190 protein-coding genes, 3 tRNA genes and 1 pseudogene (1 of these 194 cut by a window edge) are annotated in these 230,686 nt (G+C 55.3%); 126 read left to right on the plus strand and 68 right to left on the minus strand.

Annotated features, from left to right (window positions below; genetic code table 11):
- Window positions 1-656: 656 nt before the first annotated feature.
- The 5 genes from HOO88_07180 to HOO88_07200 form a co-directional block, all read right to left on the minus strand.
- Window positions 657-1,313, minus strand: coding sequence for a DUF3047 domain-containing protein (locus HOO88_07180; GenBank protein ID NOU36536.1), 657 nt, complete (start codon window positions 1,311-1,313; stop codon window positions 657-659).
- A 7-nt stretch (window positions 1,314-1,320) separates the two neighbouring features.
- On the minus strand, window positions 1,321-2,145 hold the full coding sequence (locus HOO88_07185) for a hypothetical protein (GenBank protein NOU36537.1): 825 nt from the start codon (window positions 2,143-2,145) through the stop codon (window positions 1,321-1,323).
- A gap of 9 nt (window positions 2,146-2,154) precedes the next feature.
- Window positions 2,155-2,844 carry a phosphatidylserine decarboxylase family protein gene (locus HOO88_07190; protein ID NOU36538.1) on the minus strand — a complete coding sequence of 230 codons (690 nt, stop codon included), beginning with the start codon at window positions 2,842-2,844 and terminating at the stop codon, window positions 2,155-2,157.
- Window positions 2,841-3,359, minus strand: a complete 519-nt coding sequence (locus HOO88_07195; GenBank protein ID NOU36539.1) for a DUF2062 domain-containing protein — start codon at window positions 3,357-3,359, stop codon at window positions 2,841-2,843. The genes HOO88_07190 and HOO88_07195 overlap by 4 nt, the downstream gene beginning before the upstream one ends.
- A gap of 97 nt (window positions 3,360-3,456) precedes the next feature.
- Entirely contained in the window at window positions 3,457-3,930 is a 474-nt protein-coding gene (locus HOO88_07200; protein ID NOU36540.1) for a DUF2062 domain-containing protein, read from the minus strand.
- A 137-nt stretch (window positions 3,931-4,067) separates the two neighbouring features.
- Here HOO88_07200 and era point away from each other — a divergent pair, with 137 nt between their 5' ends.
- The gene (gene era / locus HOO88_07205) at window positions 4,068-4,982 is read left to right on the plus strand and encodes a GTPase Era (GenBank protein NOU36541.1); all 915 of its coding nucleotides are present in this window, start codon (window positions 4,068-4,070) and stop codon (window positions 4,980-4,982) included.
- Between the two features lie 51 nt (window positions 4,983-5,033).
- Here the strand turns inward: era and HOO88_07210 are convergent, their stop codons facing one another.
- The 3 genes from HOO88_07210 to HOO88_07220 form a co-directional block, all read right to left on the minus strand.
- Window positions 5,034-5,828, minus strand: coding sequence for an AsmA family protein (locus HOO88_07210; GenBank protein NOU36542.1), 795 nt, complete (start codon window positions 5,826-5,828; stop codon window positions 5,034-5,036).
- 128 nt (window positions 5,829-5,956) lie between these two features.
- Window positions 5,957-6,304 (minus strand): hypothetical protein, encoded by a 348-nt coding sequence (locus HOO88_07215; protein ID NOU36543.1) that lies wholly within the window; start codon window positions 6,302-6,304, stop codon window positions 5,957-5,959.
- An 88-nt stretch (window positions 6,305-6,392) separates the two neighbouring features.
- Complete coding sequence (locus HOO88_07220) at window positions 6,393-9,710, minus strand: beta-ketoacyl-ACP synthase 3 (protein ID NOU36544.1); 3,318 nt, start codon at window positions 9,708-9,710, stop codon at window positions 6,393-6,395.
- Between the two features lie 97 nt (window positions 9,711-9,807).
- On the opposite strand from HOO88_07220, the gene HOO88_07225 reads away from it, so the two are divergent.
- Window positions 9,808-11,646 (plus strand): YgiQ family radical SAM protein, encoded by a 1,839-nt coding sequence (locus HOO88_07225; protein NOU36545.1) that lies wholly within the window; start codon window positions 9,808-9,810, stop codon window positions 11,644-11,646.
- A 10-nt stretch (window positions 11,647-11,656) separates the two neighbouring features.
- Here the strand turns inward: HOO88_07225 and HOO88_07230 are convergent, their stop codons facing one another.
- A complete protein-coding gene (locus tag HOO88_07230; protein ID NOU36546.1) occupies window positions 11,657-13,819 on the minus strand; it encodes a beta-glucosidase in 2,163 nt (720 codons plus the stop codon).
- 174 nt (window positions 13,820-13,993) lie between these two features.
- Here HOO88_07230 and ptsP point away from each other — a divergent pair, with 174 nt between their 5' ends.
- From ptsP to HOO88_07250, 4 genes are all read left to right on the plus strand, one after another.
- Window positions 13,994-16,252, plus strand: coding sequence for a phosphoenolpyruvate--protein phosphotransferase (ptsP, locus tag HOO88_07235; GenBank protein ID NOU36547.1), 2,259 nt, complete (start codon window positions 13,994-13,996; stop codon window positions 16,250-16,252).
- A gap of 242 nt (window positions 16,253-16,494) precedes the next feature.
- Window positions 16,495-17,805 (plus strand): ammonium transporter, encoded by a 1,311-nt coding sequence (locus HOO88_07240; GenBank protein ID NOU36548.1) that lies wholly within the window; start codon window positions 16,495-16,497, stop codon window positions 17,803-17,805.
- A gap of 17 nt (window positions 17,806-17,822) precedes the next feature.
- Window positions 17,823-18,164, plus strand: coding sequence for a P-II family nitrogen regulator (locus HOO88_07245; protein ID NOU36549.1), 342 nt, complete (start codon window positions 17,823-17,825; stop codon window positions 18,162-18,164).
- 93 nt (window positions 18,165-18,257) lie between these two features.
- On the plus strand, window positions 18,258-19,007 hold the full coding sequence (locus HOO88_07250; GenBank protein NOU36550.1) for a hypothetical protein: 750 nt from the start codon (window positions 18,258-18,260) through the stop codon (window positions 19,005-19,007).
- A gap of 98 nt (window positions 19,008-19,105) precedes the next feature.
- Here HOO88_07250 and HOO88_07255 read toward each other — a convergent pair whose 3' ends face one another.
- On the minus strand, window positions 19,106-20,431 hold the full coding sequence (locus tag HOO88_07255; GenBank protein ID NOU36551.1) for a sulfatase: 1,326 nt from the start codon (window positions 20,429-20,431) through the stop codon (window positions 19,106-19,108).
- Between the two features lie 202 nt (window positions 20,432-20,633).
- Here HOO88_07255 and HOO88_07260 point away from each other — a divergent pair, with 202 nt between their 5' ends.
- Complete coding sequence (locus HOO88_07260; protein NOU36552.1) at window positions 20,634-23,378, plus strand: hypothetical protein; 2,745 nt, start codon at window positions 20,634-20,636, stop codon at window positions 23,376-23,378.
- Window positions 23,379-23,381: 3 nt separating this feature from the next.
- On the opposite strand, the gene HOO88_07265 is transcribed toward HOO88_07260, so the two are convergent.
- Both HOO88_07265 and HOO88_07270 read right to left on the minus strand, forming a co-directional pair.
- Window positions 23,382-23,975 (minus strand): XTP/dITP diphosphatase, encoded by a 594-nt coding sequence (locus tag HOO88_07265; protein ID NOU36553.1) that lies wholly within the window; start codon window positions 23,973-23,975, stop codon window positions 23,382-23,384.
- Window positions 23,972-24,976 carry an NAD-dependent epimerase/dehydratase family protein gene (locus HOO88_07270; GenBank protein NOU36554.1) on the minus strand — a complete coding sequence of 335 codons (1,005 nt, stop codon included), beginning with the start codon at window positions 24,974-24,976 and terminating at the stop codon, window positions 23,972-23,974. Before HOO88_07270 ends, HOO88_07265 begins: the two co-directional genes overlap by 4 nt.
- 134 nt (window positions 24,977-25,110) lie before the next feature.
- Here HOO88_07270 and HOO88_07275 point away from each other — a divergent pair, with 134 nt between their 5' ends.
- From HOO88_07275 to HOO88_07285, 3 genes are read left to right on the plus strand one after another with little or no spacing between them, the layout of a single operon-like run.
- Window positions 25,111-31,116, plus strand: a complete 6,006-nt coding sequence (locus HOO88_07275) for a hypothetical protein (GenBank protein ID NOU36555.1) — start codon at window positions 25,111-25,113, stop codon at window positions 31,114-31,116.
- 22 nt (window positions 31,117-31,138) lie between these two features.
- Entirely contained in the window at window positions 31,139-31,819 is a 681-nt protein-coding gene (locus HOO88_07280; protein NOU36556.1) for a DUF2490 domain-containing protein, read from the plus strand.
- Window positions 31,820-31,870: 51 nt separating this feature from the next.
- Window positions 31,871-33,937 carry a hypothetical protein gene (locus HOO88_07285; protein NOU36557.1) on the plus strand — a complete coding sequence of 689 codons (2,067 nt, stop codon included), beginning with the start codon at window positions 31,871-31,873 and terminating at the stop codon, window positions 33,935-33,937.
- Window positions 33,938-34,001: 64 nt separating this feature from the next.
- On the opposite strand, the gene HOO88_07290 is transcribed toward HOO88_07285, so the two are convergent.
- The 3 genes from HOO88_07290 to HOO88_07300 are packed head-to-tail and all read right to left on the minus strand — an operon-like array spanning window position 34,002 to window position 36,439.
- Entirely contained in the window at window positions 34,002-34,316 is a 315-nt protein-coding gene (locus tag HOO88_07290) for a pyrimidine/purine nucleoside phosphorylase (GenBank protein NOU36558.1), read from the minus strand.
- Between the two features lie 17 nt (window positions 34,317-34,333).
- On the minus strand, window positions 34,334-35,521 hold the full coding sequence (locus HOO88_07295) for an aldo/keto reductase (protein ID NOU36559.1): 1,188 nt from the start codon (window positions 35,519-35,521) through the stop codon (window positions 34,334-34,336).
- Between the two features lie 3 nt (window positions 35,522-35,524).
- Window positions 35,525-36,439: an AEC family transporter gene (locus tag HOO88_07300; protein ID NOU36560.1), complete on the minus strand. Its 915-nt coding sequence runs from the start codon at window positions 36,437-36,439 to the stop codon at window positions 35,525-35,527.
- Between the two features lie 127 nt (window positions 36,440-36,566).
- Between HOO88_07300 and HOO88_07305 the strand changes: the two genes are divergently transcribed.
- A tRNA-Phe gene (locus HOO88_07305) sits at window positions 36,567-36,642 on the plus strand.
- A gap of 167 nt (window positions 36,643-36,809) precedes the next feature.
- Here the strand turns inward: HOO88_07305 and HOO88_07310 are convergent.
- Both HOO88_07310 and HOO88_07315 read right to left on the minus strand, forming a co-directional pair.
- Window positions 36,810-36,950, minus strand: a complete 141-nt coding sequence (locus HOO88_07310) for a hypothetical protein (protein ID NOU36561.1) — start codon at window positions 36,948-36,950, stop codon at window positions 36,810-36,812.
- Window positions 36,951-37,226: 276 nt separating this feature from the next.
- Window positions 37,227-38,990: a TonB-dependent receptor gene (locus HOO88_07315; GenBank protein ID NOU36562.1), complete on the minus strand. Its 1,764-nt coding sequence runs from the start codon at window positions 38,988-38,990 to the stop codon at window positions 37,227-37,229.
- A 103-nt stretch (window positions 38,991-39,093) separates the two neighbouring features.
- Between HOO88_07315 and ilvD the strand changes: the two genes are divergently transcribed.
- Together ilvD and HOO88_07325 are read left to right on the plus strand one after the other, a co-directional pair.
- Window positions 39,094-40,785, plus strand: a complete 1,692-nt coding sequence (ilvD, locus tag HOO88_07320; protein ID NOU36563.1) for a dihydroxy-acid dehydratase — start codon at window positions 39,094-39,096, stop codon at window positions 40,783-40,785.
- Window positions 40,786-40,791: 6 nt separating this feature from the next.
- Window positions 40,792-41,541, plus strand: a complete 750-nt coding sequence (locus HOO88_07325) for a hypothetical protein (GenBank protein NOU36564.1) — start codon at window positions 40,792-40,794, stop codon at window positions 41,539-41,541.
- A 73-nt stretch (window positions 41,542-41,614) separates the two neighbouring features.
- On the opposite strand, the gene HOO88_07330 is transcribed toward HOO88_07325, so the two are convergent.
- Together HOO88_07330 and HOO88_07335 are read right to left on the minus strand one after the other, a co-directional pair.
- Complete coding sequence (locus HOO88_07330) at window positions 41,615-43,033, minus strand: sialate O-acetylesterase (GenBank protein NOU36565.1); 1,419 nt, start codon at window positions 43,031-43,033, stop codon at window positions 41,615-41,617.
- Between the two features lie 63 nt (window positions 43,034-43,096).
- On the minus strand, window positions 43,097-43,966 hold the full coding sequence (locus HOO88_07335; protein ID NOU36566.1) for a radical SAM protein: 870 nt from the start codon (window positions 43,964-43,966) through the stop codon (window positions 43,097-43,099).
- A 127-nt stretch (window positions 43,967-44,093) separates the two neighbouring features.
- Here HOO88_07335 and HOO88_07340 point away from each other — a divergent pair, with 127 nt between their 5' ends.
- Complete coding sequence (locus tag HOO88_07340; protein NOU36567.1) at window positions 44,094-44,795, plus strand: acetyl xylan esterase; 702 nt, start codon at window positions 44,094-44,096, stop codon at window positions 44,793-44,795.
- Between the two features lie 15 nt (window positions 44,796-44,810).
- On the opposite strand, the gene hrpB is transcribed toward HOO88_07340, so the two are convergent.
- A complete protein-coding gene (gene hrpB, locus HOO88_07345) occupies window positions 44,811-47,345 on the minus strand; it encodes an ATP-dependent helicase HrpB (GenBank protein NOU36568.1) in 2,535 nt (844 codons plus the stop codon).
- Between the two features lie 134 nt (window positions 47,346-47,479).
- Here hrpB and HOO88_07350 point away from each other — a divergent pair, with 134 nt between their 5' ends.
- From HOO88_07350 to rsmB, 4 genes are all read left to right on the plus strand, one after another.
- Window positions 47,480-49,768, plus strand: a complete 2,289-nt coding sequence (locus HOO88_07350) for a hypothetical protein (protein NOU36569.1) — start codon at window positions 47,480-47,482, stop codon at window positions 49,766-49,768.
- Between the two features lie 15 nt (window positions 49,769-49,783).
- On the plus strand, window positions 49,784-52,057 hold the full coding sequence (locus tag HOO88_07355) for a hypothetical protein (protein NOU36570.1): 2,274 nt from the start codon (window positions 49,784-49,786) through the stop codon (window positions 52,055-52,057).
- A gap of 70 nt (window positions 52,058-52,127) precedes the next feature.
- Window positions 52,128-53,723 (plus strand): glycosylase, encoded by a 1,596-nt coding sequence (locus HOO88_07360; GenBank protein ID NOU36571.1) that lies wholly within the window; start codon window positions 52,128-52,130, stop codon window positions 53,721-53,723.
- Window positions 53,723-54,994 carry a 16S rRNA (cytosine(967)-C(5))-methyltransferase RsmB gene (rsmB, locus tag HOO88_07365; GenBank protein ID NOU36572.1) on the plus strand — a complete coding sequence of 424 codons (1,272 nt, stop codon included), beginning with the start codon at window positions 53,723-53,725 and terminating at the stop codon, window positions 54,992-54,994. Before HOO88_07360 ends, rsmB begins: the two co-directional genes overlap by 1 nt.
- A 118-nt stretch (window positions 54,995-55,112) precedes the next feature.
- Here the strand turns inward: rsmB and HOO88_07370 are convergent, their stop codons facing one another.
- The 3 genes from HOO88_07370 to HOO88_07380 form a co-directional block, all read right to left on the minus strand.
- Window positions 55,113-55,340, minus strand: a complete 228-nt coding sequence (locus tag HOO88_07370; GenBank protein ID NOU36573.1) for a hypothetical protein — start codon at window positions 55,338-55,340, stop codon at window positions 55,113-55,115.
- 189 nt (window positions 55,341-55,529) lie between these two features.
- Complete coding sequence (locus HOO88_07375; GenBank protein ID NOU36574.1) at window positions 55,530-55,865, minus strand: hypothetical protein; 336 nt, start codon at window positions 55,863-55,865, stop codon at window positions 55,530-55,532.
- Between the two features lie 7 nt (window positions 55,866-55,872).
- Window positions 55,873-56,781, minus strand: coding sequence for a DUF475 domain-containing protein (locus HOO88_07380; GenBank protein ID NOU36575.1), 909 nt, complete (start codon window positions 56,779-56,781; stop codon window positions 55,873-55,875).
- Between the two features lie 158 nt (window positions 56,782-56,939).
- Here HOO88_07380 and HOO88_07385 point away from each other — a divergent pair, with 158 nt between their 5' ends.
- The 6 genes from HOO88_07385 to HOO88_07410 all read left to right on the plus strand — a co-directional run bounded on the left by HOO88_07385 (window position 56,940) and on the right by HOO88_07410 (window position 60,998).
- Complete coding sequence (locus HOO88_07385; protein ID NOU36576.1) at window positions 56,940-57,830, plus strand: class I SAM-dependent methyltransferase; 891 nt, start codon at window positions 56,940-56,942, stop codon at window positions 57,828-57,830.
- Window positions 57,831-57,905: 75 nt separating this feature from the next.
- On the plus strand, window positions 57,906-58,049 hold the full coding sequence (gene rpmH / locus HOO88_07390) for a 50S ribosomal protein L34 (protein NOU36577.1): 144 nt from the start codon (window positions 57,906-57,908) through the stop codon (window positions 58,047-58,049).
- Window positions 58,042-58,431 (plus strand): ribonuclease P protein component, encoded by a 390-nt coding sequence (gene rnpA, locus HOO88_07395; GenBank protein NOU36578.1) that lies wholly within the window; start codon window positions 58,042-58,044, stop codon window positions 58,429-58,431. The genes rpmH and rnpA overlap by 8 nt, the downstream gene beginning before the upstream one ends.
- Window positions 58,428-58,700, plus strand: a complete 273-nt coding sequence (gene yidD, locus HOO88_07400; protein NOU36579.1) for a membrane protein insertion efficiency factor YidD — start codon at window positions 58,428-58,430, stop codon at window positions 58,698-58,700. Before rnpA ends, yidD begins: the two co-directional genes overlap by 4 nt.
- A gap of 57 nt (window positions 58,701-58,757) precedes the next feature.
- Window positions 58,758-60,479, plus strand: a complete 1,722-nt coding sequence (yidC, locus tag HOO88_07405; GenBank protein NOU36580.1) for a membrane protein insertase YidC — start codon at window positions 58,758-58,760, stop codon at window positions 60,477-60,479.
- Window positions 60,480-60,545: 66 nt separating this feature from the next.
- Entirely contained in the window at window positions 60,546-60,998 is a 453-nt protein-coding gene (locus tag HOO88_07410) for a glycine zipper 2TM domain-containing protein (protein ID NOU36581.1), read from the plus strand.
- A gap of 161 nt (window positions 60,999-61,159) precedes the next feature.
- Here HOO88_07410 and glgX read toward each other — a convergent pair whose 3' ends face one another.
- Window positions 61,160-63,061 carry a glycogen debranching protein GlgX gene (gene glgX / locus HOO88_07415; GenBank protein ID NOU36582.1) on the minus strand — a complete coding sequence of 634 codons (1,902 nt, stop codon included), beginning with the start codon at window positions 63,059-63,061 and terminating at the stop codon, window positions 61,160-61,162.
- A gap of 98 nt (window positions 63,062-63,159) precedes the next feature.
- Here glgX and rlmD point away from each other — a divergent pair, with 98 nt between their 5' ends.
- The 4 genes from rlmD (at window position 63,160) to HOO88_07435 (ending at window position 66,838) form a co-directional block, all read left to right on the plus strand.
- Window positions 63,160-64,587: a 23S rRNA (uracil(1939)-C(5))-methyltransferase RlmD gene (rlmD, locus tag HOO88_07420; GenBank protein NOU36583.1), complete on the plus strand. Its 1,428-nt coding sequence runs from the start codon at window positions 63,160-63,162 to the stop codon at window positions 64,585-64,587.
- 69 nt (window positions 64,588-64,656) lie between these two features.
- Window positions 64,657-65,622, plus strand: a complete 966-nt coding sequence (locus HOO88_07425; protein NOU36584.1) for a prolyl oligopeptidase family serine peptidase — start codon at window positions 64,657-64,659, stop codon at window positions 65,620-65,622.
- 8 nt (window positions 65,623-65,630) lie between these two features.
- Window positions 65,631-66,143, plus strand: a complete 513-nt coding sequence (locus HOO88_07430; protein NOU36585.1) for a nitroreductase family protein — start codon at window positions 65,631-65,633, stop codon at window positions 66,141-66,143.
- A 5-nt stretch (window positions 66,144-66,148) separates the two neighbouring features.
- Window positions 66,149-66,838 carry a hypothetical protein gene (locus tag HOO88_07435; GenBank protein NOU36586.1) on the plus strand — a complete coding sequence of 230 codons (690 nt, stop codon included), beginning with the start codon at window positions 66,149-66,151 and terminating at the stop codon, window positions 66,836-66,838.
- A 43-nt stretch (window positions 66,839-66,881) separates the two neighbouring features.
- Here HOO88_07435 and HOO88_07440 read toward each other — a convergent pair whose 3' ends face one another.
- The 3 genes from HOO88_07440 to HOO88_07450 all read right to left on the minus strand — a co-directional run bounded on the left by HOO88_07440 (window position 66,882) and on the right by HOO88_07450 (window position 68,322).
- Window positions 66,882-67,529: a tetratricopeptide repeat protein gene (locus HOO88_07440; protein ID NOU36587.1), complete on the minus strand. Its 648-nt coding sequence runs from the start codon at window positions 67,527-67,529 to the stop codon at window positions 66,882-66,884.
- Window positions 67,530-67,568: 39 nt separating this feature from the next.
- Window positions 67,569-68,087 (minus strand): shikimate kinase, encoded by a 519-nt coding sequence (locus HOO88_07445; protein NOU36588.1) that lies wholly within the window; start codon window positions 68,085-68,087, stop codon window positions 67,569-67,571.
- Window positions 68,088-68,157: 70 nt separating this feature from the next.
- Entirely contained in the window at window positions 68,158-68,322 is a 165-nt protein-coding gene (locus HOO88_07450) for a hypothetical protein (protein ID NOU36589.1), read from the minus strand.
- 108 nt (window positions 68,323-68,430) lie between these two features.
- Here HOO88_07450 and HOO88_07455 point away from each other — a divergent pair, with 108 nt between their 5' ends.
- The 6 genes from HOO88_07455 (at window position 68,431) to HOO88_07480 (ending at window position 71,470) form a co-directional block, all read left to right on the plus strand.
- Window positions 68,431-68,856, plus strand: coding sequence for a thioesterase family protein (locus HOO88_07455; GenBank protein NOU36590.1), 426 nt, complete (start codon window positions 68,431-68,433; stop codon window positions 68,854-68,856).
- Window positions 68,857-68,930: 74 nt separating this feature from the next.
- Window positions 68,931-69,410 carry an Lrp/AsnC family transcriptional regulator gene (locus tag HOO88_07460; protein NOU36591.1) on the plus strand — a complete coding sequence of 160 codons (480 nt, stop codon included), beginning with the start codon at window positions 68,931-68,933 and terminating at the stop codon, window positions 69,408-69,410.
- A complete protein-coding gene (locus HOO88_07465; protein ID NOU36592.1) occupies window positions 69,379-70,563 on the plus strand; it encodes an aminotransferase class I/II-fold pyridoxal phosphate-dependent enzyme in 1,185 nt (394 codons plus the stop codon). The genes HOO88_07460 and HOO88_07465 overlap by 32 nt, the downstream gene beginning before the upstream one ends.
- Before the next feature lie 116 nt (window positions 70,564-70,679).
- A complete protein-coding gene (locus tag HOO88_07470) occupies window positions 70,680-70,880 on the plus strand; it encodes a hypothetical protein (protein NOU36593.1) in 201 nt (66 codons plus the stop codon).
- Entirely contained in the window at window positions 70,877-71,131 is a 255-nt protein-coding gene (locus tag HOO88_07475) for a hypothetical protein (GenBank protein ID NOU36594.1), read from the plus strand. Before HOO88_07470 ends, HOO88_07475 begins: the two co-directional genes overlap by 4 nt.
- A 12-nt stretch (window positions 71,132-71,143) precedes the next feature.
- Window positions 71,144-71,470 carry a hypothetical protein gene (locus tag HOO88_07480; GenBank protein ID NOU36595.1) on the plus strand — a complete coding sequence of 109 codons (327 nt, stop codon included), beginning with the start codon at window positions 71,144-71,146 and terminating at the stop codon, window positions 71,468-71,470.
- A 49-nt stretch (window positions 71,471-71,519) separates the two neighbouring features.
- On the opposite strand, the gene HOO88_07485 is transcribed toward HOO88_07480, so the two are convergent.
- Complete coding sequence (locus HOO88_07485; GenBank protein ID NOU36596.1) at window positions 71,520-71,744, minus strand: hypothetical protein; 225 nt, start codon at window positions 71,742-71,744, stop codon at window positions 71,520-71,522.
- Window positions 71,745-71,767: 23 nt separating this feature from the next.
- Window positions 71,768-73,192 carry a hypothetical protein gene (locus tag HOO88_07490; GenBank protein NOU36597.1) on the minus strand — a complete coding sequence of 475 codons (1,425 nt, stop codon included), beginning with the start codon at window positions 73,190-73,192 and terminating at the stop codon, window positions 71,768-71,770.
- A gap of 97 nt (window positions 73,193-73,289) precedes the next feature.
- Between HOO88_07490 and HOO88_07495 the strand changes: the two genes are divergently transcribed.
- The 9 genes from HOO88_07495 (at window position 73,290) to ilvC (ending at window position 86,144) form a co-directional block, all read left to right on the plus strand.
- Window positions 73,290-73,502, plus strand: coding sequence for a hypothetical protein (locus HOO88_07495; protein ID NOU36598.1), 213 nt, complete (start codon window positions 73,290-73,292; stop codon window positions 73,500-73,502).
- Between the two features lie 198 nt (window positions 73,503-73,700).
- Window positions 73,701-75,314 carry a bifunctional phosphoribosylaminoimidazolecarboxamide formyltransferase/IMP cyclohydrolase gene (gene purH / locus HOO88_07500; GenBank protein NOU36599.1) on the plus strand — a complete coding sequence of 538 codons (1,614 nt, stop codon included), beginning with the start codon at window positions 73,701-73,703 and terminating at the stop codon, window positions 75,312-75,314.
- 102 nt (window positions 75,315-75,416) lie between these two features.
- Entirely contained in the window at window positions 75,417-76,931 is a 1,515-nt protein-coding gene (locus HOO88_07505; protein NOU36600.1) for a phosphomannomutase/phosphoglucomutase, read from the plus strand.
- Window positions 76,932-76,944: 13 nt separating this feature from the next.
- Complete coding sequence (locus HOO88_07510) at window positions 76,945-77,628, plus strand: SDR family oxidoreductase (protein NOU36601.1); 684 nt, start codon at window positions 76,945-76,947, stop codon at window positions 77,626-77,628.
- Between the two features lie 20 nt (window positions 77,629-77,648).
- The gene (locus HOO88_07515; GenBank protein ID NOU36602.1) at window positions 77,649-78,629 is read left to right on the plus strand and encodes a Gfo/Idh/MocA family oxidoreductase; all 981 of its coding nucleotides are present in this window, start codon (window positions 77,649-77,651) and stop codon (window positions 78,627-78,629) included.
- Window positions 78,630-79,320: 691 nt separating this feature from the next.
- On the plus strand, window positions 79,321-82,323 hold the full coding sequence (locus HOO88_07520) for a phosphoribosylformylglycinamidine synthase (protein ID NOU36603.1): 3,003 nt from the start codon (window positions 79,321-79,323) through the stop codon (window positions 82,321-82,323).
- Window positions 82,323-84,107 (plus strand): aminodeoxychorismate synthase component I, encoded by a 1,785-nt coding sequence (gene pabB / locus HOO88_07525; GenBank protein ID NOU36604.1) that lies wholly within the window; start codon window positions 82,323-82,325, stop codon window positions 84,105-84,107. The genes HOO88_07520 and pabB overlap by 1 nt, the downstream gene beginning before the upstream one ends.
- On the plus strand, window positions 84,104-84,901 hold the full coding sequence (locus HOO88_07530) for a phosphoribosylformylglycinamidine synthase subunit PurQ (protein NOU36605.1): 798 nt from the start codon (window positions 84,104-84,106) through the stop codon (window positions 84,899-84,901). The genes pabB and HOO88_07530 overlap by 4 nt, the downstream gene beginning before the upstream one ends.
- A gap of 142 nt (window positions 84,902-85,043) precedes the next feature.
- Entirely contained in the window at window positions 85,044-86,144 is a 1,101-nt protein-coding gene (ilvC, locus tag HOO88_07535) for a ketol-acid reductoisomerase (GenBank protein ID NOU36606.1), read from the plus strand.
- A 75-nt stretch (window positions 86,145-86,219) separates the two neighbouring features.
- Here the strand turns inward: ilvC and HOO88_07540 are convergent, their stop codons facing one another.
- The gene (locus HOO88_07540) at window positions 86,220-86,636 is read right to left on the minus strand and encodes a hypothetical protein (GenBank protein ID NOU36607.1); all 417 of its coding nucleotides are present in this window, start codon (window positions 86,634-86,636) and stop codon (window positions 86,220-86,222) included.
- A gap of 314 nt (window positions 86,637-86,950) precedes the next feature.
- On the opposite strand from HOO88_07540, the gene rpsO reads away from it, so the two are divergent.
- Window positions 86,951-87,214: a 30S ribosomal protein S15 gene (rpsO, locus tag HOO88_07545; GenBank protein NOU36608.1), complete on the plus strand. Its 264-nt coding sequence runs from the start codon at window positions 86,951-86,953 to the stop codon at window positions 87,212-87,214.
- A gap of 162 nt (window positions 87,215-87,376) precedes the next feature.
- Window positions 87,377-89,491, plus strand: a complete 2,115-nt coding sequence (gene pnp / locus HOO88_07550) for a polyribonucleotide nucleotidyltransferase (GenBank protein NOU36609.1) — start codon at window positions 87,377-87,379, stop codon at window positions 89,489-89,491.
- Window positions 89,492-89,613: 122 nt separating this feature from the next.
- Here the strand turns inward: pnp and HOO88_07555 are convergent, their stop codons facing one another.
- Window positions 89,614-92,778: a hypothetical protein gene (locus HOO88_07555; GenBank protein ID NOU36610.1), complete on the minus strand. Its 3,165-nt coding sequence runs from the start codon at window positions 92,776-92,778 to the stop codon at window positions 89,614-89,616.
- Between the two features lie 72 nt (window positions 92,779-92,850).
- Between HOO88_07555 and HOO88_07560 the strand changes: the two genes are divergently transcribed.
- A complete protein-coding gene (locus HOO88_07560; GenBank protein NOU36611.1) occupies window positions 92,851-93,822 on the plus strand; it encodes a KpsF/GutQ family sugar-phosphate isomerase in 972 nt (323 codons plus the stop codon).
- An 8-nt stretch (window positions 93,823-93,830) separates the two neighbouring features.
- Here the strand turns inward: HOO88_07560 and HOO88_07565 are convergent, their stop codons facing one another.
- From HOO88_07565 to HOO88_07585, 5 genes are read right to left on the minus strand one after another with little or no spacing between them, the layout of a single operon-like run.
- Window positions 93,831-94,061: a hypothetical protein gene (locus HOO88_07565; protein NOU36612.1), complete on the minus strand. Its 231-nt coding sequence runs from the start codon at window positions 94,059-94,061 to the stop codon at window positions 93,831-93,833.
- The gene (locus HOO88_07570; GenBank protein ID NOU36613.1) at window positions 94,061-94,735 is read right to left on the minus strand and encodes a hypothetical protein; all 675 of its coding nucleotides are present in this window, start codon (window positions 94,733-94,735) and stop codon (window positions 94,061-94,063) included. Before HOO88_07570 ends, HOO88_07565 begins: the two co-directional genes overlap by 1 nt.
- Window positions 94,732-95,220, minus strand: a complete 489-nt coding sequence (locus tag HOO88_07575) for a hypothetical protein (protein NOU36614.1) — start codon at window positions 95,218-95,220, stop codon at window positions 94,732-94,734. The genes HOO88_07570 and HOO88_07575 overlap by 4 nt, the downstream gene beginning before the upstream one ends.
- Window positions 95,210-95,839 (minus strand): MotA/TolQ/ExbB proton channel family protein, encoded by a 630-nt coding sequence (locus HOO88_07580; protein NOU36615.1) that lies wholly within the window; start codon window positions 95,837-95,839, stop codon window positions 95,210-95,212. The genes HOO88_07575 and HOO88_07580 overlap by 11 nt, the downstream gene beginning before the upstream one ends.
- Window positions 95,840-95,855: 16 nt before the next feature.
- Window positions 95,856-98,339: a tetratricopeptide repeat protein gene (locus HOO88_07585; GenBank protein NOU36616.1), complete on the minus strand. Its 2,484-nt coding sequence runs from the start codon at window positions 98,337-98,339 to the stop codon at window positions 95,856-95,858.
- Between the two features lie 148 nt (window positions 98,340-98,487).
- Here HOO88_07585 and HOO88_07590 point away from each other — a divergent pair, with 148 nt between their 5' ends.
- The 3 genes from HOO88_07590 to HOO88_07600 all read left to right on the plus strand — a co-directional run bounded on the left by HOO88_07590 (window position 98,488) and on the right by HOO88_07600 (window position 101,277).
- Window positions 98,488-99,483, plus strand: a complete 996-nt coding sequence (locus HOO88_07590) for an aldo/keto reductase (protein ID NOU36617.1) — start codon at window positions 98,488-98,490, stop codon at window positions 99,481-99,483.
- Window positions 99,484-99,547: 64 nt separating this feature from the next.
- The gene (crcB, locus tag HOO88_07595) at window positions 99,548-99,988 is read left to right on the plus strand and encodes a fluoride efflux transporter CrcB (protein NOU36618.1); all 441 of its coding nucleotides are present in this window, start codon (window positions 99,548-99,550) and stop codon (window positions 99,986-99,988) included.
- Between the two features lie 89 nt (window positions 99,989-100,077).
- A complete protein-coding gene (locus HOO88_07600; protein NOU36619.1) occupies window positions 100,078-101,277 on the plus strand; it encodes a hypothetical protein in 1,200 nt (399 codons plus the stop codon).
- A gap of 53 nt (window positions 101,278-101,330) precedes the next feature.
- Here HOO88_07600 and uvrA read toward each other — a convergent pair whose 3' ends face one another.
- A complete protein-coding gene (uvrA, locus tag HOO88_07605; GenBank protein NOU36620.1) occupies window positions 101,331-104,153 on the minus strand; it encodes an excinuclease ABC subunit UvrA in 2,823 nt (940 codons plus the stop codon).
- 160 nt (window positions 104,154-104,313) lie between these two features.
- Here uvrA and HOO88_07610 point away from each other — a divergent pair, with 160 nt between their 5' ends.
- Both HOO88_07610 and HOO88_07615 read left to right on the plus strand, forming a co-directional pair.
- Window positions 104,314-104,979 (plus strand): hypothetical protein, encoded by a 666-nt coding sequence (locus HOO88_07610; GenBank protein ID NOU36621.1) that lies wholly within the window; start codon window positions 104,314-104,316, stop codon window positions 104,977-104,979.
- 25 nt (window positions 104,980-105,004) lie between these two features.
- A complete protein-coding gene (locus HOO88_07615; GenBank protein NOU36622.1) occupies window positions 105,005-105,328 on the plus strand; it encodes a hypothetical protein in 324 nt (107 codons plus the stop codon).
- A 73-nt stretch (window positions 105,329-105,401) separates the two neighbouring features.
- Here the strand turns inward: HOO88_07615 and HOO88_07620 are convergent, their stop codons facing one another.
- Together HOO88_07620 and HOO88_07625 are read right to left on the minus strand one after the other, a co-directional pair.
- Window positions 105,402-106,205 carry a PEP-CTERM sorting domain-containing protein gene (locus HOO88_07620; GenBank protein ID NOU36623.1) on the minus strand — a complete coding sequence of 268 codons (804 nt, stop codon included), beginning with the start codon at window positions 106,203-106,205 and terminating at the stop codon, window positions 105,402-105,404.
- 87 nt (window positions 106,206-106,292) lie between these two features.
- Window positions 106,293-106,817: an NUDIX hydrolase gene (locus tag HOO88_07625; GenBank protein NOU36624.1), complete on the minus strand. Its 525-nt coding sequence runs from the start codon at window positions 106,815-106,817 to the stop codon at window positions 106,293-106,295.
- 100 nt (window positions 106,818-106,917) lie between these two features.
- On the opposite strand from HOO88_07625, the gene HOO88_07630 reads away from it, so the two are divergent.
- Window positions 106,918-108,063, plus strand: coding sequence for a deoxyguanosinetriphosphate triphosphohydrolase (locus tag HOO88_07630; GenBank protein ID NOU36625.1), 1,146 nt, complete (start codon window positions 106,918-106,920; stop codon window positions 108,061-108,063).
- A 54-nt stretch (window positions 108,064-108,117) separates the two neighbouring features.
- On the opposite strand, the gene HOO88_07635 is transcribed toward HOO88_07630, so the two are convergent.
- Entirely contained in the window at window positions 108,118-108,567 is a 450-nt protein-coding gene (locus tag HOO88_07635) for a hypothetical protein (GenBank protein NOU36626.1), read from the minus strand.
- Window positions 108,568-108,763: 196 nt separating this feature from the next.
- Between HOO88_07635 and prmC the strand changes: the two genes are divergently transcribed.
- The 10 genes and pseudogenes from prmC (at window position 108,764) to HOO88_07685 (ending at window position 120,191) form a co-directional block, all read left to right on the plus strand.
- The gene (gene prmC / locus HOO88_07640; protein NOU36627.1) at window positions 108,764-109,768 is read left to right on the plus strand and encodes a peptide chain release factor N(5)-glutamine methyltransferase; all 1,005 of its coding nucleotides are present in this window, start codon (window positions 108,764-108,766) and stop codon (window positions 109,766-109,768) included.
- Between the two features lie 111 nt (window positions 109,769-109,879).
- Window positions 109,880-110,641, plus strand: coding sequence for a DeoR/GlpR transcriptional regulator (locus HOO88_07645; GenBank protein ID NOU36628.1), 762 nt, complete (start codon window positions 109,880-109,882; stop codon window positions 110,639-110,641).
- Window positions 110,642-110,653: 12 nt separating this feature from the next.
- The gene (locus HOO88_07650) at window positions 110,654-111,976 is read left to right on the plus strand and encodes a 2-oxo acid dehydrogenase subunit E2 (protein ID NOU36629.1); all 1,323 of its coding nucleotides are present in this window, start codon (window positions 110,654-110,656) and stop codon (window positions 111,974-111,976) included.
- 10 nt (window positions 111,977-111,986) lie between these two features.
- Window positions 111,987-112,226: pseudogene (locus HOO88_07655) on the plus strand (2-oxo acid dehydrogenase subunit E2).
- A gap of 120 nt (window positions 112,227-112,346) precedes the next feature.
- The gene (lpdA, locus tag HOO88_07660; GenBank protein NOU36630.1) at window positions 112,347-113,714 is read left to right on the plus strand and encodes a dihydrolipoyl dehydrogenase; all 1,368 of its coding nucleotides are present in this window, start codon (window positions 112,347-112,349) and stop codon (window positions 113,712-113,714) included.
- A gap of 29 nt (window positions 113,715-113,743) precedes the next feature.
- Window positions 113,744-114,118, plus strand: a complete 375-nt coding sequence (locus HOO88_07665; protein ID NOU36631.1) for a four helix bundle protein — start codon at window positions 113,744-113,746, stop codon at window positions 114,116-114,118.
- Between the two features lie 46 nt (window positions 114,119-114,164).
- Window positions 114,165-116,618, plus strand: a complete 2,454-nt coding sequence (locus HOO88_07670) for a dehydrogenase (protein ID NOU36632.1) — start codon at window positions 114,165-114,167, stop codon at window positions 116,616-116,618.
- A 4-nt stretch (window positions 116,619-116,622) separates the two neighbouring features.
- A complete protein-coding gene (locus tag HOO88_07675; protein NOU36633.1) occupies window positions 116,623-117,828 on the plus strand; it encodes a PHP domain-containing protein in 1,206 nt (401 codons plus the stop codon).
- Window positions 117,825-118,898, plus strand: coding sequence for an SDR family NAD(P)-dependent oxidoreductase (locus HOO88_07680; GenBank protein ID NOU36634.1), 1,074 nt, complete (start codon window positions 117,825-117,827; stop codon window positions 118,896-118,898). Before HOO88_07675 ends, HOO88_07680 begins: the two co-directional genes overlap by 4 nt.
- Window positions 118,899-118,919: 21 nt before the next feature.
- Window positions 118,920-120,191: a zinc-binding dehydrogenase gene (locus tag HOO88_07685; protein NOU36635.1), complete on the plus strand. Its 1,272-nt coding sequence runs from the start codon at window positions 118,920-118,922 to the stop codon at window positions 120,189-120,191.
- 54 nt (window positions 120,192-120,245) lie between these two features.
- Here the strand turns inward: HOO88_07685 and HOO88_07690 are convergent, their stop codons facing one another.
- Both HOO88_07690 and dinB read right to left on the minus strand, forming a co-directional pair.
- On the minus strand, window positions 120,246-121,070 hold the full coding sequence (locus HOO88_07690; GenBank protein ID NOU36636.1) for a methyltransferase domain-containing protein: 825 nt from the start codon (window positions 121,068-121,070) through the stop codon (window positions 120,246-120,248).
- Window positions 121,071-121,155: 85 nt separating this feature from the next.
- Complete coding sequence (gene dinB, locus HOO88_07695) at window positions 121,156-122,349, minus strand: DNA polymerase IV (protein ID NOU36637.1); 1,194 nt, start codon at window positions 122,347-122,349, stop codon at window positions 121,156-121,158.
- 204 nt (window positions 122,350-122,553) lie between these two features.
- On the opposite strand from dinB, the gene HOO88_07700 reads away from it, so the two are divergent.
- Window positions 122,554-123,093, plus strand: a complete 540-nt coding sequence (locus tag HOO88_07700) for a hypothetical protein (GenBank protein ID NOU36638.1) — start codon at window positions 122,554-122,556, stop codon at window positions 123,091-123,093.
- A 50-nt stretch (window positions 123,094-123,143) separates the two neighbouring features.
- On the opposite strand, the gene HOO88_07705 is transcribed toward HOO88_07700, so the two are convergent.
- On the minus strand, window positions 123,144-124,787 hold the full coding sequence (locus HOO88_07705) for a glutamine--tRNA ligase/YqeY domain fusion protein (GenBank protein NOU36639.1): 1,644 nt from the start codon (window positions 124,785-124,787) through the stop codon (window positions 123,144-123,146).
- A gap of 171 nt (window positions 124,788-124,958) precedes the next feature.
- Between HOO88_07705 and HOO88_07710 the strand changes: the two genes are divergently transcribed.
- Both HOO88_07710 and cysK read left to right on the plus strand, forming a co-directional pair.
- Entirely contained in the window at window positions 124,959-125,402 is a 444-nt protein-coding gene (locus tag HOO88_07710) for an Rrf2 family transcriptional regulator (protein ID NOU36640.1), read from the plus strand.
- Between the two features lie 15 nt (window positions 125,403-125,417).
- Complete coding sequence (gene cysK / locus HOO88_07715; protein ID NOU36641.1) at window positions 125,418-126,344, plus strand: cysteine synthase A; 927 nt, start codon at window positions 125,418-125,420, stop codon at window positions 126,342-126,344.
- On the opposite strand, the gene HOO88_07720 is transcribed toward cysK, so the two are convergent.
- On the minus strand, window positions 126,311-127,189 hold the full coding sequence (locus tag HOO88_07720) for an AraC family transcriptional regulator (GenBank protein ID NOU36642.1): 879 nt from the start codon (window positions 127,187-127,189) through the stop codon (window positions 126,311-126,313). The genes cysK and HOO88_07720 overlap by 34 nt on opposite strands.
- Window positions 127,190-127,537: 348 nt before the next feature.
- On the opposite strand from HOO88_07720, the gene HOO88_07725 reads away from it, so the two are divergent.
- From HOO88_07725 to HOO88_07760, 8 genes are all read left to right on the plus strand, one after another.
- A complete protein-coding gene (locus tag HOO88_07725) occupies window positions 127,538-128,386 on the plus strand; it encodes a trimethylamine corrinoid protein 2 (protein ID NOU36643.1) in 849 nt (282 codons plus the stop codon).
- Window positions 128,387-128,464: 78 nt separating this feature from the next.
- A complete protein-coding gene (locus HOO88_07730; protein ID NOU36644.1) occupies window positions 128,465-129,496 on the plus strand; it encodes a hydroxymethylglutaryl-CoA reductase in 1,032 nt (343 codons plus the stop codon).
- Between the two features lie 61 nt (window positions 129,497-129,557).
- Window positions 129,558-130,139, plus strand: coding sequence for a hypothetical protein (locus tag HOO88_07735; protein NOU36645.1), 582 nt, complete (start codon window positions 129,558-129,560; stop codon window positions 130,137-130,139).
- Between the two features lie 104 nt (window positions 130,140-130,243).
- The gene (locus tag HOO88_07740) at window positions 130,244-131,293 is read left to right on the plus strand and encodes a DUF1016 domain-containing protein (protein ID NOU36646.1); all 1,050 of its coding nucleotides are present in this window, start codon (window positions 130,244-130,246) and stop codon (window positions 131,291-131,293) included.
- Entirely contained in the window at window positions 131,290-132,300 is a 1,011-nt protein-coding gene (locus HOO88_07745) for a type 2 isopentenyl-diphosphate Delta-isomerase (protein ID NOU36647.1), read from the plus strand. Before HOO88_07740 ends, HOO88_07745 begins: the two co-directional genes overlap by 4 nt.
- A gap of 79 nt (window positions 132,301-132,379) precedes the next feature.
- Window positions 132,380-133,540, plus strand: coding sequence for a hydroxymethylglutaryl-CoA synthase (locus HOO88_07750; protein NOU36648.1), 1,161 nt, complete (start codon window positions 132,380-132,382; stop codon window positions 133,538-133,540).
- 14 nt (window positions 133,541-133,554) lie between these two features.
- Window positions 133,555-134,559 carry a mevalonate kinase gene (gene mvk / locus HOO88_07755; GenBank protein ID NOU36649.1) on the plus strand — a complete coding sequence of 335 codons (1,005 nt, stop codon included), beginning with the start codon at window positions 133,555-133,557 and terminating at the stop codon, window positions 134,557-134,559.
- 28 nt (window positions 134,560-134,587) lie between these two features.
- Window positions 134,588-135,583, plus strand: coding sequence for a GHMP kinase (locus tag HOO88_07760; protein NOU36650.1), 996 nt, complete (start codon window positions 134,588-134,590; stop codon window positions 135,581-135,583).
- Window positions 135,584-135,727: 144 nt separating this feature from the next.
- Here the strand turns inward: HOO88_07760 and HOO88_07765 are convergent, their stop codons facing one another.
- Both HOO88_07765 and HOO88_07770 read right to left on the minus strand, forming a co-directional pair.
- Complete coding sequence (locus tag HOO88_07765; GenBank protein ID NOU36651.1) at window positions 135,728-137,851, minus strand: hypothetical protein; 2,124 nt, start codon at window positions 137,849-137,851, stop codon at window positions 135,728-135,730.
- Window positions 137,852-137,925: 74 nt separating this feature from the next.
- Window positions 137,926-138,171 carry a hypothetical protein gene (locus HOO88_07770; protein ID NOU36652.1) on the minus strand — a complete coding sequence of 82 codons (246 nt, stop codon included), beginning with the start codon at window positions 138,169-138,171 and terminating at the stop codon, window positions 137,926-137,928.
- A gap of 56 nt (window positions 138,172-138,227) precedes the next feature.
- On the opposite strand from HOO88_07770, the gene HOO88_07775 reads away from it, so the two are divergent.
- The 5 genes from HOO88_07775 to HOO88_07795 all read left to right on the plus strand — a co-directional run bounded on the left by HOO88_07775 (window position 138,228) and on the right by HOO88_07795 (window position 150,345).
- A complete protein-coding gene (locus tag HOO88_07775) occupies window positions 138,228-142,682 on the plus strand; it encodes a hypothetical protein (protein NOU36653.1) in 4,455 nt (1,484 codons plus the stop codon).
- A gap of 82 nt (window positions 142,683-142,764) precedes the next feature.
- Complete coding sequence (hisH, locus tag HOO88_07780) at window positions 142,765-143,385, plus strand: imidazole glycerol phosphate synthase subunit HisH (protein NOU36654.1); 621 nt, start codon at window positions 142,765-142,767, stop codon at window positions 143,383-143,385.
- 149 nt (window positions 143,386-143,534) lie between these two features.
- Complete coding sequence (locus tag HOO88_07785) at window positions 143,535-147,983, plus strand: hypothetical protein (GenBank protein ID NOU36655.1); 4,449 nt, start codon at window positions 143,535-143,537, stop codon at window positions 147,981-147,983.
- A gap of 64 nt (window positions 147,984-148,047) precedes the next feature.
- Window positions 148,048-149,769: a threonine--tRNA ligase gene (locus HOO88_07790; protein ID NOU36656.1), complete on the plus strand. Its 1,722-nt coding sequence runs from the start codon at window positions 148,048-148,050 to the stop codon at window positions 149,767-149,769.
- Window positions 149,770-149,847: 78 nt separating this feature from the next.
- The gene (locus tag HOO88_07795; GenBank protein NOU36657.1) at window positions 149,848-150,345 is read left to right on the plus strand and encodes a translation initiation factor IF-3; all 498 of its coding nucleotides are present in this window, start codon (window positions 149,848-149,850) and stop codon (window positions 150,343-150,345) included.
- A gap of 57 nt (window positions 150,346-150,402) precedes the next feature.
- Here the strand turns inward: HOO88_07795 and HOO88_07800 are convergent, their stop codons facing one another.
- Complete coding sequence (locus HOO88_07800; GenBank protein ID NOU36658.1) at window positions 150,403-151,614, minus strand: hypothetical protein; 1,212 nt, start codon at window positions 151,612-151,614, stop codon at window positions 150,403-150,405.
- A gap of 100 nt (window positions 151,615-151,714) precedes the next feature.
- Complete coding sequence (locus HOO88_07805) at window positions 151,715-152,395, minus strand: class I SAM-dependent methyltransferase (GenBank protein NOU36659.1); 681 nt, start codon at window positions 152,393-152,395, stop codon at window positions 151,715-151,717.
- 281 nt (window positions 152,396-152,676) lie between these two features.
- Between HOO88_07805 and HOO88_07810 the strand changes: the two genes are divergently transcribed.
- The 4 genes from HOO88_07810 to HOO88_07825 all read left to right on the plus strand — a co-directional run bounded on the left by HOO88_07810 (window position 152,677) and on the right by HOO88_07825 (window position 157,571).
- Window positions 152,677-153,144: a hypothetical protein gene (locus HOO88_07810; protein NOU36660.1), complete on the plus strand. Its 468-nt coding sequence runs from the start codon at window positions 152,677-152,679 to the stop codon at window positions 153,142-153,144.
- A gap of 10 nt (window positions 153,145-153,154) precedes the next feature.
- Entirely contained in the window at window positions 153,155-153,955 is an 801-nt protein-coding gene (locus tag HOO88_07815; GenBank protein ID NOU36661.1) for a dihydrodipicolinate synthase family protein, read from the plus strand.
- Between the two features lie 147 nt (window positions 153,956-154,102).
- Window positions 154,103-155,752 (plus strand): radical SAM protein, encoded by a 1,650-nt coding sequence (locus HOO88_07820; protein NOU36662.1) that lies wholly within the window; start codon window positions 154,103-154,105, stop codon window positions 155,750-155,752.
- A gap of 46 nt (window positions 155,753-155,798) precedes the next feature.
- Window positions 155,799-157,571, plus strand: coding sequence for an ATP-binding cassette domain-containing protein (locus tag HOO88_07825; GenBank protein ID NOU36663.1), 1,773 nt, complete (start codon window positions 155,799-155,801; stop codon window positions 157,569-157,571).
- Here the strand turns inward: HOO88_07825 and HOO88_07830 are convergent, their stop codons facing one another.
- Window positions 157,572-158,330 (minus strand): response regulator, encoded by a 759-nt coding sequence (locus HOO88_07830; GenBank protein ID NOU36664.1) that lies wholly within the window; start codon window positions 158,328-158,330, stop codon window positions 157,572-157,574.
- A complete protein-coding gene (locus tag HOO88_07835; GenBank protein ID NOU36665.1) occupies window positions 158,327-158,686 on the minus strand; it encodes an Hpt domain-containing protein in 360 nt (119 codons plus the stop codon). The genes HOO88_07830 and HOO88_07835 overlap by 4 nt, the downstream gene beginning before the upstream one ends.
- A gap of 152 nt (window positions 158,687-158,838) precedes the next feature.
- Between HOO88_07835 and HOO88_07840 the strand changes: the two genes are divergently transcribed.
- The 3 genes from HOO88_07840 to HOO88_07850 all read left to right on the plus strand — a co-directional run bounded on the left by HOO88_07840 (window position 158,839) and on the right by HOO88_07850 (window position 162,194).
- Entirely contained in the window at window positions 158,839-159,738 is a 900-nt protein-coding gene (locus HOO88_07840) for an EamA family transporter (protein NOU36666.1), read from the plus strand.
- Between the two features lie 66 nt (window positions 159,739-159,804).
- Complete coding sequence (locus tag HOO88_07845; GenBank protein NOU36667.1) at window positions 159,805-161,430, plus strand: hypothetical protein; 1,626 nt, start codon at window positions 159,805-159,807, stop codon at window positions 161,428-161,430.
- Window positions 161,427-162,194 (plus strand): glycosyltransferase family 2 protein, encoded by a 768-nt coding sequence (locus HOO88_07850; GenBank protein NOU36668.1) that lies wholly within the window; start codon window positions 161,427-161,429, stop codon window positions 162,192-162,194. The genes HOO88_07845 and HOO88_07850 overlap by 4 nt, the downstream gene beginning before the upstream one ends.
- 52 nt (window positions 162,195-162,246) lie before the next feature.
- Here HOO88_07850 and HOO88_07855 read toward each other — a convergent pair whose 3' ends face one another.
- A complete protein-coding gene (locus HOO88_07855) occupies window positions 162,247-162,597 on the minus strand; it encodes an RNA-binding protein (GenBank protein ID NOU36669.1) in 351 nt (116 codons plus the stop codon).
- Window positions 162,598-162,828: 231 nt separating this feature from the next.
- Here HOO88_07855 and HOO88_07860 point away from each other — a divergent pair, with 231 nt between their 5' ends.
- Genes HOO88_07860 through HOO88_07875 form a run of 4 tightly spaced genes read left to right on the plus strand, consistent with a single transcriptional unit; the run spans window position 162,829 to window position 168,222 of the window.
- Complete coding sequence (locus tag HOO88_07860; protein NOU36670.1) at window positions 162,829-164,103, plus strand: hypothetical protein; 1,275 nt, start codon at window positions 162,829-162,831, stop codon at window positions 164,101-164,103.
- Window positions 164,100-166,469 carry a hypothetical protein gene (locus HOO88_07865; protein NOU36671.1) on the plus strand — a complete coding sequence of 790 codons (2,370 nt, stop codon included), beginning with the start codon at window positions 164,100-164,102 and terminating at the stop codon, window positions 166,467-166,469. The genes HOO88_07860 and HOO88_07865 overlap by 4 nt, the downstream gene beginning before the upstream one ends.
- Before the next feature lie 11 nt (window positions 166,470-166,480).
- The gene (locus HOO88_07870; protein ID NOU36672.1) at window positions 166,481-167,206 is read left to right on the plus strand and encodes a class I SAM-dependent methyltransferase; all 726 of its coding nucleotides are present in this window, start codon (window positions 166,481-166,483) and stop codon (window positions 167,204-167,206) included.
- Window positions 167,203-168,222, plus strand: coding sequence for a glycosyltransferase (locus HOO88_07875; GenBank protein ID NOU36673.1), 1,020 nt, complete (start codon window positions 167,203-167,205; stop codon window positions 168,220-168,222). Before HOO88_07870 ends, HOO88_07875 begins: the two co-directional genes overlap by 4 nt.
- Window positions 168,223-168,228: 6 nt before the next feature.
- On the opposite strand, the gene HOO88_07880 is transcribed toward HOO88_07875, so the two are convergent.
- The gene (locus HOO88_07880) at window positions 168,229-169,422 is read right to left on the minus strand and encodes a glycosyltransferase family 4 protein (protein NOU36674.1); all 1,194 of its coding nucleotides are present in this window, start codon (window positions 169,420-169,422) and stop codon (window positions 168,229-168,231) included.
- A 121-nt stretch (window positions 169,423-169,543) separates the two neighbouring features.
- Here HOO88_07880 and HOO88_07885 point away from each other — a divergent pair, with 121 nt between their 5' ends.
- The 13 genes from HOO88_07885 (at window position 169,544) to HOO88_07945 (ending at window position 187,359) form a co-directional block, all read left to right on the plus strand.
- Window positions 169,544-171,784: a DUF2961 domain-containing protein gene (locus HOO88_07885; protein NOU36675.1), complete on the plus strand. Its 2,241-nt coding sequence runs from the start codon at window positions 169,544-169,546 to the stop codon at window positions 171,782-171,784.
- Window positions 171,785-171,934: 150 nt separating this feature from the next.
- The gene (gene rfbF, locus HOO88_07890) at window positions 171,935-172,708 is read left to right on the plus strand and encodes a glucose-1-phosphate cytidylyltransferase (protein NOU36676.1); all 774 of its coding nucleotides are present in this window, start codon (window positions 171,935-171,937) and stop codon (window positions 172,706-172,708) included.
- Window positions 172,709-172,763: 55 nt separating this feature from the next.
- Window positions 172,764-173,765, plus strand: a complete 1,002-nt coding sequence (locus tag HOO88_07895) for a glycosyltransferase family 2 protein (protein NOU36677.1) — start codon at window positions 172,764-172,766, stop codon at window positions 173,763-173,765.
- A complete protein-coding gene (locus HOO88_07900; protein ID NOU36678.1) occupies window positions 173,755-175,065 on the plus strand; it encodes a class I SAM-dependent methyltransferase in 1,311 nt (436 codons plus the stop codon). Before HOO88_07895 ends, HOO88_07900 begins: the two co-directional genes overlap by 11 nt.
- Before the next feature lie 3 nt (window positions 175,066-175,068).
- Window positions 175,069-176,046, plus strand: a complete 978-nt coding sequence (locus tag HOO88_07905; GenBank protein ID NOU36679.1) for an NAD(P)-dependent oxidoreductase — start codon at window positions 175,069-175,071, stop codon at window positions 176,044-176,046.
- A complete protein-coding gene (locus HOO88_07910) occupies window positions 176,043-178,115 on the plus strand; it encodes a hypothetical protein (GenBank protein ID NOU36680.1) in 2,073 nt (690 codons plus the stop codon). Before HOO88_07905 ends, HOO88_07910 begins: the two co-directional genes overlap by 4 nt.
- 39 nt (window positions 178,116-178,154) lie before the next feature.
- Window positions 178,155-179,078 carry a glycosyltransferase family 2 protein gene (locus tag HOO88_07915; protein ID NOU36681.1) on the plus strand — a complete coding sequence of 308 codons (924 nt, stop codon included), beginning with the start codon at window positions 178,155-178,157 and terminating at the stop codon, window positions 179,076-179,078.
- A gap of 25 nt (window positions 179,079-179,103) precedes the next feature.
- Complete coding sequence (rfbG, locus tag HOO88_07920; protein NOU36682.1) at window positions 179,104-180,171, plus strand: CDP-glucose 4,6-dehydratase; 1,068 nt, start codon at window positions 179,104-179,106, stop codon at window positions 180,169-180,171.
- Window positions 180,168-181,013: a glycosyltransferase family 2 protein gene (locus HOO88_07925; GenBank protein ID NOU36683.1), complete on the plus strand. Its 846-nt coding sequence runs from the start codon at window positions 180,168-180,170 to the stop codon at window positions 181,011-181,013. Before rfbG ends, HOO88_07925 begins: the two co-directional genes overlap by 4 nt.
- The gene (locus tag HOO88_07930) at window positions 181,010-181,870 is read left to right on the plus strand and encodes a class I SAM-dependent methyltransferase (protein ID NOU36684.1); all 861 of its coding nucleotides are present in this window, start codon (window positions 181,010-181,012) and stop codon (window positions 181,868-181,870) included. Before HOO88_07925 ends, HOO88_07930 begins: the two co-directional genes overlap by 4 nt.
- Window positions 181,871-181,984: 114 nt before the next feature.
- Complete coding sequence (locus HOO88_07935; protein ID NOU36685.1) at window positions 181,985-182,917, plus strand: class I SAM-dependent methyltransferase; 933 nt, start codon at window positions 181,985-181,987, stop codon at window positions 182,915-182,917.
- 30 nt (window positions 182,918-182,947) lie between these two features.
- A complete protein-coding gene (locus HOO88_07940) occupies window positions 182,948-184,906 on the plus strand; it encodes a hypothetical protein (protein NOU36686.1) in 1,959 nt (652 codons plus the stop codon).
- Window positions 184,903-187,359 carry a hypothetical protein gene (locus HOO88_07945; GenBank protein NOU36687.1) on the plus strand — a complete coding sequence of 819 codons (2,457 nt, stop codon included), beginning with the start codon at window positions 184,903-184,905 and terminating at the stop codon, window positions 187,357-187,359. Before HOO88_07940 ends, HOO88_07945 begins: the two co-directional genes overlap by 4 nt.
- Here the strand turns inward: HOO88_07945 and HOO88_07950 are convergent.
- Window positions 187,341-188,090, minus strand: coding sequence for a glycosyltransferase family 2 protein (locus HOO88_07950; protein ID NOU36688.1), 750 nt, complete (start codon window positions 188,088-188,090; stop codon window positions 187,341-187,343). The genes HOO88_07945 and HOO88_07950 overlap by 19 nt on opposite strands.
- Before the next feature lie 13 nt (window positions 188,091-188,103).
- Window positions 188,104-189,174: an NAD-dependent epimerase/dehydratase family protein gene (locus HOO88_07955; protein ID NOU36689.1), complete on the minus strand. Its 1,071-nt coding sequence runs from the start codon at window positions 189,172-189,174 to the stop codon at window positions 188,104-188,106.
- Window positions 189,175-189,257: 83 nt separating this feature from the next.
- Between HOO88_07955 and HOO88_07960 the strand changes: the two genes are divergently transcribed.
- Window positions 189,258-190,325, plus strand: a complete 1,068-nt coding sequence (locus HOO88_07960) for an NAD-dependent epimerase/dehydratase family protein (protein ID NOU36690.1) — start codon at window positions 189,258-189,260, stop codon at window positions 190,323-190,325.
- A 9-nt stretch (window positions 190,326-190,334) separates the two neighbouring features.
- Here the strand turns inward: HOO88_07960 and recO are convergent, their stop codons facing one another.
- Both recO and HOO88_07970 read right to left on the minus strand, forming a co-directional pair.
- Window positions 190,335-191,102: a DNA repair protein RecO gene (recO, locus tag HOO88_07965; protein ID NOU36691.1), complete on the minus strand. Its 768-nt coding sequence runs from the start codon at window positions 191,100-191,102 to the stop codon at window positions 190,335-190,337.
- A 9-nt stretch (window positions 191,103-191,111) separates the two neighbouring features.
- On the minus strand, window positions 191,112-193,949 hold the full coding sequence (locus tag HOO88_07970) for a hypothetical protein (GenBank protein ID NOU36692.1): 2,838 nt from the start codon (window positions 193,947-193,949) through the stop codon (window positions 191,112-191,114).
- Between the two features lie 126 nt (window positions 193,950-194,075).
- Between HOO88_07970 and HOO88_07975 the strand changes: the two genes are divergently transcribed.
- Both HOO88_07975 and HOO88_07980 read left to right on the plus strand, forming a co-directional pair.
- A complete protein-coding gene (locus HOO88_07975) occupies window positions 194,076-195,095 on the plus strand; it encodes a hypothetical protein (protein NOU36693.1) in 1,020 nt (339 codons plus the stop codon).
- Window positions 195,096-195,252: 157 nt separating this feature from the next.
- Window positions 195,253-198,903 carry a PQQ-binding-like beta-propeller repeat protein gene (locus HOO88_07980; protein ID NOU36694.1) on the plus strand — a complete coding sequence of 1,217 codons (3,651 nt, stop codon included), beginning with the start codon at window positions 195,253-195,255 and terminating at the stop codon, window positions 198,901-198,903.
- Window positions 198,904-198,925: 22 nt separating this feature from the next.
- Here HOO88_07980 and HOO88_07985 read toward each other — a convergent pair.
- Window positions 198,926-199,002: transfer RNA gene (locus HOO88_07985), tRNA-Met, on the minus strand.
- Between the two features lie 70 nt (window positions 199,003-199,072).
- Here HOO88_07985 and HOO88_07990 point away from each other — a divergent pair.
- The 4 genes from HOO88_07990 to HOO88_08005 are packed head-to-tail and all read left to right on the plus strand — an operon-like array spanning window position 199,073 to window position 201,779.
- Window positions 199,073-199,816 carry a 16S rRNA (uracil(1498)-N(3))-methyltransferase gene (locus tag HOO88_07990; protein NOU36695.1) on the plus strand — a complete coding sequence of 248 codons (744 nt, stop codon included), beginning with the start codon at window positions 199,073-199,075 and terminating at the stop codon, window positions 199,814-199,816.
- On the plus strand, window positions 199,813-200,676 hold the full coding sequence (locus tag HOO88_07995; GenBank protein NOU36696.1) for an SMP-30/gluconolactonase/LRE family protein: 864 nt from the start codon (window positions 199,813-199,815) through the stop codon (window positions 200,674-200,676). Before HOO88_07990 ends, HOO88_07995 begins: the two co-directional genes overlap by 4 nt.
- Window positions 200,677-200,716: 40 nt before the next feature.
- Entirely contained in the window at window positions 200,717-201,127 is a 411-nt protein-coding gene (locus HOO88_08000) for a phosphatidylglycerophosphatase A (GenBank protein NOU36697.1), read from the plus strand.
- 19 nt (window positions 201,128-201,146) lie between these two features.
- The gene (locus tag HOO88_08005) at window positions 201,147-201,779 is read left to right on the plus strand and encodes a hypothetical protein (GenBank protein NOU36698.1); all 633 of its coding nucleotides are present in this window, start codon (window positions 201,147-201,149) and stop codon (window positions 201,777-201,779) included.
- 3 nt (window positions 201,780-201,782) lie between these two features.
- Here HOO88_08005 and HOO88_08010 read toward each other — a convergent pair whose 3' ends face one another.
- Window positions 201,783-202,832, minus strand: a complete 1,050-nt coding sequence (locus HOO88_08010) for an alkaline phosphatase (GenBank protein NOU36699.1) — start codon at window positions 202,830-202,832, stop codon at window positions 201,783-201,785.
- A 61-nt stretch (window positions 202,833-202,893) separates the two neighbouring features.
- Between HOO88_08010 and mnmE the strand changes: the two genes are divergently transcribed.
- Together mnmE and HOO88_08020 are read left to right on the plus strand one after the other, a co-directional pair.
- Window positions 202,894-204,258, plus strand: a complete 1,365-nt coding sequence (gene mnmE / locus HOO88_08015) for a tRNA uridine-5-carboxymethylaminomethyl(34) synthesis GTPase MnmE (GenBank protein ID NOU36700.1) — start codon at window positions 202,894-202,896, stop codon at window positions 204,256-204,258.
- Window positions 204,259-204,269: 11 nt separating this feature from the next.
- Window positions 204,270-204,968, plus strand: a complete 699-nt coding sequence (locus HOO88_08020) for an SDR family oxidoreductase (protein ID NOU36701.1) — start codon at window positions 204,270-204,272, stop codon at window positions 204,966-204,968.
- A gap of 28 nt (window positions 204,969-204,996) precedes the next feature.
- On the opposite strand, the gene HOO88_08025 is transcribed toward HOO88_08020, so the two are convergent.
- The 3 genes from HOO88_08025 to argS all read right to left on the minus strand — a co-directional run bounded on the left by HOO88_08025 (window position 204,997) and on the right by argS (window position 208,694).
- Window positions 204,997-206,040 (minus strand): alpha/beta hydrolase, encoded by a 1,044-nt coding sequence (locus HOO88_08025; protein ID NOU36702.1) that lies wholly within the window; start codon window positions 206,038-206,040, stop codon window positions 204,997-204,999.
- A gap of 144 nt (window positions 206,041-206,184) precedes the next feature.
- Window positions 206,185-206,886: a DNA alkylation repair protein gene (locus tag HOO88_08030; protein NOU36703.1), complete on the minus strand. Its 702-nt coding sequence runs from the start codon at window positions 206,884-206,886 to the stop codon at window positions 206,185-206,187.
- A gap of 74 nt (window positions 206,887-206,960) precedes the next feature.
- Entirely contained in the window at window positions 206,961-208,694 is a 1,734-nt protein-coding gene (gene argS / locus HOO88_08035; GenBank protein ID NOU36704.1) for an arginine--tRNA ligase, read from the minus strand.
- A 153-nt stretch (window positions 208,695-208,847) separates the two neighbouring features.
- Here argS and HOO88_08040 point away from each other — a divergent pair, with 153 nt between their 5' ends.
- The gene (locus HOO88_08040) at window positions 208,848-209,123 is read left to right on the plus strand and encodes a DUF2934 domain-containing protein (GenBank protein NOU36705.1); all 276 of its coding nucleotides are present in this window, start codon (window positions 208,848-208,850) and stop codon (window positions 209,121-209,123) included.
- Here HOO88_08040 and HOO88_08045 read toward each other — a convergent pair.
- Together HOO88_08045 and ettA are read right to left on the minus strand one after the other, a co-directional pair.
- Complete coding sequence (locus HOO88_08045) at window positions 209,120-209,854, minus strand: DUF1643 domain-containing protein (GenBank protein NOU36706.1); 735 nt, start codon at window positions 209,852-209,854, stop codon at window positions 209,120-209,122. The two genes, HOO88_08040 and HOO88_08045, sit on opposite strands and share 4 nt — an antisense overlap.
- Before the next feature lie 214 nt (window positions 209,855-210,068).
- Window positions 210,069-211,745: an energy-dependent translational throttle protein EttA gene (gene ettA, locus HOO88_08050; protein ID NOU36707.1), complete on the minus strand. Its 1,677-nt coding sequence runs from the start codon at window positions 211,743-211,745 to the stop codon at window positions 210,069-210,071.
- A gap of 175 nt (window positions 211,746-211,920) precedes the next feature.
- Here ettA and uvrB point away from each other — a divergent pair, with 175 nt between their 5' ends.
- From uvrB to HOO88_08065, 3 genes are all read left to right on the plus strand, one after another.
- Window positions 211,921-213,966, plus strand: a complete 2,046-nt coding sequence (uvrB, locus tag HOO88_08055; protein ID NOU36708.1) for an excinuclease ABC subunit UvrB — start codon at window positions 211,921-211,923, stop codon at window positions 213,964-213,966.
- 71 nt (window positions 213,967-214,037) lie between these two features.
- The gene (locus HOO88_08060; protein ID NOU36709.1) at window positions 214,038-214,193 is read left to right on the plus strand and encodes a small basic protein; all 156 of its coding nucleotides are present in this window, start codon (window positions 214,038-214,040) and stop codon (window positions 214,191-214,193) included.
- A gap of 419 nt (window positions 214,194-214,612) precedes the next feature.
- Complete coding sequence (locus tag HOO88_08065; protein ID NOU36710.1) at window positions 214,613-215,332, plus strand: rRNA pseudouridine synthase; 720 nt, start codon at window positions 214,613-214,615, stop codon at window positions 215,330-215,332.
- A gap of 261 nt (window positions 215,333-215,593) precedes the next feature.
- On the opposite strand, the gene HOO88_08070 is transcribed toward HOO88_08065, so the two are convergent.
- The gene (locus HOO88_08070) at window positions 215,594-218,479 is read right to left on the minus strand and encodes a peptidase M16 (protein NOU36711.1); all 2,886 of its coding nucleotides are present in this window, start codon (window positions 218,477-218,479) and stop codon (window positions 215,594-215,596) included.
- A gap of 45 nt (window positions 218,480-218,524) precedes the next feature.
- Complete coding sequence (locus HOO88_08075) at window positions 218,525-219,709, minus strand: hypothetical protein (GenBank protein ID NOU36712.1); 1,185 nt, start codon at window positions 219,707-219,709, stop codon at window positions 218,525-218,527.
- A gap of 64 nt (window positions 219,710-219,773) precedes the next feature.
- Here HOO88_08075 and HOO88_08080 point away from each other — a divergent pair, with 64 nt between their 5' ends.
- The 5 genes from HOO88_08080 to HOO88_08100 all read left to right on the plus strand — a co-directional run bounded on the left by HOO88_08080 (window position 219,774) and on the right by HOO88_08100 (window position 223,038).
- Complete coding sequence (locus HOO88_08080; protein NOU36713.1) at window positions 219,774-220,406, plus strand: HAD family phosphatase; 633 nt, start codon at window positions 219,774-219,776, stop codon at window positions 220,404-220,406.
- The gene (gcvT, locus tag HOO88_08085) at window positions 220,400-221,482 is read left to right on the plus strand and encodes a glycine cleavage system aminomethyltransferase GcvT (GenBank protein ID NOU36714.1); all 1,083 of its coding nucleotides are present in this window, start codon (window positions 220,400-220,402) and stop codon (window positions 221,480-221,482) included. Before HOO88_08080 ends, gcvT begins: the two co-directional genes overlap by 7 nt.
- Window positions 221,482-222,129: an HAD-IIIA family hydrolase gene (locus tag HOO88_08090; GenBank protein NOU36715.1), complete on the plus strand. Its 648-nt coding sequence runs from the start codon at window positions 221,482-221,484 to the stop codon at window positions 222,127-222,129. The genes gcvT and HOO88_08090 overlap by 1 nt, the downstream gene beginning before the upstream one ends.
- A 203-nt stretch (window positions 222,130-222,332) precedes the next feature.
- The gene (queF, locus tag HOO88_08095) at window positions 222,333-222,740 is read left to right on the plus strand and encodes an NADPH-dependent 7-cyano-7-deazaguanine reductase QueF (GenBank protein NOU36716.1); all 408 of its coding nucleotides are present in this window, start codon (window positions 222,333-222,335) and stop codon (window positions 222,738-222,740) included.
- Between the two features lie 221 nt (window positions 222,741-222,961).
- Window positions 222,962-223,038, plus strand: a tRNA-Pro gene (locus HOO88_08100).
- 21 nt (window positions 223,039-223,059) lie between these two features.
- Here the strand turns inward: HOO88_08100 and HOO88_08105 are convergent.
- A complete protein-coding gene (locus HOO88_08105; GenBank protein NOU36717.1) occupies window positions 223,060-223,437 on the minus strand; it encodes a RidA family protein in 378 nt (125 codons plus the stop codon).
- 107 nt (window positions 223,438-223,544) lie between these two features.
- Between HOO88_08105 and HOO88_08110 the strand changes: the two genes are divergently transcribed.
- From HOO88_08110 to amrB, 5 genes are all read left to right on the plus strand, one after another.
- Window positions 223,545-223,808: a hypothetical protein gene (locus tag HOO88_08110; GenBank protein ID NOU36718.1), complete on the plus strand. Its 264-nt coding sequence runs from the start codon at window positions 223,545-223,547 to the stop codon at window positions 223,806-223,808.
- A gap of 404 nt (window positions 223,809-224,212) precedes the next feature.
- Window positions 224,213-224,374 (plus strand): hypothetical protein, encoded by a 162-nt coding sequence (locus HOO88_08115; GenBank protein ID NOU36719.1) that lies wholly within the window; start codon window positions 224,213-224,215, stop codon window positions 224,372-224,374.
- Between the two features lie 66 nt (window positions 224,375-224,440).
- Entirely contained in the window at window positions 224,441-224,587 is a 147-nt protein-coding gene (locus HOO88_08120; GenBank protein NOU36720.1) for a hypothetical protein, read from the plus strand.
- A gap of 90 nt (window positions 224,588-224,677) precedes the next feature.
- Complete coding sequence (locus HOO88_08125) at window positions 224,678-226,315, plus strand: MFS transporter (GenBank protein ID NOU36721.1); 1,638 nt, start codon at window positions 224,678-224,680, stop codon at window positions 226,313-226,315.
- 209 nt (window positions 226,316-226,524) lie between these two features.
- The gene (gene amrB, locus HOO88_08130; protein NOU36722.1) at window positions 226,525-227,283 is read left to right on the plus strand and encodes an AmmeMemoRadiSam system protein B; all 759 of its coding nucleotides are present in this window, start codon (window positions 226,525-226,527) and stop codon (window positions 227,281-227,283) included.
- A 308-nt stretch (window positions 227,284-227,591) separates the two neighbouring features.
- On the opposite strand, the gene pyk is transcribed toward amrB, so the two are convergent.
- Window positions 227,592-229,013 carry a pyruvate kinase gene (gene pyk, locus HOO88_08135; GenBank protein ID NOU36723.1) on the minus strand — a complete coding sequence of 474 codons (1,422 nt, stop codon included), beginning with the start codon at window positions 229,011-229,013 and terminating at the stop codon, window positions 227,592-227,594.
- A gap of 116 nt (window positions 229,014-229,129) precedes the next feature.
- Between pyk and HOO88_08140 the strand changes: the two genes are divergently transcribed.
- Complete coding sequence (locus HOO88_08140; protein NOU36724.1) at window positions 229,130-229,966, plus strand: alpha/beta hydrolase; 837 nt, start codon at window positions 229,130-229,132, stop codon at window positions 229,964-229,966.
- Window positions 229,967-230,108: 142 nt separating this feature from the next.
- Here HOO88_08140 and HOO88_08145 read toward each other — a convergent pair whose 3' ends face one another.
- Window positions 230,109-230,686: the 3' portion of an anaerobic ribonucleoside-triphosphate reductase activating protein gene (locus tag HOO88_08145; protein NOU36725.1), read on the minus strand. 169 nt of this gene lie beyond the right edge of the window; only the last 578 of its 747 coding nucleotides appear in the window; the start codon falls outside the window, past its right edge; its stop codon occupies window positions 230,109-230,111.

The following is a 230,686-nucleotide window of genomic DNA, read 5'->3' on the forward strand; positions in this document are numbered from 1 at the left end:
ACGGATAGAAGGTTGTTCGTTCAGTCGAAATGAACGCACTTTTAAATCAGCCGGACAGTCTTTTGAAACAGAGAAAGGAATGGATTATAAGCAGAAGCGGTTGACAGACTCCATAGAAGGCCCGGTCATCTACCCTGAGCGGAGTCGAAGGGCCGACCGGGCGTTCTCATACCGAATCTCATGCGGGATTGGCTGGAGGGTCGCCGGCCTCGGCGACTAGACGGCGAGGCCGCCGTCCCTCCATGTGAGAAGCCGGATCTACGGGCGAATACGCCCTAAGTTCCGACATTACTATCTACGGCGTATCATTCGTTACATGCTCTATAGCACTTAACAATTGAGATGCCGTGCGATTCGCTTGTAGGACGCGCTTCCCGTATTCGGGAGCGTGTGTGCTCCTGCCCGTGCATGGGACACAAGCTCTCTGGATACAGAGAAGCTCGTCCTACAAAATATGGGTGCGGCATTTCATTCGTGAAATGCGCTAGTGTCTTCGCGGCCTGCGGTGAGCTTGTCGAACTCGCTTTGCGAGAAACAATTCCACTCAAAGTAATTTTGTATAAGGCCAGTACAGCCGGAACTCAGGCGAAGCCGTGGATCCGGCTATTAACGTCAGGAAGCCGGATCTACGGGCGAATACGCCCTAAGTTCCGGCTTTATCTGGATTCGCAGAACTCAATCCAGTCGAGCTGGGCTTCGGCGTTTGAGCCGGTGTACTGGCTGTTGCAGGAAATTCCGATGCCGATGCGCTCCGGAATCGCGCCGAACGCTTTTTGGAAATCTTCGGCGAGGTTCCGCTCTTCAACAAAAAAAGTTTTTCCATCGGCATGGCTTTCGTCGCGGAGCGCGAACCATTTAATCGAAACGGTTCCTGCGGCGTACCGCGCAACGCCGTCCGCGCCGGACGGCGGCTGAGTTTCCCAGCGGTAGGCAATGGACTGTTGTTTGAACCGGCTTCCGGAGCTGATGTAGAGGCCGATGGCCTGGTCGTCCTTTTCCGGGTCGCGGCCGTCGGCTCCGGTCGGCAGAACGGTGACCCTCCAGCGCCAGCGCAGGATCGGCGTTTTTTTCAAATCAACATTCAGGGTGCTTCCCGATAATAGCGAGGCGGTGGCTTTGCCGGCGGTCATCGAAAGCCAGCGGTGGCCGGGCTGTTCCGGGTCGTTCTGAATTTTGAAGACAGCTTCCCGGGTGAACGGCTTGCCCTGCACGTCCCAGCCGGACGGGATGGAATCGAACGTGATGCGCTGGGCGGAGGCGGGAGAGCAGAACAGCGCGCACCCGCAAAGTACAGAGTATGCTGCTGTTTTCATTCCGGACTCAGGTTCGGGAGGAGCGCTTTCTGCCGACGGAACGGAAGAGGAATGCCAGAACGGGCCGTCCGGCTCTTTTCCGCACCAGCAGTTCGGCCAGCGGGGCGATCAGAAAATAGATGTAGGCCCAGATCACCATGGCGGTCAGACCGAAAACGACAACGGAGCCGACCACGACGCAGACAAAAACAAAACTGAGTATGCGCGGTTCGCCGGATACACAGCGGCGTACATGCGGGTAGGGGACGTCGCTGATCATCAGCAGTCCGGTGAGGAAGGCGTATCCCAGCGAGCAGTAAAAAAGCAGGTGCGGGCCGAGGGCGAGTCCGGGGAGAATCAGGCCTGCGCTGTAAATCATGCTGGCGCCGGCCGGCGACGGAAGGCCCATAAAACAGCCGTCATCTTTTCTGCCGGTGACAGCCAGTGAGTTGTAGCGCGCCAGCCGCCACAGGGTGCATCCAAGATAAAACAGGGCGACGGCCCAGATCATCAGTACTCCGCCGGGAGACGCTTCGGAACAGTTGCGGCGGATGAAAACGAAAACCGTCACCGCCGGAGCCGCGCCGAACGAAATGGCGTCCGCCAGAGAATCCAGATTGGCGCCGTGCAGGCTTTTGGCGTTCAGCAGCCGTGCCGACAATCCGTCGAGGGTGTCGAACAGCATGGCGCCCAGCAACAGCCAGATGCAGGCTTCCGGCAGCGCTTCGCCGCGGGCATAGCTGGCAATCGCATAGACAATGGATGCGAATCCGCAGAAGGCATTGCACAGCGTGATCAGGCTCGGTATCGGGTTGAACCGGCGGGCGTCAGATTCAGTAAGAGGTTCGTTCATAATCAAAAATCAATTTTCAATCCGGCCCATCAGGGTGCTTCCGGACCGGACCTTGTCACCGATCCGGACGCAGACGGTTATGCCGCTTTCGCCGGGGAAATACAACTCGGTACGCGATCCGAATTTGATCATTCCGTAAATCTCACCTTTCTTCAAAACGGCGCCGGGTTGCGGAATGCAGACAATCCGCCGGGCGATTGCGCCGGAAATCTGCCGGATGGCGACCGGAAATTTCCTGCCGCCAGCCGAACCGGTTCCGGCGATGAGGAGAGATTCGTTTTCTTTGGCGCACCGGTTGTCGCGCGCATCCAGAAACCGGCCTTCTTTATACTTCCGGTATTTCACTTCCATGTCGCACGGCGCACGGTTTACATGTACGTCCAGCACGGAGAGGAAAATCCCGATGCGTGTCAGTTTCTGTCCGGCGAAAATTTCAATGCCGTGATCTTCGACCTCTTCGATGTCGCGCACCACGCCGTCGGCCGGCGAAACCAGTGCCGCCGGATCGGCAATGATTTTGCGATCCGGAACGCGGAAGAAGGCCGCGACGGCCAGCCATAGAAGCCAGGTGATTCCCAGCAGAACGCACCCCGCCGTCCGGCTGACATTTATGGCCAGCCAGCCCCAGGCCAGCGACAGCAGCAACGCAATCACCGCGCCGCCCAGCCATTCTCTTAATCCATGTTTTGTTAGTTTCATCTTAAAATCTCCTCTGTTTTCCGGCGGTTCATTCTCAACTCTTTTCGCCCGGCCCGTCGCGCCCGGTAGCGCCGCGCCATTTCTGTTGTGAGAAAATATCCCGGCACCGCCGACAATAGGCCAAAAAGTATGCCGCCCGCCAAAAAGCAGGCAACCAGTTCGCCGCCCAGCGCCCACGCCGTTTTCATAGACGGATTATGAAGAGCGTCCAAAACCATCCGTTTAATCAGCTCATACGACAGCGGATTTCCGATGATGAAGCTGCCCAAGTAACACTGGACGGGATAAACCACGGGCATGTTGAGGGGATTGGTGACCCATGTAGCCAGTAGTGCCGAACCTTTTGCGCCGCGAAACAACAAGGCCAGCAGAAGGGCCAGCGGCATCTGACCGATGGGCGTTATGAAGGCTGAAAACAAACCGGACGCGACACCGCGTCCAACACTTTCAGGAGTGCCCGGATGCCGCATCAATCGCAGGTAGAATTTTAACGATTTTCCCGACCGTTTACGCATAACCCTCTCTCTGAAAAACAGCGTAGCGAGTTTTTAGAATATTGGAACTTCGCACTTCGTTTTTCGCCCGGTTCGCTGGTGTTGTAAGTTTCCGATCTTAGTCATTGCTTCGCCGTGCCCGGTAGCGCCGCGCCATTTCCGTTGTGCAAAAATAGCCAATGACCGCCGCCAGAGAGCCCAAAAGCAGTCCGCCTGCCAAAAACGAAGCCAGCAGTTCGCCACCCAGAGCCGCCGCCGTTTTCCAGGACAGATTGTCAAAAAAATCCATGACCAGCTTCTTAATCAGCGCATACGACAGAGGATTTCCGACGATGAAGCTGCCCAGATAGCATTGGACGGGATAAACCACAGAAAGCGTGAGCGGATTGATAATCCAGGTCGAGAGGACAGCGGAGCCGCGCGCTCCGCGCACCAGCATGGCCAGCAGAAATGCCAGCGGCATATGACCGGCCGGGATGATGAAGGCTGAAAACAGCCCCGCCGCAACGCCGCGACCGACACTCTCAGGAGTGCCCGGATGCCGCACCAACCGCAAAAAAAACATCAACCACTTTCCCGGCCGCTTACGCATAACGCTCTTTCAAAACGGGGAACATAGCGGAGTTTTTATCCTCCTGCAACGTCGTAGCATGGCGGATGGAAACATTTGGAACCTTCCGTCGCAGAAAAAGGTTCCAATATTCGGGGAAACCGGTTCTTATGGTTTCCATGGATGAAGCAATCAGCAGCGAAATGCGCACCGGCGTGGTGGCGGTGGTCGGGCGGACGAACGTCGGCAAGTCCACACTGCTCAACGCGCTGGTCGGGGAAAAGGTGAGCATTGTCAGCGATACGGTGCAAACCACGCGCAATATTATCCGCGCCATCCTGACGGAGCCGCGCGGACAGCTTGTCTTTCTCGACACGCCCGGTGTTCACAAGGCGATGGGCGAGCTGGGGAAAAACCTCAACAAGATGGCGCGTTCCTCGGTGAACGGCGCCGACGCCGTACTGCTGGTGCTGGACGCTTCGTCCAAACCCTGGCAGGAAGACGACGGCTGGATGCGTCGCCTCGCCGCCGAAGCAACTCCCTGCCTGATTCTGCTCAATAAAACCGACATGGGTACGGCGTTCGTTGAGGAATACCGGGCGCTATGGAAAGCGATTGCGGCAGAAAAAAATACGACGATTCAACCGGTCTGGATTGAAGGTTCGGCGCTCAAAGGCGGCGGAATGCCGGAGCTGACCGCCGCGCTGTTTGCCATGGTTCCGCAAGGGCCGCCGCTTTTTCCGGAAGATATTCTCACCGACTATCCGCGCAAACTGAACATGGCCGACGTCATCCGCGAAAAACTTTTCGAGCGGCTCCACGACGAACTGCCGCACTGCGTCGCCGTCTGGGTCGAGACGATTACCGAAGGAGAAACCGAGTGGAAGGTTGATGCCGATATTTATATTGAGCGCCATTCCCAGAAAGGCATCGTCATCGGAGAAAAAGGCCGTCTGCTCAAGTCGGTGAAACATCACGCCGAAAAAGAGCTGGCGGAAATGTACGGTCTGCCGGTTCGCCTGAGTCTCTGGGTGAAAGTCGAAAAAGACTGGCGGAAGAACTTCTGGATTCTCAAGAAGCTCGGGTACGCATAAAAAAGCCGCCCCGGATTTCGAGGCGGCTTTCTGAACAAATTTGCGGGAAGTTTATTTTCCCAGCAGTCCGCCGATACCTTTTTTGATGGAGTCTGCTGCGCCTTTAGCAGCATCCGTGGCGCCTTTGGCGGCGTCGGTGGCGACTCCGCCAGCGTCTTTGAGCGCTTTTCCGGCGGCGTCACCGACGGAAGAGGCGGCTTCAACAACGGCTTTGGTGATGGAGTCGAATACTTCCGAGATCACTTCGGCCGGATTGGCTCCGCCGGACTGTTTGCCGATATCTTTCATTTTAATATCCGGCAGCGGCAGGGTCATCGTCTTTCCGCCCAGCGCGGTGATGGTCATATTGACTTTGGCTCCGTTGAGCTGGAAGTCTTCGATGATGACTTTCTTGGCGGCGCCTTTTTTCTTTTCCGGAGCCGGAGCGGCTTCGGCTTTCGGGGCGGCGGCCTGCTTCGGCGCAAGATTTTCCTGAAGGGTGCTCAAGTTGCTGGATTTCAGACCCTTTTCGTAAGTGATCTGCGGCGCATTGATCAGAATCTGCTTGATGACGATGGTGTCGCTGAGGAGCGAAGACATGGCGATATCTACTTTGAATTCGCTAAGCTCCATGGCGCTCGGCGTATTGAATCCCTGCGGATTGCCGATGACGAGGCCTTTGATATGCACCAGTCCGCTAAACGGATTGACTGTGACTTTGGCAAGCTGGATTGGAACTCCGGCCAGTTTCGGCCCCGCCGTCGTCACGGCTGTTTTGATGATCGCTCCGAGGGAGAGCATCAGGACAACAATCAGAACCAGAATAACCGCACCTGTGATCAGTAGAATTTTCTTCACTTTCTTCATCTCCGCAATTCCTTTCTTTGCTGGGTGCATTTTGAAGTTCTTTATCCGTCCGGACAAGCCTGAACTCCGGACAAAATAAAAGCCGCCCCGGATCCGGAGCGGCTTTTCCTGTGAGGAGGAATCAAGGGCTACTTGTTGTACTCCTGACCGTTGTAATAGACGATTTCGTCATTGACGGCAAACAGCTTGGCCTTGGTGAAAACCAGATGTTTTTTGCGGGCCTTATCGCACTTTATGGCGGCATTCTCTGCGGCCTCTGCAAGAGTTGTGCGGCTGTGGTCATAACCGAAAGCCCACTGTCCGTTCGGATCCACAGCAAGGACCATTACTTTCTGGCCGGGCAGTTCTTTGTATTGAAGGAAAACCGGGTTGAACGCGGTTGGCGGGGCAAGGCGGGTTTCGTACGTTTTGGAAGCACAGCCGCAAACCGTCGCAAGCAGTGCGGATAAAAGAGCAAACCGGATGAGTGTTTTCATGAATTTCTCCCGTTGAGTTGACAGCCCGAAGCAAAACTTAAAACGGCTTTGGAGTCAACGCTAAAGCCGGTTAGAGGCGGGTCAAACGCTATTGCTTCTCAATGACTGCGGCACCGAAGGTGAAGCCGCCGCCGAACGCGGTGAGGCCGACGAGCGCGTCTTTTTTCATTTGCGGCATCAGCTCAACCAGCGCGAACGGGATGGTGTTCGACGAGGTGTTGGCGTATTTGCGGATGTGGTTGAACATTTTTTCCGGCGGGCAGTGGATCGTTTTGCGGATCGCCTCGATAATCCGCTCGTTGGCCTGATGCGGCACAATCTTATCGAGCTGTTCGACGGAAATGTTCCGGTTTTTGCAGGCTTCAGCCAGAATATCGATCATCTTGCGCACGGCGATTTTGAAGACGGTAAGGCCTTCCATTTCAATTTTTTCGCCGGTTCCCATGTGCGGAACATAGAGCACCTTCTGATCGACGCCGACGGCTGAAAGAACGGGACGGTTGACCAGTACGTTGACGTTGCCGCCGCGCGGTTCGCAGGAAACGAGCGAAGCCGTTGCGGCGTCGCCGAAGAGCGCGAGCGTCTTCTGGTCTTCATGATTGATCATCGGTGACAGCGTTTCGGCTGAGATGATGAGGACTTTCTTCGACGGATCATCGCGCAGAATATCGACTGCGTTCTGCAAAGCGTACATATAGCCGGCGCAGGCGGCGCTGACATCGTGCGCCTGCATCTGAACTTCGCCCTTTGGCGGGCTGAGTTCTTTGAGAACGCGGCAGGCGAGCGACGGGGTCATCATCAGCGGTGTGCCGGTCGAGCAGACGATGGCGTCGATATCGGCCAGCACCAGTTTTTCCATTTCCAGCAGGTCGCGGACGGCTTTGACGGCCAGCGTTTCGACGTTTTCGTCGCCGGTAATCCAGTAGCGGTTTTCGCAGCCGGTGCGTGAACGGATTGCTTCGGAATCCCACTCGCCATGTCCCTGTAACAGCTCTTCGTTTTTTATGTGGCGCGAGCCGAGTACCGTGGCGATAGAGGAGATGATCGCCGGCTTATGTTCAACCGCCGCCCGTTTTTCCAGAACGGCCGCCGCCCGTTTTTCCAGAACCGGTGTACCGGGATCGTCCTTGGTGACCGGTTTTTTGATCAGGCTGACTTCTTTGGTGACGATACGGGCGAGCGGCGTGCCGACATCGACCGAATCGCCTTCGGCAAGGAACAACTCCTCGACCGTGCCGCTGACCGGCGATGAAATTTCCATCGTTGCTTTATCGGCTTCAACGGAGGCGAGCAGTTCGCCAGCCTCGACCGCCTGTCCCGCTTTAATGTGCAGTTCGGTGACTTTGACCGTTTTATCGGACGGGCTGGAGCCGATGGCGTTGACGGTGACGGAGCCTTCGGCTTCTTCGACCGGCTTCTGCCACGTCAGCGAATAGCCGAGCAGTTCGGCGGCTTTGCCGAGCACGGTGCGGAAGGAAGGCAGGACTTCAATCTGCGTTTCAAAAAGGTAGGGGATGTAGGTGTCGTGCCGCGTGACGCGCGCCATCTGCACCGGTACGTTCGCTTTTTCGGCGACGGTGGCCAGCACTTCACCGCCGAACCCGCAGGTGTGATTATCTTCGTGGACGACGAGCAGTCGGCCGGTTTTCTGTGCGGAGGCGATGACGGCGTCCTGATCCCACGGAACCAGCGAGCGCAGATCAATCACTTCGACAGATGCTCCAGCGACTTGAAGCGCTTCGGCAGTTTTTTCGCACAGCGGAACCGTACTGCCCCAGCTGACAATCGTCAGGTCGCGGCCCGGACGGGTGACGCGCGCCTTGCCGATCGGCACGAACTGTTTTGATGCGTCGGCAGCGGCGGTGACGGAACGGTCGTTGATCAGATTTTTCGGGAAGAGAAAAACGGTCGGACGTCCGGATTCAAACGCGGCGTTGAGCAGTCCGGCGGCATCCGGCGCGGTGGACGGCATAAAGACGTCGAGGCCGGGAATGTGCGCGAATGTGGCGTCGAAGGTTTGCGCATGATACGGGCCGAGACCGGGGCGGTAGGCGCCGCAAATCGCCATCAGGATCACGGGGCATTCCCACTGTCCGTTGGTACGCCACCACATCGCGCCGAGTTCGGCGGCGATTTGATTGAAAGCGGGCAGCATGAAGTCGGCGAACTGAATACAGGCGACCGGTTTTTTGCCGACCAGCGCCTGGCCGATAGCCGCGCCGACAATCGTGGATTCGCTGAGCGGCGCGTTGATGACCTGTCCGGGGAACGCGGTGCTCAGTCCGCGCGTCAGGCCGAACACATCGCCCTTCGGATCTTCGATATCTTCGCCGTAGAGGTAAACATCGGCGTCGGTGCCGAGGCGGTTGCGGAGTACGGCGCGCATCGCTTCGAGCATGGTGAGCGCGTCGCCGTCAGCGCGGGTTTCGTTTTTCGCGTTGGTCAGTTTTGCCGGCAGCGGCCTTTTGGCGCTAAGTTCCGTTTTGGCGTTCTTCGCTTTGCGGGCGTCGTCGAAAGCGACACTGAGTTCCTGATTTACTTCGTGCTCAATGGCCTTGAGCTGGGTTTCTGGAATTCCTGCGGCGATCAGTTTTTCCGCCAGAATCAGAATCGGGTCGGCCTTTTCGCGCATTTCGCGGATGTCGGCGGCGGAACGGTAAAGCGTGTGGTCGTCGGCGTTGGTGTGGCTGGTCAGCCGCTCGACGTCCAGAACGACGATTTGCGGGCCGCGGGTTTTCCGAATCTTGGAAATCGCGTCGCCGAATACGCGGTGTGTCTCGACGGCATCGGTACCGTCGGCGCGCAGAATCGGCAGACCGTAAAATTCCTTGGCATCGCCGTCCGGCAGAGAGAAAAAGGTGCGGCCCTTGGACGGAGTCGAAAGCGCGTAGCGGTTGTTCTGAACGACGAAGAGAACCGGAAGCTGTGAGCGGACGGCTTCGGCGATCGCTTCAAAAAATTCACCTTCCTGTGTACCGCCGTCACCGATGCCGCAATAGACGATGTCTTTGCCGGTTTTGATGGCTTGCGCCACGCCGACGGCTTGCAGCGTGTTGCTGCCGACGCCGGTCGGCGCGCCGAACAAATTCAGTTTCCGGTTGCAGGCGAAGCCGGGCATATTGCGGCCTTCGGTCGGCGAGCCGGTTTTGCCGAGCAGGTCGAGAAGCAGATCTTTCTGGGTGATGCCGCGGGCAAGCATTAGGGCGCGGTCGCGGTAGTGGCAGTGGAGCCAGTCGGTCGGCGTCAGATGGGGCGCGAGCGCCGCCATGGATTCGTGGCCGGACGAAGGAATATAGAAAAAGGCCTCGCCGCGCTGGGCGGCGTCTTCCTGAACGGCGTCGGCTTTACGCGACGCGAGCATGTGACGGTAGAGGCCGAGAAAAAGTTGGGTGTCTAAAGTTTGCATGTTTTTTAGAGTTAAATCAGGTCGGCATAGTAGGTTGCCGCTCCGGTCAGGTCGAATAAATTTTCCAAGGATTGGGAAATTTGAGACTGTTGGCCCAATGGCTGAAACCAAACAATTTTTACCGATGACGCGGGCGGAGATGAAGGTGCGCGGCTGGGACGAGCTGGATGTACTGATTATCACCGGCGACGCCTATATTGATCATCCGGCGTTCGGCGCGGCGGTGATCGGCCGTGTTCTTGAAGCCGACGGCTGGCGGGTCGGCATTATCGCCCAGCCGGACTGGACGGATGCGGCGTCGCTGACCGTGATGGGCCGTCCGCGCCTGTTTTGCGGAATCACGGCGGGCAATCTTGATTCGATGCTGTCGCATTACACCGCCGCGCGGCGCAAGCGCAAAGAAGATTCCTACACGCCGGGCGGCGCGACCGGCAAGCGCCCCAATCTGGCGGGGATGGTTTATACGCAGCTGGCGAAAAAGGCATTTCCGGGTGTGGTGACGGTGCTCGGCGGAATCGAAGCGAGTCTGCGGCGCACGGCGCATTACGATTATTGGCAGGACAAGCTGCGTCCGTCGATTTTGCAGGATTCCAAGGCCGACCTTCTGGTGTACGGAATGGGCGAGCGGGCGATCCGTGAGGTCGCGAAGCGGCTTGTAGGACAGGGTTGCCGTTCATTGCAGTCACTGCCCCATAATAATGGGGCCACTCTCCCGGCGGTCGAGTCTCTGTATCCAGAGAGCCTGTGCGGCGATAGACACACGCTCCCGAATACGGGAAGCGCGTCCTACAATGCCATTTTGTCGGGAATCCCTGGAACGGCGCGGTTGCTCGGTGGTAAGGAGTCGGTGGAGCAGGACTTTTTAAAATGCATCAAGCTACCGTCGTTTGAGGAATGTCAGGCGGATAAGAAGGCGGTGCTGGAGCTGACGCGGCTGACGGAGCGCGAGCAGAATCCGTTTACCGGAAAACCGCTGATCCAGTTTCATGGCGCGCGGGCTGTACTGATTGAGCCGCCCGCTCAACCGCTGACCTCGGCGGAAATGGATCGCGTTTATGAACTTCCATATCTGCGCTTGCCGCATCCTTCCTATAAAGAGCCGGTTCCGGCGTTCACGATGATCAAGGAATCGGTGACGGTGGTGCGCGGTTGCGGCGGCGGATGCGCTTTTTGCGGACTCGGATTGCATCAGGGCCGTTTCCTGACCAGCCGTTCGGAGGATTCGGTCGTCCGCGAAGTGAATACGATGACGGCGATGCCGTCATTTTCCGGCACGATCACCGATCTGGGCGGGCCGACGGCGAATCTGTACGGCTGCGCCAACGGCGTTTGTGAGGCGTGTAAAGTCTGCCGCCGGGCGAGCTGTCTCTTTCCGAAAATCTGCCCGAACCTTGAGTTGGATGCTGAGTCGGCGATTCATCTGATGAAGCGTGTCCGCGAACTGGCGAAGGTGAAGCATGTTTTCATTCAGTCCGGCATCCGCATGGATGTGGCGCTGCGGAATCCGAAATATATCCGCGAGCTGGCGAAGCACCATGTGTCCGGCCATCTGAAAGTGGCGCCGGAACACATGCATCCGAACGTGCTGAAAAAAATGCGTAAGCCGGGGCCGGAAACATTCTGTGAATTCCAGAAGGTGTTTGATGAAGAAAACCGCGCGGCGGGCAAAAAGCAGTATCTGGTGCCGTACTTCATTTCAAACTTCCCTGGCTCGACCGAGGGCGAGATGAAGGCGGTCGAAAAGTTTGTCCGCGCCGAGGAATGGAAACTTCAGCAGGTGCAGGATTTTATTCCGCTACCGATGACGCCTGCCGCTGCCGTTTATTATACCGGCCTCGACTACGAAACTGGGGAGCCGGTTCCGGTTATTCGCGGGCTGGCGGAACGCCGAACCCAGATGAAACAGCTTCGTCCGCATAGCCGGAAAAATAGATAATCTCCGCTGGTCAGACGACTGTCAAAGTGTGGGTGAAGGGAGCCGAAGAATCGGTGCCGATCGCGAGCCGGAATTCGCCGGGCTCAACTTCCCATTTACAGTTAGCCGTGTAGAAGCGCAGTTCTTTTGCGGTAATCTGGAAGCTCACTTCGGCACTGGCGCCCGGAGCGAGTTCAATACGCTGAAAGCCTTTCAGTTCGCGCGCCGGACGTCCGGTTGACGCAACGGGGTCGCCGATGTAGAGCTGGACAACTTCCGCCCCGGCATATTTTCCAGTGTTGGTCAGTGTCGCGGAGAAGGTCGCTTCGCCGTCGGCCGCCATGGTTGTGGCGGAGAGGCAGGCGTTGGTGAGACTCAATGTGGTGTAGCTGAGGCCGTAGCCGAAACGGTAGAGCGGAGTGAGTCGTTCGTCTTCGTAGCCGCGGTAGCGGTCGAGGAAGGTAGCGGTTTTGCCGACGGTCTTGCGGTTGTAATAGATCGGAATCTGGCCGGTACAGCGCGGCACGGTGATCGGCAGTTTTCCGGATGGGCTGGCCTGACCCAGCAGGACGCGGGCAATGGCGGTTCCGGCTTCGGTGCCGAGACATCCGGCATGAAGAATCGCGGCGGCGTAGATTTCTGCGGCGGGCGACGGCAGGTAGCGGCCGGAGCAATCGACCACAACAAAAGGAAGGCCGAGTTTTCCAAGCGCGGCGATCAGTTCTTCCTGTCCGGGCGGGAGGGCGAGTTCGACGATAGATTTGTTTTCGCCGTTGCGCAGGTGGCTTTCGCCGAGGCAGAGGATGGTGAGTTCGGCCTGACGGGCGGCGTCGATCGTCGCGTCGCTGAAGGCTGCGTTGGCGGTAATGAATTCGATGTTCGGCGCGGCGGCGCGCAGACCGTCGAGGATCGAAGTCACATCGCCCGGGCGTCCGTCAAGGCACCACGATCCGAGGTGTTCGCGGCGGGCTTCGGCGTATGGGCCGAGGACGGCGACTTTTTTCACATCCGGCGCCAGCGGGAGAATCTGCCGCTCGTTTTTCAGAAGAACGACGGACTGAGTGGCGAGTTCGGCGGCCAGTTTTATATGATCGGGGTGGCGCATGACGGTTGCGGCGCGGGCGGGATCGGTGTAGGGATGTTCGAACAGACCGGCGCGGAACTTGGCGCGCAGAATGCGGGCGACGGCCTCGTCGAGCCATTCGACGGGAATCTCGCCGGAGTCGATGAGTTTACCGATTTCACGTTCATAAATGCCGGCGGTCATTTCCATGTCGATGCCTGCGGTGAAAGCGCGGAGTGCGGCCTCGCGCTGATCCTTGGCGACTCCGTGGCCGATCAGATCGAAGATAGAGCCCCAGTCAGAGACGATAAAGCCGTCCCAGCCCAGTTCGGTTTTCAACCAGTCGCGCATTAGAGTGCGGCTGGCGCTGACAGGCGTTCCGCCCAAGTCATTGAATCCGGCCATCATGGTGGCGACGCCCGCTTCGGCGGCGGCGCGGAACGGCGGGAGAATCATGTTGTGGAGCGTGTTGTCCGTCCATTCGGTGGTGTCGTAGTCGCGCCCGCCTTCAGAACCGCCGTACCCGGCGAAATGTTTGGCGCAGGCGAGCAGACGTCCGGGCTCGGCGGGGTTGTCGCCTTGAAAGCCGCGGACAGCGGCTTTTCCCATTTCTGAAATAAGAAACGGATCTTCGCCGAAGCTTTCGATGACGCGGCCCCAGCGCGGGTCGCGGACAAGGTCGAGCATCGGGGAAAACGTCCAGTGGATGCCTTCGCTGGAGGCTTCGGCGGCGACGGCGGTCATAGCGCGCTCGATCAGTTTCGGATTAAAACTGGCGGCCTGACTGTGAGGAATAGGGAATACGGTGCGGTGTCCATAGATCACGTCACGGCCCAGAATCAGCGGGATTCCGAGGCGGGACTCTTCGATGGCGACGCGCTGCATGGCGTTACACTCTTCAAGATCAAGCGCAGATCCGTTGTCGTTGCCGGCCCAGGCGGTTTCCGCGCCGATGCGCGAACCCCAGCGGCCTTTGCGGAGACCTTGCGTCAACTTTTCCGGGTCGTGTTTGAAAGAATCTTTAAACAACTGGACGATTTGTCCGAGTTTTTCCTCGCGGGTCATGCGTGCGAGCAGGTCGGTGACGCGAGTTTTAACAGGAAGACCAGAATTCTTATAGGGTGCGCTCATAGTCGGGTCGTACTCCAGAGGTTGGTGCTGATAGTGCCGGTAAGCTACGCAAAAGGAATTTCGCAGGCAAGGCTTCGTTTCTCAGCAATCACCGGAACAGTTTATGGAGATGTTGGCGCTTTTAAACACCGGAAAAACAGGGTACAACAAGCCTGTTTTTACAGGGGATTTTTTATGGGCAAAGCCAATGTTAATTTGATCTGCGATATCGCCGAGCTGTCGTCGCTCTTTGAGAAGAGCAGCAGTCTCGACGATTTCCTGCAAGCCGCCGTGAGTGTGGTGGCTTATCACATGCAGTCGGCGGTTTGCTCGATTTATATCTATGACGACAAGGAACGGATGCTTACGTTGCGTGCTACGCAAGGGCTAAGTCCGGATTCGGTCGGCAAGGTGAAGCTGCGGCTTGGACAGGGTTTGACCGGGCTCGCCCTTAAGGAATTGCGCGCAATCCGCGAAGCTCGCGGATATCTCAGCCCGAAATACCAGCCGGTTTCCGGGATCAACGAGGAAAAATTTCAGGCGTTTCTTGCCGTGCCGATCCGGCGCGGGTTGACCCGCGTCGGCGTGCTGGCTGTACAGGATCCGGAGCCGGACTACTTTGATAAAAAAGACGAGCGGGCACTTGGCGCTATTGCGGCCCAGCTTGCCGCCGTGATCGAGAACGCCACGTTATTGCAGGAATTGCACCGGCGGGACGAAGTTGTTGTAAAGCCGCAGACGAAAACGGTGCCGAAGATGATAAAGGGCCGTCCGGCCAGCGGCGGCGTGGCGAAGGGCAAGGCGACTTTTATTATTTCAGGACGCGGCGGATCGTTTCAGGTTCCGTCCGGCGTTCCGGAAGGGTTGACCGTTCAAAATTTTGACCTCGCACTGGAACAGACCGAGCAGCAGCTTAAGGATCTGCAACGCAAAGCGGACGAAGAGCTTTCCGATGTGGCTCAGCTGATTTTCAGCGCGCACCTGCTGATTCTGGCGGACGACGAGTTTTCCGGAGAAATCCGGCGGCGCATCGAGAATGGCAAGCCGCCGGTCGAAGCGATCGTTGAGCTGGTGAACCGCTACATTCAGATTTTTTCCGCCAGCTCGAATCCCCGGCTGCAGGAAAAGGTGCATGACCTCAAAGATCTGGGTCACCGCCTGCTCGAAAATCTGATCGGCGGCGGACGTGTTCACGGTGATTACAGCGGACAGATCATTGTGGCGGACACATTGTTGCCGTCGGATATCCTTAAGCTGGCCACGGAAAAAGCCGAAGGCTTCATCGTGCAGGGCGGGGTGACTTCGCATAACGCCATCATCTGCCGCTCACTGCAGAAGCCGATGGTGATGATTGATCCGCAACAGCTCGAACTTCTCTGCGAATCGTGCGAACTGCTGATGGACGGCGATCAGGGGTCTATTTATGTCCGCCCGTCGGACGACGTACTGAAAGAATATGCCGAACACAGCCGCACGGTTGAAGCGCTGGAAAAAGCCCCGTCAGTCAAAGCGGAAACCTTTACGGCGGACGGCACGCGTATTCAGCTTTTCGCCAATATCAACCTGCTGAGCGATTTGAAGCTGGCGGAAAAGTTCCGTACCGAGGGAATCGGGCTTTATCGCAGTGAATTTCCGTTCATCATTCGCAATGCGTTTCCGTCTGAGGAGGAGCAGTATCAGGTGTATGGCCGGATCGTAGAAGCGATGGGCGGGCGCGAGGTGACGTTCCGGACACTGGATATCGGCGGCGATAAAGTCCTTTCCTATCAGGGCGAAGCGGAAGAGGCCAACCCGTTTCTTGGTTTGCGCGCCATCCGTTTTTCACTGCTGCACAAAGATATTTTTTCGGAACAGCTGCGCGCGTTTCTGCGCGCCGGGGTCGGCGGCAATACGCGGATCATGTTTCCGCTGATTTCGTCGCTCGACGAATTTATTGAAGCCCGCGATGTGCTTTATAGCTGTATGCGGGAGCTGGATGAGCGCGGCGTGGTGTATAATCGCAGTACAAAGATCGGCATTATGGTGGAACTGCCGTCGGCGGTCGAATTGATCGAGGATCTTGCCCGCGAGGTCGATTTTGTGTCGATCGGTACCAACGACCTGATTCAGTATATGCTGGCGGTTGACCGGACGAACGATCAGGTGTCCAAGCTCTATCTGTCGCATCATCCGGCTATTCTGCGCGCGATCGAGCGGGTTGTTTCCGTGGTGAAAAAACACGGGAAAGATGTTTCCATCTGCGGCGACATCGCCATGGATGCTAAGATGATACCGTTTCTGCTAGGAGTGGGCATTACGAAGTTGAGCTTGGCACCGCGCCGGGCGCACGACGTTCAGCAGGTGATCGAAAAGGTCAGTATGGAGAAAGCTGTTTATACAGCCCGCCGCATGTTGGTCGCCGGTCGTGTCAGCGAAGTTGAGGCTATTATTAACAGATACAATTTCGCTCCTTAGCAATAAAAAGGAACAAAATTGTTTGTTATAAGGCGGCTGTTTCCATAATAGGTATTACGGAATAAATTTCATTATCAATTAATATCGAATGAGTTACATTAAAATCTGTCTCCAATAAATAATATCGGCATAACTTTTGCTTTAAGGCATACCGAAGTACAAACAGATAGGAGTGTTGTATGAGGAAGAAAGTTATGTTTGGCAGAGCCGGTCTGCTCTGCGGTTTATTCGGCATCATGATGATGCTTGCGGGAAGTGGATACAGTCAGGATGTGGTGGCTGAAGCAGTTAGCGCTGTTGCTCCGCCGGCGGTGGTCAATACGGGTGATACGGCGTGGATGCTGATAAGCACGGCGCTGGTTTTCCTGATGATCCCTGGTTTGGCCTTCTTTTACGGCGGTCTGGTCCGCAAAAAGAATGTCCTTTCAATCCTGATGCAATGTTTCGTGGTCATCTGTCTGATCACGCTGCAATGGGTGCTGTTCGGGTACAGCCTGGCCTTCGGCCCGGATGTGAAAGGGTGGATTGGCAATCTGAGCTGGTCTTTCCTGAAGGGAGTCGGTGTGGAGCCGTTCACCGGTTATGCCGCGACGATTCCGCATTCGGTGTTCATGATCTTCCAAGCCATGTTTGCCATCATTACACCCGCGCTGATTCTCGGCGCCTTTGCGGAACGGATGAAGTTTTCGGCGTTCTGCGTGTTCATGCTGCTGTGGTCGACACTGGTGTACGATCCGGTTGCTCACTGGGTCTGGGGTCTGGGCGGATTCCTGTCGCGCTTTGACGCGGCTGGCAATGCCGTGGCTGGAGCGCTGGACTTCGCTGGCGGTACCGTGGTGCATGTTAACGCAGGGATCGCTGCCCTCGTAGCTGCGCTGATGCTAGGAAAGCGCGTTGGATCGATGTCTCCGCCGCACAACCTTCCGTTCGCTGTATTGGGCGCGGGGCTGTTGTGGTTCGGTTGGTTCGGGTTTAATGCCGGCAGCGCGCTGGGGGCCAACGGACTGGCAGGAAATGCCTTCGTAGCGACTCATGTGGCCGCCGCTGTCGCCGGGCTGACCTGGGCAATCTGCGATTGGATCTATCACAAGAAGGCTACAACGCTGGGTATGATCACCGGTGCGGTTGCAGGGCTTGTGGCCATTACACCGGCTTGCGGATTCGTATCGCCGATGAGCGCCATCTGGATCGGTGCAGGCGCTTCGCTCATCTGCTTCATCGCCGTTACGTTCATCAAAGCTGTATTCAAATATGACGACACATTGGACGCCTTTGGTGTCCACGGTGTGGGCGGTATCTGGGGCGCGCTGGCAACCGGTATCTGGGCTGAGAAATCGGTCGGCGGATTCGACGGTCTGCTGCACGGCAACCCGGGACAGTTCCTGATTCAGCTCAAAGCCGTTGCGATCACGGTGGCTTATTCGCTCGTCGTGTCGTTTATCCTGCTGAAGCTGGTGGACAAATTCATGGGTCTGCGTGTTACCGAACACGAAGAACGGGTGGGGCTGGACCTGACTCAGCATAAAGAAGCCGGCTACACAACAATCGACTAACGGAAAGGAATATAACCATGAAATACATAGTCGCAATTATTCAACCCGACCGGCTGGACCCGGTTCTGGACGCGCTTGAGAAAGCAGAAATTCATCTGGTGACCGTTTCGACAGTGATGGGCCGCGGCCGGCAGAAAGGCATTGCCGCAGTTTACCGCAGTCACAAGGAGGCGGGCAGCCTGCTGAAAAAAGTGAAGCTGGAAATCGTCGTCAACGAGGACTTCGTAAAGCCGACGCTGGATGCCATTACCGAAGGTGCGCGCACCGGAGAGATCGGGGACGGAAAAATATTCGTTCTGGATCTGAAGGACTGCATGCGCATACGGACCGGCGAAACCGGCGCAGTAGCGATCGGCTGATGAAGTTGTAAAAGAATGCGCCCGTGCGGCCGGCACGGGGAAAGAGGCCGACGGGCGCATCGGAAAAAATTGAAAGAAAAGGAAAACAGGAACATGAAAAAAAGAATAATGATGATAATGGCTGCGGGGCTTGCCGCAGGGGTTGTTCATGCGGCTGATGTGAGCGCTACGGCAGACTTTGCCAGCGCTTATATCTTCCGCGGAGTAACGCTCAATGACGGACTCGTATTTCAACCCGGAGCAAAAATTTCCGGGTTCCCGATTCCGGCAGAATATGGATCCATCGCGGTCGGCACCTGGGCGAACTACGACATCGGCGACTACGGTGGAACGTTGGAGAAAAAGTTCTCGGAAATCGACTACTACGCAACTTACACGTTGCCGGTCAAAGTGGTTGATCTGAGCGCAACCTACACCGAGTACACATACCCCGGCGGCGCGGCTACCGACAAAGAAGTTGCGTTGAGCGTCGGCAAGGGGATTGGTGATACCGGTCTGTACACCTCGCTGACCGCTAACTACGGTCTGGGCGGTGCGGTGGATCAGAACTGGTACATTCAAGGCGCTCTCGGTTACACGAAAGCTCTGACCGAAACGCTGACATTCACATCAGGAGTCACGGTTGGCTATGCCATCAAAGACGTCGGGGATGACGGTTTTCAGGACGGCGTCGGCAAAGTCGGCCTGAGCTATGCGCTGACCAAGAACTGGGCGATCAACGGTTCACTGAACTATGTTGCTCAGCTGGACGACAATGTACTGCCGGATGCCACTAGCGGCGTTCCCGGTTCAGGATACGACACGCCGGTCTATGGAACGCTCGGCCTCTCCTGTACCTTCTAAGATCGCAGAAGGTTCTCACAGAAAGAACCCGCCCCGGATTTCCGGGGCGGGTTTGTTTTTTACTCGGAGCGCGGATCTTTGCGGAACGGTTTGTCCTGCTATATTTCCGGCATGGTGAAGGTATCGCCGGTTTCTCTGATCCACTGCACCAGCCGGTCGTGCAGACGTTTGCGTTCCACTTTATACCGTGTGTTATGAGCCATATTGGCCAGCTCATAGGGATCGTCGTTCAGGTTGAACATGAGCCACGGCTGGTGTTCCAGCACGACGTACTTCCAGCCGTCGGTCGTGACAATTCCCCGCCATGCGCGATCTGTGCTGTCCGCATGACAAGTGGGGACGACAATTTGAAGAAAAGCCGAATCGGGCATTTCCGGCAGCTGTTCCCGGTCGTCCAGATAGATAGGGGAATAGTCGTAGCCGCGCATCCATGTCGGAACTGTTAATCCGCAAAGACCCAGCGTTGTCGGCGCGATATCCACATGGTTGATCACCGCGTCCGATTTCCGTCCACCCTGCTGTGTAAGCCGGGCGGGGCCGCTGATGATGAAGGGGACCCGGACAGACTCTTCCCACGGGCACGTCTTGTAATGCTGGCCGTGAGATCCATGCATATCGCCGTGGTCGGAGAAGAACAGAATCACAGTGTCTTTATCCAATCCGGTTTCTTCAAGAGCCTTGCGAATCCGCCCGACATTCCAGTCGAGGTTTTCGATTTGTGCGTAAGCTCCCGACAGATCGCGACGGGTACGTTCGAGAACGCCGGGTATGTTCGGAACATTCGGCCGCAGCTTTAGGTCTTCGGGTTTGTGTTTTTCCATATATTCCGGCGGAGCCACGTTCGGATTGTGCGGAGGCTGCACCGACAGTACGGCAAAGAACGGTTTGTTCTGTTTGGAATCTCTTTGCTTGAGGAAATCAATCATGTAGTCGGTCAGACAGTCCGATTCGTAGCCGGGGAGCAGATGGTGTTCGACGTTGGAGCCGTCTTCCATATGGCCGTGAACCCAGCAGTCCCACTGGCTGTTGTTATTTTCGTATCCGATCCACGTATCGAATCCTCCGCGCCGTTCCCGCGGAATAATGTGCATTGCGCCGCGCCGGTCGAAGTTTTCCTTGAATCCGTCGAGGTGCCACTTGCCGAAGTACGCGGTCTCATATCCTTCTGCGGCAAAAGCATTCGCTACGGTCGGTACATTTTGCGGCATAGGATCCTGATGGCCCGGCACGCACTCGTGGGGGTAAAGACTGGTAATCAAAGAGCCGCGGAACGGACAGCAAAGAGGAGACCCGGACACGGCCCGCGTGAAATTCACTCCCTCTGCGGCCAGCCGGTCTATTTCAGGCGTTTGAAGGTTCACGTTGCCGTTACAGCTCAACGCATGAGCCGGATGCTGATCGCCGAAAATCCAGATTGCATTCACGGGAATCTCCTTGGTTTGAACTAAAAGCAATGGCGCGAAGGCTATCTATTTCCCGTTGACCGTAGAAGTCCAAATTTTTCCGGCGATAAAACAAGCGGAAGAAGTTTGCCGTCCGGTTCCGGCATGACATATCTTTTCCGCCGTCGGGGCGATGGCCCAAACATTAGATTCCGCAAAACATCCGCAGTTTAGGGAAAACAAAATGGACAAAAAGCCGGTTCTTGTCATGCCAACCACACACTGGGATCGCGCCTGGTACTGGACGTTTCAGCGCTTCCGTGTTCGTTTGATTGATCTGATACAGGCCATGCTCACCCAGTTCCGGCTGCACCCGGACTACCGGTTCGTGATGGACGGACAGACCGTCCCGCTGGAGGACTATCTGGAAGCCTGCCCGGAAGACCGGAAAGAGATTGAGCAGCTCGTCAAATCGGGCCGCCTGCAACTGGGGCCGATGTACACGCTTCCCGACCACTACTGCACCGGCGGCGAGTCGCTCATTCGGAACCTGCTGACCGGCAGCGAACTGGTTCGCCAGCTCGGCGGCACTCCTCCGCGGATGCTTTACCTGCCCGACTCTTTTGGATTTCCGGCGGACCTGCCGACGGTCGCCGCCGGCGCCGGGTTCCAGCAAATCAGTTTTATGCGCGGAACTTCCGGCTGCGTGCCGCATGAACTGCGCATGTTCATCTGGGAAGGTTCCGACGGCAGTCCGGTGCAGGTATTCCGCCTGCGCGACGGCTACGCCAACGCGGCCCACCTCGGCAGTGCGCTGCCCGGCCGGATTCAATGGGCTTACGATCATGAAAAAGCAGTCGAGCGGCTGATTGCCGCCGCGACACAGCAGGATGACGCTCAGGGTTCGCCCCGGCTTCTGCTGGCGGGCGTCGACCACATGATTCCTCAGCCGCAACTGGATCAGGCGATGAAAGACGCCACCGCCCGCAGCGGGTTTAATTTCACCTACGCCGTGCTGGACGATCTGGCTTCGGGCGTAGAGAAAAAGGAATCAGGCGACTGGTTGCGTTATCGCGGAGAATTCCGCGGCACCGGGTGCAGTCACATTCTGGGCGGCACGGTGTCTACGCGCATTCATCTTAAACAGACCAATGCGGATGTGGAGCGTCTGCTGACTCATGTGGCGGAACCCGCAGATGCACATTGCGCTCTGCTGGGACGGCTCGACTCAACCGGCAGCGTATTGCGCACCGCCTGGAAACATCTGCTCAAGACGCATCCCCACGATGATATCACCGGATGCAGTGTCGATAAGGTGCACGAGGACGACGAATACCAGATGGATGAAGCGTTTGACGCGGCCGATGCCGTGCGCCGCCGGATGTCCGATGTTCTCCAGCACCGTTTTGGCGGACGGCGCGAAGGCGACCGCCGGTACGGATTCATACTGGTCAATCAGCAGCCGTTTCGTCGCCTGTGTCAGGCCCGTATCACGATGGATTTCGAAGGCTTCGAAAAATGGGGCGACGCTCCGCCGCCGGAATTTTACGCCGTTGTGGACGAAGCGGGCCGGGAGATTCCGTTTGTTGAACTGCGCCGGGGCCGCTCGATTGAACATCCTCACCGGTTCGCCGAGATTGAGCTGATGACGGAGCTGGATCCGTTTGCACCGATCCGCTTTTTTATGGAGCCTCGCGAAGTCTGGCCGCTGACGGCCATGACACCGGACATGCTTGAAAACGATCTGGTGCGTATTGATGTTCACGGAAACGGCTCGTTCGATGTGACCGATAAAGTCACCGGACAGGTTCTGCGGCATGCCGGACTTTTTTCAGATCAGGGCGACTGCGGCGACAGCTATGACTTTTCGGATATCGCCGATGACACCGAGCGGATCTTCGACGGAATCCATTTCGAGCGAAAAATTCTTCCGGGCTGTTCGGGCTGTCAGTGCATGGAGCTGAGAGGAACGCTGCCGGTGCCGGAAGATTCTGACCGGTACGGACGGAGCGGCAAAACGGTTGACCTTCCGGTAACCATTCGCCTGACGCTTTTTCGCGGCGACCGCGAATTGCGCATCAATATGATCATGCTGAATACGGCAAAGAGTCATCGGCTGCGCTGGAATCTGGAACTTCCGTTTCGCACGGATCATACGCGGGCCGGTCAGAAGTTCTGCGAAGTCCGGCACGAAGTGCGCCCTCAGCCGCCGCCAGCGGCGGCCTGCAGCACGCAGGATAACGGAGCATTCAACGCGGCGGAAATGGGGCAGGAGCTGAAAGAGTTCCGGGTGCATCCCGAGTTTACTGCCGACCAGTTTATCGCCGCCGAAAACGCGCAGGGCGGAGCCGCCCTGTTGATTGGTCTGCCGGTGAACTATGAAGTTGTGGACAACGGCGAATCACAGCGGCTGGCTGTTTGCGTCCTGCGGTCAATCGGACTCCTTTCCCGCCGCCGCAACGAAATGAACACCCGCCCGACCATGGCCGGGCCTGACACACCGGTGCCCGGCGCCCAGCTGATCGGACGGCAGATCAATCTCTCATTCGGATTGAGACTGTTCGCGTCAGCGGAATCGGGCGGAGTGTTGCGGGCGGCGTTTCTTGATCGCGCTATCGCGTTCCACGGCCAGATTTCACCGCGTGCTCCGGCATGGGACGGACAAACGGCGGCTCCGGCCGTTCAGTGCAATAACGACGCGCTGATGTTGTCCGCGCTGAAAGTGAGCCACGACCGCAAACACATCGTTGTGCGCCTGCTCAATCCGACAGATTGTGCGCAGACCGGCATCTTAAAAATTGCCGGAGCGCGGCAGCTTGTTCCCTGTCTGCACACCGAGCGGATCGAAGAAGGTGCCGCTCCGGTCAAACGGGCGCGCGGCGGCTTTGCGATTGAAGTTCCGCCGATGGGATTAAACAGTTATCTGGTTCGCATAAAGAAACCGGAATACCGTTACGATTACGAATACGGTTTAACGCTTCCGGTCTAGAGTTTATGCGGGCTGCAGAAAATGTGCCCATACATTGGAAGCGGCGTTGAGGGCGCGGGCGCGGTGCGAGATTTTATTTTTCACTTCCGCCGGAAGTTCGGCGAAGGTCTGGTTGTAGCCGTCCGGAACAAACAGCGGATCGTAGCCGAAGCCCTGATCGCCACGCAGTTCTTCGATAATCCGGCCTTGCACCGAGCCTTCGACCGTCAGCGGTTCTTCGCCGGGCAGGGCGAGGGCGATGACGGTACGGAATTGTGCATGACGGTTTTTCTTCCCGGCCAGTTCGCGCAGCAGCTTCAAGTTGTTGTCGTGGTAAGAGCAGCCTTCCCCGGACCAGCGGGCCGAATAAACGCCCGGCTCGCCGTTCAGCGCTTCGACTTCCAGTCCGGAATCGTCGGCCAGCGCGGGCAGTCCGGTGGCTTTGCAAATCTCAACCGCTTTTTTAATCGCGTTGGCTTCCAGTGTGGTGCCGTCTTCCACGACGTCGGGGATATCCGGAAAATCAAACGCGGAACAGACTTCCAACCCTTGGAAATCAAAGATGGCGTGGATCTCTTCGAGCTTATGCCGGTTGCGTGTGGCGATAACGAGTTTCATAGAGCAGACAATCCACGGTGCCATGCCGCCAGAACGCGGTCGACGGCTGCTTCAGCTTTCAGCTCCCATACCAACGATTCTTTGCGCTTCGGGTCGGCATCGAACCATTGGCGCGTCATCTGCATCCCCTCGCGGAAGGAAATTGTCGCTTTAAAATCCGGCACGAAGCGTTTGATTTTGCTGTTGTCGAAAATAACGCTGTGCGTTTTGTCGCCCAGCAGGCTCGGCCCGTTGATCTCGGGGTCGATCTTTGCAATAAAATCACTCGGGATGTGCACGAAGTTTGGCTTGCACTCAAAAACGTCGGCGATGGTTTCGTAAATCTGATTCCACGTTAGAACTTCATCGGTCGTAATGTGAAACGCTTCGCCGATTGTGTCCGCCCGGCCCAGCAGTCCGACAAATCCTTTGGCGAAATCGTGTGCGTGCGTCACAACCCAGAGCGACGAACCGTCGCCGTGAATCACGGCCGGGCCGCCGGCCTTGAGGCGGCGCACAACGGCGTAGTCCCAGGATCCTGCGCCGGTCGGGATGCAGTTGCGGTAAGTATGGGAAGGCCGCACGACGACGCCCGGAAAATCGGTGGTGCCGAGAAGCAGTTTTTCGCAGGCGATTTTATTGCGGGAATATTCCCAAAACGGATTGTCGAGCGGCGTCTCTTCCGTAATGAACGGTGAAGCCGGTGGCGTCTGGTAGGCCGAGGCCGAGCTGATGAAAATATACTGTTTCGTCCGGCCGCGGAACAAATCAATGTCCTGCTGCACCTGATCCGGCAAAAAAGTGATCCAGTTGACCACGCAGTCCCAGTCATGTCCTTTTATTGCCGCCGCGACGTCCGCCTTGTTACGAATGTCGGCATGAATCGTCTTTACGCCCGCCGGCACCGGAAAGGATGCCGCATGACCGCGATTGAGATGCCACAATTCGATTCCCTTTTTAACCGCCAGTTCTGTGACTGCTGAACTGATGTTGCCTGTCCCGCCGATAAACAAAACTTTCATAAAGGCTCCTCCAAGCCGCCAGACAGTACATAAAAAAATCCGCCGCGCCACTTTGTTTTTCAGAACACGGCTATCTGGTTCGGCATTATATCTGGAGTGTTGCACAAAACGGCGGGAACGGGCAGGGTTTACGCATGGCAAAAAGTCTCGGACGGTATGGAATTTTTCTGGCGGCTTGGATGTCCGCTTTTTTTGTGCAGGCGGTGCCGCTTTGTTTCATGGATGCAAAGCAGCAGGGCAGTTTTAATATCGGTGCGGCGCAGGCAACTGTTTCCCGCGAGTTTGAAGAAGCGCCGATCAACCGCGACCTGCTGATTATCAGTTATTCCATTCCCGACCAGACCGCCGCCGGAGTCTGGGCCAAGGAATATCCCGCCGCGCTGGCCGCCGGTTCCGTTGATGTCGTCGAACTCGGCATCTATGTTCCTGAAGAGAGCGCCTCGGCGATTGCTCTGGCGTTCGAGATTAAAGGCTCAGCCGGTACGCAGCGCTTTCCTGTGCAATTGCATCCAGGCTGGAGCACAACGCGCGAGCTGATTGACTGGAATAAAATCGGCACGATCAGTGAAACGGTTCTCTTGATTAAGCGCATTGGCGGCGATAACCCCGCGACCGGCCGCATCCGGCTGGACATGACATTTCAAAAACTTCCGTTTTGGGAAAAACTGCGCGCCACGCTTTGGGGCCGGCTCGGCGGCATTACCATGTTCAGTCTGTTGCTGAGTCTGCTGGTCGCGGTGATCCGGCGGAAAATGAAGGTTGCAGTGAAAGGGTTCGCCCGCGATCTGTCTTTCGGTGTCGCCGCCGTGCTGATCGTTTCCTCGGTGCTCGGCGTTTACTCGCTCGGCAAATCGAACCCGCTCGATTCCGGCTGGTTCTGTTTTTACGTCGCGGGTGCCGGCATGCTCGCCAGTCTGCTGATTAAACTTCCGCTGGCTGGGCGTCCGGTTTTTTCCGGCGAAACGTTGATCAGCGCGCTCTGTCCCGGCCTGCTGGCCGCCGCCGCCAGCAAAGAAGTCCTCTGGCAGGCACCGGATTCACTGACCGGTTTTTTCCAGCTCAGCGGATTCGGCGCGGCGCTGTTCATTCTGATTTTTCATATCACCAATATCTATCGCCTCAACCTGCGGAAAAAACATATCGGCATCATCAGCGGCGGTATCATCACCGCCGCGCCGTTCGTTTTCGGACTGCTGCTGGCGATGCAGTCGTTTCACTATTTCATAGTTCAGGCTTTGCTGATTTTCTGCGTCGGCGAATTTATCGCCAACGCCTCATCCTTGATCAACCGCGAGCGGCCTCTTCTCTCGCTCAAAGTTCACCGTGCGCTGTTTGTGCTCTCCGTGCTGGCAACCGCTTCGCCGATGATTGCCGATCTCGGTTCCGGCGAATCCGCCGCCGCGCTTCCGGCACTGCTTCGCCCGTTCGCCGCGGTTCTCGCCACGATGTTTTCACAGGCTCCGCTGTGGGGAATTGTTTATCTGTTCACTGGACTGATTCTCGGCGCAATGCACGGCAACGCGCCCTCCGGCACGGTGGCGCAGGACGACGCCATTCGCGGAATGAAAAAAGGAATGGTCTTTAGCGGCGTGCTGATGGGCCTGCTCCAGCTGTTTCATGCAGTGGCCGGAGCGTCCTGGTTGCAGAATTTTTACACAGCCTCTCCGGCGCTTCTTCTCACGCTGGCGGGCGTCGCGGTTTTTCCGCTGTTCAAAACCGTCATCGAAACCTTTGACGGCAGTCAGTCATTTTTCGGGCGCGCTTCCTGTGCCTACAAAGATCCGGTGCTCTACCTGCGCGGACTGGTTCTCGGTGTCGCGTTCGCCGTCGGCCTGAATATGAACTTTGCCGGTCTGCCGACAGCGCAGCGCGTCGGGTTCGGCTTCGCGGCAGGCGCGGCGGCCTTTGGCGGCGTGAGCATTTTGCGCGACCTGCTGTTCGGCGCGCGCGGCATCGGCGGTGTCAAATCGTGGCGCTATTATTTAGTCGAAAGCGGACTCGGCGCATTTATCGGCGCGGGCATCGGCTTCTATCTCGACGCTTCTCAGCTTCCGATTATCGGAACCAAGTTTGAACTCTATAACAGCTTCGGCCTGAATCCGGCGGAGATCGTCACGCGCTGTCAGCAACTGCGCACCACCGCGCCGAACGAATACACCGCGCTGATCAGCCGCTGGGGCCATATCAAACTTTCCGCCGCGTCCGGCGGCGCGAAGATTCTGTTCAACGAAGCGCTGATGGGTGTGATCGGCTGGGGAATTGCCGCGCCGCTTTTCGCGATCAACAAAGCATTTCTTTCCGCGCTGCTCAACCGCGATGCGTCTTCGATCAAGCGGATTGCGACCCGCCCCGGCCTGATCGAGCTGGCCGACGGCACCGTTTATGTTCTGCGCTGGGGCCTTTGGATGGCGCCGCTGATCTTCACCTTCCTGCGCCCGATGGCCGAAGCCGCCTGGTACAATCAGGACGGACTCATCCGCACCTTCTTCGCGATTTTCAACAGCATGACCCGCGATGCCGCCGGCTTTACCGCGTGGAGCCTGACGGTGTTCAGCTGGATCATCGGCTACGCCTGGTTCCAGATTCTGATCTGGATTGATCACATGGGACTGCGCGTTGCGACGCTGGTTAATCTTTCGTTCCTCGGCGTTGACCGGCTCGACGAACGCTGCGCCACCTTTGTCGGCGCGGAAGCCACTGCCCGGTTTATTCCGGAAGGAGTAAAACGGTTCACCACCTGGGCGCCGCTACTGATTCCGTTCTATCTGCCGAAGGGCGAACAGTGGGCGCAGGTCTTCAGCGCCGGTGCCGCTATTCAGGCGCGGCAGGCCGGTGCCGCGCCGGGACTGGTTACGCGGATTCTCATCGCCGTTGCGGCGGCGGGCATCACGACGCTGCTGTTCACACTGCGGCGGAAACGGCGCGAGCGCCGCGCGGAAGAAGCCGAAGAGACCTTTGGTTTGATTAACAACAAATACGAAGTGGAGCTGAAGAAGAGCGGCGAGATCAATTCATTCCTGACGTCGAACGGATTCGGTATCAGCCGCTGCGCGTTTGAAAACGTCGATCCGTCCGGGCGCATTCTGTTTATCGTAGAGGTCGGCGAAAACGGCGCGGCGAATAAAGCGTGGCCGGTTCTCGGAAATTTTCCGGCGGAACTTTTTACGCCGTCCGTTCATGAAGGCAATAGCGACCGGATCCGGGTGGTTAACACCGCCAACGAAGTTCGCGTTACGGTCACCATCAAACTGCCGGGGCGCAACGACGCGGTGGAGCTGTGGACGATCGAGCTCGAAGACCTCAGTGGTAAGGCTCGTAATCTGAAAGTGGTTCCATACCTTGAATGGATGCTGAACCGCGCGGATGCCGACCGCAATCACACGCAGTATAACCGGCTTTATCCGGAAATGTCGTATCGCGCAGAAATCAACGCGATGCTGGCGTTTCACCGCAGCACCAAACTCTACGGCATTCTGGCTTCGTCCGACACGCCTTCCGGCGTGCTGACGGGGCGCATCGATTTTATCGGCCGGGCCGGAAGCATCTGGACTCCGCGCGCACTCGAAACACTTGCCTTTCGGAAGGCGTGTGATGCGGAAGCCTGTCCGACATTCGATCCGATCGGTTCTCTATTGCTCGACGCGCCGCTCCCCGCGAACGGCAGACTGTCTCACCGGGTTTTGATCGGCGGATGCGAGCATAAGGCGCGCGCCGAGCAGATGATCGTGAAATATCTCCGGCCGCAAACGGTTTCGCCGCTGTGCGGACAGAAAGAGCCGGAGCGTCCGTTAAAAATCGGGCACGGCGAAATTCCTGTCGGCACGCCGGAGCGCTACACGGAATATACCGACGACGGCAACACCCTGCGTGTGCTGACCCCGTTTACGCCGCGACCGTTCGACCACGAAATGGCGAATCCGCTGGGTCACGTTGTCGCCGTTACGAACCACGGACTGCATTCGTCGGCCAGCGGCAACGCGCAGCAGAACCGGCTGACGCCCGACTGGGCCGACCTGATCGGCGATCAGATTCCGTCCGAGGCGATTTATCTCTACGACGAACAGACCGGCGACTGGTTTTCGCCGTGCTACGATCCGCTCAAAGATCGCACCGCCGCGCACGATGTGTTCTTCAGTCTCGACGGCAGCGCGCTTTTCAAAATGCAGAAGGGCGGACTCGAAACCGAACTTTCTGTGCATGTGCCGCTCGACGAACCGGCTGGCGTTTATTTGTTAACAATCCGCAACACCGGCATTGCGCCGCGCCGGTTGCGCGTTGCGCCGTATTTCCAGATTGCGCTGGCGCACAGTCCGGAATATGCGGGCTCGCTGCTCATTTCGCGCGACGCCAAAACCGGCGCGCTCTATTTTGAAAATCCGCGCAACCGTTTCCGTACCGGCTCCTGCTTCGCCGCCATAAGCGAACCGGTTGAACAGTTCGCTACGCGCCGCGACCGTTTCTTCGGCGCGGGCCGCACGTTTGCCCGTCCGCTGTTTGTCGAATCCGGCGCGCCCGCTCCGGCGGCAGACGACTGCCTGCCGGTCGCGGCACTGCTGACGACCGTTGAAATTCCGGCGGGCGGCGAAAAAATAATTTCCATTGTGCTGGGCGAAGCGGACAGCCGTAAGCAGGCTGAAGCCTGTGTGAAAAAATTTCAGGTTCCGGAAAATGCCGGACAGAGTTTGCAGGCCACCCGCGACTGGTGGATGGCATTGCAGTCCACGCTCAAGGTGGAAACGGACGACCCGGAATTTGATGCCTATGTGAAGTGGATGAAATACCAGACACTCAGCGAACGCATCTGGGCGCGCAAAGGATTCTATCAGGCCTCCGGCGCATTCGGTTTCCGCGATCAGTTGCAGGATACCGTCAACATGATCTGGGTTGATCCGTCGCTGGCGCGTGCCCAGCTCATTCTGCATGCGGCCCAGCAGTTTCCCGAGGGCGATACGGCCCACTGGTTTTTCCTCCAGCAGGACGGACGTACCGGATTCCTGAGCCGTTCGCATGCCAGCGATAATCTGATCTGGCTCGGCTGGGGCGTGGCGGAATATGTCCGCATGACCGGCGACACGACACTGCTCGACGAAAAGGTCAGTTATCTCAAAGCCGAAACGCCGCTTGCGCCGTTGCCTGCCGGTAAGCACGGCATGGGTTTCTTTCCGTTGCGTTCGCCGCGCAGTGACTCTGTTTATAATCACGTCATGCGCGCCGTGGATCTGGTGTTGAATAAACGGATGGGCCGCCACGGACTTCCGCTGATGGGAACCGGCGATTGGAATGACGGGCTTGACGAAATCGGCAGTAAAGGGCGCGGCGAATCGGTCTGGATGGCTTTTTTCCTGACGTACGCGCTGAAAAATCTTCTGCCGATTATCGGGGAACGCAGCGGAAAAAAACGGCGCCATCACTATGAACAGCAGTTGCGGATCCTGGGCCGGAATATTGAAAAGGTCTGGCGCGGCGACCGCTACCTGCGCGCGATTCACGACGACGGCACCGAAATCGGTGTGGCGGGCGCGGGCTACTGGGAAACCGACGCGCTCGGTGCGGCGTGGGCTGTTTTTTCCGGCGTCAACCCGTTGCGCAGCCGCATCGCGCTTGATACGGCGCTGAAAATTCTGGAAGGCGGAAAAACCATTTGTCTTGGCTGGCCCGCACTGCGCGAAAACACCAGACCGTATCTTGGACGCAGCAGCACGTATCCGGAAGGGGTGCGCGAGAACGGAATGTATTCGCACGGCGTCCAGTGGCTGACACGCGCCTGCCGCCTGCTCGCCGAGCGCTTCGCCGCGCAGGGCGACGAAGTCACCGCGCAGCACTACCGCGATGCCGCCGTCCGGCTCTGGTATAAAATTTCCGCCATTCCGCACACCCGTGGCGCAGAAATTGAAAACTACGGCGGACAGCCGAATAAGCAGTGTGCCGACTATCTTACCGTCCACGATCCGGGTCGCATGATCTGGAGCGGTTACACCGGCGCGGCGGGCTGGATGCTGCGGCAGGCGTGTGAAAGCGTCGTCGGCGCAACACTGGAAAACAATCAGGTGATTTTGCCGGATGATTTGGCCTTGCCTCGCGGCGGGCTCACCGTTAAACGTGTCCGCCGTAATCTGATTAAAAGTCCGCTTAAAGAATGACCGGTTAATAATAAGGAGCGCAATGAAGCAGGGTTCCATTCCAAAAACATTGGTGAGGGGTGTGTTTGTGACGATGCTGTTGTCAGGCCTGATAACAGCAGCACACGGAGCTGACGGAGAGAGTCAGGCCTGGGTGCAGTTCTGGGCGTCGGCGAATATTACGGACAGGGTTGGCGTCAAGCTGGTTCGTGAAGACCGGTTCCGGGATTCGGATGAAGACAAATATTATTACGGTTACACTGAACTCGGTTTTCCGGTGAAGTTGAATGACCATTGGAGTGTTGCTCCCGCTATCCGGGCTGTTCGCGCGCTGCGCGGCGGCGAATGGCGCGATGATTTGATGCCGCAGGGTAATTTGATGCACAAAACCGCGCTTGGGCCGGTTACGCTTAAGAACCGGGCGAGGCTGGCGAAAACATACAAGGAAGCGGCGGATGTTGATCCGGTTGAATATCAACACAAGACCGATCTCGTGCTGACTAAAGGCTGGGGATCATGGAATGTCCGTCCATATGCTGCCGAGGAGGTCTTTTACGATTTTGATGAGCATGACCTGACTCGGTTCCGTACGTACGGCGGTCTGCTGGTTTCTCCGGTCAAGAAGGTGTCCGTTGACCTGTATGTTATGCGGGAGGATACAAAAGCTGCCGGAGGGTGGACTGATATTCTAGTTTTCGGTCTGGCCGGCGGGTATGAGTTCTAACTGCCGGGACTGTGCATTAACTGAATCCTTCTGTTGTAATAAGAGTGCCGCATGATGAAAAAAATAATTGTTACCGCCGGGTTGAGTGTTTTGCTGGGCGCAGGATGTGCGCATGTTCCACCGCCGTCTCTGCCGGAGACGCCGGACGCGAAGCCGTCGGTTGATGCATTTAATTTCCCGCTGGTGAATCCGGAGCATGAAAACATGCAACGGCTGCTGGCCAATGCGATGGGATATCTTAAACCAGAGCATGAGTTGGTTGATTCGGCATCCGGTTATCCGGTTGAAGGCTGGAATCAGGAGCCGGAGCGTGGACTCTATCTGCGCTCATTCACTCAGCTGACGGCGATCGGCGAGCGGGTTGAACTGCTGGCGAACATCGCGGCGGGGTATGCGGACAATCCGTACATTTCACGCGAAGAGGCGCTTCGTCAGCTTAAGCGGATGACATCGAGTCTGCTGTCCGATCAGACCGATCCCAAGGTGAGCGCCAAAGGATTGCTCGGAAATTTTCTAGGGTTCAGTCCGGCTGGACGGATCGGCCCGCTGAGCGAGGAAGTAGAGAAGCAGAAGTTTATTGATGCATTCGGCGGGGAACAGGCTGTCCAAATCTGGGACGCGCTGGTTGCCCGTAAGTGGATTGTTCCGCAGCAGGACGGTTCGTTCGCCAAGATTCCGCGCAAAGGGGAGTATGGTGACAAATTTTTTACCGGCGAGCTGACGCCGTTTGCCGAGAGCAACACCTGCGCGAAAATTATGGCGGTGCTGGACATGCGCGTGGTGCAGATTATTTTCGGCGACAACGCCAACCTGACGGCGTCGGCGGCCAAAGCAATCGGTGCGCTGCACCATTCGACGTTGCGCAACGAATCGCTGGCGGCGGAACTGTGCGAACAGCTGGAGCAATTCATCGCACAGCAGGAAGAAGGATACCGCTATCTCTACGATGAAAAGTCGGGCTCGTTTATTTTCGGCTGGAACGCGACGAAAGACCGTTTCACCGGCTGGGAAGACAGCAACGGCAAATGGATCGTCGGGCACATGGATTATTTTGTGAACGAGTTCCGCGGCCCGCTTTGCTTTGTGGTGCAGCGTTTCAATCTGCCAGCGGATGCGGTTAAAAATTCCGGTTTCAAAATCAAGCCGTACCGGATGACGGACGGGTGTGATCTTTATACGCTGGCGACGTGGCACGGTTCGTCGTTTCAGTCGCTCGGCCTTTCGCTGTTCATGCAGGAGCTGGACACACCGGGCTGGCGGGAAAATCTGGAGAACTCGGTGGCAATCGAACTCGATTATTCAACCCGGCATAAACTGCCCGGATTTCTGAGCGAAGCGTACAGCGGTCACGGCGTGGAATATACCGGTGATATCGGTATTCCCGATGTCGCGGTGACCGATCAGCCGCGTATCACCAATGCACCGTCATTGTACACGCTGGGGGTCGCCTATGAAGTGGCGCCGGATAAAATCGAAAAGTTTCTCGCGGCCAACCGGCGAAAGATCGAACGGCTTTTCACCGACCACGGGCCGTGGGAAGGATACAACGCGACGAAAGACGAAGTGATTCAGTTTCAGACGACGGCGCATACACTGGCGCTGATTCTGGGAGGCATTGGTTCCGCTGAAGAAAATATGCAGCGTTATCTGACGTGGCAGGGCATCACGTCGCTATCGAAAGTTCAAGGCAACGAATCCGTTGCTGTTGATCTGCTGGGCAATGCACAATGGATTTCATGGAGTCCGGGCGGCGACAGTCTGGAAGGACTGCATTGGCGCAACGGCTTCCGGGTTCGCGGCGATGCGGTGCGCAACGGCGCGGTAACCGTCAAACTGCCGAAGGCGGCGAGCCTGTCGAACGGGGCTCTGCTGATCCGTTACAGAGCGGCAAAGCCGCTGAATACCGTCATGACGCTGACCGGCGGGCCGACGGTGTTTCAGAACGAAATGACTATGCGCTTCGATGTGACCGCTGCGGAAAAAGAAATTCGGATACCGATGCCCGCAACGCCGGGACTGGAAAGCGTCAGTGAACTGGTGATCCGCTTTGGCGATCCACGCGCTCCGCTTCCGGTCGATTTGACGCTCTCCGGTTTTGAGTTTTCTCCGGCGAAATAATCCGCCGGGTGAGGGCACCCGGCCCACAAAAGAAGAACTGTAGGCCCGGTCACCTGACCGGGCGTCATTTTAAATAAGAGCAGCAATAGTCGGCGACGACCGGAACCTTGAGCTTGAATTTGCTGTTGGCCGGAACCTGGTAGGACTCGCCCGCCTTGAACGTTTTCCATTTGGTTTCGCCGGGAAGCAGGACATCCATCTGGCCGCCGAGCATCTCCATGATTTCAGCGGCTTCGGTGCCGAATTCATAGTCGCCGGGCATCATGATGCCGAGGGTTTTCTTGGTGCCGTCGGCGAATAGAACGGTGCGGCTGGTGACTTTGCCGTCAAAATAGACATTCGCTTTTTTTACTACGGTTACGTTTTTGAATTCAGACATGAATTTCTCCTTGGTGTTTATGATTCTGAAAGTCGTTTTTTCGGGGCTTCGAAAAGCAGGGTGTGGGCTTCGCGCAGGATGCCGGGAATGCGGTCGGCAAAGGGACTGTTTTTAAGAAACGGTTTGAGCGTCTTGTCGTCCACAGCGGCGGCGGGCTGTCCGGGGAACCAGTGTCCGGCGTTGCCCATGAGGTTGTAGCGCATTTTTCCGAACTCAACCATGTCGAGTCCTTTGGCGTAGGTCCAGAGCCGCAGAATTTCCGGGATGTTGATTTCTCCGGGAGTATCAACCTGACGCGGGAGTCCTTCATGCCAGTGGTGAGTCCAGTCGGCACCGAGAGATTTTTCCAAGGCCTGAAAAAGGCGCGCTTCAATTTTTTCGATGATTGGAAACTTTTCTTCCATTTTCTGAACGGCGGCGACGTGCTCAACCAAATCGGACGGTCGCGCGGCGCCGATGGAAAGAGTGTGAACACTTGGATCGCGCAGACAGTAGAGATCATTGAAGGCCATCGGCGTCAGTGGCTGGCAGAGGTCGATAAGTTTCGCTGGCGGCTCGTAGAGTCTGCCGCCTTTATCAACCGGGCTGATGATGAAAACGCCCATATCGCGTTTGATTGCGGCGTCAACTGGCGCGCGGTTGATCGGGTGATAGACAAAGTACCAGTGCAGGTTGACGTATTCAAAAAATCCGGTTTCGATGGCCTTAACGACAAGGTCGGCCGGGCCGTGTGTGGAAAATCCGATGTGCCGGCAGCGACCTTCTTTTTTGAGCCGCTCAAGCGCCGGAAAAGTCCGGATGGCTTGTTGCAATGTTTCTTCGTTATTGATGCCGTGAACGGAGAGCAGATCAACATGGTCGAGCTTGAGCGTGGCCATGGACAGTTCAAACGTTTCGAGAAATTCAGCCGGAGTCTCCTTGGTGTTGACCTTAGTCTGGACGATCATTTTGTCGCGCGGAAGCGCCGACAGAAATTTTCCGAGTTGGTATTCAGAGGTTCCGTAGCCGCGGGCGGTTTCGATGTGGTTAATGCCGAGGTCGAGCGCATATCGGACCGTGGCTTCGAGGTTCTTTTGATTTTCTTCTGTGACGGAATTGCGGGCCGCTTCATCGTCCTGCCACGATTGCTGATAGCGCATGCCGCCGCAGGTGATGACGGATAGTTGCAGTTCTGTTTTTCCAAAACGACGTCTTGGTACGCTCATAGATTAACCTCCGAAGGCAACGATGATGCTCAGTGAAATCGCCGAGAGCAACGTGCTCACGACGATGATATGCGCGGCCATCTCGCGGTCGCTGTCAAAAATATCGGCGAGTACATAGCTGGCCACAGCGGTCGGGCAGGCCAGATAGATGAGCAGCATCTGCCGCTCAACCGGCGGAATATTCCAGAGCAGCGCAAGGCCGAGTCCAATCAGCGGCTGAATGAAAACTTTGATGCTGGATGCAGTGAAGGAGTGAAGTAACCCATTTCCAATTCCCTTAAAGGAAAGAGAGGAGCCGATGCTCAGCAAAGCCAGCGCAAGCGACGCGTCGCCCAGCGCGGAAAGAGAGCGCTGTATGGCCATCGGGAACCGGATCCCGTAAAAATTCAGCAGAAGGCCGGCGGCGCAGGCGATCAGCAGCGGGTTGCTTGCCAGTTGTTTAAAAAACAGCCGGATGGTTTGACTGTGGCTTTGCTGCTTCCGGTCGCTGTGTGCGAGCAGAACGGTGACAGACAGAACATTGTAGAAGACAATGGCCGGGGCCAGAGCAACGGTTGCCAGCGCTTCAACTCCGGGAGTGAGGCCGGACATGGAATAAAGGATGACCGGCAAACCGATGAAAGCGTTATTGGAACGAGCTGCGCCCTGAACAAAAGCACCGGCTGACCGGGGCTTTAGTCGCAACAGGAACACGGCACCATAACTGACCAGCACGGATCCGCAAGTTGCCGCAATCAAGAGTACGGACATTTGTGTGATATCACCGGAGTCGAAGGTGGCGTTGGTTACTTTATCAAGCAGCAGGGCGGGCAGGGCGACCCAATAGGTCAGCCGGTTCAGGCCCTTGGCGAGATCGTCAGAAAAAAAACCGGTGCGGCAGAGCAGGTTGCCGAGTGCAATAATCAGGAAGACTGGCATCAGGCTGTTGAGTACGTACATGGCGGAAAGAGTAGAGAGGAGCGGGGGTTGAAACAAGTGGAAAGGCGGCGAACAGTTCCGTTTGACATCACTGAGCTTTTACGTAGAATGCGCGCTTCTTTTTCAAGGCGGGATAGCTCAGTTGGTAGAGCAGGGGACTGAAAATCCCCGTGTCCTCGGTTCGATTCCGAGTCTCGCCACCAAATTTAAAAACCGCTCTCCATCCAGAGGGCGGTTTTTTTATATCGCAACATAACCGTAAACAAAAAGGCACCCCGCCGAAGCGGAGTGCCTTTTAAATCCTGAAAATACGATTTTGCGTATTTTCGTTTATGGTGCCCTGCTGGAGGGCCTCCCGCGACGGCGGGGGTTATTTCTGTTTTTTGTGAACTTTACGACCGAGTTTCTTGGCGAAGGCTTTGCAATTACGCCCCAGCGCCTTGAAGTCAATCTGAAGATCAAGCATTGCCTGATAGTCGTTCGGTTCGATTCCGAATCCGTATGGGAACATCTTGATTTCTCCTTTCTTTCTTCTTGGAGGAAACCTTGCGGCGGCCTCCGTGGATATCTTTCCCAACCATTGGGAAAGTAAATCTTGCTGCCTTTTTACTCTTACTGGAGGGGAAGTCAATAGGACAAATGTTAAATTTTTGTTAGAACAGATTGTGATATTAAAACATACACTGCTGTTCGTTAGCGTATTTCGCATAAACAGCAACTAAAACCATCCCATTTAAAGAGTTTTGTAGTTGATCCGAATAGTACTGAAATTTGTCGGGGAAACAGGCTACCAAGTCAGTGTAAGTGACGCGCCCGCAAATCGTTCCGGAGGGCGCTGGCCGGGGAAGGCTTGGAAGTCGTCGTTCCAGGCATTGTTCAGCAGGAGCGATAGTGTGGCGTAATCGGCCTTTGGCGGGGTGAAGCGGACGACGAACGAACTGTCGGCACCGAAACTTCCATTTTGGCGCACGTTGTTATCCGTCTGCCAGCGGAGCGACTGCACCGTGCCGATCTCGACCGGCTTGATCGGCCGCCAGAGCAGAGAGGCCTGCGCAAGATGTTCGGGATAATCAAGGGCGTAGCGCGAGGCGTAATTCCCAAAATCGGCCGCTGTGAGGTCTTTGTATATCCAGGTATAGGCAAACTGCATTTCGATATTTTGCGCCGGATACCAGCCGAGGCGCGTTTCGGTGCCGAATACGTCCAGATCGCCGATGTTTGTGGCAGTCCATCGGGCTGCGGAGTTGGCTTTCATCCAGTCCACGGTGTTTTGCGAGTGGCGGTGAAATGCGGCGACTTTCCAGTCGGTATGTTCCGACGGCGTTCCCTTGAATCCGGTCTCCGTCTGCTGTTCGATTTGCGGTTGCAAGCCGGTATTGCCAAGACTGAAGGGAGAGTTGTAGTTCAGTTCCGTGTAAGAAGGCTGGCGGACGGTTTCGGTATAAGAAATAAACGTGGTCAGGTTGTCGGAAAGAAGATATTCAGCGCCGGCCTGCGGAAGCCAGTATGGCGAATCGCCGGAGAAGAATTCACTGCGCGCTCCGGCGGTTACTTTCAGCCGGTCGCCGCGCCATCGCGGCAGCAGTGAAACGCCGCCGCGAGTGCGGCTGAAGTGACCGAGCGGTCCGGATCCGTCACTGGCAATACGTTCTTCGTCTGCATCGGCGCGCCAGCCGAGCGCCCAGCCGTTGACTTCCAGCGTACGGCCGTCGAAGAAGGCTGAGCTGACCTGAGAACGGTGTTGATTGAGATAGGAATAGGTCGGCAAAGAGTAATCATCTTTGAATTCGTGCCATGAGATTCCGCCGCGCAGATAGTCTTCGTCCGGATTGCCTTTGCGGGCGGCGAGATAAAGCAGGGTATCCTCGGTTTTTTCGTTCGCCGGAACTGTATCGCTCACACCGTAATAACCGCGCGCGCCGAATTTCTTTTCCTGCCGGGCGGCCAGAAGATCGACCTGCACATCGTCTGCACGGTGCTGGAGGTGGGCTCCGGCATAGTCGCGGTCGTAATTGTTATCGGGATAGTCAACGCCTTCAGCTGACTCGCGGCCGGCGAAGACGCCGATGCCGAGGTGATCAGTGAGCATTTGCTGCACCAGCGCGCTCTGCCAGTCGCGGTGATCCGAGCCGACACCCGCTTCCAGCTGTCTTTTTCCAATGATTGGAAGCAGACCGAAGCCGACCGTGCCGGTGAGATGTCCGCCCTGATTGTCGAGGCCGGTCAGCACCGCCGGACGCGAAAGCATCACGGCGGGCACCGGCAGTTCAGCGTTAAAATGTTCGGTCTGCGGATTACGCAACGTCAGCCCGCCTAGCGAAAGACCTGCGCCGCTGAAGGAACTGCCGCGTACGGAAAGGTCGTTTTGCGAACCGCCCTGCGAATTGAGTACCACGCCAGGTTCGGCGCGCAGCACTTCATGAATTGCCGCGTTTCCGGCGGTTTGGGCCGCGGCCGTCACCACAATCGGCGGAATATTGGTGGCAAGCTCTTCGGCATAGAGAGAGCTGACTGTGAGAAGAAGCGCAGTTGCGATAAAATTTGTCTTCATAATATTTTTCCGGAACGTATTCTCTCCCCGTTCAGGTTTTGAGCCGGACAAGCTACCGGAATATCCGATGAAGTCGATCGTTTTTTAAGGAAAGGAATTCGTTATGAACAGTGACAGAGTAAAAAAAGGAATGGAACGCGCGCCCCACCGCAGTCTGATGCATGCCACCGGACTAACCGACGCCGACATCCAGAAACCATTCATCGCCGTCTGCAACTCCTTCAACGAAGTGATTCCCGGCCATGTTCATCTCAATCAGGTTGGACGCCTCATCTGTGAAGCGGTCCGCGAAGCCGGCGGAACGCCGCGCGAGTTCAATGTCATCGGCGTTTGCGACGGAATTGCCATGGGCCACGAAGGGATGAAATATTCTCTGCCGAGCCGCGAACTGATCGCCGACAGCGTGGAAACGATGGTTCAGGCTCACGCCTTTGACGCCATGATCTGTATTCCCAACTGCGACAAAATCGTTCCCGGTATGCTGATGGGCGCGGTTCGTTGCAATATCCCGACGATTTTCGCCAGCGGCGGCCCGATGGCGGCCGGTCGGCTGGAAGACGGTCGCGTCGTTGACCTCATCAGTGTTTTCGAAGGCGTGGCGCAGTGCAAGGCCGGTAAAATGAGCGAAGAAGATTTGTTGAAGCTTGAATGTGCTGCATGTCCCGGCGCTGGTTCGTGCTCCGGTATGTTCACGGCCAACTCGATGAACTGTCTGTGCGAAGCGATCGGTATGGCGCTGCCCGGCAACGGTACTTTGCTGGCGATTGAACCGGCTCGCCGCGAACTCTGGAAAGAAGCCGCGCGTCGCGCCGTCGCCATGGCCAAAGCCAACGGCCCGAAGCCGCGCGATATCGTCACGCACGATTCCATCGACAATGCCTTCGTGCTCGATATGGCGATGGGCGGCAGCACCAACACCGTTCTGCATACGCTCGCCGTCGCCAACGAAGCGGGCGTCGACTACAACCTCGAACGCATCAACCAGCTTTCCAAAACCACGCCGAACATTTGCAAGGTTTCGCCGTCGTCGAATTTCCATATCGAAGACGTGCGCGACGCCGGCGGCATCAGCGCAATCCTTGGCGAAATCAGCAAAATCAAAGGACTGCTCAAGTTAGATTGCCCGACGGTCAGCGGCAAAACGCTCGGACAGAATATCGCCGGAGCTGTCAGCAAAAACGAAAAGTGCATTCATAAAGTCGAAAACGCCTACAGCAAAGAAGGCGGACTCGCCATCCTGCGCGGCAATATTGCCGAAGCGGGTGCTGTTGTGAAGAGCGCGGGCGTTGATCCGAAGATGCTGGTTCATAAAGGCCCGGCGGTTATTTTTGAATCGCAGGAAGAAGCCTGCGAAGGAATTCTCGGCGGCAAAGTCAAAGCGGGCGACGTCGTCGTTATCCGCTACGAAGGCCCGAAAGGCGGACCCGGTATGCAGGAAATGCTCGCGCCCACCAGCTACATCATGGGGCAGGGACTTGGCGACAAAGTCGCGCTCATCACCGACGGACGGTTCAGCGGCGGAACGCGCGGCGCCTGCATCGGCCATATTTCGCCCGAAGCGGCGGAAGGCGGACCGATCGGTCTGCTGAAGACCGGCGACATCATCGAAATCGATATTCCGAACCGCAAACTGCACGCCGAAGTTTCCGACAAGGAATTCGCCACGCGCAAAAAATCGTGGAAGAAGCCCGCGCCGCGCTACACCACCGGCTGGCTCGCCCGCTACGCCTCGCTCGCCACCAACGCCAGCAACGGCGCGGTGCTGAAATCCCAGTGCGACGTCTGCGACGTATAAGCGGAAATGAAGAAAAGACAAAAAATCGGTTGGGGTGTCGTCGTCATAGCGTTGGCGGTTGTGGCCTACAAATACTTTTTCGGCTATCAAACCAGCTTCGCAATTCTCGTTCGGCACAATCGGGAACCATGGATGGATATTGTGCCAAAACCGATGGCAGTCGGTCTGTATACAGAGCCGGTGACAAAACTTAAGGCCTTCGACTACAGTTTTTCCGTGCCGTGGCCGGACTGTTCTCAGCCCGCATGGATGGTAAGAACATCTCTTGTGGCATGGGCTTGTTCAGGATCAAATGTCACAGTTGTGTGCTTTGCTCCGACCGAAGGGTTGTGCAGTTCAATTATTCCTGACACGTCGAGTGAAAGTGCTGAATACAGACAAGCGATGATAAAGTGGTTGGGGATGGAGAATGTTACACTCACAAATTCTCACATATTCGCAAAAGCAATGGAGGTGACTCCTGGGGATTTTTCCCCGTTTGGCCCAAGACGCGAGGCTGCATTTAAATTCATGCTGTTTCTTATAAAAACGATGTGCATGTCGCCAAAAGCGCACGAAATTTATTCCTTTGATCAAGGTGATATAAAAGGGTTCCAGTTCGGGAATCCTTCAATAGATCGCCGTGTTAATCTTTGTCTTTTTGATCGGATGGATCGCGAGGTAGAGATAACCATCGGAACGCGCACCAACTCACCGGTTCGGCTGACGCAGGCGGACATCAACACAATCATCACGACGTTTTCGAGCGAGCCGTAAAGAGGTTCGACGTATAAAAGTAAACGGCGGCTTCCGTGTGGAAAGCCGCCGTTTGTTTTTCAGTTCCGGAGAACTATTTGACGGTTGCGCGGAAGGCGGAGGCAGGCAGTCCGGTTCCATTCGCCAGGTTCGGCATAGCGAGTTTGTGCCAGGCAAAGCGCATGGCGACCGGCTCGGCGACTTCGGGTGAACGGATGATGATGCCATTGTCTTTAATTACCGCCTGCGCCGGTTTGAACACGCCGTCGGCTCCGGCGATTTCAAACCAGTCCGGCGATTTTCCGTCGCGGGTGGTGAGGCCTTCGGCTGAATCGAATGTAACTTTCAGTCCGCCGGGAGTTTTCTCCAATGCCTTGAAGGTCGGGCCGGAGCAGACGTTTTTCTTGTTGTAGTTGCGGGCTTCTGCCAGCAATGCAAGGCGGGTGCCGGGAATTTCTTTATTCGGCGGGTGGATGTTATTGGTCGTGGCGTAATCACTGACGACCGCCATGCCGGTGTTCGGAATATTTTTTTCAATGGCGGCCTGCGCTTCCCAGAAGGTCGGCAGGACGGAAGGCTCTTCGTTTTTATAGTGGAACGGAGCGATCTGCACGAAATAGAACGGGAAGTTGTAGCCCCATAACGCCCGCCAGCCGTTCACCAGCGCTCTGGTTTTATCCACGTACAGCATGCCGTCCGTGCGGTTTGCTTCGCCCTGATACCAGATGGCTCCGCGAATTGCGAAAGGAATGTGGGCGGCGATCATGCCGTTATAAAGAGCGGTCGGAGTTTGCTGCGGGCCCTTTTCATTCAGTTGCAGTGCGTTCTGTGTGCGCTGGTAGATATCCTGCAGAGACGCCACGTTTTTAAATCCGCGCGGCGGCGTCCACGGTTCAATCCGGGTTCCGCCCCATGCGCTCAGCAGAAGTCCAACCGGCACATTTAGATCCTGATGCAGTTTGCGCCCGAAGTAATAAGCGGTGGCGGAAAAAGATTTTACAGTTTCGGACGTGCAGATGTTCCATTCCGCCTTAACGGTTTCGAGCGGCGTTGCGGAGGGAACCAACGGAGTGTTGAAAAGCCGTATCTGCGGATAGTTCGCTGCGGCGATGGATGCTTCTGCATTTTCACAGGGCGAGTTTGACCATCCTTCCATCGGCATCTGCATGTTGGACTGGCCGGAACAGAGCCAGACTTCGCCGACCAAGACATCGTTGAATGTCGATTTCTGATTGCCGATTGAAGAGGAGACGATCAATTCGCGGGATTCGGAAGAGGCCGGCATCGGAGCCAGATTCGCCCGCCATTTTCCATTGGTCGCGGCGACGACGGTTTTTGTTTGGTCGGCAAACTGAATCGTAATCGTTGCTCCGGGATCGGCTTTGCCCCAGACCGGCACACTCAGCTCGCGCTGGAGCACCATGTGGTCCGAAAAGACAGCAGGCAGGCTTAACTCAGCCGCAAGACAACTGTTCGACAGGATGGCGATGAACAGGATGAGACGCTTGATCATAAAACCTCCAGATGTTGAATGTTCGGAAATATACACGGCTTTCGTCAGAAGGCAATCGCGGCCCTACAGACTCCACGGAAGCCGTCCGGGAGATTTCGTGTCGAGCTGTCCGGAACCGAGCAGGGTGTCGAGTTGCGCCAGCAGTCGCTCTTTATCTTTCGGGAAGCGCGCTTCAAGCGGAACAATGTTTGACGAATGGTCGGCGCGAAAAACGGTCTGCTCCAATTCTAAGCCTTGAATCATTTCGCGCGTTTCCGCTACGGCATCGTGTTCCGTAATCATTTTAAAACCGCTGTGGTAAAGAGACGTGTCGGGTGTGGTCACCAGCCGCAAAGCCGACAGCAGGCGCGGCTGCATTTTGTTTAACGCCGTCGCAGTGGCCAGAGCATGCTGGCTGGAACGCAGTTCCCCGGCGAGGCCGATCAGCACCATCACCGACATCCGCAGTCCCGCTGTTTGTGCGCGGAGCCCCGCTTCAATCATCTCTTCAGCAGACTCGCGTTTGTTGACGGCACGGAGCGTTTCGTTGTTGCCGCTTTCCAGCCCCATGTAGAGCGTATGCAGTTTCAGCTCTTTCAGACGGCGCAGTTCCGCATCGGTCTTGGCGAGAATCGACGCGCCGTTGGCGTAAATGCTGACGCGTGCCAGCCCGACGAACTTTTCATTTAACGAAATCAGCATCGTTTCCAGAGTTTGAAAATCGAGATTCATTACATCGCCGTCGGCCAGAAAAATCCGCCGTGCGTCAGGCCAATGCTTCCAGGCTTTGGCGAATTCCTTTTCGGCGTGTTCGGCTCCGTGAAATTTATACGGCACGCCTTTGTACATTCCGCAGAAGGTGCAGCCGTTCCATGGGCATCCGTCCGCTACGCGGAGAATCAGACTGTCGGCCTCCGCCGGTGGACGGAACAGAGTATGTGAGGTTCCAAACATGGCTCAACAAGATAACAGGTTTCTATGGATTGGGAATTCTTAGCCGAGAAAACCTTTTCCGAACCTTGGAAATCCCGGAGCGGTTTAGTAGCCTCTCGGCCATTGTTAAACAACGAAGGAGTTCTTTATGAAATACTTACTGACGATCGGATTGATTGCCTTGGCCGCAGAGCTGTATGCCGCAGACGGGAAACACCTTTTCATTCTTTCCGGCCAGTCGAATATGGCAAGTCTCGATCCGAATTTATCGTTTGTTCCGGCGGTGGAGGCTGAGTTTGGCAAGGACAACGTGATTGTCGTAAAAGATGCGATGGGTGGTCAGCCGATACGCCGCTGGTATAAGAAGTGGGAGTTGGCGGCAGGCAATAATCCGAAAGAGGTTGGCGACTTGTATGACCGTCTAATGAAGAAAGTAACCACTGCGACCGATGGGCGGAAAATACAGACCGTGACGTTTGTCTGGATGCAGGGCGAGCGGGATGCAAAGGAGAAATACGGGCCGGTGTATGCCGCCGCACTGAAGGGAATTGTTGATCAGCTCAGCACGGATATCGGGCGCAAGGATATCAACGTTGTGATCGGGCGGCTGAGCGACTACGACATGGGAAATGTCAGGTACGCTCACTGGACAATGATTCGCGACATTCAGGTTGAGATGGCCGGAAACTCTCCGCGTTATGCCTGGGTGGACACCGACGATTTGAATGACGGGGTGAACGCCGCCGGGAAAGAAATCAAAAACGATCTGCATCTTTCCGTGGAAGGATATAAAACGCTCGGCCAGCGCTTCGCCGACAAGGCGATTGCCCTAATCAAGCAACAGCCGTAACCACGTTTCGCCGGATTATTCCCACTTATGGCGCGGATATTTCCGCGAAAGCGCCTTGCGCAGTTCGGGATAAGCGGTGCTCCAGAAGGATTCTAAATCTTCGGTGATTTGAACCGGTCGGCGGTTCGGCGCGAGCAGTTCGACGACGAGCGGAATTCTTCCAAACGCAATACACGGCGTTTTGGTCATGCCGAAGAAGTCCTGAATCATGGCGGAGAGTACCGGTTTGTGCCCGGCTTCGTAGCGGACGCGGGCGCGGTGTCCGCCCGGCATCGCGAACCGGTCGGGCATTTGCTTTTCAATCCACTGCTGCTGTTCATACGTCAGCCAGTCGCGGACGACAGCCTTGACGTTCGCTTCGCGCAAATCTTTGCGGCAGACCGCGCCGAGACAAAGTTCTTCAAGCATGGTGCGTCGCGCCGCTTCGTCGATCACCGGAATGTTTTTATCGGGACACCATTCCGCCAGCAGGTTGACGCGCAGAATCCAGTTTTCGATTTCATCGTCCCAGCCGGGAATATCGAGATTGCCTTTGAGCACTTCGGTGGCGAGGACGGCGGCGGCTTCGTCCGGTTTCGGATCGTGGGTGATGGAGGAGTCGAGCGCGAGGTCGCGGAACATTCTGCGCCGTTCGACGACGACCCGTTTGATTGACGTGTCGTAAAGCGGTACGCGGACTTCGCTGAAATCTTCGGGGAACAGCTCTTCGAGCCATTCTTCTTTTACGGTGGTGGCGAGGTTGAGTAGTACGCCGGTCTGTCCGCGCGTCTGGCCGATCTCGGTAATCTCGGCGGCGACCAGCAGGTCGGCGTCGCGAATTACGCTTTCGCGCGCCAGCTCGGCGGTGCGGCCATGAACGAGATCGCAACGCAGTGTACCTTTGTCGCACCGTTTGGCGAGTTGGTCGGAGAAAGCAGTCAGAATGCATTTTTGCAGAAACTCATCTTCCGGCGCGGCGCGGTTGATTTTCAGTCCCTGCTGTTCGGCGATTTGCAGGAAGCGTTCGTAGAGCGGTTTTACCTGCCGCGCCGCGGCGGCGTGGATGCCGAGTTCGCGGCAGGCTCCGGTGTTGTAGTTGTTTTTATCGGCGAACAGCCACGCCCGCATGAGCCGCTTAAAGTCGGAACAGTCGTCGTCGCCCAGCAGATCGTCACGCTGTCCGCGCACTTCTTTCCCTTTATTGCGCTCAAGGATTCCTTTGCCTTGCGTCAGCGCGGCGATCAGGCAGGCCTGCCGGACGCAATGGTACTGGTCGGCGGCGAGTAGCATCCGGGCATAACGCGGATGCATCGGAAACTGCACCATCCGTTCGCCGGTCTTCGTCAGCTTGCCGTGATGGTCGAGCGCGCCGAGATCGGTGAGCAACGTGAGTGTGCGCGCCAGCGAAACCGGATCGGGTTTTTCCAGCCACGCAAAATTTTCTACATCGTCGATGCCGCCCGCCTTGAGCGTGAGGACAACTTCCGACAAATCATGCCGCAGAATTTCCGGCAGCTCCTGCGCTTTGCGTGTGCTTTGCTCCTGAAGCGTCCAGAGGCGATGACAAACGCCCGGCGCGGTGCGTCCGGCACGTCCGGTACGCTGGTCGGCGGAGGCGCGGCTGATTCGTTCGACCATCAGCGTGTCGATGCCGCGCGCCGGGTCATAGCGCGCGATTCGGGCGAGTCCGCTGTCGATCACGGTGCGGATGCCGGCGATGGTGATCGACGTTTCCGCGACGTTGGTGGCGACGACCACTTTGCGATAGTTGCCCGGCTCGACGGCGACGTCCTGGTCGCGCGGCGAAAGCTCGCCGTGCAACGGCAGAACGGCGAATTCTTTGGCGCAGGATTTGGCGCGGACGGCTTCGACGGTGCGGGAAATTTCATACGCGCCGGGCATAAAGATCAGCACGTCGCCTTCCGCGCCGGAGCGGGCCGCGTTTTCAAACGCATCGGCGGCGGCCTCCCAGACGGGATGGTGATCGAAGTCGATTTTTTTGGCGGCGTAGGAAATCTCGACCGGAAACATGCGGCCTTCGGATTTAAGCTCGCGGCACGGCGCGAGATAGTCGCGGAGCGGCGCGGCATCGAGCGTGGCTGACATGACGATAATTTTCAGGTCGGGCCGTGTCTGCTGAAGGTGAAGCGCGCGGGCGAGGGTGATGTCGCCGTAAAGGTGGCGTTCGTGAAATTCGTCGAAGCAGATCGCGCTGACGGCTTGCAGTTGCGGATCGTCGAGAAGCTGGCGGAGCAGAATTCCTTCGGTGACGTAGCGGATACGGGTTTTGTTCGAGATGCAGTTTTCAAAACGAACCTGATAGCCGACTTCGCCGCCGGTTTCGCCGCCGCGCTCCTGCGCCACACGGCGCGCCAGCATCCGTGCCGCGATGCGGCGCGGCTGGAGGACGACGATGTTGCCGTCGCAGAGGCCGGAATCGAGGAGCATCTGCGGAACCTGCGTGGATTTACCGGAGCCAGTCGGCGCTTCGATGATGAGTCGGGTCTCGCTCTTCAGTGCCGCGATCAGCTCATCGCGCAGTTCATAGATTGGAAGGTTTGCCGGGTTCATGTTTTCAGGACGTAAACCATATGGTTTCCGGCGCAACTCTTCGAGACCCAAGTTGAATTGGAAAACACGGCAGAATGAGCTATATTATCCATGCAGATTTTGTATACTGGATTACTTTTTATTAGGAGAACCCCATGAAGAAATATGTTGTAGTTTTCGGACTGTTGCTTTGCTTTTCTGGACTTGCTCAAGCGGCTCCTATGAGGGCGCACGTTTTGTTCAGTGATCACATGGTACTTCAGCGGGATATGGACGTTCCGGTCTGGGGATACGCAACGGTCGGCACCGTGGTGACGGTTAAGCTCGACGGCGTCACGGTCGGAACGGCAACGACCGACTCCGCTGGCCAATGGATGGCGAGAATCGGATCGCATCCGAATGACGGCGGCGTGTCACATGTTCTGCTGATCTCTGCGCCCAGCGAAACAAGTGTTCAAATCAACGACGTAGTTTTTGGAGATGTTTATCTCGCTTCCGGGCAGTCCAACATGGCCTTGCTGATGGACACCAGAGTAGGGGTTGGTCCTAATCCCTACCATGCCGCCGGGGTAACTGGTTATGCGGATGAAATCATAGCATCTGCCGCCTATTCGAAGATTCGTCAGGTTACGGTTTTCTACTCCGGGACATCAGCCACTGAGCTGAAAGAACCGCAGTTGACTGAGAGCTGGACAAACTGCAATCCTTCATCAATCAGCAATTTCACAGCCGTCGGCTATTTTTTCGCAAAAAATATTTATTTGGAAACAGGAGCACCCGTCGGGCTGATTCTTTCCGTCAAGGGCGGTCAAGTTATCGGAGGCTTTTTAAATTCAGCCGGATGCGTGAAGGTACCTCAGCTTTCCGGCATGCTGCAAAATAAGGAACAGGGCGGACTTCCAGACCATTTTAAAAAATATAACGCCATGATTGCTCCGCTGATGCCCTACGGTTTGCGCGGTGCCATCTGGTATCAAGGGGAAGCTAATGTCAGTGACAACAACCTCTATCAGCATGAACTGCGGGCGCTGATCCGTGGCTGGCGGCAGAGTTGGGGGCAGGGAGATTTTCCGTTTTACTATGTTCAACTGCCGACCTTGAGCGAGGCGCTCGGGGGCATTCCTTGGCCGGGGCTACGCCAGGCACAGTTCAATGTTCTCTCGGAAACCAATGTCGGCATGGCGGTGAATATAGATGCATCAGAAAACTCGCTTCATCCGGCCAACAAGACTGATCTGGGATATCGTCTGGCGCAATGGGCGCTGGGGAGAGATCTGCGCCGCGACGACAGGGTGTACAGCGGCCCGCTGTACCGGAGTTCGACCGTGGAAGGCGCACAAATCCGGATTCTTTTTGATTATGCCGACACCGGATTGATGGTTGGCTGGAAAAAAGGAACCAATTCAGTGGTGCCTTCCGGAACATTGCAGAACTTCGAAATTGCCGGAACGAACAGAGCCTTTTTCAGCGCAACGGCTGTGATCGATAAAGATACTGTAGTCGTCTCCAGTCCGAGTGTGCCGGCCCCGGCCTATGTGCGGTATTGCTACGCTGCGGTGCCGTCCGGCACCAACAAGCTTTATAACAGCGCCCGGCTCACAGCGTCGCCGTTCCGCACCGACGAGGACTATCCGCTGTTTGTGATTTCCGGAACCGCCGCCAGTCTGACGAATATTCCCGGTTCCGTGGTGACCATTACCGCCGACGCCGCACCCAGCGGAAAAGTTTTCGACCGCTGGATCGGTGCCGCCTCTGAGATTGATGATCTTAATGCCGCGACGGCTCAGGTGACCATGCCGTCGTACGCGCTCTACCTGCTGGCGACCTATCGTGATACTGCGGCGTCAGTTTACACGCTTTCTGTCAGCAATGGCTTCGGCAGCGGGACTTCGCAAACCAATTCCATCCTGAACATAGAAGCCGCCGCGCCGCCGACCGGTAAGGTGTTTGATCATTGGGCCGGGAACACGCAAACCGTGGTGGATGTTTCCGCCGCGGTCACCACGTTGCGGATGCCCGCCAGTGACGTATCCGTCACGGCGGTTTACCGCACGATCGACAGCGTGGGCGACGGCGTCAGCGATGTCTGGCGTACGCTTTATTTCGGCGGCGACGGCACAACCACCAACAGTCAGTCCGCCGCCAGCGCCGATCCTGACGGCGACGGCGCAAGCAACCTGAAAGAATATCTGGACGGAACCTCACCGCAGGACGGGCAGTCCGCTTTGCATATCGGGAGAACCTTTTCCGGCTCAGGCGGAGCGTTGAATTTCCGGAGCGTTACCGGATACCGGTACCGGCTCGAAACAACCGCCAGCCTCACAGCTCCGTCCTGGACGACGATGATTTACAACATCACCGGCGACGGACTGCAAAAGCAGACCAGCTTTACACTCGGAACCGCCTCCAACGGATTTTACCGACTCCGCCAGATCACAGAATAGGAATTGGAAAGTCACATGAAGAAATTTGCTGTAATCGTTGGGTTATTTGTTTGTTTTTCAGGACTTGCTCAAGCGGCTCCGATGCGGGCGCATGTTCTGTTCAGTGATCACATGGTACTTCAGCGGGATATGGACGTTCCGGTCTGGGGATACGCAACGGTCGGCACCGTGGTGACGGTTAAGCTGGATGGAGTTACCGTCGGAACGGCAACGACCGACTCCGCTGGCCAATGGATGGCGAGAATCGGATCGCATCCGAATGACGGCGGCGTGTCACATGTTCTGCTGATCTCTGCGCCCAGCGAAACAAGTGTTCAAATCAACGACGTAGTTTTTGGAGATGTTTATCTCGCTTCCGGGCAGTCCAACATGGCCATGACCATGGACGGTATGGGTGACGGGGGGGGCATCCTTGCTGCGGGCGGAGTGACCGGCTATGCGGATGAAATCACAGCATCTGCCGCCTATTCAAAGATTCGTCAGGTCACAGTCCTCTATACAGCGTCATCAGCCACCGAGCTAAAAGAACCGCCTCTGTCTGAGAGTTGGACAAACTGCAATCCTGCATCGATCAGCAACTTCACTGCCTCCGGCTATTTTTTCGCAAAAAATATTTATTTGGAAACCGGCGTACCCGTCGGGCTGATTTTTTCCGCCAAGGGCGGTCAGTCAATCGATGGTTTCTTAAATTCCGCCGGATGCGCGAAGGTATCTCAGCTTTCAGGAATGTTGCAAAATAAGGAGCAGGGCGGACTTCCCAATCATTTTAAAAAATATAACGCCATGATTGCTCCGCTGATGCCTTACGGCTTGCGCGGCGCCATTTGGTATCAAGGAGAATATAATACCAGCGACGATGACCTTTATCGGCATGAACTGCGGGCACTGATCCGGGGCTGGCGGCAGAGCTGGGGACAGGGAGATTTTCCGTTTTACTATGTTCAGCTGCCGAACTATACGGCCGTTAATTACTCTGGGATACGTCGGGCACAGTTTAACGTTCTGTCAGAAACTAACGTCGGTATGGCGGTGACCATTGATACTTCAAATAATACGCTTCATCCGCCTAACAAAAAGGATCCTGGATATCGTCTGGCACAATGGGCGCTGGGGAGAGATATGCTTCGTGACGGCAGGGTCTATAGCGGCCCGCTGTACCGGAGTTCAATCGTGGAAGGCTCTCAGATCCGGATTCTATTTGATTATGCCGAAACCGGATTGCTGGCGGGCACAAAGAGCGGAACCAATCCGGTGGTATCTGTCGGAACGTTACAGAATTTTGAGATTGCCGGAACGAACAGAACCTTTTTCAGCGCAACCGCTGTGATCGATAAAGATACTGTAGTTGTCTCCAGTCCGAGTGTGTCGGCCCCAGCCTATATTCGGTATTGTTATGCTTTATCATTCAGTGCCAACAAGCTTTATAACAGCGCACTGCTTCCGGCGTCGCCATTCCGTACCGACGAGGACTATCCTTTATCTGTAATTTCAGGAACCGCTTCCAGTCAGACTAACATTGTTCCCGGCTCCGTGGTGACCATTACCGCCGACGCCGCACCCAGCGGAAAAGTTTTCGACCGTTGGATCGGTGCCGCTTCAGAGATAGACAATCTTAATGCCGCGACAGCCCAGGTGACGATGCCGTCCTATGCGCTCTACCTGCTGGCAACCTATCGTGATACTGCGGCGTCAGTTTACACGCTTTCTGTCAGCAACGGTTTCGGCAGCGGAACATCAAAGACCGGCTCTGTCTTAAATATTGAGGCTTATGCCGCGCCCGCAGGGAAGGTGTTTGATCATTGGGCCGGCAACACGCAAACCGTGGTGGACGTTTCCGCCGCGGTCACCACCTTGCGGATGCCCGCCAGCGATGTATCTGTGACGGCGGTTTACCGCACGATCGACAGTGTGGGCGACGGCGTCAGCGATGCATGGCGCGCCCTTTATTTCGGTGGCGACGGCACAACCACTAACGGTCAGTCCGCCGCCAGCGCCGATCCTGACGGCGACGGCGCAAGCAACCTGAAGGAATATCTGGACGGAACCTCACCGCAGGACGGGCAGTCCGCTTTGCATATCGGGAGAACCTTTTCCGGCTCAGGCGGAGCGTTGAATTTCCGGAGCGTTACCGGATTCCGGTACCGGCTCGAAACAACCGCCAGCCTCACCTCTCCATCCTGGACGACGATGATTTACAACATCACCGGCGACGGACTGCAAAAGCAGACCAGCTTTACACTCGGAACCGCCTCCAACGGGTTCTACCGCCTCCGCCAGATCACGGAATAAAAATCCGTCCCTGCCGTCTTCCAATGTTCCGAGAAACCGGCATAATGCGCGTTTTCAAAAAGGAGACGGTATGGCGAAAAATCTAGGGCCGGAGTGGGTGAAGGATGCGGTGTTTTATCAGATTTATCCGCAGTCATTTTGCGACACCAACGGCGACGGTATTGGCGACTTGCCGGGCATTATCAAGAAACTCGACTACATCGAGAGTCTGGGCGTCAGCGCGATCTGGGTGAATCCCTGTTTTATTTCGCCGTTTTTGGACGCGGGTTATGACGTGGCCGACTACTATCACGTCGCGCCGCGCTACGGCACCGACGCGGACCTCGAAAAACTTTTCCGCGAAGCGAAGAAGCGCGGCATTCGCGTGCTGCTGGATCTGGTTCCGGGGCACACGTCGATTCAGCATCCGTGGTTCCAAGCCTCCTGCGCGCCGGAGAAGAATGAATTTTCCAACCGGTATATCTGGACCGGCAGTGCCTGGCATAACGGCGGCGCGAAGTGGTCCAGCAAAATGATTCAAGGGTTCTGCGACCGCGACGGAAGCTACATGATCAACTATTTCTGTTCGCAGCCCGCGCTCAATTTCGGCTTCGCCAAACCGGATCAACCGTGGCAGTTGCCGACGACGCATCCGGACGCGCAGGCGACCTGGCAGGAAATGCGCAATATCATGCGCTACTGGCTGGATAAGGGCGCGAGCGGTTTCCGTGTCGATATGGCCGGTTCCATTATTCGCAACGATCCGGGCGCGAAAGAAGCCAAGCGGTTCTGGCGCGAAACGCGCGAAATGCTCGACAGCGATTATCCCGAAGCGTTTATCGTTTCCGAATGGTCTTGGCCGCAAAACGCGCTCGACGCCGGTTTCCACGCCGACTTTTTCCATTTCAGCAAAGGCTACTACGGAATGTTCCGCGGCGAGGCGTTTCGCGCCGGGCCCGGTTCAGAACACTTTCAGACCGGCGCGAGTTTCTTCGACGAAGACGGGGAAGGCGACGCCTCGTTCTTCATTGAGCAGTACATGGAGCATTACCGGAAAACCAAAAACAAAGGCTACATCGCCATTCCGGTCGGCAACCATGACATCGGACGAATCAACAACCGGCGCTCGAAGAAAGACCTCGAAATCATCATGGCGTTCCTGATGACGTTCCCCGGTACGCCGTTCCTGTATTACGGCGACGAAATTGGCATGCGCCAGATGGATGAAGTACAAAGTGTCGAAGGCGCTTATGCTCCGCGCAAAGGCGCCCGCACACCGATGCAGTGGACCGCCGGGCGCAACGCCGGATTTTCTGCGGGCCGGAAAGCCGACCTGTATCTGCCGGTGGATGAAACGAAAAATGCGCCGAATGTCGCCGCGCAGGAAAAGCGCAAAGACTCGTTGCTTAACGTCACTCGCGAGCTGGTAAAACTGCGCCGCACCGAACCGGCGCTGGCGGCGGACGCCAAATTCGAAGTTCTTTACGTTAAGAAGAACAAGTTCCCGCTGATTTTCCAGCGCTCGAAAGGCCGCAGTAAAATCCTGGTTGCTTTCAATCCGTCAAAAAGCGATGTTTCCGCCCCGCTTGCAGTCGGCGACGGCCTTTTACTGGCTGGCTCCGGCGCAAAACTCGAAAAAGGCCGTTGCGTCATGCAGGGCCGTTCGTACGGAATCTGGAAACTTTAATGAGAAAAACAAACAGCCGGGAAGTCGCCGCCGAAATTATTTACCACTGGCTGGAAAGCGAAAGCTTTCCGGATCGCCAGCTGGCCGAGGTCAAAGACGATCGCGCCTTCATCACCGAACTGGTTTACGGCATCGTCCGCCGCAAACTGGCGTTGGAATACATCGAACAGAAATTTATTCCGCGCCGTCCGGAAACCTACATTCTGGCCGCGCTACACGTCGGTGTGTACCAGCTTTGCTTCATGGACAACGTCGAAGAATTTGCCGCCGTCCACGAAACCGTGGAAGCCGTCAAGAGCCGCCGCCATAAAGACGCCATCCGCGCGGCGGGGATGATCAACGCCGTTCTGCGCAACATTCAGGAAGAAAAAGCCGCCATTCTGCAGAATCTTAAAAAGCAGTCCGACGAAATCCGTCTTTCCCATCCCGAGTCGCTCATCAACCGCTGGGTCAAACAGTACGGCGAGCGCGATACGCTCCAGCTTTGCGAATGGAACAACCAGCCAGCCGAAACGATTCTGCGCGTCGAACCGGTTCGCATTGCACCGGATGAATTTATCAAAGCGCTGGAAGCCGCCGGAATTGATGCCAAGCCGCACCCGTTTCCGAGCGCGGAAACTTTTCTGATTCTTCCGCGCGGCGTCGCCGTGCCGAAAGTTCCCGGCTACAAAGAAGGCTGGTTCACCGTGCAGGATCCGGCCACGTCGGTTTCCGTCGAACTGCTCGATCCGCGCCCCGGCGAATCGGTGCTGGATGCCTGTGCCGCGCCCGGCGGCAAGACCGCCATGATGGCCGGCATGATGGAAGGGAAGGGCGAGCTGATCGCCATGGATGTTCACGATGACCGGCTCGATACGCTGCAAGACACCATCAAACGCACCGGCTGGGACTTTGTAAAAATTCTGAAAGGCGACGCCGCCAAAGGGTTTCCGGAGAAGAGTAAACAGTTCGACGCCATTCTGCTCGACGTGCCGTGCCTGAATACCGGCGTACTGCGCCGCCGCGTCGATGCCCGCTGGCGCTTCACCCGCGACCGCATTGAAATGATCAAAAAGACCCAGCGCCAGATTCTCAACGCCATGTCCAAGCATGTGAAACCCGGCGGACGGCTGGTTTACAGCACATGCAGTTTGGAAGTGGAAGAGAACGAAGAAATGGTCAGCCGCTGGGCGCGCGATCAGAAAGATTTCCGCCTCGTCAAAGCCAAACGCCTCTTCCCGCCGAAATCCGGCACCGACGGCGCCTATGCCGCGCTGCTCGTCAGGGATTAAACTTTCTGGAGTGCTCCGGCAAACGAAGTGCGACGGAGCTTTTCTTTATTGGCAGGAACAAAGCGGCCTCGCGCGTTGCTTGCGTCCGCACTCCAGAATTTTTCTCGTTGAGATACGGTTATAACCACCAATCAAAAAGCCACGCTAAAAAACGCGCTCCAAAGATTGCTGCCAATCCGCCAGTAATAGCACCCCACACAGCGGCTTCAATCAGTAGAGCTTCGACATTTTGACTTTGTTGAAACGTAAAATCGAAAAGCAAAGTAGAAAGTACTCCGAAAATAAATCCCCCGATAAATCGACCATACCAAGAGAGGAAAAAGCTGTCTGTTGATTTTTGTTTCACGATTTTTATTTCCTGTGACCGAGTGTGGAAACGGGGCTGGAGTCTGTCAAATTGAAAGCCGGGAATTGTAGCCGAGGTCCGTGACCTCGGACTATTGTTTCATCCGCGATCGCGGATCGCGGCTACAGGAACAGAGCGGCCTCGCGCGTTGCTTGCGTCCGCACTCCAGAATTTTTCCTGCCGGGCAGATTAATTTTTTGGTGCGAGGCCGGGGGCCATGTTGAATGGAGCGGTGTTGGTGCGGACGAAGTTGGTGGATCCCGCGGCGGCCATACGCTTGCTCAGCCGGGCCTGTAACGGATCATCATCGGAGAGTTTGTTGATCTGTTCGAGCGGCTCTTTTTTTTCTGCCAGCGGATAGTCGATCAGGCTTACGGTGTACCGCTCGTCGCAATGGTCGCCGTGAATTCGGCACCGGTAATGGTCGCAGTACGTTTCAGAGAATCCGCCACGAACCGTTTGTGAAAAGCCCGCTCCGGCGGAGCAAAGCAGCACAATAATCAGTGGCTGGATTTTCAAATGCATGGAACATTCAGCGGAGCGCCGCTTTGGATTTAATGAAAAAGTAGGCGACTACGCCGCAGGTCATAAGCGGAGAGAGCCAGACGGGAATATGGATGCCGAAGCTTTCGAGCACCATGAAGAGGCCGAGGAATAGGACGGAGTACATCGCGCCGTTTTTCAGGTAGAGATATTTTTTGATCCGCTCGACGTTGCCGACGGTGAGCTGGCGGACGACCAGCGCGCCGAGTCCGTTGCCGAGCAGAATGAGCGGCACGGAAAGCGTGAAGGCGAACGCGCCGAGTACGCCGTCGATCGAGAAGGTGGCGTCGATGACTTCGAGGTAGAGGATTTTGCTCCAGTCCGACAGACCGTTCTGCATTAGCGTTTTCTCGGCGTGTTCCGCCTGCTGGCGGAAGCCGTGGGTGATGAAGAAGGCGGTGGAGCCGACGACTGCGCCGAAGGCCATCGCCGGATTGATTTTCAGCGCGAGCCAGACGAGGACGGCAAGCAGGACGGCGACGATGGCAAAAAACCAAACGCCTTGTTTATGAAAGAACTCTTCGCCGGCGAGGCCGTAGTTTTTCGGTTCGATGAAAAGCCAGTGAAAAAACAGAAACAGCAGGAACGTACCGCCGCCGATCAGGAGTGTCGGCGCCGCTTTTTCGACGGCTTCGATGACCGAAGCGTCGCCGCTGAACGTCGCGGTCAGAGCGCCGATCGGGCCGAGATCCGGCATGGAGGCCCAGACGATAATCCACGGGAGCAGTCCGCGGACGAGAAATACGGCGATGAACAGTCCCCAGACAAGGAACCAGCGCCGTGCCTTGGCCTGCATGGTGGAGAGCACCTCGGCGTTGATAATGGCGTTGTCGATGCTGGTGATGGTTTCGAACAGGCATAGCCCGACGACGACAAAGATAAGAGAAAAGATGTCCATAAGTTATGTGTTTCCGGTTTTGTGCGGCAGAGTGTGGAAACCGGACCCGGTTCTGTCAATTTGAAACCGGCGGCAGGCGTTCGCGCTTCAATTCTTTTCCATCATTCAGGTATTCCCTTCTTTAGTTTCCCCTCCTATACTCTGCCGCCATGAAAGCAATGGATGCAAATTTACGCAGTGAAGTGGTTCGCTGGCAGGAAAAGCTGTTTAAGCGTTCTGTCCGGCGGCAGATTCGTTTCCGCACGATTAAAGAGCTGATCGGTATTACGACGAATCAGAACTGTCTTGAGATCACCGCCGGTGACGGCGTGATCAGTGCCCGGCTGCGTGAAGGCGGCGGACGCTGGAAAACGCTGGTGCTTTCCGGCGCGGCCAAATCCTCGCTCGACTGGTTTGTAGAGGATCAGGTCGAAATTCTGCAGGGCCCTGCGATCAAAGACCCCGACGGAACCTACGACGTGGTGGTGATCGTGGACGCGCTGGAGCGCGTCCGCGACGACTATGCCTTTATTAAGGAATGCCACCGCGTTCTGAAGTCTGACGGGCGGCTGGTGATCACCGCCGCGCGCAAAGCCCTTTGCCTGGGGGCCTGTCCGCTTCGCTCGATGCTTGGACTTTCCTGGCGCGCAAAAGGACTTGAACGGCCCGGCTATACCAGCGGCGAACTGTTTGAAGTGCTCAAGGACGGGTTCGATGTGCCGGAAACCGATTCCTATTCCACCGGGTGCATCGAAGTGCCCGGTTTGATCTGCGAGGCGATCGCCAACAAAATGACGCACGGGCTTTATAACATGCCTTCCGAAAACACCGGAACGGAGCAGTTTTACCAATATACCAAGCTCAACGTACTGGCCATGCTGGTTTATCCGCTGATGTGGCTGCTGGCGAAACTGGAAGATGAACTGCTTTTCTTCGCTTCCGGACATAATCTGGTCGCCAAAACCAAGCGGCGCGTCTGGCGCGCCCGCAAACAGCCGGTTCTGATTGACGGACGCTCCATCGCCGAAGCCGCCATTAACACCAAGATTGGATCCGCCGCGCCGTTTTAACGGCAAAGGGGTTGACAGCGGCGGACGAACTTGGCAGGGTTTGCGCTCTTTTTGAATTTCAGTGGAGATTGAACAATGAAACGTACATGGCAGCCTTCGAAAATTAAACGCGCACGTAAACACGGTTTCCGTGCCCGTATGGAAACAGCGGATGGACGGAAAATCCTCGCCAACCGCCGCCGTAAAGGCCGCAAACGTCTGACCGTTTGTGATGCGTAAGACGCTCTCGCCGGAGGATAACCCGGTGGACTCAAAAACGCTTTCTAAAGAACAACGTCTGATTCAAGCCTCCCTCTTCGGGGAGGCTTTTGCGCAGAAAAATAACTTTGTCGGACGCTATATGGTTTTCTGGCTCCGCACCGGACAGAACGCCGCCTTGCGGCTCGGCGTAGTGACCAGCAAGAAAGTCAGTAACCGCGCCGTTGACCGTAATCTGGCTCGCCGCCGCCTGCGCGAAATTTTCCGCCAGCATCGCACGGAACTTTCCGGGCCGTTCGATCTCGTCATCATTGCCCGCCAGAACCTGCTCGCCGCGTCCTATGCCGACGTAGAGCGCGAATTCCTGCGGTTGGCGGAGAAGGCAGGGTTGCTGACCCAATGAGACGCCTATTCATAGCGCTGGTTCGGATTTATCAAAAAACCGCCTCACGGATGAAGCCGGCCTGCTGCCGCTTTTATCCCAGTTGTTCCGATTATACGATTGAAGCGCTTGAGAAGCATGGCATAGTTTACGGCCTTTGGCTGAGTTTCCGGCGCATATGCCGGTGTCATCCGTGGAATCCCGGCGGGTGTGATCCCGTTCCGGAGGTCAGGGATCAGGGGTCAGGAGTCGGGAACCAGAAAAAAAACAGCGATCAGAGATCGGATTGAACGGTTTCAGCGATTTGAACGAGGCGCATCACGCCGATTGAACGAAAGATACGGATTATGAAGAAAAACGATTTTATTATTGTAGGTATCCTGGTGGCCCTGATGTTTGTCTGGATGAATTTCTATCCGGCAATCGAGCAGAAGTATTTTCCGAGGCCTGCACAACCTGCACCGCAGGTCGCTCCTGTTGCCGCAGAAAAACCGGCAGTTTCGGTGACGGCTGAAAAATCCGCCGTCATTGCTGAAGCTGTATCCGCCAAAGTCCCGGAAGCGGTTCTGCCGTCTGCGCCCGAACAGACGATGACGCTTTCCAATGACGACATCGAACTGACCGTTTCATCCTACGGCGGCGCGGTGGTTTCCGCGGTTCTCAGCAACTATCCCGCCGAAAACCGTAAAGGCAGCGGGCCGGTTATTCTCGATTTCACCAATGCTCCGGCTCTGCGTTATGCCGGCTTGCCGGTTCCTGCCGGAGTGCTTGAAAAAACCGCGGATGGACTGCGCTATGTCGCGGCGCTCGGCGATGGACGCTTTCTGGAGCGAACTCTCAAGCTCGAAGGTGAATACCTTCTGAAAGTCGAAGATTCTTTCGTCAACAGCGGCAAAACTCCGTGGGTTCTGCCGGAGCTGCGCCTGCCGACCGGCCCGATGTCTGAAGCCAAAGGAACCACCGCGATGGTGGGAGTGATCACGCTGGGCGTTGATACCTTCGCGCCCGCTGATGGCGTTCATCACTGGGGTAAGGAATTTAATAAACTGTTCAGTGACGCGACCAAAACCGGAATGCGGACGGCTACGCCAGAGCAGATTGCTCCGCGTTCAGTTGACTGGGTGGCCGCCAAAAATAAATTTTTCGTACAGATTCTGACGCCGGAACGTGCCGCCAGCGCCTTCGACCTTTCTGTCCGCCGTGCCGGTGAAGGCAAAAAGAACGTACCGGCGGAAGTTTCTGCCGCCATCAAGTTTAATTCCGAGCAGGTCGCGGCGAACGAAACGCTGACCCGCAAAGCCAGTTTTTATATCGGCCCGAAAGACTATTCTTTCCTCAAGACGCAGGGTATGGAGCAGGTTGAGGTGATGGAATTCAAGAGCATGGGCTTCTGGAAATTCATGAACCCGATTATGTATCCGATCAAGACCGGTCTGTTATGGGGGTTAAAAGCGTTGCATGTCGTTGTGCATAACTACGGTGTGGCGATTCTGCTCCTGACCGTCATCGTCCGCATGATCTTCTGGCCGATCACCCATAAAGGCACCGAAAGCATGCGGAAAATGCAGGCACTTCAACCGCAGCTCAAAGAAATCCGTGAAAAGTTCAAAGACAATCCGCAGCGTATGCAGCAGGAAACCATGGCGTTCTACAAAGAGAACAAGGTTAATCCGCTGGGTGGCTGTCTGCCGATGCTTATTCAGATTCCGGTATTTATCGCGCTGTTTGTTGTGTTGCGCAGCGCCGTTGAATTGCGCTTTTCCAAGTTTCTTTGGATCAGCGACCTTTCCGAGCCGGAAAATCTCTTTGCCGGAATGATTCCGGTCGTCGGATCGCTCAATATCCTGCCGCTCCTGATGACCGTCACCACGATCTGGCAGCAGAAAATGACGCCGAGCGCCGGGGATCCTCAGCAGCAGAAAATAATGGCGATTATGATGCCGCTGATGATGCTGTTCTTTTTCTACACCATGCCGTCCGGCCTTGTTCTCTACTGGACGACCAGCAATTTGATTATGATCGTTCAGATGATGATCAAAAAGCAGCCGCCGGTTGCGGTTGCAAAATAATCCGGTTGGGCCAGTTCTCAGCCGACCGGATTTGAGATACAATGTGCCGCAAAAGAGGAGGCGTTTATGAAATGGTTGCGTTTCTCCGCATCACTTGTTATCGGCGCTTTGATCGCCGGTTGTGCGTCCAGCGACTCTGGCGATGTCTATTCCCGCGATCAGGTGCGTCGCACACAGACCGTTCAGCTCGGCACGGTTCTGCAGATCAAGAACGTAAAAATTGAAGGCACCAAATCCGGTGTCGGAACGGTTGCCGGTGCCGTGGCTGGCGGCGTGGCGGGCAGTACCATCGGTGCCGGCTCCGGCCGGACGCTGGCGGCGCTCGGCGGTGCGGCTCTTGGCGCGGTCGGCGGAACCGTCGCCGAAGAACAGCTCACCAAAAAGACCGGCATCGAAATCACCGTCAAACTCGACAGCGGTTCGACCATCGCCGTGGTACAGGAAGCCGACATTATGTTTTCTGTTGGCGAGCGCGTTCGCGTACTGACCTCTGGCGGAATCACCCGCGTCACCAAATAGAGCACTTCACGAATGAAATGCCGCACCCATATTTTGTAGGACGAGCTTCTCTGTATCCAGAGAGCCTGTGTCCCATGCACGGGCAGGAGCACACACGCTCCCGAATACGGGAAGCGCGTCCTACAAGAGAATCGGCATCTCAATTGTTAAGTGCTATAGCATCATTCGCCGAGTACGCAAACGGAGTGCGCCGGAACGAGGAATACAGAATTACTGCTGGCGGAAGAACCTGCTAGCGGATCGGTTGAGAGAATAAGATTCCAATTCCCTTCCGGCAGCTCGAAGGAAAGATCGACCGCTTCATTATTAATCAGAATGAGCAGTTCATCTTTGCCTTTGATGTGCATGCCAAGCGCGCGGTCATGCTGCCAGTCGACGGAGAGCCCTTCCTCGCCGATCCATTCGACATCACCTTCGCCGGTGTAAAATTTTCCAGAACACAGCGCGGGATGTTTTTTGCGCAGGGCAATCAGCTGGCGAGTAAACTCGAACAGCTCCCGGTTTTTTTCAAGGAACGACCAATCCACCCGCGAAATCCCGTTGTCCTGACAGTAGGCGTTATTGTTGCCGGACTGGGTGCGACCGAATTCGTCGCCGGCGGTGAGCATTGGAACTCCGCGCGACAGAAACAGCGTGGCGAGCAGGTTTTTCTGCTGTTTAAGTCGCCGTGCGCAAATGGTCTCTTCATCAGTTGGCCCCTCAAAACCGAAGTTGACGCTGTTATTCTGTTTTTCGCCGTCGCGGTTTTCTTCGCCGTTGGCTTCGTTGTGCCGGATTGCGTAGCTGACAAGGTCGGCGAGAGTGAAGCCGTCGTGTGATGTGACGAAGTTGATGCTCTTGAGCGGTGAACCGCCGTTGTGCTGGTAGAGATCGGCGCTGCCAGCCAGACGCGTAGCAAGAAGGCCGATCGTTTCGCCTTCATTCCAGAAACGGCGGACGTCGTCGCGGAAGCGTCCGTTCCAGTCAGAAAAACGCTTGCCGGGAAAACTGCCGACCTGATAGCCGCCGAGAGCGTCCCATGCCTCGGCGATCAGTTTTATTTTTTTGAGTGCCGGTTCGGCCTCAATGGCTTTGATGACCGGCGGATGTTCCAGCAGTTCTCCGTCCGGGTCGCGGCACAGCACGGTGGCGAGGTCGAAGCGGAATCCGTCCACATGCATTTCCTGCGCCCAGTATTTGAGACAGTCAACGATCAGCTGTTTCGCAATCGGGTGGTTGCAGTTGAAGGTGTTGCCGCATCCACTCCAGTCGGGATAAGTGCCGTCCGGCTTGATCATATAATACGCCGGTTCATCCAGTCCGCGGAAGCTGTACACCGGACCGTTAAACGGCCCCTCGGCGGTGTGGTTGAAGACGATGTCGAGAATGACTTCAATCCCGGCATTATGCAGCGCTTTGACCAGCGTTTTGAATTCCGTGATTGCCGCGCCGGGCTCGCGCGAGGCGGCGTAACGGCTCATCGGCGCGAAAAAGGCGAGGGTGCTGTAGCCCCAGAAGTTGAGCAGATGTTTGCGCGCCGCGCCTTCGAGTAGGAATTCCAGCTCGTTAAATTCCATGACCGGCATAAATTCCACAGCGGTGATGCCGAGCGACTGCAGGTGCGGAATTTTTTCAATGAAGTCGAGATAGGTTCCGCCGCCGGTGAGGCCGCGCAGATGCGCTTCATAGATGATGGTTTTTTCGAGCGGAGTTTCCGGACGTTTTTCGCCGCGCCAGTCGAAGTGATCATCCGTGATGATGCCTTTCGGAAAGTGCCTGCCGGTGCGGATGTGCTGTCCCGGTTCGATCCCGGCTGATTCTCCCCAGCTCCGCGAAAAGTGAACGGCGCGGGCATACGGATCGAGCAGCCACTGTTCGGGAACGGCGTCGGTGCGGTAAAGATACAATGTGCCGGAATGAACGCCGGAAACGGTTGTATGCCAGAGCGGCCCGCCGGTCATTTCAATTTCGCGCGTTGGTGTTTCGGCGTCGGCGGAATCAAAGAGCAGCAGCCAGAGCCGGTTGGCACGGCTGTGTACGACGAATTGAGTTTCCTCTTTGCGGATGTGTACGCCGAGTTTCATGGCAGACAGTGTACGCCGCCCGGGCTGAATTTCAACAGTTCCATATCGATTGAAAAGCTTCGACAGCGCGGGGCGTTCCGTGGTTTAACTTCGCGCTCATGTACAAAAAAGGACAGATCATCGAGACGGAGCTTTTCGACACGGCGGACAAAAACCGCTGCGTCGGGAAGATGGAAGACGGCATCCGCGTATTTGTCGAAGGGACAGCCGCCGTCGGCGACACCGTCCGCGCCGAAGTTTATAAAATCAAAAAGCGTTATCTGGTCGCTCAGCTGAAAGAGATTCTGAAATTTTCCGACCGGCGCACGGAGCCGCGCTGTAAGTACTTTGGTGTGTGCGGCGGATGCAAATGGCAGCATCTCGACTATGCCGAACAGTTGCGCATCAAACGCAAACAGGTAGTCGATGCACTCGAACATCTCGGTAACTTTGAAAGCCCGGTCGTCGGCGAATGTATTCCAGCGGAAGAAGTTTTCGGCTACCGCAATAAGATCGATATGGATTTTACCGACCGGCGCTACCTGACCGCCGACGAGATGAATATCCCAGAGGCTGAGCTGAGTAAGCCGCTCGATTTCGCGCTCGGCTTTCATGCGCCGGGTTGCTTTGCCAAAGCCATCGACATCGACCATTGCGATCTGGCGTCGGAAGAAATGAATCTGGCGGTTGAAACGGTCCGCCGCTTCTGTCGCGACCGGAAGATTCCGGTCTATTCCACCTTCACGCACGAAGGCTTCCTGCGCAATCTGGTTGTCCGGCGCGGACAGCGCACCGGCGAGCTGATGGTGAATCTGATCACGCTGACGCACGATGCGGCGCTGATGGGCGAACTGTATGCGGAATTGAAGTCGGCACTCGGCGAAAAGCTGACGACGTTTATTAATGCCACGACCGACCGGAAAAACATGGTGGCGTTCGGCGATCAGGAATATGTGCTGTGCGGCGAAGGAAGTATCTCCGACCGGCTTGGCGAATACACCTACCGCATTTCGCCCAACTCGTTTTTCCAGACCAACACCGTGCAGGCCGAAAAACTTTATAACGAAATCCTGACCGCCGCGCGGTTCAAAGGCGATGAGACGGTTTACGATCTCTTTTGTGGAACCGGTTCCATCGCGCTGTTCGCCGCGAAGCACTGCGCCCGCATCCTCGGCATTGAACTGGTCGAGGCCGCCGTGGCCGATGCACAGAAAAATGCGCAGGAACACGGCGCGAAAAACTGTACGTTCCGGCAGATGGATTTGATGCACTTCGGGAAAATCCGTGCGGAACTCGAAGCGTTCGGTCTGCCGGATGTCGTTATCACCGATCCGCCGCGCGCCGGAATGCATCCCAAGGCGGTGGAAATGCTGCGCGAGCTCGCGCCGCCGGTCGTGATTTATGTGAGTTGCAATCCGGCTTCGCTGGCGCGTGACGGACAGCTGCTTTGCGAAGGCGGACTTTATAAACTCATCAGCGCCCAGCCGGTCGATCTTTTCCCGCAAACCAATCACGTCGAAAGCGTCGCCCGCTTTGAACGGGTTTAATCGCTCTGTTCGCTTGCGGAAATCCGGCGAAAGGTCTATCACTTTGTCTTTTTAACGGAGGGAAATTTTATGCCGCTACTGTTCGATATGCCGTTTGAAAAGCTGAAGGAATACCGCGGAACCAATCCGAAGCCGGTAGACTTTGACGCATACTGGGAAAAAGCGCTGGCTGAAATGTGCGCAGTCGATCCGCAGATTGAAATTATCCCTGACGCAGAGTTTCAGACTCCGTTTGCGATCTGCTCTCATCTTTGGTTCACCGGCGTCGGCGGCGCGCGGATTCACGCTAAACTGCTCCAGCCGAAAAACGGCTTAAAAAAGCATCCGGCGGTTCTGCACTTTCACGGCTACACCGGCAATTGCGGAGACTGGCACGATAAGCTGAGTTACGCCGCCGCCGGGTTCACCGTTGCGGCGCTCGATTGCCGCGGGCAGGGCGGCCGTTCCGAAGACGTCGGCGGAGTGAAGGGGAATACGCATCAGGGACAGATTATCCGCGGGCTGGATGACTCACCTGAAAAACTGCTTTACCGATCCATCTATCTCGACACGGCGCAACTGGCGAAAATTGTCATGGAGATGCCGGACGTGGACGCGACGAGGGTCGGCGCGATGGGCGGCAGTCAGGGCGGTGGACTCACGCTGGCTTGCGCTTCGCTGGAACCGCGCATTAAACGGATTGCTCCGCAGTATCCGTTCCTTTCCGACTATCGCCGGGTCTGGGATATGGATCAGGCGAAGGATGCCTACTTTGAGCTGAAAAATTTCTTCCGCCACTTTGATCCGCAGCATAAACGGGAAGATGAAGTTTTTACCCGGCTCGGCTACATCGATGTGCAGCACCTCGCGCCGCGCATTAAGGCCGAAGTCATGATGGGCGTCGGATTTTCCGACACGATCTGTCCGCCCTCCACGCAGTTCGCGGCCTATAACAAAATCACTTCGAAGAAATCACTGGAGACCTATCCCGACTTCGGACACGAAAACCTGCCCGGCTTCTGGGACAAGGCGTTCCAGTTTATGCTGGAGCTTTAGGAAACCAAATGGAAACCATCCAAACCATTATGACGCGCCGGAGCATCCGTGCATTCAAGGATACGCCGGTGACGGATGCGCAGATCAACGTTCTGCTCGAAGCGGCGATGAATGCGCCGAGCGCTGGCGACGGGCGTCCGTGGCATTTTGTAGTGACGACCGACCGCACGAAACTTGACGCGCTGGCCGATGCGCTGGACGAAGGTAAGCCGATGTTTAAGCAGGCGCAGGCCGCCATCCTGATTTGTCTGGATGAGTCGCGCGAAAAATTTAAAGGCTTCGGCCCGCAGGATTGTTCCTGCGCGGCGCAGAATCTCCAGCTTGCCGCGCACGACATGGGGCTGGGTACCGTTTGGATCGCGGTGATCGGCGTGCCGCCGCGCGTCGCGGGCTGCCGCAAGGTGCTGGGCGTGCCGGAACCGATTATTCCATTCGCCGTTTTCCCGCTCGGTGTGCCGGGCGAAAGTTTGCCTGCTGAGTACCGTTATGATTCATCCCGTGTTCACACGGATCGCTGGTAAATTTTATGAGCGCACAAAAAACCTATCCCATTCGCTGTCCGCAGTGCCGCCACGAGCAGAAGGTGGAACTTTATGAGTCCATCAATGTGACGCAGCAGCCGGAGCTTAAAACTGCGCTGTTCGAAAACCGTCTGAACCGTATCGTCTGCGGATCGTGCGAAGCGTCGTTCCGCATCGACAAGCCGCTGCTGTACCACGACCCAGAGCGCAATATTCTGATTCACTGGATGCCCGACACGGTGGTTTCGCGCGAAGAGATTCTCGATGAGTTTGATAAAGGCATGGAAGATCTGCGCGCCGCGCTACCGCCGGATATCGAACCGCCGCGCGTGCGGCTGGTTTTCACCCGCGCCGAGCTGGTCGAGCTGATTTTTATCATTGAAGCGGGGATGGAGGAGCGGGTGGTGGAATATATTAAATACACCATTCACACGCAGAATTCGGGTCGCGTGCCGCCCGCCACGAAACAATTGCTGCTCAATGTACAGGATTCAACCGCCGACGAATTGCTTTTTGCGGTGCAGAATACGGAGACGTTTGAACTGGAGGACGTTTTACGTTATCCGCGCGCGGCGTATCACAACATCCGGAAGCTGTATAAAAAGAATCCGGAGGAGTTTACCGAGCTGTTTCCCGGACCGTACATCAGTGCACGCGGTGCGCTGATGGCCGAAGAAGATTCAAATGAGCAATAATCAATTCTCAATCAGCAATGCTCATTTGAACATTGAATATTGTTTATTTGGTCAGTTGTTTCAGCGCGTTTTCGGCTGAGCTGGCCCATGAAGTTCCGGCGTTTTCCGCCAGGAAATCTTCGAGCACGATGCGTGCGTCGCTAATCTGTCCGGCCTGTTCCATGCAGCGTGCGACGCTCAGGATGGCGATCGGATGCAGATAGCTGGTGCTGTGTTTTTTGGCGAACTCAGAAAATTGTGCTGCTGCGCCAGCGAAGTTGCCATCGGCTTCTGTACAGTAGGCTAGACCCAGTTCCGCCACCGGACGCAGATCGTGGTTGTTATATTTTTTCAGGAAGCGTTCGTATTGAACGCGGGCCTGCGCCGGGTCGCCGGAGTTAAAGAAAAGTTTGGCCAGATTGAGCAGGGCGATCGGGCCGGTTGGAGTGGAACCGTATTTGCTCACCACTTCTTCAAGCTGCTGAGGAGTCCGGGCGGACATCAGCATCTGTTCGGCTTTAGCCAGATTGGAGGCTTTATAATTTGCAAAACCTCTGGACGCGATCACGGCGATGATTGCAGCGAGAAGCCCTGTGCCGATCAGTTTGCCGTAGCGTTTCAGGAATCCGAGAACTTCATGCACTTCCTGTTCTTTAAGTGCCTGTTTCTTTAGCAGATCCTCATGTCCCGGGGTATGTTCACGATCCATCATAGTCAAACTCCTGTTTTGAAGGCGGGTACTCTTATCTTTTCAGCCGCATGATTCAAGCGCGTACAGCTCCATAATCCGGTCGGCGGTCTGTTCGTCGGTCAGCCCGTCGGTGTTGACGAGGTGCTTAATGGATTCATAAAGCGGTTTGCGCCGCGCCAGCAGCGCTTCGATCTGGCTTTTCTTGTCGCCGGAGAGAAGCGGGCGGTTAGTGTCTTTTTCCACCCGTTGAAAAACGGTGGCTGGCGATGCGGTCAGGCAGACGACCAGTCCGCTTTTTTCAAAATCGGCAATATTGTCCGGATTCAGCACGATGCCGCCGCCGGTGGAGACAACGATTCCGTCGCGGTTCGACAGCTCTTTGACCAGCTCACGTTCTAATGCACGGAAGGCGGCTTCGCCGTCCTGAGCAAAAATTTCGGAGATTGGCTTCCCCTGACGGCTTTCGATGATCGAATCCATATCGACCAGTTCCAGTCCAGTGCGTTTTGCCAGTACGCGGCCTGTCACTGTTTTGCCGGTTCCCATGAACCCGATCAGGATGATGTTCTGTTTTTTCATCTTTCTTCCAAAAAGAAAACGCCCCGAAGCTTCGGGGCGTTATACAGAAGCGAAACCGCTAAAACCAGCCTTAGGCTTTGGTTTTCTGCAGTGCTTCGCGGATGTCTTTGTTGGTCATCCGGCGAAGGACGGCTTCAGTGATTCCGGCTCCGACCAGACGTTTTTTCTGCTGGGCGATACGGTAGCGCTTGGGGCCGGCTTTTTTAGTCGGACGGCGAAGCGGTTTTTTACGCATTGAACGGCGAATTCTCATTTTTCTTCTCCAAAGGCTTATCGTTTTTAAACGAGCGGTGTAAGCTACACAGGCCGGTTGAGTGAATCAACTTAAAAAAGGAGCTTTTCCATGGCCCGTATAAAACTTGAAATGCCGAGCGTCTATCCGTTCAAAACCGAACTGACCGTCCGTATCACCGACATCAACTATGGAGGGCATCTGGGGAATGCCGATGTACTGGCCTTAATGCACGAAGCCCGCGTCCGCTTCCTGAAATCCTTCGGCTACAGCGAAATCAACGTCGAGGGGTTCGGCACCATCATGCTCGACTCGGTTGTCATCTATAAAGCGCAGGCGTTTGCCGGTGATGTGTTGCAGATCGAGGTGGCCGCCGGGGACTTCAGCCGTCTCGGGTGCGACATCTTTTACCGCATGACCCGCAAAGAAACCGGCGCGGAGATCGCGCTGGCCAAAACCGGCATCGCCGTTTTTGACTACGCCAACCAGAAGCGCGTTTCGCCGCCGGAAGCTTTTGTCAAAAAACTCGGCGGATAATCAGGGCGCTTTTATTTGTTTCCCAAGGTTAGAGAAACCGTTTATAAAGCAGGCTTTCCAACGGGAGAAGAAAAATGGATGAACTGCTCAAACAGCTGAAAAACAACGCCAAAGAGAGCCCCGAAAATCTGGCTAAACTGCTCGGCACCACCGTGGCTGAAGTCAACGCCAAGATCGCCGCCTACGAAAAGTCCGGCATCATTCAGGGCTATCAGGCCATCATCAACGAAGACAAGCTCGACGGCGCGCCCGTCACCGCCGTCATCGAAGTCCGTCTTACCGCCGAACGCGAAGGCGGCTTCAACCGTACGGCGGAACGTATCAGCCGTTTTCCAGAAGTCCGTTCCGCCTTCCTGATGTCCGGCGGTTACGATCTGCTCCTTTTCGTTAGCGGAAAAACCCTGAACGAAGTGGCCAGTTTCGTCAGCGAAAAGCTTGCGACGCAGTGCGGCGTCGTCGGCACCGCGACCCATTTTATGCTCAAAGCTTACAAGAAAAACGATGTCCTCATGCGTGGATCCGATGAAAACGAACGACCCCAAATCTCTGCGTAACCGCATCGCCGGCCACGTGCGCGACATTCCGCGCTCCGGTATCCGCGACTTCTTCGACATCGTCAGCACCCGTGCCGACGTGATCAGTCTCGGCGTCGGTGAGCCGGATTTTGTCACGCCCTGGCATATCCGCGAAGCCGCCATCACGGCGCTGGAGCAGGGCGTTACCAGCTATACATCTAATTTGGGCCTGCTGGCTCTGCGCAAAGAGATTTCCGGCTACGTCCAGAAAATCACCGGCGTTACCTATAATCCGGAAAATGAAATCCTGATCGCCGTCGGTGTCAGCGAAGCGATGGATCTGGCCGTTCGCGCGCTGATTGAACCCGGCGACGAAGTGCTTTACCACGAGCCGTGCTACGTTTCGTACAGCCCGGTCGTGATTTTTGCCCACGGCGTGCCGGTCAAAGTCGAGACTTCCGCCGAAAACGGATTCAAACCGACCCGCGCCCAGCTCGAAGCCAAGGTCACCAAAAAGACCAAACTACTGATGCTCAACTTTCCGACCAACCCGACCGGCGCGGTTCTTACGAAACAGGAAGTTGAAGAGATTGCCGCCTTCGCCATCGAGCACGACCTGATTGTCCTCACCGACGAAATCTACGGCGAACTCACCTACGACCAGCAGCACATCAGCCTGCTTTCCGTTCCCGGCATGAAAGAACGGACGGTTTACCTGCACGGCTTTTCCAAGGCCTGGGCCATGACCGGTTTCCGCATGGGCTTTTCCTGCGCGCCGCCGGAACTCACCGAAGCCATGATGAAAATTCATCAGTACACCATGCTTTGCGCGCCGGTACTCAGCCAGAAAGCCGCCATCGAAGCGCTGCGCGATCCGGAACGCGATATTGCCGGAATGCGCGACTCGTACTGCGTACGCCGCAACTACATGCATGCCGCCTTTCAGGAAATGGGCATCGACTGCCATTTGCCCGGCGGAGCCTTCTACATGTTTCCGAATATCGAAAAATTCGGACTGTCGTCCTACGACTTCGCCATGAAACTGCTCGAAGCGGAAAATGTCGCCGTCGTCCCCGGAACCGCCTTCGGTTCCTGCGGGCAGGGCTTCGTCCGCTGTTGCTACGCCACCGCGCTCGACGACATCAAAGAAGCCATGACCCGCATCGCCCGCTTCGTCTCGAAGTTGAAATAATTCCGCGATCAAGGATCGCGGCTACAATTTTTCTGTGGGTGCGGACGGTGGCTGCACACCCAACCGGGTTTTTCATTCGCCTTGAAAACAACAAGGTTCGGCTCTATAAAGCGGGCATGACAACGGTAAAAGAAATTGAGAGCGCGGTGGAGCATCTTCCACCCAAAGATTTAAGCCAGTTTCGTAGCTGGTTTGAAGCGTTCGAATCTGCGTCATGGGATCGGCAGTTTGAAGCGGATGCCCTCAACGGACGTCTTGAGTCGCTGGTTAACGAGGCTCGCGCCGAATACAAAACGGGAAAAACCTCGTCGCTGTGAATCACCAAGCCACATCCCGTTTCTGGGCCTGCTACGAGCAGCTTCCGGCGGCGGTGCGCGATCTGGCCGACACCTCCTTCGATCTGCTCAAAGAAAATCCCCGTCATCCATCATTGCACCTCAAGAAAGTGAATCAACTGTGGTCGGTGCGTGTCGGCAGGAGATATCGGGCTCTGGCGGTGCAGGAAGAAGATGCCTTGATCTGGTTCTGGATTGGAACCCACGCTGAATACGACCGGTTGATCGGCTGACATCAGGAAGCCATGACCCGCTTCGCCCTCTTCGTCTCGAAATTACAGGGCGGGGGGCTTGACCCCGCCGCAAACCGCGATCGCGGCATTATTCAGTTGCCCGAACTTTCACGCGGCAGGGTTGGTTTTGATGACATTTTGCAGGAACGTTTTTGCCAAAGTCTGCTGTGTGCCAACCAACTTTTTGATAGGGCCTCCGGTAATCTGATCTTTGGTTTCCCAGTCATATATGGCTTCGACGGTTCCGGTGATTTGGTCATTATCAACCGATGTAACGATGAGTTTTACAAGGAAGCTAAATCCACCAGTGATTTTGAATTGGGCAATGTCCCCTTGTGATGGCATCACAAGGTTTTTCCAGTTGGGGTTTGGTATCCAAGCGTTCATATTAATTCCCGAAGTCCTTAAACCCTGACGATAGAACACCGTCTTCTTTGATTTTTTTGTTTGAGAACTTAACGTTGATACTATGAGGGTTTTTTAATGGCGGGGTGCCATCCTCCCCAGCCGTTTTCATCCTGTTTTCTATTTCATTCTGAAAATAGTTCTGCGCGATTCCTTTATCATCGGCTGTAATTTCAACTTCAATTTCTGCTCTTACAGTATATTTCATAATATTGTCCTTGGTTATGATGTTTACTCCGCCATGTTCACGTTGACTCGGTAAAACCGTTGTTGACCGATGTTGTAGTCTTTGAGATTCAGCGGCGAACCGGAGCCGGGGAGGGTGACGAGCGGTTGCCAGAAACCTTCTGTCAGCGAAGTGCGGTATTCAACTGTGTAATCCCGTCCGGTGGCGGTGGTGAAATAGATTCCGGCATAGTTATTGGTAACCGGAGCGCGGCATAGAAATTCGAACCGCGACAGCGCGTTGGTCGGATCGGTGCCGAACCGGTATTCCTGATACGCCGTATAGCCGTCGTTGTCGTTATCCGCCGACGCAACCGCACCGGTGGCATGGCCGTAATACTGGTCCGCCCAAGTGTCTGGAATCCCGTCGCTATCCAGATCGCCGGACAGTTGCCAGTTCCATGTGATGGACGAATTCAGATTGGTCAGCACAATCAAGCCGGTTTTATTATCATTTCCTGATGCCGGGACAGCTCCGGTTCCCGTCCAGCCAATACAGGTGTAGTTCGTGCCGTCATTGCTCGCAACCGATACTGCGGAACAGGGCACAGAGGCTCCATATGCGTAAAGATTGGTTCCGGAGGGCGGTTCATATGCCCCAAAAGGATTGTCTACAATCAGCTTTAGTCCGGTTGTTCCGATAACATCTTTGGCTACAATTACGCCGTCGCTGATGACATTGACCGACTGTGTATGTATTCCTTCTGATAAAGGGGTATAACGAACAGTAATATTTTGACTGGTACCGGACGCGAGACTGTATGTGTTGGAGGCGGATAAAGGTTCAAATTCCGACAGCTGAAAATAATAACCACTACTGATACTGTCCATGCGCAGCTTCGTAGCAACCATACGCACATAACGAGCTGATACAGCGCCATTGTTAAATATATGAGTAACGATGCCGGTTGGGTTTGGCTGATTAATATATGAAGCTCCTGAAACAGCAGCCCAGATAGTGCCATTCGTGCTGTATTCAAAAAAATAATCAGATGGATATCCATTGGGCACTTCGCCATTAAAACGAGCTGTTATGCGAACCCCGGCAACCGAAACTATCTGTTCAAAATTTAATTGAATCCACTCTGTTTGGCTGGCTGATAAATGGTGAACTGAAGACCAGTTTCCAAACGAACCATAGACGACATTAGAAGCGGCCCAAGAAGATGAATAAGTCGAAGATGCTGCGGCGGCCATGTTCAGTGAACGATAGTCTCCGGTAGTGATGATGCTGTACGGAGCATCTGTGCAGACTGAATAAACCAGCGGGGAGTCTCCGGTATTTTGCACGGTAAAAATCTGATCGGCGGATTCTCCAGAGCGAACGATCCCGAAGTTCCGGCTATCCGGAGTCGCATTATACGCTGTTGCATAAACAAAACCTCCCAACAAAACCGGAAGCAGATAGGAACTCCATGTACATTTTTTCATCGGCGATACTCCTTGTTTGCGGAGTCCGCCCAAAAAAAGAGCGCGAACTCCAAGTCCACATCTCATCTGAGGTATCGCCAGACACCTTGTCGGAAACATGAACAAGGAGCCGCGCCCACAGGGGCGCGTTCCCGTTCAGTTCGTTTCCGACATAAAAACTGGCGATTTTCAGATGAAACAACACTGCGCGTTAACGCATTTAAAATTTTTGATTATTGGTTATTCGATATTTGCTCGTTGGTTCCTTTTTAAAAATGATGCTTTTGCACCACAGGAGCCGAAAATAGTCCGCCGCGCCGGTTTTGGATAGGCTTTTCAATGGGAAATTTGGTTCTGGAGTGCGGCGGCAAGTGTAACGCGACGCCGCTTTGGACGGGGAAAGCGGCCTCGCGCCTGCGGCTTGCGTCCGCACTCCAAAAAATGTTTCCAAACCTTGGAAAATTGGTTTGTCGGCTCTGCGGTTCGTGGTTAAATCCAGCGTTAACTAATTTCCCAAACAGGAGCACTCATGACAAAGATTACACGGGCGCTGTTGAGCGTCTCAGACAAAGCCGGAATTGTTGAATTTGCCAAGGCGCTGGCCGCGCGCGGCGTCGAACTGCTTTCAACCGGCGGAACCGCCAAAGCGTTGCGCGACGCGGGCATTACCGTCAAAGATGTCTCCGAGTTTACCGGCTTCCCGGAAATGCTCGACGGCCGCGTCAAGACGCTGACGCCGCAGGTTCACGCTGGTCTGCTTCATTTGCGCGACAGCGAAGAGCACATGGCCACGATGAAAAAGCACGGCCTTCAGCCGATCGATCTGGTTTGCGTGAATCTCTATCCGTTCGAAGCCACCATCGCTAAAGCCGGCGTACCGCTGCACGAAGCCATTGAGCAGATCGATATCGGCGGCCCAACGATGATCCGTTCCGCTGCCAAAAACATGAAGTTTGTTACCGTCATCACCGATCCGGCTGACTACGCCCGCGTTCTCGAATCCATGGATGCCAACGGCGGCGGCACGACCGAAGAACTTCGCTTCGAACTCGGCCAGAAAGTTTTCGCCCGCACGGCGGCCTACGACGCCACGATTGCCGGGTATCTTGCCGGACAGATGAAGACCGCCGCGCCGCGCCCGTTCGTTAAAACCGCCGCCAATGGCGTCGAACTGCGCTACGGCGAAAACGCCCACCAGAAAGCGTGGCTCTACACCAATCCGCTTTCGGACGAAGCCTGCATCGCCCACACCGATGTCCTGCACGGCAAGGAAATGAGCTATAACAACTATGTGGACGGCGAAGGGGCGCTCGAAGCGGTTAAAGAACTTTCCGGCAAGCCCGGCGTGGCGGTGATCAAGCACACCAATCCGTGCGGATTCGCCACCGGCGCGACGCTGGCCGAAGCCTTCGAAGCCGCCTGGAACGGCGACCCCGTTTCCGCTTTCGGTTCCGTGATTGCGGTAACGCAGAAAGTCGATATGGCGACCGCTGAACTTCTGAAAGGCCGCTTTATCGAAGCATTGATTGCGCCGGATTTCGAACCTGCCGCGCTCGAACTGCTCAAAGCCAAGAGCAAAAATATCCGTCTGCTCAAACTGCGCAAGCCGATGTCTAAAGCCGCGCCGCGTAAAATGATCAAAGATATCAACGGCGGCATTCTGGTGCAGGATGTGGACACCGACGCAATTGCCGAGTGGAAGGACGTTACGAAGACCGCGTTTGATCAATCCAAGCGGGCGCTGGCCGAATTCGGTATCGCCGCCGCCAAGCATACCAAGTCGAATGCCATCATGGTGGTGCAGGAATACAAGCCGGGACAGTTCCGTGTGCTCGGTATGGGCGCCGGTCAGCCGAACCGTGTAGATTCGCTGCGCAAGCTGGCCGTTCCGAAAGCAGTTGAAAATCTGAAGCTCCAGAACCCGAAAATCACTGAAGCTGAAATCGCCAAAACCATCGGCGAATGCGTATTTGTTTCCGAAGCGTTCTTTCCGTTCGCCGACAGCATCGACGAAGCCCACGCCGTCGGCGCGCGCTTTATCGTTCAGCCCGGCGGCTCGATCCGCGACGACGAAGTCATCGCCGCCTGCGACAAATACGGCATCGCGATGGCGTTTACCGGAATGAGACATTTTAAACATTAGAAATTTCTGGAGTGCTCCAGCAAACGCAGTGCGACGGAGCTTTGAAAGCGGCCTCGCGCTTTGCTTGCGGCCGCACTCCAAAACAGATCAAGGAGAATTCGTATGGCCCAAACATGGTTTAAGCTTCAAAACGGTAGTGATGTGCGCGGCGTTGCGCTTGAGGGCGTACTCGGCGAGCCGGTCACGCTGACACCCGAAATCGTTCGTCCGATCGGCTATGCCTTCGCGCAGTGGCTGGCGGAAAAGAAAGGCGTTCCGACCGATCATCTCAAAGTCGTCGTCGGCAACGACTCCCGGCTTTCAGCGGAAAAAATCAAAATGGCGGTTTTTCAGGGATTGGAAAAGGCTGGTTGCAAAATGGCCGACAGCGGACTCTCTTCAACGCCTGCCATGTTTATGGCGACGGTTTTTGAAAACCACGCCTACGACGGTTCGATTATGCTGACGGCTAGTCACCTGCCGTTCAACCGCAACGGGCTGAAATTTTTCACTCGCGACGGCGGACTCGAAAAGGCCGATATCAAAAAGATTCTGACCATCGCCACGGAGGCTGGCTCGGCCACCTTCAAGCCGGTGAAGAAAGTCGTGAAGATCAATCTGATGGACGATTACTCCGCGTCGCTGGTCGCTGCGATTCGCAAGGGCGCGGGGCAAGGCGATAAACCGCTGGCCGGACTGAAAATTATTGTCGATGCCGGTAACGGCGGCGGCGGATTTTTTGTGGACCAAGTGCTGAAGCCGCTGGGCGCGAATACCAAAGGTAGTCAGTTTCTCGAGCCGGACGGTTCGTTCCCGAACCACGCGCCGAATCCGGAAGATGACGTTGCGATGGCGGCGATCATTGACGCCGTTAAAAACAATCAGGCAGATCTCGGCATCATTTTCGACACGGACGTGGATCGCGCCGGCGCGGTCGATAAAAACGGCGCGCCGATCAACCGCAGCCGCTTTATCGCGCTGATGGCTTCCATCGTACTCGAAGAGCATCCCGGCTCGGTCATCGTGACCGATTCCATTACCTCGACCGGTTTGAAATACTGGATCGAAGAAAAACTCGGCGGCGTTCACCACCGCTTCAAACGCGGCTACAAGAACGTCATCAACGAATCCGTTCGGCTGAACAGCGAAGGTAAAGAGTCGTGGCTGGCGATGGAAACTTCCGGCCACGGCGCGCTGAAAGAAAACTATTTTCTCGATGACGGCGCGTACCAGATTGCCAAAGTGCTGATCAAAGTCGCACAGCTCCATGCCGCCGGTAAAGGTTCGGTGGACGAACTGCTGGCCGGTGTGCCGGAGCCGAAGGAAGTCCGCGAGTTCCGCGCGAAAATCAAAGCGGAAGATTTCGGTGCCTACGGCGGCGACGTGCTCAAAAAGTTTGAGCAGTTTGTGGCTGACGAACCGGGCTGGTCGCTTACGCCGAATAACTACGAAGGCATTCATGTGACGGTTGACGCGGCGCACGGCAACGGCTGGGCGCTGTTGCGTAAATCGCTGCACGATCCGGTGCTGCCGCTGAACATCGAAAGCGAAGAAGATAGCGGCGTGGCTAAAATCGCCGCGCGGATGAAAGTTTTCCTGTCGCAGTTCGATCAGCTCGAACTGCCGAAAATTTGGTAAGCGGAGGATTCTTATGAGCCGGACGGTGCTGGTGACTGGAGCGACGCGCGGCATCGGGCGCGAGGTGACGAAGCAACTCTGCGAGCAGGGATTTACTGTTTTTGCCACCGGACGCGATCAGCAGTTACTGGACGATCTGAAAAAAGAAACCGGCTGTCTCGGCGCGGTTTGTGATCTGGCGGATTCAGATGCAGTCGTCGCTTTGTACGCGACGGCGCAGAAGGCCCTCGGACAGATTGATGTGCTGATCAACAACGCAGGCTTTAATCCCGGCAAAGAACCGCTGACGAAAGTAGATGTCGCCCGGATCGATGCTTCATATGCCGTTAACTTGCGTGCGCCGTATTTGCTCTGCCGCGAAGCGCTCAAGGAAATGAGTGCGCGCAAAAGCGGCCATATTCTGAATGTGGTCAGCACGGTCGCCCGCACCAGTCTGGAAAACTATTCGACGTACAGCACGATGAAGTATGCGCTGCACGGCTTTACACTTTGCCTGATTAAAGAGGCGCGGCAGTTTGGTGTTAAGGTCACCGGCGTTTATCCCGGCGGAACCGATACCGATTTCCGGACGGAAGAGCGTCCGGACTATATGCGGCCGGAATCCGCCGCGCAGATGATCGTTCATTGCATCAATGCACCGGCGGATGTGGTGGTACACGAACTGGTTTGCAGGCCGATGATTGAATCAAACTTCTGATATTGGAAAGGAGCGTGGTTATGAGTTTTCGTTGGGGAATTATCGGTTGCGGCGGAATTGCACATGCTTTCGCCCGCGGAATACAGTCGCTGCCCGGCACGGAACTGGTTGCCGTTGCGTCAAAATCGTTAAGACGGGCGCAGGATTTCGGTCTTGAACACAGCGTGCCGCAGGCCTATGGCGATTACGAAGAAATGCTGACCAGCGAAAGTCTGGACGCGGTGTATATCGCCACCACGCATAACTTTCATTACGAGAACGCCAAACTCTGTCTGAATCACGGACATTCGGTGCTGTGCGAAAAAGCCTTCACTGTGAATGCCAAACAAGCGGCGGAACTGATTGCGCTGGCGCGGACAAAAAACCTTTTCCTGATGGAAGCGATGTGGACGCGGTTTTTGCCTTGTATCGTCAAGCTGCGCGAGCTGCTCGCTGATGGCGCGATTGGTGATGTGACGCACTTGAAAGCCTCCTTTGGCATTCGCACAAAGAAATTGCTTCCGTGGCAGCGCATGCGAAGTAAAAAACTGGCGGGCGGCGCGCTCCTTGATCTCGGTATCTATCCGGTTTCCTTTGCCCGTATGGTATTTGGTCGTCCGCCGGCGGAAATCACCAGCCGCGCGAAGATCGGCTGGACCGGCGTGGATGAAACCTCAGAATATTTTTTCAGTTATCCGAACGGCGCCCGCGCCGAACTGTTTGCTTCGTTCCGGAAAGCCGTGCCGCACGATGCCGTGCTGACCGGTACAAAGGGATCGATTCATATACCTAATTTCTTTCATCCGCATCGCATGACCATCACCCGTCATGGTGCCGCGCCGGAAACGCTGGAAATACCTTATGCACCGACCGGCTACCAGTATGAAGCCGTCGAAGTTGCCGCCTGTCTGAATGACGGACGTATCGAAAGCGCCGTGATGCCGCTCGCCGAAACCATCGAAATCATGCGGACGCTCGACACGCTTCGTGCTCAGTGGAAGATGAAATATCCCGGCGAATAAGGCCGGTATTTTGTCCGCCGGACGTTCTCCGGCTGTCTTGAAAAGAAATTCTATACGGCGGGTTGCAATGAGCGAAGCAAATGCGCTGGCGGTATTTGAAAACTATAAAATTCGGCGGGTGTACGATGAGGCGGCGGAAATCTGGTTTTTTTGGTGATCGATGTGGTCGCCGCGCTGATTCAGCAGCCGGACTATCAGGCCGCCCGGAACTACTGGAAAGTTCTAAAAAACCGGCTGACAAAAGAAGGCAGTCAATCGGTTACAAATTGTAACCGGTTGAAAATGGTTGCCGAAGACGGGAAGATGCGATTTACCGATGTGGCTGATCCGGAAACACTTCTGCGGATTATCCAGTCGGTTCCGAGTTCGCGCGCCGAACCGATCAAGCTGCCGATGGGCTCCGGCGCGACACGAAGGTTGGAAAGAAACTTGGCGGCTCTGCGCTTTCGGCCTTTGGATTGGCTCACAGAGCCAACGCTACAGTGTAGAGTCGGCTCTATGAGCCGATTGCGGCGGAGCGGTTGCTCGGGAGTTTTTAGCCACAAAAAACACAAAAAGCTGTGGAGCGGGGAGTCCTTGTGGGTTTTTGGTGGCGAATCCCCGGGTTCGCCTTCCTAAACATCGGAAAATCGGGTTTGGCATCCCTCTTCATTCGTGTACATTTGCGGCCTCTTTTGAAAAAGGAATTCCTATGATTTACCGTATTGAAATCGGACTGAAACAGGGTGTACCGGATGCACGCGGACGCGGCGTGATCGGCCGGGCGAAAAGTGCGCTCGGCATGAAGATTAAAGCCTGCCAGACGCGCGACGTTTATAAAGTGGACGCCAATATTAAGCGCGCCGAAGCGAAAGCCGTTCAGCTCGGCTTTGCCGATGCTGTAGTCGCCCGTTCCGCCCTTGGCCGTCTGAAAGCGCCTGGAACTTTCGACTGGATGCTTGAAATCGGCTTCAAGCCGGGCGTGACCGATAACGTCGGGCGCACCGCCCGCGGCGCGATGGCCGATATTCTCGGCCGCGAACTGGCGTGGGAAGAGCAGGTTTACACCTCACTTCAGTATTTCCTCAAAGGCGACCTGACCCGCGAAGATATTTTGCATCTCGGCAAAGACCTGCTGGCCAATACGCTGATTCAGACCATTCAGGTTTTTTCCAAAGAAGAATGGCTGGCCGCCGAGCCTGACCTGACCGTTCCGGCCTTTACCGATCATCAGGAAATCAAAGTCAACGTCATCGAGCTGCCGGACGACGATGCCGCGCTGATGAAGATTTCCAGCGACGGCATCCTGTCGCTCTCACTCGACGAACTGCGCGTGATCCGTAATCACTACTTGAGTGATTCTGTGAAAGCCCATCGCGCCGAACTCGGCATGCCCGTCTGGCCGACCGACGTCGAACTGGAGTGTATCGCCCAGACCTGGTCGGAGCACTGCTCTCACAAGGTGTTTGCCGGAACGATCGAATACAAGGACGAAGAAACCGGCAAAGAAGAGATCATCAACTCGCTCTACAAAACCTATGTCAAAGCTTCGACGAAGAAGGTGGCTGAGAAAATCGACTGGCTGGTTTCGGTCTTCACCGACAACGCGGGCGTAATCAAATTTAACGAAGACCTCCATCTGGTCTATAAAGTTGAAACCCACAACTCGCCGTCGGCGCTCGATCCGTTCGGCGGTTCGATGACCGGTATTGTCGGCGTCAACCGCGACCCGATGGGCACCGGTATGGGTGCGCAGCTGGTTTCCAACGTCTGGGGCTACTGCCTCGGCTCGCCGTTCTATGATAAAGAAATTCCCGCCGGCCTGATGCATCCGCGCCGCATTCGCGACGGCGTGCACGACGGCGTAATCGCCGGCGGCAACGAATCGGGCGTTCCGTACAGCCGCGGCTTTGAATGTTTTGACGAGCGCTACCTCGGCAAGCCGCTGGTTTATTGCGGCACGATGGGAACCCTGCCGGTCAACGTCGGCGGACGTCCTTCCGAGCGTAAAGAAATCAAGGTCGGCGACTGGACTGTCATGTGCGGCGGCCGTATCGGCAAAGACGGTATTCACGGCGCAACCTTTTCATCCGAAGAACTCCGCACGGAATCGCCGGCGCAGGCGGTGCAGATCGGCGACCCGCTCACCCAGCGCAAGCTCTACGAATTCCTGATGGAAGCGCGCGACCTCGGTCTCTTCCGCTGTATCACCGACAACGGCGCGGGCGGCATTTCCTGCTCGTTCGGCGAAATGGGCAAATATTCCGGCGGCTGCGAGTGCGAACTCAAAGACGCGCCGCTCAAATATGAAGGACTCCAGCCGTGGGAAATTCTGGTTTCCGAAGCGCAGGAGCGCATGACGCTGGCCGTGCAACCCGAATGCCGCGACGCGTTTGAAAAATTGGCCAAACAACGCGATGTCGAAGCCGCCTTTATGGGCAAATACAACGACTCTGGCTACTTCACCGTGAAGTACGACGGCAAAGTGGTCGCCAGTCTCGACATGAATTTCCTCTACGAAACCGGCTGTCCGAAACTCCACATGAAGGGCGTCTGGAAGAAACCCGAAATTCCGGTGCCGGAAAAAGCGCGCGGCGGAAACCGCACCAAATCGCTCCGGCAGATGATGGGCCGCCTGAACATTTGCTCTCGCGAATACAAGAGCCGTATCTACGACGGCGAGGTCAAAGGTCTTTCCGTGGTGAAACCGTTTGTCGGCGTCAACGCCGACGTGCCGTCCGACGCGACGGTCATGCGCATTGAATACAACAAGGATCGCGGCGCAATTCTGGCCGAAGGGATCAATCCGTGGTTTTCCGATATCGACACCTACCACATGACCGCATCGGTCATCGACGAATCAATTCGCCGCGTCATCAGCGTTGGCGGACGGCTCGACCGCATCGCCATTCTCGATAACTTCTGCTGGCCCGATCCGGTGCAGTCACCCAAGACGCCCGACGGTGAATACAAGATGGCACAGCTCGTCCGCTCCAACAAAGCGCTCTACGACTACACCATCGCGTTCGGCACGCCGGCGGTTTCCGGTAAGGACTCCTGCAAGAACGACTCGACGCGCGGCGGTAAGAAAATCTCCATTCCGCCGACGCTTCTCATCTCCTCGATCGGTCAGATCGATGACGTGCGTAAGGCCGTTACCATGCCGCTGAAAGAAGCGGGCAGTTTGATCTACATGGTCGGCGTGACGAAGAACGAGCTCGGCGCTTCGGAGTGGAACCGCATGCTTGCTGAAGAGCAGGGCAGTCCGTGGAACTACGGCGGCGACGTGCCGACCGTGGATGCCAAAGCCGCGCTGGCGATTTACCGCGCGATGAATCAGGCGGCTGATCAGGGAATTCTGCTTTCGTCGCATACGCCGTCGAAAGGCGGACTGGCTGTCGGCTTCGCACTCATCTGTATGGGCGGCGGACTCGGCGCGGAAATCGATCTCGCGAAAGTTCCGACCCCTGGAAAGCGAAAACTCAAAGACGACCAGATTCTCTTCTCGGAATCCAACAGCCGTTTCATCGTTTCGGTAAAACCGGAAAACGTCGCACGGTTTGAATCGCTGTTCGCCAACCTGCCGGTCGCGCAGATCGGAACCGTCACCGCCGACAAAAAGCTGATCGTCAAAGGCGTTAAAGGTGCAACGCGCATCGACACCGATCTCGAAATGCTCCGCAAACCGTTCAAGAAAACGCTCTACGGCATTTAATGAATGTTTTGCTCCAGCACGGAAACGGCTGGCTTCGATTTGCGGAGCCGGTCGAAGTGCTGACGGCGCGCACATCGGATGAAGTTTATGAATGTCTGAAGAAAATCGAAACCAGCGGACTGTGGGCCGCTGGCTTTGTTTCCTACGAAGCCTCCGTCACGTTTGATGATGCGCTGAAAACTCATGTGCAGGGCGGGCTGCCGCTTTTGCAGTTCGGGCTGTTTAAAAATGTGGAGCAGACATCCCTGTCTGCTCAAATGCACAGGCAAGGATGCCTGCGCCACTATCAGCTTGGTGAGTGGAAGCCATCGGTGTCGCGGGGCGAATACGGCGAGGCGATCACGAAGATCAAAGAGCACATCGCGGCAGGCGATACCTATCAGGTCAATTATACCTTCCGGCTGAACGCGGAATTTTCCGGTTCGCCGTTCGACTTTTTCTGTGATCTGGCCGCCGCCCAGCAGGGCCGCTACGCTGCATTCATTGAAACGGATGAGTTTGCGATTTGTTCGGCGTCGCCGGAACTTTTCTTCGAACTCAACGACGGCGTGATTACTTCCCGGCCGATGAAGGGAACTAAGTCCCGTGCGCTGACGGCGGTAGCCGACCGCGCCGCCGCCGAAGCGTTGAAGAATTCGGCGAAGGACTGCGCGGAAAACATCATGATCGTCGATATGATCCGTAACGATATCGGCCGCATCGCCGAGGCCGGTTCGGTCGAAACGGTTAGCCGGTTCGATGTAGAAAAATATCCAACCGTCTGGCAGTTGACTTCCACCGTACGGGGTCAGGCCTTGACTTTTGCTAAACAGCAAAAGTCAAGGCCTGACCCCCTCCCGGTATTTAGGGCGCTGTTTCCTTGTGCGTCCATCACCGGTGCGCCGAAGGCGAAGACGATGGAGATTATCCGGAGTTTGGAAAAGTCGCCGCGCGGTGTTTATACCGGTGCAATCGGGTTTATCGCGCCGGACGGCGCGGCACAGTTCAGCGTAGCAATCCGTACAGCCGTAGTGGATCGGATTAATGGATCGGTGGAGTATGGGATTGGTGGAGGAATTGTGTGGGATTCCAATCCGGAAGATGAATATCGCGAGGCGTTGTCCAAGGCGGCGATCTTGACGAAGAAGATGCCAGAGTTCCAGCTTCTGGAAACAATGCGTTGGGAAAATGGAGAAATCTTTTTGCTGGAGCGGCATTTAAAGCGGCTGGCGGAGTCGGCTGAGTATTTTGATTTTGAATGTGATCTGGCAAATATCCGTAGCGCATTGAATGAATGCTGTAGGCCCGGTGACCCCACCGGGCGGACGCCGTGTGAGGGCACACGGCCTACAAAGATTCGCCTGTTATTAAACCAGAGCGGTGCATTTGAAGTTCAGACCTCTGAAATACAACGCGGTGAGGGCACCGCGTCTACGTTGGCGATCGCGAAAGAGCCGGTCGATTCCGGCGATGTGTTTCTTTATCACAAGACGACGAACCGCGCTGTTTACGAAAAAGCGAAGGCCGATTTCCCTGAGGCTAACGATGTTCTGCTGTTCAATGAGCGCGGCGAGGTGACGGAGAGTTGTATTGCCAATGTGGTGATCGAGCTGGATGGACGCAAGGTGACTCCGCCGGTTTCCTGCGGATTATTGGCAGGGACGTTTCGCGATGACCTGCTCGAACGGGGTGAAATCTGCGAGCAGGTTATAACATTGGATGATCTCAAGCGTGCAGATGCAATCTGCCTGATAAATTCTGTTCGCAAATGGCGGAAGGTTTCTGTTAACTGGGCGGCCTTATGAAACCTAAGATTTTGATTATTACGGGCTACGGCGTGAACTGTGAAGCGGAGTCGGCGCGGGCATGGGAGCTGGCAGGCGGCGAACCGGTTAAGGTTCATCTGAATGACCTGCTGGACAATCCGGCGCAGATGCGCGGCTTTCAGGGGTTGATGTTCATCGGCGGCTTTTCCTACGGCGACCACATGACCAGCGGCCACGTTTTTGCCCTGCGGGTGAAACATCATCTGCGCGAAGAACTCCAGAAGTTTATCGACGATAAGAAAATCATCCTCGGCGTCTGCAACGGTTTCCAGACCATGACGAAGATCGGTCTGCTTCCAGGGCTGAACGGCGAATACTTTGCGCCGAAGGTGTCGCTGATGCAGAACGACTGCGGCCACTTTCAGAATTTCTGGGTCAACCTGAAGTTTGAGGCCAAGTCGCCGTGCATCTTCACTAAAGGATTCGACACGATGCCGCTGCCGGTCCGCCACGGCGAAGGCAAGATTTTCACCACCGACAAGACGGTGATTGAACAGATCGAATCGCTCGGCTGCGCCGCCGCGCGCTATGCGGACGGCTTCGGCAGTCCGACCATGGACTTTCCGGCCAATCCGAACGGCTCGCTCAATGCGATTGCCGGACTATGCGACCCGACCGGACGCATCTTCGGCCTGATGCCGCATCCCGAGGCTTATCTTTTTCCGGAAAATCATCCCAACTGGGATATTCAAAAACTGAACGGCACGCTTCCCGCGCAGGGGCTCGGCCTGAAGTTCTTCGAGAACGGCGTGAAGTATCTCGCCGGAAAGTAGGACAGCCATCTTGGCTGTCCAGACAGGCTTGAAGCCTGTCCTACGTTGATTTTCCCAAAAGAGGCATTGACGGAACGGGGCTTTCCACGTAAAACGCCCGCTTGCTTAGGGGATAGGCCCACCATACTAAAGGAGAAATACCATGGCAGTTATTGATTTCGGCGGCACAAAAGAAACCGTCGTCACCCGCAAAGAGTTTTCGCTGGCGAAGGCTCGCAAAGTTCTGAAAAACGAAGTGATCGCGGTGATCGGCTACGGCGTACAGGGCCCGGCTCAGGCGCTCAACCTGCGCGACAACGGCTTCAACGTCATCATCGGCCAGTCCAAGCAGTTCATGCAGGACTGGAACCGCGCCATCAAAGACGGGTTCGTCCCCGGCAAAACGCTGTTTGAAATCGAAGAAGCGGTTCAGAAGGGAACGGTTATTCAGTACCTTCTTTCCGACGCCGCCCAGAAACTTTGCTGGCCGCAGATTAAGAAAAACCTGAAAGCGGGCGACGCCCTCTACTTCAGCCACGGCTTCTCGATCGTTTATAAAGATCTGACCAAAATCATCCCGCCGACCAACGTCGATGTTCTGCTGGTCGCCCCGAAAGGTTCCGGCCTGAACGTTCGCCGTAACTTCCTGACCGGCGCAGGCATCAACTCCAGCTTCGGCGTATTCCAAGATGCCACCGGCCGCGCCGAAGAGCGCTGCATGGCTCTGGGTATCGGTATCGGTTCCGGCTACCTATTCCCGACCACCTTCGAAAAAGAAGTGACTTCCGACCTCGTCGGCGAACGCGGCGTCCTGATGGGCTGTCTCGCTGGTGTCATGGAAGCGCAGTACGAAGTGCTCCGCAAGAACGGCCATAGCCCGTCCGAAGCGTTTAACGAAACGGTTGAAGAGCTCACCCAGAGCCTGATCCGCCTCGTCGACGAAAACGGCATGGACTGGATGTTTTCGAACTGCTCCGCCACCGCCCAGCGCGGCGCGCTGGACTGGGCTCCGAAGTTCAAGAAAGCCACGCTGCCGGTATTCAATGACCTCTACAAAGCGGTCAAAACGAAATCCGAAGCCAAGCGCGTGCTGAAAGTCTGCGGCGCCAAGGACTACAAAGTCCGTCTGACCGCAGAACTGAAAGCCATCCACGACTCCGAAATGTGGCAGGCTGGTGCAGCTTCCCGCTCGCTCCGTCCGAAAGGCGAAGCCAAAGTGATTGCCAAAGGCACCAAAGGTGTCGGCGGTCGCGCCACCAACTAAAGTCTGACTCCATCAGACGACGAAACGGGCTCTCAATCGAGAGCCCGTTTTTTTGTGAGGCTTGTGGGGCCATTCCTAATCGGTCTGTTTTGCAAAATCAGCTGAGAATAGATATTTCAGGCGAATTCGAACTGGTACATCATTAATAGCTGGAATGTAGGGATGTGTCGTGACGACTGCCTCTATTCGATCTTCAAATGGGCAGTTCGTACACTTCCGAATATTTTTGACGGTCAGAATATTATTGGTACTTAGTATGTGCCTGCTGATTAACTCCGGCCCGCTCCACGTCGGGTGTATCGGGCTAATTTTATAGTAATCGATTTCTGATCCATATCCCGGTGGTGCATTAACTCCCGAAATATACATATCACTCGTTAGCACGTAATGCTTCCCAATGAGGGAGCTGTATTCTGGAAGACGGCTGATATCTTTGTATCTCGCGATACAGCCGTTCAGCAACAGCAGGACGAGACAGATCAGTTTTTTCATTCGGATGCCCTTCTGTTTGTTGCGGCCGAAGGGTAGGAGGCTGGCGGGCGGCTGTCAATTCGCATGAATGTAGACGCGACGCCCTCGTCGCGTTGTCTGTTGAGGGGGGGGACGCGACGAGGGCGTCGCGTCTACGCTTCCAAACATTGGGAATCCAGCCCCCGGCCCAGTCATCAATCCACCCTTCCAGTATTCCATTCTCCACCCCCGGTTTTTTATTGGATATTGCAGTTTACAAGGGCGGGGGGCGTCTATATATTGTCGCGCTCAACGATAGAAGTAGTAAGAAGAAGAGAGTTAAGAAGGAGCCGTAAGTGGATACAGCAGTTAAAGCGGAAACCAGAAAAGAATATCAGCGCAGCGACCGGGATACCGGATCCGTTGAAGTGCAGGTTGCACTGCTGACGAAGCATGTAGAAGCACTCACCGTGCATCTCCAGAGCCACAAAAAGGACAACAGCACCCGTCGCGGTTTGATCACCATGGTCAACAACCGCAAAAAGCTGCTGAGCTATCTGTCCAGAACAGATAACCCGCGCTATAAAGAGCTGATTCAGCGTCTTGGTTTGCGCCACTAAGAATACCGAGGACGGCCCCGTTCACGACGGGGCTGTTTTGTTTCCGGGGAATCCCCCGTTCCAACACAGCGCCCTTTGCGGGCCGCCCGTTAATCCACCTCAGAGGCACGCATCCGCCTCGCCCGGCTCCCGGAAGTCATGGATGCAGAAGGAAAAAGAGAAATGAAAGATACAGTCAAAATACAGTTCGAAGTCGGCGGCAAGCCGATGTTCTTCGAGTCCGGCCTCCTTGCACAGCAGGCAGCCGGCGCAGTGAGCTGCGGCCTGGGCGATAACATCGTCTTCTCCGCCGTTACCGCCACCAATACCCCCCGTGAAGGCGTGGATTTCTTCCCGCTTCAGGTTGAATACCGCGAAAAATTCTACGCCGCAGGCCGTTTCCCCGGCGGATTTTTCAAACGCGAAGCCCGTCCGTCCGAAAAAGAAATTCTGACCGCCCGCGTCACCGACCGTCCGCTCCGTCCGCTGTTCCCGAAAGGGTATTGCAACGACGTGCAGATCAATAACATGCTGCTCAGCTGCGATGGCCAGATCGACACCGACTTCCTCAGCGTCAACGCTTCCAGCGCCGCACTGACGCTTTCCGAAGTTCCTTTTATGGGCCCGATCGCCGCCGTACGCATCGCCCGTGTCAACGGCAAGTTTATCGTTTGCCCGACACACGCCGAACTTGCTCAGGGCGACCTCGACCTGACCTACGCCGGAACCGCCGCTCTGCCGCTCATGATTGAAGGTAGCGCCAAGGAAATCAGCGAAGCCGATTTCGTCGCCGCCATGAAACTGGCGCACGAAGCGATTCAGCCGATCATCAAAGCCCAGCTCGAACTGCGTAAGCAGCTCGGACTGCCGGAAAAGAAAGTCGAAATTGCCGTCGCCGACGAAACCAAGCTGGTGAAAGCCCGCGAAATCGCCGGTGCCGAGCTGCTCGCCGCTCTGGCGACCAGCGACAAACTCGCCCGTCAGGAAAAAATCAGCGCGATCAAGAAGTCGCTCAAAGTCAGCCTGCTCGCCGTGTTCCCGGAAATGGCCGACAACGAATATTTCCACCTGTTCGACGAACTCGAAATCGAAACCCTCCGCAAAAACGTGCTCGAACACAAGACACGCGTTGGCGGACGTGGCTTCAACGAACTGCGCGAACTCAAAGCGCAGGTCGGTGTACTGCCGCGCGTTCACGGTTCGGCGGTGTTCAACCGCGGCGAAACCCAGTCGCTGGCGATCGTCACGCTTGGCCCGAAGAAAGATTCGCAGTCGATCGACGCCGTAACCGGCGGCGAAACCGAAAAGAACTTCATGCTGCACTACAACTTCCCGCCGTACAGCGTCGGTGAAGTCGGACGTCTGGGTAACACCGGACGCCGCGAAATCGGCCACGGTAATCTAGCCGAGCGCAGCCTGCGCCCGGTTCTGCCGGACAACTATCCCTACGCCGTGCGCCTTGTTTCTGAAATCATGGGCTCCAACGGTTCGTCCTCCATGGCTTCTGTTTGCGTAGGCACACTGGCTCTGATGGATGCCGGCGTTCCGATCAAGAAACCGGTCGGCGGAATTTCCGTCGGTCTCTTCACTGGCGACAACGGTAAGGCTGATCTCGTGCTCGACATTCTCGGCACCGAAGACCATTGCGGTGACATGGACTTCAAAGTCTGCGGTACCCGCGAAGGGATCACCGGCTTCCAGGTCGACCTCAAGATCGACGGCCTGCGCTGGGATCTCGTCGAAGGTGCCTTCGAAATGGCCCGCGCCGGACGCATGAAAATTCTCGACTACATGGAAAGCGTCATCGCTGCTCCGCGTGAAGAAATGTCCGAGTTTGCTCCGCGTATCACCGTCATCAAAATTGATCCGGAAAAGATCGGCGCGCTGATCGGCCCCGGCGGCAAAGTCATTCGTGGCATCACCGACACCTACGGCGTGCAGATCGACATCGAAGAAGACGGCACCGTCAACGTATTCAGCGCCGATGCCAACGCCATGAAGGCTGCGGTTAAAGCGGTTAACGCCATCACGGCGGAAGCCGAAATCGGTCAGCTTTACGAAGGAACCGTCCGCACCATCCGCGACTTCGGTGCGTTCGTCGAAATCATGCCCGGTAAAGACGGCCTCGTGCACATCTCCGAACTGGCTGACTTCCGCGTCAACAAAGTCGAAGACATCTGCAAAGAAGGCGACATCATGTGGGTCAAGGTTCTCGATGTGGACCGTGACGGTAAAATCCGCCTCAGCCGCCGTGCGGCCATGGCAGAAAAAGATGCTCAGGCATCCACCACTGACTAATCATCGCACCGGTGTTAGACGAAAAGCCCTTCCGTTCGCGGAGGGGCTTTTTTGTTGGAGATTTTTACCACAGAGGGCACAGCGGCTCTTTTTTTCTCTGTGAACCTCCGTGACCTCCGTGGTTAACCCTCTTTCAGAAGTTCCTTCGGGTCGATGGCTTCGGTTCGGCAGATGTGGGAATAGTCGTCGTAACCATCGATGAGCGGTTCGGTGGCGAGGTCGCCGGCGCGCAGTTTCCGGATATTGGAAAAGAGCGTTTCGAGGAACGCTTCCGTCAGTTCCGGATTCATTGAAAGCCGCTTGCCGGTGAAATGTTTCTGCATCTTTTCGAGGTTGCGTTCCTGCAGGTGATAGACCGCCAGTGTCTTTTCATTCAGTTCCGGCGTGTTGTGCGCGCCGAAAAACTTTTCCTGAGCTGCGAAAGTATAGAGCGGGATCTGGCAGTCGAGATTCAGTCCAATCTCTTTTTCGAGTTGCGATACCGGAACGCCGCGCGACTTGCTCTTGTAGTCCACCACCAGCAGCCGGTCGAGTTCACCGTCTTTGTTGAAGATGAGGTCGATGCGGTCGATTTTGCCTTTCAGTCGAATGGAATTAACGTAGGACAGGCTTCCAGCCTGTTCCCCGTCGCTTGGCCATTCAGGTGTGGACAGGCTGGAAGCCTGTCCTACATTGTAGAGGGTTAGCGGCAGATCGTGTTTGGTATCGAACTTCATTTCGAACAGCGCCGGATAACGGTTTTCAGCCTGAGCGGTTTCAATATCCATGCAGACAAAGTTTTCGATCATCTGCAGCAGCTTGCGCTTTTCGGCTTCCCAGATGGATGGATGGCCGAGGTGGCGGCTAGGTCGCCGCTCCGCTTTTTTGAATTCTTCTTCCGCAATGCTGCGCGCCAGCATCAGCAACTCATCAGCTTTGTTCGGATCAAACACCGCCAACGGAATTTCACCGCTCTGCGCAATTTTCCAACGTAGATGCGACGCCCTCGTCGCGTTTTCCTCCTGTTGCGAACGCGACGAGGGCGTCGCGTCTACGTTAAATCTCTCTGCATACCAGCCGCTCTGTTTGGCGATTGCGGTGTAAATCTGTTCGAGGATGTCGTGGATGACTACGCCGCGATCCATCGGCGCGATGTCGTCTTCGTGCGTGAGATCGGGCCGGATGCTCAGCACCTTTTCGAGGAAGAAAACAAACCGGTTGCGGGCCAGCGATTCCAACGCCGTCGCGCTGAACTCCGGATTCTTCGCAATCCATTTATTGATCGTAGACGCGACGCCCTCGTCGCTCTCTTTTCCTTTGGAGGGTTCCGCTCCGTCGGAACCGGTCGCGACGGAGCGCGACCCTCCAGACCGCGCCGAGGGCGTCGCGTCTACGTTAAAAGCCAGCTTCGCTCTTGTTTGACGGACTTCATCTTCGGCGCGGCAGAGTTCCGGCGGCAGGATGGTATGAAATGATTCGCCCAGCGCCGGTTTTTCAATGCCGGTCAGTCCGCGCATCCGTTCGAAAAACTCGCCCGGCGCGCGCTCCTTGCCGTCGGCTCCGGTGCGGGTGTAAGAAAGCGTCAGCCGTTCCCGAGCCGCGCTCATTGCGGTGAGGAAAAGAATCTCTTCCTGAATCAGCGCCGCGCCGGTTTCGGAAAGCGCGAGCCGCGGACAGGGAATCTTCCGTTCGTCCAGAAAGGCCCGCAGCGCTTTGCGCTCGGCGTCGTTCAGCAGAGAATCGGTCTTCGGAATCTGCGGGAAGGTGCGGTCGTCCATGCCGGCGATATAAACTGATTCGAAGCGCAGGCCCGCCGCGTCCATCGGATTGACAATCCAGACGCCGCTTTCGGTTCCGGCTTCGTCTTTGAGCGTGACGTTATCCAGCAGTTCCTCAAACAGCGCGGTCAACCGTTCCGGCGCAACCGGCCGACTGGTGACCTCGGCAATTTCTTCAATCAGCGTCAGTACTTCATCGGGCAGGGCGAGTTCGTGCTGTTCGATGATTACTCCGATGTGTTTAGAGAACTCCAGATGCGTAAAACGTAGACGCGACGCCCTCGTCGCGTTTTCCTGTGTGAGGGACGCGACGAGGGCGTCGCGTCTACGTTCTTCCAAGAATTGGAACCCTTGGAGTTCTTTCGGCAGGCGGCGCAGGCGCGGCGGTTCTTTCAGGCGGATTTCCTGTACGAGCGTTTGCCGCGCTTCGGCGTCGAGGCCGGGCCACTGAATACCGGGCATTAACAGCAGGTCGCAGAGCCGGTCGCGCGAAAAGTTCTGCGGGAAGGCGAGCAGAGCGAGCAGTGCTTTAACCGGCGGATGAGCGGCGGCGGGTGTGCCGCGCCGGAAGTGGTACGGAATGCCGAAGCGCTGGAAGACGTCCGGGATGATGTCGGTGTACGGACTCAGATCGCGCAGGATCAGCGCGATGTCATCCGGCGCGGTACCTTTCTCTATTTCGCCGACGATGCGCCGTGCGGCATCTTCGATTTCACCGTACGGATGAGCCGAAACAAAAACCGAAACCCGCTCACGCGATTCCGACTCGAGAATATTGCTGTCGTCGGCTTCGAAGGCATCGGCGAAATCTTCCAGCCACGGTTTCCACTCTTCTTCGGATCCGCGCATCAGTTCGCTACGCACGACGGCGCAGAGCCGGTCTTCGGCGGCTTCGGCGTGCGCGCCCGGCAGGACGGAATAGATTTGTACCCGATCCGGGCCGAGCCGTTTTTTGAGCGCAACGGCGAAGCGTTCCTCGAACGGATTAAACCAGCGGACGGCGCGGAAATGAATTTCTCCGTCCAGCTCACGCGGCAACTCGCCGGATTCAATCAGCCGGAGCAGGGATGTATTGACGATAAAGCGGTCGGCGATGTCCATTTTTGTACACAGCGCCCGCCATGCAATCAGAAGTTGACCGATGCCGTGCAGTTTATGATCCGGCGCGTGAGCCAGCAGCCATTCGGTAATGGCCGGTTCGTTTTCGGCGAAAACGGAAAACGCTTCAATTATCTGCCGGAGCAGTCCGGCCAGCGCGGCGGGCGAGAGGTTCGCGAGCGGCTGGCCGGTCGCGAACGCGACATTCCCGGCGGCTTCTTCGAGGAGCAGCCGGGTTTCGGGTTGACCGGGTAATCGGCCCTTCAGCAGTCCGGCGCGGCGGGCAGACCGTTCGCACAGGGCGAGGAGTTTTTTCTGGGTGAAAAGCCGGGATGTGTCGAGGACTCCGGCATCCAGAACGCGGCGGCGCTCGGTCCGGCGTTTCGCCAGTTCGGTCGGAAAAATCATCAACGCCTCGCCGCTTATCTTCATGGTTGATGAAACTAGCAGAGAGCGGTAGGGTTTGCCACCGTTTTAGAACGGGTCAGCAAACAAGGAATTAAAATGAATTTTCAGAAGCGCGCCAAAGAAGTGATGGATGTCGAAATCGCCGGTATGGAGAAAGTCCGCGACAGCATCAACGGCAATTTCAGTACGGCCATTGAGTGGATTCTCGCGACCATAAAGAACGGCGGCAAGGTGATTGTCTCCGGCGTCGGCAAAAACTTTCATATCGGCCAGAAAATGGTCGCCACGTTTAACAGCACCGGCACACCTTCCGCGCTACTCCATCCGATTGAAGCCATGCATGGCGACTTCGGGATCGTCGGTGAAAAAGATATTGTGCTGGCGCTCAGCTACAGCGGCGGATCCGATGAACTTCTCGCCCTGCTTCCGGCGCTCAAACGGCGCGGTTTGAAAATCATTGGTATGACCGGCGACGAAACCAGTCCGCTCGGGAAACAGAGCGATCTCGTTCTGACGATCACGGTGGATAAAGAAGCCTGTCCGTTCGGTATGGCGCCGACCACCAGTACGACGGTGACGCTGGCGCTCGGCGACGCGCTGGCCATCGTTCTGCTCGAAGCGCGCGGCTTCAAAAAAGAAGATTACGCCAAGTTGCATCCCGGCGGCGCAATCGGCCGCACACTGCTTCTCAAAGTTTCTGATGTCATGCGCACCAAAGACCGTCTTGCCAAAGTTCAAAGCGGCGCCAAAGTGAAGGAAGCGGTGCTGGCGATGACCGGCGCGCGCGCCGGTTGTGTCGCGGTGGTGGACGGAAACGACCAGCTTCTCGGAATTTTCACCGACGGCGACCTGCGCCGTCACTTGATTGAAACGCCGGACATCACGGAAGTTTCTATAGACTCTGTCATGACGCGTAAGCCGGTTACGCTTAAGCCGGATCAACTTGCCGTGGATATTCTGAAAATCTACGAAGAGAAAAACATCGACGACCTGATGGTGGTGGACGACGCCGGCCATATTGTCGGTGCGGTTGATATTCAGGATTTGCCGAAGCTGAAGATTCTTTGATCTTCCGGTTACTCTTTGACCGGTTCGTTCTGTTTTCCGCATTTCGGGCAGCGGGCGAGCGGAGTGCGACTGGGTGCAATGTAGATATGGCGGCAGGTATCACAGCGGTAGATTGCTTCGCCGCTGTTTTTGCGTCGTCGCCGGAAGGTGACGAAATCATAGACTGCCGCCGCCGCGAAAAGGGCGGTCAGCGCCAGTGCGAGCTGAATCACAAATAGATTGAGCGGTTCAACCGGCATTATTTTTTATCCTCCTGCGCAAAGCGGATGTCGATCCAGCCTTCGATCTTTTCCGCCGCCGGTTTAAAGCGTAGCTGCCGGACGGCGCTGAGCAGGGCGGCGTTGGTTACCGGTGTTTCAAAAAGCGCGTGTTCGACGGTTCCGTCCGCGCGGACGGTCAGATTCACACGGACGGTTTCGGGCCGTCCGGTCAGGGCGATATTGAGCTGGAGTGTGTCGGCCCGTGATTTCAGTTCAGGGGACAGAAACAGCTGGATGCCTGCCGCAGGTTGCGAGATCAGACGTTGTGTTGCGCCGGGAACCGGCAGAGGGCTTTGCGGAAGCGCAGTTTCACCGCTCAGGAGCGCGCGGTCTATGCTTGGCGCGGCGGCGGTCGTTTGTGGCAGATAGCGAACGGGACTGGCTGGCTTTTCAAGTGAAAGGTGCAGATCAACACGGTTCCCGACAAAACGACCGCTGAAGCCTTCATCGGCCGGAAGCGCGAAGAGCGTCGGATCTTTGAATTTATGCAGGGTTTGATCGTCGACAATCATGCGGGCAACTCTGGGGTGTGCAGCGGAAGCAAATGTGCGGATGGGCGCGGGCCGGAAAGCGAACAGCCAGAAAAGAAACCAGCCGGCGGCGCAAAGCAGCGCGCCGGTAAGCAGGGGTGTAAACTGGATACGGTTTTTCACGGTGCGGGCACGACCGGTGCAGCGGAGACTGCCGGAATTTTCGGGGCCGGGTTTCGGGTGGCGATGAAAATCTGCCGGAATCCGGCGTGAGCGGCCGCATCGTAAACGGCGGCGGCAGTCGTTTGCGGCGTAGTGGCGTCGGCTTCCAGAATAAGTGCGGTGCCGGGGCGCTCGATTATTGCGGCGCGCAGAACCGGTTCCAGTTGTGCGGACTGAATCTGTTCGTCGTTGAAGAAAAAGAGGCCTTCACGCGAAACGCTCAGAACCATGTCGTTAAACTGTATGCCTCCGGTCTGCGAGACGACGGGCAGCTCCAACGTGATTCCCGGTTTGAGAACAAAATGCGAGGTGCCCAGCACAAAGGCGCAGAACAGAAGTGCCGCGTTAAGAAAAACGATGCCGGTCAGAAATCCGCGTCCGGTCCGGCGGCGCGGAATGAACGTGCGGTGCAGGTGAAGTACGGCTTCGCAGTCGTTACGGTTCATGGCGCTCTCCGGTGGAAGGATGAGAGAGAAAGTAAATGATTTCTCCGGCGGTCTGTTCCATGTCGAGCGCGATGGATTCAACGCGGCTGATGAGAAAGTGGTAGCCCGCGTAGGCGGGAATGCCCGTGATGAGTCCGGCGGCGGTCGTGAGCAGAGCCTTCCAGAGTCCGCCGGTCAGCGTGCCGATTTCGGCGAGCGGCGATCCGGCCTGCATGGCGGTGAGAATACTGAGCAGTCCGAGCACGGTGCCGAGCAGTCCGAGCATCGGAAGAACCTGTGCAAGCGTGATGAGCAGATTCGTATGACGTTCCAGGCGCGGAATTTCACGGATGCCGGCCTGCTGTACCGCCTTGATCATTTCATCTTTCGAATCGTTGCGGTGCAGCAGCGCTGTGCGGACGAGGTGGGCGGCGGGGCCGGGCGTCTGGTCGCAGATACTGATGGCCTCAAGGTCGTTGCCTCGTGTGAGGTTGATGATGATGCCGTTGAGGAAGTCATCGATTTTAATCTGGGCGCGGTGCAGGTGGAAGAGACGCTCCAGGAAAATCACCAGAGCAATGAAGCCGCACCCCAGAATCAGCCACATGACGGCGCCGCCGCTATTTATCCATCCAACCATAACTGCTCCTTTTCTGTTAAAGTGCCGAGGCGTGTTCGCGCTCGATCTTTTCGATTCGTTTTTGTGCTTCGTCTTTGGCAGGCACTCCAGCCTGAATAATCCGGTTGTAAATATTGATCGCCTCTTTCCACTGCTGCTGCTGTTCCTGAAATTCGGCGGCATCGAAAGCGGCGCGCGTGAACCACGGCGCGGCTTCCGGCGAGAGAGTTTCTGTCTGACCGGTGACGCTGTAAACAACCTCGACATAGTGCGCGAAGGATTTTTCTTTCAGACCGAGCTTGGCCTCACAGCGGGCCGTTTTATAAAGCGCCTGTAAGCGGAGCGCGAACGGCGCGGCGGGCCGTTTGTAAAGAGCCTGATAGGCGTCGAGCGCCGCCTGATAACGCGCAACTTCGGATGTGCCGAGAGTGAAAAGACAGTCAGCGAGGCGCCCTCGGGCGCGGTCGGCCAGCGGATCGTCCGGCGCGGTCTTAATGACTTCTTCGTAGGCGAGAATGGCGCGCGGAAATTCGCCGAGTTCGGTGAGCGTCTCGCCCTGCGCGAAGCGGGTTTTCAGCATCAGCGGACTGTCGGGAATTTCTTTGGCGAGACGGCTGTACAGGGTGAAGGCATCAAGAAAGCTGTTCTGCTTGACCAGCGAATTGCCAGCCCAGAAGAGAGCGTCGTCGGCCAGTTCGTGTTTCGGGAAACGCGCGGCGATGTCAAGGAAGGTGGCTTTTGCCTGCGCGTAGCTGCCGCGGTTATAGTAATGCTCGCCAAGCCAGAAAAGCACTTCGGGCGTCCAGACTGATCCGGGATATTTTTCGATGAAGGTCTGGCAGATCGCCAGTGCACCTTCGGTGTCGCCCTGCATATAACGGCAGAATCCGCGCATGTATAAAGCCTGCGGCGCTTCAGGCATATCGGGATAGTTGGTGCTGACAACCTGAAAGTTTTTTAGCGCGTCGTCCCATTTTCCGAGGCGATAGAAAATCAGTCCCTGCTGGTTCAGCGCGGAGGCTTTGGTGGCGGCGTTGGTGTATTGCGCGGCGATGCGGCGGTACTGTTCAAGTGCGGAATCCCACTGCTGTCCGCGTTTCAGCAGTTCCGCCTGTTGCAGTGCAGCCTGCGGAGCAAACCCGCTCTGCGGAAAATTCTTTTCTGTATCGTGGAAACAAAGGGTCGCCGCATTGGTTTGTCCGGCGAGCAGATTGGCAACGCCGCACTGGTACATCGCTTGAGCGGCGAACGGATGATTCGGATAGTTTTCCGTGACGCGGCGGTAATTGTCGCGGGCTTTTTCATACTGTGCTGCGGCGAGGCGCGCGTCGCCCGCCTTGATGGACGCTGTGACACAGCGATCGGGCTGCGTGCACTTAAGGGTGGCGTTTTCAAAAGCGGCGGCGGATTCTTCATAGCGCTTCTGTTCCCAGAGACTCCAACCTTTACCGGCCTGTGCGCGGGTTTGCACGGCGGGATCGACGGTAATGTCGAGTCCGGCCTGAAACGCTTTTTCGGCGGCGGCGTACTGCTGTGTCTTCAGCAGTGCTTCTGCTTTCTGAATCAGGATTTCGGCGGCGGTCGCAGTGTTCGGCGATTCTTTGACGGCTTCATCGAAGAGCAGGAAAGCTTCCTTGGTTTTAGTTTCGTCAACCAGCAGAGTGGCGCGGGCAGCTTTCTGGCGGACTCGTAGCGCAGCTTCGCCGGTCAGCTTTTCGGCTTTAGCGAGCGCGTCGGAGGCTCCGGCGGAATTTCCGGCGCGCTGTTCAATTGCGGAAAGTTCGACCCAGGCGGCGGAACGCAGACGCGGATGAGCCAATTCATTTGCACCGAGCGTCGCGAGCAGAGCGGAGGTTTCGCTCAGTTCGTCTTTACCGCCGGTTGTGATCAGCTGGCGCGACAGTTCAAGGCGGGCGTTATTCGCCAGAACATGATTCGGGAAACGCTCCAGCAGTTCGTGCAGTGCCTTGGCTGAGTCGCTCTTTTTGCTGCGCTCCAGATAAATTCCGGCCAGATCGAGCAGGTTTTGCGCGGCGTTTTCGTCGACAGGAAATCTTTCGCGGAAGGTTTCAAAGGTTTTTTGCGCCGACTTGGAATCGCCAGCCGCCAATTCAGCGCGGCCTTTCAACCGCAGGGCGGCGGGAGCATACGCGCTGTCCGCCGGAATTTTTTCCAAAGCCTGAATGACGGCATTTGAATTGCCGGCTTCAAAAAAAGTGCGGGCGCGCCAGTAGGCGAAAGCGTCCTGCTTCGGCAGGCTGGTGGACTCGTCGGCAAGAATCATGGCGTCGTTGAATTTTTGCTGACCGGCCAGTGCGCGGATCAGCAGGATTGTCAGCGTCGCCTCATCGTTCGGCGCACGCTGTGTACTGAGCACTTCCCAGATCTGCTGCTCGGCCAGTGGATAAAGCCCGTCCTCCAGCGCCGCCTCGATTTGACGGGTCGGAAGCGGCTCCTGCGCAAACAGCGCAGGCGCAAGCAGAAGCAATAAAGCAGAAAGCCTGAAAACCCGGAAATTCATTGGCGCGGAGTATCACGTTTCCATCCGCCTTCTTCCAGTCTTTTTCCAAAGCTCATTTCCGGCTGGCGGCTTGATGTCCGGGTTCCGGGCCTCCCTGATTTTTTTTGCCTTCAGACCGGAGCCTGCTACGATGCGGAACACTGTTAGTATGAATGTTGTAAGGGGTATTATGAACCGGGTTGCTATTCCGCATACTGATCTTCTCGCCGCGCCGCTGGCGCTGGGAACCGCCAATCTGGGCGTTAATGTCAGTGAAGAAGAGGGGAAAAGGATTCTCGACCGCTTTGTCGGGCAGGGCGGCAATCTGATCGACACGGCGCGGGTTTATTCGGACTGGATTCCGGGCGAGAAAAACCGCAGCGAGCGGATTCTTGGCGACTGGCTGGCGGAACGGAAGGCTCGTGATCGGGTGCTCATTTCCACCAAAGGCGGGCATCCTTTTCTTCCCCCTTGCGCCGACACGGTGCCGCGCCTTGCACCTGCGCAGCTGGACGAGGACATCAGTGGAAGTCTGAAAAGCCTGCGCGCTGAAACCATTGATCTCTACTGGCTTCACCGGGACGATCCGGCTCTGCCGGTCGGCCCGATCATGGACAGCCTGCACCGATTCCAGAAGTCGGGGCGGATTCGTTTTTACGCGGCATCGAACTGGACACCCGAACGCATGGAAGAGGCCAATGCCTATGCGTATGGGTGCGGCTATGACGGATTCGTTGCCTCACAGGTGGAATGGAATCCGGGCGTTTTTCACCGGCTGCCGGGCGGCGATCCCACGATGCTTAATTTTTCCGCCGGGTTCCTGCGCCTTCATCGGGAGACCGGCCTCGCCGCTATTCCTTATGCGTCGCAGGCCGGCGGCTACTTCAGCAAGCGGAGCCGCGACGCCGGTTCGGTCAGCGGCAGTCCGTACGACACGCCGGAGAATCGTGCGCTGCACGCCGTCCTCGCAGAGATTGCGGAAGAGCTGCGGTTCTCCATGACGCAGGTCGTGCTGGCCTATCTCTGGTCGCATCCGTTTCCGGTTATCCCGATCGTCGGTTGCCGGACGCTGGAGCAGTTGAATGACAGTCTGAGCGCCGCCGGTTGCCGCCTGCCGGAAGAGGCGATGTTTAAAATAAACCGCCTGATCAATCTGAACGGGTGATCTGTGCGGGAAGCAAGGTTTGAATTTGACAGGGAATCAGATGAGGTTAGGCTCGCCATCAAGTATGTATGAGTTGAAATCCATCCTGCTGGTTGCCCTGGGCGGAGCACTCGGTTCCGTGGTGCGCTATAAGCTTTCCGGCTATGTGCTTCACCACACCATCGACTGGCAGTTTCCGGCGGGAACATTCGTCGTAAATGTCATCGGATGTTTTGTTATCGGTATACTGGCCGGACTCGCCGTCAAAGAAGATTTTTTCTCCGCCGAAACCCGCATCTTCCTTTTCACCGGAATCATGGGCGGCTTCACAACCTTTTCCGCTTTCGGCCTCGAAACCTTCTACCTGCTCCGCCGTGGCGAACTTCTGGCGGCGGGAAGTAATATTGTACTCAGTGTCATTGTCGGCCTGATCGCTCTCTGGATCGGCTTCATCTGCGTCCCGCACAGCGGCAGCGGTTTTTCTAAAGAACCTGCTCCGGCTGACGCTGCGAAAAACGACAGATGAGTCTCTGTTGGGACAAGTTTTGATTTGACGAGGGAAGATATTGGCTCAGGCTCGGCAGCAAGCCACAAACAAATGGCGGAGCATAGTTCATGGAAGGCATTCTTGTAATTATTGGCATAGGCGCTGTTATAGCCCTGATTTCTTGGATTAATAGCGTAGTCGAAAAGGGGCGCAGATACGATACCCTTAAGCCTCGCCTTGATAACCTTGACCGTGCTGAGCGGGAATTTTCCATAAAAACCACGCAGACGGAACAAAAACTCGCGGCTTGGATGAAGCAAACTGAGCAGAGTTTTTCGGATCGGACAAAGCAACTCGACAACAGAGAACAGGGTGTGCTGGCCCTATCAAATCAAAAAGCTATCGGATTCCCATGGTTGGCTAATGCATACGCAGATTTTTTTCACCTAGAAGAAATGAAACTCGCACGTGCGCTTGAGACAAAAAAACATCCAGCGTTCACCGCTGCTGAAAAAGTGCGTGAATCTGCTTTGCGGCGACGCGAGGCGGAACGTGTTGCCCGAATATTAAAATATCAAATTGAATTTTATGAGAATCTATTTCCGTGGCTTGCCGATCTAAAAAGTGAGGACATTGAGGATGAGATCATACGAATACGGGTAGGCAGTATCGAAGATCCCGTCGATGATGATGCGGCGCGAAAGTGGCTTACCCCAGAGGAATACTCTCGCCTTCCTTCCCGTGAAAAATACCAGACGGCACTAGACAGGTATTGGACGAAGAAAAAGAGCAAGTGGGAGATAGGTCGGGATTATGAAAGATATATAGGCTGGCGATATGAAAGTCAGGGGTCAGTTGTCTACTACCAAGGGATTATTGAGGGCTTTGACGACTTGGGAAGAGACCTAATCGTATCAAATGGAAATCGTGTGCAAATCGTTCAGTGCAAGTATTGGTCGAGGGGAAAGACTATTCACGAAAAACATATTTTCCAGTTATATGGGACAATGATTGCATACAAGATGGATCATCCAGAAAAAGATGTTCTTGGCCATTTTATCACATTGACTACGCTTTCGGAGCGCGCTCGACAGTTTGCGAACTACTTGGGGATAAAGGTTACCGAATCTACGGCTCTTGAACGCTATCCGTGCATCAAGTGCAACATATCGCGGGGGAATAAAGAAAAGATATATCACCTGCCGTTTGACCAACAGTACGATAAGACGATGGTTGAGCTCGGCCAAGGGGAATGTTTCGTATCAACCATTGCGGAGGCTGAGGATAAGGGCTTTCGGCGCGCTTTTAGATATCACGGAACGAAATAATAAAAAACGCTGTTTCCAATCATTGGGAATCATTCGCGTTAATTCGCGGTTTCTCAATTCCTCAGCATTTCAGCCAGATATTTGCCGGTATAGGATTCGGGAGTTCTGGCAACTTTCTCCGGCGTTCCGGCGACGACAATTCTTCCGCCGCGCTCGCCGCCTTCGGGGCCGAGGTCGATCAGCCAGTCAGCGCGTTTAATGACGTCGAGATTATGTTCAATCACCAGCACGGTGTTGCCGCCGTCGCGCAAGGTTTCCAATACCTGGATGAGTTTATGAACATCGGCGAAGTGCAGACCGGTGGTCGGCTCGTCGAGGATGTAGAGTGTTTTGCCAGTCGCTTTTTTGCTGAGCTCAGCTGACAGCTTGATGCGCTGGGCTTCGCCGCCGGAAAGCGTGGTGGCGGACTGACCGAGGCAGAGATAGCCGAGGCCGACTTCGCGGAGCGTACGCAGTTTGCGTTCGATGCCGGGAATGGCGGCGAAAAATTCGCACGCTTCGTTGATGGTCATCGCGAGCACTTCGGCGATGTTTTTACCGCCATAATGCACCTCCAGCGTTTCGCGGTTATAGCGTTTACCGGTGCACTGCGGGCAGGTGACATAAACGTCCGGCAGGAAATGCATTTCGATTTTCAGCAAGCCGTCGCCCTGACAGTGTTCGCACCGTCCGCCTTTGACGTTAAAGCTGAAACGGCCTGGCCCGTAGCCGCGCACTTTGGAGGCGGGCAGTTGTGTAAACAGGTCGCGGATGATGGAGAACGCGCCGGTATAAGTCACTGGATTGCTGCGCGGCGTACGGCCGATCGGCGACTGGTCGATGACGATCACCTTGTCGATCTGCTCGACGCCGAGCAGTTCTTTGTGTTTGCCGGGGCGCTCTTTGGAGCCGAAGAAGCGACGGTAGAGGGCGCGTCGCAGCACGTCATCTACCAGCGTGCTCTTGCCGGAACCGGAAACTCCGGTGACGCAGGTGAGCAGTCCGAGCGGAATTTTGACGTTGATGTTCTTGAGGTTATTTTCTGTCGCACCGCGAATCTCGATGAACCCGGCGGCGGCTTTATTCCGCGCGGCGGGCAGTTCGATTTCAATTTCGCGGCGCATATATTGTGAGGTCAGCGAGTTTTTGGCTTTGAGCAGTTGCGCCGGTGTTCCGGCAAAAACAATTTCGCCGCCGTGGACGCCCGCGCCGGGGCCGAGGTCGATCACATAGTCGGCTTCGCGGATCGTTTGCTCGTCGTGTTCAACGACGACGACCGTATTGCCGAGATCGCGCAGTTCCTTGAGCGTGGCGAGCAGGCGGTCGTTATCGCGCTGGTGCAGACCGATACTCGGTTCGTCGAGAACATAGAGCACGCCGGTCAGGCGCGAGCCGATCTGTGTGGCGAGCCGGATGCGTTGCGCTTCTCCGCCGGAGAGCGTACCGCTTTCACGGTCGAGCGTGAGGTAGTCGAGGCCGACATCCATCATGAAGCCGAGGCGCGCCTGGATTTCCTTCAGGATATCGCGGGCGATGACGGCCTCTTCTTTTGTCAGGTTCAGGCCGGCGAAAAATTTCTGCGCCTGTTCGATGGAGAGGGTGCAGATTTCGTAAATGTTTTTTCCGCCGACGGTGCAGGCCAGCGTTTCGGGGCGCAGGCGCGCGCCGTTACAGGCGGTGCAGCGCTGGTTGCCCATGTAAGCTCGCAGCCGTTCTTGATTGGTTTCGCTTTCGGAATCGGTGTAGCTCCGCTGGAGATTCGGGATGAGTCCCTCAAACGGCTTTTGAATTTTGTGGCGGCGCAGGAAATAGCTGATCGGCTCGTCGCCGGAGCCGTAGAAGAGAATTTTTTTGAACGAGGCGGGCAGTTCGTTAAACGGTGTGCTGAGCGGAATGCCATACTGGTCGGCGACGGCGGCCAGCAGTTTTTTGTGATAGATGATGGCGCGGCGTCCGCCGCGCCGCCACGGATGGATGGCTTCTTCGAGCGGCAGTGTTTCGTCGGGAATGACCAGCTCTTCATCGAACGTGAGCATATTGCCGAGGCCGTGGCAGGTCGGGCAGGCGCCGTACGGACTGTTGAAAGAAAAGTGTTTCGGCGTGAACGTTTCAAAACTGATGTTGCAATCAAGGCAGGCGTTCTTTTCGGAGTAGAGGCGGTCCGCCCATTTGTCGCCGCTTTGAATCATCGCGATCATCAGCCCTTCGCCGGTGGCGAGCGCCAGTTCGACGGAGTCGTTGATCCGGCTGCGCGCGGCGGGATCAATCACCAGCCGGTCGATGACGGCTTCGATCGTGTGCTTTTTATTTTTGTCGAGATTGGGAATGGCGTCGAGCTCGTAGAGTTCGCCGTTGACGCGGACGCGGACAAATCCCTGCCGTCCGGCGGCGGCGAAAATTTCCTCGTGTTTTCCTTTCCGTCCGCGCACCAGCGGCGCAAGCAGCATCACTTTTGTTTTTTCCGGAAACTGTAAAAGCTGCTCGGTGATGTTTTCGGCGCTCTGCCGCTGGATCGGTTTGCCGCAGGAAGGGCAGTGGACTTTTCCAATGCTCGGAAACAGCAGGCGGAGATAGTCGTGGATTTCGGTGGTGGTGGCGACGATGGAGCGCGGGTTGGATCCGGCGGTACGCTGTTCAATCGAAATGGCGGGCGAAAGACCTTCGATGGTGTCCACGTCCGGCTTTTGCATCTGTTCGAGAAACTGGCGGGCGTAGGCGGAGAGGCTTTCGACGTATTTGCGCTGTCCCTCGGCATAAAGCGTGTCGAAAGCCAGCGACGACTTGCCGGAACCGCTTAGTCCGGTAATGACGGTGAGTTTATTGCGGGGAATGCGCACCGTGATGTTCTTCAGGTTGTGCTCCCGCGCCCCGCTGACAGTAATCCACTGAGTGTTCATGTGACCTTGATTTTCCTGAGCCTGTAACCGCAATGAACCCTAACACAGGCGGGTTCCGTTTGGGAAATTTTTATAACTAACTTGCATTAATCCAGCATCCGAAAGTATAAACAAAACGGTTGTATTCGGTCGAATAGTGCAATAGTTGAAAGGGCTCGATATGCGTATTACAGCAAGTGTGGCGGGGATTTTATTAATAGCCGCAGCGGCGGTTGCTCTGGATGACAGCACCGATGCGGCGGCAGTTTCGCCGGATGATGTTGCTATTACCTCACAAATTCGAGCAGCGAAAAAACATGTTTCTGTCGGCACAGTCAGCATCAAGGAGACCAAAAATGCGAAGACTGGCGTAAAGTCTAAGGTCATTACAATCACGTCAGAACAGGATAAGGACAGTCCCTTTGTCGGCACCATGCGGTTAACTGCTGAGATACGGGACGGCACCAATATTTGGTACGGCCAAAAGTTGCAGGTGCAGAAGAAGAAGTTCAGGACGGCAGGTAAGGTGGTGACGAGCGAGATTGATTATAGCGGCGAAGATGTCTGGAATTTCAGCGTACCGTTTGGCAAGGACAAGAATGTTGTACGTCCGGATATCAACGCATATGCCGCCGAGTACGGATTTGTGGTTAGTAACAAGGTGGCTGGCGGCAAGGCTGCCAGCAATAATTTTGTGGTTGTTGCTGCGAAATACAAAGATGTGGATAGCGCAGATGAGATTATGGCGCGCAATCAGGGATCCAAAAACGTTCTCAAAAACGGATTGACCGGCAGGGCGTTCAAGCAGGGTGAAGGCGCTAGTGGCGATGGCGGCGGTGGCGAATGATACCCTGTGGCCTGCGAGTGCTTTTATGAAATTAACATACACGCAATTAATGGGAAAACCGGTCGTCGGCAGTGCACTGGCCGTGGCATCTGGAATTTCTTTCTTCTGCAACTGCGTCATGATGCCGTTGGTGGGGCGGGCCGGCTCCAGAGCGCCGCATACCAACGTGAACTGGCTGGCGTTTTTGGCGGTGCTGGGGATGACCTTTACGCTGGCGGCGCTGGCAGCCTGGTCAAAGCTGATGCGCCGCGCAGACGATAAAAGCCCGCTGCCTTACTGGTCGCTGGGGCTGTGCGCAATCTGCGTGATCCTCTTCGTTCTGCTAATGACCGGTCGGCTGGCGATCTGACAGAGGAATCAGTGTTGTATGTATAAAAAAAGCGCTCCATTCGGAGCGCTTTTTGCTTTTGATAAGGAGCGGTTTAACACCGCTGTTTCAGTCGCAAGAGCCAGGTTAATCCGCCGCCGAGAGCCAGCAGAAGGGCTGTAGCCGGTTCGGGAACAGCGACGGGGCTGCTCCAGCCGACGGTTGGAGAATCTGAAAGATTGGCACCACCGCCGATATCAGCATTGAAGTTACTATGATCCGTCCCGCCGTTGATGCTGGCCAGTTGAATGCTCCAGCTCTGATTTTGTCTGAGGCTGGTATAGGTTTCCAGATAGCTCCAGGCTACGGCGAAGTCAATGAATGTAGTGTCGCTAAAATTGGCCGTAGCTTGGTTGTCGGTTGTGCGGATATAGCCGTCGGTTGTACGTCCGCCGCCATTGATATCGGTGGCTAGTTTGGATCCTTCACTGCCGTCATTATCCGTCACGTCAGTGGTGCCCCATGTCGATCCCACGGTGTGGCGGACGTTCATTTCCAGTCCGTGCCATGCATTATTTTTAGAGTAACTGTCCCATGAAAAGGCGTAGTCGATACCACTTACGCCATTACCTAAAATATCAATCAGCACAAGGTGTGTGCCCAGATCCTCCTGATAGGGGCTTTGATCTACTCGCATGCGGAACATCACATAAGAGCCGTTGTTAGCGTAATAGAGGCCGGGGGTTGCGGCATTGCCGACAAATTCGGCTGTTGAATCTACCCCGTTATCGGCGTCATAGCCGCCAAGCGAAGTCCATGTTGAAGTCCAGTTGGTATAGGTTCCGATCTGATTGATCACTGTGCCGAAACTTGTTGCCGAGATAAGAACCGCCGCGACAAAAAAAGCTGATAAGCGCATAAATAACCTCCCGTTAAATGCGGATATATTGCCCGTATTTTGAAGTGGCGCAATGTCAAAATTCGGAACAGGGCGTAAGGAATTTCATTACGAATGCGCTTTGTAGAGCGCCCAGACGGCGAGGGTTTTGGCATCATCTACCTTTCCGGCGCGGATCATGGAATCCATTTCCTTTTCGGTGACGAGGACGGTTTCGATGTTTTCGTCCGGATCAAAGTCGGTTTCGCCGGGTTCATGAACGTCGGCATAGAAGATGTCAATCCGCTCGGTGCAGTAGCCGACCGACGGATAAATCGAGGAAAGAAAGCGGATGGAATCCGGCGAATAACCGGTTTCCTCTTTCAGTTCGCGGATAGCGGCGGCTTCCGCCGCCTCACCGAAATCGACATTTCCCGCCATCACTTCAAAACAAATCCGTTCCATGGCTTTGCGGAACTGGCGGATAAACACAAACCGGCCGTCGCGCCGCCGGGCGATTACTGCCACCGCCGGGCCGTGGCGGATAATCTCGCGCGTTCCGGTTCGCCCGCCCGCCAGTTCAACATCCAGCACATCCAGACTCAGGATGCGTCCTTCAAAAACCGTTTTCGTTCTAAGCGTTTTCTCGTACATATTTTGTGTCTCCTTGTCGGCGATGCCACCAGATGCAGAATAGACGAAAAATCCTCGCCGTGTCATTTGTCAAATCGCGGCGAAAAGCTAGAATGCCGCCATGACACACGCCCGACAGGAATGGGAAAAACTCGAAGCGCGCGACCTTGCGCCGTACGCCGCGCACAGCGCCCGCAGTCTGGGCCGCCTCTATCCGGAGCCGGATCATCCGGTTCGTCCCTGCTTTCAGCGCGACCGCGACCGTATTCTGCACAGCCGTTGCTTCCGTCGCTTGGAATATAAAACGCAGGTTTTTGTCAACGGAACCGCTGACCACTACCGCACGCGCCTGACCCACACGATCGAAATGGCCGCCGTCGGACGGACGCTGGCCCGCGCCTTTCACGTCAACGAAGACCTGACCGAAACCATTTGTCTGGCACACGATGTCGGCCACAGTCCGTTCGGCCACCGCGGCGAAGATGTGCTCGACGATCTGATGAAAGATCACGGCGGATTTGATCATAACCTGCAAAGCTTGCGCGCTGTCGAAAAACTCGAATATCAGTATCCCGGGTTCTGCGGACTGAACCTTTCATGGGAAGTACGCTCCGGACTGCTCAAACACGAAGCCTCCCGCCCCGACGCCGAACTCGACGGTCATCCGATCGGCCCGTTCCAATATCTGGAAGCCCAGATCGCCGACGTCGCCGATGACATCACCTATCACGCTCACGACGTGGACGACGGACTTGAAGCCGGACTTATCACGCTCGACCAGCTCGAAAAGCAGGCCTTCTGGAAACTGGCCGCCGCCCGCACCCGCGAGCAGTATGCCGCGCTCGACGCCGGACATTTCCTGCGCATCACCATCCGCAACCTGCTCGACCTGCAGGCGCAGGACGTTCTGCGCGAAGGACATCTGCGCATTGAAAAGCACAATCCGAAGACAATCGCCGCCGTCATGACCGCGCCGGAACGGCTCATCACGTTCGGCAGTGAAATGGGTGGACTGCTCGACGAATTTTCAAAGTTTATGTACCGCCAGCTCTACGAACATCCGACGGTTCTGGACGCCAACCATGAAGCCGTCGCCCTGATGCGCGGACTTTTCCTGCACTACGTCAAACATCCGGAAGCGATGGGGAAAAAAGCACAGACGCGGATTCCGGAAGAAGGACTCATGCGCACCGTCTGCGACTACGTCGCCGGCTGCACCGACCGTTACGCCCTCGAAGAATGTATCAAGTACGGCATCGGCGCGTAGTGATCAGGAGTCAGAGGTCAGACGCCAGCAGTCGGAGATCAGACGGGATGAACGTCAGAGATCATGGACGCGGTGCGAGTCCACGTTCCCGGAATCGATTTGTTCGCCTTTTTTACCACTACTGAGTTTCAAGTACAGCCACACAAACAACAACCCGAACACCGCGCTCATAATCAGAGTAAATGTGGCGTCAAAGACTCTGAACTGGCTCGGACGTTGGAACGCCGAGAGAGCAAGTCCAACCAGCACATTATAGGCAGCCCCTTTGCTGTATAGCGCACGACCAGGAATCAATCGGTGGAACAGTGAAAAGCCCAACCCAATGATCGCGCCCAGAGCTCCAACCAGCATGGTGATGAAAACAAAACCAACAACCATTCCCAGAGGCGGGAGATTGACGCCAGATGAAGTCATCCGACCAGAAACAAGTCCGTAGAAGAGACCGACTAGTTCAAGCAATGCGTATGTGATAAACCCAGCGAACGCCAGCTTCGACTTTTTCATAATTTATCCGGGGGACAGTGTTATTAGCCTTACTTCAGTTTTGTACGGGTTAGATTAATATCGCCGTGAATGTAGCTTGAAGGCTCAAGGGCGGCAAACTGGAAATGGTTTGTTAATTTCTCGCCCGGTGAGGCCGCCGAGCCTACAGTTCTCCGGCTGAATTTGTAGGCTCGGTGGCCTCACCGGGCGAAGTTATATGAATGATTTAATCAAACAACTTGAAGCGCGGCTGGCGGCGGCGGGTAGCGGGAACGCGAAGCGCGCCGCCGAGGAGCTTGCCGCGCATGTGATGGGTTGCAGGCCGCTCGAAATTTATTTCAAAACCATCACGCCGGAGCAGCAGGCGGAGCTCGAAAAACTGATTGTCCGCGCAGAGCAGGGCGAGCCGATCCAATACATTATCGGTCACGTCGATTTCCGAGGTTTGGAAATCCGCTGCGACCGCCGCGCGCTGATTCCCAGGCCCGAAACTGAACTTCTCGTTCAGGCTGTTTTGGATAACGTAGACGCGACGCCCTCGTCGCGTACAAAACAGACGAAACGCGATCCGCCTTCGCCTAAGGCTACGGCGCGACGCGACGAGGGCGTCGCGTCTACGTTAAAGATCGTGGACGTTGGCTCTGGTACTGGTTGCATTGCGTTGGCGTTGCTTTCGGAACTGCCGAACGCTGAAGTTGTCGCGGTCGATGTTTCGTCGGATGCGCTGGCGCTGGCAAAAGAGAATGCCGAGCGGCTGGGATTCGGCGGCCGGTTTACTGCTGTGCAGGGAAATCTTCTCAATGTAGACGCGACGACCCCGTCGCGTTGTAAACAGGAGAAACGCGATCCGCCTTCGCCTGAGGCTACGGCGCGACGCGACGAGGGCGTCGCGTTTACATTTTTTGCGGAGGCTTCGCTCGACATCGTGGTTTCGAATCCGCCGTACATTCTTTCCGGTGTCTGCAAAACGTTGGATCCGTCTGTGCGCGACTTTGAGCCGAAGCTGGCGCTCGACGGCGGCGCGGACGGCCTCGATCTGGTTCGTCCGCTGGTTGAACAGGCGGCTTGGGTTCTGAAACCCGGCGGCGGCATCTTTCTTGAAATCGGTTACGACCAAGGTCTTGCCGTTGCCCTGATATTGAAAGATGCTGGTTTCCAACGGGTTGAGATCAAAAAAGACTACGCCGGACTCGATCGTATCGTCATCGGTTTCCGGCGCTAAAGCCAAGCCCCACGGCTTCCGGCTGAAATAAAAAGAAGAAAAGCATTGAATAGAAGCGTCTTGGGCTGGTAAAAGAAAGCAATTGGATAGTTAAACGAAAGGCGCGTTGCATTGACTTCAGCTTTTTCAGACCGCAAGAAAGCCATTCTCGACATGCTTGCCGAGGATAGCAGCGTGAGTGTTTCGACGCTCGCGCAGGTGCTTGGCGTCAGCGTGGTCACAATCCGCACCGATCTTGGCGCGCTGGAAGAAGAAGGTTTTATTGTTCGCACCCATGGCGGCGCCATGCCGGCTTTCCATCCGCACATTCTCGACCGGATGCGCCAGAGCAAAGACAGCAAAGCGGCGATTGCCAAAGTTGCGGCAGAAAAAATTCAGGACGGCGACACCGTCATTATTTCTGCGGGAACCACCACGGCGCTGATTGCCAAATATCTGCTGGGCAAACGCAACATCCACATTGTCACCAACAACACGCTGCTGCTGACCTACGCCCGAACCAACCCGCAACTGCGCGTCACACTGGTCGGCGGCGAATTCCGTCCGTCGGAAGAAGGACTGGTCGGTCCGCTGGCGATCCAATCGCTGGATCAGGTTTTTGTTTCCAAAGCATTCATCGGCGTGGACGGAATTTCCGTCAAGCACGGGTTTACGGCGCATCTGGTGGAAAGCGCTGATCTGGTGCGCAAAATGGCGCAGCAGGCGCAGCAGGTATATGCCATTTGCGATTCCAGCAAGTTCGGCAATCCGGGCTTTGCGCGGATTCTGCCGTTTGACGGCGTGGACGGACTGATCACGGATGCCGGGCTGAGCACTGAATTTGAAAAGGATCTGCGCGAAGCAGGTGTGAGTATTTACAAAGCGGAACTTTAAGGAGCGTATTTTATGGCAACAGAAATTTTGATGCCCCGGCAGGGTCAATCCGTTGAGTCCTGCATCATCGCCGGCTGGAAAGTGAAAGAGGGCGACACGGTTGCCGAAGGTCAGGCGCTGTGCGAAGTCGAAACCGACAAAGCGACCTTTGAAGTTCCAGCGCCTGCCGCCGGAACCATGCTTGGAATTTTTTATGCGGACGGCGCAGACGTGCCCGTTTTGAAAGTGATCGCAGCCATCGGCAAGCCGGGCGAAGATGTTTCCGGCCTGCGGCCGGAAGAACCGCAGAATATTGAACAGAAAACTTCGAAGGAAGAAGTGAAAGACCCTTCTGCGGTTCAGGTTTCAACATTCAATATTCAGCGTTCTGGTTCAGTGACCGGATTGGCTTCGCCTCGGGCAAAGCGTTTGGCTGAGAGCAAAGGCGTCGATATCGCAGTAATTCCGGGAACTGGACCGGAAGGTCGCGTAATCGAACGCGACGTCAAAGCCGCGCTCGCCGGACAGGCTCCGCTTTCGCCCGCCGCCAAGGCGAAGATTGCCGCAATCGGTAGCGGTATCGGCGGACGGATTCTTTCGTCTGACGTTCAGGCTCCGTCTGCCGCGCCCGCACCGGTTCCGGCGGCACCGGAAGTCAGCTATAGCGCTGAACAGATGGGTGCGCTGAAAGAAATTGCGGTCAAAGGTGTACGAAAACTTGTCGCCGGCCGGATGCTCAACTCCATGCAGACGACTGCGCAGCTCACCATGCACACGTCGGCGGATGCGCGCGCGATTCTTGCAGCCCGCAAACAGTTCAAGGATTCTACCGACAAAGCCGGAATCACCATCAACGATCTGGTGCTCTATGCTGTCGCACAGACGCTGGTTAACTTTCCCGAACTCAACGCCTACTGGCTCGGTAGCAAAATGGTGCAGTTCGAAAACGTCCATCTCGGTTTTGCGGTCGATACACCGCGCGGCCTGATGGTGCCGGTTATCCGCTTCGCTAATAAACTTTCGCTCGAAGAGATCGCTGCGGAAGCCAAGCGGCTTGGCTCGGCCTGTATCAAAGGAACGGTTGATCCTGATGCGCTCAAAGGCGGAACGTTTACGGTCACCAACCTCGGCGCGGCGGGCATTGAAATGTTCACGCCGGTGCTGAACGCGCCGGAAGTCGGTATTCTCGGTATCTGCTCCGTGCAGCCCAAGCCGGTGATGAATAAAGAGGGCGGAGTCGGCTTCATTCCGCACATGGGACTTTCAATCACCTTTAACCACTGCGCAACTGACGGAGCTCCCGCCGGACGCTTCCTCGCCGCTATGCGCGACACGCTTGCCGGTCTGAAATTTTAAGGAGACATTTATGGCTACAGAAATTTTAATGCCGCGGCAGGGACAATCCGTTGAGTCCTGCATCATCGCCGGCTGGAAAGTTAAAGAAGGCGATACCGTTGTCGCAGGTCAGGCGCTGTGCGAAGTCGAAACCGACAAAGCGACGTTTGAAGTTCCTGCTCCGGCGGCGGGAACGGTTCTCGGAATTTTTTATGCAGAGGGCGCGGACGTACCCGTTCTTAAAGTCATTGCCGCCATCGGCGCTCCCGGCGAGGATGTTTCGGGGCTGCGCCCCGCAACGGCAGGAGTCAGGAGTCAGGAATCAGAAGTCAGTAAGCCGGTTGAAACGCCGAAGGTTGAAATCAAAACGCCGACTCCTGCTCCCCGACTCCTGACTCCTGAAAATTCAGCGTCAGCTGAATTTGACATCATCATCATCGGCGCGGGCCCCGGCGGGTACGTCATGGCTGAGCGCGCCGGACACCTCGGCAAGAAAGTTCTGCTGGTTGAAAAAGAACATCTCGGCGGCGTCTGCCTGAACTGCGGCTGTATTCCGACCAAGACGCTACTCAACTCCGCCAAGCATTATGTCCACGCCAAGGAAGCGCCGGAATTCGGCGTGACCACCGGCGAAGTCAAATTCGACATCACCAAGGCGATGGCCTGGAAAAAAGAAGTGATCGAAACACTGCGCGGCGGCATCGGCTTCATGATGAAGAAGAACAAGGTCACCGTGGTGACCGGCAGCGCGAAGCTCCTCGGCCCGCGCAAGGTGCAGGTTGGCGACAAAATTTACGAAGGCACCGACGTGGTGATCGCTACCGGTTCATCGCCGTTTGTTCCGCCGATTCCCGGCGCGAAGCAGCCGCACGTGATGACCAGCACGGAAATTCTGAACATCACCGAAATGCCGAAAACACTGACCGTCATCGGCGGCGGCGTGATCGGTGTCGAGTTCGCCAGCTTCTTCAGCAGTCTCGGCGTCAAAGTCGACGTCATCGAAATGCTTGAAGAAATTATTCCGTTCATGGATCGCGCTCAGGCCAAGGAATTCCGCAAAGCGCTCAAAGGCAAAGTGGAATTCAATCTCGGCTGCAAAGTCACGGCGATTGACGGCCACGATGTGAAATACACAAACGCTAAAGGCGAATCGAACTCCATTCAGGCGGACATTGTGCTGATGTCGGTCGGCCGCGTTCCGAATCTGGCCGGTATGGGCTTTGAAGAAGCGAAGCTCGATTTCGACCGGCGCGGCATCAAGGTGGACGAACAGCAGCGAACCAATCTGCCGAACGTTTACGCCATCGGCGACGTGACCGGTAAATCGCAGCTGGCGCACTCCGCGACCCGCATGGGCGAAGTAGCGCTCAACACGATCTGCGGACAGCGCGACCGTTTCCGTATGAACGCGATTCCGTGGGCCGTTTATTCCATGCCCGAAGTGGCCGGTTGCGGTTATACCGAAGAACAGGCGCAGGCCGCCGGGCACAAAGTCAAAACCGCTTCACTGCCGCTGACGATGAGCGGGCGCTTCCTCGCCGAAAACGGCAAGCGCGGCCCCGGCTCCGTCAAAGTCATCAAAGACGCCGATACCGACGTACTGCTCGGCGTTCACATGGTCGGCGCAGGCTGTTCCGAAATGATTTACGGCGCGGCGGTGATGATCGAAGCCGAGCTGCGGGTGAAAGACATCCGCGAAATTGTTTTCCCGCATCCGACGGTCGGCGAAGTGATTCGCGATACCATGTTTGCACTGTAAAACGCAGAATATTGAACAAGGAATATTGAATGTCGAAGGAAGAAAAGTTTGACCTTGAAGAACGGCTGATTGATTTTGCGGCACGTTGCATCAAGGTTGCGAATTCCTTGCCGAACACGCAGGCAGGTCTGCATCTGTCCGGACAACTGACGCGCAGCGGTACTTCGCCGGCTTTGAATTACGGGGAAGCGCAAGGTGCTGAATCCCGTAAGGATTTTGTTCACAAGATGAGAATCTGTCTGAAAGAGCTTCGGGAGACTCGCATCTGTCTGAGGATTATTATTCGTTCCGAGATGTTCAGTGAAGAAAAGCTTCAAGCGCTTATCGATGAAACCAATGAGCTGATTTCAATTTTTGTAACCAGTATTAAAACCGCAAAGGCGAATATGAACCGAACTTCGTAATTCGAAATTCCCTGTTCAATATTCGATATTTAAAAGGAGTAAAACCATGCCCAAGATTCAGAATGTTTGTCCCAAAGAAGTCCGCAAAGCGGGCGAAATCACTTTCAAGCCGATTCCGGTCAACCAGTACAAACCGGACTATAAGAAGGAAGTGAAAAAGTACGGCGTCGAGCGTCTGAAAAAGATGTACTACGACATGCTGGTTGTCCGCGAATTTGAAACCATGCTCAACCAAATCAAGGTGCAGGGCTCGTACGCGGGAATCGAATACAACCATCCCGGTCCGGCGCATCTTTCGATCGGTCAGGAAGCGGCCGCTGTCGGTCAGGCGGTTCACCTCACTACCGAAGACTACATCTTCGGCTCGCACCGCTCGCACGGCGAAATTCTCGCCAAGTGTCTCTCGGCGGTTTACCAGCTCGATGACGCTCAGCTTACCAAAATCATGGATGATTTTTTCGGCGGCGCCACGGTGAAGCCGGTGAAAGACGGCTCGCACAAGAGCGTCAAGGATCTCGCCGAAGATTTCGTACTCTACGGAACGCTGGCTGAAATTTTCGCCCGCCAGAACGGTTTCAATAAAGGTCTCGGCGGATCGATGCACGCGTTCTTTATTCCGTTTGGCTCTATGCCGAACAACGCGCTTGTCGGCGGCTCCGGCGACGTTTCTGTCGGCTCGGCACTCTTCAAGCTGATCAACCGCAAGCCCGGCATCGTCATCGCTAACATCGGCGACGCGTCGCTCGGTTGCGGCCCGGTCTGGGAAGGTTTCTGGATGGCCGCGATGGATCAGTACCGCACGCTGTGGGACAAGAGCTTCGGTGCGCCGCCGGTGCTGTTCAACATCATGAACAACCACTACGGCATGGGCGGACAGACCGCCGGCGAAACGATGGGCTACGGCATGGTCGCGCGCATCGGCGCCGGGATTAATCCGGAGCAGATGCACGCCGAGCGCGTGGACGGCTACAATCCGCTGGCCGTTGCCGACGCCACTGAACGGCAGAAAAATATTCTGCTCGAAGGCAAAGGCCCGGCGCTGCTCGACGTCGTCACCTACCGCATCTCCGGTCACTCACCGTCCGATGCTTCCTCCTACCGCTCCAAGGAAGAAATCGAAGCGTGGGAAGCCAACGACTGCGTCAAGCTGTTCGGTGAATACCTGATCAGCAACGGCGCACTGACCGCCGATGATGCTGCCGCGCTGAAAGCAACGGTTGTTGCCAAGGTCACCAAGACGCTCAAACTGGCCACCGACAAAACCGTTTCGCCGTACACCGATATCAACATCATCGAAGGTGTGATGTACTCCAACGGCAAGGTTGAAAAATTCGACGACCGCAAGCCGGACGTTCTGATGCCGATGGAAGAGAATCCGCGCGTCAAGAAGCTGGCCGGCAAAGCCCGCTATGCGTTCGACGCCGACGGCAAGCCGATCGGGGCCAACAAACTGTACACCTACCGCGACGGCATTTTTGAAGCGATGATTCACCGTTTCTACACCGATCCGACGATGATTGCGTACGGTGAAGAAAACCGTGACTGGGGCGGAGCGTTCGCTTGTTACAATGGTTTGACCGAAGCGATTCCGTATCACCGTCTGTTCAACTCGCCGATTTCCGAAGGCGCGATTGTCGGTTCCGCCTGCGGTTACGCGCTGAGCGGCGGCCGCGTCTGCGTCGAGCTGATGTATTGCGACTTCATGGGCCGCGCCGGTGACGAAATTTTCAACCAGATTTCCAAATGGCAGTCGATGTCCGCCGGTATCTTGAAGATGCCGCTGGTTCTGCGTATTTCTGTCGGTAACAAATACGGCGCGCAGCATTCGCAGGACTGGACCGCGATGGTTAATCACATTCCCGGCCTGAAGGTTTACTATCCCGCCACGACCTACGACGCAAAGGGTATGCTCAACCTCGCGCTGGCCGGAACCGACCCCGTTATCTTCTTTGAATCGCAGAAGACCTACGGCATCGGCGAAATGTTCGAGAAGAGCGGCGTACCGGAAGGCTACTACGAAACGCCGGAAGGCGAACCGGCTGTTCGTCGCGAAGGTAAAGACCTGACGATCATCACGGTCGGTCCGGTGCTTTACACCGGCATCAAGGCCGCTGACGCGCTGAAGGCCAAGTACGGCCTGGAAGCTGAAGTGATCGACCTGCGCTTCGTCAACCCGCTTAACTACGACAAGATCGTGGCGTCGGTGAAGAAGACCGGCCGCGTGCTGCTGGCGTCGGACTCTGTGGAGCGCGGAAGCGCGCTGCACAACATCGCCAACAATATTTCGCAGCTTTGCTTCGACCACCTCGACGCTCCGCCGGTTGTTGTCGGCGCCAAGAACTGGATTTCGCCCGCCGCCGAAATGGAAACGGATTATTATCCGCAGCCCGACTGGATGATCGATGCGATTCATCAGCGCATTCTGCCGCTGCCGGGCCATGTCGTGAAAAACAACTACACCACCGGCGAAATGCTGCGCGTTGCCCGCAAAGGAGTGTAAGCGAATGCAGGAAATCAATAATCACGTTCATTCGACTTACTCGTTCAGCCCTTACGCTCCGGCGGAAATTCCCGCCAAGGCGAAAGAGGCAGGGTTGGGTACGGTCGGAATTATGGATCATGATTCGGTTTCCGGTTGCGAAGAGTTTCTAGATGCGGCCAAGGCGGTCGGCATTGCCGCCACCGCCGGTTGCGAAATCCGCGTCAACATGGATGGCACGTTGGTGGAAGGGCGCAAGACCAACAATCCGGACGAACCGAACGTCAGCTATATCGCTTTTCACGGCATTCCGCGCACGCAGTTAAAAGCGGTCGAGAAATTCCTGAAACCGATTCACGACGCGCGGATCGCCCGTGATCGGAAAGAAGTTGGGTTGCTCAACGCGAAGCTGGCGAAACTCGGCGCACCGCAACTCGATTTCGACGCGGACGTGATGGCGATTTCCGAAGCGGCCAACGGCGGGTCGATTACCGAGCGCCACATTCTTTATGCGCTGTCGCTGAAACTGATCGCGGCGTATGGCAAAGGGCAGAAGTTGATCGATTTTGTCGAACAGCAGATGAAAATTCCAATGCCTGAAAAATTGAAAACGGTTCTGCTGGATATGAACAACCCGCATTACGCTTATGACCTGCTCGGCGTGTTCAAATCGGCGCTGGTTCCGGAGTTTTTCATCCTGTCCGATAAAGACGAATGCATCAACGTCGTCAATGCCGTCAAATTCGCTAACGACATCGGCGCGATTCCGGCTTACGCCTATCTGGGCGACGTTGGCGAATCGCCGACCGGCGACAAGAAGGCTGAAAAATTTGAGGACGACTATCTCGACGAGTTAGTGCCGGAGCTGAAAAAGATCGGCTTCAAGGCGATCACCTACATGCCGCCGCGCAACACCAAGCCGCAGTTGCTTCGTTTGCAGAAACTCTGTCAGGCAAATGGCCTGATGGAAATCAGCGGCGTGGACATCAACAGCTCGCGGCAGGAGTTCAACTGCCCGATTCTACTTGAGCCGGAATTTCGCCATTTGGTGGATGCGGCGTGGGCGCTCATTGCGCATGAAAAACTGGCGGCGGAAAATCCGCAGCTTGGGATTTTTAATCCGCAGAATCCGCTGGCTGCCCAGCCTTTGGAAAAACGCATCGCGAAATATGCAGACATTGGAATGCGAATTGACCACACCCAACCGGAAAGGGCGATCGAACTGATATGAACGCACTTGAAATTTCCCCGCTGTTGCGCGGCCTGACCTTTGACGGAGAAAAAGGCAATATCGTCGTCTTTAAAGACTGCATTGGAAATGCAGAGCTGAAATGCTCCGCCGAAAATCTGACGGCGCAGTTTAAGCCCGGAATGCGCTCGGTGAGCGTCGAAGGTGTTGGCGCTTTTCTGCTCGGCGAAGATTACGACGATGCGGTCACCGGAACTTCCAATGCTCGGAAAGCGACCGGCCGCGCGGCCGTGGTGAATAATAAGGTCTGCATAGTGACCGGCGGCGCGCAGGGCTTCGGCGAAGGAATCGTCCGCGAGCTGATCAAAAACGGTGCGCTCGTTTTTATTGCCGACATGAATGCGGACGGTGCGAAGAAGCTCGCTGCGAATCTTAATGCCGAAGCCGGACGCACGGTCGCCTTCGGCGTTGCCGTGAATGTGACCGATGAAGATTCCGTTAAAGCGATGGTGGATCAAATTGTTCTGACCGTCGGAGGCATCGATCTGTTCGTCAGCAACGCCGGTGTGCTGAAGGCCGGCAGCGTCAAAGAAATGACGCTCAAAGATTTCCGGTTTGTCACCGACGTGAACTATATCGGCTTTTTTCTTTGCACCAAACATGCCGCGCCGGTGATGGCGGCGATGAATAAGCCGACCGGGAAATATTTCACCGACATCGTGACGATCAGCTCTAAGTCGGCGCTGGAAGGCTCCAACAAGAACGGCGCTTATGCCGGTTCGAAATTCGGTTCCGTCGGCCTCGTGCAGAGCTTCGCCAAAGAGTTGGTGACCGATAACATCAAGGTCAACACCGTTTGCCCCGGCAACTTTTTTGACGGGCCGCTCTGGAGCGATCCGGAGCGAGGGCTGTTTGTTCAGTATCTGAATACCGGCAAGGTGCCGGGTGCGAAAACGGTGGTCGATGTCCGCCGGTTTTATGAAAAACAGGTTCCGATGAACCGCGGCTGTTTCGGCGACGACGTAACCAAAGCGATTCTTTACTCTGTGGAGCAGAAGTATGAAACGGGACAGGCAATTCCTGTGACCGGTGGACAGGTGATGTTGAACTGATTTTTAAAACAAGGAGCAATCATGAAAACCAAAGCAGTACGTTTATACGGCGAAAAAGATCTGAGACTCGAAGAATTTGATCTTCCGCCGATCAAGGATAATGAAATTCTGGCGCGGGTGGTTTCCGACTCTATCTGCATGTCCTCCTATAAAGAAGCGGGTCAGGGTTCGCGCCATCAGCGCGTACCGAAAGATATTGCAACGAACCCGGTCATCATCGGTCATGAGTTCTGCGGCGAAATTCTGGAGGTCGGATCCAAGTGGGCCGGACAGTTTAAGGTCGGTCAGAAATTTTCTATTCAGCCTGCAATAAACTATCCGCACGGCCCGGCTGGACTGCTGTCTGCTCCCGGCTATTCTTATCCGCACGTCGGCGGCGATGCACAGACGATCATTATTCCGAACGAGGTGATGGAAATGAATTGTCTGCTGCCGTTCAACGGCGAAGCGTATTATCACGGATCGCTGGCGGAACCGGTTTCCTGTATCGTCGGCGCATACCACGCCAATTATCACACCAAGCCCGGAACCTATGTTCATAATATGGGAATTGTAGAAGGCGGCGCCGTGGCGATTCTGGCTGGCGTCGGCCCGATGGGTTTGGGCGCGATTGATTATGCGATTCATTGCGACCGGAAACCCGCTCTCGTGGTGGTAACCGACATCGACACCACCCGGCTTCAGCGGGCGGCATCCATCTACACGGTGGAAGAGGCTGCGAAAAACGGCGTGAAACTGCTCTATGTGAATACAGCGGAAGAGGGACATGGAACCGACTATCTCAAGTCGCTGACCCCGAACGGCGCCGGATTCAACGATGTGTTTGTTTACGCGCCGGTCAAACCGGTCGTAGAGCAGGGCGATAAAATTCTGGCCTTCGACGGTTGCCTGAATTTCTTTGCCGGCCCGACCGATCCGGAATTTTCCGCTGGCTTCAATTTCTTCCGCGTTCACTATGCAGCGACCCATCTGGTCGGAACCACCGGAGGGAATACCGACGACATGCTTGAAGCGTTGAAGATGATGGAGGCCGGAGACTTGAATCCATCGACTATGATTACGCACGTCGGCGGACTGGATGCCGTTATCGAAACCACGCTCAACCTGCCGAAGATTCCCGGCGGCAAGAAGTTGATCTACACCGGTATTTCGATGCCGCTGACCGCACTGGCGGAACTGAAAGACAAAAACTGCCCGCTCTGCAAAAAGCTGGCGACGATTGTTGAAAAGCATAACGGACTCTGGAGTCCTGAGGCGGAGAAATATCTGCTCGCCAACGCTCCGACGATTTAATCCGCTGACGATTCAAAGAGAAAAGGCGCTTCGGATATTCCGGAGCGCCTTTTTTCATGTTGGACGTTGCAGTGTAAGCAGGGTGAAGCTGACGGTGACCGTCAGTTGATCGAGCCGCTGCACGCTAGCTTTTGCTTCCGGGCCGGAGCACCAGAAGATCGGCGTCATCTGGATCAGATCGGCGAGTTGCGCCGCGTCGAGTGTCTGCTGATAGCTCAACAGTTCCCGGTGCGTTTCCTTGAAGTGCGGCGCGCATTTGGCGGCGGCCTCATCGGCTTTTTTTTCGAAGTCACCGGCATTGGCCGTCAGCTGCGAACGCAGTTCAATCAAATGGTTCGGGCCGGGTACGCCGAGAATCAGTGCGCCATCGGGTTTTAGTACACGGACGAATTCGTCCGGATTACGCGGAGCGAGAACGCTGAGAATGACATCCATTGAGTGATCGGCGAACGGCAGTTTGCGCATTCCGTTGGCGACAATCCACTTTGCCTTTTTGTACCGCTTGGCCGCGCACCGGATAGCTTCTTTTGAAATATCCACGCCGAAAAATTGTCCATCGCGAGACTCGCTCAGTGCGCCGAGGAAATGACCTTCGCCGCAGCCGCAGTCGAGAATTGTCGATTGTGGATTGAGGATTGCTGATTGACGGATCAAGCCGGTGAGGGGATCAAAGGCGCCGGAATCGAGGAAACGGCGGCGCGCCTGAATCATATTGTCGTCGTCGCCGGGATGGCTGGAGCGCCGCTGGTGGCTGAGCAACAGATTCAGGTAGCCCTCTTTTGCCGGATCGAAGGTGTGGCCGTTTTCACAGCGACACTCCCGCCCGCTCCATGTCAGAGTTTTTTCGCAGGCTGGGCAAATGAGGGGTGATGGATTCATGCGGCGGAGATTTTAACCACGGAATACACTGAATACACAGAAGTATGTACATTCATTTGTTCCGTGTTTTCGGTGTATTCCGTGGTTAGCGATTTTTATTTTTCATGCTGGAACCGCGGTGAATGCTGGCTCGTCCAAACCTTTCGCGGATGCGGTCAACGGCGCGACTGAGACCTTCACGTTTTGTGGATGTTTGTTTGTTCGGGCTTTTGAATAGATCAAGTTGCGGAGCGTCGGCGGTACGGCGCAGTCCGCTGACGCCGAAGCCGATCAGTCGCACGGCGCTGTGCAGACTTTCTTTCCGGAACAGTTCGAGCGCGGTGTCGCGCAGAGTGATGTCGTCGCAGCAAGGCGGATCAAGCCGCCGCTGGCGGGTAATGGTGGAGAAATCGGTCCAGCGAAGTTTGATCTGCGCGGTAGCGGCATAATAACCGGCACGGCGCAGTCGCGTGCCGACTTTATCAGCCAGATCGAGCAGGGCGGCTTCGACCACTCCGGCATCGCACTGATCTTTGTCGAAGGTAATTTCGTTGGAGATACTTTTCTCTTCGCTGTCCGTCGTGAGTTCGCGGTCATCCATGCCGAACGCCAGCCTCAGGAAACTCGCGGCGGAATTGTCACCGATCCATGCGGCGAGCTTTTCCGGTGCGACGGTTTGGAGATCGCCGATGGTACGGATCTTGTGCGCGTCCAGAATTGCCTGCGTCTTTTTACCGGCGCCCCACATCCGTTTAACCGGTAACGGCGCGAGGAATGCGGCGATGAGTTTTTCCGAAGCCGGAACGACGGTGAGCCCGTCAGGTTTATTGAGATCGCTGGCGATTTTGGCGAGGAACATATTGGAGGCAACGCCGACGGAGCAGGTCAGCCCGGTTTCTTGCAGTACGGCGGTTTTAATTTTTTTGGCGATGGCTGGGCCGTCGCCGAAAAGATAGCGCGCACCGGTGACGTCGAGGAACGCTTCGTCGGATGAGAGCGGTTCGACCAGCGGCGTGAAGCGCCGGAAGATTTCCATGATCTGTCCCGATACTTCGTGGTAGCGCTTCATATTCGGCGGCAGAAAGACGGCGTGTGGGCAGAGTTTGAAGGCAGTGCGCGACGGCATGGCGGAATGGATGCCGAATTTGCGTGCCTCGTAGGAGCAGGTTGAAACCACGCCGCGCTTGTCCGGCGGCGAACCGATCACGACCGGTTTGCCCTTCAGTTCGGGATGGTCGTGCACCTCGACCGCCGCGAAAAAGGCGTCCATGTCGATATGAAGAATAGTTTTTTCAGACATCGGCGATGTGTTTAACACGTTTCCAACTTGTTGAAAACAAAGCTTCACGCTTTCGTCGCTGGACGGCTTGTCGGGAGGCTCATTACAGAACAATCAGGGAGTTTATTTTCTATAAAAACTTTGGTTTTTGCGAAGGGAGAGGAAAATGCGGGCATGCCGTGCGGATATTGCAAAGGCCGCCCGGTCGAAAACGAAAGGAAAAAAATGAAAATCAGCCAATGGATTATTACGGTCTCGGTCGCAACAGTTTGCGTTGCGGCGCAAGCGGCTCCGGTTGAGTGGGGCGGGCATTATTACGAGCTAATCGGTTCAAACGGAACGTGGGATCAGGCAAAAACGGCGGCAGAGAGCCTGAGCTACAGCGGATACATAGGCCATTTGGCAACGTTGAATTCAGAGGCGGAATTTAATTTCGTTAAATCCATGTCGGCTCTTGGTGCTTGGAATATCAGCTGGGTCGGCGCTCATAAAGTTGGTAGCGATTACGTCTGGGTCAATGGAGAAGGAACGGTTGACTTCTCGGGGTGGTCGACCAGTCCATGGGCGTCCGGACAGCCTGATGGTAATGTCGGCGTCGCAATAACCGGCAGCGGCTACGGGAGCAATCTCAGGACACAATCGGGAACTTGCGGCGAATACATGGTGGAATATGGGGCTGCCATTCCCGAGCCGGCGAGCGCACTGATGATCGGGCTGGGCGGTCTGCTGATCGCCGGATACCGCCGCTTCTTCGGTCGCGTCTAATCTGGTTCCAAACGTTGGAAGAACGCGCTCCGGAATTCCGGGGCGCTTTTTTATGCCTGTTTGGTCGAAGATTCGCGCAGGCCGACGGTGCGGTTGAATACGGGCTTCACTGAATCGGTGTCGATGTCGGCGCAGAAGTAGCCGATGCGTTCAAATTGGAATTTTTCGCCGGCCTTCGCCGCCGCCAGGCCGGGTTCAATGAAGCCGGTAATCACTTTGAGTGAATCGGGGTTCAGATATTCTTTGAAATCAGCTTCTTCGGCGGCGGGATTTTCACTGGTGAACAGGCGATCGTAGAGGCGTACTTCGGCTTTGATGCCGTGTACGGCGGAAACCCAGTGGATGGTGCCTTTGACTTTTCGTCCGTCAGGCGCATTGCCGCCTTTGGATTCAGGGTCGTGTGAACAGTGTAGTTCGGTGATGTTGCCGGAACCGTCTTTGACGACGTTTGTGCAAGTCACCAGATAAGCGCCGCGCAGGCGGACTTCGGTGCCGGGGGCGAGGCGGAAGAATTTTTTCGCTGGCTCTTCCATGAAGTCCTCGCGCTCGATGTAAATCTCACGGCTGAACGGAACCGTGCGAATGCCCATTTCCGGTTTGTTCGGATGGTTGGGCAGTTCGAATTCTTCGGTCTGTCCGGCGGGATAGCTGGTGATGACGACTTTAAGCGGATCGAGTACGGCCATGCGGCGCGGCGCGATTTCGTTGAGGTCGCTGCGGACATGGTGTTCGAGCAGGGCGACGTCGGTAAGGCTTTCGGTTTTGGTGATGCCGATTTCGGTGCAGAAGGCGCGGATGGCCTCGGGCGTGTAGCCGCGGCGGCGCATGCCGCAAACGGTCGGCATGCGCGGATCGTCCCAGCCGTTTACGAGATTTTCTTTTACCAGTTCGAGCAGCTTGCGTTTGCTCATGATGGTGTAAGTGAGGTTGAGGCGGGCGAATTCGTACTGGTGCGGCTGGTAGAGTTCGAGCGTTTCGAGAATCCAGTCGTAGAGCGGGCGGTGGACTTCAAATTCGAGCGTGCAGAGCGAGTGGGTGACGCCTTCGATGGAATCTTCGAGGCAATGGGCGAAGTCGTACATCGGATAGATGCACCATTTGTCACCGGTGTTGTGGTGGCTGGCGTGTTTGATGCGGTAGATGGCCGGGTCGCGCATGTGCAGGTTCGGTGAGGCCATGTCGATCTTGGCACGCAGAACGTAGGTGCCGTCGGCGAATTCGCCGTTTTTCATCCGATTGAAGAGGTCGATGTTTTCTTCGATGGAGCGGCTGCGGCCCGCCGGTTCTTTGCCGGGCAGGTGCGGCACGCCGCGGTATTCCTTGAAAGCATCGACGCTCAAATCGCAGACGTAGGCCTTGCCGAGCTTGATCAGTTCGACGGCGCATTCATACATGCGGTCGAAATAGTCGGATGCCCAAAAAAGGTTTTTGCCCCAGTCGAAGCCGAGCCAGCGGACATCGTTTTCAATCGCCTCGACGTATTCAGTATCTTCGGCGGTCGGGTTGGTGTCGTCGAAACGCAGGTGACAGCGTCCGCCGTATTTCAAGGCGGTGCCGAAGTCGAGGCAGATGGCTTTGGCGTGGCCGATATGCAAATAGCCGTTTGGTTCCGGCGGGAAGCGGGTGACGATCTCCGAGTGTTTTCCAGAGGCTAAATCCGCATCAATGATCTCATGAATAAAGTTGCTGCTCATAGTAATTCCTTAAAGGCAGTTATTTTTCTGCCCGATTTGACGCCGAATGGCAATCCTTTGCATGGAATATCGGACAGACCGTCCGGTTTTTAAAGTTGACTTATAAGGTGCTAATTAATTAAAACCCGTAAATCTGATAATGATTTGTTAGTTTAACTCGGAGGGTGGATTATGAAAATGTCAACCAAGGGTCGGTACGCGGTTCGTATTTTGCTCGGTATCGCCCGCTATCAGAAAAACGGGCCGGTTTCCAAAAAGATTGTTGCTGCGGAGGAATGCATCTCTGCCGACTATATTGAACAGATCATCGTTCCTCTCAAAAACGAAGGACTGGTGATTGGTCTGCGCGGCGTCAAAGGCGGGTTCGTGCTCGCCAAAGACCCTGCCAAAATCACGGTGTATGACATTCTCCGCGCTTCCGAAGGCGAAATGTCGCTGGTGGACTGCGCCCGTAATGACTGTAAAGGTCGTGACAAAAACCTTTGCGTAACCCGTCCGGTTTGGGAAGGTGCCTCACAGGTTCTTGAAGCCTATTTCTCAAAAATCACGCTCAAAGACCTGCTCAACAAAGAAGCGGATCTAATGAAAAACCGCGCCGCCAGTTACAGCATCTAAGCGAGGAATTTTAAAATGAAAATTTACGACAGCATAACGCAGACCATCGGCGGAACGCCGCTAATTCGGTTGAACCGTCTTGCCGCAGGACTCAAGGCAACCGTGGCGGTAAAACTGGAATCACGCAATCCGCTTGGCAGCGTCAAAGACCGTATCGGTATTGCGATGATCGAAGCGGCGGAAAAAAACGGTGATCTGAAACCCGGAGCAACCATCGTTGAGCCGACCAGCGGCAACACCGGCATCGCGCTGGCCTTCGCCGCCGCCGCCAAAGGCTACAAACTGATTCTCACCATGCCGGAAACCATGAGCATCGAGCGGCGCAAACTGCTCGCCGCGCTTGGCGCGGAGTTGATTCTCACGCCCGGCTCAGAAGGTATGCCGGGAGCGATCAAAAAAGCGGAAGCGCTGGTCGGAACACTGCCAGACGCATACATGCCGCAGCAGTTTGACAACGCCGCCAATCCCGAAATCCATCGCCAGACTACAGCGGTTGAAATCTGGAACGACACCGACGGCTCCGTTGATCTGTTCGTCGCGGGAGTCGGAACCGGCGGAACGCTCACCGGTGTCGGCAGTGCGCTCAAGAAGCGCAAAGCCTCCGTTAAGGTGGTTGCTGTTGAGCCGACTGACTCGCCTGTCATTTCCGGCGGCAAACCGGGTCCGCACAAAATTCAGGGAATCGGCGCGGGTTTTATACCGACCAACCTCGACACCAAACTGATCGACGAAGTGATGCTGATCAGCTCCGCCGATGCCGGAGCAACCGCGCGGCGCCTTGCCAAAGAAGAAGGAATCCTTTGCGGAATTTCTGCTGGCGGCAATGTCTGGGCCGCGCTTCAACTGGCTAAACGACCGGAGAATGAAGGTAAGCTGATCGTCACCGTCATTTGTGACAGCGGCGAGCGCTACCTTTCCACTTGGCTTTTCGACGAAGCTTGAGCCGAGGTACGATCCATTGATCTCCACTGAGCGGGCGGAACGCCGTAGCGTTTCCGGAATGCCCGGCTGAAATACAGAGGATCTGTGAATCCGCCCATACGGGCAATATCGCTGATCGGAAGAGATGACGCTTTAAGTAGCGTCTGAATCCGCTCGAACCGAACCTGCTCGATATATTCTTTGATCGAAATTCCGTAGCGCTTTTTAAAACTTCTGAACAGGGTGACTCGGCTGACCTGCAACGCATCGGCCAGCGTGTTTACGTTAGTAACGGTCTGTGGATTAAATTTGATGATCTGCCGAGCGGTTTCAGTGACATCACGTTTTAGAGACGGCGTATGACGTTCGCAGCGTTCTTTCAGCAATTCGAGAAGCTCCCATCCGGCACGTACGGCGGATATTCCGGAGACGGCTTCTTTCTCGAACTCCTGCTTCAGAATGTTCAACTTGATCCAGAATCGGTCGAAGTCTGACACGTTTAAAATCGGCTGATCTGCCGTTAGACCGATTTGTTCCAAAAGCGCATCAAGGCGGCTTCCAGAAATTAAGATATAGATGTAGTTCCACGGCTTTTCCGGATGGTCGTAATAATGGTAGTGCTCGCCCTTGCGGAAGATGAACAGGTCGCCGCGCTTTGCTTCATAGGCGATTCCGTTGTGCAGAACGGTTCCTTCTCCTTCCAGCACGGCATGAATGGCTGTGATTGCTGCGACCTGTTCCCACTTAAAGTTCCCAAGGCTCTGAAAGGTCGCCAGCGTGGTTAGGAAAACATCGGCATCGGCAGGGAACGGACTTCCTGCAGGATGGATCTGCTGGTCGAATGTGTCTGTCGTTCTCTGTATCATTTATCCATATCTGTAAAACATAAATCCTGTCGCTTCAACCAATATAACATGATTAACGTATGCGATTTCTAGTTGTCGCCAGTTGTATTGGTGAAACAAAATTAATAGCAGGAGTGCCCTATGGAGCTGATGTCGATTGACGGAATTGATGACTTGGAGATGCGCTTGAAACGTCAGGATGCGTTTTGGGACTGTGAAATTTTGGATAGAGCCTGTGTGACGATGAGCTGCCAAAAAAAGGAAGAAATTCCCCTTCCTGTGAGCCATCATGCAACCTGTAAAGATTGGTGGATGGACGCGGAGTTCCGGGCCCAACAGGCAAAGAGGATCGCGCAAAATAGAGTGTATATGGGAGATGCGTTACCTTGTGCTTTTCCGAATCTCGGTCCGGACTTTTTCCCGGCAATTTACGGCGGTGAAATTATTTTTGAAGCCAGTACGTCATACATCAAGCCGTTCCTGAACGATTGGGCGGATGCGGATGGATTGAAACTGTCCGGCGAGAATCCATACTGGGAAAAAATGGAAGAGCTCTATGCGGCGTACATCGAAGCCGGGAAGAACACCTTTTACACCGGCTGGCCGGACCTCCATCCTGGAGCGGACTGCCTCGTTGGATTTCGCGGACCGCAGAATTTGGCCATTGATCTGTTTGACGACCCGGATGCCGTGAAGAAAGAGCTGAAAAAGGTCACCGCTGATTTTTTCAAAACGTATGAGCACTACTACAAAAAGCTGAGTTCCGCCGGACAGGCCTGTACCGGCTGGCCGGGAATCGTGTCCACCCGCCGGTGGCATGTGCCGTCCAACGATTTTTCCTACATGATCAGCCCGGAACAGTTTAACGAATTTTTTCTCGAGGGACTTCGGGAAGAGTGCAATTACTTCGACGCCTCAATCTACCATTTGGACGGAGTCGGCAGCTTGCGACATCTGGACCGCCTGCTGGAAATCAAAACGCTAAACGCGATTCAATGGGTGTGGGGCGCCGGACGCGGCGAAGTGACGGACTGGATCGGTGTCTTTAAGAAAGTTCAGGCCGCTGGAAAAGGAGTTCAACTTTTTCATGTGTACCCGCAGCATCTGGATGTGCTGATCGAAAATCTTCGTCCCGAAGGGGTCTGGATGGGAGTCTGCGGAATTGAGTCAGAAGAGCATGGCGCGGCGGTTCTGAAAAAAATAAACCGTTGGAAATAGTCGCTGGTGATGGCAGAACCTGTTTGAGAAGCCCGAAAAATCTTTCGCTTCGGCATCAAACAGTCTAAAAACTCCGCCATGAGTACGTCTTTTGCCAATGTACCGCTTCAATGGGTCGGGCCGGTCAAAATCGCCGGGCCGGAAATTGATATCGAAACCGAACTGCCGCTGGCGACCTACGAAACGCCGCTGTTCGCTTCCGTCAACCGCGGCGCGCGCGTCGCTACCGCCTCCGGCGGAATCAAAGCGGTCGTCATCGATGAACGGATGAGCCGTTCGGTTCTATTCGAAGCGCCGGACGCCATCGTCGCTTTCCAATGTCTGGAAAAAATTAAAGCAGAATTTCCGAAGTTTGGAACCGTCGTCGCCACGACCAGCCGCTTTGCCAAACTGATCGACATGCATTCGCAGATCGCGGGCAACCTGCTTTTTATCCGCTTCGAGTTCACCACTGGCGACGCCTCCGGCCATAACATGGTCACCTTCGCCAGCGAAGCGCTGATGACCCGTATTCTTGAACTTTGCCCGGCGCTGAAATACGAATCGATCTCCGGCAACTTCTGCTCCGACAAAAAAGCCACCGGCGTCAATGGCATTCTCGGGCGCGGCAAATATGTCGTTGCCGAACTGACCGTTCCCGGAAAACTGGTTCAGAAATATCTGAAAAGCACGCCGGAAAAAATCGTCCAGCTCAACATCCGAAAAAACCTGATCGGCACCATGCTGGCGGGCGGACTGCGCTCCGCCAACGCGCACTACGCCAACATGCTGCTGGCCTTCTATCTCGCCACCGGCCAGGATGCCGCCAACATCATCGAAGGTTCGCAGGGCGTCACGCAGGCGGAAGTCCGCAACGGCGATCTCTGGTTTTCCGTCACCATTCCCAACCTGATCGTCGGCACGGTCGGCAACGGCAAAGGACTTCCGTTCGTCGAAGAAGTGATGCAGAAACTCGGTTGCCGCGAAGAACGCGAACCGGGCGCCAACGCCCGCCGCCTTGCCCTCATCTGCTCCGCCGCCGTTCTCTGCGGCGAACTTTCCCTCATGGCCGCGCTCACCAATCCCGGCGAACTCATGGCCGCTCACCGCAAGCTGGAAAGAAAGGGTTGAAAACACGTCAAGTTCAAGATGTGCAGAAGATATAACCCCAGTTAGTTTATAAAGAGGCAATATGGTCAAATTTTTAAGATGGCGGTTGTGGTGTGTATTGTTAGGTGTATTTCTCGCCGCAGATATAGGTTGTGGTGAGGAAAATACTCAGGCCTTTGGCATCAGCTGGTCTCAAGTCCATGTTCCAGAGGGATATATTGTGTTGGTAAAAAATACTTCTGATGTCGGAGCCATCAAATTCATCACCAGCACGAATAACAACATACGGTTCTTATTTTATGAGAAAGAATCCAGTGCAGAATATGAGTGGTGCTCTTTTGACAAAAGAAAAACCGTTGCGGATAGAGGGCGGAAATGTTTGGCCGAGTCTGGATTGCGATTTATTGCCAAGCTAAGCTTTTCATTAGGAGAAGAGCATGTTGATTTTAAGTCGTTTAAATTTCGCTGGAATTATCCGTCAGTTGTTTGGTTTGGAACCACGGCAAGAGATAGTGGAATAAAATTTGCGCCAACTGCCTGGACGCAGTTTGAGCAAGTGGATTTAAATGACAAGAGACTAAAATGGTTCGAGTACGATGTGCTAAGGACAAATAATCTGGTGTTGTCGTTGGATCGACTTCCGGGAGGAAGCGGAAGTTTATAGTATTTTTGGCTGTGGGGTGCCGTGAGGCAACGGAATTTTATGAGCGAACTTGAGAAACGGAAAGTGGAGCACGTTAAGATCGTCGCGCAGAAGGATCCTATTTCATGAATAACGAGCTGCACCTAAGCCAGAGCCTTTTTTCCGAAATCAGATCGCTGATCGAGCAGGGTCGCCAGCAGGTGGCGGTGACGGTTAACGCCGCGATGACGCTGTTGTACTGGCAGGTCGGCAAGCGGCTTAATGACGAGGTGCTGAAGGATCGGCGGGCGGAATACGGACAACATGTGGTTGCCGCCTTGTCGCAGCAATTGACGGCGGAGTACGGTAAAGGCTGGAGCAAGCGGCATTTACATCATTGTCTCCGCTTTGCGGAGACTTTTCCCGATCCTCAAATTGTGAACGCACTGCGTACACAATTGAGCTGGACCCATATTCGAACCATCCTTCCGATTGACGATGAGCTGAAGCGGACGTTTTATATTGAGATGTGCAGGTTTGAGAAATGGAGCACACGGACGCTTGAGGAGCGCATTCAATCCATGCTTTTCGAGCGTACGGCGATCAGTAAAAAGCCGGAAGAGACCATTCAGCGTGAACTTCAGCAACTGGGTGCCACGGGTCAGATTACCCCCGACCTAGTGTTTCGCGACCCGTATTTCTTGGATTTCCTCGATTTGAAGGATAGCTATTCGGAGAAAGACCTTGAGTCGGCAATTACCGCCGAGTTGCAACGGTTTATCACCGAGCTGGGCAGCGACTTTGCCTTTATGGCCCGGCAGAAGCGGATCCCGATTGACAGCCGCGACTATTACTTAGATTTGCTTTTTTATCACCGTCGGCTTAAGGCGCTTGTGGCGATTGATTTGAAGCTTGGCGAGTTTGATGCTGCCTATAAAGGCCAGATGGAGCTGTATCTGGCGTGGCTCGAAAAACACGAATCGGTTGAGGGTGAGAATTCACCCATCGGACTGATTCTGTGTGCGGGGAAAAATCCGGAGCATGTCGAGCTGTTACAATTGCACAAGAGTAATATCAAAGTAGCCGACTACTTTACCATTCTGCCTTCCAAAGAGGTGTTGCTGGATAAATATCACAAAGCGATTGCCATTGCCCGCAACAGCATGACCTTGCGGGGCGAAAGGGAAGAATCATGAGCGAACTTGAGAAACGGAAAGTGGAGCACGTTAAGATCGTCGCGCAGAAGGACGAGATGGATCGCCGCAAGTTTTACTTCGACGAGATCCGTCTGACGCACCGCGCACTGCCGGAGATTGATCTGAAGGCGATTGATCCGTCGGTCGAGTTCATGGGCAAGAAACTTTCGTTCCCGTTGCTGATTTCGTCGATGACCGGCGGCGGCGATAAGCTGTTCCGGAAGATCAATACCAACCTCGCCGCCGCCGCCGAAGCCGAAGGCGTGGCGATGGGCGTCGGTTCCCAGCGTATCTTTTTCACCGAGCCGACGGCCAAATCCAGTTTTGATCTTCGCCACGTCGCGCCGACGACGCTGCTGTTTTCCAATCTCGGTGCGGTACAGCTCAATGAAGACATGACACTCCAGCACGCCCGCGCCGTGGTGCAGATTCTAAAGGCCGACGCGCTTTGTTTGCATTTGAATCCGTTGCAGGAAGCGGTTCAGCCGGGCGGCGACACCAATTTCTCCAATCTTCAGAAAAAGATCGGCGAGATTGTTCGGGGACTCGAAGTGCCGGTGATCGTCAAAGAAGTCGGCGCGGGAATTTCCGCCGCCGATGCCGAACTGCTGATTGATGCCGGTGTGAAATATATCGACGTCGCCGGTTCGGGTGGAACGTCATGGAGCCGCGTCGAAGGTGAACGCAGTAACGATCCGTCGCTCGGCGAACTTTTTCAGGACTGGGGCATTCCAACTCCGATGGCTCTTAAGCAGCTCGCCCCGCTTAATGTCACATTGATTGCGTCCGGCGGCATCCGCTCCGGCGTGGATATGGCGAAGGCGGTCATTCTCGGCGCGTCGCTCTGCGGACTGGCCCGCCCGTTCCTGAATCCGGCCATGGAGTCGGCAGAAGCCGTCCGTGTCGTGATTCAAAAACTGAAGCGCGAGTTTGTCACCGCGATGTTTCTGCTCGGCGCGGATCGTGTCGAAAAAATCCAAGGCCATGACGCGTTGATTGTAAAGTAGGACAGGCTTCCAGCCTGTCCAGGAGATGTTGAATCTAAAAGGGAATAGACAGGCTGGAAGCCTGTCCTACGTTAAAACAATGAAAACCGGCATCGACCAGATTTCGTTTTACACCTCGCAGTATTTTCTCGATCTGAAGACACTGGCGACGGCGCGTGGTATTGATTCGGAAAAATTTTATACCGGCATCGGTCAGGAGAAGATGGGGATTCCGCCGCCGGACGAAGATGTCGTTACGATGGCCGCCAGCGCGGCTTTTCCGCTGAAACAGCAAGGCGCGCTGGATGGCGTCGAGGCGCTGCTGTTTGCCACCGAAAGCGGTATTGACCAGTCGAAGGCTGCCGGAATGTTTGTCCACGGACTGCTCGGTCTGCCGGAGCGTTGTCGTGTGGTCGAACTGAAACAGGCCTGCTACAGCGCGACCGCCGCACTGCGGTTGGCGATGGGGCTCGTCGCCATGAAGCCGAAGAGCAAAGTGCTGGTGATCGCTTCCGACGTCGCCCGCTATGAACTCGGCAGTCCCGGTGAATCGACGCAGGGATGCGGCGCGGTCGCTTTCACGGTTTCCGCCGATCCGCGTCTGCTGGCGATTGATCCTGAGGCCGGATTCTACGCCGATGATGTGATGGATTTCTGGCGGCCCAACTATCTTTCTGAGGCGCTGGTGGACGGCAAGTATTCGACGCTGGTTTACATTAAAGCGTTGCTGGAGTCGTGGAGGCAGTACGCCGCTGAGAGCGGCCGCTCGCTGAATGACTTCGCCCGCTTCTGCTACCACATTCCGTTCACCCGCATGGCCGAAAAGGCGCACCAGAAACTGGCGAAGGGCACTTCGGATGACGAACTGAAAAAGGTCATCGGTGAATCGCTGATCTACAGCAGGCAGGCGGGCAACTGTTACTCCGCGTCGCTTTACGTCGGGTTGGCTTCACTGCTCGATAACGCGGCGGAGGATCTGGGCGGAAAACGGATCGGGCTTTACAGCTACGGTTCCGGCTGCGTCGGTGAGTTTTTCAGCGGCGTTGTGCAGAAGAACTACCGTGACGCGCTGTTTGCTGGCCAGCACCGGCAGATGCTTGCCGGACGCACGGAGCTGACGTTCCAGCAGTACGAAGACATTTACCATTACGGCATTCCGACCGACGGCGGCGAACATACGTTCCCGCAGTACCGCACCGGGCCGTTCCGTTTTGCCGGTATGCAGGGACATAAGCGCATTTACGCCAAGGCCCGGATTTGATTTAATACGGCCAGATGAAAGCCATTGCCCCAGGTAAACTGATTTTGAGCGGCGAGCATTCCGTGGTGTACGGAAAACCGGCCGTCGCGATGGCGATTGACCGCAGTGTGACCGCCACCATCGAAGATTCCGACGACGGACAGATTTCTTTCGAGATGCAGGGCGTCAGCGAACGCGATTCGTTCACGATGCTGGCGCTTCAGGATTTCAAGCGTCGGGCGCTTTACAACTATCATCTTTTTCTTGAAGGCAAGATGGGTATTCGCGATGTGCTGCACAAACCGGTCGATCTTTTCAAATTCGGCTTCATCACCGTGCTCGACGGACTGCACCGCTCGCTTGAGACCGGCATAGTCATTAAACTCAAGTCGAGCATTCCGGTAGGCAGCGGAATGGGATCGTCCGCCGCATCGGTACTGAGCGAACTGCGTGCGCTCGGCCACTACCTGCGCGTCGACTTCAAGCCGGAGTGGTATTATGAGTTCAGTCTGGAAGCCGAAAAACTCCAGCATGGGCATCCCAGCGGCGTGGATTCTTATATTTCGCTTTACGGCGGATGCGCCGCATTTCAGAACGGCACGGCCCGTTCCGTACCGCTTCCGCGTATGAAAATGTATCTGGTCGAAACCGGCACGCCGGAAGCGACCACCGGCGAATGTGTCGTGCAGGTCAAAGAGCAGTTCCAGAACGACCTGATCTGGAATGATTTTGAAGCGGTCACCAATGAAGTCGAAAAAGCGGTGCGCGAAAATAACAGCGCGCTGATGCGGTCGCTGCTTCGCGAAAATCACCGGCTGCTTTGCCGCATTGGCGTCGTGCCGCAAAAGGTTCAGCAGTTCGTCGCCGACGTCGAAACGGCGGGCGGCGCGGCGAAAATTTGCGGCGCGGGTTCGATCCGCGGACAGAGCGGCGGAGTGGTGCTGGTGCTGGCCGACTTTATGCCGACCACACTTGCGACCAAATACGGCTACAACGTTTCGCCGGTGCGCGGAGACCCTCTCGGGACGAGAATTGTATGATTGGCGATTTAAGATTTTCGATTTTGGAATGAACAACCAATCATCAATCACCAATCATCAATCATCAATCTGGGCTTCCGCTCCCGGAAGCCTGATGTTGCTGGGCGAACACGCCGTACTCCATGGCCGCCGTGCGCTGGTTTGCGCCATCAATAAACGAATCACTGTTTCATTCTCAACAATTGATAAACGGATTCTTCGGATTGTTTCAGACCTTGGAAGTTACGAAGCGCCGCTCGGCGCACTGGCTGATCATCCCGATTTCCGCTTCGTGCTGGATGCCGTGAAGCAGTATCCGCTGACGCAGGGAATCGAACTGAAAATCGAATCGGAGTTTTCGAGCGATATCGGCTTTGGTTCATCTGCGGCCGTCACCGTTGCAACCCACGCCGTGCTGATGCATTTTCCGAGGTCTCGGACCTCGGCTACAAAAATTCAGGCTGAAAATTGTAGGGCGGGGGCCGTGACCCCGCCTTTCGATAAGGATGAGTTATTCAAACGTTCGCTGGCGACGATTCATCGTGTGCAAGGACGCGGTTCCGGCGCGGATGTGGCGGCGAGCGTTTTCGGTGGCGTGGTGGCCTATCGTGCCGCGCCCTTCGAGAATCCTCAGGGCAGGCCGTTGGAGATTGTTCCGCTGACGGGATCATTTCAGCTGACGGCGGTTTATTCCGGCTCCAAGATGAAAACGGCGGATGTGATTCGCTATCTCGAAGAGCGCCGCGCGCTGAACGCCGATTATTTTGAAAAGATATTCGACCGGATGGACGCCAGCGTCGGTGAGGTGATTGACGATTTTTCGCAATTGGGCCGGATGCTGATTCTGAATCAGAAGCTGATGGAAGAGATGGGCCTCTGCAACGCCGCGCTGTCGGAAATTATTCAGGAGTTCCGCGATCTGAAAGTCCCCGCCAAAATTTCCGGCTCAGGACTCGGCGATTGCGCTGTCGGCTTAAGCGAAATTCCGAAGTTTGGAAGGTTTCAAACGTATAACCTGCAAGTCGATTCACGCGGCGTTTTATAATGTTACCGGAACAGGGAGCGGTGTAGCAGGATTCCAAACCTTAGGGAGATTTCTCCTATGGTTTGATAAAAAAACGTAGACGCGACGCCCTCGTCGCGTTCATCTCTGTAGGGGAAACGCGACGAGGGCGTCGCGTCTACAGGACTAACCGTTAATCCACGCCCGGATATGTTCGGGCAGGGCGGTGACGGCGGTGACTTCGACTTCAACATCGATTCCGCTGGAGGTCGGTACGCGAACCCGGCTGCCGGCTTTGGTTCCTGCAAGCGCTTTGGCCATGCCGGCCTGCGATGAAATGATGTGCAGGGTTTCGTCCTGGTCCCATTCGCCGAGGATGTAATAGTTTTCGCGGTTGCCGTCGGCGTAAACGAGTTCAACCCCGGTGGCGATTCCGACGACGTCGCACGGGAAGCCGGTGAAGTCGGTCGGTTTCACTTCGTCGAGAGCTTTCTGCAGTTCTTCGGCCTGCAGGCTGAGCAGGCGCTGTTTTTCTTTGGCGAATTTGAACTCGGAGTTTTCGCGCAGGTCGCCGTAGCTGCGGGCCAGTTCGATCTCTTTGGAGTTTTCCGGGATTTCTTTTTTGAGGATGTGCTCGAACTGATCTTTCTTTGCCTGATAGCTGCGTGGTGAGGTGATGCGCGGGTTCTTTTCTTTTGGCGCGGCGTTGGTTTTCTTGAGTACGATTTCGTGCAGGTCGGGGCAAATCTTGATGGTTTTGGCCTGTAACGACTGGCGATCGAGTTTGCTCCATGCGGGAGAATCACTGATGCGGCGCATAAAGTCGCGGCGCTGGGAGTCGCTCATGGCGGCGAGGATGCTCTTGAGTGAATCGTTGTCTTCGATCTGTTCACGGAGCTGGTTCTGTGCGCGCAGGGCGGCGCCGCAGTGTTCCTGTTCGATCAGTTCAATGGTCTGGAAGGCGAGGTCGGCCTTGTCGGTGAGCTGCCAGCCTGCGGCGCGTTCTTCATTACGCAGAATCCAAAGAAGCAGAGCCGGACTGCATGCCCGACGACGAACGGTGTCGCGAATCTGTCCGGTCAGTTCGGTTTCTGCACCGTTGCGGATGAGTGCTTCGATGGTTTCGTTGAGCGCGGTGGTGCCGAATTCGGGCAGGCGGCGAAGCAGGAAACTGCGGGCGGTTTCAGACGCGGTGAAGAGACGGCTGATGAAGGCCTGCATAAAGCGGGACGGGAGTTCTTCGAGCAGGGCGGGCAGGTCGTCACGTCCGGCCAGCTTGGTCAGTTCTGCGGTACAGTCCACGCTTTCGGGTTCGACGCCGAGCTGTTCGGCATAAACCAGCGCCTGGGCAATCCATCCGGGCTGGTTAAGCGATCCGCCTTTAACGGCGAAGGCGAGGCGGTTAGCGATTGCTTCTTTCATGTACGATTCAAGAGTCTGGAATTTCTGCGCCTGAATTTCTTCCAACCCCTGGAAAACGGCAGGCATGTCGCGTTCGGCTTTGAATTTTTCGAACCAGATTTGATCGTAGGCCTTGGCTTTGCGGCGCAGACGCAGCGGATCGGTACGTTTGGATGGAATTTCGATTAACGGATCGTTTTTGAGATCTTTGCGGGCGGCATCCCAGAATTTTTTCCAGTCGGCTTCCGTGGCGATCAAGTCGGGCATGAAATGATCCTGAATCAGATTGAGCGAGAGCGGGCCGTAACTGCGCAGAGTCATGCGGATGATTTCGGCGGGATTCTCCTTCATCAGCCGGACGAATTCGTCGGGGTTATTGTGACGAACAGCCATCAGGTGATCGTCGGTGAGAACGTCGAGTGCGTCGGCGGCGTAGGAGAAGGCCAGTTCATGGTCACCTTTCTTTTCGAAAGAGACTTCGACCTTTTGATAGAACGGGTCAACGCGGTTGACGATTCCGAAGCCCCAGGTTTTGTTATAGCAGAGCATTCCTTTTTTCATGGAGCGCAAATGTTTCAGGCGCAAAAAAGCCTCTTCGGTGGAAGAGGCTTTTTCGAAGGCGGGTTCGATGAACTTCTGCTCTTTGCGGCTGGTTGCCAGAATGTGCAGGAGTTCTTTCTGCGCAATGGCAGGGGAGGTGCCTTGTTTAAGGGCGAGCCATTCGTAGGCGGCGACGGCTTCGTCGAGCAGTTTCCGGTCGATCAAGGTATCCTTGAGCAGTTCGCCCCATTCGACGGCGCGGACTTCCTTGCCGTCGGCGCAGAGGGCGTCGAGCTGTTCGAGCAGATCGGCGCAGGGAACGGTTTCGGCTTCGAGTTGGGCGAGCAGTTGTTCTTCGGTCAGAGCCATGGTTTTTCCTCCTTGACCCTTCGACTCGCCCTCCAAGGTGATGGAGTGCTCGCTCAGGATAACCTTACGGCGCGTCAAAGGGTCAACCTTGAGCCAGGCGCATCGCGCCGCGCCGAAACCTTGGCAACTACCACAATTGCCAAGGCGCTTATTGTTTCGGCAATAAGCGGGTTAAAATGGTCAGACACCATACGCCTTCCCGCCGGTCTGGCAAAGCCAAACATCATGTTTTCCTGCGGCGTTTCAGACTCCTGAGGTTTGGCAGAAACTGGGCTGTTGTGTCGGGGCAGACCTTTCGAATTGAGGCAGGGTAAATGCATGGCTTTTTCCGGCGAAATATACTATACGTAAAGAGAGCGGGGGTTAGATGATTCTTATGGGAAACAAGCTAAAAATAGCGGGTGTCAGCGCGGTTCTGATGTGCGGCTTGAATGGCATGGCGGCTGATCCAGCGCGGCCTGCTGAATTTGTGATTGGGCAGACGGTTGTGCGTACAAACACGGTTGGGTTTGGCGCAGAAATAAGCCATCCGCAAACGATTAATAACTGGACGGATAACCCCGGAATGGAACCGCTTGTTGCGCGGGAATATTGGGAGATCAGCGGCGGCGGTACCAACGCAATCGGCAGTTATGCGGATTGCAACACGCGCAAGTCCGATTCTTTGTGTTCCGGTTTTTATGACGGAGCCCATTATCGTCTGTACCGCGAAAATTATACTTTAGGCCGGATTGAAAAAATTGCGGAGGGGACTGTTCCTGCGGGAGGGTTTCTTGCAGACGGATATATGACGGTCGGGAGCGCCGGCGAAAGCATAAAGACGTATGCGCCTAATACAGATGTCGCAGATAATTATCTGATTCAAAATGGAGAGACGTGGTATTACGCCGTAAAGGCGCACGACATAAACGGGAACTGGTCCGATTTTTCGGCGGCCGTTGCCGGGGTGACCCCGCAGGCGGGAATTACGAACGGACCGCGCATTGCGACGCAAACGGTAGCGGATCCGAAAGTTGGAACCGTGTATGCCGAGTCCAAGCCGTTTGAAACTTTATCAGCATTGGGCGGAACCCTTCCGCTGAGCTGGACGCTTGTTTCCGGTGTGTTGCCGGATGGGATGAGCTTGAGTAGCGCCGGGAAAATTTTTGGAACCTGTTCGACGACTAATCCGGTTTCGTTTGTTGTGCGGGTGACGGATGGCGAAAGCCGGACACACGAAAGAACGTTCAGAATGTTTTGGCCGGATCCTGCCGGTGACGGGGCCGCGCCAGCCGCGCCGACGAATGTGGTGACGGAGGCCCGTGACGGATTTGTTTACATCCGCTGGGATACTCCGGCAGAGAGCGATATTACAGACTATCAGATTTACCGCTCGCGTGTTCCGGTTACATCGCAAACGGAACGGATTTATTTAGATGCTTCCGGAGCCGTCGTTCCGGTGTCGGGCGATTTGCTGTTTGTAGAAAAGGAGTGGCAGGATGCTCCGGCACCTGAGTTGAGCAGTCTCCGGATTGTTCAATATCAGGGAACAACAAAGTGGAGTCCTTACGGCAATAAAGTGAGCATGGTGTTTACGAATCATCCCGGCACACTTCCGGCACAGTTCACAAACGAATATCCGGGGGCAGGATGCTTGAAAGTGACGACTTCCACCAACGAGCTCTTCGGGATTTGGCAATATAAGACGGCGAGTACAAACGGCGGCTCATGGAGTACCGCTCAGTTTACACCGGGCCAGACGTACCGGATGGAATGCTGGGTTTACGGAGAGGGATTAACCAATGCTTCGCTCCGGTTCAGCTATGGCAGCTACACCGATCAAGCAGTCACCGGCATTGTCAACGGGGCGTGGACGAAGCTTTCGGTTAACTTTACAGCGACCAACTGGGTGACCAAAGCCGGATCAGTTTTTGGACCGTACTTCCGTTTTCAAGGGCCGGGGTCTGTGTACCTTGATAATGTGGTGGTCTATAACGTGAACGATCCGGCGGGTCCGTGCCATTATTCCCAGAGCGTTTTGGATTTGTGGAAGGACTATGTCGGTCAGGCCGCCGCCACAAACAAAGGGGTGCTACGGGTGCGCTATAACACCGAATCCTTCGACCACATTATGAATCCGGCGGTGATGAGCGAGCGCGGCTGGGATAATACGAAAGGCGCCTCCAAGGGAGACGCGTTGCACATCCACGATGCGTTGGCGATCGCGCTGGCAACCGGAACGAACGCAGTTACACGGTCAGTTCCGTGGATTATCGCCAGTCTGGAATGGAGCGAAGCTGACTATGTACGTCTGGCGGAATATCTCGCCGGCCCGGCGGGAACGCCGTACGGTGATCTGCGCATCGCACAACGCGGCGGCGTTACGACGCCGTGGATCGATGAGTTCAGAAAAATCATTATCGAGATGGGTAACGAGCCGTGGAATACCGGTTATTTCTTTGGATTCCGGGGCGGGTTCACAGGAGAGTCCGGTCGTACCTATGGCCGTTTCTGTAATTATATCTGGGATTACGTCTGGACGAATTCTCCGTACATGACGGATAAGCTTAAGCCGACGATCGGAACGTGGACAACGTCACTCGAAACCGACGGATTTTCAGCCAACGCCCGTCGTGAATGCCCGCGTGCCAAAAATATGGCCATGACGATGTATCTGGGCGGCTGGGAAAAGGGGCAGGACGGGCAGATTGGCGGGACAACGTGGAGCGATGACGGCGTACAGCAATGGCCGATTTTTGTCGACCGTTCCGGAATCGGGGTAATCAGCAATGCTGTTGCGTTTCAGACTCTGATGGCCGCCGAAGGGCTTCCGTTTGAGTGGATGGTTTATGAAGCCGGGCCGAGTTATCTGATGAACGGACTGAACAATGTGACGTTGACCGCAGAAGAACAGGAAACATCCAGACGCTACGGGCGTACGCTGGCCGCCGGCATCGGGACGCTCGACTATTTTCTGTACGGCGCGTACCGGAATCTTCATGAAACATCCTTTTTCTCGTTTACTCAGGACGCCGGGCTTTGGGGATCGCATACCTACATATGGAACGGCTACCGCCCGCATCCAGCCTTTCTCGGCCTGACGCTGATTAACAACTACGTCAAAAGTCCGTCCTCCATGCTGCTGACCGCGCCGCTTAACGTGCCGTCGTTTGATCTTTCGTATTTACAGGACGGAGTGACTCAGACGAAGCCCGGCATGAGCCTGGCGTCGGTCTATGCGTTCCGTGACGGCAATCGCTACGCCGTACTTCTGCTGAATAAAAAGGTGGATGGAGTGCATAGCGGCTATGACTTCGGCGACGGAACCACTCCGGCGACAGTTCATCTGCCTTTCAGCAATCCAAGTTCGATCACCCTGTATAAAATTTCCGGCGACCCGCGTCTGACCAATGTGGATCAGGACAACTTCCAAATCGTGACGCAGTCGGTCAGTACGGCGGCGTTCTCGCAGGACTTCACGGTGAATATGAATACCGGCGGAACGACCAACGGGTTGCCGGTGGGCGGCATTTTTCTTTATGTGTTTGAAGGCGGCACAGCGGATACGCTGCCAGCTAATCCCCAAGTGACTGTTACCCGTGCTTCGACCCAGAACGATCCGCAGGATGGAAGCGTTGCAAACGAAGTTCGTTTCTCTGTGATTTTCGACCGTCCGGTGACTGGATTTAACAGCACGAACGATGTGATCATCGGCGGCACAGCGTCTCCGCAGACGGTCGGTATCAGCGAAATCGCTTCCAGTCTGGGAACTCTCTACGAGGTGGTTGTCAGCGGGATGCTTGCGCCGGGAACTGTAACCCTCAGTGTTCCGGCAGGCGCGGCGCAGGCGCAGGATACCGGAAACGGAAATGAGGGTTCCGCTTCCTGTAGTGCGGCGATTAGTTTTTACCGCGGGCTGACTTTGCTGGGTTGGGAATTTATCAACTTGCCCAATTCGACGAATCAGAATCCCAATGCGACGGTGCGGCACTCGTTCATGTTGCTGTCCTCGCTAACAAATGGTCCCGGATGCAAAACGAGCGCCAACAACTATTATAATGGCGACGGCTACGCGATCGGAAATGTCACATCAACCAATCTGGATTTGGGCGATTATCTGACCTGGACGGTGACTCCGACGAATGGCTATGCGATGAAACTGATTTCGATTCGGTTAGGGGCTTTCGGTTATATCGTGAGTAATGCTTATAATGCCCAGCTTCGCTGGAGCACGAACGGGTTTGCCAGCTACAATACAGTCAGTCTGGCGCCGACAAACCAGCTGGTCGGCGCAGGTTACCATGAAGGAACCGGCACGGAACTTACAGGGGATCTTAAAGGATTTACGGAGTTGCAGAACATCAGTCGTGCCGTTGAATTCCGCTATTATATTTGGAACGCCTCTGTTGCCGCCGGGATCGGCCGGCTGGGCGCGAATGCAGACACAGTGGATTTAGAGATCGTCGGCTTCGTGGCCCCGGAAGGGCAGCTTCCGGTCGATCTCGACAATGACGGCCTGCCGGACTGGTTTGAAAATCAGTACTATGGCGGCTTTACCAACGCCAATCCGTCCGCAATCACCTCCAATGGCTTTAATACCGTATATGAAGCCTATCTGGTCGGGATCAACCCCACCGATCCGGACGCCCTGTTTAAACTTTCCGGGCGCCGGAATGAACTTGGGTGGAATGCGGTTTCCGGCCGAGTTTATACTATTTACTGGACCAGCAACCTGCTCAGCGGATTCCAGCTGTTGGGAAGCAACCTGACCGCATCAGGAATTTTTAACGACATCGTCCACAGCAACTGGCCTGCCGGATTCTATAAAATTGATGTGCATCTAGCACCGTGACAGTTTCGAATCTAAACACCCCGGAAGATTTACCGCCGATTTTTCGTGTACATTGGCAATCGTTCGCGGTTAAAAACTCTCTATGAGAAAAATCGGCATTATAGATTACGGAATGGGCAATCTGGGCAGTGTTTCCAATGCCTGTAAATTTTTGGGGCTGGACGCGGAAATCATCTCTGCGCCCGGTCAGATGGATTCCTGCCGTGCCATTATCCTTCCCGGCGTCGGGGCGTTTGGCGACTGCATGGCTCACCTCACGGAGCACGGCTTTGTTGCGCCGATTCAAAAATGGGTTTCCGGCGGAAATCCGTTCATGGGTATCTGCCTCGGTCTGCAGGCGCTTTTCCAAACCTCGGAAGAAACTCCGGACGTGGCCGGACTCGAAATTTTTAAAGGAAGCGTTAAACGCTTCCGGATTTCGCCGGAGCTCAAGATCCCTCAGATCGGTTGGAACGCGGTGAACCAGAAAAAGCCGGACTGCCCGATGTTTGCGGGCGTGGACACTGGCGCTTACTTTTATTTTGTCCACTCGTTCTATGTCGCGCCGGAAGACGCCGACATTGTCGCCGGAGAAACCGATTACGGGATGAAATACTGCTCGGCGGTTTTGAAAGACAACGTTTTTGCCGTTCAGTTCCATCCGGAAAAGAGTCAGGCCGTCGGCCTGCAAATGCTCAAAAACTTCGGCGCGCAATGCGGCTAAGGGAATCCCGAGTTTCGGCGTGCGGCAGATTTGCGCATGTGAATGCGCAGTTCATCACTTTCTGGAATATGGTTTTCGTGTTACATTAGCGGTGGAGAGGTGCCGGACAGAATTCAGGTCGAGAGCCCTCGAGTTGTAAGGTGAAGATAATGCGCGGAATCAGTTTATATTCAATCGTCTTGGCTGGCGGGCTGGTCGGGTTTTCCGATGAGATAACCCGACCTGCTGATTTTGTGATTGGTCAGACCGTTGTGCGTACGAATACGGTTGGGTTTGGGGCGGAGTTCAGTCATCCGCAACGGATTAACAACTGGACGGATAATCCCGGTTTTGAGCCGCTGACTGCGAGGGGATACTGGGAGCTCAGCAGCGGTGGCAGCGATGCAACCGGAAATTATGCGGACTGCAAAACCAGCGACTTCGACTCCCTGAGTTCCGGTTTTTATGATGGGGGGACCTATCGTCTGTATCGCGAAAACCATGTGCTGGGCCGGATTGAAAAAATTGCAGAAGGGACGATTCCTGCGGGCGGCTATATTGCATCGAAATATATGCAGGTGGGTAGCGGGGGGACTGCTGTAAGTGCCTATGCACCCAACACAGAAACCACGGATGACTACCTGATTCAAAATGGAGAGACGTGGTATTACGCCGTCAAAGCACGCAACGTCAGCGGGAAGTGGTCGGAGTTTTCCGCCCCGATCGGCGGAGTGACTCCTTTGTCATCGATTACGAACGGGCCGCGCATCAAAACCTCTTCCGTGGCGAACCCGGCGGTGGGTACGGTGTACTTGATAACCAAGCCGTTTGCGACCCTGTCGGCGGTTGGCGGCACGCCCCCGCTGAGCTGGACGGTTCCTTCCGGCGCTCTGCCGTCCGGTATGAGTTTGAGCAGCGACGGAAAGGTTTATGGAACCTGTTCGACAACCGATGCGGTCTCTTTTGTTGCGCGGGTGACAGACAATACAAGCCTGACACACCAGAGAACCTTTAGAATGTTCTGGCCTGATCCGCCCTCCAGTTCGACAAACGCACCGGCTGCTCCGACGAATGTGACGGTGGCGGCGAATAACGGCTTTGTTCATATCAGTTGGGATGCGCCGTCGGCGGGCGATATTACAGACTATCAGGTTTTCCGTTCCCGCGTTCCGGCTGCATCACAAATGGAACGGATTTATCTGGGCACAACCGGTGCAGTTCCCATGTCGAACGACATGTTGTTTGTGGATAAAGAGTGGCTGGAGGCTCCGCCGAAAGAAGCCAGCAGTCTGCGGACTGTGCAGTATCTTGGGACGGCATCAACGTGGAATCTGAAAGGAAGTGGTGCCGTGCAGCAGATTGTGCCGCATCCCGGTACGATTCCCGCGCAATTTAAAGATTCCGGCGAAGGGTGTTTGAAGCTTTCCACCAGCACAAATGAGGTGTTCGGGATATTCATTTATAAAGTTGCCGGAGTGTCGAATGATTTCTGGAGTGTAAATCAGTTTACTCCGGGGCAGACCTACCGGATGGAATGCTGGGTGTACGGGGAAGGCATGACCAACAACACAGTGCAGTTTAAATATAACAATTACACGGATCAAACGGTGACCGGTGTTGTCAACGGAGTCTGGACAAAGCTTTCGGCTGATTTCACTGTGACGAACTGGGTTTATGCTACTGGATCGGCTTTCGGGCCGAACTTCTGGTTTAAAGGGCCGGGCACAGTGTATGTCGATAATGCAGTAGTCTATAACGTGAACGATCCGGCCGGCCCGTGCCATTATTCCCAGAGCGTTTTGGATTTGTGGAAAAACTACGTCGGTTCGGCCAGTGCCACGAATAAAGGGGTGCTACGGGTGCGCTACAACACCCAATCCTTCGACCACATTATGAACCCGGCGGTGATGTCTCAAAGAGGATGGGGGAATACTGGGGGTGCCGATAAAACAGATCCCTTGCACATCCACGACGCATTGGCCATAGCGCTGGCAACCGGAACGAACGCAACCGCGCGAACAGTTCCATGGATCATCGCCAGTTTGGAATGGACAGAAACCGATTATGCCAAGCTGGTGGAATACCTCGCCGGCCCGTCGGGAACGCCTTACGGCGATTTGCGAATTTCACAGCGTGGCGGCGTTACGACGCCGTGGACCACTGAGTTCCGTAAAATTGTCATCGAAATGGGTAACGAGCCTTGGAACACCGGTTATTTCTTCGGTTTCCGCGGAGGATTTTCCGGTGAATCCGGCCGTACCTACGGACGCTTCTGCAATTACATCTGGGACTATGTTTGGACGAATTCTCCATACATGACAGATAAGATTCGTCCGGTAGTTGTAGCTTGGGCTGGCGCAATGGCGACAAACCAATTCACGGCGGAAGCCCGCCGCGCATGTCCGCGAGCAAAAGACGTTTCAGTGACGATGTATCTGGGCGGATGGGAAAAAGGGCAGGAGGGACAGATTGGCGGAACCACCTGGAGCGATGATGGCGTACAGCAGTGGCCGGTTTTCCTCGACCGTTCCGGATCTTCTTCAATCAGTAATTATGTTTCATTACAGGCGGCGATGGCGGCGGAGGGACGTCCGTTCGATTGGCTGGTTTACGAAGGCGGGCCGAGTTATCTGATGAACGGACTGAATAATGTTACCCTGACAGCAGAGGAACAGGAAATCTCCAGACGCTACGGGCGCACACTGGCCGCCGGCATCGGGACGCTCGACTACTTTTTATACGGCGCTTACCGGAATCTTCAGGAGACGTCTTTTTTCTGCTTCAATCAGGATGCCGGACTTTGGGGATCGCATACCTACATATGGAACGGTTACCGCCCGCATCCAGCCTTTCTCGGCCTGACGCTGATTAACAACTACGTCAAAAGTCCGTCCTCCATGCTGCTGACCGCTCCGCTGAGCGTGCCGTCGTTTGATCTCTCCTATTTACAGGACGGAGAGACGCTGGTGAAGCCGGACATGAGCCTGGCATCGGTCTATGCATTCCGAAACGGCAGTCGCTATGCGGTGCTGCTGATCAATAAGAAAGTGGACGGGGTGCACAGCGGGTACGATTTTGGTGACGGAACCACTCCGGCGACAGTTCATCTGCCGTTCAGCAATCCAAGTTCGATCACCCTGTATAAAATTTCCGGCGACCCGCGTCTGACCAATGTGGATCAAGAAAATTTTCAGATCGTCACGCAGTCGGTCAGCACAGCGGCGTTCTCGAAGGACTTCACGGTGAATGCCAGTACCGGCGGAACGACCAATGGACTGCCGGTGGGCGGGGTTTTTCTCTATGTATTTGAAGGCGGCACAGCGGATACGCTGCCAGCTAATCCGCAGGTAACAGTTGTCCGGGCATCAACCCAGACCGATCCTCAGGACGGAAGCGTTGCGAATGAAGTCCGTTTCTCCGTGCTTTTCGACCGTCCGGTGACTGGATTTAACAGTACGAACGATGTGATTGTTGGCGGCACCGCGTCTCCGCAGACGGTCAGTATCAACGAGATTTCTTCCAGTCTGGGAACTCTTTACGAAGTGGTTGTCAGCGGAATGCTTTCGCCGGGAACTGTGACGCTTAGCGTTCCGTCCGGCGCGGCGCAGGCGCAGGATACCGGAAACGGAAATGATGTTTCCGCTTCCTGTAGCGCGGCGATCAATTTTTATCATGGTCTCACTTTGCTTGGCTGGGAGTTCATCAATCGGCTCGATCTATCGACCAATCTTCCATATCAAAACCCTAATGCCACGGTACGGCATCCATTCATACTGATGTCCTCACTGACGAATGGTCCCGGATGCAAAACAAGCGTCAATAGCTATTACAACGACGATGGCTATGCGGTCGTAAACATCAATTCGACAAATTTGGATCTGGGCGATTATCTGACCTGGACGGTAGCTCCGACGAATGGACATGCAATGAGACTGATGTCTATCCGGCTTGGAGCCTTCGGGCCGTCAGCAAGTCCCTACAAAATCCAGCTCCGCTGGAGTACAAACGGATTTGCCAGCTACAATACGGTTAACCTGACTCCGACAAACCAGTTGATCGGCTCGACAACTGGCACGGAGCTTCAGAGCAGTCTTATGGGATTCGCCGGACTGCAGGACATCAGGAATGCAGTCGAATTCCGTTATTACATTTGGTCGGACACCAGTGCCGGTACCGCTGGAGGAATCGGTCGGCTGGGTGCGAATGCTGACACTCTGGATTTGGAAATCAAAGGGATCGTGGCGGAAGAGGGAATGCTGCCGGTGGACATGGATGGCGACGGCCTGCCGGACTGGTTTGAAAATCAGTATTACGGAAGCTTTGTTGGCGCCGACCCGAATGCGATGGCGGCCAACGGCTTTAACACCGTGTACGAGGCTTATCTCGCCGGACTCAATCCCACCGATCCGTCAGCCCTGTTTAAACTTTCCGGGCGCCGGAATGAACTTGGGTGGAATGCGGTTTCCGGCCGGGTTTATACTATTTACTGGACCAGCAACCTGCTCAGCGGATTCCAGCTGCTGGAAAGCAACCTGCCGGCATCAGGAATTTTCAATGACATCGGCCACAGCAACTGGTCGGCCGGATTTTATAAGATTGATGTGCATCTGGCAGAATAATCTTTGCCTGCGTGTCGTCTGATTGACACACCATGGTTGCAAAGGTACAGTTTGCGCCTTATTTATGAAAAACGACCTTCAACTTGAAACGCTTCGGCACAGCACGGCCCATGTTATGGCCGCCGCTGTTTGTCGGCTTTACGAAAACGTTCACCTCGACATCGGTCCTTCGACCGACGACGGCTTCTACTACGACTTCGATTTGACCCAGCGCCTGACGCCAGAAGATTTTTCGGCGATTGAAGCGGAGATGGCGAAGATCGTCGCTGAAGACCTGCCGTTTGAGCGGATTGAAGTCAGCCGCGCCGAAGCCGTGAAGATGCTGGCCGGTCAGAAATACAAACTCGAACGACTGGCCGATATTCCCGAAGGCGACGCGATCAGCTTTTACAAATGCGGAACGTTCTTCGACCTTTGTCGCGGCCCGCATGTCGAAAGCACCGGAAAAATCCGCGCGTTCAAACTGCTGAGTCTGGCCGGTTCCTACTATCGCGGCAAAGAAACCAACCCGATGCTTCAGCGCATCAACGGCACGGCGTTCACCAACGACAAGCAGCTCGGTCTTTACCTGAAGCAACTCGAAGAAGCCAAGCTGCGCGACCACCGCAAGCTGGGTAAAGAACTCGATCTGTTCAGCGTACACGAAGAAGTCGGCCCGGGGCTGATTCACTGGCACCCGAAGGGCGCGCGTATCCGTTCGCTGATTGAAGAGTTCTGGCGGCAGGAGCATTTCCGCAATGGCTACGAACTTCTTTACACTCCGCACGTCGGCAAGGCCAACCTCTGGCAGACCTCCGGCCACCTCGATTTCTATAAAGAAGGCATGTATGCCCCGATGGAAATCGACAAGTCGGACTATTACGTCAAGCCGATGAACTGTCCGTTCCATATCAATATTTACAAGTCCGACATCCGTTCCTACCGCGATCTGCCGCTACGCTGGGCCGAGCTGGGCACCGTGTACCGCTACGAAAAAGCGGGTGTGCTTCACGGCTTGCTCCGCGTTCGCGGCTTCACGCAGGACGATGCGCATATTTTCTGCACACCGGATCAGATTGAGGACGAAATTAAGGAAGTGCTCCGCTTCTCAACCTTCATCTGGAAAACCTTCGGCTTCGAAAGCATCACCGCCTACCTTTCCACGCGGCCCGAAAAAGCCGTTGGCGATCCGGCCCGCTGGGAGCAGGCAACCGCTTCACTTGAATCTGCGCTCAAGGCGTCGGGTCTTCCTTATGAAGTGGATGAAGGCGGCGGTGCCTTCTACGGCCCGAAGATTGACCTGAAGATTAAGGATGCGATTGGCCGCGAATGGCAGATGAGCACGATCCAGTTTGACTTTAACCTGCCCGACCGTTTTGACCTCAGCTACGTCGGCGAAGACGGTGAAAAACACCGGCCCTATATGGTGCACCGCGCGCTGTTTGGAAGCATTGAGCGTTTCTTTGGCATTCTGGTTGAGCACTACAGCGGTGCCTTTCCGGCCTGGCTCGCGCCGGAGCAGGTTCGCGTCCTCCCCCTTTCAGAAGATCAGACGGTCGTTGCCGCCGAAATGGCTGCGGCGCTTCGCCAGCAGGATATTCGCGCAACAGTTGACCGTAAGTCCGGCAAGATCGGCGCGAAGATCCGCAATGCGCAAATGGATAAAGTGCCGTACATGCTGGTGCTGGGTGCCAAAGAAATCGAGAGCGGCACCGTGGCGGTGCGCGACCGGACCGGCGCTCAGGAAGTCATGACTCTGGCTGATTTTGTTGGAAAAATTAAACAGGCTGTGCAAAGTAGAGCCTGATTTAGAGAAAGCAACCGGGAGGAAGTTATTAGCAATCAGAATTACAAAGAGCGGCCGCGCAGAGAGTTCGGCCCGAGAATGAACAATCAGATCCGTGTGCCCGAGATTCGCTGTATCGACGAAAACGGCGAACAGATGGGAATCATACCGACCCGCCAGGCGCTGGTACGCGCCCACGAAGCGGGCCTCGACCTCGTAGAAATCTCCGCCACATGCAAGCCGCCGGTCTGCCGTATTATGGATCACGGCAAGTTCAAGTTTGAGCAGGAGAAAAAGAAAAAAGAGCAGAAGAAGAAGCAGGTTGCTGCCAAGCTCAAAGAAGTCAAATTCCATGTCAACGTCGGCGACCATGACTACCAGACTAAGCTACGTCACACGCATGAATTTATTGCTGGCGGAGACCGTGTCAAAGTTTCCCTCATGTTCCGCGGACGTGAAAACGCCCACCGCGAACTCGGGTTCGAGCTGATGAAGCGTATCATTGCTGACTGCGCCGAAATGGCCGCCATCGAACAGGCTCCGCGCCTGATGGGCCGCAACATCTTCATGATGATCGTCCCGAAAAAGACAAAATAATTTTCAATCTCCGGAAAACAAAAAAGCCGTTCCAAATTTCCGGAACGGCTTTTTGTCTTATACGACAGGTAAGGGACGGGTGTATTCGCGCACGGCTTCTACGGCGCGCCGCTGAATGAATGTCGCAATGTCCGGATCAATGGCGACCTGCTGAACCAGAACAGCGGGCGGAGGGAAGCTGGCGCCGCCGGTCAGCGCGGCGTAAAAGGTGCAGGCGACCGCATACCCGCCGTACATTCCCATGTGAACGGTGTCGGCATTATGCCACGTCAGGTCAGGCCGCTTCTCATAACAGCGGCGCAGCGTTTCGCACACCGGAACAATCGGTGCACCGATTGCCCGTCCTACACCAGTGCATTGTTTCATGAAGGTGCGCCGTTCAGTATCGGTCGCACTCCGGTGACCGGGCTGGGCATAAAGCAATGGTTTCGCGCCGCCTGCCTTGATCGCAATGTCAAATTTTTCGGCATACTCCACGAACTGTGCGGCGGCATCCAGTTGCTTGTCGTATTCCTGCAGAACCACAAAATCAAATCCGCCGGATTTGATCCGGTCAAGCGCATCGGTCTGGTTGTAGTGAAACTCAAGATTTTTTCCGCCATGAACGGACCGGTGCGGTTCGATCCTCAGGTCGCAGGTTCCGATCTCAAGCATGGCCTGTACGCTCTCGGGGGTGGCCCAGAAAAAAGTCATGCTGTTACCGATAAAAAGAATTTTCAGTTTCCGGGCATCCGGCGAAGTCGGCTGCCGCTTGCCGATAAATAAATCGGCAGCATTTGCGACCGGCGTAATCTGTCGGATGGTTTTCGGCGTTCCCTCCCGGGTTGAAAATACCTCGATACCGGAGATCATGCCGTTGATGGTGAACTCGATATCGATCCGGTCTGTAGCGGTGCATCCGGCGTATTCAACGACTGTGGGGCAGGCGAAGCCGCCAGCTGCGCGGTACGGATCAAAATCGGACAGAACCTCCGCGCCGTTTATCTTCACTCCGAAAGAGCGCCCGCCCAGCTGATAATTGCAGTCGTACGTTTCGGCAAAATGGAGGCGGACGATGTACGTTCCGGCTTTAACCGGAAGACTGTACCGCTCCATGCCGTAGTGTTCACTGCGGTAGACTTCCGGCGCATCGGCACAGTGAATGGGCAGTGTTTCTTCCCGGACGGCCATCAGCCCTCCGGTGAAAAAACCGTCGGCCATCCAGCGGTTTCCGTCCGTATCGGTGTACTCACTCGCGCTTCCGCAATTGATCCGGTAAACAACATCCATAGGGTTCAAGATATGAGAAATTCTGGCGGGCTGTCAGCAGAATTCGGCGCACATGCCTTCGAAGTTTAAATCAAGCTCTCGCGCTGCGCCGCACTATTCCTCAATGCACTTGCTGGAACAGGACAACGCCATCCGGATGGAACTCGAGATGCAGGCCGTATTGCTTTTTCAACCACTGGAAACTCCGGCGCGAGAAAAAGCAGACGTGCGTTGCGTCGTCTTTGTAGAACCACTTGTCGAACGTCGGGGCATCGTCGCGCAGCTGGGTCATAATGCCGATCCAGCCGCCGGGCTTCACCAGCCGCAGGAACCGTTCGAACTCTTCGCGCGGACGGCAGAAATGCTCCATCGTTTCCGAGCAGGTCAGAAAGTCGTACTGCTTTTCTAAAACCGCCGGATCGTTGGCGAAGTGCAGGTCGTAGTTGTCACAGGCATAACCGGCTTCTTCGAACAGCACCGAAAGCGTCGGCTCTTGTCCGCAGCCGAAGTCGAGTCCGCACGCGCCGGGCGAGAGTTTCTTTTGCAAAGGCCTGCCCTGAGCTACGTCGAAGGGGCGGAACAGCCGGTTCAGAAATTCGCGGTAGCCGGAATCGGCCAGACTTTGACTATGGAAATCATAGCGCGCCTTTTCCGCTTCGGGTGAAAGGTGAAATTCCGGCGGAACGAAAACTAGATCGCACTGCGGACAGTGGAAGTACTCGCGCTTCCGGTCGCGGTGAAACAGCTCCGTCGCGCCGTTGGCACAAAGCGGGCAGGCTGAAATAGATTCTTGTTTCGTCATGAGGACGAAAAGCTACCACGCCCGCACAACAACGCAAAAGAGCAATGGCCACAAAAAACACGAAAATGCACAAAATGAGATATTTTCCCGCAGTTCTTCTCGTGAACTTTTGTGTTTTTTGTGGCTATGAAATCCAGATATTCCGGATTCTGTTGCCGGATGGAATCCCCAAACCGTCGCTGAACCCATTTGACGAAGAGTTCGCCTCAACCTAGACTCGCTCCCATTCAGCGCCTGACAATTTTGTTATGACGCACATTAAATGTTTGGTAGGGGATGAAATGAGTAAGCTGGAGAACGAAGTTGCAAGTGCCCTAGCGAAGGCAGACATCCAGTTCGAGTGTCAGAACAAAATACCATTGGATGATTGGCCTTGGAAGAGACCGCGTTCTCATAAACCGAAATGCGATTTCTTTCTGCCGCAAGCGTCTATTTATGTAGAGGTCAAAGGGTTCATGACAATCCACGCCATGGCTAAAATGTCGTGGCTTTGCCGTCAGAAGAACATCCGGTATTACATACTCCAAGGAAGTGAGACCGATTGGAATCCGTACCTGAATTCTCCACTAAACAACCCAAGCCCGTCTCAGCGCACCATTCAACAGAATATTGAGCAGCAGATTCAGGAACTCCGTTTATTTATCCAGCACGGTTCGGATGGCACCTCTCAATTATCACTGGCTCGCCTCAAAGACTATATTCGGATCAGGATCGAAGAGTATACCGGTTGGAATGGCGAATGGTACTGATGTCTTGTCTATGAACAATTTTGAACTCAAGGGTTTAGTGATTCCGGTGGCGACTCCGTTTATGGAGAGCGGGGCGATTGATTTCGGCGCGTTTCTGGCGCACCTCGACTGGTTGGCCGAGTGCGGCGTACACAATCTGCTGGTGAACGGCACGACCGGCGAGTTTTTTTCGCTGACGCCTGCCGAACAGTTGCAACTGCTGCAAGTCGCCCGCGAAAACTGGGACGGAATCGTTATTGCCCACACCGGCAGTCCGGTGCTTTCAACTTGCATGGAAGCCGCTCATACTGCCGAAGAGAGCGGCGCCGATTTTATCGCCGCGTTGCCCCCGTTTTATTTAGCCGGTGCGCCAGCCGCCGGTCTGGCCCGCTGGTTTAATGTGCTGGCTGAGTCCACCGCGCTTCCGTTGATTCTCTATAACTTTCCAAAGCATACCGGCAATCCGCTGACGCCCGAGATTCTGGCGCAGGTTCCTCACTACGGAATGAAAGATTCTTCCGCCGACCTCTCCCTCATTCCAGCGACACCGCGCTACTTTGTCGGCGGCGACCGCAAAATCTCCGCTGCGTACGCGGCGGGGGCCAAAGGGTTTGTCAGTGCCTCGGCCAATATTGATCCGCTTCCATACATTCGAATCGAACGGGAGAGGACACCCGAAAATCAAGCGGCGGTGGATGCGGTGAACGCCCGAACCAACGGACCGTTCGCCATCGCCCGCATCAAGCAGGCTCTCTCCGAAATCATTCCCGGCTATCCGCCGTATGTCCGCCCGCCTCTAAGTACGGAATTTTTTCACCACCCGCTTCGCTAGAGAAGACTTCGGAGTAAGGCAGAGGACTCCCCGACTTTCTACTCTAAATCCCTCTGACTTCCTCCAGCGAAGCGGGTGGTAGAAAATCTTTTTTCAGATTACAATCCACACCCATCAGCCTAATTCCGTATGACTCGTGGTAAAAACATGAAAAAGAAGATTTTATTTCTCCAGCTTCCGCTGCTGGACAACGACACCTCGACGGCTCATGAAAATTTTCCGTTCGCGGCGCTCTGGCTGTCGCACGCGCTGTCGCAGCATCCCGAAGGTGAGTTCTGGGAAGTTGTTCCGGCTCCGGCGAAGTGGGACGAACTGGATAACGCGCAGTTGCTCGAAAAGATTCTGGCGAGCGGCGTCGATGCCGTGGCGTTTACGCTTTGTCTCTGGAACGTCGAGCGCAGTCTGCGAATCGCCCGGCAGTTGAAGGAAGCGCGCCCGGAACTTTTCCTGATGGCGGGCGGCCCGGAGATTTCGGAAGACCATCCGTTTTTGCTGGAGGAGCCGGTTTTTAATGCGCTGGTGACCGGCGAAGGCGAGGCGGTTTTCCCAGAGATTCTTAAAGGAATCCGCGCCGGTAAATTGCCTGCGTATGACAACGTGCTGATTTCATCGGATAAAGGATGGAAGCGCGGAAGCAAGCCGCCGCCACAGATCGATCTGGCGTCGGTGCAGGTTCCAGTGGCGTCACTGATGGAATGCATTAAGGTGCGTCCGGCGGTTTATATCGAAACATCGCGCGGCTGTCCGCTGACCTGCACCTACTGCCGCTATCACCATTTGCAGAAAGGCGTCCGCGCACTTCCGGCGGAAGCGGCGGCGCGGCGCGTCCAGCAGTTGCGCGATGCCGGTGCGCGGGAAATCCGTTTTGTTGATCCGACCTTTAACGCCCGCGCCGACTTTATCCAATTGCTGGAACGGCTGGCGGAAATCAACACCGACCGGAAGCTGGGATTTTTCGCCGAACTGCGCGCCGATACGCTGACGCCGGAGCAGGCGGCGCTGATGGCGAAGGTTAATTTTCTGGACGTGGAGATCGGCGTGCAAAGTACCGATCCGAAAGTGCTGCGCACCATCCGCCGTCCGGCAAATATCGCGCAAGTTGAGCGCGGCATTCGGCTGCTGACCGGCGCGGGCGTCAAGGTGACGCTCGACCTGATGTACGGTCTGCCGGAACAGACTCTGGGCGATGTGCTCCGCAGTATCGAATGGGCGCGCAGTCTTGGGCCGAATATCACCATCCAATGTATGCAGACGCTTTTATTGCCGGGTACCGATCTTCGCGAGCAGGCGGAGCAATACGGAATGCAGGCGATGACGCTTCCGCCGTACGGCGTGTTTTCCACTTCGACGATGCCGGAGGACGATATGCGCCGGATCGAAGTTCTGTTGCATGACAGCGCCGACATGCCGGCCGATCCGGTGACGGCGCGCTTTACCGGCTACCGGCTGAGCGGTTTGTTTCAGGATCGCGTCGGACAAAACCGTCGCGCGGTAACGTTTCACGGAAGCGACTTGCCGGAAATCTGCCGGATGATCGAACAGCTAATTACCGATGAACCGGATATGCTCTGGCAGTTTGTACTTTGTCCGGAACGTGAAGAGCCAATTGAGTTTCTGGAAGCGCTGATTGCGGTCATCAAAAAACAACCGCCGCATCTGCTCGACCGCTTTGCTTCGGCGGAGCTGTTCGGACAGATCGCCTCGCGGCGTATTTTTGTCCGGCTGAAAAAAGGCCGGACGTATGATGCCGAATGGCGCGAACAGGTCGAAGAATTGCTCGGCCGTCATTTTGTGTAAATGCTGTTTGAATCGGCGCGCCGGACTGATACCTTCTCCGCCTCTTATGGCATTACTCAGTTTACAGAACCTTCATATCGCGTTCGGCGGACCTTCGTTGCTCGACGGCGTGACGTTGCAGATCGAGCCGGGCGAGCGCATCTGTCTGGTCGGACGCAACGGGCAGGGGAAATCCACGCTGCTGAAAATTGTCAGCGGCGAACTGGAGCCGGACAAAGGCGAAATTGTCCGTTCGCGTGAAGTGAAGATCGCCCGGTTACAGCAGACGGTTCCGCAGGATATTCATGGATCAGTCTATGATCTGGTTTCCAGCGACTGGAATCACGAGCACGCGCTGGATCATCCGGTGGAGAAAGCCATCTCGCTGCTGGGGCTCGATCCGGAGCAGGAATTTTCGGCACTCTCCGGCGGAATGCGCCGCCGTGCGCTGCTGGCGAAGGCGCTGGTGAACGAACCGGATCTACTGATTCTCGACGAGCCAACCAATCATCTCGATATCGAGTCCATTCAATGGCTGGAAAACTTTCTGCTGCGCTGGCGCGGCACGGTACTTTTTGTAACGCATGACCGCGTCTTTCTGAAAAAACTGGCGACGCGGATTGTCGAGCTCGATCGAGGGAACCTGACCAGCTGGGCCTGCGACTATGAAACCTATCTAGCCCGCCGTCAGGCACTGCTCGAAGCCGAAGAAGGGCAGCGAGCCGAGTTTGACCGTAAACTTGCGCAGGAAGAGGTTTGGATTCGTAAAGGGATCAAGGCCCGCCGGACGCGCAACGAAGGGCGTGTTCGTGAGCTGGAAAAGCTGAGGAAAGAACGTGGTCAACGGCGCGAACGCACCGGCACGGTTAAGCTCCAGCTGAACGAAGCAGAGATGTCCGGGCGCAAAGTGATCACTGCCAAAAATATTTCCTGCGGCTACGGCGGCGCGGACATTATCAAAGATTTTTCTGTCGAAATTCTGCGAGGCGACCGTATCGGCATCATCGGCCCGAACGGCTGCGGGAAGTCCACGCTGCTTAACGCCTTGCTGGGACAGCTTGCGCCGCGGCAGGGCGAGATTCGGCACGGCACGAAGCTGGAAGTTGCCTATTTCGACCAGCACCGCATTGCCCTCGATGAAACGAAGAGCGTGAAATGGAATCTTTGCGGCGACAATGAATATGTGAATACCGGCACAGGCCGTCAGCATGTGATTGGCTATCTGCAGAATTTTCTCTTTTCTCCCGCCGATGCCCGCCAGCCGGTCGGTTCGCTGTCCGGTGGTGAGCGCAACCGGCTGATGCTGGCGAAAATTTTTGCCCAGTCTTCCAATGTGCTGGTGCTCGACGAGCCGACCAATGACCTTGATGTCGAAACACTCGACCTGCTTGAAGAGCTGTTGGTGGAATATCAGGGCACGGTGCTGCTTGTCAGCCATGACCGCGCTTTCATCAATAACGTGGTGACGGAAACGCTCGTGTTCGAAGGCAACGGACAGATTGCCGAGTATGTCGGCGGCTACGATGACTGGCTGGATCAGAGAAAGGCTAAGGAACAGGAGTCAGGGGGCAGGAGTCAGGAGTCAGGGGGCAGGGGACAGAAAATCCAAAAGCGCAAGCTGTCGAATAAAGAGCGCGAAGACCTGAAGAACCTGCCGAAAAAGATCGAACAGCTTGAAGCAGAGCTGGCTGAACTGAATCAGAAATTGAATGCGCCGGACTTTTACCGCCGCCCGGCGGATGAAATTAAAAGCGTCACGGAACGTGCCGGAGTTGTTTCGGTGGAGATGGATGCCGCCTTCGCCCGCTGGGCGGAGATTGAAGAACTTCAGGCCAGTTGATTATTCTTCGAGTGAGCGCAGGAGGCCTTTTAATGCCATCTCGGATTCCAGTGCCGGTTTGGATTTTTCTTCCTCAACCCGAACCAGTTTTTGAAGACCGGCGGCCAGCGTTTGTTTGGTTGATTCGGTGACGTGTTCGGGGTGGGCGTAGAGGTCTTCGATCAGTTTTTCGAGCGCGTGGCCCAGCTGTCCCTGTACTGTGCCGTCGTTCGCTTCCAGCGCTCTGGTGACATGCGAACGGGAGGCCTTGTAGATTTTTTGCAGCACGCTGTGCAGCGTGGCGGGGTCTTCGGAAGAGGTAAACATCGCCAGCAAGGTGGGAAGATCGTCGGCGGTCAGGTCTTCGGGTATGGCTGCGGCGTCGGCGGCCAGAAAAGAGGCTATGGTCGGTTCCCGGCTCAGGAGATCTTTGATTTCAGAAATCAGCATTTTGGGCGGACACTGCGCTTTGGCGAAAAATTTATAAACACCCAGCCTGGTGGCCTCGTCAACCAGTGTCCGGATGTATCCGCTGGAAAAGACGATCACAGGAATATGCCGCCAGAGCGGAACGTCACGGATCGCTTTGAGCAGTTCCACGCCGGAGATGCCGGGCATGTTCAGGTCGAGGACGATTGCATCCGGGCGGTTCTGGCCGAGTTTTTCAAGAGCTTCGTTTCCGCTGTGCGCTGCATCCACAGTGAACCCTTCGCTCTGAAGTTTGGCCTTGTAGAGCGTGGTTACGAACTGGTCATCGTCAATTAGCAGAATCGATTTCATGGCGCGAGTGAGCAGTTAAAGTACGTTTCCAGACCGAGGCGGATATCATGCATTTCACGGTCAATGGTCTGCAACCGCTCGCTGATATCTCCCGGGATGGCTGTTTTGCAGAGATGTTCCAGTTCGCGGAAGCGGGCGGCCAGTCCGCTCATTCCGCAGGATGCGCAGGATCCGGCAATTTTATGGGCAACAGCAGAAGCGGCGGCGGCGTTTCCTTCCTCGATGATTCCGGCAAGGCGCGTTTGTTCCTGACCGGTCAGCTCGAAAAAGAGCTTCATCAGTCCCGCTGCGAGTTCCTGATTCTGGCAGGCCGCATCCATCAGAACACTCATATCCATGCCGCTGGGTACATTCATCAGTTGCGGACTATAAGGTCTTACTGCCGGAGTGCAACGGGAAAGAAATGGAAATTTAGTGAAAGGAGCAGATTGTCCGGTTTCGTCTTGTGCGCCGGATTGGAATCCGTACGATGTCCGGCTTCTGTTTTTAAATGCATTACGGACCTTTTATGTGGATATACCTCGGACTGATTTCATCTGTACTTCTGGGCCTTTACGACGTTTGCAAAAAGCACGCACTGAATCATAACGCCGTATTGCCGGTGCTGTTTCTTTCCACGGTTGCCGGGTTTCTTCCGATGCCATTTTTTCTGACGGCTTCACGTCTCGCCCCGGAGATGATGCAGCAGATTCACTGTTATGTTCCGGTCGCCACGCTTTTCGAACATCTGCACATTCTGCTTAAAGCAGGAATTGTTTCCACTTCGTGGGTACTTGCTTACTTTGCCATGAAGCACCTGCCGATCTCGCTCTTTTCGCCGATCCGCGCCTCCGGTCCGGCCTGGACGCTGCTGGGTGCGGTTTTGCTGTTTCATGAACGGCCGCTGCCGATGCAATGGGCCGGTATTGCGGTGATTTTCTGCTCCTACTACGCCTTTTCGCTGATCGGCCGGAAAGAAGGCGTGGTGTTTCACCGCAGCAAATGGATTCTTTATATCTTCCTCGCCACCCTCATCGGCAGTGTCAGCACGTTATACGATAAATACCTGATTCAACAGCTCGGTTACACGCCGATGCTCGTCCAGTTCTGGTTTGCTTTTTACAATGTCATGCTGATCGGCCTTTTCACCGCCATATTTTGGTGGCCGCGCCGCATGGAGTACACGTCGTTTGAGTGGCGATGGAGCATTATGCTCATCGGACTGCTGCTGATTTCTGCCGACTTCGTCTATTTTAACGCCGTCAAAAACCCCGACGCACTGATCGTCATCCTTTCTCTATTGCGGCGCAGCAGCGTGGTGATTTCCTTTGCGATCGGCGCGTTTTTGTTTGGTGATGTCAACCGGCGTGGCAAAGCCTGGGCGCTGGCTGGCGTCCTCGCCGGGGTAATTCTGATCGTTTTGGCGTAAATTTTTCAACGGTTTGGAAAAAAAGATTCGGAAAACGAGTTGCGGCAGGGCAATATCGTTTTCAATATGAAACGAGCCACATGGGTTTCCATCACCGTTCTCGCGGTCGGGCTGAGCATCCTGCTAAGCACGGCCAATCTTTTTCTGGGCAGTCTGAATCAGGATGAAGGCTGGTACCTTTATGCCGCGAAGCAGATTACTCAGGGGCATGTTCTCTACCGTGACTTTATGTTCACGCAAGGGTCTGCTCTCCCTTATATCTACGGCGTTCTTTTCCCCATCATTGAAAAATTCGGCGTTGCGGGCGGGCGATTGATTACTGCGCTGTTCGGTCTGGCCGCCGCCGGCTGTGCGGCGTGGCTGGCTGCACGCTCGGTTTCTCCTAAACACCGGAAGGCCGCCGCGCTGTGCGCCTTCATTCTGACCGGTGTGAATGTTTATCAGAGTTACTTTACGGTGATTGTGAAAACCTATGCACTCTGCGCCTTCTTTCTGACAGCCGGATTCGTTGCGCTCAGCTACACAAACGGCCGCCGCGGAGCAAGTGCGGCATTCTGGGGCGGATCCCTGCTGGCACTGGCGGCCTGCACACGTCTTTCCGCAGGAATTGCTCTGCCGCTGGCGGGGCTTTGGCTGATCTGGAACCGTAAGAAAGTTTTTCCGCTGTCATGGATCGCATTCGGAATCGGCGGCGGCCTGAGCCTGCTGCTCGGAATCGGAATGTTTTTCCTGCTGGCTCCGGAGAACACCGAATTTGCACTGTTCGGCTATCATGCGGGTCGTTCGCCCGGAAGTTTGATGCAACTGCTCGCTCTGAAAGCCGGATTTATCTCCCGGTTCGTGCAGGCCTATTTTGTTTTTTCAGCAGGATTCCTGCTGATCTTCGCGCTGAAGAGACTTCACTGGCCGATTCGTGAACGCGGGTTTGAAGAAATGATGCTGGATAGCCGTCCGAAACTGATCGAACTTCTGCGCGAAGCCAACGCTCCGCGTTCGCCGTTTGAGCGAAGCTTTATCTCTCTGCTCTGGTTCTCCGGCGTATTGGTAACACTGGTTCATCTTATGGCACCGTTTCCGTATGACGACTATCAGGTAATCATCTATCCATTATTAGCAGTCGCGCTGGCGGTGACGCTGGTTCCGCACTGTCCGGAACGGCAGCAGCTTCGGGCGGTTTTTGCTGTTCTGCTGATCTGTACCGCCGCTTCGTTTTCTTCGCCGCTGAATCAGGAGTGGATGATTCGCGGACGTGACCGCATCTGGTGGAAGTTTAAAGAAACGCCCGATCTCTCTGCCTTGCGGAAAGTCGGCGCGGAGTTGCGCGAAAAGCTGGGGCCGGACGGCCTCCTGCTGACACAGGACACCTATCTCGCGATTGAAGCGAACGCCCGCGTGCCGCACGGCATGGAAATGGGTCCGTTTTCCTATTTTCCCGACATGCCGCGCAGGCAGGCCGAAAAGCTGAATCTGCTCAATAAAGAAATGTTGATGGATATTCTTGCCGGGGCCCGTGCGCCGGTCGCGGCTTTCAGCGGTTATGGGCTGACGATCCGCTCGCCGGAGATCAAAGAACTTTCTTTCAGCGAATGGAGCGAACTGCGAACCGGCCTGGAAGCGGGCTATAAAAAAACCAGTGAGATCCTGAATTTCGGGCAAGCCCACACGGTCTTGGATATTTTTGAGCGCAAATGAAGCTCTCCATCGTCATTCCGGCACATAATGAGGAGAAGCGGCTGCCGCCGATGCTGGAGGCTTATGCCAGCTACTTTTCTGAAAAGTATGGCAATGAAGCCGAGTTGATCGTGGTACCAAATTTCTGCAACGACCGCACCGCCGACGTGGCGCGGACTATCGGTTTGCGTTATCCGCAAGTGCGGGTGATTGAAGAAGCGAATCGTGTCGGTAAGGGTGGAGCGGTTCTGCTTGGCGCCAAATGTGCCGAAGGCGATCTGGTTGGATTTGTTGATGCCGACGGCGCAACTTCGCCCGAAGCATTTGACGATCTGGTACAGAAGATCAGTCTGGACGGCTGTATTATCGCTTCCCGCTGGATGAAGGGCTCGGATATGAGTCCGAAACAGCCGCTTTCGCGCCGCATTGCTTCGCGCGGTTTTAATCTGATGGTGAGGATTCTGTTCGGCTTGAAGCTGACGGATACCCAGTGCGGAGCCAAACTGTTCCGGCGCGAAGTGATTCTGCCGGTACTGCGTAATCTAGGAGTGACGAACTGGGCCTTTGACGTAGATATGCTGTTTCAGACGAAACGGCTCGGTGCATCAATCCGCGAGATTCCAACGGTCTGGCACGATGTGGCCGGTTCGAAGGTCGAGGTTGGACGGGCGTCGCTGAATATGACCGTAGCGCTGGTGCGGCTGCGGATGTTCTATTCACCGCTCCGCTTTATGATCCCGGTTCTTGGACGGCTGGTCGAACGGTTGTTGCGGTATTCCGGGTGACAAAAAAACGGCGCACTCGAAAGTGCGCCGTCTTCACGATGTGAATCGCTGACTACCAGCGTGATTCACGGCGTTCGCCGCCACGGTCGCCGCCACGGTCACCACCGCGTCCGCCACCGAAACCGCCGCCACCACCACCGCTGCTACGACGTTCGCCAGCCGGTTTGGGCTGGGATTCGTTAACGCGGATTGCGCGCTGCATGAAGTCTGAACCGTTCAGAGCTTCAATTGCAGCAGCACCTTCGCTCTGGTCCGGCATTTCGACAAAGCCAAAGCCTTTGGAGCGTCCCGACATACGGTCGAGAATAACACGGGCTGACGTGACCTTGCCGTGCTGCTCAAAGAGTTCCTGCAGGTCAGGGTCTGTTGCCGAATACGGCAGATTTCCTACGTAGATGTCCATCTGTTCTTTCCTCTCATGTGCCATACTCAACTCTATTTTCAACCAATTCGTGACCCATGGCACAGGGCTTCTGAACCGATGCAACGTCCCTTTGGACGAACGCGATCAGGAAGATGACATATCACCCTCAAAAAAGAAACTCTTATTTTTCAGTGCTTTGGAGGCCGAAAAGTTAAACTTTTGACTGCCGCTAGGCTGTCGTTGCGGTTATGTTTACGCGACTTAAACGCTATGACGAAATTCCGGCACAGACTGAATACGCTTTTTGCGAACGAACTGCTGAAGCATACGGCGATCCTATTTGCTGGGATGATGGTGGTGCACGTCTGCAATCTGGTTTATCAAATGGCGGTCAGTCGAGTCTTGCCGAAAGAGGAATACGCGTTGCTGGCGGCTTTTCTCGGTGTGCTGGCCATCATCAGCTATCCGCTTGCCACGCTGACGACCGGACTCAGTCACTATAGCAGTCTACTCCGGCAGGAGGGTCGTGCCGGAGATGTGAAGCGACTGGTTCGCAAATGGCTTTTGCTGACCGGTGTTCCAGCCCTGTTGCTGGGCGCGGCGGTTATTGTATTTAACGGGCCGGTGGCAGGTTTTATGAATTTGGATCGTTTTGCGCCGGTTATCATTGCCGGCGCGGTTCTGCCGGCTATGTTTTGTCTTCCGGTGCTGACCGGTGCGGCACAAGGCCTGCAGCTTTTTGGATGGAGTTCGTTTTCTGGAATTTCAGGTTCGGTGCTTCGTCTGTTGCTTGGTGCCGGGCTGGTCTGGTTCTGGCATCCGGCCTGCGGCTGGGCGATGCTGGGACACGGTACAGGCGTTTATTTTTCAATGGCGGTGCTGGCGGCCGGACTGGTTATGGTTCTGCGCGGCGGGGAGGAAACCACGAAGCCTCTGCCAAGCATGCGCTTCTATCTATTGCGAAGTATTTTTGTTCAGACGGCTTTCGCCGTGCTGATGAATGCTGACGTGGTGCTGGTGAACCATTACCTGCCGGAGAATACAGAATTTGCTTATGCCGCCACGCTGGGACGGATTGTGGCCTTTTTGCCGATGGCTGTGGCCATGGCGATGTTCCCTAAGGTCGCTTCGGCGGGTGGCGCGACGGCGGAACACCGGAGAATTTTTCTTCACTCGTTCGGTTACACAGCCCTGTTTGTCGCCGTAGCGGCCATTGGTTGCTTTATTCTGCCGCAACTGCTTCTGCACATCCTGTTTGGTATCCGGAACGCTCCGGACTCCATGGTGAATCTGGTTCGGCTGATGGCCGCAGCAATGTCGGCTTCCGCACTTTTGAATGTAGTTGTGCAGTTTTTGCTGGCGCAACGGCGCTTCAAAGAAACTCTTGCGGTTGTAGCGGCCTGTTTTCTCTACTTATTGTCCGTCCATTTTTTACACGGTACGGCTCGGCAGATTGCCATAGCTTCCGGCGTGTTCAACGCAATCGCACTGCTTGCCGGACTCTATGCGGTGCTTCGACTTAAGCCGGAAAGGCTGAGCTTATGAAAAAACTGTTTTTTTTAATGGTTCTTCTTTTGATCGCCACGCTGACTTTTATTCCGGTGCTGACCGGCGGCACACTGATGACCTCTGATGACAACATCGGGCATGTTGCCGGATATAAAAGCCTGCTTCCGGCAGGGTTTTTATCGGACACATGGGTGGACTCTCCGTTGGTCGGAATGCCGGCAACGGCTTCGCCGCTGAACTGGTCCAATTTCTGGCTGTCGGTTCTTTCATCGCGCGGATTCACCAACAGCTTCCACCTGCTTTCTCTGCTGGCGGGATCGTTGGCTTTGGGGGCATTCCTGTTTCGCAAAGGGTTGTCGTTGGCAGCCGTACTGCTTGGTGTGCTGGCCGCCTTCTGGCTCGGAAGCAACCTGACGCTGGTTTATGCCGGGCACATCCGGAAGTTTTCCATCGTATTCCTGTTCTGCGCGAATCTGCTTTGTCTGGATCTGCTATTTGAGAAAAAGCGCTGGGGCTGGGCGGCGATTTCCGGCTTCTTGCTCGGATTAATGTTTCTTGAACAACAGGATGTCGCTTTGTTTTTTGCGCTTTTCCTTGGAGCGTATGCAATTTTCCTTTGGCTGGAATCCGGCGAAAAACTGCGCGGCATATTGCGCCTGCTGCCGGTTCCGGTGATTGCTTTGCTGATTGCCGCCAGCGCGCTGAGCAGTTCTTTTAAGCAGAACATTTCCGCCGCTGCGACATCTTCTGTGACCAGCGGCGAAGAGCAGTGGGAATATTGCACTCAGTGGAGCTTTCCGCCGGATGAGCTGATCGCCTTTGTCGCACCCGGTTATACTGGCTGGCGTAGCGGCGAACCCGACGGCCCGTACTGGGGCCGCATGGGACGCAGTGCCGGATGGGAGCAAACCCGGCAGGGCTTTATGAATTTCAAACTTGAAGACACGTATCTTGGTGTTATTCCAGTCGCCTTTGCGCTCTTCGCACTTTTTGCCTGCCGTCAGGATCCGAAACGCCGGACGATCTATTTCTGGGGCGGGGCCACGCTACTTGCTCTATTGCTTTCTTTTGGAAAATACACGCCGCTCTACCGTCTCTTCTGGCAGCTTCCCGTCATTCACGAAATCCGCAATCCGAACAAATTTTTGCAAGTTTTCCAATTGGGACTGGCGATCCTGACGGCATTCGGTGCTGATCTGTTTTTTAAAAAAATAAGCGAAAAGAAATCGTTGGCCGTTTCGAGATTTTTTTGGAGTCTGGCCGGAGTTTCGGGGCTGTTTGTTCTTCTGGCGATCAGCCGCGGAGGCGACGGAACGGAACTTCTTTCTATCGGCTGGCCGCAGCAGACGGTTGAAGTGATTGTGCGGAATAAAACCGTAGCACTATGGCTGGCCGCCGGACTGGCTGCCGCGCTGGCATTCGTTGTTTCCATCTATAAATTCCAGACACTGGAAAAACTTCGTCCATACAAAAAAGCCCTCGCGGCGTTGCTGGTCGCGGCGGTGGTTCTCGATGCCAAGTTGCTGTCCGTGCATTACGTTAAAACGCTGCCGGACAGTTATATTGCCGATAACAGCACGGTTTCTTACCTGAAAAAGAATCTGGGCGACCAGCGCGTTGCGATGGTGTCTCAGGATGGATTCTATAATCTCTGGCTCACTTATCTTTTCCCTTACCACCAGATATCGGCATTTAACTTCACGCAAATGCCGCGCATGGCGGGCGATTACAAAGCCTTTCTTGAAGCGGTCGGACGCAATCCTCTGCGGATGTGGCAGCTTTCCGGCGTCGGCTTTTTGATGGGGCCGTCCGGCGTAGAAAAACAGTTGCCCGCCGATCAATGTCAGCCGGTGCTGCGCTACGACGTTCAGGCCGGGAGCGACGGAAACTTTGTTGTTCGTCAGAACGAGAAGGGCGGTCAGACGATTTTCCGGAGTCTTGCGCCAGCTCCGCGTTATGCGCTGATCGGCGGCTGTGAAAAAATGGACGATAAGGCCGCGCTGGCAAAACTGGGTTCCAATAGCTGGAAACTTTTTGAAAAAATCATCCTGCCTTTAGAAAGCACTCAGCCGGATCCCGGCGGACACGGCTTCTGCGGAACAGTTGAGGTGCTCGAGCGCCGGGCTGGGCGCGTTCTTCTCAAGGTGCAGGCCGATTCTCCGGGCTTTCTGCGCGCGGCGAATAAATATGATCCGGACTGGAAAGCGAAGGTGGACGGGGCTCCGGCAGAGATGTTGCGCGCCGATTATATTTTTCAGGCGGTGGCCGTACCCGCCGGAGTCCATCAGGTGAAATTAAATTACAGTCCGGAAAATAAGCTTCTCTGGCTTCAGTTCGCTGGGATGGCCATTTGTGTTGTTGCGGGGGTCGCGCTTCTTTTTAAGCGGAAGCCGGATCGCTGACAGGAGGTTGTATGGGATTTTATGACACCTATTTAGAGCGGCTTGCGGCGGCTCCGGTTTGGTTTAAGCACGTTCAGCAGAAAGCTCTCGACCGGTTGATGCGGTCGATTGAAAAGTCCTGCGGCGGGCAAAAAGTGCGCGATGTTTTGGAGATCGGAATTGGTAGCGGAGACTTTAGCCGAGCGGTGCAACAGCGGAACTGGACGTATACTGGGATTGACCGGAATGAAGCGATGACGAAAAACGCCGGAGCCGGAACCGCATTTTGTGCGGAAGTCCCCCCATTTCCTGCACAATTGGCGCAAAAGAAATTCGATTTGATTTATTCCGCCTTTGTTCTCGAGCATATGGAAAGCGGCAAGGCGGCCTGCGAATTTGTGAAGGAGTCTGCCGGTCACCTTGCCGACGGCGGCAGTCTGGTGTTGCTGGTTCCCGACGTGCTGTCCATGCGGATGGAATTTTGGAGTGTGGATTATACCCACGCATTTCCGACGACCGAACGGAACGTAAAACAGATCGCGGCGGACTGCGGACTGGTCTGTCAGAAAACCATTCGTTATCGAGGCTGGTTTTCTGAAAATCGGCTTGTTCTGGCCGGATTACGCCTGCTGGGCCGACTTTACAGTTACCGCTTTTTCAAATCGGTTTTCGGTCACGAATGGTTTTTCTACGGTGTTTATCAGCTCCTCAATCAGGAAATCCTGATGTTTATTTTTCGGAAAGACCAACAGGCATGAGCGTGAAACTTTCTATTATCATCCCAACCATGGGCCGCCCGATTCTTGTGCGCACGCTGGAATCCGTTCTGGCGACACATGGCGCGAATCAAGTGGAAGTGATTGTTGTCGGCGAGATCCGCGACAGCGAGGTGCTGCGGAAAGTCACGGCGATCGTTTCTGCGAATCCGAACGTGCGCCATATTCCCATTTCGTATCCGGATGGCGATTCCAGCCGCAAGAAAAACCGCGGGGTGGAGGAGAGTCGTGCGGACATTGTCGCTTTCCTTGACGACGATGTCGTGATTGCACCTGACTGGCCGGAGCACATTTTGAAAGCATTTGATAATCCGTCGGCCGGATTGGTGAGCGGGCCAAGTCTGGTGCCAGACGATATCAACCTGTCGGCGCGTTTGGCCGGACTTGCGCTAACCTCGCGTGCCGCTGGCTATGTGGCAGAGCGGTACCGGATCGGAACCGCCGCCGCGCGGGAAGTCGGCTGGAGTCGGATTATCGGTTGCAATGCCGCCTACCGTAAAACGGTTTTTCAGCAGATGGGCGGGTTCCCGCCGGAGTTTTATCCGGGTGAAGAAATGATTGCCTCGTGGCGCACCCAGCAGCTCGGACACAAACTATTTTTTATTCCTGCCGCATGGGTTTACCACTATCCACGGCAGTCGGTGAAACGCTTCTGGCGGCAGGTGTGGGGCTACGGTGCGACGAGAATTCGTTTGAAACGTGCCGGCACCGGCTTTGAGTGGACCACACTGGTTCCTGCGGCGTGGGTGCTTTCGCTTCTGGTGCTGGGAATATCTACGCCGTTCTGCGGCTTCTGCGGATTTTTGCTCAAACTCGATCTCGCGCTCTACGCTCTGACGGCACTGGCGGTCGCGTTAGAAACGGCAGTTCAGACGCGCCGTCCGCGCGACCTGCTGGTGGTGTTTATGATTCCTGTCATGCACCTGAGCTACGGCCTCGCTGAGTGGTTTGAGTTTTTTCACCCGAACCGTGACTTCGGAGAAAGTTACCGGAAGTAGTGCGGCTCAGTTGGTGAGGTGAAAGAGCGCCTCGGCCATCCGGGAGGAAATGGTTTCAATATCAAAGGCTTCGACGCTTTTTGCCCGGGCCTGCATTCCCATCTTTATTCGTAAATCTTTCTGGTGATGCAGTGTGGTCAGCTGTGCCTTCAATGTGAACATATCGTTTGGATCAAACAGCAGCCCTGTTTTGTTTTCTTTCACCAGCTCTTCCACACCTTTAAGACGGGCCGCCAGAATCGGTAAGCCGCAGGCCATTTCGTGCGAAAGGGTGTCGGTTACGTGAAAGTTGTCTGAGAATTGGCCGATGCGCATGACCAGACCGACATCGGCTGTACGGATTGCTTCCACTACGTCCTGTTCCGTTGGCAGCCAGCCGGTGAAAATTACCCGATCTGTCATGCCCAGCTCGCTACACATCAATTTTAATCGATTCATTTCCGGACCTGAGCCAACCAGCAGATATTTTAGATTCGGCAGTTTGTTTTTCAGGTCCGCCATAGCGCGGATGATCCGGTCATTTCCTTTGTTTGGATGAAGCACGCCGTGATGAACGACAACAAAATCATTTGCGGCTAATCCGAATTTACTGCGTGCCGCATTCCGGTCTCTCGGGGAATAGAGTTCGGTGTCACACGGGTTATACGCACAGCAAACCCTGTCAGGGTCCACGCCGCGTTCTGCGAGAAACGTCCGCGTATAGTTTACTTTTGTAAAGATCAGCGGCAGGGTTCGCCACGTCCGGTAGTCAACCTGTTGCAGCCAGTCAAAAAATCTTTTCAGCTCCGAGTGCTGTTCAGAATAGATGGTTAGAAAAAAATCGGCGACCGTGATGCAGATGTTTCTGCCGTAGAATACTCGGGCAATCAGCGCGCCCCACGGAAGCGTTTCATCCCAGAAAACCGCATCCATTTTCATCAGACGGCAGCGCAATGCCAGCGCGGGGAGGGCGGCGTACCAGAAAAGAGTTCCGAATAGTTTGCTGGCGGCGGAGCCGCGGTTCAGACGGAAGGGAAGGGCGTGGATCGTGCAGTGGGCCTTGATCATTTCCGGAGCGGCAGAGTTTTCCCGCAGACCGAAGTAATGCACCTCAACGCCGCGTTCGTGCAGTTTGCGGATGATGTGGGGAATGGAATGGCAGGTGGATGTGTGACCTGATGGCCCGTAGCGGTGCCAAAATGCTATTTTCCGTTTTTTCATACAACGCGGGGCTGCTTGTTTCGTTTAATGACAGGGGCCAGCATAAGCATTGTCACTGCGGTGTCAAACTGGCATATTCAAAACCATGTTGGCGGTTATAAAGTTTTCCGGAAGGATGTCTATGCGGTTGTTTTTGTCAGGACTCATCTTTTTGGCGGTTTGCGGATGTTCGCAACCCCGTAAAGTCAGCTATGCGGATTTGCTTTCCTCTTTAACCAATTTGAATCAAATGGCTTCTCTGGCGGTTCCGCAGACGCATCTCATCTCTTCCTATGACCGCACAGGCGCCAACGAAGACAACAACTATTTTCAGGGAAAGACCAAAGACGGTCAGTTTATTCTGGCCGACCTGAAAGGCCCCGGTGTGGTTTCCCGGCTCTGGTTTACCGGTGATCCGCACAACGCAAATATACACTTCTATTTTGATGATGAACCCACGCCGCGGATGTCTTTCAAGTGGGATGTCCTTGGCCGGGGGATTCTTCCCATTAACGCTCCTCCGCTCGCTATGGCCGAGCAAATCTGCTGGCGGTCTTTCCTGCCGATTCCTTACAGCAAACGGTTGCGGATTACTGTGGAAGATGCCGGTTATGCCTATGGAAAAGCGCCGAAGTTTTACTACCAGCTCAATTGGAATTCGTTACCCCAGGGACAAACCGTCGAGAGTTTTTCGCTGCCGGTGCTCGATCAGAACCGCGCTCTGATTGATACCATTTGCGCTGACTGGGAAAAGATGAGCTTTCCTGCAATTCCGCCGCTCGAACGGGACGGGGTTCTACCTCCCGGCGGAACGCTTAAACTTTTTTCAGCGGAGCGGCAGGGAACCATCAGCGGAATTTCAATCAGCCCCGGTTTTTCAAACGTACCGTCGCCGGCGGCGCGTTCCGCACTGCTTCGGGATATCGTGTTGAAAATCTACTGGGACGGACAGACGGAGCCGAGCGTCTCCGTTCCGCTTGGCGATTTTTTCGGCAGCATGTGGCAGCGCTGGGCCGGACAGTCCATGTTTTTTGGTATGGATCAGGACGCCTTTTTCTGTCGCTGGCCAATGCCGTTCCGTAAGGGCGCCCGGATCGAACTGGAAAATCAGGGAACAGCTCCGGTGTCGATTCGCTGGGGCGTTTCGTCTAACGAAGCACAAGTTCCCTTGGATTCCGGCTACTTTCACGCGGCATTCAACCGTAGCGGCGCGAATGCTGTTGGTGCGCCCCACACGGTTCTGGAGACCTCCGGCGACGGAAAATATGTTGGCTGTATGCTGGGCGTCTGGAGCGTTGATAACAGCTTCTGGGTTTTGGAGTCCGACGAAACAATGTATATCGACGGCGGAAAGAAACCGTACTGGCAGGGAACCGGCCTCGAGGACTATTTCAACTCCGGCTGGTATTATCGCAAAGTGTTCGAGCGACCCTTGCATGGGCTTCCTGTCAAATCGCCTTTCCGCACAGTTCAGTACCGACTGCATCTCGACGACGCGGTTCTGTTTAACAAATCATTCAACATGATTTTTGAACGCGGCCCGGATCAGGCGAGTAAGGCAGCATACGACAGCGTGGCTTTCTACTATCTGAAAAACCCGCAACCGGCAGCAGGTCAGGTTGGTAACGCGACATGGCGCGCCCGACCCCGCAGTCGCCTTGAACAGCTGACGCTCATGACCGACATCTGGAATCTGGAGCGCTTTAATGATCTGCCGGGGGAGATAGATTTCATTGATCGGTACATTGAGCAGTACAATCCACCATTTACTCCCGTTCTGAAACTGAGACAGCTTATGTGTCGTTATAAGGATTCAAATATTTCGCGGGCCGAATTGCTTCAGAATCTGGACGGGTTTCTGACCTCGGCGGATGCGAAGGTTCGGTCATTTGCAGAAACCCTGAAAAAATTCTATTCGGAACCGTCTGTTTTTCTGCTGGGAGCCTATTGCAATATGACCGCAGAGGTTTATCTGGATGGCCAGCGCATGTTGACAGCGGGGAATCCGGAGCAGCCGGTTGTTGTTCCGGTGAAACTGGAAAAAGGAATGCACGTCATCGCCGTCCGCGCTCTTTGGCAGCAATATCCCTATTGGATGCAGGCCTGGATTGAGTCTCCCGCCGGGTTGCTTACGGATGGCCGGGATTGGAAACACGCCGTTAATCCGTCCGGCGAATGGGCGGCTCTCAACTACGACGACTCAAAATGGAACCCTGCCGGATGCGTTTTGGAAGGGGTGAAGAGTCCGCCGGAAGTCCCGTATGTCTGGGCTGCACCGGATCCTTATGTAAACGCCTCTTCCAAGGTTCTCCCCGTGTGTCCGGGCGATCCGTGGGACGGACGGGGATTTGTTGTTTATCGGAAATTTTTTGAGGTCAAGTAACTGGCGGAACCATCTCTTTCAAACGGGTTTCTTGCAGTGCGGTGGAAGATCAGGTAGAACATGCTCTAAGTGCGCGGCGGGTTGCTGGGCGGCTGTTGCAGCTCAAAGTGTTACTGATCATGTGAGATCAAGAGTTAAGGTCGAAATGTTATGAAAGTGGTGATTTTGGCAGGCGGATTGGGCACGCGGATCAGTGAGGAAACGGCTATCAAGCCCAAACCGTTGATCGAGGTAGGCGGCCGTCCGCTTCTTTGGCACGTGATGAAGCTCTACTCAGCATTCGGCCTTACAGATTTTGTTATCTGTCTCGGGTATAAGGGCTACATGATCAAGGAATTCTTCGCCAACTATTTTCTGCATATGTCCGATGTAACCATTAACCTGTCTAATAACGAGATCAAGGTGCACAACAATTACTCCGATCCATGGACCGTGACGCTGGTCGATACCGGGGAAAACACCATGACTGGCGGGCGCATTAAAAGAATTAAACCGTACTTAGTGGACGGCGAAGATTTTTGTCTTACCTATGGCGATGGTGTCGGCGATGTGAACATCGGGAAGCTTTTGGAATTTCATCGCAATCAGAAAACACTGGCTACCCTGACAGCCACTCGCCCTCCGGGACGTTTCGGCGCCTTGCGAATTGCCAACAACAAGGCGCTGGACTTTGAGGAAAAACCCGCCGGTGACCGCGCCTGGGTTAATGGCGGATTCTTTGTTTGTTCGCCCAAGGTGCTGGATTATATTGAGAGCGATCAAACTGTATGGGAACGCGAGCCGATGAACCGGCTTACGTCCGAAGGACAGCTTTCCACCTATCTTCACGAGGGCTTCTGGCAGCCGGTTGACACGCTTCGTGATAAAACGAGTCTGCAAGAGTTATGGGACGGCGGGAAAGCTCCGTGGAAAGTGTGGGCGTGAGCAGGGTCGCCGTGTCAGGAGTAATCGGATAATGACTGAAACGATTAACCAAGTTATGAATGATTCATCCCGAGGTAAATTGCTTTCGGTGATCGTTCCGTTTTTGAACGAAACGGAGATCCTCGACCTTTTTTTCGAGGAATTAATGGTTCACTTAAAAGAACTGGATATGCCGTTCGAAGTGATCTGTGTGGACAATGCCAGTACCGACGATACGTATGGGCAGCTGCTGTTGTGGCGCCATCGGCATCCGGAAATCAAAGTCATCCGCTTTTCCCGTTATTTCGGTAAGGAGATGGCTCTCACAGCAGGCCTTGATTACGCCAAGGGCGATGCCGTGATTCTTATGGATCCGGATCTTCAGGATCCGCCCGCGATGATGGCTGATTTTATCGCCAAATGGCGTGAAGGCTACGATATGGTGTACGCCACCCGTTGCCGCTCCGGCATAGAGAGCGGAGTGAAGACGTTCCTGAACACGTTGTTCTACAAGGTATTCAACATCGTCAGCGAGAACGGCATTCCGTATCGCACCGGAGATTTTCGGCTGATTGATGCCAAGATCGTCGAAGTGATCCGGCACATTCGGGAGAAATCACGCTTCCTTCGTAGCTTGACCGCATGGGCTGGATTCAAGAGCACCGCCATCATGTTCGACCGCCCCGAACGGATCAAAGGCAAATCCAAATCGAACTGGGTTTTCCTTTGGAACTACGCCATAGACGCTATTCTGTCCACCACCAACCGCCCCTTGCGCATCTGGTCTTACATTGGCCTGGGGGTATCGATGGTGGCGATCTTGGCGGCCATTGCTCTTGTTATCCGAACCGTGGTGTTTGGTAAAGATGTGCTAGGTTACGCCAGCATGATGACCACCATCCTGTTTTTGGGCGGGTTCCAATTGATTTCCGTTGGCGTTGTCGCTGAGTATCTCGGCCGGGTTTATCGCGAGGTTCAAAACAGACCCTTGTATGTGATTGATCAAAGTCACGGAGTCGACGCCAGTCGGCTGCCTCCGTGTCCAAACAAAATAAGGAACTTACATAATGGCATCTAAAATATGGAAGCAATGCCGCACTTGCGGTAACCCCCATCTTGTTCCTGTAGTCGATATGGGAAAGCAACCTCTCAGTGGCGTGTTTCCGAAACCTTCGGAGCCCGATCCGTCATCTTCCCCGTTGGATTTAATCCGTTGCGATATTAGCGCAACCCCGGGCGCGTGCGGGCTGGTTCAGCTTCGCGACACGGCTGACCTTGGAGAAATGTATGGTAGCACCTACGGATATTTTTCATCTATCAGTCCGACCATGACCGCCCACCTGACTGGCAAGGTGCGCGATCTTGTCGCGTATGCCAAACCCTGTCGGGGCGATGTCATTCTCGATATCGGCAGCAATGATGGAACTCTGTTGAACGCCTACGGCAGCGAAGCCGGATTTGTCCGCGTTGGAATGGATCCTTCCGCGGAAAAATTCCGCCACAACTACCAGCCGGACATCAATGTCGTATATGATTTCTTTTCAGAAAAGGGAACGCGTTCAATGATCGGCAGCAAAAACTGCAAGATCATCACGTCGATCGCAATGTTTTATGACCTCGACGATCCGCTGTCGTTTATCCGTCAAATCCGCGCTTTGCTTGCCGTGGACGGGGTATGGGCTCTGGAACTGGCCTACATGCCGCTTTTTTTGAAGCAACTTTCTTATGATCAAATCTGCCATGAGCACGTCACCTATTACGGTCTTCGCCAGATGGATTGGATGATGCGTCAGGAGGGTCTTAAAATTCTGAGTGTATCATTTAACGATATGAACGGCGGGAGTTTTTACCTTTATGTCGGCCGTGCGGACGGCCCCCGCGTTCCAGAGCAGGAATGCATCAACAGCCTGCTTGCTTCTGAGGCCGAACTGGATTCGCCGCGGCCCTACCAGCGTTTGCACAACCGGATGCTTGCCCATCGCGATGATGTAAAAAACTTTTTTAAAATCATGCGCGCCGCCGGGAAAAAAGTGTACGGCTACGGTGCCTCAACTAAAGGGAACGTGGTAATAAATTACTGCGATATCGGCCCCGCCGACCTCGTGGCCATAGGAGACCGTAATCCGGAAAAAGACGGACTCGTAACGCCTGGATCGCGTATCCCGATCATTTCCCACGAGAAGTTGCGTGCCCTCAAGCCGGACTATTTGTTTGTCTTCATCTGGCACTTCCGCAGCGAGGTCATCCGAGATGAAATGGATTTCCTCCGGCGCGGCGGCACTCTGATTTTCTCACTGCCTCGTCTGCATCTGGTGGACATCAACAACTACGAACGTTATCTGGACAACGATTTCGGAGATCAGTCCTTCTTGCTTTGATTTATGAGCGCCGCTGAAAAATCGTCCGAATTCTATTGGCCGGATCAGCGGGTGCTGATTACTGGCGCGGACGGTTTTTTAGGCGGGGCCATGACACGCAGTCTGCTGAGCCGGGGAGCCTCCGTGTATGCTTTGGTATGGTCCGGCAATCAGGAATGTGATGTAAAAAATCTGATGGCGTCTGGAGCAGCCATCGTTCGCGGCGATGTAGCGGATATTTCTTTGCTGACTAGCTTGTGCGGTGATTCCGGAATCAATACGGTTTTTCATCTGGCCGCAATTAACTCCAACACGGGAACCCTGCCGCCTTACGCGTTGTGGGAGGCAAATATTCGCGGCGTTTATACTGTGCTGGAAGCCTGTCGCGCGGCATCGCCAAGGGCCCGCGTTATAATCGCATCGAGCCGGGAAGCGGAGGAGTGTTTCTCCGGACTATCCGCCCGTCCGCATCACCCGTATATGGTCTCAAAGGCCTCCGCCGAATTGATCGCTCGATCCTATAGTGACACATTCAATTTGCCGTCTGCCTGTGTCCGATCCGACAATCTCTACGGCGGCGGTGACCGCAATTGGCAACGACTGATTCCCGGTACCATACGCTCCTTGTTGCAGGGCGAAGCGCCGGTCATCCGTGGCGACGGACAGCTCGCCAGAGCGTATGTGTATATTGATGATGCGGTAAATGCCTATTGCGCGATTGCTGAACGATTACACCGGAAGGATATTCGCGGGCAGATATTCCGGCTTTCCACCGGCATCAACAGTTCGGTTCTGGACACTGTTCGTCAGCTTGTTGAAATTTCGGGCCGGAACGACTTGGATCCCCGCATATTGCATGAAAAATGCGACGAACGGGTAGATGAAGTTTATATGCCGGTTCGGGAAAAGCAGTTGCTGGATTGGGAAAACACCACGGGGCTCCATGAGGGGCTGGCCCGGACGTATGAATGGTACAGGACACATTCAGGAGAGCTCTCGTGAAGAAAAACATCCATACTGTAGAAGCGACGATGCATCGCAAACGCGATTACGCCTTCATGACGATTCTTGGGGTCGGTCTAATCCTTCGGCTTTTCTGGCTGGGACGCGCTTCGTTGCAAATCGATGAAATCGTCACCATCCGTGACGCCATTTTTCAATCCGACATTTCGGCTATTTACCAGACTGAGTTGCAGAGGTTTCACTGGTACCGGGTTCTGCCGCTGTTTATGGTGCCCATTCATTACGTCGGAAAGTGGCTGGGGGTTAGTCAGGGCTTTCCTCCCGAATTTTATCTTCGGCTACCCGGAGCATTGATCAGCTGTCTGCTGATACCTTTGATGTACTGGCTCACCCGAACTCTGGCTGGCCGCAGGGCCGGACTGATCGCAATGTTGCTCGCAGCGCTTTCGCCCTTTCACACGTATTATGCACGCGAAGCTTATGCCTATGGCTACCTGATGTTTTTCTCCACGGGCATGCTGTGGTGCTCGCTGCGTATCCTGATGGAGGATTGGCGAAAAGATGCGGTGCCGTGGCGGTGGCTCGTCGGCTACGCTGTTTTTGCGTCGCTCTTCCTGCAAACCCATTTGACGGCGACTGTATTTCTTTCTGTATGGACGCCCATTTTTGGTCTGGCCTTGATCTGGCGGCACGGACTTCCGGCGCTGTGGAAGCGCGGACGACTGTTTTTGCTGGGGTTGATGATGGGGCTCCCGTATCTGCTGTTCTCGCCATTTTTAATCCGGCTGCTGACCAGTGGATACAAAAGTACCGACGTCGGCGCAGGAACCTACTATTTCACCCCCGCCGCTGCGCTGACTCTGGTGTCACGCATGGGGTGGGGTGAGGCTTGGGTCACCACATTACTTTTTGTGCTCGTTGCCGGGTGGGGAATCTACCGGATTGCGCGCATCTCCCGGAAAGATGTTGTGCACACCGCTGGCATGATTTTGTTGCTCCAGGCGATCATCTATGTCGCTTTTCAGGCGACCTATCAGATTCAAACCAATAGCCGGTTCGAGGTTCGCTACTTTTGCAGTTTATTCCCGATCCTGATCGCGTTTGCCGGGGTCGGTGTGGATGCGCTGTTCAGCGGATTGTTCGCCAAAACAAAGGGCGGGGTTTCTCTATCCGGAGGTATGGTGCGGCGAACGGCGGGCATTACACTGGCGGCGATTCTCGTGTCGTGGCTGCTGATGAATGACCTGCTGGTGATTGGTCTGAAAAGCAGAGGGTACAACTATAAAGACATGGCGCAATGGATTGGCCGTAATGTGCCGGAAGGCGGCCTGTACGCCAACATGAGTATTTATGAGATGCGTGGCGTTCCAAGTGCCTACCCGACACCGGGACGTCAGGCGACGTTTGTCAGCGCGAACGGCACCACTCAGGATTTTCTCATGAATCCGGTGCCCGGCCTGACCCGGGATCTGTTCAGCCTTCAACCCAATGCCTGCCTGCTGGAAATCACCCCGTATGACATTCTCGTTCCCGAACAGGGCCAGCCGCCGATCCCCCGCGACGAATTGTTCATGCGCCATATCTGGCTGGTCGATAACGCCTGGGAATGGCTGGTGCGCCTTAAAACTCTGCCTACCGGAGAACGGCAGGCCGTTTCGATCCATATGCCGAAAGTGCTGATTTCCTGGAATGAGCCCGGCGATGCATTTGCTCTCGCGGCACGCAATAAACAGGCGTTCAGCCACGAATGGGGGCCTCAGTGGCGATACGCAAAACAAACCGATAGTTCACCGCGTCTGAATATGAACTGGATGAGCCTGTCCGGGGTTGGTCAAATGCTGCTTGGAAACACGGGAACCAATCTGGCAACTGCGGCCATTAAGCTGAAGGTGTTTAGCCCCGGATGTCGCGTGACGGTTCGTGATTCAGCCGGGGGATCCCTGATTTCCGGCGTGGATATTTCGGGCGGCCCAGGCATATTAAACATCCCTTCCGTTTCGTTGGTTCCCGGCACCAATTTTTTTACCTTTCAAGTGACCCCGCGTTCGGCGAATGTCGGCGGGGAATTATTTGTGAACCAGATTAGTATCGAAGCGGTTGCTAACTGATCGGGGTGGTTTTGCTAACGTATGGAACGGAGCGGTACTATGAAAAAGACAGTGGCCATCGTGGTTCCTTTTCTTAACGAAGAAGAAAATCTGCCAGAGCTCTACCGCCGGGTGAGCGCAGTTTTTGAAAAAGGATCGGAAGAAGTCCGGTTCGTTTTTGTAGATGACGGTTCGACCGATGGAAGCTTCGAATGTCTGGAAAAAATCCGGCAAGCCGATGCCCGGGTCCGAATTCTGCAGCTTTCCCGGAACTTTGGTCACCAGATCGCTATCACCGCCGGAATGGATCATGCCGATGCCGATGCTGTAGTCATTATTGACGCCGACCTGCAGGATCCACCTGAAACTATTGCGGATATGCTCGCCAAGTGGCGCGAAGGACTTGACGTGGTCTATGCGGTTCGTAAGAGCCGCGAGGGCGAAACCTGGCTTAAGAAATTTCTGGCCGCCTCTTTCTACCGGGTTTTCTGCCGACTGGCCAAAGTGAACGTGCCTATGAACGCAGGAGATTTCCGGCTGGTTGATCGCAAGGTAGTGGATGCGCTTAAGGAAGTTCGTGAGCTTCATCGTTTCATGCGCGGACTCACCTGCTGGGTCGGATTTCGGCAGGGGGCTGTGCATTACGACCGCGCCGCGCGCAAGGCGGGTGTCACCAAATATCCGGTCTGGAAATCGCTCCGGCTGGCCTTTGACGCCATCACTTCCTTTTCCGCCGCGCCGCTGCGCTGGATGACGGTGCTGGGCGCGCTGATTGCTCTCAGCGGTTTTATTCAGGGGGCGTGGACTGTGTTTCAGCGGATTGTGCATCCCGAAAGTTTCGAGCCCGGCTGGGCGACCGTCGTGGCACTGATCCTTTTTCTGACGGGAGTTCAGTTGCTCTGCCTCGGGTTGGTTGGCCAATATGTCAGCCGTATTTTTGAAGAGAGTAAAAAACGTCCACTGTACTTCCTGCGCAATCAGTAATCAGATCAGACGGGTAAGGGCTGTTATGGAAATGAACCGTTCATTTTGGAAAAATCGGCGAGTGCTGGTGACGGGACATACCGGTTTCAAAGGCGGCTGGCTGTGTTTGTGGCTTCAGCAGCTCGGTGCTCAGGTGACCGGCTACGCGCTGGAACCGGATGCCTCCGGAAGTCTCTTTGCCGATGCGGATATCGCCTCCGGCATGCGGTCGGTGATCGGCGATGTGCGCGATCTTTCCGCGCTTGGACGCGCCGTGGAAGCCGCCCGTCCCGAAGTGGTTTTCCATCTGGCCGCACAGCCGCTGGTGCGCGTTTCCTATGAACAGCCGGTGGAAACCTTTGCAGTTAATGTTATGGGCACCGTGAATCTGCTCGAAACACTGCGCCATGCGGGCGGCGTTTCCGCTGTGGTGGCAGTCACCACGGACAAGGTGTACGAAAATCTTGAACTGCGCCGCGGCTACACGGAAAAGGATCAGCTCGGCGGACACGATCCCTATGCAGCCAGCAAAGCCTGCACTGAATTGGCCGTGGCGTCCTACCGCCATTCATTTGCTGACTGTCCTCCTGTGGCAACCGCGCGCGCCGGAAACGTCATTGGCGGCGGCGACCGCGCCCGCGACCGGTTATTGCCCGATGCGCTCAACGCGCTGGCTGCCGGAAAGAAGCCTCTCATCCGTTCTCCGCAGGCGGTACGTCCCTGGCAGCATGCTCTTGACCCGCTCCACGGCTACCTGTTGCTGGCGCAGAAACTGGCGGAAAATCCGGACGCGTATGCATCCGCCTGGAATTTCGGGCCAGATGAAAAAAGCCACGTCTCGGTGCAGCAGTTGCTGGAAAAACTGATTGTACTGTGGGACGGTGACGCTACGTGGGAATGTGCGCAGGGTCAGCATCCGCACGAGACAGCCTTTCTCTTCCTTGACTCTTCACAGGTTCGCTCTGCGCTCGGCTGGCATCCGCGCTGGACGCTGGATATTGCGCTGGAGCAGACCGTTGGCTGGTGGAAGGCGCAGCTGGCCGGCGCGGATATGAACGCCGAAACTCTTCGCCAGATTAAGCGGTTCGAAACCGGTTTGCTGGGAGATGTATGAGCCCGCCCCTTGTTTCAGTTTGTATTCCCCTCTACAACAGCGGCCTTTATATCCGCGAAGCGATCGAGTCGGTGCTGGCACAAACCCTGACCGACTGGGAGCTGATCATCACCGACGACGGCTCTACGGATGGTTCCGAGGAAATTGTCTCTTCGTATTCCGATCCGCGCATTCGTTATCTGCTCAATCCGGAACGGCTGGGTGCGGAGGGAAATTGGAATCGTTGCGTTAACGAAGGTCGGGGGATTTACCGGAAACTGCTCTGCCACGACGACCGGCTTCATTCTGACTGCCTCGCCCGGCAGGTGGCTGTATTTGAACAGCCCGGCAAGGAGTCTGTTTCGCTGGTCACTGCTGCGCGGAGGATTATTAGTCCGGAAGGAAAAACAATTCTTACCCGACGCTGGAAGAGTTGTGACCAACAAATCTCCAGTTGCGATGCGATCCGGCAGATTGTCAGATCAGGAACCAATCTGATTGGCGAGCCCGGCTCGGCGCTGTTCCGCGCTTCGGACTGGAGTGCGCTGAATGGATTCAGCGCCCGTTATCCGTACGTCATCGACTTAGATTTCTGGTTCCAGCTGCTCAAACGCGGGGACTGCTTTTATCTGGCTGAACCGCTGTGCGACTTTCGGGTCTCTGCGCAGAGCTGGAGTTTTCAGCTGGCGAAAAAACAGAGCGGACAATTTACCGGGCTGATTTATGAAACGGCGCGGGGCGACGGCTCAGGCGTTTCCACCTTTGATTGCTTTGCGGGGAGTTGCAAAGCCAAAGCGGGCGCTTTGCTCCGTCATCTGATTTACCGGAGGGTGTGCAACATCCGGAAGGAACCGCAGAGATGAGTCACGGCGGATTTAAATGCATGCTGTGCGGTGCAACGGAGTTCCGTCCGTGGCTGACGAACTGTGCCGACTATTATCTGCAGAAGGGCAGGCCGGTCGATTATGTTGAGTGTAATGCCTGTTCACTGGTGCAGCAGTTCCCTTTTCCAGCCGATGTGAGTGCGCTCTATGCGGACTATCCAGTTCACTCTTCGCGCAACACGGTACAGCGACTCGCCCGCCGCATTTTCCAGCGGCAGGTTTATTTCCGTCCGGCATCCGGTTCGGGGCAACTCAGTCTGCTTGATTACGGTTGCGGCGATGGAACTTTCCTGCGCGAGATGCAGGGCCGGGGCAATGCGGTTTGCGGATTCGAACCCGGCGACACGCATTCCGCAGCACTTTCGAGCCAGCTCAATATGCCGATCTATAGTTCAACGGAAAAACTGTGTCAGGAGCTTGCCGGAACGCTGAATATTATTACCGCGCATTTTGTGCTGGAACATGTTTCCGATTTACGCGGCGCATTTACAACCTTTCAGACCCTGCTCAAGCCCGGCGGAACGCTTTATATTGCCGTGCCGAATATCCGCTCGTGGGAGTCCCTTCTGTTTAAAAAACGCTGGCATGGCTTAGACGCTCCACGCCATCTTATTTTTCCTGAAGCCAGCCACTTTAAGACGTTGGCAGAAGAATACGGCTTCGGCGTTCCACAGATTTCATTTGCCGCATTTCCCAATACACTGGCCGCCAGCCTGGCGACGATGCTCGCCGGACGCTGCCAGCCGGTGCTGCTGATGGGGTTGATTGTGCCTGGCTGGCTGGTGGCGCTGGGCGCTCCGCAAGGCACGCTGGCAGTCCGGATGATCCGGACATAGCAGGCCCTCCGGACAATACGGCCCCTCCGGAGCAGACTGCTGCTACCTAATTAGATGGTGACTCAGTTCCTTTGGCTGACTACATTACTCCAAAACACGCCATCAGGAGGTATTGTGGGTATACAATTTAATCCGGTTGAAACTTGCCCGGTTTGTGGTTCAGGAAATCTCAGGGCAGTTATGCGCGGCAAGGATGCCGACAGCCTGCGTCTGAATTATTCGATTTTGCAGTGTCCGCAATGTCAGGCCTGTATAACCAATCCGCAGCCCCATCCGGATGATCTCTGGAAGCTTTACGACGAACGGAATTCCGCAGACTTTGCGCCCTCCTCAAGAAGCATCAGCCTGTTGCGGCAATACTTTTTTAAGCGTTACATCTATCGTGTCCTGCGCAATGTCAGCGGGAGACGTCTGAGAGTTTTGGATTACGGGTGCGGAGACGGACTTCTTTCTGTATTACTGTCACAGCATCCGCGCTGCGAACAGGTCACAGCCTCGGACTTTCATTCGGCGGCACCGCACTATATCGCACGGTCAGGAGAAAAAATTTCCTATATGCCCCATCATGACTTTGTGAAAAGCACGGATCACTATGATCTTATCTTGTGCCGTCAGGTGTTGGAGCATGTTCACGATCCGGTCTCCTGTCTAAGCTTGTTTCGTAAGCGGATGAATAACAACGCATGGATCGTTGTTGAAGTGCCTAATTTTCAAACTATCTGGAGATCTGTCTTTGGCCCTAACTGGTCCATGCTCTATTTGCCACGCCATCTATTGCACTACACCCCCTCGTCGTTGTGTGCTGTGTTGAGAAAGTCGGGATTTGCTGTGAGAAAGCTGCAGCGAGGGCATTTTCCAGGCATGCAGTCTTCCTTATACCATTCTTTGGGGAGGCACTCTCCAGCTCCCGGCCCGCTGGCGGTACTCCTGTTTCCTCTGCAAGTGCTATTGGATTTTTTTTGCTGTCGCTCCAGTGTGATCGCGGCTTACGCACAAGCCTCAGAGTCTCAGGCGGCAATTTGTGACAACGAAAATGAAAGCCGCTGACAGTTCTAGAACATCGGGAAAGGTAAAATAATGGTGACAGAATCTTCCAGACCTTGGAAAAAACTCATATGGGCGGCGGTGCTTATTCTTTTTGTCGGTGGGGCTCTGCTTCGGATACAGATGCTCGGCTATGCACCGTTCCGCAGCGACACCATGGAGTTCTATAAACTGGCGCTGAGAAACCAGAACATTATTGAGCTCTGGAAAAATCCGCCTTGGGTGAATCAGATCCCCCTTAACGAGACGTTCGCTCTTCTGCTAGTCAAAGCCGGGTTGCCCCCGACGCCGTTTATCGTGTGTCTGCCGTTTGCGCTGATGGGTATTCTGGCTCTCTTTTTTGTCTGGCGTTTTTCCCGCCGCTGGTTCGGTGCTGGCGCGGCTCTGCTGACCTTGCTGTTGGCGGTCTTTAATCCATACCAACTCTATTTTTCCCGCACGGCCTATCATTATTCCGGCGCAGTCTGCTGGTCGGCAGCGCTTTTTCTGGCCTTCTGGTCGATTAAAGAAACGTTACAGCGGAATGAAGCTCCGACGAAAAAACAACTGGGGTTGTGGTTTCTGGCCGCCGTTGCAGCCTGCCACATGCACATGTCTGTATGGGTTGTTGCCGGGCTTCAGGGGGTGCTACTGCTAATTCTGGGCTTTAAATTAAAAGGAGAAGAGCGAGCCCGGTTTTTTGTGTCGTTTCCCATCGGCACGGTTATGTTTGGCATTTTGATGCTCCGCTGGATTATCCGTGCGGTGAAGGCCGTTCTGCTCGTCTCCGGAGAGCACGGAACAGGACAACTCGGCGCTTCCGCCGGCCCGGAGTTCCTGCGGCTGCTTCCGGCCTACTTCGCTGGCGAAAATATTTTTGCTATCGCGCTACTTTTAATTTTCATCGCGCTGGCAGTACTGGCGCTTTTTCGTTCGTCCGATGAACTTCGCCGCTTCCGCTCGCTGGCGTGGATTTGCGCTTTGCACATTGCGGTATTGATGCTCTATGTCGGCCTTGTCGGCGGCGGCGTCGCAAAGATCGCCTACTTCTCAGCCGTCTGGCCGCACTTCATTCTGCTGATTGGCATCGGCTCCTATCTGGGAATCCGGGCGCTGCCGGGAAGGGTATTGCGCATCGGAATATTCGTCCTGCTGGCTGGCGGATATATCGCACTCACGGCGTTGCCGGATCGGGCGATCATTCACCTCGAAGGAAAACCGACGCCGTATTACAAAATCAACGACTGGGTTTTGCACAATCTGCCCGTCGGAACGCCGGTGTTAACCGACCGTTGGTTTGAGCCGTGGAATGAACTGGCTGTACACAATCCCGGTGGCATCAACTACACCTTTACCGTTCCCGACGAACCGGTCGAAACCTACCGCCAACTCAACTGGCCCGCGACCGTTGAACAGTTTTTCGAAAAATATCCGGACGCCGCGTTTCTCGAACTCTGTCCCGGCCGGTATGAAGCGCAACTGGGCCCGTGGACTTTTCCGCAGCGCTATTTTGCCCGCGTTGCCTCCGTCACAAATGATGCCGCCATGGTCATGCGCCGGTTCAAAGTGTTTCCGGCGGAGGACTATTCTGCGGTCAACACCAACCGGGTGGTCGTGCGGATTTTCTACAACACGACGGAGGATCTGATCTCCGCCGCCCGCCGTCAGGGCCGCGACGTCCTCCGCCTTTACGGCGAAGGGTGGGGCTATGCCAAGCCCGGCTGGCAGCAGGGCCGTTTCGAGGATTACCGGATTCTCAAACAATCGGCGTCCATAGACATCTATAATTTAAAAGATATTGCGCTGAACGGATCGCTCGAAATATCCGCTGCAACCGCAGAACGTCCCAAAACCATTTCTGTGAATGGAGTAACCACGGGTTTTGCATCCGGGCGTATACGGACGTGGACAGTTCCGCTGGTGCTTCAAGCTGGCAAAAACACAATTCCATTCGCCAGTCCGTCCGCCGATCCGCTGTTTGTTCTCGATATCAAATGGAGTAAGTCCGAATGAAAATCAAATCCTGTTTGGCCGCACTGTTTTTGATTCTCAGCGTTGGCTGGGTGTACAAAGTAAATTTTCTGGATAAGCCGGTGAATGCATATGCACCGCCGGCTTTAGTCGGCGAAGTGCAGGCCTCCGGGCGGATTGAGGCTCAGGTAATTACCGACGGAGCACGCGCCGCCCGGTTTGTCTGGCCGGGCGGAACAGAATTTAAACCGTTCGAAATTCCGCTTTCTGTCGGCACGGAACCGCTTCTCAGCATTCGGCTCGATCCGCTACCGGATCGCACCGGAACAGTGCGGCTGAAAAACGTGCAGTTCCGTAGCAGTTCAGGGAAACTGACGCCGATCGCGGCTTCTGGGTGGGACTCGTTGAATCCGCGTTCTGTGCCGCAGGTTGAAGGGGATACGCTGGTCATTTCACGACTGGGCGCGGAGGATTATCCGGCTTTGCTTCTGAAAACGCCCGGTCCGCTGGATACGGCGGTGGACGGATTTCCTCGTGTAACCGAGTCCGGCGTGTGGCTTCTTTGGGTTCTGTGCGGAGTCTGTGTCCTTGGGCTGTTAGCGGTTCTGCTAAAGGTGTTGTGGTCGGCTCGCACAGAAGAGCGTTGGCTGCTCGGCGGGTGCTTCCTTCTACTGCTGGGTCTGCGCTGGCTGACGATTTTCCATTTTGGTTTTTCTTCGCCTTTCTGGGACTACTGGCAATTCCCTTGGACGGTCTACTTTCCCTTCGAAGACGGAACCCTTTCTTGGAAATCACTCTTTGCACCGGTCAATGAGCACCGCATTTTCTTCACCCGGGTCTTTTCGCTGTTCAGTTTCCGGATGAATGGACAATGGGATAACGCCTATGAGGCGGCTCTGAATTCTTTTTTCTTCGCCTTATCCTGCTTCGGATTAATTTTGGCTTTGTGGCGCGCCGCCGGGAAACGCCATGCCGCACTGATCGGCGGACTGACGGTTGTATTTTGCGCTCTCCCGTTTTCATGGGAAAACACGGTGTGGGCCAACCAGTCTCAGTTCTATTTTTTTGCCGGGTTTTCTTTTCTGGCCTTCTGGCTGATGGGACTCAGTCGTCCGTTTTCCGCCCGCTGGTGGCTGGGCTGCGCCGTCGCGTTCTGGGCAATGTTCACAGTTGGTTCCGGCATGATGGCCGTGGCGACAGTTGTCGGACTTTCGATTTACCGATTGTTGCGCGACCCGCGTGGCTGGCGCTCCGTTGCGCCGACATTGCTGGCCGGATTGGCGATCGCGGCACTTAATTATCCATTCATGGTTCAACAGCACAACTACGGGATGCTGACAAAAAGTGTTCAGCAGTTTTTGGCCACCTTCGGCAAGACCATGTCGTGGCCGTTTGTCAGTCAGATATGGTTCTGGCCCTTGTTGTGGCTTCCGCTAGGCGGATTAGTGATTTCCGCTTTCATCTCGCGGCGAAAACCAGATCGGCTGGAACTTTGGATTGTCGCACTGGGCGGCTGGTGTCTGCTCAATGCCGTCGGCATGGGACTTTACCGCGGCGGATTTTCCGGCGGTCCCGCCTCGCGCTACATGGACATCACTTCGCTGGCCGCGCTGTGTAACGCGCTGGCGCTTCTTTGGTTGTATCGTAACGTAGGACAGGCTTCCAGCCTGTCTAAACAGCCAAGATGGCTGTCCTACATTGAAAATAAACCGTGCACTCGATGGTTTACTGCGGGTTGGGCTGCACTGATGATCTACGGTGTGATGGCGATCACTCTGCACGAACTGTCTGTTCCGGCGGCACAGCGCATTGCGTGCCAGCACCGCGCGATCCGCAATACACTTCAATTTCAGCAAAAACCGGAACTCACTTCCTTGATAGACAAAAAAGCCGAGGAGCTGCCTTATCCAGACCCGTTGGCTTTAATCAGTTACTTGCGCAGCGACCGGGTCCGCGCAATTCTTCCGACATCCGTCCGACCGCCGCTTCCTCTGAAAATTGAAACGCAAACCGGTTTTGTTTCCCCGGGTGTTTACCCCGCCCTTCAAATTGATCTGATTGAACCTTCGTGGGGTTCCTATGGGAGGGAAGGCGATCGCACTGTTGGCAGATTGCGCGCCCGCATAGCGCAGACGCCTGCTTATCCCTGGCTCGTGTTTCCTGTTCTTAACCGTTTAGGCCGTGGTTTCGAAACCCGATTGAGTGTGACGGATGAAGTGTCCGGCAAAAAAAGTTTGGTAAAAGGATTGGTCGAACCGGACATCCTCTGGAACCCGCTGACGGTCAAATGTCCGGGCAAGGCAAATCTAGTGATTGAGGCCGAGGATTATGATCCGGTGGCCTGGTTTTCTTTTAATGCGCCGCGCGAAAAAAGCACAGTCAGCGTCTGGTCTGATCGGATTCTGGCTTACAGCCTTTGGCCGGTCTGGGGAGGGTTGATCTGTATCGCATGGGGCGTTTCGATCTCGCGAAAGAATCAACTGCGACGGATATAATCGCCGCGCGCGAGCCGGTTTTCCAGCCAGCAGTAGAGGACGATGAAAAGATAACGCCCGCCCATTTCTTTGATCTTCAGTTTCGACTCGCCTGCTTTGCGATTGGTCCATGAGATCGGAACGGTTACGAAACGGTAACCGCGAACAACCGCTTTCAATGGCATTTCCACGGTGAGGTTGAAGTGCGGCGACAGCAGGGGCTGAATGCCTTCAATCACTTCTCGCCGGTAGCATTTGAAGGCGTTGGTGATATCGTTGTGGCCGAGGCGGAAGATTGTTTTAATAAAACCGTTCGCCATCCGGTTCAGCACCATTTTGTGCTTCGGGTAATCAATGATTTTTGAACCTTTAATGAACCGCGAGCCGAAGACGCATTCGGCGCCCTTTTTCATTTCGCGGTAATAAATGACGATATCGTCCGGATGGTCGGAGAGATCGCCCATCACGACGCAGGCGCACTCTCCGCGAAAGTCCTGCAGGCCGCGGCGCACGGCAAACCCAAATCCGTTAGGCGGAGCGTTGTTGATATACCGGATGTGCGGATTTTCAGCCGACAGCTTCTTGAGAATTTCTTCTGTACGGTCGCGGCTGTTGTCGTTGACGACCAGAATTTCGTAATCATCAATCTTTTCCTGCGCGAACCGCGCGGCAATTGCGTTGCAGGTTTCGGCGATACAGCCCTCTTCGTTGTGAGCGGGAATGACCATGGAAAAAAAAGGTGTATTGTCCATACAGCTCCGGCGGTTAACCAAACACAGATTCCAGTTCGGTTTTATTTTGTTCGATCCATCCGGCGATGTCCCGCAGGGTTTCTTCAACGCTGCGGACCGGCTTCCAGCCGAACTGTTTTTCAATCCGTGTATTGTCGGTCAGGTAAACCGGAATATCCACTGCGGCAGTTTCCGGTTGCGGAGTGACAGGAACTTTCTTTCCGGTGATTGTCTGGCAAAAGGACGTCAGCTCTTGAAGTGAAACAGATACTTCGCGTCCGCCGCCAGCATTGAAAACGCTGCCGTTCCAGCAGTTTGGCTGTCCGATTTGTTTTACAATCAAATCAAACAGATCGCGGATGTGCAGCAGATCGCGTACTTGCTTGCCGGTTCCGCCGAAGCCGATATATTTTAGCGGCTTCTGATAAATATGCCGCGCCAGCCAAAGTGTGATCACTCCTTGATCCACCCGTCCCATCTGGCGCGGGCCGGTCAGCAGTCCGCAGCGGTTGATCAGTCCTTGCATCCCGCAGTTATAGACATACTCCTGCAGAAACTGTTCGCTCGCCAACTTAGTCGCACCATAAAAAGAACGCGCACCTTCCAGCGGAAAGTTTTCAGCGATTCCTTTTTCCGAGACTCCGGGCAGAGATTGTTTCGCGTCCAGTTCAAAGCGGGTTTCCGTTTCTGTGTAGCCGAGATTCCGGATCGGCTCAATCGGATAGACGCGGCTGGTGCTCAGGAACAGCACGGCGGCATCGTTTTCGCGTGCGGCTTCCAAGCAGTTGACGGTTCCGCTCAGATTGATATCAATCACCTTGCGCGGTGAACCGATGGTGCCTGCATGAACAGACGGCTCGGCGGAACAGTCAATCAGTAGGTCAAATTTTTCCAAAGTCTGGAAATCATCGCGGCAACGCACATCGCCGTGAATAAAATCCACGCCGCATTTGCGCAGGTACGCCAGATTCAGTTCGCTTCCGCGCCGCATTAGATTGTCGAATGCGGTCACCTTAATGCCTTCGAAGTGCTCTTTGAACAACGTCGCAAGTGAAGAGCCGGCGAAGCCTGCGCCGCCGGTGATCAGGATGTGGCGAAACTGCATATTTAATTCCTTTTTTAATGCACACCGAATTGCTGTCTGATTTACTCTCTTCCGTTCATTAAATCCAGTAAGGAGTTGCCGAAATGAGTATATGTCTGGTGACAGGATCCGCAGGGCTGATCGGTTCGGAAGCAGTTCGCTGGTTCGCGGAAAAAGGAATGGACGTGATCGGCGTCGACAATGACATGCGCGCCGCCTTTTTCGGCGAGGAAGCTTCAACCCGCTGGAACCGCGAGCGGCTCGAAAAAGAGCTGGGACGGAAATACACCCACCACAGCATCGACATTCGCAATGTAGACGGGCTTCAAGCGCTTTTTAAAAAATACGGCAGTCAGATTGAGCTGGTCATCCACACGGCCGCGCAACCATCGCATGACTGGGCTGCCCGCGACCCGCAGACCGATTTCAGTGTGAACGCCAACGGTACACTCAACATGCTTGAATGCGCCCGGCAGTTTTGTCCAGACGCTGTTTTTATCTTCACCTCCACCAATAAAGTCTATGGCGATGCGCCGAACAGCCTGCCGCTAGTTGAATTGGAAACCCGCTGGGAGATTGATTATGCCCATCCGTATTTCAAAGAGGGCATTCCGGAAAGCATGTCGATCGATCAGTCTAAGCACTCGCTCTTCGGCGTCTCCAAAGTTGCTGCCGATGTGCTCGTGCAGGAATACGGACGCTACTTCGGTATGAAAACCGCCGTATTCCGCGGCGGCTGCCTGACCGGCCCGATGCACTCCGGCACCGAACTGCACGGGTTTCTGGCTTATCTGATGAAATGCGCGGTTACCGGACGCAGATACAGCATCTATGGTTATAAGGGCAAACAGGTGCGCGACAACATTCACAGCCGCGACTTGATCGCCTGTTTTGACGAAGTATTCCGCGCCCCGCGCAGCGCCGAGGTTTACAACATCGGCGGCGGACGCTTCAGCAATTGCTCCATGCAGGAAGCGATTGCCATGTGCGAAGAACTCACCGGCAAACCGATGAATGTGGAGTACAGCGAAACCAACCGGATCGGCGACCACATTTGGTACATCAGCGATCTCTCTAAATTCAAAGCACACTATCCGGCGTGGAAACAGCAATATGACGTTCCGCGCATCCTGCGCGAAATTTATGAATTCACGGCTGCTGAAAACGCCTGATTGTAAATATCAGGCGGCGCGGAGGGTTTCGACGGCGGTTTTGCGGACGTGCGGCGGCATGTCGAATTGGTAGGTGACGAACTTTTCCATCACGCGCTCAATCTGCGTTATGTGCGCCAGACTATAATTAGTCGCCAACACTTCTTCGGGCGTTTCCGCCTGCTGCCACGCTTTGAGCAGGGCGACTGATTCCGGCGCGAGCGGTGTGGATGGGATACGGAATTGTTTGGCGTATTCGGGGCTGATGATCCCTCCATGATCCGCCGAAAATCGTCTCGCAGTCCTCAGTCCTCCGTCTTCGGTCTTCTGCTCATCGTCTTCCAGCAGGATTTGCTGGCCTTGAAATTCGGCAAACTTCAGATCGAACCAGACGAGGAACGCGGGATGGCGTCCGTATTCTTCGGCATGACCGAGCATTTCCTCAAAGAATTCGAAGCGGCCCGGCTCGTGGCCGTGGCGCGGCGTCGTTTTGGCAAACAGCGCCGAAATGTAACCGGCGGCGGCGCAGGCTCGCCAGTCGGTGCGGAAAACGGCTCTCTGATGGAGCATGGAGCATTCTTTAGCGATGTGCGTGCCGCGCTCGGTGCGGTCATAGAAGAGCAGTTCGCTGGTTGAGAAGAGATCGTACTGTCCCCGGAAGATGCTGTTCTTGCGTTGGTCGCCTTTGATTGCCGTCGAAAGTTTCCCATAGTGCGCCGTCAGCCAAGTGACGATGCGTGACGTATTTGACACGTCCGCCCAATAAAGCGGAACGGCGCTGGTTTTTACAATGGGCATGGGAACGTTCTAGTCGAAGGTCACAAGGTAGTAGCAGGTTTTGTCGCGTGCGCCGTCAATTTCGAACGAACCTTTTTCAACCGGAAGAGAGCCGCTGGCGGTCACTCCGTCGTGGTCGAGCAGTTGAACTTTGGACGGGGTTCTCTTCATGGTAATGCGCGCCTTGACCGGCTCCATGAGAATGGGGGCCTTTCCCGGAGCCGACAGAATGCTGTCTGAGGCGATTTGCATTCCGGTATTGCGTGCACGGGCAATCGCCGTGACCAGCACCTTACCTGCCGTCGCGATGTCTTTATCTTTTTCCTGCGCGGACACGTAGATAGCTCCGTACCGTGATTCCGGTTGAATGGTTACATCGCCCAGCACGCACGTTTCACCCTTGGCGAAGCCAACCACGGCCTTGGTTGCCGCCGCGTTGATGGTGAAGTAGCCGTCCATTTTGTTCTGGCCTTCTTTCCAGAAAAGCTGGCCGTTGGCGGAGCGGATTCCTCCGTTCTGACGGTACGGGGTCAAATCAAACGTCGGGGTGTCCATATAGGTGTCCGTAAAATTGACAACACAGCGACCGACGGCCAGTGCCTGTGCGGGGATTTTCTTTCCAGTAAAAGTTTTTTCGTCGCCGTCCTGCACGACCTCGTCGTCGTAGTCGAGAAGTCCCTTCTGTAACGAGGGGATGCTGACATTGCGGACGATGGTGAGATCCGATTTTTTTACGTCACCGCGCAGAACCTGTCGCGATACGGCGGGGAAAACGCCCAGAATCTGAGGAATCGCAACTTCCCAGCTTTGCGGTTTCCCGGAAAGAGCGCTGCTGAATGTGCCCTTGTCCCCGTTTTCAAATATAAAGGAAATATCCCAGTCCTGCAGGCCCATTCCGTAGGCGCCGATCAGAGCCGGGCCTTCAACGCGCCATTCATTCGGCGACACATGAACCCATTCTGAAAGCATAAAGGGTCGGTTGCCAACCTGCTGCAGACCGGCGCTAAGCATTCCGCCGCCGCTGGCAGCGAGCATGGAGGCGTTGTTAATTTTTACGACTTTGCCTCTGCTCTTGTCTCCGCCGAAGTAATTGTGGCGGTCGATCATGCCGACCAGCGTGTCGGAGTGCAGGTTATAATAATGGCTGAACCCGCGTCCGGCCTGCCAGTTTGAAGCCAGAATTTCACCCTCATATCCGGTGTCGCGGATGGCCTTCACAAAGCGGTTGTAAAAATCGTTCTGCAACTCGTAAAGGAACAACATTGTGTCCAGCAGACGAACCTTCACGGGTTTTTGCTGTCCGTCGAGCTGGGCAGGCTCGTAGAACCATGGGTTGCCGAAAGGAACGATGGTCTTGTCCTTCCAGCTTTCGCCTTCAATTCCGAAACTCGCGAACCAGTTCAGTGCATTTGGACCCCACGCCTCAATCAGTTTTTCTTCGCTGCCGTAGCGTTTTTGCAGCCAGTCGCAGAACGCTTCGCTGGTCCGTTTGCGCAAGGTCGGGGATTTCTTAAGGACACTCGCTGTGCCGAAAAACAAAATACTTTCCTCGTTGAGCAGCTCAATCACTGCCACTGATGGTTCTGTTGCGTAGGTGTTGCCGGTATACGGGTTTTTGTGTTTCAACAAATTCACGACCTGCTCGATATGCAAATCCTGCAACTCACGTGAGAGAAAGGCGCTTCCTCCGCCCGACTTAACGTCGCCTTTTTTTGTTGTGTCGAACTCGTCAATGTATGGAATGCGGGCGCAGTCCGCCGGACTGGGGTTTATACTTCCGAAGTTGGCTGAGAATTCGACGTAAATTCCCTGTTCTTTGAACTTGGCGACCAGATAGTCCATGGCATCCAGTCCCGCCGGGTCAAATATTACACATGAATCCTTTGACCGGATTCCCTGCCAGCCGTCGCCGTCGGCATATTTATGGAGGCGTACGGCGTTGATGCCGTATTTGGCATAAAAAGCAGCGCGGCGTTCCGCTGTCGCCTTGTCCGGTTTGCAATCTGCGTAGCAATTGTTTATTCCCCAGAGCTTAATCGGTTTACCGTTGTACATCATGTTCTCGCCGTCGCGGGTGATGCGCCCATGCCGGCCGGCCGGTTTTTCAAGCCAGTCCTGCAATCCAATCTCTCCGGCATTCGGCGTGCTGGTTGGGTTGAAAACGTACCAGCTTGAAATCCCCGAATTGTCAGGGACATCTTCCATCGCCGCGTAAAAGGTTAAAGCGGCTGGCATGGTGACTGTCACCGTTTGAGCGACCGGCTTTGCCAGCTCGTTTTTCACCAGAACAATCCGCGCCAGTCCATCCGTATCCATGTCGCTGGCCGGATCCAGAGATAGTTTGGTTTGCAGGCCGGCGGCATCAATCAGTATGCATTCCTTTACTTGTTTGCCGAGGCTGCCTTTGCCGAGCTTGTCCGACTTCAGCTCGATGACGGACTCGGTTCCTTCGGCGGTCTTTATCAGGATTTTTCCTCCCGTGAAGGGTTGCGCGTCCAGTTTGATTCCTAGAACCATCACACTCAGTTTTGTGCTTTTTTCGGCGGATAGATCATACTCAAGCTTTAACTGGTTTGGGCCGACCTGGGTTGCCTTTGCCGTAACAGCCACTTTGGTGCCATCAATGGATCCGGTGTTGCGGGCAACCATGGAAGTCTGTTCCTTAGCAGCAGTGCCTTTTAGCGGGAGCCAACGCCAGCCCGGCCCCCAGCTGAACAGGGTAAGATCCATATAATTTTTCTGATTTTTCAGGAAGGTGATGGATTGTCCGCTCATCGGCAGTGCAGTAAACGGCGTCTCGGGCTCGGCCGCGAATGAGGTTATGCTCAGAACAGCGAACAGTACGGCTTGCAGCAGAATCTTCTTCATCAGAACTCCTTGCTATGAGGTTTATGCAAAAGCAGGGCATCATGGTCTTTTCGTCTTTCCAGCGGCAAGCCTATAGCCAGATGAATTTTGGTGTACATTTGCGGCGAATGATGGTTTTTTCTGCGCATGCTACTTAACAAAACCATACGGCTGTTTCTGGACAGCATCGGACGGCGGGAAGAATACGAATTTTATCTCAACAAATTCCAGTCTGCCGGTACCGACTGCTTTGCTTTGCTTGTTCCCGATCTCGAAAGTCTGGAGCAGGGCGCCGAGGCGCTGGCCTTCGATCTAAAGTTTCTCCTCAAGCTGGGGCTTCGGCCCGCCGTCGTACTCTGCGGTCCCGATGCTGGCACCAAATGGAATCTGCTCAAAGACAGTTCTCTTTTTGAACTGACGGAGTTTCCAAGCATTGGAAAACGAAAAGCCGGCATTCCTGTTTTCGTTGAAGAAAACGTTCAGCCTTTGGAAAGCTTACTGCAAAAAGTTCCAGCCATTGGGAAACGGGTACACTTCATCCGTGCCGGCGGCGGGCTGAACACGGAATATTATTACGTCCAGAAACCGGACGCAGAACTTCCACCGGAAGACAAAGCCATGGCCGACGCCGCGGCCGCATTGCTCGAAGCGCGGCCCGGAACCCATATTTCTGTCACTTCGCCGATCAACCTGCTCAAGGAAATCTTCACCGTCAAAGGGGCGGGCACCGTCTTTCGGCGCGGCTCAACCGTTCTTTCCGGCAAAGCAGATAAGGAACGGTTGCTGGCTTTGCTCGAAGAAAGCTTCGGTAAAAAGCCGAAAGAAGGCGTTCTCTCGGACGTTACACAGATTTATTTTGAAGAAAATTATCGCGGTGCAGCATTGCTCGAACAGCAGTCGGCGGGGCTCTATCTCTCAAAATTCGCCGTTGGCTCCGAAGCACGTGGCGAAGGGCTCGCGCAGGAGTTGTGGGAGGAAGTCTGTAAAAAGCACTCGGCTTTCTTCTGGCGGTCGCGCAAAGGCAACCCGATCAACCAGTGGTATGACCGGCACGCCGATGGTCGGCATACAGCCGGTGACTGGGTCGTTTTCTGGCGCGGCATGGACGCCGCCGCCATTCCCGCCCTGATCGCCTTCTGCGTTTCCCGCCCAGCTGATTTTGTCTGATTCCGGGCCGGTTCACAGGGGGTCCTGATCCCGCCAATTCTTGACTCATACTGCCGGTCGTCGTACTATTCAAGATGAGTATGTTGCTCAGGATATTGCAGTGCGGTGTGCGCTGAAAAGGCCTTGAAAATACTCTGTGAAAGGAAATCCCGTTGCCGTGAAAAAAGTGAAGATCAGGTTCATTCTAAACCTCTTTGTCTGGCTTCTTTGTCTGGCGACAAGCCCGGCCGCTCCGGCGGATTTGGCGCAAACGCTTCTCACGATGGCCGGTGGCAGTACGAACGGCCTTTGCGAAGTGCCGCGTTGCGGCGCTGGTAGCTTCCTGTCCAGTCTGGCCGCGAACAGCGGTTTTACCATTCACGCCATGGATTCCAGCACCGGTAATGTGGCGGCGGCGCGCACGGCGGTTGGCAATCTGCTCGGCAAAACAATTTATGTTGAACAAGGCTCTCCAACCGCAATTCCGCTGGCATCCGAATCGGCAGACCTTCTGGTGCTGACGGATTTGACGAGTTCGGATATGACCGGGTCGTTGACGAATGAAATTCTGCGTGTGATTTGTCCCGGCGTTGGTCGGGCGATTCTGGGTGGTTCCTCCGGGTCGCTGACGGTGTCGAATTTGACGGCATGGGTACAGAGTTTCGGTGTCGGCGGCACGGTTCAGACCAATGCATACGGCATCTGGGGAATCGTGCGGCGCGGGGCGTTGCCGGGCGCAGATGACTGGACACATCCGTACCACGGGCCGGATATGAATCCAGCCTCACAGGACACGGCGTTCACAATGCCTTCAGCACTTTCCTGGTTGTCGAAGCCGTTTCAAGCCAACACACGCGCCACCGGCAGTCGGGTGTCGGCCGATGGGCGGATTTTCTATGCAACCAGCGGACCCAACACAGGTCGCAACGGTGACACCAACGAGTGGTCGTTGCAGGCGTTTAACCTCTATAATGGCCAGTTGCTGTGGGAGCGCTCCCTAAACACCAATACATGGTCTCACCGGAACATAACCGTAGTTCAAGGCGGGAAACTGTATGTTTTGCAGGACACGAATATATTGGTGCTGGATGCGGCGACCGGAGCAGATCTTCCATCCATCACGTTTACCAACACGCCTGCTCAGATGAAATGGCTTGGCATTGTCAGCAATACGCTGGTTACAATGTCTGGGCCGATGGATGTTTCGCCGCAAAAAGCTTGGAGTTTTGAGCCCCAGCGCGATGCGTTGCAGCTGGGATATGGAACCTTGCTGCTGGCGTATGATCTGGCGACAGGACAGGAAAAATGGCGGCGGGACGAAGGCGCGCCGATTGACCACCGGACTCTCGGAATTCTCGGCGGCCGGATTTATTATGATGTGTTCGGTCAGCGCGTGATGTGCCGCGATTTATCGACCGGTAATGTGGTTTGGCAGAACAGCGACACCAATGTTCTTGCGCTGACGGTTGCAAAAAATGGTGCTGACTGGTGGGCCCCGCCTGGCGCGGCGTATCTTGAAGATCGCCCCAGTCTTCTGTGCTCGTCCAATGCGTTGTATTTCGGCCGCCCCGAAGGTTCAAATTTCGTGGCGCTGTCTCCGGTTGACGGGCATGTTCTGTGGTCAGTTGCGCGAGTCGGCGGGCGGGCCTTTAACTTCGTTCTCTGTGCGACGAATGTGCTGTATCTCGACGGCCTCACTGGTGCCGGAGGAGGAGGATTCCGCGATCCGTTGACCGGAGTTGCGGGAGCCAATCCCACTGCAAACGGTTGCGGAGTGAACATCTCGACGCCGAACTATTTCGTTCCTCAGGCTGGTGGCGTCACCTACAACATAAAGAAGATGCAGAAAATAAACACAGGGATAGATACCGTTTATCCGATGAAGAACGAGTGTTCGATGGGCACACTGGTGGCTGGCGGACGGTTGGTCGGACTGGCTAAAGCCTGTGAGTGTCCGGTCATCCGCGGCGGCGCCGGGCTGGGTAGTGGCCGGATGTACAATTCGCCAACCGGACAGTTGCAGGTTGCCCGCACCAACAGTGTAATTTCGTTCCCGACCGACAAGCGGGACTGGACAACGCACCGCGCCTCGGCGCGGCACGATGGCGCGTCTTCTGCCAGCGTGTCTCTTACGCTGACTAACCTGTGGCAGACCGCGCCGCGGTATCCGTCGCAAGTGTTTACCGATGCCCAGTTTCCGAAAACAACACAGCATTCTCTGACGATTCCGCTCACGGCGGCCGGCCGGATTTTTATCGCCGGGTCGGACGGGCTGGTTCAGTGCCTGGATTCCGCCACCGGTGCAGAATTGTGGCGGTTCCAGACCGACGGTGCAGTGCTCGCTACTCCGACACTGGCCGATGGTAAGCTGTTTGTCGGCTCGGCAGACGGCTGGGTTTATACGCTGGAAGCCTATTCCGGCAAACTGCTTTGGCGTTACCGGGTCGGCCCCGAAGACCGCAAGATTATGGTTTATGGTTATCTGCAAAGCAGCTGGCCGGTCAACAGTGGTGTTTATTACGAAAGCAACACCGTCTATGTTTCCGCCGCATTGCCTATGCAGCCGGGTGCTTATGTCTGCGCACTGAACGCGACCAGCGGTGCGTTGCTCTGGCGCAATCAGGAGATGGGCCCCGGCTACAATGCAACCACCGGAATTTACACCAACAACGAGTATGTGCCGTCCGGATATATGACCCGCACCGGCGACCGGCTGTGGGCCAAGCGCTATCTCGACGCGGCGGCCGGAATAGCGTTCAACCTGACCAACGGTGTTAAGTACAGCAATAGCGATGTTGATATGACCGGTGCGACCGGTCACGGTGGACGGGGCCGCGAGATCGGTGTGCTCAGCAATCGTTTCCTCATCGTCGGCGGACCGGAAGTGTATTTCGATAACGCAGAACGCGGCGGCAAAAACAAACTGACATATTGGTTCACGGAATTGACCAACGGTGTACCGCGCAAGCCGGTCGTGGAAGTATTTGATTTCACCCTGACGATGCCAGCATGGAACGATGAACGGATTTTGGTGGCGGGGTTTAGCACGAATGCGAACCGGCTGGAATGCTGGAGCGCCGGTGCTGCCATGGACTACTTTCATTCACTGATCGACGCCAACAGTACCAAGCAAACCATCAGTCGGGATGCCAACAACCCCATGCTGATCTGGTCAAAGGCCGTCACAAATGTGTTCTCTACCGCACTGTCTTCGAATTTGGCGATTGTTGCTGTCATGACCAACAACAGCACCTGGACCTCTATCGGCGGATGGCTCCAAGGATATAATATTACGAATGGCACGCAGGTGTGGAATATTAAGTTGCCGAACATTCCGCAGCGCAACGGCATTACCGTGGATCGTGACGGACGGGTGCTGGTTGCTTTGCATGACGGCAGTCTTATCGCTTACGGCAGTGCCAATCAGATCGGACAGGACTCCGACAGCGACGGCATTCCGAATGGCTGGATGGAACAGTACTTTGGTCATACCACCGGTCAGACCGGCGACCTTTCGCGGCCCGGCGACGATGCCGACGGCGACGGTCAGACAAACTGGCAGGAATATCAGATGGGAACCTCGCCAACGAGTTCTGCCAGTATACTGAGGCAGGATATTACACCAGCGCCAGTGCAGAACGGTTTCTGCTTCCGGTTTCAAAGTGTACTCGGCAAGTGGTACCGCGTTGAATGGTCGGATAATTTAGGATCCCCAAACCACTGGCAGCCGTTGACCGAGTACGTCGCCGGTACCGGCGGTGAAGTTTCTGTTACCGACCCTTCGTCCGGCCAGCAGAACCGCTTCTACCGCGTCGTGGTACTTTTCTGAGTATTTTTTCAGGGAAGTTAAGTGGTGGCTGGAGGCGGACTTGAACCGCCGACCCGCGGATTATGATTCCGCTGCTCTGACCAACTGAGCTACCCAGCCGAAGAAAGGGCTGAGAACATAGAAAAAGCCGTTCCGGTTAGCAAGTGCAATGTGGTAAGAATCCCTATTCATGAACCTGATTCTTATCCATCCGCACGAACCGGACGCCGCCGGCCGGGTTTGTCTCACTGACGACCGCGCCGAACATATTCGTACGGTGCTGAAAGCCGCGCCCGGCAAAGAACTTCGCATCGGTCTGCTTAACGGCCCGTTAGGGCGCGGAACGCTGGAAGAAATTCGCGCCGAAGAGGTTATTCTGCGTTGCGAATTCGGAGCGCACATTCCGCCGCGTCCTGCCGTTGATCTGCTGCTTGCTCTGCCGCGTCCGAAAGTGATGAAGCGCCTTTGGGCGCAACTTGCCGCGCTGGGCGTCGGACGGATCATTCTTACCAATGCCGAAAAGGTGGAGCGGTTTTATTTCGACAGCCATGTTCTGGAGCCGGATTTCTACACCGAACGACTCATCGAAGGACTTCAGCAGGCAGGTGACACGCTCATTCCGAAAGTACAGATTGTCCGGCAGCTTAAACCGTTTCTCGAAGATGAACTCGATGCAGTTTTTCCGGTATCCGGAAACCGCTTGCTGGCCGATCCGTCCGGTACGCAGAATGTTTTCCAATGCATGGAAGACAGTGCGCCGCAGCGCGTCTGTCTGGCGGTCGGCCCGGAAGGCGGCTGGACACCGTACGAGCTGGAACTGTTCGCCGGACACGGATTTAAAGCGTTCAACGCCGGTCCGCGCATTCTGCGCACAGATACCGCTTGTGTCGCTTTGCTTGGTCTGGTTTCTGAAATTCAACGGAAGGAAATATGAAAACATTCCTGATGGTGTTGTTGATGTCCTGCATTTCGTTTGCAGAGGAGTGGAAGGTCGAAAAGATCGCGGACAATCTGGTTTTTACCGAAGGGCCGGTCTGGTTGGACGGCGGACTTGTCTTTAGTGACATTCAAGGGAATACGCTGTACCGCTGGACAGAGAAAGAGGGTCTGACCGTTTTCCGCAAGCCCAGCGAAAACTCCAACGGCAATACACTCGACCCGCAAGGACGACTGATCACCTGCCGCCATGGCATGCGCGATGTGATTCGTACGGAAGTTGACGGGACTCTTACCGTGCTGGCTTCGGCGTTCGGCGGGAAAAAGTTGAACAGCCCGAACGATGTCGTGGTGCAGTCCGGCGGAACCGTCTGGTTTACCGATCCCTCGTACGGTATTAAGCCGGTGCAGAAAGAACAGCCGTTTAACGCGGTTTACCGCCTCGACCCCGGCGCGGCGGAGCCGGTTGCTGTAATCACAAATCTGAATTATCCGAACGGCCTGGCTTTCTCGCCGGACGGAACGTTTCTTTATGTCGCCGAAAGCGATTGGAAAATTAAGCCGAACTTTGTCATGCGCTATTCGGTGGCGGCCGACAAAACGCTCACGAATGGAATCCGGTTTTGTCAGGTCGAAAGCGGCGCGGCAGACGGCCTGCGCGTTGCGGCGGACGGACGGCTGTTTTGCACGAGCGGACTCGGTGTGGAAGTTTTTGATACGAATGGCAAACGGCTTGGCGTGATTCGCACTCCGGCTCCGGCATCCAACTGCTGTTTCACGCCGGACGGGAAAACGCTGTTTGTCACCGCCCGTACGGCGGTGTACCGTGTGCGGATCGAAGGAGATTCCCGTGATTAAACTGCTCGCCACTGGATTTGGTTTTGGACTTAGCCGCTTCATGCCCGGCACGGTCGGCACGCTTTGGGGGGTTCCTCTGGCTTGGGCTGTTGCACAGCTTCCATCGCTTACGTTTCAAATTGTCGCCTGCCTTGTGCTGACACTGCTGGCGGTGCCGGTTTGCGCAGCGGCGGAAAAACAGCTCGGCAAGGGCAAAGACCCCGGTTGTATTGTTGCCGACGAATATCTCACTCTTCCGATTTGTTATCTCGGCCTGCCGTTCACGCCGTGGGTCGTGTTAAGCGGGTTCGTGTTTCATCGCATTTTCGATATCACCAAACCGCCGCCGATCCGGCAGATCCAGAATCTGAAAGGTGGCGTCGGCATCGTGATCGACGATTTTCTCGCCGCGCTTCTTGCGCTGGCCGCCAATCATTTGCTGTTTCGTTTGGTGGTTCCGGTGTTCGGATAAACAAAACAAGGGAGGATGTATGAGCAGAAACAAGGTAACAGATCGGGTTTTCATTTCGTTACTTCTCGCCGGTACGCTTTTTGCCGGCGCAGCTTCTTACGGTGAAGATCAGCTTCATGACGCATCTCTTTCTGTAAAATCGGACAAGACACAGAAACAGGATCGAAATAGAACAACGGAACAAAAGCCAAATGCGTCTGTGACCACGACCATTGAAACGAAAACAGAGGCCTGCACGCTGGAAATCACCGTCGGAAATTCGACGAAGCAAAACGATTCGTATCTGCTGGAATGGTTTTTCATCTCACAAAAAGACGAAGGAACCTCGGCCGATAAGCTGTACATTTTTGGTTCGGGGAAGGCCGTGGTTGACCTCGAAGGGAAAGCCGAGATCACAAGAACAGAAGCGTCTAAACCTTTCATCTACACAAAGAAGTCAATTGATCGGGTCGGCCCCGGCGGCGGTTCCGGCAATGCAACGCAGACCCGTGGCGGCGATGCATATGCCGGATACATTGTTCTGGTGAAAGCGAACGGACAGATTCTTCAGAAGGAAAGCAACAATGCCCGGTTCCTGACGGATGAATGGCTGGCGAAGTGCGAGTCGGCGGCCAAGGTTTCGCCGCCGGTGAAAAAGAAAAAGCAGCCGTAATGCCTATTTTGTTTCCTTGATGTACCGGATCATCGTGTTTCCAATGTCCGTATTGTCATGGACGCCGCTGAATACCGTGCTGCCGGGGCCGTAAGCGAACAAAGGAACCATCGAAGCGGTATGATCGCTGTGAATAAAACCGGTTTTATCCACCGTTTTGTTTTCGACGGAACCGTTCAGTAAAGCAAAGCCTCCGGTTTCGTGGTCGGCGGTAACAATCACCAGCGTCTCGCCGTTCCTCGCGGCGAAGTCGAGTCCGGCACCGACGGCGTTGTCGAAATCCACTACTTCGCTCACGGCATTGGTTCCGTCGTTTTTATGGCAGGCCCAGTCGATCTGTGAGCCTTCCACCATCAGGAAAAAGCCGTCTTTATCCTGCGACAGAATATCAATCGCCTTTTGTGTCAGCTCTTTCAGGGAGACTTCGCGCCCTGCGGCATAAGGCGGATGTACAGGATAAAGCAGAGCCGCCGCCTTTGTCGGCGTACCGAGTTTACGGAACTCTTCCGGCGTCAGCGCGACGGGCATTTTTTCTTGCAGCGAAGGAAGGCTGGGGTTGTTGGTCGGGCTGAAATGATTCAATCCGCCGCCGAACAAAACATCTACATCGCTGGCGGCAATTTGTTGAGCAATTTCTGATGCCTGCCCGCGGCCCGGTACATGGACAATAAATCCTGCGGGTGTGGCATGGGTCAGCGCGCAGACCACTGCGACTCCGGTGGATTTGCCTTTCTCTTTGGCGTATTCGACAATATTTTTCAGCGGTTTCTCATCAGGAGTCATGCCCAGAGCCCCGTTGCGGGTTTTTACTCCGGTGGCCAGCGCGGTGGCCGCCGCTGCCGAATCTGTCACCAGCGAACTGGCTGACCAGGTCGTCACCAGTCCGGTTACCGGACAGCGTTCCATTTCAAGGTTTCCCTTGGCGACTTTCCCGGCGGTCACTTGCGGCAGGCCCATGCCGTCGCCGATGAAGAGGATGATATTTTTCGGCGGGATTTCTCCGGCAAAAACAATGGCGGCAGTCAGGCAGATGAACAGAATGACTTTTTTCATAAGGCCGCCACAGTACCATTTTCTTCGTTTTTTTTGCGACCTTCTGTTAGAAATATTCTCGATGAGTATAACGGACACCATTGTTGCGATTGCCACTCCGCCCGGACAGGGCGGCGTCGGTATCGTCCGCGTCAGCGGATCCAGAGTTTGGGGGATTGCCGATGCCGTTTTCCGAGGTCCGGAAAAAGCGTCCGGCGCAAAAGGCGGAACTTTTTTGCACGGCAAGGTCATTGCCGCTGACGGCGCGGAAATTGACGAAGTGCTCTGTTTGATTTTCCGTGCGCCGAAAAGTTACACCGGCGAAGATACGATCGAGATACAAGGTCACGGCGGATCGGTCGTTCTGAAAAAAATCCTGCGCCGCTGTCTCGCTGCCGGTGCGCGGATGGCGGAGCCGGGCGAGTTCACCAAGCGCGCCTTTCTGAATGGCAAACTGGATCTGGTGCAGGCCGAAGCCGTCGCCGATCTGATTCACGCGCAGAGCGACCGCGCTGCTCAGGCCGCGCTCGAGCAGCTTGAAGGCGGGCTCAGCAAACAGTTCAACGCGCTTTACGACGGACTTATGGCAACCGCTGCCGACATCGAAACCACGCTCGACTTTATCGAAGACGAACTGCCGGACGACGTGTTTCCGAACCTCGGAAAAAAACTGGACGAAAGTTTCCAATGCCTGGAAACCCTGCTCGCTACCTGGGACGAAGGACGGCTTCTGCGTGAAGGGGCCCGTGTCGTTATTATGGGCAGGCCGAACGCCGGCAAGTCCACGCTTTTCAATGCACTGCTCGGCCACGACCGCGCCATCGTCACCGAACTGCCCGGCACTACGCGGGACGTTCTCGAAGAAACATTTGTCCTCGACGGCGTTCCTCTACGCATTCTTGATACCGCCGGACTGCGCGAAACGGAATGTCTGATTGAACAGGAAGGCATCCGCCGCGCCCGTGCCCATTCCGCCGCCGCCGACATCGCCATCTATTTGATCGACTCTTCTCTGCCGTTCTCAGACGAAGACGCCGAACATCTCGCCAAACTTGATCCGAAGCGAACCGTCGTTGTTCTGAATAAAGCCGATAAGAAAATATCCAATAACCAATATCCAATAACCAATGCCCAAATGGTGGAAACCTCTTTAATTACCGGTACCGGAACGGATGCACTTAAAGTCGCTATTGCCGAAAAACTCGGTGGCATTTCAAACGCTCCGGTCCATGCGGTTATTTCCGAACGCCACCGCGACCTGCTTGAGACTGCTCGGATCGAGCTGATTCAGGCACGCGAGCGGATTGCCGAAGGCGGAGAACCGGGCGCGGCACCGGCGGCGGAACACCTGCGCGCCGCACTTGAAGCGCTTGGTCAGGTCACCGGCCGCGTTTACCACAACGAACTGCTCGATAATATTTTCTCCCGCTTCTGCATCGGAAAATAAAAGGAGAGTCGATGAAAACCATTTTGATCACCGGCGGAGTGCAGGGCATTGGGCGCGGATGTGTAGACTATTTTCTTAAATCCGGCTGGAACGTGACGTCGGTGGATATTCAGAAAATGACATCCGGCGACCGGCTGGAAGCCGTGCTGGGCGATACCTCTTTGGAATTCACGGCGAAGCAGGCCGTGGCTAGAACGATCGAACGGTTTGGGCGGCTTGACGCACTGATTAATAACGCCGGGATTTCAACTATTGGAAAATTCAACGTCGAGGAGCTTTCGCTCGAAGAGTGGAATCGCGTGCTCGGCGTTAATCTGACCGGCTATTTCCTGATGGCGAAACACGCCGCGCCGTTTCTGCGTCAGGCGAAAGGTGCGATCGTTAACATTGCTTCGACCCGCGCCATTCAGTCTGAGTCGGACAGCGAAGCGTACGCCGCTTCGAAAGGCGGCGTCGTGGCGCTGACGCATGCGCTCGCCGTCAGCCTCGGGCCGGATGTCCGCGTCAACTGCATCAGTCCCGGCTGGATTGAAACGCGTAAAGATGCGAAGCACAGCGAAGCCGACCGGTTACAGCATCCCGCCGGACGCGTCGGCATTCCGCAGGACATTGCGGAACTGGCAGACTATCTGATCGCCGCCGGATTTGTCACCGGTCAGAACTTTGTCGCCGACGGCGGCATGATGAAGAAGATGATTTATGAAGAGTAAGCAGAGTGTGCGACCGACCTTGCCGGGCTTACTTTGCCGTACCCATCGTGACATTTTCTGTTTGATCAAAGACACGAAGGCTTTCGTCTAAAACAGACTGAGGCGGGGCGCTGAGTTTGAACTGTTCTGCAATGAACTTCTCCATGCGGGCGGTTGTTATGATGCAATCTTCTTTCTCATTAAACCACGCATGACCTTTGCCTTTGTAGATTTCCACCTCCGAGTGGACGCCGTAATAGGTGAGACGTTCCTTCATGGCAATCGATTGGCGGCACGGAAAGGGATCCTGATCTCCATGCAGAAACAGCATGGGAGGTGATTTTTTGCTGACTCTCAAGAAGGGAGATGCCGAACCGTAAACTTCCGGAATGTCCCAGGGCTGGCCGCCGAAAAACTGAGCCATGTTGTTATCCTGAGCGTGATCTTTCAGCTGATCATTCATGTCGAAATGTCCATTGAACAATACGGCCAGCTGCACATCGCTGTTGTAATTGAGATGGGGCCCTTGTTCGAACTCATCGAGTCCTTGTGTCAAGGCGGTCATCGAGGCCAGATGAGCGCCGGCAGAACCTCCAACAACAATGATACGGTTCGGATCGATATGATTTTCTTCTGCCACGGATTTTATCCACCGCACAGCTGCCTTACAGTCAATCAGAGCGGCAGGGTACTTTGCCTCCTGACTGAACCGGTACTCGATGTTCACCGCGAATAAATTATACCGCTGGGCCAAATAAATCGACTGGCGGAAAAATTGTTTTCGATCGCCCGATCTCCAGCCGCCTCCGTGGATAAAAAGAATGGCTGGCCGCAGTGATTGGGTTTCTTTTTGAGTGAAATAGGTCAGCGGTAAATCGTGTCCGCCCGGACTCGAGTAAATCACATCCTTGCTTTCCAGCGTTGCAGGGAACCCGACATAGCTCGGCCATTTTTCCGTTGCGGCCACGAGTTTATCGACAAGAACATCCTGCTCTGTCTTCGCATATTTTCCGGTGGTGTTTGTCATCTCCTGAGCATTCGAGCTTCCGGTTATAAAAAATAGCAACAGGGAAAATATGCATGCAGTTTTCATAAGCGTCCGGCTCCTTATTCCTTTTAAGAGACTGTCTGAATTCAAAGACGGTTTTGAATGTATAGACTCCCCATTATTGCTTGCCAGTAAAAACTGCGCAGGAAACGGTGTTAATTCCTGTCGGGCATATTTTATAGGGAATTCTTATAACCGATCATGCAAATAGGCGAGGCGCTTGGGTTCGGGGAATTTCTCGATCGCGTAGCGCAGCATGGTGCGCGGCATCTGTTTATAGCGCGGGAGCAGGAAGTCCTCTTCGACTTTCAAATCGCGCTTGCCGACTTCTCGGAGCATCCAGCCGACGGCTTTGTGCATCAGGTCTTCTTTATCGTTCATCAGAATCTCGGCGATGGCGAGGGTGTCGTCGAACTGGTTCCGGCGGATGGAATAGAAGGTGGCGATGATGGCAATGCGCCGTTCCCAGAGGCTTTTGGATTTTGCCAGTTTGTAGAGCGTGGCACGTGGTCGTTCAAATAGATAAGAGCCGACGATCTGCGCGGCGGAGCAGTCCACCAAATCCCAGTTGTTAATCCGGTGTGTGTTGCTGAGATAAGCGCGATAGACGGCGGCCTCATTGCCGCCACGTTCGTACTGTAAGACCATGATGAGCAGAGCGAGCAGGCGGACTTCGTGGAGCGGCGACTGCAACAGCTCGACGGCGTCATCGAGTGCGATGTCGCGGTTCTCTTTGGCGATCTGGCGCAGGACGGGAACGCGGATGCCGAGGAAGATGTCGCCTTCGCCGTACTGTCCGGGGCCGGTTTTGAAAAATCCCTGAGCATGTTCGGCGGCGGTTTTGTTTCCCAGTGCCTTTAGCTGTTTCGTGATTTTTTCTGACGTGGTCATGAAGAGAATACCTGAAGTCTAAGGCCTATGGTCTTCCGCCTCCGGCGGATCTGCCGAAGGCAGAAAAGCCTTCTCTATATCCGTTCCGGCGTTTCAATGCCGAGCAGAGCGAGGCCTTTTTTGAGAATCGCGGCGGTGAGGGCGCAGATGCGAATGCGGCTTTCGCGGACGCCTTCGTCGGCTTTCAGGAACGGTACGTTCTGGTAGAACGAGCTGTAGGCCTGCGAAAGATCGAAAAGGTAATCGGCCATGACGCTGGGCCGGTCGAGTTTGGCTGCGGCTTCCACAGCGGCGGGAAAGCGTGTGAGTTTAAGTGCAAGGCGGCGTTCGATCTCTTCACCGATGATGATCGGATAACTGTCCGGATTTTTATCAGGGAACTGCGCGGCGTATTTATCGCGGACGCTGGCGATACGGGCGTAAGCATATTGCAGGTACGGCGCGGAGTTGCCGTCCATGGCGAGCGCTTTTTCCCACGTAAACGTGACGAGGCTCTGCGGGTTCTGGCTGAGGTCGGTGTATTTGATGGCACCGATGCCGACGGCGCGGGCGATTTCCTTCTGCTGTGCTTCGTCCATGTTCGGGCTCGACTGTTTCACCACTTCGAGAGCGCGGGCTTCGGCTTCGTTGAGCAGGGCTTCGAGTTTGATGACGTTGCCTTCGCGGGTGGAGAAAGTGGCTTCCGGCAGGCGCATGAGGCCGAACCAGACGTGGGTGAGCTTGGTTGGCACGCCGAGTTTTTTGCAGATGTGGAAGAACTGCTTGAAGTGTAACTGCTGGCGTTCGTCGGTGACGTAAATGATTTCCGCCGGTTTGAATTCCTCGGTGCGCGAAATGACGGTGGCGATGTCGGTGGAAGCATAGTTGTAGCCGCCGTCGCTTTTGCGGACGATGGCGACGTTGAGTCCGTCAGCCTCGAGATCGCAGACGAGCGCGCCGTTACTTTCGCTGGCGAGGCCTTTTGCTTTGAGCAGTTCGACGGTTCCGGCGAGCTGGTCGTTGTAGAAACTTTCACCGCGGTAGAGGTCGAAAGAGACGTCGAGCCGTTTATAAATGCGGTTGAATTCGCTCAGCGTGAGTTCAATAAACGTTTTCCAGAGCGCGAGATTTTCTTTATCGCCCTGCTGGAGTTTAACCAGCTCGGCCTTGGCGCGGTCGCGCCAGGTTTCGTCCTCTTTGGACATGGTGTAGCTCTTGACGTAAATGCGTTCGAGTTCTTCGACCGGCGCGGTTTTGAGCGCTTCGGCGTCGGCGAATTCGCGGTAGCCGAGAATGATCAGTCCGAACTGGGTGCCCCAGTCGCCGAGATGATTGTCGGCGATGACGTTGTAGCCGAGGGCGCGGTAGAGGCGATCCAGCGCGTTGCCGATAACGGTGGAGCGGATGTGGCCGATATGCATCGGCTTGGCGACGTTCGGGCTGGAGTAGTCGATGATGACCGTTTGATTTTTTCCGATGTTCGGAACGCCGAGTTTGGTGTTGGCCTGCATGGATTCGAGCTGAGCGGCCAGTGCGGAGGTCTTGAGATGAATATTGATAAAGCCGGGTCCGGCGATTTCGATCTTTTCGACAAAGTCCGGCAGAACGGCTTTTTCGACAAACTGCTGGGCGACGGCGCGCGGATTGGTTTTCAATTCCTTGGCGAGCTTCATGGCGGCTTCGCACTGGCAGTCGCCAAACTCTTCGTTGCGGCTCGGAATTACGGTGACCGGCGCGGCAGAGAAATCCGTCTGCGGGAAGCAGGCGGCAAAGGTTTCTGTACACCACGCGGAGAGCTGTGTTTCGAGGGATGCGGTTTCTTTTTTCATTCTGTTTCTTTCGGGCTGAAAGCAGGGCGGATGGAACCATATTTTAGAATTCAGTTAAAGCGCCTAATTAAGCTTGTATTCAGGGTGCGGAAAATTAAAGTCCCGACCGCCGCGAAACGAAGACGGCGGCAAATAATTAAAGGGGGAGAAAAAATGGCTACTGAAAAGAAAACTGTAAAAAAGACGGCGACCAAACCGGCTGTTAAAAAAGCTGTCGCTGCAAAACCGGCTGTTAAAAAAGCCATTGTGAAAAAGGCTCCGGCGAAGAAGGCTGTTGCGAAGAAAGAAACGATTCCTCAGGAACGGTTCTACGCGATGGTCAGCGAAGCCGCCTACTTCGCTTCACAGAACGACGGCAACAAGAAAAGCTCCACCGAATACTGGATGGATGCAGAAGCGGCTGTGCGCGCCAAATTTAACGTCGCCTAACAGGCGAACGCGGCAAGAATGGCGGCAAGCCATTCTTCCTTTTTTTTCTGCATCATCGGACTCGGATGTGCCGTCAACACCGGATCGTTTCCGGCTGGCACGGTGATAATCTTTTCACCTTTGATCCGGCTGAGACATTGCTTCGCTAGCGGAATCAGTCCGCTGTCCTGACCCCAGCCGAGAATAAACGGTGCGCCGGGTTTCCGGCGCAGCATCGTTTCGCGCTCCGCCGTGCGTTCTGCGCAGAACAAACTGTGTGTTGCGCCGCCGGGAAGTTCGGCAAGGATTTTGGTCTTGGCGATGAAACTCGGACTCTTCGGATCGCGCAGGTCGGAAATATTCAGCACACGAACATGATTCCAATTTCTGGAAACCATGATACGCATAATCTGATACTGCGTGTTGTCCGGTTGCGTCAGCGCCAGCGGCTTTTGGAATCCGGCGGCCAGCGGCATTGTCAGCAGACTGTCGGTATCGCCGTCTTCAATCGGACGCGACGAGCCGGGGTTCATCATAATCACCACGGCGTCGGGCAGATTTCGCATTGCGCCGGAATTGTCGAACAGATCACGGGAATCACTGCCGGCACCGACGGCTTCACGCGGCAGGGAAGTAATCTCCAGCACGCTCCGGCAAAGCTGCGGCTCCACGCCTTTGACGTGCAGACGGTAGAAATGTCCGTAACAGCGGAACGTCTTTTTCAATTCTGCGGCGTAAGTGAAGTTGGGCATGTCGCGGAGTTAAGCATAAAACATCGGGAAGGCCTATCTCTTCTGACCCGAATTGATCAACCGGTAATAATCGGGGTCGGCGTTTAGGTGGAAGAGGCATCCTTGCCATTGGCCAGCGGCTGGAAGCCGCTTTCACTCTAAATGTAGATGCGACGCCCTCGTCGCATTAAGTCAAGAAACGCGACGAGGGCGTCGCGTCTACTTTCGGGAGACCCTACTTGTGACTCACCGGTCGGAATTTGATGCGGTGCGGTTTGTCGGCTTCATCGCCAAGCAGTTTACGGCGCTGTTCGTGGTAGGCTTCGTAGTTGCCTTCAAACCAGGTGACTTTGCTGTCGCCTTCAAACGCCAGAATGTGCGTGGCGATGCGGTCGAGGAACCAGCGGTCGTGGCTGACGACAACCGCGCAGCCGCCGAAGCTGAGCAGCGCTTCTTCGAGTGCGCGCAGGGTGGTGACGTCGAGGTCGTTAGTCGGCTCGTCGAGCAGTAGCAGATTGCCTGCGCGCTGAAGCAGTTTGGCCAGATGGACACGGTTGCGTTCACCGCCGGAGAGGATGCCAACTTTTTTCTGCTGTTCGGCCCCCTTGAAGTTGAACTTGCCGCAATAGGCGCGGCCGTTCATGCGCTTGCCGCCGAGATCGAGCCATTCGTTGCCGCGGCAGATTTCTTCGTAGATGTTTTTGTCGGGATTGAGCGAGTCGCGCGACTGGTCAACGTAAGAGACGTTGACTGTCTGGCCGACGGTGAGTTTGCCGCTGGTCGGTTCTTCCTGTCCGGTAATCATGCGGAACAGCGTGGTTTTACCGGCACCGTTGGCGCCGATAATGCCGACGATTCCGCCGGGCGGAAGGTCGAAGCTGACGTTTTCGAAAATGACGCGTTCGCCGTAGTTCTTGGTGAGATTTTCGGCGCGCACGACGAGGTTACCGAGCCGTTCGCCGGAAGGAATCTGGATTTCAACGCTGTCTTCGCGCGTGTCGATTTCCTGTTTGGCGAGCTGTTCATAGTTCTGGATGCGGGCGCGGCTCTTGGTGCGGCGGCCAACCGGATTGGTACGAATCCATTCGAGTTCGCGGGCCAGCAGTTTACTGCGCGAAGCAGCCTGCTTGTTTTGCGCGTCGAGCATCGCCTGTTTCTGCGAGAGCCATGCTTCGTAGTTTCCTTTGTACGGAAAGGCTCGTCCGGCATCGAGCTCCAGAATCCATTCCGTGACGTTGTTCAGGAAGTAACGGTCGTGGGTGATGCAGACAATCGTGCCGGTGTAGCGCTTCAGATATTCTTCCAGCCAGGCAACCGATTCGGCGTCGAGGTGGTTGGTTGGTTCGTCGAGGAGCAGGACGTCGGGATTGGAAATCAGCAGACGGCAAAGAGCGATGCGGCGCTTTTCACCGCCGGAGAGTTTTTCGACGGAACTGTCGCCCGGCGGCAGGCGGAGCGAGTCCATCGCCATTTCGACCTGATTATCCAGATTCCAGAGGTCCTGCGAATCAATCTTATCCTGTAACAAAGCCACTTCTTCATTCAGCTTTTCAGATTCCTCGTCGGAAACGTCGCCAGCGAGCAGTTCCCAGATTTCATCGTAGCGGTCGAGGATCGCCTGCGAAGCGGCGACGCCTTCCATGACGTTGCCCATGACGGTTTTGGAGTTGTCGAGCTGCGGTTCCTGCGCGAGATAGCCGATCCGCGCCCGCTTCGCGATTTGCACCTGACCCATGTATTCGGTGTCTTCGCCCGCCATAATGCGCAGAAGCGACGATTTACCGGATCCGTTGCCGCCGATTACACCGATCTTTGCGCCGAAGAAAAACGCCAGCGTGACGTCTTCCAGCACGGTTTTCTTGTTGTGCTGTTTTGTCAGGTTCTGCAGGTTGTAAACATATTCGCCGGCCATAAAAAATTTCCTTTCCAAAAATAGGGGGTGGAATTTAACCGCGAATGAACGCAAATGCACGCCAATGAATATCAGATTTTTTAACTGCGGATCCCATTCGCGTTAATTAGCGTTCATTCGCGGTTCTGTTTCCAATGTCTGGAACTTCTGCGGGTTTCTGCGTATTCTGTGGGCGGTGAATTTTAACTTCCAACTTGTTTCAGGTTATCAGCCGACCGGCGACCAGCCGGAGGCGATTAATTCGCTCTGCCGCGGGCTGGAAGACGGAAAGCGTTTCCAGTGTCTGGAAGGGGTGACCGGTTCCGGCAAAACCTTCACGATGGCTAACGTCATTGCGCGGCAGGGAAAGCCCGCGCTGGTGATTTCTCATAACAAAACGCTGGCGGCACAACTCTACGCCGAGCTGAAAAGTTTTTTCCCCAACAACGCCGTTGAGTTTTTCATCAGCTATTACGACTACTACCAGCCGGAAGCCTATCTTCCGCAGACCGACACCTTTATCGAAAAAGATGCCTCGATCAACAAGGAGATCGAACGGTTGCGGCTGGCGGCGACCGACAGCCTACTCAGTCGCGACGACGTGATTATCGTCGCGTCGGTTTCCTGCATCTACGGCCTCGGCTCGCCGGAGGATTACCGCGAGATGGTGTTCTCGGCGCATGTCGGCGATATCTGCCAGCGCGACGATGTGTTGAAGAAACTGGTCGCCATTCAGTATGAGCGCAATGACTACGAGCAAGTGCCGGGCACCTTTCGTGTGCGCGGCGACACGGTCGATATTTTTCCGTCCTATGCGCAGCACGGCATCCGTATCGCTTTTTTCGGCAGCGAAATCGAAAGCATCCGCCGGATTGATGCGCTGACCGCCGCCACCGAAGAAGAGCTTGAACGGATTACTATCTCGCCCGCCAAGCATTTCGTGATGGCGGCGGAAAAGATCGAACCGGCGCTGGTGCGGATTAAGGCGGAACTCGAAGAGCGGGTGAAATGGTTTGAAGATCATGACAAGCTGATCGAAGCCCAGCGTGTCCGGATGCGGACGATGTACGATATCGAAATGTTCAAGGAGATCGGCTATTGCGGCGGCATTGAAAACTATTCCCGCCACCTCGGCGGCCGCGCGGCTGGCGACCGGCCTGCCTGTCTGATCGATTATTTTCCGAAGGATTTTCTGACGATCATTGACGAGTCACATGTGACACTGCCGCAGATTCGCGGCATGTCGAACGGCGACCGCGCCCGTAAAACGACATTGGTCGAGCACGGCTTTCGTCTGCCGTCGGCGCTCGACAACCGCCCTCTGGAGTTCACCGAGTTTCTGGATATCACCGGCCCGATTCTTTTTGCCACGGCCACGCCGGGACCGTTCGAACTGGAGCACAGTGGCAAGACGGTTGAGCAGGTGATCCGCCCGACCGGCATTATCGATCCGCCGGTCGAGGTGCGTCCGCTCAAAGGACAGATCGATGACGTGATGGAAGAAATCCGTTCCCGCGCCGAACGCGGCGAGCGGACGCTGGTAACGACGCTGACCAAGCGCACATCGGAGGATTTAACAGAGTACCTGAAAAAGGTCGGACTGCGCGTCGAGTATCTTCATTCCGAAGTGGATGCCATTGAACGCGTGGAAATTCTACGCGGACTGCGCAAGGCGGAGTTCGACTGCCTGATCGGCATCAATCTTTTGCGCGAAGGACTCGACCTGCCGGAGGTGTCGCTGGTGGCGATTCTGGACGCCGACAAGGAAGGATTCCTGCGTTCAGAAACCGCGCTGATCCAGACGGCGGGCCGCGCTGCCCGCCATACGGACGGCAAGGTGATCATGTACGCCGATAACATCACCGGCTCCATGCGCCGGATGATGGATATCACCGACCGCCGCCGGAAAAAACAGGTTGCCTACAACACGGAGCACGGCATCACACCGCAGGCGATTCAAAGCCGGATTCAGGAAAGCCTCGGCCATCTCAAGAAAGATGCGGAGGAGCTGGAAGAAAGCATCGTGCGCGAAACCGGCGAAGACTATGACATCAACCAGACCATCCGCGAAATGGAGCAGGAAATGATCGAAGCCTCCGGCAAACTCGAATTCGAACGCGCCGCGCTCCTCCGCGATCAGCTTTATGAGTTGAAGGTTTCCGTGGAGCCGCAGAAGCCAGCCCAGACGGGGAAAATGCTCTATACGGGACGGAAAATGCGCGGGCGGAAACAGGGCGGATGAGGGTTTGACAACCCAATCAAAAACGGTATTCTGTGCCGCTCATTTGAAAAAAGATTTTTAGGAGAAGAACCATGACAATGCATTCCAGTTTGAAGTCGGCCAGCAAAATTTCGATTCGTCGCAACGTTTTGAAGCGTTTTGAGCGCGTTGACCTGCTTAAGGCAGAAGGCAGATGGAAAGACGGCGACCGCGGCTTCGGTCTGGTGAAGACCAAACCGGCCGAGTAAGCCATCGTTTCTTATTTTGGTAAGGCCCCGGTACTGCCGGGGCTTTTTTATGGGATCCACTAATCTACTAATGAATCTAGCGTGGCACAGCCGCAACCAAAGAGTTTTTACCACCCGCTTCGCTAGAGGGACCTCCGAGGGGGGCAGAGGGGAAGTTCAGAAATCAGAAGTAAGATGGAATAAACGGTGCCCCATAGTTTCGGGGCAGCCCTGCTGGCACAGGGCTTGATTCGGAGCAGAGATCGCAAGTAAAAACGAGCTTTCACTTGCGATCTCTGCTCCAAATCAGTTCCGTTTATTGAGAGAAGCTCTCCGACTTACTCCGAAGTTTGCTCTAGCGAAGCGGGTGGTGAAAAAATACTCATTAAGTTAATTTTGTATAATTTAGTGCCGATTAGTGAAAATCAGTGGTTAGAAATATGATTCGTTTGCAAAAATATCTGGCGGAGTGCGGGGTGGCGAGCCGCCGCGCCTGCGAAAAGCTCATCACCGATGGGCTGGTTACGATTGACGGCGTAGTCGTCACGGAACTTGGCACCAAGGTTGATCCGGGTGTCCAGAAAGTCACTTGCGACGGCAGGCCGGTCAAGCTGGATCAAAAGGTCTGGATCATGCTCAACAAGCCGGTCGGCGTCATCTGTACCTCCGACGACCCCGAAGGACGCGAGAGGGTGATCGATATGTTTTCCGATCTGCCGGGACGCGTTTATACGGTTGGGCGTCTCGACGTGATGAGCGAAGGGCTGATTCTGATTACCAACGACGGCGATCTGGCGCATCGCCTGATGCATCCGCGCCACCACATTGAGAAGAAGTATCAGGTCTGGATCGACCGCGAACTGACACCGGATGAAATCGACCGGATGCTCAAAGGGCTTAACTGTCGCGGCGAAAAGCTGAAGGCATTAAAAGTGGAACCGCTGCGCCGGACGATTGCCAATCAGCCCGGCTATACGCTGACACTTGGCGAAGGGCGCAACCGTCATATTCGTCGCATGATGGACGTGCTGGAATGCAAAGTGGGCCGTCTTCTGCGTGTTTCCGTCGGCCCGCTTCGTCTTGAAAAACTCCGTACCGGTGAACATCGCGAGCTGGCACCGTCCGAGGTCGCTGAACTCCGCAAGGCCGTTGGGCTTTAGAGCGCATAAAAAATTGGTGGCTGATTGTTTTTTCTGTGGGTGCGGCCGGTGGCCGCATTTTCTTTTCCGCGGTCATCCGCCGTCGCCGAAGGCTATGGCGGGACAAGACGCCCGCGGCTACAGCGTTTTAATTAAATCTATGTTTACCCAAGCTCTTCGGGATACCGAAGAAGCTCGGCCTACAAGCCAACTTGTAGGGCGACCTTCCCGAAGGGAGGTTGCGAACGTGGCTACACCTTTTCCTAAAACGCTCTAGAGTTTTTAAAGCACCTTGAGCGTGCTTTGGAAGGCGATGCCGCTTCCTTTGATGCCGACGGGCGAGCTGAGAACCGACGTAACGGCTTTGTCCATGCTGAGGAACTCGGCAAACGCTTTGAAATCATCCGCCGTTGTTGAGAGCAGTTCGTCGCGCAGTTTCTGCCGCTTTTCATCGGTGTTGCCAGTCAGGTAGCGGATCGTGTCGGTGTAGCCTTTGGCATCGGGCAGCAGATAGATGTCGATGCCGCCGATGGCGCCAATCAGTGCGCGGGTCAGTTCGTCTTCGTCGAGCTGGAGATTTTTCAGGAAGTCAGCGGTTTGTCCGTAGGCTTCGAGCGTACCGGCCAGGTTCGGGTCGCGGTACGAAGCGAATGCGAGAACGCCGCAGTTCGGATCGAAGCCGCACATCGCGCCATACGCGCCGCCCTGTACGCGGACTTTTTCCCAGAGCCACGCCGTGCGCAGATATTTGGTGATGACGAGCGATGAGCCGTCCATTTTATAGCCGTTGTCGAACAGGTTGATAGCGCGGCCGACATAGTTGACGCGCGACGGAATCAATAGTGCCTCCGAGGCGGGCCGTGTTGCCGGAAACTTCCAGTTATTGGAAGGAGCGTTTCCGGTCTTCGGAAAAACGGCGAGGAATTTTTCCAGCGTTCCGGTAACCGAAGCGCGGTCTTTGCTGTCGGCGGTGATGTTGACGATCAGGCCGCCGGCGAGGAGTTTTTGCAGAATACCTTCAAGCCGTGCGACGGTGCCGGGCCAGTCCTCTTTCATCTTTTTCTGCATGTCGCGGTGAAAGAAAAGGGCGTCAATTCCGCTGAGGGCTTCACCGGCGCGGTAGGCTTCGTGGTAATGCGCTTTGAGTCGCGACATGACGGCGGAATGTCCGCTGGGAACCAGCGAACCTTCCATCTCGGCCTTCTGCTCCAGCAGAATTTCTCTGAACCGTTTCCGGTTGTTAAAGGCCGGAATGAAAAGGATGTCGTGCAGAATATTGAAAAGGTCGCCGGTCTGTCCGCTCATACACTTTCCGCGCAGAAAGAGATTTGCGGCGCTGTCGGGAGAGTTTTCCAGCGCGGCCAGAAACGGGCAGGCGTGGATGCCGCCGGTTTTCTGCGCGATGCGCTGCGAGAGTGCGGCGAAGTCCTCTTTCTGCGTGCCCATTTCGAGAAGCATGCTTCCGAGGAGCGAAACCCACGGCAGGTCTTCGGCGGAGATGGCGTGGAGGTCGAAACCGATATCCACATAGACGATGCCGCCGGTGAAAATTTCATGAAACAGAACCGTGGTGTTGTCGCGCTGTTCAACGGCGCGCGGAATGGTGCGGATTTTTTTATCCAGATCGTCGCGTTTCAAGAGCGGTAGCGTTTTGACGGCTTCCGGCGTGTCGGGCGTTTTCTGCATATCGAGCAGGCGGGCGGCGGCATCAACGGTACGGGCCAGCTCGTCGGGATGCATGGTGTCGCGGACGGCCTGCATGCGGGCTTTTTCTTCGGTTTCGTCGCGGGCCGCTTTGTCTTTGTCGGGAATCAGGCGGACCGTGGCGCGGTGCGTGTTTTTCAGCAGGATATTTTCGATGAGTTCTTCGAAGTAGCGCGGGTTGGCTGCGATTTTATTTTTCAGTTCGGCGAGCGGATGCTCGTAGGCGGCGAGGCCGAGCGGATCCCAGCCGTAGAGCCACGTTTCCAGCATGTTCAGCATGACGGAAAGGCCTTGAGGGAAACTGCCGTGATTGTTTTCGCGCAGGTCGAACTCGAAGGAGTTCATGGCGGCTTCAATGTCGCCGCGATCAATGCCGGTTTCCGCTAGTTTTTTCAACGTCTGGAAAATCAGCGCTTCGACTTTTTCTAGATTGGGAACGTCAACGCCCTTCATGCCGATAGACCAAGCGGGCTGGCGCAGGTTGGTTTCGAGTCCGAATCCGGCGATGTCTTCGCCGAGATCGGATTCGATCAGCGCTTTGCGCAACGGCGCGCCGGAGGTTCCGGTGAGAATCTGGTCGAGGATGATCAAAGCAAAATGGAGAATGCCGTCGGGGATGGCCCAGTTGACGGTGATGAACGCTTTGCCGGCTTCTTCGCTGACGGCATAGGATTCTTCAACGGTTATCGGTTTATCAAAAGGTTTTTGCAGCGGAATCGCGGAGTCGGGCGGAGTTTCTAACTGTTTAAAACCGTCGAGATACTCGCCAAGGATTTTCAGGCGGCGTTCCGGATTGTCGTTGCCGTAAAAGAAGATGCGGGCGTTGGAGGGATGGTAGTGGGTTTCGTGAAACTTGCGGAAATCCTGATAGGTGAGCGTCGGAATTTTTGCCGGATTGCCGCCGGAGTCCAGTCCGTAGGTGGTGTCGGGAAAGAGCACCTGCTGAGAGCGTTCGGTCAGAATATTGTCGGGCGATGAGTAGGCACCCTTCATTTCATTGTAAACGACGCCTTTGCAGGTGAGCGGGGCTTCGATGTTTTCCAGTTCGTAGTGCCAGCCTTCCTGCCGGAAAAAAGCGGGTGTGATGCGCGGGAAGAAAACCGCGTCGAGGTACACGTCGACGAGGTTATAGAAATCCTGCTCGTTCTGACTGGCGACCGGATAGACGGTTTTGTCCGGATAGGTCATGGCGTTGAGGAATGTCTGGAGCGAGCCTTTCAACAGCTGAACGAAAGGATCTTTGAGCGGGTATTTGCGCGAGCCGCACAGAACGGTGTGTTCCAGAATGTGCGCGACGCCGGTGGAGTCGGACGGCGGCGTACGAAAGGTGATGCCGAACGCTTTGTTGTTATGCGTGTTCTCAACCGAAATAATTTCCGCGCCGGTCGGTTCATGGCGGTACTCTTTGACCGTGCCGTTGAACTCCCTGACAAACTGTTCCCGGATGAGTTTAAAATTATTCATAATTAAAGCGGGAGAGGATAGCGGCGCTGCTGTCGCCAATCAACGTTAATTACGGCTTATGAGGCGCTGAAGACTGCGCCGGAGAAAAACCAATATAACCGCGCCGGCCATGCCGATTATGTCAACGCGCAGATCGCTCAGGCCGGCCGAGCGGTCGGCGGGAATAAATTGCAGGACTTCCGTCGCGGCGGCGAAAAAAGCCAATCCGGCAGATACGATTCCGATGCGCTTTAACGACGGCGCGGGAACCCACGAGAGAGCCGAAAGAAACGCCAGCAGACTGAAAAGAGCGAAGTGCCCGATAATGTGTGACTGTTCAACGACGGTGCCGGACAGGGCGAATGTCGGCTCGTCTTTCGGCGCGGCCGGTTTTGGAGCGACGGATGGTTCCGGCGTTGCTTTCACAGTTTGAGCCGAAGGCGCGGGCATGACGCGTTTCGGAATCAGGTTTTTTGCGGTGTGAAACGATTTTTCAATCGAGTCATCGAGAAGCTTTCCAGGAAGAATGATGCCGGCCAGAATCAGCGTCAGTGTCACCAGAATCATATATCCGCAGCGGCGGGCCCATGGCCGCAAGGCGACAAGGCAGATGCCGAAAGAAATCGTCCACAAAGTGCCGAAAAACAATTTCCACCACGGCGCGGAAGACCGCTCCCGAACCGGAATCACCGAGACATCGTCAATCTGCATGATTCCGGCGGAGCCGAGATTCTGGATATGCAGACGGGCGTTGGCGGCTCCCGGAGGAACAGGAAAGAAGTCCTTGTAATAACGCCAGCTGCTGTCTTTCGGGATATCCATCACGCCGTGGTGCAGGCCGAACAGGCTTTTGGCCGCGGCATCGTGGTAAAAGAAAATGGCGCGCGGGACGTGATATCCTTCTTTACCACGGACAACGCCATGAGCGGCGGCCCGCAGGGTCACACGGAAGGCGGGGATGTTGGTTAAGTTGTACGTGGTAAAGCGCAGAATTCCATTCTGACCCGGCGAAGTAGTCAGTATGACGCCCGGAGAACCGTCGAATCCGCCATCCTGAACCAGCCGGGTCTGTTCGTTCCAGCCGCTCCAGACATGGGTGGCGGCAGATGTGCTGAAACGCCCATCCGGGATCAATTCCGGGCCGATCGGCTGCCACGGCTCGTAGAGGTTATAAAACAGCGCCATGACGCCGACCGTCAGGACGGCAAAGAGCGCAGTAAACAGATTCCGGCTGGCGGGGGTCTTGTTCATCCGCAAACAATCTCTCAAAAGTTTCTTTTCAGCGGAAGTTTTATACGGGAAATTCACCACCCGTATGAAAACCTATTTAGACGAATACAAAGCGTTCATTTTTGATCTCGACGGAACACTGATTAATTCCGAGAAATATCACGCCGATGGTTTCGCGCACGCCGTTGAGGCGTTGAGCGGCTACCGTCTGACGCCGTCTGAACGGCGCGAGTTTTTTGATGCGCACACCAACGTGTTTACGCCGGTTCTTGCGGCGCGGTACGGCCTCACGCTGGATCCGGACGAGGTGCTCAGCCGTAAGCGGGATCATGTGAACCGGAACTTTGAAGCGGAAATTCTGCCCGGCGCGGATACGTTCATTGAAAAATGGCAGAAGCAGATGCGCATGGCGCTGGCCAGTAATTCGCCGCGCCGCTTTGTGAAACAGGCACTGGTCGAGGCGCAGTTAATTGACGTATTCGAATCGGTTGTCACCGCCGATGACGTGACACACCGCAAACCCGATCCGGAAATGTATGAACTGACGCTGAAAAATATGAGACTGTCGCCGGAAGATGTAATCGTCTTTGAAGACAGTCCGGCCGGCGTGGCGGCGGCGCAGGCCGCCGGATGCGCCGTGGTCATGATCGAAAACGGTGCGGGACGGTTTGTGGAAGGCGTACCGCGTTACACTTGGAAGGAGCTTAAACAATTTTGAAAACGACACCGCTTCACGGAGAACACGTTGCGCTGGGCGCACGGATGGCTGAATTCGGCGGCTGGGATATGCCGATCCAGTACGAGGGCATTCTGGCCGAACATGAACAGACCCGCACCAAAACGGGCCTGTTCGACATTTGTCACATGGGCGAATTCGAACTGACCGGCCCGACGGTCGTCGCCGACCTTGAACGGTTACTGACGATGAATGTTTCTACGCTGGCTGTCGGCCAGTGCCGCTACGGCTTTATGCTCAATGATCAGGGCGGCGTCATTGACGACCTCACCTGTTATCGGCTCGGTAACGAACGCTATATGCTCGTCGTCAACGCCTCCACACTTGAAAGTGACTCGGTCTGGATTCGCCAGCATCTTTCGTCCGGAACTGTTTTCACCGATCTTTCCGACGGCATTGCCAAACTTGACGTGCAGGGGCCGACCTCGCGCACCGAAATCGAAAAGGTGATCGGTAAAAAACTTCCGGAGCTCGGATATTTCCGCGCCGAAAGTTTCCAGTGCTTGAACACTGAAATGCTGGTCAGCCGCACCGGCTACACCGGCGACTGGGGCTATGAACTTTATTTTCCGGCGCGGGATGCCGTCCGCATCTGGCGCGCACTGCTCGCCAATCCGAATATCAAACCGATTGGCCTCGGCGCACGCGATACGCTTCGTCTCGAAATGGGTTACTCGCTTTACGGCCACGAACTTTCACTCGACCAAACACCGGTTGCCACCAGCCGCGGAATGTTTATTCGCAAAGAGGGCGGATTCATCGGTGAAGCGGCTGTCCGGCGCGACGTGGCGAACCCGCCGGAATTTCTGGTCGCGCTGGAATTCGACAGCAAGCGCGCCGCCCGTGCCCACGACAAAGTTTTCTGCCAGAGCGCAGAGATCGGCGCGGTCACCAGCGGATCGGTTTCTCCGAGTCTCGGAAAAGCCGTCGCGCTCGCCTTTGTTAAAGCCGCTCACGCCGCTATCGGCAGTATTCTGGATGTCGAGATTCGCGGAAAACTTTTTCCCGCCAAAGTGGTTGAGCTGCCTTTCTATAAAAACGGAACGGCAAGAGGGTGATGCAAAAGCAACTGCTCATCTTTGATCTCGACGGAACGTTGGCGGATACGCGGGCCGATCTGGCAACAGGCATCAATCTGATGCGGGCGCATTACGGGCTGTCTCCGCTCAGCATGAAAAAGATCGAAACCTACGTCGGCGACGGAATCCGCGTGCTGGTCGAACGCTCGCTGGAAGGCGCGGCGGTGGACGTTGACGAGGCGCTCGCGCTCGACAAAAAGTTTTATGCCGAGCACATGCTCGATGAAACCGTACTTTATCCGGGCGTTGCCGACGGGTTGAAGAAGCTGGCGGCGGACGGTCACCTGCTGGCAGTACTCAGTAACAAGCCGGGCGATCCGTCGCGTACCATTTTGAATCACCTCGGCGTAGGCCACTTGTTTTCGTGGATCATTGGCGGCGGCGATTTGCCGAACCTGAAGCCTTCGCCGGACGGGATTCTCGCGTTGATCGGCGCGACGGGAATCGCGCCGGAAAATGTCTGGATGCTCGGCGACCACCACACCGATCTGGAAGTGGCGCATAACGCTGGGGTCAAAAGCGGCTTCGTCACCTACGGCATCGGCCATACCGGTCAATTTACCCCCGATCAGGTCTGGAACAGATTTGGGGAACTGGTAGATTTTTTTATCGGTTCTGGGTCATAGCCAAAATAACGTGCAAAGGGTATTCCTCGCAGAGATGCAGAGACCGCAGAGAGGTCTGGGGGCAAATGATCCTCTGCGAACTTAGCGTCTCTGCGAGGGAAATCTAAAAACAATAATGGTACGAATAATTGAATGCTGGTCTGTGAAGCAGCCATTAGCGTATATTCGCGGCCATTCGCGGTTTAATTTTAGGGAGATGAGTTATGAGTAATATCGAAGGACTGAAACTGCTGAAGAAGGGCGAGAAGAACTATCCGAAAAAACCGGATGCTTCGATTCTGGAAACCTTCAAAAACTCCAATCCGCAGCGCGACTACTGGATCACCTTTGAAACCTCCGAGTTCACCTCGCTTTGTCCGATCACCGGCCAGCCCGACTTCGCGACGATCAAGATCGAATACATTCCCAATAAACTCTGTGTGGAGAGCAAATCGCTCAAACTGTTTCTCTTTTCGTTCCGCAACGAAGGCTCGTTCTACGAAGACGTCACCAACCGCATCTTCACCGACCTGACCGCCGTCTGCAAACCGCGCCGACTGATCGTCACCGGCGACTTCACCGCCCGCGGCGGTATCCGCTCCAGTGTTCGCGTCGATTCGGCGGATTCTTAATCTGGAGTGCGGACGCAAGCCGCAGGCGCGAGGCCGCTCTGTTTAAAGCGGCGTCGCGTTACACTTGCCGCCGCACTCCAAAGGCTTTGATCGCCCTGAACAAAGTATTTCAACTCTTGACGGTTCAATTTTTGCCGCCCGCCTTTTTTCGGGTTTAATTTTAAGGCTTGGACTTGTCAAAAGGATGAATCCTAGTACCATGCTCCGTCTTGTCCTAATTTCGGGGTGTGGCTCAGCCTGGTAGAGCGCTACGTTCGGGACGTAGAAGTCGCAAGTTCGAATCTTGTCACCCCGACCATCTTTTCACTTTCCCCATGAATTAAAGCGCGGCGATAGCGTCGATTTCGACGAGGACGTCTTTTGGAAGCCGGGCGACCTGCACGGTTGAACGGGCGGGCGGGGCGTCGGTGAAAGCTGAGCCATAGATGGCGTTCATGGCGGGAAAGTCGTTCATGTCTTTCAGAAAGACGGTGGTTTTTACGACGTTTTGAAAATCCGCGCCGCCAGCCGTCAGGACAGCTTTCAGATTCGCCAGCACCTGCCGCGTCTGCGCTTCGATGCCGTCAGGAATCGCGCCGCCGGACGGATTCAGAGGAATCTGGCCGGAGCAGTAAAGCGTGTCGCCGACTTTAACGGCCTGAGAGTATGGGCCGACCGGTGAGGGCGCAGTTTCTGTGCGGATGATTTCTCTTTTCATGCGTTCCTTTTACTGCGCTTTGCATGGTTCGTCGAGCCGTTTGACTAAAGCCGACCGTTCTGGTTTCTTTTATCGACATATGCCTGTGCGAGGTGTATTGTGGATGCATGAAAACGACAAAGAAGACAAGTGCACTGGTAGCACTGATGCTGGTTGCGTCGGCCCCTGTTTATGCCGATGGCAAACCGCAAGCGACCTGTCCGGTTATGGCGGGGCAGGCGGTTAATCCGAAACTGTATGTGGATTCAGACGGTTACCGCATCTACGTCTGTTGCGGAGGATGTGTTAAAGCGGTTAAAGCCGATCCGGCGAAATACATCGCGAAGATGAAAGCCGCGGGCGTTGAACTCGAAAAAACGCCTCAGAAGTAAAAGACATTTCCGATGAAAAGATGGGGTTCAGTGGTTCTCGCTCTGGCTTTACTGGTCGCGCCTCCGTTTGTAAAGGCGGCGCCGGATAGGCATAAGGTCGCGGTTTCTGAAACGGCGTGCTGTTGCTGTTCGCCGGGGAAGGCTCATATTGAGAGTGCGGCTTGTCAGTGTGACGGCTGTGCTCAAAAAAATGCGCAGCATTGCGGCTGCGTACAGGCGACGCCGACACTGTCTGCATTGCCAGCTGAGTCCAATTTTTATTTTATACCGTCTCTTTCCGGACGGATTCTCATTCAGAACACGCTGTGGGCTGAACGGACTGACCCGCCGCTTCTGCGTCCGCCGATTGTCTCCTGATTCAACTATTGGTGTTTCAAAGCGTTGAAATCTAAAAAGGAGAAATTATGAAAACGATTCTGATGACAGCATTAGTCGCGATGACCCTGATGGGCACCGCGCTGGCCGCACCGGCGCAGGAAAAATGCAAAGACTGCTGTAAGTGTGAAGCGTGCAAATGCGCGCCTTGCGCCTGCTGCAAATGCGAAACCTGCAAATGTGCAAAATAACAGACTGAACGTCTGTTAAAAGGAGCGCCCTGGGCAACCGGGGCGCTTTTTATTTGTTGGATCCACATGCCGGTCGGCGGACTCGCCACCTCATTCATCATGGAACGGCTGGTCTGCCCGGCGATCTTCCTGCTCTGGCGCTCGCGGCAGCTCAAGCCGGAGCCGACCGGCGAAGTCGATACCACCGCCGTTATTTCTTGTGTCAACTCTTGAAAAATATCCGATCGGGTGTATAAAAGGCGACCTGTGTTCATCCGATTTTTGGGTCGGAGCGGCATCGTAAAATTCATGGAGAATATCCTAATGATTAAAAAAGATGTGTCGAATGGCGCCGAGGTGCAGCCGGAAGATCAGGCCTCTCGCGGTGAGATCATAATTTACGGTATGGGAACGGCGGCCAACATGATGGCTGGCAAGACCTATGCACTTCTAACCCCCCTGATGGTTATTACGCTCGGTATGAGCCCGATTTTGGCTGGAATGATTCTCGCTATCAAAACACTTTGGGATGCTTTTACCGACCCGGTCATGGCTACCATCACCGACAATGCGAATACACGGTGGGGTCGGCGGAGACCCTTTATTTTGGTCGGTGGAGTTTCCCTTGCACTGGTTTGTCTGGGGACGTGGTTGTTTATTCCGTCTTCTCCAAGAACTCCTAATGTGGAACCGACGGCTGTGGTGAAACCGGCTGCGCCGATCGCGGATAGTGCTGTTGTTTCGGCAGATAAGGCCGGAGAAACTGTTTCTGTCGTCCCTGTTGCTCCGATTATAGATAAGAAAAAAAACATACGTCCGCCGCGCAAATCGTTCATGGCTTCTATGCGGGACGGAATTGCGGAACTCGAAAAAACTTCCAAGGAAAAGAAGCACCTGTTCATCTATCTGACGATTGCATTAATGCTTATGGCTACTGCGCAAACCGTTTTTTCCGTGCCGTATTATGCTCTCGGGATTGAGCTTTCACCTTCCTATCACGGGCGAACCCGTGTTGTTGCGTTCCGGTCTATTTTCGACAAACTGATCGGTTTCCTGGGGCCATGGTTTCTTCCCTTCTGTCTCGGGTCGTTTTTCGTGGACGGCATTGAAGGGATCAAGTGGCTCACCATTATTCTCGCCAGCTTTGCTATTCCGCTGGTCATCCTGTCGACCTGCTTCACCAAAGAGCGGACGAAAGTGGATCGTGCACGAAAAAAAGTGAACATGTTCGCGTCTATCGCGGCAACGGCCAAAAACCGGCACTTTTTAAAAATCGCCTCGTTGTATGTCGTTATTCAAGTGGCAATCGGGTTGTTTGCGCAACTGGGACTTTTTATTAATATCTACTATGTGTTCGGTGGCGACAAACAGGCCGGAGCGATTATGAGCGGCAAAGTGGGATCTTTTGCCGCATTGCTAGGTATTCCTGCAATTCCGCTGATTACCTGGATATGCAAGAAGTACCAGAAGCACAACGCTCTGCGGCTGGCGATTCTGATGACGTCTGCCGGATGCGTTTTGAACTGGTTCTGCCTGAATCCGGCATATCCGGAGTTGCAGTATATCCTGCCGTTCTTTTTCTCGCTGGGCATTTCCAGTACCTACACGGTACTCGGTACAATGATGGCGGATGTGACCGATATAGATGAACTAAACACCGGCAGTCGTCGCGAAGGAATGTTCGGCGCGGTCATGGCCTGGATGATGAAAGCGATTGCATCCATTCAGGCGCTTGCCGCTGGCGCTGTACTGGTAGCCACCGGATTTAATATTGAACTGGGTGTAAATCAGCTTCCGGGTGTAATACTAAATATGCGCCTGCTGTTCAGTTTTGCGCCAGCCATACTCCTGCTGTTTTCTCTGTTTATTCTCTACCGCTACCCGCTGACGAAAAAGCGCATGGAAGAGATCAAAGAAATCCTTGCAGAACGTAAACGCGTCGCCGCGGCTGCGCAGGGATAATTCGCTGCATCTCATTTCAAAAGGCCGGGAATAATCTTCCCGGCCTTTTGAATTTTTAGACCGCGATGCGGGTATCTCCAAGATGGATGTGGCGCGGGCAGAGATCGCATTCGATCAGTCCGTCGTCCCGTAAATGCCAGTAGCACGCCGGTTTCATGGCGGAAGAATAACTCTGTTCACGTCACCGCGCATCTATTAAAATTCAGGCCATGAGAGGGATGGTTAGAGAGCCCGCCGTGGCGGGTATGTTTTATCCGGCGGATTCCGGCGGACTGCGCCGGATGATCGAAGGGTTTCTGGCGACGGCCAAGCCGGGGCCGCATCCGAAGGCGATTATCGCGCCGCACGCCGGATACGTTTATTCCGGCCCGATCGCCGCCAGCGTTTATAAGCGGATCAATCCGGCAGGCATTTCGCGCGTCGTGCTGATCGGCCCGTCGCACCGTGTACCATTTCGCGGACTGGCGGCTTCCAGCGCTCCGGCGTGGCGCACGCCGCTCGGTGAAGTTTCCGTTGCCCGTCCGAACTTTGTTCAAATCAGCGACGCGGCCCACGCGCAGGAACACAGTCTTGAAGTTCAGGTGCCGTTTCTGCAAGTTGTGCTGGGCGATTTTACTTTGCTTCCGCTGGTTGCCGGTGACGCTTCCGCCGAGGAAGTTGCCGAGGTGCTTGAAAAATGCTGGGGCGGACCGGAAACGCTGATTGTGATCAGCTCCGATCTCAGTCACTACGAAAATTATAAAACCGCCCGCGCCATGGATTTCGCCGCCGCCAAGGCGATCGTTGCACTCAATCCGCGCGGACTAGATTATGACAACGCCTGCGGACTGGTTCCGATCTGCGGACTGGTTCATCTGGCGAAACAGAAAAAGATGCGCGCCGAGCTGGTTGATCTGCGGAATTCCGGCGATACCGCCGGGCCGCGCGACTCCGTCGTCGGCTACGGAGCCTTTGCGTTCTACGAATAAAAAACCGCCATACAGCTCTTCCAAAGCTTGGAAAGGCTGTGCATAGTGGTCGCCTGTCGGAAATAAGGCTGATGAAATGAAACAGTTTTTCGATATTTTGGCTTCGTGCGTTTACGCTTCTGGAGTTGCGTTTGTTGGGTACCCTTGGGTGTATGACCTGCCGTTGAAAAAACGCGTCGAGTTCGTCCTCTTGGGTCTCGTGATGATCCTACTGATGGCAGTTATTCAGATTGTTGTTCGAAGAAAAGGACGAAAGCCCTAGGAAGAGGGTCAGTCATTGCATTCATGCAGTAACGCTGGCTGTGTGGTCACTGCTTGAGCAGCATGGCGGGGGTTTCGATCTGAATCATGTTGGTGTGTTGCGAGGCGTCTTTATGCCCGCCGCCGATGAAGACGATCAGGTCGTCCCGCTCAATCCGTTTTTCATCCAGCATTTTTCGCAGGCAGACTTTGACGAGTTCGTCGTCGGTGGTCTGAGTCACCTGAATGTTTGCTGAATAAACGCCGTAGCTGAGCGACAGCTGGCGAACAGTACTCATGTGGTCGGACAGTGCGAGAATCGGAACTTTGCCGCGGTACGAGGCGCAGATGCGGGCGGTTTCGCCGGCGCGGGTGCTGGTGATGATGGCTTTAACCGGTAGTGCCGCAGCGCAGGATACGGCCGCTTTGGCTAGATGGTTGCGCGGCATGACTTCCTGTTTCTGCTGATGCACCGGCAATGTGGCGAGCAAAGATTCTTTCTGCGATTCGACGGTCTTGGCAATTTTCGCCATCATCTGTACCGCTTCAACCGGAAATTTTCCGTAGGCGGTCTCGCCGCTGAGCATGACGGCGTCGGTGCCGTCGTAGATGGCGTTGGCGACGTCGCTCACCTCGGCGCGGGTGGGGCGCGGATTATCAATCATGGATTGCATCATCTGCGTGGCGGTGATGACCGGTTTGGCGCGGCGGATGCAGGCCATGATCATCTGCTTCTGAACACCGGGGACTTCTTCGCCGGGGATTTCGATACCGAGATCGCCGCGGGCGACCATGATTCCGTGCGCAACATCGAGGATTGATTCCAGATGGTTCACTCCTTCGCGGTTTTCAATTTTGGCAATGATTTTGATCGGGCTGCGCCGGAGGTCGAGAATCCCCTGAATGGCCAGAATGTCTTCGCGGCAGCGAACAAAGGAGTGCGCGATGAAATCCACATCATTGCGCGTGGCCCAGTCAATAAATTCGGCATCTTTTTCGGTGAGTGCCGGCAGATCAAGTCTGATGCCGGGAACGTTGACGCCTTTTTTGTTTTTGATTTCACCGTCGTTGAGTGCGGTACAGATCAGTGTGTCGCCGGTTTTCTTTTCGACAGCAAGGGCGATCAGTCCGTCATCAATCAAGATCCGGCTGCCGACGGGAACTTCTTCGACGAAGCCGCTGTATGAAACCTGAAATCCGTTCTCCGGAATGCTGACCGCGCCGACTTCGACTGTATCTCCGGTTTTCAGCTGCAAAGTTTTTGTCATGTTGCAGGTGCGGACTTCCGGGCCTTTTGTATCGAGCAGTATGCCGACGCGATCCGAAACGGCGCGAATGTTGGCAACAATTTTTTCAGCATCCTGGATGCTCAGGTGTGCCGTATTCAGGCGCACGACATCCATGCCGTTTTCGACGAGTTGCTTAATGAAATCACTTTCACACCGGTTCAGAGCCAGCGTGCAGATAATTTTGGTCTGCTTATTGCGCATAGAAATCCTTATTTGATGCGCGAGGGTTGTAACAGATTCCACAGACGGGACTAGCTTTAAATGGCAAAAAAAGGCATACAGATATGTAACTGCGGCAATTTTATAGGGGAGCAGATATGATTGTTAAAATTCTGTTTTTTGCGGCGGCGGCGGTTCTGGTGAGCAGAGGAGAAGGATCCCCTGATAAAATCGTCCCGTACAAGAAGGTCGGTGACGCCGAATTGACCCTTCATATTTTTAATCCTCCGGGACATCAGGCATCAGATAAAACTCCGACAATTGTTTTCTTCTTTGGCGGCGGGTGGGTTAGCGGTGAACCGTCCATGTTTTACAAACAAAGCGCCTATCTTGCCTCCAGAGGAATGGTGGCAATTTGCGCGGACTACCGGACCAAGGGCACGTATCAGACGACTCCTCAGGAATGTGTCAAAGACGGGAAGTCCGCTATGCGCTGGGTTCGCGCTCACGCAGCGGAATTAGGAATTGATCCGCAAATGATCGCTGCAGGCGGCGGTTCCGCCGGCGGCCAGGTGGCGGCGGCAGCCGCGCTGACCAAGGGATTCAATGAAACGAGTGATGATTTGTCTGTCAGTTGCCGTCCGGATGCGCTGGTGCTGTTTAATCCGGTCTTTGACAATGGCCCGGGCAGCTACGGCCACGGTACGGTGAAAGAGTACTGGGAGGGATTTTCGCCGATGAACAACATCGCCACCGGCGCTCCGCCGACGCTGGTGATGCTGGGAACCGCCGATCAGCTGGTTCCGGTTTCGACAGCAGAGAAATATAAAATGCTCATGGAACAGGTTGGCTCTCGCTGTGATTTGAAACTCTACGAGGGAGCCAAACATGCGTTTTTCAATAGCGGGAAAGCATTTGAGAGCACTTTGCTGGAAGCGGATAAATTTTTGATTTCGCTGGGCTACCTCAAAGGAGAGCCGACGCTGAAGAACTGACTTCGTGAAAACTGAACATCAAGCGGCTACTACAGGGTGAACATCCGGCTTGCGAATGGTCTGACGCGGAGATCTAAGCAACGCAACCCAAACAGAAAATCTGGCGCAGTTGTCTTTTCATATTCCCTCCATAACAAGTGAACTACGCGCCACGGACGATGACCTCTTTCACGAATGACTTCATGAGCTGTTCGATGCGGCGAAGGCGGGCGGGGGTAGTGCGTTTGGTTTCGCGCATACGAAGGTCAGGCAGGTTGTCTTTGGGGATAAACGGCTGGATGCAGTAGCGCCGTGCGCCTTTGATGAGTTCTGAAATTTCCTGCACCTGATCATCGGTGTGGAACGGTTCGATGACGGTGGTGCGGAATTCGTGATCCACGCCGCTGCTCATGATGAGTTTGACCGATTCAGCAATTTTTTCGGTCTGGGTGAAGCCGACGAGTTCGGGATAGCCGGAAAGTCCGGCTTTAATGTCCATGGCGATATAGTCCACCAGCGGCAGGCATTCTTTAAGCACCTCCGGCAGCGCGCCGTTGGAGTCGAGTTTGATTTTAAAACCGTAACTGCGGAAAAATTTAATCAATCCGATGAGGTCGGCGGCAAGCGTCGGTTCGCCGCCGGTGATGCAGACGGCATCAACCCATTCGGCTTTGAATTTGCGGCAGATTTCGTCGAGACGGCCCCATGTCAGCCCTTTCTGCTTTTTCCCCATGAGCGGGG

Source organism: Kiritimatiellaceae bacterium, assembly GCA_013141415.1.
In the GTDB taxonomy this organism is placed as follows: domain Bacteria; phylum Verrucomicrobiota; class Kiritimatiellia; order Kiritimatiellales; family Tichowtungiaceae; genus Tichowtungia.

Excerpts from the sequence above, each read along its gene's own strand:
- uvrA (NOU36620.1), bottom strand. The coding sequence starts at position 104,153 with ATGAACACTCAGTGGATTACTGTCAGCGGGGCGCGGGAGCACAACCTG.
- HOO88_07665 (NOU36631.1), top strand. The coding sequence starts at position 113,744 with ATGTCGAAGGAAGAAAAGTTTGACCTTGAAGAACGGCTGATTGATTTT.
- HOO88_07970 (NOU36692.1), bottom strand. The coding sequence starts at position 193,949 with ATGAAGAAGATTCTGCTGCAAGCCGTACTGTTCGCTGTTCTGAGCATA.
- HOO88_07265 (NOU36553.1), bottom strand. The coding sequence starts at position 23,975 with ATGAAACTCGTTATCGCCACACGCAACCGGCATAAGCTCGAAGAGATC.
- HOO88_07775 (NOU36653.1), top strand. The coding sequence starts at position 138,228 with ATGGGAAACAAGCTAAAAATAGCGGGTGTCAGCGCGGTTCTGATGTGC.
- rlmD (NOU36583.1), top strand. The coding sequence starts at position 63,160 with ATGTACAAAAAAGGACAGATCATCGAGACGGAGCTTTTCGACACGGCG.
- HOO88_07355 (NOU36570.1), top strand. The coding sequence starts at position 49,784 with ATGAAGAAATTTGCTGTAATCGTTGGGTTATTTGTTTGTTTTTCAGGA.
- HOO88_07445 (NOU36588.1), bottom strand. The coding sequence starts at position 68,087 with ATGAAAAAACAGAACATCATCCTGATCGGGTTCATGGGAACCGGCAAA.
- HOO88_07720 (NOU36642.1), bottom strand. The coding sequence starts at position 127,189 with ATGATACAGAGAACGACAGACACATTCGACCAGCAGATCCATCCTGCA.
- HOO88_08105 (NOU36717.1), bottom strand. The coding sequence starts at position 223,437 with ATGAAAAGAGAAATCATCCGCACAGAAACTGCGCCCTCACCGGTCGGC.
- HOO88_07915 (NOU36681.1), top strand. The coding sequence starts at position 178,155 with ATGAAAAAGACAGTGGCCATCGTGGTTCCTTTTCTTAACGAAGAAGAA.
- rpmH (NOU36577.1), top strand. The coding sequence starts at position 57,906 with ATGAAACGTACATGGCAGCCTTCGAAAATTAAACGCGCACGTAAACAC.
- HOO88_07615 (NOU36622.1), top strand. The coding sequence starts at position 105,005 with ATGAAATTAACATACACGCAATTAATGGGAAAACCGGTCGTCGGCAGT.
- rfbG (NOU36682.1), top strand. The coding sequence starts at position 179,104 with ATGGAAATGAACCGTTCATTTTGGAAAAATCGGCGAGTGCTGGTGACG.
- HOO88_07410 (NOU36581.1), top strand. The coding sequence starts at position 60,546 with ATGAAATGGTTGCGTTTCTCCGCATCACTTGTTATCGGCGCTTTGATC.
- HOO88_08040 (NOU36705.1), top strand. The coding sequence starts at position 208,848 with ATGGCTACTGAAAAGAAAACTGTAAAAAAGACGGCGACCAAACCGGCT.
- HOO88_07900 (NOU36678.1), top strand. The coding sequence starts at position 173,755 with ATGGCATCTAAAATATGGAAGCAATGCCGCACTTGCGGTAACCCCCAT.
- ettA (NOU36707.1), bottom strand. The coding sequence starts at position 211,745 with ATGGCCGGCGAATATGTTTACAACCTGCAGAACCTGACAAAACAGCAC.
- queF (NOU36716.1), top strand. The coding sequence starts at position 222,333 with ATGAGTAATATCGAAGGACTGAAACTGCTGAAGAAGGGCGAGAAGAAC.
- HOO88_07875 (NOU36673.1), top strand. The coding sequence starts at position 167,203 with ATGAGCGTGAAACTTTCTATTATCATCCCAACCATGGGCCGCCCGATT.
- HOO88_07670 (NOU36632.1), top strand. The coding sequence starts at position 114,165 with ATGCCCAAGATTCAGAATGTTTGTCCCAAAGAAGTCCGCAAAGCGGGC.
- HOO88_07335 (NOU36566.1), bottom strand. The coding sequence starts at position 43,966 with ATGTTTGGAACCTCACATACTCTGTTCCGTCCACCGGCGGAGGCCGAC.
- rsmB (NOU36572.1), top strand. The coding sequence starts at position 53,723 with ATGAGAAAAACAAACAGCCGGGAAGTCGCCGCCGAAATTATTTACCAC.
- HOO88_07630 (NOU36625.1), top strand. The coding sequence starts at position 106,918 with ATGACACACGCCCGACAGGAATGGGAAAAACTCGAAGCGCGCGACCTT.
- rfbF (NOU36676.1), top strand. The coding sequence starts at position 171,935 with ATGAAAGTGGTGATTTTGGCAGGCGGATTGGGCACGCGGATCAGTGAG.
- ilvD (NOU36563.1), top strand. The coding sequence starts at position 39,094 with ATGAACAGTGACAGAGTAAAAAAAGGAATGGAACGCGCGCCCCACCGC.
- HOO88_07215 (NOU36543.1), bottom strand. The coding sequence starts at position 6,304 with ATGAAAACACTCATCCGGTTTGCTCTTTTATCCGCACTGCTTGCGACG.
- pyk (NOU36723.1), bottom strand. The coding sequence starts at position 229,013 with ATGCGCAATAAGCAGACCAAAATTATCTGCACGCTGGCTCTGAACCGG.
- HOO88_07700 (NOU36638.1), top strand. The coding sequence starts at position 122,554 with ATGAAAATCAGCCAATGGATTATTACGGTCTCGGTCGCAACAGTTTGC.
- HOO88_07230 (NOU36546.1), bottom strand. The coding sequence starts at position 13,819 with ATGAGCGCACCCTATAAGAATTCTGGTCTTCCTGTTAAAACTCGCGTC.
- HOO88_07220 (NOU36544.1), bottom strand. The coding sequence starts at position 9,710 with ATGCAAACTTTAGACACCCAACTTTTTCTCGGCCTCTACCGTCACATG.
- HOO88_07360 (NOU36571.1), top strand. The coding sequence starts at position 52,128 with ATGGCGAAAAATCTAGGGCCGGAGTGGGTGAAGGATGCGGTGTTTTAT.
- HOO88_07180 (NOU36536.1), bottom strand. The coding sequence starts at position 1,313 with ATGAAAACAGCAGCATACTCTGTACTTTGCGGGTGCGCGCTGTTCTGC.
- HOO88_07885 (NOU36675.1), top strand. The coding sequence starts at position 169,544 with ATGCGGTTGTTTTTGTCAGGACTCATCTTTTTGGCGGTTTGCGGATGT.
- HOO88_07565 (NOU36612.1), bottom strand. The coding sequence starts at position 94,061 with ATGCCGGTTGAACCGCTCAATCTATTTGTGATTCAGCTCGCACTGGCG.
- HOO88_07245 (NOU36549.1), top strand. The coding sequence starts at position 17,823 with ATGAAATACATAGTCGCAATTATTCAACCCGACCGGCTGGACCCGGTT.
- HOO88_07540 (NOU36607.1), bottom strand. The coding sequence starts at position 86,636 with ATGAAAAAACTGATCTGTCTCGTCCTGCTGTTGCTGAACGGCTGTATC.
- HOO88_07460 (NOU36591.1), top strand. The coding sequence starts at position 68,931 with ATGGATGAACTGCTCAAACAGCTGAAAAACAACGCCAAAGAGAGCCCC.
- HOO88_07610 (NOU36621.1), top strand. The coding sequence starts at position 104,314 with ATGCGTATTACAGCAAGTGTGGCGGGGATTTTATTAATAGCCGCAGCG.
- HOO88_07480 (NOU36595.1), top strand. The coding sequence starts at position 71,144 with ATGACCCGCTTCGCCCTCTTCGTCTCGAAATTACAGGGCGGGGGGCTT.
- HOO88_08090 (NOU36715.1), top strand. The coding sequence starts at position 221,482 with ATGCAAAAGCAACTGCTCATCTTTGATCTCGACGGAACGTTGGCGGAT.
- HOO88_08030 (NOU36703.1), bottom strand. The coding sequence starts at position 206,886 with ATGACCACGTCAGAAAAAATCACGAAACAGCTAAAGGCACTGGGAAAC.
- HOO88_07250 (NOU36550.1), top strand. The coding sequence starts at position 18,258 with ATGAAAAAAAGAATAATGATGATAATGGCTGCGGGGCTTGCCGCAGGG.
- HOO88_08010 (NOU36699.1), bottom strand. The coding sequence starts at position 202,832 with ATGAAAAAAGTCATTCTGTTCATCTGCCTGACTGCCGCCATTGTTTTT.
- HOO88_07380 (NOU36575.1), bottom strand. The coding sequence starts at position 56,781 with ATGGACATCTTTTCTCTTATCTTTGTCGTCGTCGGGCTATGCCTGTTC.
- HOO88_07620 (NOU36623.1), bottom strand. The coding sequence starts at position 106,205 with ATGCGCTTATCAGCTTTTTTTGTCGCGGCGGTTCTTATCTCGGCAACA.
- pnp (NOU36609.1), top strand. The coding sequence starts at position 87,377 with ATGAAAGATACAGTCAAAATACAGTTCGAAGTCGGCGGCAAGCCGATG.
- HOO88_07975 (NOU36693.1), top strand. The coding sequence starts at position 194,076 with ATGCTACTTAACAAAACCATACGGCTGTTTCTGGACAGCATCGGACGG.
- HOO88_07185 (NOU36537.1), bottom strand. The coding sequence starts at position 2,145 with ATGAACGAACCTCTTACTGAATCTGACGCCCGCCGGTTCAACCCGATA.
- HOO88_07770 (NOU36652.1), bottom strand. The coding sequence starts at position 138,171 with ATGCATTTACCCTGCCTCAATTCGAAAGGTCTGCCCCGACACAACAGC.
- HOO88_07740 (NOU36646.1), top strand. The coding sequence starts at position 130,244 with ATGAATAACGAGCTGCACCTAAGCCAGAGCCTTTTTTCCGAAATCAGA.
- HOO88_08025 (NOU36702.1), bottom strand. The coding sequence starts at position 206,040 with ATGAAAACTGCATGCATATTTTCCCTGTTGCTATTTTTTATAACCGGA.
- HOO88_07260 (NOU36552.1), top strand. The coding sequence starts at position 20,634 with ATGGACAAAAAGCCGGTTCTTGTCATGCCAACCACACACTGGGATCGC.
- HOO88_07905 (NOU36679.1), top strand. The coding sequence starts at position 175,069 with ATGAGCGCCGCTGAAAAATCGTCCGAATTCTATTGGCCGGATCAGCGG.
- HOO88_07590 (NOU36617.1), top strand. The coding sequence starts at position 98,488 with ATGAATGTTGTAAGGGGTATTATGAACCGGGTTGCTATTCCGCATACT.
- HOO88_08110 (NOU36718.1), top strand. The coding sequence starts at position 223,545 with ATGAAAACGACAAAGAAGACAAGTGCACTGGTAGCACTGATGCTGGTT.
- HOO88_07585 (NOU36616.1), bottom strand. The coding sequence starts at position 98,339 with ATGAATTTCCGGGTTTTCAGGCTTTCTGCTTTATTGCTTCTGCTTGCG.
- ptsP (NOU36547.1), top strand. The coding sequence starts at position 13,994 with ATGGGCAAAGCCAATGTTAATTTGATCTGCGATATCGCCGAGCTGTCG.
- HOO88_07960 (NOU36690.1), top strand. The coding sequence starts at position 189,258 with ATGAGTATATGTCTGGTGACAGGATCCGCAGGGCTGATCGGTTCGGAA.
- HOO88_07495 (NOU36598.1), top strand. The coding sequence starts at position 73,290 with ATGAACAAGGAGCCGCGCCCACAGGGGCGCGTTCCCGTTCAGTTCGTT.
- pabB (NOU36604.1), top strand. The coding sequence starts at position 82,323 with ATGAATGTTTTGCTCCAGCACGGAAACGGCTGGCTTCGATTTGCGGAG.
- crcB (NOU36618.1), top strand. The coding sequence starts at position 99,548 with ATGTATGAGTTGAAATCCATCCTGCTGGTTGCCCTGGGCGGAGCACTC.
- HOO88_08120 (NOU36720.1), top strand. The coding sequence starts at position 224,441 with ATGCCGGTCGGCGGACTCGCCACCTCATTCATCATGGAACGGCTGGTC.
- HOO88_07310 (NOU36561.1), bottom strand. The coding sequence starts at position 36,950 with ATGTTCCCATACGGATTCGGAATCGAACCGAACGACTATCAGGCAATG.
- HOO88_07280 (NOU36556.1), top strand. The coding sequence starts at position 31,139 with ATGAAGCAGGGTTCCATTCCAAAAACATTGGTGAGGGGTGTGTTTGTG.
- HOO88_07855 (NOU36669.1), bottom strand. The coding sequence starts at position 162,597 with ATGGACATCTACGTAGGAAATCTGCCGTATTCGGCAACAGACCCTGAC.
- HOO88_07580 (NOU36615.1), bottom strand. The coding sequence starts at position 95,839 with ATGGTTGGATGGATAAATAGCGGCGGCGCCGTCATGTGGCTGATTCTG.
- HOO88_07860 (NOU36670.1), top strand. The coding sequence starts at position 162,829 with ATGACGAAATTCCGGCACAGACTGAATACGCTTTTTGCGAACGAACTG.
- ilvC (NOU36606.1), top strand. The coding sequence starts at position 85,044 with ATGGCAGTTATTGATTTCGGCGGCACAAAAGAAACCGTCGTCACCCGC.
- HOO88_07990 (NOU36695.1), top strand. The coding sequence starts at position 199,073 with ATGAACCTGATTCTTATCCATCCGCACGAACCGGACGCCGCCGGCCGG.
- HOO88_07515 (NOU36602.1), top strand. The coding sequence starts at position 77,649 with ATGAGTTTTCGTTGGGGAATTATCGGTTGCGGCGGAATTGCACATGCT.
- HOO88_07510 (NOU36601.1), top strand. The coding sequence starts at position 76,945 with ATGAGCCGGACGGTGCTGGTGACTGGAGCGACGCGCGGCATCGGGCGC.
- HOO88_07675 (NOU36633.1), top strand. The coding sequence starts at position 116,623 with ATGCAGGAAATCAATAATCACGTTCATTCGACTTACTCGTTCAGCCCT.
- HOO88_07850 (NOU36668.1), top strand. The coding sequence starts at position 161,427 with ATGAAGCTCTCCATCGTCATTCCGGCACATAATGAGGAGAAGCGGCTG.
- amrB (NOU36722.1), top strand. The coding sequence starts at position 226,525 with ATGAGAGGGATGGTTAGAGAGCCCGCCGTGGCGGGTATGTTTTATCCG.
- HOO88_07225 (NOU36545.1), top strand. The coding sequence starts at position 9,808 with ATGGCTGAAACCAAACAATTTTTACCGATGACGCGGGCGGAGATGAAG.
- HOO88_07945 (NOU36687.1), top strand. The coding sequence starts at position 184,903 with ATGAAAATCAAATCCTGTTTGGCCGCACTGTTTTTGATTCTCAGCGTT.
- HOO88_07575 (NOU36614.1), bottom strand. The coding sequence starts at position 95,220 with ATGAACCGTAACGACTGCGAAGCCGTACTTCACCTGCACCGCACGTTC.
- HOO88_07930 (NOU36684.1), top strand. The coding sequence starts at position 181,010 with ATGAGTCACGGCGGATTTAAATGCATGCTGTGCGGTGCAACGGAGTTC.
- HOO88_07285 (NOU36557.1), top strand. The coding sequence starts at position 31,871 with ATGATGAAAAAAATAATTGTTACCGCCGGGTTGAGTGTTTTGCTGGGC.
- HOO88_07240 (NOU36548.1), top strand. The coding sequence starts at position 16,495 with ATGCTTGCGGGAAGTGGATACAGTCAGGATGTGGTGGCTGAAGCAGTT.
- HOO88_07635 (NOU36626.1), bottom strand. The coding sequence starts at position 108,567 with ATGAAAAAGTCGAAGCTGGCGTTCGCTGGGTTTATCACATACGCATTG.
- HOO88_07730 (NOU36644.1), top strand. The coding sequence starts at position 128,465 with ATGAGTACGTCTTTTGCCAATGTACCGCTTCAATGGGTCGGGCCGGTC.
- yidC (NOU36580.1), top strand. The coding sequence starts at position 58,758 with ATGAAGAAAAACGATTTTATTATTGTAGGTATCCTGGTGGCCCTGATG.
- HOO88_07795 (NOU36657.1), top strand. The coding sequence starts at position 149,848 with ATGAACAATCAGATCCGTGTGCCCGAGATTCGCTGTATCGACGAAAAC.
- HOO88_07470 (NOU36593.1), top strand. The coding sequence starts at position 70,680 with ATGACAACGGTAAAAGAAATTGAGAGCGCGGTGGAGCATCTTCCACCC.
- HOO88_07765 (NOU36651.1), bottom strand. The coding sequence starts at position 137,851 with ATGGCTCTGACCGAAGAACAACTGCTCGCCCAACTCGAAGCCGAAACC.
- HOO88_07330 (NOU36565.1), bottom strand. The coding sequence starts at position 43,033 with ATGATCAAGCGTCTCATCCTGTTCATCGCCATCCTGTCGAACAGTTGT.
- HOO88_08070 (NOU36711.1), bottom strand. The coding sequence starts at position 218,479 with ATGAATAATTTTAAACTCATCCGGGAACAGTTTGTCAGGGAGTTCAAC.
- HOO88_07350 (NOU36569.1), top strand. The coding sequence starts at position 47,480 with ATGAAGAAATATGTTGTAGTTTTCGGACTGTTGCTTTGCTTTTCTGGA.
- glgX (NOU36582.1), bottom strand. The coding sequence starts at position 63,061 with ATGAAACTCGGCGTACACATCCGCAAAGAGGAAACTCAATTCGTCGTA.
- HOO88_07555 (NOU36610.1), bottom strand. The coding sequence starts at position 92,778 with ATGAAGATAAGCGGCGAGGCGTTGATGATTTTTCCGACCGAACTGGCG.
- mvk (NOU36649.1), top strand. The coding sequence starts at position 133,555 with ATGAAAGCCATTGCCCCAGGTAAACTGATTTTGAGCGGCGAGCATTCC.
- HOO88_07560 (NOU36611.1), top strand. The coding sequence starts at position 92,851 with ATGAATTTTCAGAAGCGCGCCAAAGAAGTGATGGATGTCGAAATCGCC.
- HOO88_07650 (NOU36629.1), top strand. The coding sequence starts at position 110,654 with ATGGCAACAGAAATTTTGATGCCCCGGCAGGGTCAATCCGTTGAGTCC.
- HOO88_07440 (NOU36587.1), bottom strand. The coding sequence starts at position 67,529 with ATGATGGATCGTGAACATACCCCGGGACATGAGGATCTGCTAAAGAAA.
- HOO88_07485 (NOU36596.1), bottom strand. The coding sequence starts at position 71,744 with ATGAAATATACTGTAAGAGCAGAAATTGAAGTTGAAATTACAGCCGAT.
- HOO88_07685 (NOU36635.1), top strand. The coding sequence starts at position 118,920 with ATGAAAACCAAAGCAGTACGTTTATACGGCGAAAAAGATCTGAGACTC.
- HOO88_07275 (NOU36555.1), top strand. The coding sequence starts at position 25,111 with ATGGCAAAAAGTCTCGGACGGTATGGAATTTTTCTGGCGGCTTGGATG.
- prmC (NOU36627.1), top strand. The coding sequence starts at position 108,764 with ATGAATGATTTAATCAAACAACTTGAAGCGCGGCTGGCGGCGGCGGGT.
- HOO88_07815 (NOU36661.1), top strand. The coding sequence starts at position 153,155 with ATGAACAATTTTGAACTCAAGGGTTTAGTGATTCCGGTGGCGACTCCG.
- HOO88_07840 (NOU36666.1), top strand. The coding sequence starts at position 158,839 with ATGTGGATATACCTCGGACTGATTTCATCTGTACTTCTGGGCCTTTAC.
- HOO88_07745 (NOU36647.1), top strand. The coding sequence starts at position 131,290 with ATGAGCGAACTTGAGAAACGGAAAGTGGAGCACGTTAAGATCGTCGCG.
- HOO88_08080 (NOU36713.1), top strand. The coding sequence starts at position 219,774 with ATGAAAACCTATTTAGACGAATACAAAGCGTTCATTTTTGATCTCGAC.
- HOO88_07895 (NOU36677.1), top strand. The coding sequence starts at position 172,764 with ATGAATGATTCATCCCGAGGTAAATTGCTTTCGGTGATCGTTCCGTTT.
- HOO88_07710 (NOU36640.1), top strand. The coding sequence starts at position 124,959 with ATGAAAATGTCAACCAAGGGTCGGTACGCGGTTCGTATTTTGCTCGGT.
- HOO88_07210 (NOU36542.1), bottom strand. The coding sequence starts at position 5,828 with ATGAAGAAAGTGAAGAAAATTCTACTGATCACAGGTGCGGTTATTCTG.
- HOO88_07805 (NOU36659.1), bottom strand. The coding sequence starts at position 152,395 with ATGACGAAACAAGAATCTATTTCAGCCTGCCCGCTTTGTGCCAACGGC.
- HOO88_07195 (NOU36539.1), bottom strand. The coding sequence starts at position 3,359 with ATGCGTAAACGGTCGGGAAAATCGTTAAAATTCTACCTGCGATTGATG.
- hisH (NOU36654.1), top strand. The coding sequence starts at position 142,765 with ATGAGAAAAATCGGCATTATAGATTACGGAATGGGCAATCTGGGCAGT.
- HOO88_08140 (NOU36724.1), top strand. The coding sequence starts at position 229,130 with ATGATTGTTAAAATTCTGTTTTTTGCGGCGGCGGCGGTTCTGGTGAGC.
- era (NOU36541.1), top strand. The coding sequence starts at position 4,068 with ATGGATGAAGCAATCAGCAGCGAAATGCGCACCGGCGTGGTGGCGGTG.
- hrpB (NOU36568.1), bottom strand. The coding sequence starts at position 47,345 with ATGAACCCGGCAAACCTTCCAATCTATGAACTGCGCGATGAGCTGATC.
- HOO88_07800 (NOU36658.1), bottom strand. The coding sequence starts at position 151,614 with ATGGATGTTGTTTACCGGATCAATTGCGGAAGCGCGAGTGAGTACACC.
- HOO88_07680 (NOU36634.1), top strand. The coding sequence starts at position 117,825 with ATGAACGCACTTGAAATTTCCCCGCTGTTGCGCGGCCTGACCTTTGAC.
- HOO88_07625 (NOU36624.1), bottom strand. The coding sequence starts at position 106,817 with ATGTACGAGAAAACGCTTAGAACGAAAACGGTTTTTGAAGGACGCATC.
- HOO88_07735 (NOU36645.1), top strand. The coding sequence starts at position 129,558 with ATGGTCAAATTTTTAAGATGGCGGTTGTGGTGTGTATTGTTAGGTGTA.
- recO (NOU36691.1), bottom strand. The coding sequence starts at position 191,102 with ATGCCCATTGTAAAAACCAGCGCCGTTCCGCTTTATTGGGCGGACGTG.
- HOO88_07880 (NOU36674.1), bottom strand. The coding sequence starts at position 169,422 with ATGAAAAAACGGAAAATAGCATTTTGGCACCGCTACGGGCCATCAGGT.
- HOO88_08005 (NOU36698.1), top strand. The coding sequence starts at position 201,147 with ATGAGCAGAAACAAGGTAACAGATCGGGTTTTCATTTCGTTACTTCTC.
- HOO88_07845 (NOU36667.1), top strand. The coding sequence starts at position 159,805 with ATGAAACGAGCCACATGGGTTTCCATCACCGTTCTCGCGGTCGGGCTG.
- HOO88_07435 (NOU36586.1), top strand. The coding sequence starts at position 66,149 with ATGAGCGCACAAAAAACCTATCCCATTCGCTGTCCGCAGTGCCGCCAC.
- HOO88_07925 (NOU36683.1), top strand. The coding sequence starts at position 180,168 with ATGAGCCCGCCCCTTGTTTCAGTTTGTATTCCCCTCTACAACAGCGGC.
- HOO88_07300 (NOU36560.1), bottom strand. The coding sequence starts at position 36,439 with ATGCCAGTCTTCCTGATTATTGCACTCGGCAACCTGCTCTGCCGCACC.
- HOO88_08000 (NOU36697.1), top strand. The coding sequence starts at position 200,717 with ATGCCCGGCACGGTCGGCACGCTTTGGGGGGTTCCTCTGGCTTGGGCT.
- HOO88_07820 (NOU36662.1), top strand. The coding sequence starts at position 154,103 with ATGAAAAAGAAGATTTTATTTCTCCAGCTTCCGCTGCTGGACAACGAC.
- HOO88_07430 (NOU36585.1), top strand. The coding sequence starts at position 65,631 with ATGGAAACCATCCAAACCATTATGACGCGCCGGAGCATCCGTGCATTC.
- HOO88_07340 (NOU36567.1), top strand. The coding sequence starts at position 44,094 with ATGAAATACTTACTGACGATCGGATTGATTGCCTTGGCCGCAGAGCTG.
- HOO88_08065 (NOU36710.1), top strand. The coding sequence starts at position 214,613 with ATGATTCGTTTGCAAAAATATCTGGCGGAGTGCGGGGTGGCGAGCCGC.
- HOO88_08075 (NOU36712.1), bottom strand. The coding sequence starts at position 219,709 with ATGAACAAGACCCCCGCCAGCCGGAATCTGTTTACTGCGCTCTTTGCC.
- HOO88_07530 (NOU36605.1), top strand. The coding sequence starts at position 84,104 with ATGAAACCTAAGATTTTGATTATTACGGGCTACGGCGTGAACTGTGAA.
- HOO88_07690 (NOU36636.1), bottom strand. The coding sequence starts at position 121,070 with ATGAATCCATCACCCCTCATTTGCCCAGCCTGCGAAAAAACTCTGACA.
- HOO88_07455 (NOU36590.1), top strand. The coding sequence starts at position 68,431 with ATGGCCCGTATAAAACTTGAAATGCCGAGCGTCTATCCGTTCAAAACC.
- HOO88_07750 (NOU36648.1), top strand. The coding sequence starts at position 132,380 with ATGAAAACCGGCATCGACCAGATTTCGTTTTACACCTCGCAGTATTTT.
- HOO88_07865 (NOU36671.1), top strand. The coding sequence starts at position 164,100 with ATGAAAAAACTGTTTTTTTTAATGGTTCTTCTTTTGATCGCCACGCTG.
- HOO88_07385 (NOU36576.1), top strand. The coding sequence starts at position 56,940 with ATGGATGCAAATTTACGCAGTGAAGTGGTTCGCTGGCAGGAAAAGCTG.
- HOO88_08115 (NOU36719.1), top strand. The coding sequence starts at position 224,213 with ATGAAAACGATTCTGATGACAGCATTAGTCGCGATGACCCTGATGGGC.
- HOO88_07810 (NOU36660.1), top strand. The coding sequence starts at position 152,677 with ATGAGTAAGCTGGAGAACGAAGTTGCAAGTGCCCTAGCGAAGGCAGAC.
- argS (NOU36704.1), bottom strand. The coding sequence starts at position 208,694 with ATGAAAAAAGAAACCGCATCCCTCGAAACACAGCTCTCCGCGTGGTGT.
- HOO88_07465 (NOU36592.1), top strand. The coding sequence starts at position 69,379 with ATGAAAACGAACGACCCCAAATCTCTGCGTAACCGCATCGCCGGCCAC.
- HOO88_08020 (NOU36701.1), top strand. The coding sequence starts at position 204,270 with ATGAAAACCATTTTGATCACCGGCGGAGTGCAGGGCATTGGGCGCGGA.
- HOO88_07600 (NOU36619.1), top strand. The coding sequence starts at position 100,078 with ATGGAAGGCATTCTTGTAATTATTGGCATAGGCGCTGTTATAGCCCTG.
- HOO88_08045 (NOU36706.1), bottom strand. The coding sequence starts at position 209,854 with ATGCCCAACTTCACTTACGCCGCAGAATTGAAAAAGACGTTCCGCTGT.
- HOO88_07425 (NOU36584.1), top strand. The coding sequence starts at position 64,657 with ATGCCGCTACTGTTCGATATGCCGTTTGAAAAGCTGAAGGAATACCGC.
- HOO88_07290 (NOU36558.1), bottom strand. The coding sequence starts at position 34,316 with ATGTCTGAATTCAAAAACGTAACCGTAGTAAAAAAAGCGAATGTCTAT.
- dinB (NOU36637.1), bottom strand. The coding sequence starts at position 122,349 with ATGTCTGAAAAAACTATTCTTCATATCGACATGGACGCCTTTTTCGCG.
- HOO88_07830 (NOU36664.1), bottom strand. The coding sequence starts at position 158,330 with ATGAAATCGATTCTGCTAATTGACGATGACCAGTTCGTAACCACGCTC.
- HOO88_07825 (NOU36663.1), top strand. The coding sequence starts at position 155,799 with ATGGCATTACTCAGTTTACAGAACCTTCATATCGCGTTCGGCGGACCT.
- HOO88_07995 (NOU36696.1), top strand. The coding sequence starts at position 199,813 with ATGAAAACATTCCTGATGGTGTTGTTGATGTCCTGCATTTCGTTTGCA.
- HOO88_07315 (NOU36562.1), bottom strand. The coding sequence starts at position 38,990 with ATGAAGACAAATTTTATCGCAACTGCGCTTCTTCTCACAGTCAGCTCT.
- HOO88_07200 (NOU36540.1), bottom strand. The coding sequence starts at position 3,930 with ATGCGTAAGCGGCCGGGAAAGTGGTTGATGTTTTTTTTGCGGTTGGTG.
- HOO88_07505 (NOU36600.1), top strand. The coding sequence starts at position 75,417 with ATGGCCCAAACATGGTTTAAGCTTCAAAACGGTAGTGATGTGCGCGGC.
- HOO88_07325 (NOU36564.1), top strand. The coding sequence starts at position 40,792 with ATGAAGAAAAGACAAAAAATCGGTTGGGGTGTCGTCGTCATAGCGTTG.
- HOO88_07450 (NOU36589.1), bottom strand. The coding sequence starts at position 68,322 with ATGCGTAAAAAACCGCTTCGCCGTCCGACTAAAAAAGCCGGCCCCAAG.
- HOO88_08125 (NOU36721.1), top strand. The coding sequence starts at position 224,678 with ATGATTAAAAAAGATGTGTCGAATGGCGCCGAGGTGCAGCCGGAAGAT.
- HOO88_07785 (NOU36655.1), top strand. The coding sequence starts at position 143,535 with ATGCGCGGAATCAGTTTATATTCAATCGTCTTGGCTGGCGGGCTGGTC.
- HOO88_07705 (NOU36639.1), bottom strand. The coding sequence starts at position 124,787 with ATGAGCAGCAACTTTATTCATGAGATCATTGATGCGGATTTAGCCTCT.
- HOO88_07835 (NOU36665.1), bottom strand. The coding sequence starts at position 158,686 with ATGAATGTACCCAGCGGCATGGATATGAGTGTTCTGATGGATGCGGCC.
- HOO88_07375 (NOU36574.1), bottom strand. The coding sequence starts at position 55,865 with ATGCATTTGAAAATCCAGCCACTGATTATTGTGCTGCTTTGCTCCGCC.
- HOO88_07270 (NOU36554.1), bottom strand. The coding sequence starts at position 24,976 with ATGAAAGTTTTGTTTATCGGCGGGACAGGCAACATCAGTTCAGCAGTC.
- HOO88_07295 (NOU36559.1), bottom strand. The coding sequence starts at position 35,521 with ATGAGCGTACCAAGACGTCGTTTTGGAAAAACAGAACTGCAACTATCC.
- HOO88_07870 (NOU36672.1), top strand. The coding sequence starts at position 166,481 with ATGGGATTTTATGACACCTATTTAGAGCGGCTTGCGGCGGCTCCGGTT.
- yidD (NOU36579.1), top strand. The coding sequence starts at position 58,428 with ATGAGACGCCTATTCATAGCGCTGGTTCGGATTTATCAAAAAACCGCC.
- rnpA (NOU36578.1), top strand. The coding sequence starts at position 58,042 with ATGCGTAAGACGCTCTCGCCGGAGGATAACCCGGTGGACTCAAAAACG.
- HOO88_07725 (NOU36643.1), top strand. The coding sequence starts at position 127,538 with ATGGGAGATGCGTTACCTTGTGCTTTTCCGAATCTCGGTCCGGACTTT.
- HOO88_07790 (NOU36656.1), top strand. The coding sequence starts at position 148,048 with ATGAAAAACGACCTTCAACTTGAAACGCTTCGGCACAGCACGGCCCAT.
- HOO88_07940 (NOU36686.1), top strand. The coding sequence starts at position 182,948 with ATGGTGACAGAATCTTCCAGACCTTGGAAAAAACTCATATGGGCGGCG.
- mnmE (NOU36700.1), top strand. The coding sequence starts at position 202,894 with ATGAGTATAACGGACACCATTGTTGCGATTGCCACTCCGCCCGGACAG.
- HOO88_07190 (NOU36538.1), bottom strand. The coding sequence starts at position 2,844 with ATGAAACTAACAAAACATGGATTAAGAGAATGGCTGGGCGGCGCGGTG.
- HOO88_08060 (NOU36709.1), top strand. The coding sequence starts at position 214,038 with ATGACAATGCATTCCAGTTTGAAGTCGGCCAGCAAAATTTCGATTCGT.
- HOO88_07520 (NOU36603.1), top strand. The coding sequence starts at position 79,321 with ATGATTTACCGTATTGAAATCGGACTGAAACAGGGTGTACCGGATGCA.
- HOO88_07760 (NOU36650.1), top strand. The coding sequence starts at position 134,588 with ATGAACAACCAATCATCAATCACCAATCATCAATCATCAATCTGGGCT.
- HOO88_07955 (NOU36689.1), bottom strand. The coding sequence starts at position 189,174 with ATGCAGTTTCGCCACATCCTGATCACCGGCGGCGCAGGCTTCGCCGGC.
- HOO88_07950 (NOU36688.1), bottom strand. The coding sequence starts at position 188,090 with ATGGACAATACACCTTTTTTTTCCATGGTCATTCCCGCTCACAACGAA.
- purH (NOU36599.1), top strand. The coding sequence starts at position 73,701 with ATGACAAAGATTACACGGGCGCTGTTGAGCGTCTCAGACAAAGCCGGA.
- HOO88_07490 (NOU36597.1), bottom strand. The coding sequence starts at position 73,192 with ATGAAAAAATGTACATGGAGTTCCTATCTGCTTCCGGTTTTGTTGGGA.
- cysK (NOU36641.1), top strand. The coding sequence starts at position 125,418 with ATGAAAATTTACGACAGCATAACGCAGACCATCGGCGGAACGCCGCTA.